220 protein-coding genes, 1 tRNA gene, 2 pseudogenes and 1 riboswitch (2 of these 224 cut by a window edge) are annotated in these 225,799 nt (G+C 72.8%); of the genes and pseudogenes, 135 read left to right on the top strand and 88 right to left on the bottom strand.

Going from position 1 to position 225,799, the window contains the following annotated elements; all coding sequences use genetic code 11:
* The 5 genes and pseudogenes from RI578_RS22915 to RI578_RS22895 form a co-directional block, all read right to left on the bottom strand.
* Positions 1-548, bottom strand: the 5' portion of a protein-coding gene (locus RI578_RS22915) for an enoyl-CoA hydratase family protein (RefSeq protein ID WP_310872819.1). Its footprint begins 187 nt before the window's first position; the window shows 548 of its 735 coding nt (coding positions 1-548); it begins with the start codon at positions 546-548; its stop codon lies off the left edge, out of view.
* Positions 545-1,456 (bottom strand): annotated as a pseudogene (locus tag RI578_RS22910) (AMP-binding protein); the annotation flags it as partial. The gene RI578_RS22915 and the pseudogene RI578_RS22910, both read right to left, overlap by 4 nt.
* Before the next feature lie 108 nt (positions 1,457-1,564).
* Positions 1,565-3,193, bottom strand: coding sequence for a recombinase family protein (locus RI578_RS22905; RefSeq protein ID WP_310872818.1), 1,629 nt, complete (start codon positions 3,191-3,193; stop codon positions 1,565-1,567).
* The gene (locus tag RI578_RS22900) at positions 3,190-3,588 is read right to left on the bottom strand and encodes a hypothetical protein (protein WP_310872817.1); all 399 of its coding nucleotides are present in this window, start codon (positions 3,586-3,588) and stop codon (positions 3,190-3,192) included. Before RI578_RS22900 ends, RI578_RS22905 begins: the two co-directional genes overlap by 4 nt.
* 23 nt (positions 3,589-3,611) lie before the next feature.
* The gene (locus RI578_RS22895) at positions 3,612-4,058 is read right to left on the bottom strand and encodes a helix-turn-helix transcriptional regulator (RefSeq protein ID WP_310872816.1); all 447 of its coding nucleotides are present in this window, start codon (positions 4,056-4,058) and stop codon (positions 3,612-3,614) included.
* A gap of 262 nt (positions 4,059-4,320) precedes the next feature.
* Here RI578_RS22895 and RI578_RS22890 point away from each other — a divergent pair, with 262 nt between their 5' ends.
* The 49 genes from RI578_RS22890 (at position 4,321) to RI578_RS22650 (ending at position 38,997) form a co-directional block, all read left to right on the top strand.
* Complete coding sequence (locus RI578_RS22890; RefSeq protein WP_310872815.1) at positions 4,321-4,536, top strand: XRE family transcriptional regulator; 216 nt, start codon at positions 4,321-4,323, stop codon at positions 4,534-4,536.
* Positions 4,533-4,724: a hypothetical protein gene (locus RI578_RS22885; RefSeq protein ID WP_310872814.1), complete on the top strand. Its 192-nt coding sequence runs from the start codon at positions 4,533-4,535 to the stop codon at positions 4,722-4,724. Before RI578_RS22890 ends, RI578_RS22885 begins: the two co-directional genes overlap by 4 nt.
* Positions 4,725-4,790: 66 nt before the next feature.
* Complete coding sequence (locus RI578_RS22880; protein ID WP_310872813.1) at positions 4,791-5,084, top strand: hypothetical protein; 294 nt, start codon at positions 4,791-4,793, stop codon at positions 5,082-5,084.
* A complete protein-coding gene (locus RI578_RS22875; protein ID WP_310872812.1) occupies positions 5,081-6,163 on the top strand; it encodes an ERF family protein in 1,083 nt (360 codons plus the stop codon). The genes RI578_RS22880 and RI578_RS22875 overlap by 4 nt, the downstream gene beginning before the upstream one ends.
* Positions 6,160-6,786: a hypothetical protein gene (locus tag RI578_RS22870; RefSeq protein WP_310872811.1), complete on the top strand. Its 627-nt coding sequence runs from the start codon at positions 6,160-6,162 to the stop codon at positions 6,784-6,786. The genes RI578_RS22875 and RI578_RS22870 overlap by 4 nt, the downstream gene beginning before the upstream one ends.
* The gene (locus tag RI578_RS22865) at positions 6,783-6,914 is read left to right on the top strand and encodes a hypothetical protein (RefSeq protein WP_310872810.1); all 132 of its coding nucleotides are present in this window, start codon (positions 6,783-6,785) and stop codon (positions 6,912-6,914) included. Before RI578_RS22870 ends, RI578_RS22865 begins: the two co-directional genes overlap by 4 nt.
* 54 nt (positions 6,915-6,968) lie before the next feature.
* On the top strand, positions 6,969-7,559 hold the full coding sequence (locus tag RI578_RS22860; RefSeq protein WP_310872809.1) for a hypothetical protein: 591 nt from the start codon (positions 6,969-6,971) through the stop codon (positions 7,557-7,559).
* A gap of 76 nt (positions 7,560-7,635) precedes the next feature.
* Positions 7,636-8,565 carry a mucin-2 gene (locus RI578_RS22855; RefSeq protein ID WP_310872808.1) on the top strand — a complete coding sequence of 310 codons (930 nt, stop codon included), beginning with the start codon at positions 7,636-7,638 and terminating at the stop codon, positions 8,563-8,565.
* Positions 8,562-9,239, top strand: coding sequence for a hypothetical protein (locus tag RI578_RS22850; RefSeq protein WP_310872807.1), 678 nt, complete (start codon positions 8,562-8,564; stop codon positions 9,237-9,239). The genes RI578_RS22855 and RI578_RS22850 overlap by 4 nt, the downstream gene beginning before the upstream one ends.
* Positions 9,236-9,721, top strand: a complete 486-nt coding sequence (locus tag RI578_RS22845) for a hypothetical protein (protein WP_310872806.1) — start codon at positions 9,236-9,238, stop codon at positions 9,719-9,721. Before RI578_RS22850 ends, RI578_RS22845 begins: the two co-directional genes overlap by 4 nt.
* The gene (locus tag RI578_RS22840) at positions 9,718-9,903 is read left to right on the top strand and encodes a hypothetical protein (RefSeq protein ID WP_310872805.1); all 186 of its coding nucleotides are present in this window, start codon (positions 9,718-9,720) and stop codon (positions 9,901-9,903) included. Before RI578_RS22845 ends, RI578_RS22840 begins: the two co-directional genes overlap by 4 nt.
* Positions 9,904-10,036: 133 nt before the next feature.
* Entirely contained in the window at positions 10,037-10,549 is a 513-nt protein-coding gene (locus tag RI578_RS22835; protein ID WP_310872804.1) for an HNH endonuclease signature motif containing protein, read from the top strand.
* Entirely contained in the window at positions 10,549-11,022 is a 474-nt protein-coding gene (locus RI578_RS22830; protein WP_310872803.1) for a single-stranded DNA-binding protein, read from the top strand. The genes RI578_RS22835 and RI578_RS22830 overlap by 1 nt, the downstream gene beginning before the upstream one ends.
* A 97-nt stretch (positions 11,023-11,119) precedes the next feature.
* Positions 11,120-11,893 carry a hypothetical protein gene (locus RI578_RS22825; RefSeq protein WP_310872802.1) on the top strand — a complete coding sequence of 258 codons (774 nt, stop codon included), beginning with the start codon at positions 11,120-11,122 and terminating at the stop codon, positions 11,891-11,893.
* Positions 11,890-12,075, top strand: coding sequence for a hypothetical protein (locus RI578_RS22820; protein ID WP_310872801.1), 186 nt, complete (start codon positions 11,890-11,892; stop codon positions 12,073-12,075). Before RI578_RS22825 ends, RI578_RS22820 begins: the two co-directional genes overlap by 4 nt.
* Positions 12,072-12,287, top strand: a complete 216-nt coding sequence (locus RI578_RS22815; protein WP_310872800.1) for a hypothetical protein — start codon at positions 12,072-12,074, stop codon at positions 12,285-12,287. Before RI578_RS22820 ends, RI578_RS22815 begins: the two co-directional genes overlap by 4 nt.
* Positions 12,284-12,703, top strand: coding sequence for a hypothetical protein (locus RI578_RS22810; protein WP_310872799.1), 420 nt, complete (start codon positions 12,284-12,286; stop codon positions 12,701-12,703). Before RI578_RS22815 ends, RI578_RS22810 begins: the two co-directional genes overlap by 4 nt.
* Positions 12,700-13,914 (top strand): hypothetical protein, encoded by a 1,215-nt coding sequence (locus RI578_RS22805; protein ID WP_310872798.1) that lies wholly within the window; start codon positions 12,700-12,702, stop codon positions 13,912-13,914. Before RI578_RS22810 ends, RI578_RS22805 begins: the two co-directional genes overlap by 4 nt.
* Positions 13,911-14,183: a hypothetical protein gene (locus RI578_RS22800; protein WP_310872797.1), complete on the top strand. Its 273-nt coding sequence runs from the start codon at positions 13,911-13,913 to the stop codon at positions 14,181-14,183. The genes RI578_RS22805 and RI578_RS22800 overlap by 4 nt, the downstream gene beginning before the upstream one ends.
* A 28-nt stretch (positions 14,184-14,211) precedes the next feature.
* On the top strand, positions 14,212-15,090 hold the full coding sequence (locus RI578_RS22795; RefSeq protein ID WP_310872796.1) for a hypothetical protein: 879 nt from the start codon (positions 14,212-14,214) through the stop codon (positions 15,088-15,090).
* Complete coding sequence (locus RI578_RS22790) at positions 15,087-15,356, top strand: DUF6221 family protein (protein WP_310872795.1); 270 nt, start codon at positions 15,087-15,089, stop codon at positions 15,354-15,356. Before RI578_RS22795 ends, RI578_RS22790 begins: the two co-directional genes overlap by 4 nt.
* A 157-nt stretch (positions 15,357-15,513) precedes the next feature.
* Positions 15,514-17,049 carry a DUF6884 domain-containing protein gene (locus RI578_RS22785; RefSeq protein ID WP_310872794.1) on the top strand — a complete coding sequence of 512 codons (1,536 nt, stop codon included), beginning with the start codon at positions 15,514-15,516 and terminating at the stop codon, positions 17,047-17,049.
* Positions 17,050-17,111: 62 nt separating this feature from the next.
* The gene (locus RI578_RS22780) at positions 17,112-17,771 is read left to right on the top strand and encodes a helix-turn-helix domain-containing protein (RefSeq protein WP_310872793.1); all 660 of its coding nucleotides are present in this window, start codon (positions 17,112-17,114) and stop codon (positions 17,769-17,771) included.
* 80 nt (positions 17,772-17,851) lie between these two features.
* Complete coding sequence (locus RI578_RS22775) at positions 17,852-18,295, top strand: DeoR family transcriptional regulator (RefSeq protein WP_310872792.1); 444 nt, start codon at positions 17,852-17,854, stop codon at positions 18,293-18,295.
* Between the two features lie 131 nt (positions 18,296-18,426).
* Positions 18,427-18,948 (top strand): helix-turn-helix domain-containing protein, encoded by a 522-nt coding sequence (locus RI578_RS22770; RefSeq protein WP_310872791.1) that lies wholly within the window; start codon positions 18,427-18,429, stop codon positions 18,946-18,948.
* Positions 18,949-18,951: 3 nt separating this feature from the next.
* Entirely contained in the window at positions 18,952-20,244 is a 1,293-nt protein-coding gene (locus RI578_RS22765; RefSeq protein WP_310872790.1) for a PBSX family phage terminase large subunit, read from the top strand.
* Positions 20,241-20,417: a hypothetical protein gene (locus RI578_RS22760; RefSeq protein WP_310872789.1), complete on the top strand. Its 177-nt coding sequence runs from the start codon at positions 20,241-20,243 to the stop codon at positions 20,415-20,417. Before RI578_RS22765 ends, RI578_RS22760 begins: the two co-directional genes overlap by 4 nt.
* Positions 20,401-21,897 (top strand): phage portal protein, encoded by a 1,497-nt coding sequence (locus RI578_RS22755; protein WP_310872788.1) that lies wholly within the window; start codon positions 20,401-20,403, stop codon positions 21,895-21,897. Before RI578_RS22760 ends, RI578_RS22755 begins: the two co-directional genes overlap by 17 nt.
* Before the next feature lie 37 nt (positions 21,898-21,934).
* Positions 21,935-24,298, top strand: coding sequence for a phage minor capsid protein (locus RI578_RS22750; RefSeq protein ID WP_310872787.1), 2,364 nt, complete (start codon positions 21,935-21,937; stop codon positions 24,296-24,298).
* Between the two features lie 4 nt (positions 24,299-24,302).
* Positions 24,303-24,476 (top strand): Rmf/CrpP fold protein, encoded by a 174-nt coding sequence (locus tag RI578_RS22745; RefSeq protein WP_310872786.1) that lies wholly within the window; start codon positions 24,303-24,305, stop codon positions 24,474-24,476.
* 194 nt (positions 24,477-24,670) lie between these two features.
* A complete protein-coding gene (locus RI578_RS22740) occupies positions 24,671-25,402 on the top strand; it encodes a hypothetical protein (protein ID WP_310872785.1) in 732 nt (243 codons plus the stop codon).
* Positions 25,403-25,470: 68 nt separating this feature from the next.
* Positions 25,471-26,340: a N4-gp56 family major capsid protein gene (locus RI578_RS22735; RefSeq protein ID WP_310872784.1), complete on the top strand. Its 870-nt coding sequence runs from the start codon at positions 25,471-25,473 to the stop codon at positions 26,338-26,340.
* A gap of 23 nt (positions 26,341-26,363) precedes the next feature.
* Complete coding sequence (locus RI578_RS22730) at positions 26,364-26,525, top strand: hypothetical protein (RefSeq protein WP_310872783.1); 162 nt, start codon at positions 26,364-26,366, stop codon at positions 26,523-26,525.
* A 3-nt stretch (positions 26,526-26,528) separates the two neighbouring features.
* The gene (locus tag RI578_RS22725; protein WP_310872782.1) at positions 26,529-26,918 is read left to right on the top strand and encodes a hypothetical protein; all 390 of its coding nucleotides are present in this window, start codon (positions 26,529-26,531) and stop codon (positions 26,916-26,918) included.
* Entirely contained in the window at positions 26,915-27,232 is a 318-nt protein-coding gene (locus RI578_RS22720) for a hypothetical protein (RefSeq protein ID WP_310872781.1), read from the top strand. Before RI578_RS22725 ends, RI578_RS22720 begins: the two co-directional genes overlap by 4 nt.
* Complete coding sequence (locus tag RI578_RS22715; protein ID WP_310872780.1) at positions 27,229-27,582, top strand: hypothetical protein; 354 nt, start codon at positions 27,229-27,231, stop codon at positions 27,580-27,582. Before RI578_RS22720 ends, RI578_RS22715 begins: the two co-directional genes overlap by 4 nt.
* Entirely contained in the window at positions 27,575-27,997 is a 423-nt protein-coding gene (locus RI578_RS22710) for a minor capsid protein (protein ID WP_310872779.1), read from the top strand. Before RI578_RS22715 ends, RI578_RS22710 begins: the two co-directional genes overlap by 8 nt.
* Before the next feature lie 11 nt (positions 27,998-28,008).
* A complete protein-coding gene (locus tag RI578_RS22705; RefSeq protein WP_310872778.1) occupies positions 28,009-28,467 on the top strand; it encodes a phage tail tube protein in 459 nt (152 codons plus the stop codon).
* On the top strand, positions 28,464-28,934 hold the full coding sequence (locus RI578_RS22700; protein WP_310872777.1) for a hypothetical protein: 471 nt from the start codon (positions 28,464-28,466) through the stop codon (positions 28,932-28,934). The genes RI578_RS22705 and RI578_RS22700 overlap by 4 nt, the downstream gene beginning before the upstream one ends.
* Positions 28,935-28,972: 38 nt before the next feature.
* Positions 28,973-29,137 (top strand): hypothetical protein, encoded by a 165-nt coding sequence (locus tag RI578_RS22695; protein WP_310872776.1) that lies wholly within the window; start codon positions 28,973-28,975, stop codon positions 29,135-29,137.
* A 54-nt stretch (positions 29,138-29,191) separates the two neighbouring features.
* On the top strand, positions 29,192-31,417 hold the full coding sequence (locus RI578_RS22690) for a hypothetical protein (protein WP_310872775.1): 2,226 nt from the start codon (positions 29,192-29,194) through the stop codon (positions 31,415-31,417).
* Between the two features lie 3 nt (positions 31,418-31,420).
* Positions 31,421-32,326, top strand: coding sequence for a phage distal tail protein (locus tag RI578_RS22685; RefSeq protein ID WP_310872774.1), 906 nt, complete (start codon positions 31,421-31,423; stop codon positions 32,324-32,326).
* A gap of 13 nt (positions 32,327-32,339) precedes the next feature.
* A complete protein-coding gene (locus RI578_RS22680; RefSeq protein ID WP_310872773.1) occupies positions 32,340-33,350 on the top strand; it encodes a hypothetical protein in 1,011 nt (336 codons plus the stop codon).
* Between the two features lie 10 nt (positions 33,351-33,360).
* Positions 33,361-34,461, top strand: a complete 1,101-nt coding sequence (locus tag RI578_RS22675) for a hypothetical protein (protein ID WP_310872772.1) — start codon at positions 33,361-33,363, stop codon at positions 34,459-34,461.
* A gap of 8 nt (positions 34,462-34,469) precedes the next feature.
* On the top strand, positions 34,470-35,447 hold the full coding sequence (locus RI578_RS22670) for a hypothetical protein (RefSeq protein ID WP_310872771.1): 978 nt from the start codon (positions 34,470-34,472) through the stop codon (positions 35,445-35,447).
* Positions 35,448-35,459: 12 nt separating this feature from the next.
* Complete coding sequence (locus tag RI578_RS22665; protein ID WP_310872770.1) at positions 35,460-37,148, top strand: hypothetical protein; 1,689 nt, start codon at positions 35,460-35,462, stop codon at positions 37,146-37,148.
* A gap of 78 nt (positions 37,149-37,226) precedes the next feature.
* Complete coding sequence (locus tag RI578_RS22660; RefSeq protein WP_310872769.1) at positions 37,227-38,309, top strand: peptidoglycan-binding protein; 1,083 nt, start codon at positions 37,227-37,229, stop codon at positions 38,307-38,309.
* A 98-nt stretch (positions 38,310-38,407) separates the two neighbouring features.
* On the top strand, positions 38,408-38,662 hold the full coding sequence (locus RI578_RS22655) for a hypothetical protein (protein ID WP_310872768.1): 255 nt from the start codon (positions 38,408-38,410) through the stop codon (positions 38,660-38,662).
* Positions 38,659-38,997, top strand: a complete 339-nt coding sequence (locus RI578_RS22650; RefSeq protein WP_310872767.1) for a hypothetical protein — start codon at positions 38,659-38,661, stop codon at positions 38,995-38,997. Before RI578_RS22655 ends, RI578_RS22650 begins: the two co-directional genes overlap by 4 nt.
* A 71-nt stretch (positions 38,998-39,068) precedes the next feature.
* On the opposite strand, the gene RI578_RS22645 is transcribed toward RI578_RS22650, so the two are convergent.
* Together RI578_RS22645 and RI578_RS22640 are read right to left on the bottom strand one after the other, a co-directional pair.
* Positions 39,069-39,266: a DUF397 domain-containing protein gene (locus RI578_RS22645; protein ID WP_310872766.1), complete on the bottom strand. Its 198-nt coding sequence runs from the start codon at positions 39,264-39,266 to the stop codon at positions 39,069-39,071.
* The gene (locus RI578_RS22640) at positions 39,263-40,123 is read right to left on the bottom strand and encodes a helix-turn-helix transcriptional regulator (protein ID WP_310872765.1); all 861 of its coding nucleotides are present in this window, start codon (positions 40,121-40,123) and stop codon (positions 39,263-39,265) included. Before RI578_RS22640 ends, RI578_RS22645 begins: the two co-directional genes overlap by 4 nt.
* 309 nt (positions 40,124-40,432) lie before the next feature.
* On the opposite strand from RI578_RS22640, the gene RI578_RS22635 reads away from it, so the two are divergent.
* Both RI578_RS22635 and RI578_RS22630 read left to right on the top strand, forming a co-directional pair.
* Positions 40,433-40,801, top strand: coding sequence for an ATP-binding protein (locus tag RI578_RS22635; RefSeq protein WP_310872764.1), 369 nt, complete (start codon positions 40,433-40,435; stop codon positions 40,799-40,801).
* Positions 40,798-41,253, top strand: coding sequence for a hypothetical protein (locus RI578_RS22630; protein ID WP_310872763.1), 456 nt, complete (start codon positions 40,798-40,800; stop codon positions 41,251-41,253). Before RI578_RS22635 ends, RI578_RS22630 begins: the two co-directional genes overlap by 4 nt.
* 133 nt (positions 41,254-41,386) lie before the next feature.
* On the opposite strand, the pseudogene RI578_RS22625 reads toward RI578_RS22630, so the two are convergent.
* The 8 genes and pseudogenes from RI578_RS22625 to RI578_RS22590 all read right to left on the bottom strand — a co-directional run.
* Positions 41,387-42,055 (bottom strand): annotated as a pseudogene (locus RI578_RS22625) (AMP-binding protein); the annotation flags it as partial.
* Positions 42,056-42,081: 26 nt separating this feature from the next.
* Positions 42,082-43,221, bottom strand: a complete 1,140-nt coding sequence (locus RI578_RS22620) for an acyl-CoA dehydrogenase family protein (protein WP_310872762.1) — start codon at positions 43,219-43,221, stop codon at positions 42,082-42,084.
* Positions 43,222-43,291: 70 nt separating this feature from the next.
* The gene (locus RI578_RS22615; RefSeq protein WP_310872761.1) at positions 43,292-45,139 is read right to left on the bottom strand and encodes a biotin carboxylase N-terminal domain-containing protein; all 1,848 of its coding nucleotides are present in this window, start codon (positions 45,137-45,139) and stop codon (positions 43,292-43,294) included.
* A gap of 31 nt (positions 45,140-45,170) precedes the next feature.
* Complete coding sequence (locus RI578_RS22610) at positions 45,171-46,769, bottom strand: carboxyl transferase domain-containing protein (protein ID WP_310872760.1); 1,599 nt, start codon at positions 46,767-46,769, stop codon at positions 45,171-45,173.
* Positions 46,766-48,436, bottom strand: coding sequence for an acyclic terpene utilization AtuA family protein (locus RI578_RS22605; protein ID WP_310872759.1), 1,671 nt, complete (start codon positions 48,434-48,436; stop codon positions 46,766-46,768). The genes RI578_RS22610 and RI578_RS22605 overlap by 4 nt, the downstream gene beginning before the upstream one ends.
* Positions 48,433-49,245, bottom strand: a complete 813-nt coding sequence (locus RI578_RS22600; RefSeq protein ID WP_310872758.1) for a TIGR03084 family metal-binding protein — start codon at positions 49,243-49,245, stop codon at positions 48,433-48,435. The genes RI578_RS22605 and RI578_RS22600 overlap by 4 nt, the downstream gene beginning before the upstream one ends.
* Positions 49,246-49,443: 198 nt before the next feature.
* Positions 49,444-51,411 (bottom strand): protein kinase domain-containing protein, encoded by a 1,968-nt coding sequence (locus RI578_RS22595; RefSeq protein WP_310872757.1) that lies wholly within the window; start codon positions 51,409-51,411, stop codon positions 49,444-49,446.
* 87 nt (positions 51,412-51,498) lie between these two features.
* Positions 51,499-52,479 carry an EamA family transporter gene (locus RI578_RS22590; protein ID WP_310872756.1) on the bottom strand — a complete coding sequence of 327 codons (981 nt, stop codon included), beginning with the start codon at positions 52,477-52,479 and terminating at the stop codon, positions 51,499-51,501.
* A gap of 298 nt (positions 52,480-52,777) precedes the next feature.
* Here RI578_RS22590 and RI578_RS22585 point away from each other — a divergent pair, with 298 nt between their 5' ends.
* A complete protein-coding gene (locus RI578_RS22585) occupies positions 52,778-53,230 on the top strand; it encodes an NUDIX domain-containing protein (protein WP_310872755.1) in 453 nt (150 codons plus the stop codon).
* 102 nt (positions 53,231-53,332) lie between these two features.
* A complete protein-coding gene (locus tag RI578_RS22580; RefSeq protein ID WP_310872754.1) occupies positions 53,333-53,950 on the top strand; it encodes a dihydrofolate reductase family protein in 618 nt (205 codons plus the stop codon).
* Positions 53,951-53,965: 15 nt separating this feature from the next.
* Here the strand turns inward: RI578_RS22580 and RI578_RS22575 are convergent, their stop codons facing one another.
* A complete protein-coding gene (locus RI578_RS22575) occupies positions 53,966-54,448 on the bottom strand; it encodes a DinB family protein (protein ID WP_399063152.1) in 483 nt (160 codons plus the stop codon).
* A gap of 344 nt (positions 54,449-54,792) precedes the next feature.
* Here RI578_RS22575 and RI578_RS22570 point away from each other — a divergent pair, with 344 nt between their 5' ends.
* Positions 54,793-55,164, top strand: a complete 372-nt coding sequence (locus tag RI578_RS22570) for a VOC family protein (protein ID WP_310872752.1) — start codon at positions 54,793-54,795, stop codon at positions 55,162-55,164.
* A gap of 144 nt (positions 55,165-55,308) precedes the next feature.
* Here RI578_RS22570 and RI578_RS22565 read toward each other — a convergent pair whose 3' ends face one another.
* Positions 55,309-58,176 carry an FAD-binding and (Fe-S)-binding domain-containing protein gene (locus RI578_RS22565; protein WP_310872751.1) on the bottom strand — a complete coding sequence of 956 codons (2,868 nt, stop codon included), beginning with the start codon at positions 58,174-58,176 and terminating at the stop codon, positions 55,309-55,311.
* 110 nt (positions 58,177-58,286) lie between these two features.
* Between RI578_RS22565 and serC the strand changes: the two genes are divergently transcribed.
* Positions 58,287-59,405 carry a phosphoserine transaminase gene (gene serC, locus RI578_RS22560; RefSeq protein WP_310872750.1) on the top strand — a complete coding sequence of 373 codons (1,119 nt, stop codon included), beginning with the start codon at positions 58,287-58,289 and terminating at the stop codon, positions 59,403-59,405.
* Between the two features lie 91 nt (positions 59,406-59,496).
* Here serC and RI578_RS22555 read toward each other — a convergent pair whose 3' ends face one another.
* Positions 59,497-60,324 (bottom strand): ABC transporter permease, encoded by an 828-nt coding sequence (locus RI578_RS22555; protein ID WP_310872749.1) that lies wholly within the window; start codon positions 60,322-60,324, stop codon positions 59,497-59,499.
* Positions 60,321-61,292 (bottom strand): ATP-binding cassette domain-containing protein, encoded by a 972-nt coding sequence (locus RI578_RS22550; RefSeq protein ID WP_310872748.1) that lies wholly within the window; start codon positions 61,290-61,292, stop codon positions 60,321-60,323. The genes RI578_RS22555 and RI578_RS22550 overlap by 4 nt, the downstream gene beginning before the upstream one ends.
* A gap of 91 nt (positions 61,293-61,383) precedes the next feature.
* Here RI578_RS22550 and RI578_RS22545 point away from each other — a divergent pair, with 91 nt between their 5' ends.
* The gene (locus RI578_RS22545) at positions 61,384-62,172 is read left to right on the top strand and encodes a TetR/AcrR family transcriptional regulator (protein ID WP_310872747.1); all 789 of its coding nucleotides are present in this window, start codon (positions 61,384-61,386) and stop codon (positions 62,170-62,172) included.
* Here the strand turns inward: RI578_RS22545 and RI578_RS22540 are convergent.
* Positions 62,146-63,129, bottom strand: a complete 984-nt coding sequence (locus RI578_RS22540; RefSeq protein WP_310872746.1) for a WD40 repeat domain-containing protein — start codon at positions 63,127-63,129, stop codon at positions 62,146-62,148. The two genes, RI578_RS22545 and RI578_RS22540, sit on opposite strands and share 27 nt — an antisense overlap.
* A gap of 112 nt (positions 63,130-63,241) precedes the next feature.
* Between RI578_RS22540 and RI578_RS22535 the strand changes: the two genes are divergently transcribed.
* Positions 63,242-63,934 carry a GDSL-type esterase/lipase family protein gene (locus RI578_RS22535; protein WP_310872745.1) on the top strand — a complete coding sequence of 231 codons (693 nt, stop codon included), beginning with the start codon at positions 63,242-63,244 and terminating at the stop codon, positions 63,932-63,934.
* A gap of 57 nt (positions 63,935-63,991) precedes the next feature.
* Positions 63,992-64,984 carry an aldo/keto reductase gene (locus RI578_RS22530; RefSeq protein ID WP_310872744.1) on the top strand — a complete coding sequence of 331 codons (993 nt, stop codon included), beginning with the start codon at positions 63,992-63,994 and terminating at the stop codon, positions 64,982-64,984.
* A 143-nt stretch (positions 64,985-65,127) separates the two neighbouring features.
* Here RI578_RS22530 and thpR read toward each other — a convergent pair whose 3' ends face one another.
* From thpR to RI578_RS22510, 3 genes are all read right to left on the bottom strand, one after another.
* Entirely contained in the window at positions 65,128-65,700 is a 573-nt protein-coding gene (gene thpR, locus RI578_RS22525) for an RNA 2',3'-cyclic phosphodiesterase (RefSeq protein WP_310872743.1), read from the bottom strand.
* A 285-nt stretch (positions 65,701-65,985) separates the two neighbouring features.
* A complete protein-coding gene (locus RI578_RS22515; protein ID WP_310872742.1) occupies positions 65,986-67,353 on the bottom strand; it encodes an MFS transporter in 1,368 nt (455 codons plus the stop codon).
* 27 nt (positions 67,354-67,380) lie between these two features.
* Entirely contained in the window at positions 67,381-67,818 is a 438-nt protein-coding gene (locus tag RI578_RS22510; protein ID WP_007450858.1) for a MarR family winged helix-turn-helix transcriptional regulator, read from the bottom strand.
* A gap of 156 nt (positions 67,819-67,974) precedes the next feature.
* Between RI578_RS22510 and RI578_RS22505 the strand changes: the two genes are divergently transcribed.
* Positions 67,975-68,157, top strand: a complete 183-nt coding sequence (locus tag RI578_RS22505; RefSeq protein WP_055417808.1) for a hypothetical protein — start codon at positions 67,975-67,977, stop codon at positions 68,155-68,157.
* A gap of 10 nt (positions 68,158-68,167) precedes the next feature.
* Here the strand turns inward: RI578_RS22505 and RI578_RS22500 are convergent, their stop codons facing one another.
* Entirely contained in the window at positions 68,168-69,625 is a 1,458-nt protein-coding gene (locus RI578_RS22500; protein WP_310872741.1) for an NCS2 family permease, read from the bottom strand.
* A 181-nt stretch (positions 69,626-69,806) separates the two neighbouring features.
* On the opposite strand from RI578_RS22500, the gene RI578_RS22495 reads away from it, so the two are divergent.
* The 3 genes from RI578_RS22495 (at position 69,807) to RI578_RS22485 (ending at position 73,084) form a co-directional block, all read left to right on the top strand.
* Positions 69,807-70,061: a DUF2530 domain-containing protein gene (locus tag RI578_RS22495; RefSeq protein ID WP_310872740.1), complete on the top strand. Its 255-nt coding sequence runs from the start codon at positions 69,807-69,809 to the stop codon at positions 70,059-70,061.
* A gap of 5 nt (positions 70,062-70,066) precedes the next feature.
* A complete protein-coding gene (locus RI578_RS22490; protein WP_310872739.1) occupies positions 70,067-70,582 on the top strand; it encodes a GNAT family N-acetyltransferase in 516 nt (171 codons plus the stop codon).
* Between the two features lie 99 nt (positions 70,583-70,681).
* Positions 70,682-73,084, top strand: coding sequence for an HAD-IC family P-type ATPase (locus RI578_RS22485; RefSeq protein WP_310872738.1), 2,403 nt, complete (start codon positions 70,682-70,684; stop codon positions 73,082-73,084).
* An 84-nt stretch (positions 73,085-73,168) separates the two neighbouring features.
* Here the strand turns inward: RI578_RS22485 and RI578_RS22480 are convergent, their stop codons facing one another.
* Both RI578_RS22480 and RI578_RS22475 read right to left on the bottom strand, forming a co-directional pair.
* Positions 73,169-76,291, bottom strand: a complete 3,123-nt coding sequence (locus RI578_RS22480) for a sacsin N-terminal ATP-binding-like domain-containing protein (RefSeq protein ID WP_310872737.1) — start codon at positions 76,289-76,291, stop codon at positions 73,169-73,171.
* Between the two features lie 135 nt (positions 76,292-76,426).
* A complete protein-coding gene (locus RI578_RS22475) occupies positions 76,427-77,353 on the bottom strand; it encodes a DUF3027 domain-containing protein (RefSeq protein WP_310872736.1) in 927 nt (308 codons plus the stop codon).
* Between the two features lie 344 nt (positions 77,354-77,697).
* Here RI578_RS22475 and RI578_RS22470 point away from each other — a divergent pair, with 344 nt between their 5' ends.
* From RI578_RS22470 to RI578_RS22455, 4 genes are read left to right on the top strand one after another with little or no spacing between them, the layout of a single operon-like run.
* Positions 77,698-79,089, top strand: a complete 1,392-nt coding sequence (locus RI578_RS22470) for an MFS transporter (RefSeq protein WP_310872735.1) — start codon at positions 77,698-77,700, stop codon at positions 79,087-79,089.
* 58 nt (positions 79,090-79,147) lie between these two features.
* Positions 79,148-79,636 (top strand): DUF2771 domain-containing protein, encoded by a 489-nt coding sequence (locus RI578_RS22465; protein WP_310872734.1) that lies wholly within the window; start codon positions 79,148-79,150, stop codon positions 79,634-79,636.
* Between the two features lie 11 nt (positions 79,637-79,647).
* Positions 79,648-80,355, top strand: coding sequence for a futalosine hydrolase (locus tag RI578_RS22460; protein ID WP_310872733.1), 708 nt, complete (start codon positions 79,648-79,650; stop codon positions 80,353-80,355).
* Positions 80,345-81,193 carry a 1,4-dihydroxy-6-naphthoate synthase gene (locus RI578_RS22455; protein ID WP_310872732.1) on the top strand — a complete coding sequence of 283 codons (849 nt, stop codon included), beginning with the start codon at positions 80,345-80,347 and terminating at the stop codon, positions 81,191-81,193. The genes RI578_RS22460 and RI578_RS22455 overlap by 11 nt, the downstream gene beginning before the upstream one ends.
* A 16-nt stretch (positions 81,194-81,209) precedes the next feature.
* On the opposite strand, the gene RI578_RS22450 is transcribed toward RI578_RS22455, so the two are convergent.
* Entirely contained in the window at positions 81,210-81,593 is a 384-nt protein-coding gene (locus RI578_RS22450) for a cold-shock protein (protein WP_053132946.1), read from the bottom strand.
* Positions 81,594-81,755: 162 nt separating this feature from the next.
* Between RI578_RS22450 and RI578_RS22445 the strand changes: the two genes are divergently transcribed.
* Positions 81,756-82,022: a hypothetical protein gene (locus tag RI578_RS22445; RefSeq protein ID WP_310872731.1), complete on the top strand. Its 267-nt coding sequence runs from the start codon at positions 81,756-81,758 to the stop codon at positions 82,020-82,022.
* Here the strand turns inward: RI578_RS22445 and RI578_RS22440 are convergent.
* Positions 81,983-82,633, bottom strand: coding sequence for an HAD family hydrolase (locus tag RI578_RS22440; protein ID WP_310872730.1), 651 nt, complete (start codon positions 82,631-82,633; stop codon positions 81,983-81,985). The genes RI578_RS22445 and RI578_RS22440 overlap by 40 nt on opposite strands.
* Positions 82,634-82,663: 30 nt before the next feature.
* The gene (locus RI578_RS22435) at positions 82,664-83,704 is read right to left on the bottom strand and encodes a hypothetical protein (protein ID WP_310872729.1); all 1,041 of its coding nucleotides are present in this window, start codon (positions 83,702-83,704) and stop codon (positions 82,664-82,666) included.
* Positions 83,705-83,835: 131 nt separating this feature from the next.
* On the opposite strand from RI578_RS22435, the gene RI578_RS22430 reads away from it, so the two are divergent.
* The 4 genes from RI578_RS22430 to RI578_RS22415 all read left to right on the top strand — a co-directional run bounded on the left by RI578_RS22430 (position 83,836) and on the right by RI578_RS22415 (position 89,115).
* Positions 83,836-86,409, top strand: a complete 2,574-nt coding sequence (locus RI578_RS22430) for a helicase-associated domain-containing protein (protein ID WP_310872728.1) — start codon at positions 83,836-83,838, stop codon at positions 86,407-86,409.
* Between the two features lie 388 nt (positions 86,410-86,797).
* Positions 86,798-87,010, top strand: a complete 213-nt coding sequence (locus tag RI578_RS22425; protein ID WP_310872727.1) for a hypothetical protein — start codon at positions 86,798-86,800, stop codon at positions 87,008-87,010.
* Between the two features lie 84 nt (positions 87,011-87,094).
* On the top strand, positions 87,095-88,738 hold the full coding sequence (locus tag RI578_RS22420) for a DNA repair helicase XPB (RefSeq protein WP_310872726.1): 1,644 nt from the start codon (positions 87,095-87,097) through the stop codon (positions 88,736-88,738).
* A gap of 98 nt (positions 88,739-88,836) precedes the next feature.
* Entirely contained in the window at positions 88,837-89,115 is a 279-nt protein-coding gene (locus tag RI578_RS22415; protein WP_310872725.1) for a hypothetical protein, read from the top strand.
* 45 nt (positions 89,116-89,160) lie between these two features.
* Here the strand turns inward: RI578_RS22415 and RI578_RS22410 are convergent, their stop codons facing one another.
* Positions 89,161-89,346, bottom strand: a complete 186-nt coding sequence (locus tag RI578_RS22410; RefSeq protein ID WP_310872724.1) for a hypothetical protein — start codon at positions 89,344-89,346, stop codon at positions 89,161-89,163.
* A gap of 276 nt (positions 89,347-89,622) precedes the next feature.
* Here RI578_RS22410 and RI578_RS22405 point away from each other — a divergent pair, with 276 nt between their 5' ends.
* Entirely contained in the window at positions 89,623-91,695 is a 2,073-nt protein-coding gene (locus tag RI578_RS22405; protein ID WP_310872723.1) for a UvrD-helicase domain-containing protein, read from the top strand.
* A 368-nt stretch (positions 91,696-92,063) separates the two neighbouring features.
* Here RI578_RS22405 and RI578_RS22400 read toward each other — a convergent pair whose 3' ends face one another.
* The 3 genes from RI578_RS22400 to RI578_RS22390 form a co-directional block, all read right to left on the bottom strand.
* Positions 92,064-92,753, bottom strand: a complete 690-nt coding sequence (locus RI578_RS22400) for a copper homeostasis protein CutC (RefSeq protein ID WP_310872722.1) — start codon at positions 92,751-92,753, stop codon at positions 92,064-92,066.
* Positions 92,754-92,839: 86 nt separating this feature from the next.
* The gene (locus tag RI578_RS22395; protein ID WP_310872721.1) at positions 92,840-93,523 is read right to left on the bottom strand and encodes a maleylpyruvate isomerase family mycothiol-dependent enzyme; all 684 of its coding nucleotides are present in this window, start codon (positions 93,521-93,523) and stop codon (positions 92,840-92,842) included.
* 33 nt (positions 93,524-93,556) lie between these two features.
* Positions 93,557-94,204: a TetR/AcrR family transcriptional regulator gene (locus RI578_RS22390; RefSeq protein ID WP_310872720.1), complete on the bottom strand. Its 648-nt coding sequence runs from the start codon at positions 94,202-94,204 to the stop codon at positions 93,557-93,559.
* A 108-nt stretch (positions 94,205-94,312) separates the two neighbouring features.
* Here RI578_RS22390 and RI578_RS22385 point away from each other — a divergent pair, with 108 nt between their 5' ends.
* Entirely contained in the window at positions 94,313-94,978 is a 666-nt protein-coding gene (locus RI578_RS22385; protein ID WP_310872719.1) for a hypothetical protein, read from the top strand.
* 10 nt (positions 94,979-94,988) lie between these two features.
* Complete coding sequence (locus RI578_RS22380; RefSeq protein WP_310872718.1) at positions 94,989-96,065, top strand: GNAT family N-acetyltransferase; 1,077 nt, start codon at positions 94,989-94,991, stop codon at positions 96,063-96,065.
* On the opposite strand, the gene RI578_RS22375 is transcribed toward RI578_RS22380, so the two are convergent.
* Both RI578_RS22375 and RI578_RS22370 read right to left on the bottom strand, forming a co-directional pair.
* Positions 96,038-96,325: a DUF4031 domain-containing protein gene (locus RI578_RS22375; protein WP_310872717.1), complete on the bottom strand. Its 288-nt coding sequence runs from the start codon at positions 96,323-96,325 to the stop codon at positions 96,038-96,040. The two genes, RI578_RS22380 and RI578_RS22375, sit on opposite strands and share 28 nt — an antisense overlap.
* A gap of 13 nt (positions 96,326-96,338) precedes the next feature.
* Positions 96,339-96,719, bottom strand: a complete 381-nt coding sequence (locus tag RI578_RS22370; RefSeq protein ID WP_310872716.1) for a hypothetical protein — start codon at positions 96,717-96,719, stop codon at positions 96,339-96,341.
* Positions 96,720-96,774: 55 nt separating this feature from the next.
* On the opposite strand from RI578_RS22370, the gene RI578_RS22365 reads away from it, so the two are divergent.
* The 5 genes from RI578_RS22365 to RI578_RS22345 all read left to right on the top strand — a co-directional run bounded on the left by RI578_RS22365 (position 96,775) and on the right by RI578_RS22345 (position 101,507).
* Complete coding sequence (locus tag RI578_RS22365) at positions 96,775-97,761, top strand: MurR/RpiR family transcriptional regulator (RefSeq protein ID WP_310872715.1); 987 nt, start codon at positions 96,775-96,777, stop codon at positions 97,759-97,761.
* Positions 97,762-97,865: 104 nt separating this feature from the next.
* A complete protein-coding gene (gene murQ, locus RI578_RS22360) occupies positions 97,866-98,801 on the top strand; it encodes an N-acetylmuramic acid 6-phosphate etherase (RefSeq protein ID WP_310872714.1) in 936 nt (311 codons plus the stop codon).
* A gap of 15 nt (positions 98,802-98,816) precedes the next feature.
* Positions 98,817-100,343, top strand: coding sequence for a PTS transporter subunit EIIC (locus RI578_RS22355; protein ID WP_310872713.1), 1,527 nt, complete (start codon positions 98,817-98,819; stop codon positions 100,341-100,343).
* Entirely contained in the window at positions 100,291-100,860 is a 570-nt protein-coding gene (locus tag RI578_RS22350; protein ID WP_121747673.1) for a hypothetical protein, read from the top strand. Before RI578_RS22355 ends, RI578_RS22350 begins: the two co-directional genes overlap by 53 nt.
* 68 nt (positions 100,861-100,928) lie before the next feature.
* Positions 100,929-101,507, top strand: coding sequence for a TetR family transcriptional regulator (locus RI578_RS22345; RefSeq protein WP_310872712.1), 579 nt, complete (start codon positions 100,929-100,931; stop codon positions 101,505-101,507).
* Here RI578_RS22345 and RI578_RS22340 read toward each other — a convergent pair.
* Complete coding sequence (locus tag RI578_RS22340; protein ID WP_310872711.1) at positions 101,504-101,893, bottom strand: hypothetical protein; 390 nt, start codon at positions 101,891-101,893, stop codon at positions 101,504-101,506. The two genes, RI578_RS22345 and RI578_RS22340, sit on opposite strands and share 4 nt — an antisense overlap.
* Before the next feature lie 117 nt (positions 101,894-102,010).
* On the opposite strand from RI578_RS22340, the gene RI578_RS22335 reads away from it, so the two are divergent.
* Positions 102,011-102,850, top strand: coding sequence for a helix-turn-helix transcriptional regulator (locus tag RI578_RS22335; protein ID WP_310872710.1), 840 nt, complete (start codon positions 102,011-102,013; stop codon positions 102,848-102,850).
* Positions 102,834-103,049, top strand: a complete 216-nt coding sequence (locus RI578_RS22330) for a DUF397 domain-containing protein (protein ID WP_310872709.1) — start codon at positions 102,834-102,836, stop codon at positions 103,047-103,049. Before RI578_RS22335 ends, RI578_RS22330 begins: the two co-directional genes overlap by 17 nt.
* A 342-nt stretch (positions 103,050-103,391) precedes the next feature.
* Here the strand turns inward: RI578_RS22330 and RI578_RS22325 are convergent, their stop codons facing one another.
* A complete protein-coding gene (locus RI578_RS22325; RefSeq protein ID WP_310872708.1) occupies positions 103,392-104,909 on the bottom strand; it encodes a carboxylesterase family protein in 1,518 nt (505 codons plus the stop codon).
* A gap of 96 nt (positions 104,910-105,005) precedes the next feature.
* Positions 105,006-106,136: an NADH:flavin oxidoreductase gene (locus RI578_RS22320; RefSeq protein WP_310872707.1), complete on the bottom strand. Its 1,131-nt coding sequence runs from the start codon at positions 106,134-106,136 to the stop codon at positions 105,006-105,008.
* Positions 106,137-106,445: 309 nt separating this feature from the next.
* On the opposite strand from RI578_RS22320, the gene RI578_RS22315 reads away from it, so the two are divergent.
* The 4 genes from RI578_RS22315 to RI578_RS22300 all read left to right on the top strand — a co-directional run bounded on the left by RI578_RS22315 (position 106,446) and on the right by RI578_RS22300 (position 109,757).
* Positions 106,446-106,961, top strand: a complete 516-nt coding sequence (locus tag RI578_RS22315) for a toxin-antitoxin system HicB family antitoxin (protein WP_310872706.1) — start codon at positions 106,446-106,448, stop codon at positions 106,959-106,961.
* 95 nt (positions 106,962-107,056) lie between these two features.
* Positions 107,057-107,899, top strand: coding sequence for a DUF4097 family beta strand repeat-containing protein (locus RI578_RS22310; protein WP_310872705.1), 843 nt, complete (start codon positions 107,057-107,059; stop codon positions 107,897-107,899).
* Between the two features lie 89 nt (positions 107,900-107,988).
* Positions 107,989-108,972, top strand: a complete 984-nt coding sequence (locus RI578_RS22305) for an ATP-binding cassette domain-containing protein (protein ID WP_310872704.1) — start codon at positions 107,989-107,991, stop codon at positions 108,970-108,972.
* On the top strand, positions 108,969-109,757 hold the full coding sequence (locus tag RI578_RS22300; protein WP_310872703.1) for an ABC transporter permease: 789 nt from the start codon (positions 108,969-108,971) through the stop codon (positions 109,755-109,757). Before RI578_RS22305 ends, RI578_RS22300 begins: the two co-directional genes overlap by 4 nt.
* A gap of 113 nt (positions 109,758-109,870) precedes the next feature.
* Here the strand turns inward: RI578_RS22300 and groL are convergent, their stop codons facing one another.
* From groL to thrC, 4 genes are all read right to left on the bottom strand, one after another.
* Positions 109,871-111,496: a chaperonin GroEL gene (gene groL / locus RI578_RS22295; protein WP_310872702.1), complete on the bottom strand. Its 1,626-nt coding sequence runs from the start codon at positions 111,494-111,496 to the stop codon at positions 109,871-109,873.
* Between the two features lie 293 nt (positions 111,497-111,789).
* Entirely contained in the window at positions 111,790-111,993 is a 204-nt protein-coding gene (locus RI578_RS22290) for a cold-shock protein (RefSeq protein WP_004929928.1), read from the bottom strand.
* Positions 111,994-112,431: 438 nt separating this feature from the next.
* Positions 112,432-112,707 carry a MoaD/ThiS family protein gene (locus RI578_RS22285; protein ID WP_121747678.1) on the bottom strand — a complete coding sequence of 92 codons (276 nt, stop codon included), beginning with the start codon at positions 112,705-112,707 and terminating at the stop codon, positions 112,432-112,434.
* A complete protein-coding gene (gene thrC, locus RI578_RS22280) occupies positions 112,704-114,014 on the bottom strand; it encodes a threonine synthase (protein ID WP_310872701.1) in 1,311 nt (436 codons plus the stop codon). Before thrC ends, RI578_RS22285 begins: the two co-directional genes overlap by 4 nt.
* Positions 114,015-114,032: 18 nt before the next feature.
* A riboswitch (SAM riboswitch) is annotated at positions 114,033-114,180 on the bottom strand.
* Positions 114,181-114,314: 134 nt separating this feature from the next.
* On the opposite strand from thrC, the gene RI578_RS22275 reads away from it, so the two are divergent.
* Both RI578_RS22275 and RI578_RS22270 read left to right on the top strand, forming a co-directional pair.
* Positions 114,315-115,259 (top strand): glucosyl-3-phosphoglycerate synthase, encoded by a 945-nt coding sequence (locus RI578_RS22275; protein ID WP_310872700.1) that lies wholly within the window; start codon positions 114,315-114,317, stop codon positions 115,257-115,259.
* A 59-nt stretch (positions 115,260-115,318) separates the two neighbouring features.
* Positions 115,319-116,722 (top strand): trehalose-6-phosphate synthase, encoded by a 1,404-nt coding sequence (locus RI578_RS22270; protein ID WP_310872699.1) that lies wholly within the window; start codon positions 115,319-115,321, stop codon positions 116,720-116,722.
* A 145-nt stretch (positions 116,723-116,867) separates the two neighbouring features.
* Here the strand turns inward: RI578_RS22270 and otsB are convergent, their stop codons facing one another.
* From otsB to RI578_RS22255, 3 genes are all read right to left on the bottom strand, one after another.
* A complete protein-coding gene (otsB, locus tag RI578_RS22265) occupies positions 116,868-117,737 on the bottom strand; it encodes a trehalose-phosphatase (protein WP_310872698.1) in 870 nt (289 codons plus the stop codon).
* A gap of 67 nt (positions 117,738-117,804) precedes the next feature.
* The gene (locus RI578_RS22260; RefSeq protein WP_310872697.1) at positions 117,805-118,029 is read right to left on the bottom strand and encodes a DUF3263 domain-containing protein; all 225 of its coding nucleotides are present in this window, start codon (positions 118,027-118,029) and stop codon (positions 117,805-117,807) included.
* 52 nt (positions 118,030-118,081) lie between these two features.
* Positions 118,082-119,299 (bottom strand): extracellular solute-binding protein, encoded by a 1,218-nt coding sequence (locus tag RI578_RS22255; RefSeq protein ID WP_310875832.1) that lies wholly within the window; start codon positions 119,297-119,299, stop codon positions 118,082-118,084.
* Between the two features lie 230 nt (positions 119,300-119,529).
* On the opposite strand from RI578_RS22255, the gene RI578_RS22250 reads away from it, so the two are divergent.
* The 3 genes from RI578_RS22250 to RI578_RS22240 all read left to right on the top strand — a co-directional run bounded on the left by RI578_RS22250 (position 119,530) and on the right by RI578_RS22240 (position 122,693).
* Complete coding sequence (locus RI578_RS22250) at positions 119,530-120,447, top strand: ROK family protein (protein WP_383554552.1); 918 nt, start codon at positions 119,530-119,532, stop codon at positions 120,445-120,447.
* Positions 120,447-121,592, top strand: a complete 1,146-nt coding sequence (gene nagA / locus RI578_RS22245) for an N-acetylglucosamine-6-phosphate deacetylase (RefSeq protein ID WP_310872695.1) — start codon at positions 120,447-120,449, stop codon at positions 121,590-121,592. The genes RI578_RS22250 and nagA overlap by 1 nt, the downstream gene beginning before the upstream one ends.
* 165 nt (positions 121,593-121,757) lie before the next feature.
* Entirely contained in the window at positions 121,758-122,693 is a 936-nt protein-coding gene (locus RI578_RS22240; protein WP_310875831.1) for a 1-phosphofructokinase family hexose kinase, read from the top strand.
* A gap of 40 nt (positions 122,694-122,733) precedes the next feature.
* Here RI578_RS22240 and RI578_RS22235 read toward each other — a convergent pair whose 3' ends face one another.
* Together RI578_RS22235 and cdgB are read right to left on the bottom strand one after the other, a co-directional pair.
* Positions 122,734-123,717 carry a carbohydrate-binding protein gene (locus tag RI578_RS22235; protein ID WP_310872694.1) on the bottom strand — a complete coding sequence of 328 codons (984 nt, stop codon included), beginning with the start codon at positions 123,715-123,717 and terminating at the stop codon, positions 122,734-122,736.
* Positions 123,718-123,835: 118 nt separating this feature from the next.
* Positions 123,836-125,500, bottom strand: a complete 1,665-nt coding sequence (cdgB, locus tag RI578_RS22230; protein WP_310872693.1) for a diguanylate cyclase CdgB — start codon at positions 125,498-125,500, stop codon at positions 123,836-123,838.
* Positions 125,501-125,813: 313 nt separating this feature from the next.
* On the opposite strand from cdgB, the gene RI578_RS22225 reads away from it, so the two are divergent.
* Both RI578_RS22225 and RI578_RS22220 read left to right on the top strand, forming a co-directional pair.
* Entirely contained in the window at positions 125,814-126,413 is a 600-nt protein-coding gene (locus RI578_RS22225; protein WP_310872692.1) for a flavin reductase family protein, read from the top strand.
* 47 nt (positions 126,414-126,460) lie between these two features.
* Entirely contained in the window at positions 126,461-126,943 is a 483-nt protein-coding gene (locus RI578_RS22220) for a GNAT family N-acetyltransferase (RefSeq protein ID WP_310872691.1), read from the top strand.
* On the opposite strand, the gene arfB is transcribed toward RI578_RS22220, so the two are convergent.
* Positions 126,944-127,381 (bottom strand): alternative ribosome rescue aminoacyl-tRNA hydrolase ArfB, encoded by a 438-nt coding sequence (gene arfB, locus RI578_RS22215; protein WP_310872690.1) that lies wholly within the window; start codon positions 127,379-127,381, stop codon positions 126,944-126,946. It abuts the gene before it with no gap.
* Positions 127,382-127,538: 157 nt separating this feature from the next.
* On the opposite strand from arfB, the gene RI578_RS22210 reads away from it, so the two are divergent.
* The gene (locus RI578_RS22210; RefSeq protein ID WP_121747691.1) at positions 127,539-128,114 is read left to right on the top strand and encodes a TerD family protein; all 576 of its coding nucleotides are present in this window, start codon (positions 127,539-127,541) and stop codon (positions 128,112-128,114) included.
* A gap of 79 nt (positions 128,115-128,193) precedes the next feature.
* Here the strand turns inward: RI578_RS22210 and RI578_RS22205 are convergent, their stop codons facing one another.
* Positions 128,194-128,856 (bottom strand): response regulator transcription factor, encoded by a 663-nt coding sequence (locus RI578_RS22205; RefSeq protein ID WP_310872689.1) that lies wholly within the window; start codon positions 128,854-128,856, stop codon positions 128,194-128,196.
* A 31-nt stretch (positions 128,857-128,887) separates the two neighbouring features.
* Positions 128,888-130,114 (bottom strand): sensor histidine kinase, encoded by a 1,227-nt coding sequence (locus tag RI578_RS22200; RefSeq protein WP_310872688.1) that lies wholly within the window; start codon positions 130,112-130,114, stop codon positions 128,888-128,890.
* 277 nt (positions 130,115-130,391) lie between these two features.
* On the opposite strand from RI578_RS22200, the gene RI578_RS22195 reads away from it, so the two are divergent.
* From RI578_RS22195 to RI578_RS22185, 3 genes are all read left to right on the top strand, one after another.
* A complete protein-coding gene (locus tag RI578_RS22195; RefSeq protein WP_310872687.1) occupies positions 130,392-130,961 on the top strand; it encodes a heme-binding protein in 570 nt (189 codons plus the stop codon).
* 80 nt (positions 130,962-131,041) lie between these two features.
* Positions 131,042-132,445 (top strand): M1 family metallopeptidase, encoded by a 1,404-nt coding sequence (locus tag RI578_RS22190; RefSeq protein WP_310872686.1) that lies wholly within the window; start codon positions 131,042-131,044, stop codon positions 132,443-132,445.
* Between the two features lie 60 nt (positions 132,446-132,505).
* A complete protein-coding gene (locus tag RI578_RS22185) occupies positions 132,506-133,006 on the top strand; it encodes a hypothetical protein (protein ID WP_310872685.1) in 501 nt (166 codons plus the stop codon).
* 39 nt (positions 133,007-133,045) lie between these two features.
* On the opposite strand, the gene RI578_RS22180 is transcribed toward RI578_RS22185, so the two are convergent.
* Positions 133,046-133,744, bottom strand: a complete 699-nt coding sequence (locus RI578_RS22180) for a pentapeptide repeat-containing protein (protein ID WP_310872684.1) — start codon at positions 133,742-133,744, stop codon at positions 133,046-133,048.
* Positions 133,745-133,896: 152 nt separating this feature from the next.
* Here RI578_RS22180 and RI578_RS22175 point away from each other — a divergent pair, with 152 nt between their 5' ends.
* The 3 genes from RI578_RS22175 to RI578_RS22165 all read left to right on the top strand — a co-directional run bounded on the left by RI578_RS22175 (position 133,897) and on the right by RI578_RS22165 (position 137,654).
* Entirely contained in the window at positions 133,897-135,057 is a 1,161-nt protein-coding gene (locus RI578_RS22175; RefSeq protein WP_310872683.1) for an NAD(P)-binding protein, read from the top strand.
* Positions 135,058-135,104: 47 nt separating this feature from the next.
* On the top strand, positions 135,105-136,085 hold the full coding sequence (locus RI578_RS22170; protein ID WP_310872682.1) for a zinc-binding dehydrogenase: 981 nt from the start codon (positions 135,105-135,107) through the stop codon (positions 136,083-136,085).
* Between the two features lie 66 nt (positions 136,086-136,151).
* Complete coding sequence (locus RI578_RS22165; RefSeq protein ID WP_310872681.1) at positions 136,152-137,654, top strand: MFS transporter; 1,503 nt, start codon at positions 136,152-136,154, stop codon at positions 137,652-137,654.
* 98 nt (positions 137,655-137,752) lie between these two features.
* Here the strand turns inward: RI578_RS22165 and RI578_RS22160 are convergent, their stop codons facing one another.
* On the bottom strand, positions 137,753-139,162 hold the full coding sequence (locus RI578_RS22160) for an FAD-dependent oxidoreductase (protein ID WP_310872680.1): 1,410 nt from the start codon (positions 139,160-139,162) through the stop codon (positions 137,753-137,755).
* A 141-nt stretch (positions 139,163-139,303) separates the two neighbouring features.
* Between RI578_RS22160 and RI578_RS22155 the strand changes: the two genes are divergently transcribed.
* Positions 139,304-140,185 (top strand): aminoglycoside phosphotransferase family protein, encoded by an 882-nt coding sequence (locus RI578_RS22155; RefSeq protein WP_310872679.1) that lies wholly within the window; start codon positions 139,304-139,306, stop codon positions 140,183-140,185.
* A 118-nt stretch (positions 140,186-140,303) separates the two neighbouring features.
* On the top strand, positions 140,304-145,430 hold the full coding sequence (locus RI578_RS22150; RefSeq protein WP_310872678.1) for a hypothetical protein: 5,127 nt from the start codon (positions 140,304-140,306) through the stop codon (positions 145,428-145,430).
* Here RI578_RS22150 and RI578_RS22145 read toward each other — a convergent pair.
* Positions 145,421-148,819 (bottom strand): AAA family ATPase, encoded by a 3,399-nt coding sequence (locus RI578_RS22145; RefSeq protein ID WP_310872677.1) that lies wholly within the window; start codon positions 148,817-148,819, stop codon positions 145,421-145,423. The genes RI578_RS22150 and RI578_RS22145 overlap by 10 nt on opposite strands.
* Positions 148,820-149,200: 381 nt before the next feature.
* Between RI578_RS22145 and RI578_RS22140 the strand changes: the two genes are divergently transcribed.
* The 3 genes from RI578_RS22140 to RI578_RS22130 all read left to right on the top strand — a co-directional run bounded on the left by RI578_RS22140 (position 149,201) and on the right by RI578_RS22130 (position 152,936).
* Positions 149,201-149,884, top strand: a complete 684-nt coding sequence (locus RI578_RS22140; protein WP_399061018.1) for a LuxR C-terminal-related transcriptional regulator — start codon at positions 149,201-149,203, stop codon at positions 149,882-149,884.
* Positions 149,885-150,045: 161 nt separating this feature from the next.
* Complete coding sequence (locus RI578_RS22135) at positions 150,046-150,777, top strand: DUF4255 domain-containing protein (protein WP_310872676.1); 732 nt, start codon at positions 150,046-150,048, stop codon at positions 150,775-150,777.
* Complete coding sequence (locus RI578_RS22130) at positions 150,774-152,936, top strand: ATP-binding protein (protein ID WP_399061015.1); 2,163 nt, start codon at positions 150,774-150,776, stop codon at positions 152,934-152,936. The genes RI578_RS22135 and RI578_RS22130 overlap by 4 nt, the downstream gene beginning before the upstream one ends.
* A 19-nt stretch (positions 152,937-152,955) precedes the next feature.
* Here RI578_RS22130 and RI578_RS22125 read toward each other — a convergent pair whose 3' ends face one another.
* The 4 genes from RI578_RS22125 to RI578_RS22110 all read right to left on the bottom strand — a co-directional run bounded on the left by RI578_RS22125 (position 152,956) and on the right by RI578_RS22110 (position 163,089).
* Positions 152,956-154,413, bottom strand: a complete 1,458-nt coding sequence (locus tag RI578_RS22125; protein WP_310872675.1) for an RICIN domain-containing protein — start codon at positions 154,411-154,413, stop codon at positions 152,956-152,958.
* Between the two features lie 75 nt (positions 154,414-154,488).
* Complete coding sequence (locus tag RI578_RS22120; RefSeq protein WP_310872674.1) at positions 154,489-155,919, bottom strand: hydrolase; 1,431 nt, start codon at positions 155,917-155,919, stop codon at positions 154,489-154,491.
* 107 nt (positions 155,920-156,026) lie between these two features.
* Positions 156,027-157,505 carry a DUF4157 domain-containing protein gene (locus RI578_RS22115; RefSeq protein WP_310872673.1) on the bottom strand — a complete coding sequence of 493 codons (1,479 nt, stop codon included), beginning with the start codon at positions 157,503-157,505 and terminating at the stop codon, positions 156,027-156,029.
* A gap of 136 nt (positions 157,506-157,641) precedes the next feature.
* A complete protein-coding gene (locus tag RI578_RS22110; protein ID WP_310872672.1) occupies positions 157,642-163,089 on the bottom strand; it encodes a hypothetical protein in 5,448 nt (1,815 codons plus the stop codon).
* A gap of 340 nt (positions 163,090-163,429) precedes the next feature.
* Here RI578_RS22110 and RI578_RS22105 point away from each other — a divergent pair, with 340 nt between their 5' ends.
* The 13 genes from RI578_RS22105 to RI578_RS22045 all read left to right on the top strand — a co-directional run bounded on the left by RI578_RS22105 (position 163,430) and on the right by RI578_RS22045 (position 180,286).
* A complete protein-coding gene (locus RI578_RS22105) occupies positions 163,430-165,028 on the top strand; it encodes a phage tail sheath subtilisin-like domain-containing protein (protein WP_310872671.1) in 1,599 nt (532 codons plus the stop codon).
* A gap of 72 nt (positions 165,029-165,100) precedes the next feature.
* Positions 165,101-165,547, top strand: a complete 447-nt coding sequence (locus RI578_RS22100) for a phage tail protein (protein ID WP_053133134.1) — start codon at positions 165,101-165,103, stop codon at positions 165,545-165,547.
* On the top strand, positions 165,547-166,053 hold the full coding sequence (locus tag RI578_RS22095; protein WP_121747712.1) for a hypothetical protein: 507 nt from the start codon (positions 165,547-165,549) through the stop codon (positions 166,051-166,053). The genes RI578_RS22100 and RI578_RS22095 overlap by 1 nt, the downstream gene beginning before the upstream one ends.
* Positions 166,050-166,208 (top strand): DUF6760 family protein, encoded by a 159-nt coding sequence (locus tag RI578_RS22090; protein ID WP_167392550.1) that lies wholly within the window; start codon positions 166,050-166,052, stop codon positions 166,206-166,208. The genes RI578_RS22095 and RI578_RS22090 overlap by 4 nt, the downstream gene beginning before the upstream one ends.
* Positions 166,209-166,211: 3 nt before the next feature.
* On the top strand, positions 166,212-170,516 hold the full coding sequence (locus RI578_RS22085) for a hypothetical protein (RefSeq protein WP_310872670.1): 4,305 nt from the start codon (positions 166,212-166,214) through the stop codon (positions 170,514-170,516).
* Positions 170,517-170,611: 95 nt separating this feature from the next.
* Positions 170,612-171,034, top strand: a complete 423-nt coding sequence (locus RI578_RS22080; RefSeq protein ID WP_121747713.1) for a phage tail protein — start codon at positions 170,612-170,614, stop codon at positions 171,032-171,034.
* A gap of 28 nt (positions 171,035-171,062) precedes the next feature.
* The gene (locus RI578_RS22075; protein ID WP_310872669.1) at positions 171,063-171,785 is read left to right on the top strand and encodes a LysM peptidoglycan-binding domain-containing protein; all 723 of its coding nucleotides are present in this window, start codon (positions 171,063-171,065) and stop codon (positions 171,783-171,785) included.
* Positions 171,785-173,698 (top strand): VgrG-related protein, encoded by a 1,914-nt coding sequence (locus RI578_RS22070; RefSeq protein ID WP_310872668.1) that lies wholly within the window; start codon positions 171,785-171,787, stop codon positions 173,696-173,698. The genes RI578_RS22075 and RI578_RS22070 overlap by 1 nt, the downstream gene beginning before the upstream one ends.
* Positions 173,699-173,774: 76 nt before the next feature.
* The gene (locus tag RI578_RS22065; RefSeq protein ID WP_310872667.1) at positions 173,775-174,236 is read left to right on the top strand and encodes a GPW/gp25 family protein; all 462 of its coding nucleotides are present in this window, start codon (positions 173,775-173,777) and stop codon (positions 174,234-174,236) included.
* The gene (locus tag RI578_RS22060; protein WP_310872666.1) at positions 174,236-176,194 is read left to right on the top strand and encodes a putative baseplate assembly protein; all 1,959 of its coding nucleotides are present in this window, start codon (positions 174,236-174,238) and stop codon (positions 176,192-176,194) included. Before RI578_RS22065 ends, RI578_RS22060 begins: the two co-directional genes overlap by 1 nt.
* Positions 176,195-176,253: 59 nt before the next feature.
* Entirely contained in the window at positions 176,254-176,763 is a 510-nt protein-coding gene (locus RI578_RS22055; RefSeq protein ID WP_310875829.1) for a phage tail protein, read from the top strand.
* A complete protein-coding gene (locus RI578_RS22050) occupies positions 176,760-178,520 on the top strand; it encodes an NADase-type glycan-binding domain-containing protein (protein WP_310872665.1) in 1,761 nt (586 codons plus the stop codon). Before RI578_RS22055 ends, RI578_RS22050 begins: the two co-directional genes overlap by 4 nt.
* A 113-nt stretch (positions 178,521-178,633) precedes the next feature.
* Complete coding sequence (locus tag RI578_RS22045; RefSeq protein WP_310872664.1) at positions 178,634-180,286, top strand: alpha/beta hydrolase; 1,653 nt, start codon at positions 178,634-178,636, stop codon at positions 180,284-180,286.
* 62 nt (positions 180,287-180,348) lie between these two features.
* Here RI578_RS22045 and RI578_RS22040 read toward each other — a convergent pair.
* Positions 180,349-180,422 (bottom strand) — tRNA-Thr (locus RI578_RS22040).
* A 220-nt stretch (positions 180,423-180,642) separates the two neighbouring features.
* On the opposite strand from RI578_RS22040, the gene msiK reads away from it, so the two are divergent.
* From msiK to RI578_RS22025, 3 genes are all read left to right on the top strand, one after another.
* Positions 180,643-181,779: a diacetylchitobiose ABC transporter ATP-binding protein MsiK gene (msiK, locus tag RI578_RS22035; RefSeq protein ID WP_310872663.1), complete on the top strand. Its 1,137-nt coding sequence runs from the start codon at positions 180,643-180,645 to the stop codon at positions 181,777-181,779.
* Positions 181,780-182,001: 222 nt separating this feature from the next.
* Complete coding sequence (locus tag RI578_RS22030) at positions 182,002-182,457, top strand: hypothetical protein (protein WP_210964672.1); 456 nt, start codon at positions 182,002-182,004, stop codon at positions 182,455-182,457.
* Between the two features lie 43 nt (positions 182,458-182,500).
* The gene (locus tag RI578_RS22025) at positions 182,501-183,238 is read left to right on the top strand and encodes a nucleotidyltransferase family protein (RefSeq protein ID WP_310872662.1); all 738 of its coding nucleotides are present in this window, start codon (positions 182,501-182,503) and stop codon (positions 183,236-183,238) included.
* A 95-nt stretch (positions 183,239-183,333) separates the two neighbouring features.
* On the opposite strand, the gene RI578_RS22020 is transcribed toward RI578_RS22025, so the two are convergent.
* From RI578_RS22020 to RI578_RS21995, 6 genes are all read right to left on the bottom strand, one after another.
* On the bottom strand, positions 183,334-185,049 hold the full coding sequence (locus RI578_RS22020) for a DoxX family membrane protein (RefSeq protein WP_310872661.1): 1,716 nt from the start codon (positions 185,047-185,049) through the stop codon (positions 183,334-183,336).
* 131 nt (positions 185,050-185,180) lie between these two features.
* A complete protein-coding gene (gene rlmB, locus RI578_RS22015; protein ID WP_310872660.1) occupies positions 185,181-186,122 on the bottom strand; it encodes a 23S rRNA (guanosine(2251)-2'-O)-methyltransferase RlmB in 942 nt (313 codons plus the stop codon).
* Positions 186,123-186,264: 142 nt separating this feature from the next.
* Positions 186,265-187,662, bottom strand: a complete 1,398-nt coding sequence (gene cysS, locus RI578_RS22010) for a cysteine--tRNA ligase (protein WP_310872659.1) — start codon at positions 187,660-187,662, stop codon at positions 186,265-186,267.
* A 288-nt stretch (positions 187,663-187,950) separates the two neighbouring features.
* Positions 187,951-188,472 carry a 2-C-methyl-D-erythritol 2,4-cyclodiphosphate synthase gene (gene ispF, locus RI578_RS22005; RefSeq protein ID WP_310872658.1) on the bottom strand — a complete coding sequence of 174 codons (522 nt, stop codon included), beginning with the start codon at positions 188,470-188,472 and terminating at the stop codon, positions 187,951-187,953.
* Positions 188,462-189,238 carry a 2-C-methyl-D-erythritol 4-phosphate cytidylyltransferase gene (gene ispD, locus RI578_RS22000; protein WP_310872657.1) on the bottom strand — a complete coding sequence of 259 codons (777 nt, stop codon included), beginning with the start codon at positions 189,236-189,238 and terminating at the stop codon, positions 188,462-188,464. Before ispD ends, ispF begins: the two co-directional genes overlap by 11 nt.
* A 298-nt stretch (positions 189,239-189,536) precedes the next feature.
* The gene (locus tag RI578_RS21995; RefSeq protein WP_003953493.1) at positions 189,537-190,019 is read right to left on the bottom strand and encodes a CarD family transcriptional regulator; all 483 of its coding nucleotides are present in this window, start codon (positions 190,017-190,019) and stop codon (positions 189,537-189,539) included.
* Positions 190,020-190,687: 668 nt separating this feature from the next.
* Between RI578_RS21995 and RI578_RS21990 the strand changes: the two genes are divergently transcribed.
* On the top strand, positions 190,688-191,425 hold the full coding sequence (locus tag RI578_RS21990; RefSeq protein WP_310872656.1) for a DUF461 domain-containing protein: 738 nt from the start codon (positions 190,688-190,690) through the stop codon (positions 191,423-191,425).
* Positions 191,426-191,521: 96 nt separating this feature from the next.
* Here RI578_RS21990 and RI578_RS21985 read toward each other — a convergent pair whose 3' ends face one another.
* Positions 191,522-192,202 (bottom strand): response regulator transcription factor, encoded by a 681-nt coding sequence (locus tag RI578_RS21985; RefSeq protein WP_310872655.1) that lies wholly within the window; start codon positions 192,200-192,202, stop codon positions 191,522-191,524.
* A complete protein-coding gene (locus RI578_RS21980) occupies positions 192,199-193,470 on the bottom strand; it encodes an ATP-binding protein (protein ID WP_310872654.1) in 1,272 nt (423 codons plus the stop codon). Before RI578_RS21980 ends, RI578_RS21985 begins: the two co-directional genes overlap by 4 nt.
* A gap of 242 nt (positions 193,471-193,712) precedes the next feature.
* On the opposite strand from RI578_RS21980, the gene phoU reads away from it, so the two are divergent.
* The 6 genes from phoU to RI578_RS21950 all read left to right on the top strand — a co-directional run bounded on the left by phoU (position 193,713) and on the right by RI578_RS21950 (position 197,935).
* Complete coding sequence (gene phoU, locus RI578_RS21975; protein WP_310872653.1) at positions 193,713-194,402, top strand: phosphate signaling complex protein PhoU; 690 nt, start codon at positions 193,713-193,715, stop codon at positions 194,400-194,402.
* A gap of 209 nt (positions 194,403-194,611) precedes the next feature.
* Entirely contained in the window at positions 194,612-194,767 is a 156-nt protein-coding gene (locus RI578_RS21970) for a hypothetical protein (protein ID WP_193776344.1), read from the top strand.
* A gap of 88 nt (positions 194,768-194,855) precedes the next feature.
* On the top strand, positions 194,856-195,104 hold the full coding sequence (locus RI578_RS21965; protein WP_310872652.1) for an SCO4226 family nickel-binding protein: 249 nt from the start codon (positions 194,856-194,858) through the stop codon (positions 195,102-195,104).
* Between the two features lie 121 nt (positions 195,105-195,225).
* Positions 195,226-195,585: an SCO4225 family membrane protein gene (locus RI578_RS21960; RefSeq protein ID WP_310872651.1), complete on the top strand. Its 360-nt coding sequence runs from the start codon at positions 195,226-195,228 to the stop codon at positions 195,583-195,585.
* A gap of 77 nt (positions 195,586-195,662) precedes the next feature.
* Entirely contained in the window at positions 195,663-196,688 is a 1,026-nt protein-coding gene (locus RI578_RS21955) for a Bpu10I family restriction endonuclease (RefSeq protein ID WP_310872650.1), read from the top strand.
* 11 nt (positions 196,689-196,699) lie between these two features.
* Entirely contained in the window at positions 196,700-197,935 is a 1,236-nt protein-coding gene (locus tag RI578_RS21950; protein WP_310872649.1) for a DNA methyltransferase, read from the top strand.
* Positions 197,936-197,994: 59 nt separating this feature from the next.
* Here RI578_RS21950 and RI578_RS21945 read toward each other — a convergent pair whose 3' ends face one another.
* Positions 197,995-198,756: a phosphoglyceromutase gene (locus RI578_RS21945; protein ID WP_310872648.1), complete on the bottom strand. Its 762-nt coding sequence runs from the start codon at positions 198,754-198,756 to the stop codon at positions 197,995-197,997.
* 166 nt (positions 198,757-198,922) lie between these two features.
* Here RI578_RS21945 and RI578_RS21940 point away from each other — a divergent pair, with 166 nt between their 5' ends.
* Entirely contained in the window at positions 198,923-200,341 is a 1,419-nt protein-coding gene (locus RI578_RS21940) for an MFS transporter (RefSeq protein WP_310872647.1), read from the top strand.
* A 25-nt stretch (positions 200,342-200,366) separates the two neighbouring features.
* On the opposite strand, the gene RI578_RS21935 is transcribed toward RI578_RS21940, so the two are convergent.
* On the bottom strand, positions 200,367-200,819 hold the full coding sequence (locus RI578_RS21935) for a DUF2000 domain-containing protein (RefSeq protein WP_310872646.1): 453 nt from the start codon (positions 200,817-200,819) through the stop codon (positions 200,367-200,369).
* 49 nt (positions 200,820-200,868) lie between these two features.
* Here RI578_RS21935 and RI578_RS21930 point away from each other — a divergent pair, with 49 nt between their 5' ends.
* Positions 200,869-201,675, top strand: a complete 807-nt coding sequence (locus tag RI578_RS21930; RefSeq protein ID WP_310872645.1) for an AraC family transcriptional regulator — start codon at positions 200,869-200,871, stop codon at positions 201,673-201,675.
* A gap of 10 nt (positions 201,676-201,685) precedes the next feature.
* Here RI578_RS21930 and RI578_RS21925 read toward each other — a convergent pair whose 3' ends face one another.
* Complete coding sequence (locus RI578_RS21925; protein WP_310872644.1) at positions 201,686-202,216, bottom strand: YbjN domain-containing protein; 531 nt, start codon at positions 202,214-202,216, stop codon at positions 201,686-201,688.
* Entirely contained in the window at positions 202,209-203,582 is a 1,374-nt protein-coding gene (gene mshA / locus RI578_RS21920) for a D-inositol-3-phosphate glycosyltransferase (protein WP_310872643.1), read from the bottom strand. The genes RI578_RS21925 and mshA overlap by 8 nt, the downstream gene beginning before the upstream one ends.
* A 189-nt stretch (positions 203,583-203,771) precedes the next feature.
* On the opposite strand from mshA, the gene RI578_RS21915 reads away from it, so the two are divergent.
* From RI578_RS21915 to RI578_RS21905, 3 genes are all read left to right on the top strand, one after another.
* Positions 203,772-204,584, top strand: coding sequence for a class I SAM-dependent methyltransferase (locus tag RI578_RS21915; RefSeq protein WP_310872642.1), 813 nt, complete (start codon positions 203,772-203,774; stop codon positions 204,582-204,584).
* 202 nt (positions 204,585-204,786) lie between these two features.
* Entirely contained in the window at positions 204,787-205,929 is a 1,143-nt protein-coding gene (locus RI578_RS21910; protein ID WP_310872641.1) for an NlpC/P60 family protein, read from the top strand.
* A gap of 270 nt (positions 205,930-206,199) precedes the next feature.
* Positions 206,200-207,615 carry a fused response regulator/phosphatase gene (locus RI578_RS21905; RefSeq protein ID WP_310872640.1) on the top strand — a complete coding sequence of 472 codons (1,416 nt, stop codon included), beginning with the start codon at positions 206,200-206,202 and terminating at the stop codon, positions 207,613-207,615.
* 145 nt (positions 207,616-207,760) lie between these two features.
* Here RI578_RS21905 and RI578_RS21900 read toward each other — a convergent pair whose 3' ends face one another.
* The 10 genes from RI578_RS21900 to RI578_RS21855 all read right to left on the bottom strand — a co-directional run bounded on the left by RI578_RS21900 (position 207,761) and on the right by RI578_RS21855 (position 214,082).
* On the bottom strand, positions 207,761-208,096 hold the full coding sequence (locus RI578_RS21900; protein WP_193776347.1) for a DUF2516 family protein: 336 nt from the start codon (positions 208,094-208,096) through the stop codon (positions 207,761-207,763).
* Positions 208,097-208,213: 117 nt separating this feature from the next.
* Positions 208,214-208,825 carry a hypothetical protein gene (locus RI578_RS21895; RefSeq protein WP_310872639.1) on the bottom strand — a complete coding sequence of 204 codons (612 nt, stop codon included), beginning with the start codon at positions 208,823-208,825 and terminating at the stop codon, positions 208,214-208,216.
* Positions 208,826-208,901: 76 nt separating this feature from the next.
* The gene (locus RI578_RS21890) at positions 208,902-209,387 is read right to left on the bottom strand and encodes a helix-turn-helix domain-containing protein (RefSeq protein WP_121747742.1); all 486 of its coding nucleotides are present in this window, start codon (positions 209,385-209,387) and stop codon (positions 208,902-208,904) included.
* A 119-nt stretch (positions 209,388-209,506) separates the two neighbouring features.
* On the bottom strand, positions 209,507-209,875 hold the full coding sequence (locus tag RI578_RS21885; RefSeq protein WP_310872638.1) for an MmcQ/YjbR family DNA-binding protein: 369 nt from the start codon (positions 209,873-209,875) through the stop codon (positions 209,507-209,509).
* Positions 209,872-210,039, bottom strand: a complete 168-nt coding sequence (locus RI578_RS21880) for a hypothetical protein (protein ID WP_399060986.1) — start codon at positions 210,037-210,039, stop codon at positions 209,872-209,874. The genes RI578_RS21885 and RI578_RS21880 overlap by 4 nt, the downstream gene beginning before the upstream one ends.
* Before the next feature lie 121 nt (positions 210,040-210,160).
* On the bottom strand, positions 210,161-210,592 hold the full coding sequence (locus RI578_RS21875; RefSeq protein WP_310872637.1) for a MarR family winged helix-turn-helix transcriptional regulator: 432 nt from the start codon (positions 210,590-210,592) through the stop codon (positions 210,161-210,163).
* Between the two features lie 49 nt (positions 210,593-210,641).
* Positions 210,642-211,703: an alkene reductase gene (locus tag RI578_RS21870; protein ID WP_310872636.1), complete on the bottom strand. Its 1,062-nt coding sequence runs from the start codon at positions 211,701-211,703 to the stop codon at positions 210,642-210,644.
* 88 nt (positions 211,704-211,791) lie between these two features.
* Positions 211,792-212,697: an NADP-dependent oxidoreductase gene (locus RI578_RS21865; RefSeq protein WP_310872635.1), complete on the bottom strand. Its 906-nt coding sequence runs from the start codon at positions 212,695-212,697 to the stop codon at positions 211,792-211,794.
* A 167-nt stretch (positions 212,698-212,864) separates the two neighbouring features.
* Complete coding sequence (locus RI578_RS21860) at positions 212,865-213,530, bottom strand: maleylpyruvate isomerase family mycothiol-dependent enzyme (protein WP_310872634.1); 666 nt, start codon at positions 213,528-213,530, stop codon at positions 212,865-212,867.
* A 192-nt stretch (positions 213,531-213,722) separates the two neighbouring features.
* Positions 213,723-214,082, bottom strand: a complete 360-nt coding sequence (locus RI578_RS21855; protein ID WP_310872633.1) for a helix-turn-helix domain-containing protein — start codon at positions 214,080-214,082, stop codon at positions 213,723-213,725.
* Between the two features lie 50 nt (positions 214,083-214,132).
* Between RI578_RS21855 and RI578_RS21850 the strand changes: the two genes are divergently transcribed.
* A complete protein-coding gene (locus RI578_RS21850; RefSeq protein ID WP_310872632.1) occupies positions 214,133-215,026 on the top strand; it encodes an NAD(P)-binding domain-containing protein in 894 nt (297 codons plus the stop codon).
* Between the two features lie 15 nt (positions 215,027-215,041).
* Here the strand turns inward: RI578_RS21850 and RI578_RS21845 are convergent, their stop codons facing one another.
* The 5 genes from RI578_RS21845 to RI578_RS21825 all read right to left on the bottom strand — a co-directional run bounded on the left by RI578_RS21845 (position 215,042) and on the right by RI578_RS21825 (position 221,911).
* The gene (locus RI578_RS21845; protein ID WP_310872631.1) at positions 215,042-217,102 is read right to left on the bottom strand and encodes an AAA family ATPase; all 2,061 of its coding nucleotides are present in this window, start codon (positions 217,100-217,102) and stop codon (positions 215,042-215,044) included.
* A gap of 24 nt (positions 217,103-217,126) precedes the next feature.
* Positions 217,127-217,780, bottom strand: a complete 654-nt coding sequence (locus tag RI578_RS21840; RefSeq protein ID WP_310872630.1) for a TetR family transcriptional regulator — start codon at positions 217,778-217,780, stop codon at positions 217,127-217,129.
* A gap of 40 nt (positions 217,781-217,820) precedes the next feature.
* Positions 217,821-219,920, bottom strand: coding sequence for a phosphotransferase (locus RI578_RS21835; RefSeq protein WP_399063146.1), 2,100 nt, complete (start codon positions 219,918-219,920; stop codon positions 217,821-217,823).
* Between the two features lie 360 nt (positions 219,921-220,280).
* Positions 220,281-221,036 (bottom strand): HAD family hydrolase, encoded by a 756-nt coding sequence (locus RI578_RS21830; protein ID WP_310872629.1) that lies wholly within the window; start codon positions 221,034-221,036, stop codon positions 220,281-220,283.
* On the bottom strand, positions 221,036-221,911 hold the full coding sequence (locus tag RI578_RS21825) for a winged helix-turn-helix domain-containing protein (protein WP_310872628.1): 876 nt from the start codon (positions 221,909-221,911) through the stop codon (positions 221,036-221,038). Before RI578_RS21825 ends, RI578_RS21830 begins: the two co-directional genes overlap by 1 nt.
* 148 nt (positions 221,912-222,059) lie before the next feature.
* Here RI578_RS21825 and RI578_RS21820 point away from each other — a divergent pair, with 148 nt between their 5' ends.
* Positions 222,060-222,248, top strand: a complete 189-nt coding sequence (locus tag RI578_RS21820; RefSeq protein WP_310872627.1) for a hypothetical protein — start codon at positions 222,060-222,062, stop codon at positions 222,246-222,248.
* Between the two features lie 11 nt (positions 222,249-222,259).
* On the opposite strand, the gene RI578_RS21815 is transcribed toward RI578_RS21820, so the two are convergent.
* Positions 222,260-223,171 (bottom strand): GntR family transcriptional regulator, encoded by a 912-nt coding sequence (locus tag RI578_RS21815; RefSeq protein WP_310872626.1) that lies wholly within the window; start codon positions 223,169-223,171, stop codon positions 222,260-222,262.
* 153 nt (positions 223,172-223,324) lie between these two features.
* Here RI578_RS21815 and RI578_RS21810 point away from each other — a divergent pair, with 153 nt between their 5' ends.
* A complete protein-coding gene (locus tag RI578_RS21810; RefSeq protein WP_003974784.1) occupies positions 223,325-223,510 on the top strand; it encodes a hypothetical protein in 186 nt (61 codons plus the stop codon).
* Between the two features lie 168 nt (positions 223,511-223,678).
* Here the strand turns inward: RI578_RS21810 and RI578_RS21805 are convergent, their stop codons facing one another.
* A complete protein-coding gene (locus RI578_RS21805) occupies positions 223,679-224,935 on the bottom strand; it encodes a GNAT family N-acetyltransferase (protein WP_310872625.1) in 1,257 nt (418 codons plus the stop codon).
* A 116-nt stretch (positions 224,936-225,051) separates the two neighbouring features.
* Positions 225,052-225,799, bottom strand: partial view of an asparaginase gene (locus RI578_RS21800; protein ID WP_310872624.1) — the 3' portion only. The gene runs 269 nt beyond the window's last position; the window shows 748 of its 1,017 coding nt (coding positions 270-1,017); its start codon lies off the right edge, out of view; its stop codon occupies positions 225,052-225,054.

Raw genomic sequence — 225,799 nt, 5'->3', positions numbered from 1 at the left:
CCGTCCAGTACGGGTTCCAGTACGGCGTCCACGTCGTCGCCCGCCGCCGTGACCAGGCCCATCCGGGCGGCCTCGGCGGCGTCGAAGCGTTCGCCGGTGAGGTAGTGGCGGGCGAGGGCGCGGGGGACGGTGCGGGGCAGCAGCGGGAGGGAGATGACGGCGGGAGCCACGCCGACGCGGACCTCGGTGAAGGCGAACGTCGACGCGGTGGACGCGCCCGCGATGTCGCAGGCCGCGAGCAGACCGAGGCCGCCCGCGCGGACGTGTCCGGCGACGCGCGCGACGACCGGCTTGGGCAGCTCGACGATCTGCCGGAGCAGGGCGACGAGGGCGTCGGGGTCGGGCGGGTCGCGCAGGTCGGCGCCGGCGCTGAAGGTGTTGCCGGTGTGGGTGAGCAGGACGGCGCGTACGCCGGTGTCCTGGCCGGCTTCGGTGAGGGCGGCGGCCAGGTCGCCGACGAGGGCGGCGGAGAGGGCGTTGCGGTTGTGCGGGGAGTCGAGGGTGAGGGTCTCGACGCTCCGCTCCCGGGTGCGGCCGACGAGGCTCATGAACGGCCCCGCAGTTCCCGGCGGAGGATCTTGCCGCTGGCCGCCCTGGGCACGCCGTCGATGAAGGTGACCCGGCGGACGCGTTTGTAGGGGGCGACGCGTTCGGCGACGTACATCATGATCTCGCCCGCCGAGAGTTCGGGCGCGTCCGGCCGGCGCACCACGAAGGCGTGCGGCACTTCGTTCCCGTCGTCGTTGCAGGCGCCGACGACGGCCGCGTCGGCGATGCCCGGGTGGGTGAGCAGGAGGGCTTCGAGTTCGGCGGGGGCCACCTGGAAGCCCTTGTACTTGATCAGCTCCTTGACGCGGTCGACGACGAACAGCCAGCCCTCGGCGTCGACGTGCCCGACGTCCCCGGTGTGCAGCCAGCCGTCCCCGTCGATCATGGCGGCGGTGGCGTCGGGGCGGCCCAGGTAGCCCTTCATCACCTGGGGTCCGCGGATGAGGATCTCGCCGGACTCGCCGACGCCGAGGTCCTTGCCGGGGTCGTCGAGGGAGACGACGCGCATCTCGGTGCCGGCGATCAGCTTGCCGACGGTTCCGGGCGGTGCGGCGCTCATCGCGTCCAGCGGGACGACGTGGGTGCCCGGGGAGAGTTCCGTCATGCCGTACGCCTGGCCGACGGGCGGCAGGCCGAGCCGCCGCGAGCAGGCGGTGGCGAGCTTCGCGTCCAGGGGGGCGGCGGCGCTGACGATGTACTTCAGGGACGAGAGGTCGTAGTCGGCGACCAGGGGGTGCTTGGCGAGGGCGAGGACGATCGGCGGGGCGACGTACAGGCTGGTGATGCGGTGGTTCTGGATGGCGGCGAGGAACTGCTCCAGGTCGAAGCGGGGCAGCACGACGACGGTGGCGCCGAGCCGCAGCGGGGCGTTCATGAGGGCGGTCAGGCCGTAGATGTGGGACAACGGCTGTAAATGACACCCAAGCATCGGGCCCCCTTCTCTGCGCTGATGTGCGGCTTTCAGAGAGTGGCAGCAGGCACGGAAACAATCAAGCGTGCCTGCATGCTTCCTGCTCTACAAGTCGGCCCAGGGGTCGGGTTCCCACACGGGATGAACCTCGAACGACACGTCAAGGCGTCCGGTCTTGCCGTGCCCCACCTTGCGCGCCGTGCACACGATGCGCCGCACCAGCTCTTTCAAGATCGCGTTTTTGGCGCGAGGCTCGAGGGTCTTCCATTCCTCGACGACGCCGACGGCGAGGGACACAACCTGTTCGCGCTGCGGAGTCTCCTCGACGGCCGACAGGTTCCCCAACTCGCCGAGTAGGGCCGCCTTACGGCCGGCGAGCTGGTCGCGCACCCGCTCGAACGACTCGGCCGGGTACTTGTCCGGGTTCATCACGTGGTCAGTGACGAGCCGGTCGAGGGCCGCCTCTACCTTGGCGATCTCCGCTTGAGTACGGGTTCGTTGCTGCGCGATCCGGGCCGCAGGGTCGACGGCCTCGCCGCGGCCCGCGTCCGGCGAGGGTGGCAGCGCGTCGAGGTCATCGGCGACCTCGCGCCGTAGCCAGTCCAACAGGGCCGCCTCAACCTTGGCGCGGGCGACGTAGAGACCCTGCTCGCACGCCCCGTGTCCCTTGTTCCGGTGGTTGTAGCAGACGAGCGTGTCACCGCGGGCGCGTCTGCTCGAGCGTGCTACGGCCGTTCCGCGGCAGTTCCCGCACCGTGCGAGGCCCGTCGTTGTGTAGGTGGCAACGCGGGCCCGGGGTGCCGTGACGCGCGTTTCGGCGCGGTGCTTCTGGTAGCCCTCCCACTGGTCAAGGGTGATGATCGGTGGTTGGGCACCCGGTAGGTAGAGCATGCGCCCGTTGCGGCACCCCGAAAAGTGCTCTTGCCCCAGCTTGCAGGGGCATTCGGGATCGTGTGTGTGCAGCAGACCAGCGGCGAACCCTGTGTCGAGGTACCGCTGTACCGTGTTGATCCCCCATCGGTTGCCGCGTGATGTGCGTATGCCGAGTTCGTCATTCAGCCAGTGCGCGAGGGCGCCGAATCCGTCGCCTGCGATCTTGCGTTCGTAGAGTTCTTCGACGATCGGGGCGTGATCGGCGTGGAGTTCGTAGCGCTCGGTTTGGAGCCGGACGCCGCCGGGTGCCTCCGGATCGGGGACGCGCCGCGGGTGCCAGATGTACCCGAAGCGGCCCCGCCCTGTGGCCGGTAGCTTCATGGCGCGCCGGTACTCGTGCGTCTCGCGCCACTGCTCGCCGGCCCGGTTGCTCTCGAAGTTGCCGAAGGCGAAGATCATCTCTCGTTGCAGCTCGCCGACGGCCGTTCTCGCGTCGGTCGCCTCCGTGGCGGACTCCAGCTGTCCGCCTACGGCCTCGAGTCGGGCGAGGTTGACCGCGTTGCCGGTCCGGTTGCGGCCGAAGCGCGAGTATCGCCATACGGCGATACCCCGGGCCTCGCCCGCTTCAACGCGCGTGATGGCTTGCATGATCTTGCGTTTGAAGTTGCGGCCCGTGGCGTCGAGGTCGATCACCCAATCGACGATGCGGCGCCCGGTCCGGGCCGCCCATTGCTCGATCGCCGTGCGTTGCAGGGTGTCGCTGATCTTCTCCTCTTTCCAGGTCGAGACCCGGATATAGCCGATCCACGGTTCGGCTGTGAGGCTTTGCGTGCTGCGGAAGGTGTCGGGTGGTGGAGTCATCCGGCCTGCCGTTCCTGTCCGTTGTTCTTGCGGTGAAGCCTGACGACGCGGGCGGCGAGCTCGCGGTCGTCGAGGTCGTCGAGGTCGTACCGGTGTCCGTGCGGAGGCGTGTCGTTGTGCTGGTCGAGCAGGCCGCGTGCCACGTGATCGAGGGCGAGCACGTATCCGGCGCGGTGCGCGTCGGCGAGCTGTTCGTCGGCGACGCGGTGCGCGTGGCGGATGTGCCCGACGATGAGCGCGGGCAGGGCGGCGATGCCGAGCAGCATTCCGGCCCGCATGATGTCGTCGTCCTCGCCGATAAGGCCGATCACCCCCATGGCCAGGCCGACGAGCAGTACGGCGTACGCGCTCGCGGGCAGGGTGAAAGCGACGGCGGGCAGGTGACGACGGCTCATGCTGTGGTGCCTCCGTACATGGTTCATTGCTCGGCGCGGTGTCCCTCTCCCGCGCTGGGGGGTGGCGTTCTTTGAAGCGTCTCGGTCATGGAGACGAACAGGCGCCGTGTCTGTTCGTCTTCGATGCCGAGTTCGGCTGCGGCCTGCTCCGGCGTGATGCGTCGCTCGCCCGGTTGTGGGTTGCGCACATAGGCGAGCTCGCGTTCGTCGAGGATGCCGGCGCGCACCAGGACCTCACCGAGCGGCACGTGTAGCGCCGCGGCGAGCAGGCCGAGTACGCGCGTGTCGGTCACGTTGTCGCCGCGCAGCATGCGGCCGACGGTCGCAGGGCTGATCCCGGAGTCGGCGGCGAACGCGGTACGTCCGCCGCTACGCAGGCCCGATAGGTCGTATCCGCGGCGCGTCAGCTGGTCGCGCAGCCAGTCGGCGAAGCTCGCCGCGGTCGCGCCGTCGTCGTTGCTGTTTTTCATGAGTGAAATCTAGCGCGCCGTGACAGATCGCGGCACGTTGGGATTCGGACATGGCGAGGTGAGGCACGGGCAACCTCCATCGGCATATGCAGGCCCGTGACCTGCGGCTTTATATCGAACGCGTGTCCGATTGTTGCCGAGTCACCACGCAGTGTCAATGCGTTACCGCTACACCGACACCCCCCGTAACTTTCACCTCAGAAAGCTACGTGTTACTTTCCTTTCTGTTCGGACAGCTGTCCGACCAGAAAGGATCGCTCACGTGTACGACCGCACTGCCCTGCGCACCGTCGCCGCCGCCAAGGGCGACGAATGTTACGTAGACCTCGCAGACCGGTTGAAGGTTGCACCGGTTACCGCATGGCGCCTGTGGAACGGCAAAACGGCACCCAGTGCCCGCGTCGCCGCCGCCGTCGAGGTCGCCTACGGCCTGTCGGCGTCCGCGCTACTCAAGCCCTCACAGCAGGCCGCCGCATGAGCGCCGCCGCCGTCGTCGTCATCCCCCGCGAGCAGGCCCTCGCCTGCGCCCGCCGCGCCCTCGACCGGGCCCGCGCCGAGCGCGACCGCGACCGCGCCGCCGGCCGACTCCCCGCCGAGCTCGACCTCGAGTGCCGTCGCCTCGAGCGCCAGCAGGCCACCGCCGCGCCGCACCGCGCCGCCGCCTGAAACGCCACGGGCCGCCCGGACGCGACCCGGACGGCCCCCACGCCCACCACTCGAAAGGCACCGGACGTGACCCCCGACCCTAGCGCCCCGTCACTCGACGTGATCGCGCTCGCCTACGCGCAGAACCCGAACACCGTCGGCCGCCTGCTCGCCTCGCACGCGGCCCGCGTGATCGCCCTCGACGTGGCCGCCGTCACCGACACCCCCGACCACCAGCGCGCCATGCGCGCCGCCGCCGCCAACGGCACCCGCGACGCCCTGCTCGACCAGATCGCCGCCGTGCGCGCCGCCGAGCAGCCCCTCGCGGACGTGATCCCCCTCGCCGCCGCCCGCACCGCACAGAACGGACACCGCGCATGACCACGCCCGCCCCGCACCTCGCCGCCGTCCCCGCGCCCGCGCCGCGCCTCGAGACCGCCTACATACCCGCGCCCGAGGGAGCGCCGGCCGACGCTCCGCGCGTGTTCGCCGTCGTCGCCGCCGTCATGGCCGCCGCGATGCCCGTCGGCAAGGACCAGCGCAACGAGCAGCAGAACTACAACTTCCGCGGCATCGACGACGTGATGAGCGCCATGGCGGGCCCGATGCGCGCTCACGGCCTGTTCATCCTGCCGAGCATCGTCGAGCACCGGCAGCAGCGTGACGGCAAGATGACGCGCACCGTGATCACGATGCGGTACCGCATCTATGGGCCCGCGGGTGACTGCCTGCTCGCCGACGTGCCGGGCGAGGCGTTCGACTACGCCGACAAGGCCACCAACAAGGCACAGTCGGCCGCGCTCAAGTACCTGTTGTTCACCCTGTTCATGCTGCCTGTCGACAGCCGCAGTATCGACGACGGCGACCGCCACCACCCGGAGCCGCCGGCCGAGCACCGCGCCGAGCAGGCACAGCGCCAGCAGCGCCAGCAGCGCCGCGGCGGGCAGCGCGGGCAGCAGCGCCAGCAGGGCGAGGGCGGGCAGCAGCCACGCCGCAGCAACCGCGCCGAACCGGGCCCGTGGGAGCAGCAGCCGCAGCAGGCCGGACCGAACCGCGACTACCTCACCGACGCACACCGCGCCCGCACGCCCGAGGAGTTCGCCAAGGTGCGCGCCGCCGCGGAGAAGGCCGGGGCGCCGGCCGACTACCTCGCCCGCCTCGACACGATCGCCGCGCAGAAGCGCGAGGCCGCCCAGCAGGGCGGGCAGCAGCGCGGGCAGCAGGCCCCGCCGAAGGGTGAGCAGCAGGGCGCGGCGCCCGCGCCGCCCGCGAGCGTCGACCGCGCCGCCGCCCTCGCCGCCATGTACGCCGCCGCCACCGACGCCGGAGTCACCGACCGCGGCGAGGCCGACGAGCTGTTCACCTCGCGCCACGGTGTGAAGCCGGGCGAGGCCACCCTCGAGCAGCTGCGCGAGATGCGCGCCGACCTGCTCGACGCCGCGCAGGGGGCCGCCGCGTGAGCGCCACCGACACCGCGCCGACCACGGAGCAGGCCCGCGAGGAGCAGCCGGCCGAGTCCCTGCGCGACCTCGCCATCGAAGAGGCCGCCCTCGACCTGCTCGCCGCCCGCGTCGCCGCCGCCAAGAAGGACGTACGCAAGCGGACACAGGCCGCCCTCGACGCCGCCGCCCGCCGGGATGGAGTCGAGCGGATCGCTGCCACCCTGCCCACCGGGCAGCAGGTCGCCACGATCTCACTCCGTAAGGGCACCGTCGGCCCCGTCGTCACCGACGAGGAAGCGTTCGCCCGATGGGTCGCCGCACGGTGGCCCGAGCGGCGCCAGGAGTACACCGAGACCCGACTCGTGCGCACCGTCAAGGAGTGGCGCGCCGCCGAGCTGGTCGCCGAAATGGCCGCGCTCGAGCTCGGCCTCGACGGCAAGGGCACCCGCCCCGCCCAGTGGGCCGACCCCGAGTCGGGCGAGCTGGTCGAGGTACCGGGCGTGCTCATCAAGCCGACCAGCGCCCGCACGCACGCCCTCACGTGGCGCAAGGACGGCAAGGCGGCGACCGCGGAAGCGTGGCGCACCGGCACCCTCGCCCGCCAGTTCGCCGCGATCACCGCGGGGGGTGACGAGAAGTGACCGAGCTCGCCGTCGCCGCCGTCGCCGCCCTGTCGTCGCTCGCCGCCCTCGCCGTCGGGGCGTGGGCGATCGAGACCCGCCTCGCCGCCCTGTTCCGCGCCGACGACGCGGCCGACCGCACCAAGTAGCCGGACCGGCCCGCCCCTCGAGGGCGGGCCCCCCGATCGGAGCACCCCCCCGTGATGACTTGGGAACAACTCGAGCGCACCGTCAGCCAGCCGACCCCGGACCCGATCCCCGGACAGATCGCCGTCGAGGTCGAGCGGCCCGGTATCCCCCGCGGCCTCGCCGCACAGTTCACCTTGCGCACGCGCGAGGTCGAGGGCGGACACCGCGAGTGGAGCGCCCCGACCAAGGGCCGCGCCGGCAGGTTCCGCCACCGTGGCCGCGACTACACCGCCTATCAGGCCGCGTTCATCCTGCGCACCGGCCGCAACCCCGACGGGCCCGCCCGCCCGTCGTGCGAGCACCCGCAGTGCTGCGAGCCCGCGCACGTCGACGACGGCGCCACCCGCCAGCGCGACCGTGCCGCCCTCGCCGGCATCACGGGCGTGACGCACCGCGCATGGTCGTGCGACCACGACGAGGAGCAGCACGCCCGCCACCGCGCCGACGGCAAGCGGTACTGCGCCGAGTGCAACCGCCTGTCGAGCAAACCGAGTTGCGAGCACGGCAACCCCCAGTGCCGTGACGACGACGTGCGCCCCTACCCGTGCGGTCCGCGGTGCGACGAGCACCAGCCCGCCCGCACCCTGCGCCGCCGCACCCCGTGAACCGGCCCCGGGGCGAGGACGAGCCGCGCGCCCCTCGCCCCGGGCGCCCCGCACCACCCGAACAGGAGCAACCCCCGTGCCATGGTTCAAAGTCGACGACACCGCGCACGCCAACCCCAAGATCCTGAAAGCGGGTAATGCCGCGCTCGGCCTGTGGGTACGGTGCGGCGCCTACGCCGCCCAGCACCTCACGGAAGGCACCGTGCCGGGCGTCGTCGCCCAGCTGTACGGCACCGCGCCGCAGGCCCGGAAGCTGGTCGCCGCCGGACTGTGGCACCCGCACGGCCACGACTGCCCGCGTTGCCCGCAGCCGCCCGCGGGCGACTACCAGATACACGACTTTCTGACGTACAACCCGACCCGCGAGAAGACCGAGGCCAAGCGCGCCGCCGCGGCCGAGCGCCAGCAGCGGGCCCGCGAGCGTGCCGCCGAGGAGCGCGCCGACCGCCAAAATCGCTCGGAATCGCCGACGAATCGCGGCCGATTCGACGACGGATCGTCGACGGAAAATCTCGAACGCGGCCCGAATCAGGGTGCGTTTTGGGAAGAGTCCGCAGGTCACGGCGGCACGTCACAGCGTGACGGCGCGCACCCGTCACGGTCCCCCCGACCCGACCCGACCCCTAGTACTCCCTACGGGAGTACTAACCCCCCTACCCCCCGCGGTCCGGCAGGCCCCGCCGAGCAGCTGCTCGCCCGATGGTGGGAGACCTACGGCCGGCAGACGGCGCAGAGTCGCACGAACGTCGGGCGGGCGATCGCCGACGCGCTCGGCAACGGCCTCGAGGTCGACACCCTGTGGCCCGCCCTCGCCCGACTCGGCGACCTGTCCAAGCCGATCACCGGCGGCACGCTTCAGTTCGCCCTTGCCGAGCTGAAACGGCCCGCCGTCGGCGCCGAGGTGATCCCCCTCGACCGCGCCGCCCGCCCCTCGACCACCGATCAGCGCGTCGCCGCGGGTATGGAGCTCGCCGCCCGCCTGCGCGCACAGGAGGCTGCACAGTGACCCCCGCCGACGCCGCCGAGCTGTTGACCCTCGCCGCCGCGTTCGACCGCCGCACCGTCGGCGAGGCCGACGCCCGCGCATGGGGCGCCGCGCTCAACGCGATACCCCTCGACGACGACGCCCGCGCCGCCGTCGCCCAGCACTACGCCGAAACCGACAAGTGGCTCACCCCCGCCCACGTGCTCAAGCAGCGCGCGAAGATACGCGCCGACCGCATCGAGCGGGCGAACGTGATGTACGAGGGCCGAGTCGGCGAGACCGGGCAGGAGTCGGCCGAGCGCCGCCGCGCCCTGCTCGCCGCCGTCGGCGACGGCCGGATCGCCCCGCAGAGCGTCGATCAGCTCATGGGCCGCGCCCCCGCGACCGCGCCGCCCGCCCTCACCGGCGGGCCCGCCCCCGAAGTCGCCGCCCGCCTCGCCGCGATCGGCCGCCGCATCCCGGACGAGGCCGCCGAGCTGCTGCGCGACTACCGGCCCATACGCGCCCAGCGCGAAGCCCTCGCGCAGCACGGCTTGCCCGACCCGCTCGACGTGGCGTGCACGTGGTGCCAGACCCCGCCCGGCAAGCCGTGCCGCATGGGCAAGAACCGCGCGCGTGTCCGCCGCGACCCGCACCCCTGCCGTATCGACGACGCCACCGCCCGACAGCACGCCCGACAGGAGCAGTCCGCGTGAACCGCAACGCCAAGCACCCCGACCGCCCGTACCGCCGTCGTGCCGTCGCGGGTGACCACACCCCCAACAGCCGCGGATACCGCGTCACCGCGTCATGGGACGCCCGCCCCGACCGGCCCGCGATCCGGACGACGCCCGACAAGGCCAAGGCCCGCCGCATGGCCCGCGAGTACGCCGAGCAGGGCGCGTACGTCGTCCTCGAGGAGCACCGCGGGCGCAACCAGTGGCGCACCGTGCGCGAGCTCGACGGCCCCGCGATCGTCGCCGAGCGCCGCGCCGCCGAGCAGGCCGCGCGCGCCGCCCGGGAAGCCGCGCAGGCCGCCGCCGACGCGGCCCGCCTCGAGCAGCTGCGCGCCGACCGCCGCCGCCGTCGCCTTGCCGCGGAGGCCACGACGCACGCCCGCGAGCTCATGACGCCGCCCGCGATCGTCCGGCCCGAGCACCGGCAGCGCGCCCGCCACGTCACCGGGGCGCAGCGATGAACCCGCCGGCCGCCGCCCTCGCCGTGCTGCGCGCCGCGCTGGTCGACGCCCGCCTCGAGCACCCCGACGACGAGGCACAGGCCGTCGTCGACGCCCTCGCACGGGACGGATGGACCCTCGCGCCCGTCGAGGTCGACAACGCCCGCGAGACACCCGCACACGCGTTCGTCACGAACGGATAACGACCGGCCGGGGGGTGCCCTCGAGCAGACCAGCGCACCCCCCTGCCCGGTAACTTTCTGTCCTGACAGATAGATGATCTGTCGGAAAAGAACATCCAGGCCAACACCCCCGTACATCCCGGAGGCCCCGCCGATGAGCCGCCCGACCGCCGCAAAACGGTTCGCCGCCAAGGTGAACACCGCCGGCCCCGTGAGCCTGTACCGCGGCGCACCCGGGCCCTGCCACCTGTGGACCGGCGGCACCGTCGACGACCGCGCCGGACAGTTCGGCGAGCACTACGGGAAGTTCTGGCACGCCGGCCGCATGGTCCGCGCTCACCGCTACGCCTACGAGCAGGCCAACGGCCCCATACCCGACGGCCTCGAGGTCGACCACAAGTGCCGCCGCCGCGACTGCGTGAACGAGCGCCACCTCGAGGCCGTCGACCACCGCACCAACACCCTGCGCAGCACCGGCCCGACCGCCGCCAACGCGCGCAAGACGCACTGCCCCGCAGGCCACGCCTACGACGCCGCCAACACCTACCGCGGCTCCGACGGAGGCCGGAAGTGCCGCGCATGCAAGCGCGCCCGGGCCCGCGGCGAGCAGCACCTCGCCCCCGTCGCCACCCTCACCGCCCCGACCCTCGAGAGGACCGCCGCCTAATGGCCGGAGAGACCACGATCACTGTCGTTGGCAACGTCGTTGCCGACCCCGAGCTCAGGTTCACCCCGTCCGGCGCCGCCGTCGCCAACTTCCGCATGGCCTCGACGCCCCGCCATTTCGACCGCCAGACCAACGAATGGAAGGACGGCGACCCCCTGTTCCTGGGGGTGAGCGCATGGCGCCAGCTCGGCGAGAACGTCGCCGAGTCCATCCAGCGCGGCGCCCGCATCGTCGTCGTCGGCCGCCTCATTCAGCGCCAGTACGAAGACCGCGAGGGCAACAAGCGGTCGTCGTACGAGATCACCGCCGATGAGGTCGCCCCGTCCCTGCGCAACGCCACCGCCACCGTCACCAAGACCAGCGGACAGCGCAACGGCCAGCAGCAGGGCGGATACGGCGCCCAGCAGGGCGACCCGTGGGCGACCAACGGCCAGCAGCAGCACAGCGGATACAGCGACGAGCCCCCGTTCTGACACCGCGCCGCGACCGGCCGCCGAGTCCGGTCGCGGCGCCCCCCGCGCGCACGCGCGACCCCCTCGACTCCACCGAGCCCGACAGGAGCAACCCGCCATGCCCCGTATCCCCGACGCCGTGAACGTGGCCAGCCTCGACACTCACTGTCTGATCGTCACCGTGCCGAACCACGGCCCCGCCGACGTGTCGTCGTCCCTGCCGCGACCGGCCGCCGCCGCCGTACTGCGCCAGATCGCCGACCAGCTCGAGGGCGCACCGTGCCCGACCGCGCGCGCCACCGGCCGGCCGTGCCCCGTGCACGACGCCCCGACCGCGCCGCGCCCCCGCGGCCTCGACGCCCTGCTCGCCGCCGTCGGCGACCAGCTGCCGCAGGACGACCCCGACCGCGCCGCCCGCGGCCTCGCCGACATGACGACGCCCGCCGACCGGCACCCCGCCGACGGCGAGCAGCCGCGCCCGCACCCGAACCCGTTCGCCCTCGACCCCGAGCAGGTCGCCCGCGCACAGCAGCAGCTCGGCGAGGCGTTCACCGCGTTCGGTCGCAAGCTGCGGACCGCGATCGAGCAGGCCGCCGCCACCATGCAGCAGGCCGACGACGACCCGCGCCCGCGCATCGAGGTCGACCTCGAGGAGCCGGCCGAGCCCGAGCCCGTCGACACCCCGCCGGCCGTGCCGACCGTCGTCGAGTGCGCCCACGGGTACGGCCTACTGCGCGACAGCTGCCCCGGATGCGACCACGAGGGCGAGACCCCCCACGAGGCCGACCCCGTGACGATCCGGCCCGAGTGGGCGAAGCGGAACATGCGCCGTTGCCGACGCTGCACCCTGCGCCCCTCGCACCCGATCCACCGCGCCGAGCGCACCGCGTGAGCGCCCTCGCCCGCGCCCGGGCCGCCCTCGCCCGCAGGGCGGCACGGCGCCGCGCCGACCGCGCCCTGTTGCGCCTCGCCCGCGAGAACTGCGGCGACCCGTGGTGCCCCACATGCCGCGCCCTCGACCAGCTCGCCCACCACGGCGACACCACCCACCACGCCCGGAAGGCCGACCGATGAGCCGCAGAAACCCCGCCCACCACGCCGTGACCCTGATCAACCATCTGCACGGCGAGACCGCCCGCACCGCCGACCGCGCCGACATTCCCCTCGAGGTCGAGGTCGCCGTGTGGGGCGTACAGGCGCAGCTCGCCACCGCGTCCGCCCTACTCGCCGTCGCCGACGCCATCAAGGCCGCCACCCCCGCCACCGTCGAGGAGAACAACCGATGAGCACCGCCACCGCGCCGGCCGCCGTCGACGCCGAGCTCGAGCCCGCCGAGTGCACCGAGTGCGGACGACCGCTCAAGCGGCCGAGCGCCGACGGACTCGGCCCCGTGTGCCGCCGAAAGGCCCGCGCCACCCGCGCCCGCCGCGCCGCCGGCACCCGGTACCGCGTCACGTACGCCCGCGTCGGCCGCCACGGAGGCCGCAACGGCACCCCGCCGCCCGGACAGCTCACCCTCACCGCGGCCGACGCCGACGACCTCGCCGAGCAGGTGAGCCGCGACGCCCGCCGCTACCTCGCGTCAAGCGAGGTCGAGGTCGAGGTCGACCTCGACGCCGGCACCGGTCAGATCCTCGCCGGATTCCGCAACGCAGGAACGTTCACCCTCGAGCAGCTGCCCGCCGAGGAGGCCGCCCAGTGAGCACCACCCGCCGCGCACCGAAGCGCAAGCGCGACCGCCGCCGCGCCGAAACCGAGCAGCTGCGCACCGCCCGCCGCGACACCCTGTCGATACTCCTGTCGCGGGCGCAGCGTGGCGTACTCAGCCGCGACGAGGGCGCCCTACTGCGCACGCACGTCGAGGCCGAGCTCGCCGACGGCGACACCGCCCGGGCAAGCGAGCGCGGGCAACAGCGCGCCATGGAACGGCACCGGCAGCGCGTCGAGGCCGCCGAGGCGACGATCGCCGAGCTCGAGCGCGACCTCGCCGAGCAGCGCCCGAAACTGTCCGACTCGGAAACGCTCGGCCACCGCCTGTTGCAGCGCGCCGAACGTGCCGAGGGCGAGCTCGCCGCCGTCCGCAACCAGCTGCACGACGTGAAGGCCCGCCGCGACGACGCCCGCGCCGGCCGACAGGATGCCGAGCGCGCCCTCGCCCGCGTGCGACAGGCCGACACGCTCGGCGCCGCCCTCGCTGCGGTCGCCCAGTACGACGGACTCACCCCGCAGGCCGCCGCCGCACAGGCCGCGATCACCGACCGCGCCGACACCCTCGACGCCCGCCTCGCCGAGCAGGCCCGCGAGCACGCCGTCGAGCTCGCCACCGTCAAGCGGTTCGCCGCCGACCTCGAGCAGCGCGCCCGCAAGGCCGAGAACACCCTCGACGCGATCCGTCGCGTGCGCACGTGGGGCGGAGTGTGGGCACAGCTCGGCATGTTCTACCGCCTGCGCCCGGAGGAGTGCGGGCAGGAGGCCCGGGCCCGCCGCACCGACGACGAGCGCGCCGCGCGCGACCGCGCCGAGCGTGCCGAGCAGCAGCTCGCCGCCGCCCGGAGCGCCGCCGACGGACAGGCCGCCACGATCCGGCACCACCTCGAGCGCGTGCGCGACCTCGAGGCCCGCCTCGCCGCGGTCGCCCGGTACGTCGACGCCGCGTACGAAGCCGACGTGTGCAAGGGCGTGCGCGACGACGTGCGCCGCCTGCTTGCCGGCAAGCAGCCCACCTACGGCGCCCCGTGGCACGCCACCGAGCCGGACGAGACGGCGCCCGGCATCGTCACCGAAGCGTGCGCCCGCGTCGACGAGCACGACGCCCACCACTGGCGCACCGGCGAGCAGGTCAAGCACTGCGCCGGCCGATACATGCCCGGACACCCTTACGCCCCCTCGACCGCCAGGAGCGCCACCCGATGAACACCCCCGCCCGCGCCGCGGTCGCCGGCACAGCCGCCGTTGTCCTGCTCGGCGCCGCCGTCGTCGCGTGCGAGTCGACCGCATGCGCCGCCACCAGCCCACGCCCCGCGCCGCCCCGCGTCACCGCCCCACGGCCCGCGCCGGCCCCCGCACCGCGCCCGCCGCTCAGCAAGACCCCGACCACGCCGAACAAGCCCCGCCCGCACCACGACGACGGCCCCGACCTGTTGCCCCTGCCCCCGTTCGCCGACAACGGACAGTGCCAGTAACCCCCCTCGACCGCCAGGAGCGCCGACCATGACCAGTAACAGCCGCGCCCTGCTCGCCGAGCTCGACCGCGCCACCGCGCCCACCGTGCAGGCGATCTACGATCTACGCGCCGTGCGCGAGCAGTGGGGCGACCTGCTCGCCGCGATCGAACGCCCACCGGCCGCCGAGTGGCCGCCCCGCGAGGCCCGCGGATTCCTCGACCAGCTCGCCGCCGCCGACCGCACCGACGACGACCTCGAGCCGTCGGCCGCGGCCCGCGTCGGCCGGTTGCCGCTCATCCTGCGCGAGCACCCCGCCCCGTTGAACCTCGACGCCCTCGACGCCGCGATCGCCGTCGAGCGCGACCTGTTCGACCTCGCCGACCTGCTCGCCGCCGCAATCCAGCGCCCCATACGCACCGGCCGCGACCCGCACGGCCGCTTCACCCGCGACCACGACGACGCCACGAACCCCGCCCGATGGCACCCGCCCACGCACCGCGACACCGGGCCGGCCGCGGCGAGCTCGGCCGGATCGCGCGCGTACGGCCTCCATTGGGCCGCCGTGTGGCTCGAGGGGCGCGTGTGCGGCGAGGACACCGACGGCGACCTGTTCGCCCTGTTGCCGCCGTACCTGCTCGAGCAGGCCGCCCAGGTTGCCGCCCGGGCGCGCCGCACAGTCGAGCGGGCCCTGTCCCGGGACGGCCGCACGACGACCCTCGACGACCCGTGCCCGTGGTGCCGCGGGCAGCTGGTCGGCCGTACGCGCCCCGGCGGCGAACCGGTCGTGACCTGCTCGACGGGCGAGGGATGCGGGGCGCCCGCGATCCTCGACCACGGCCGGCGCACGTGGCGGGGCGCCGAGCTGGTCGGCCTGTTCGGCGCCCTCGACGCCGCCCGCAACCGGGCGGAAGACTCGACGCCATGAGCACCCGCGATCTGATCGAGTTCTACCGGGCCCGCCTCGACGAAGAGGAGGCAGCCGTACGCGATCTCATCGAGTCGGCCGAGCCCAACATCGGCGAGGCCGACCTCGACGAGCTCGCCACCCGGCGCACCGTTCTGGACATGTACGAGATTGCCGAGCGGAACGCCGACGAGCGGGCCCCGGGCCTACGCCTCGCCGTGCAGTACCTCGCCGCCCACTACGGCCGGCACGCCGACTACCGCGAGGAGTTCCGGCCCGGGCAGTAACCCAACTCCCCCAAGGGGCGCCGGAATTGCCCGGCGCCCCTTTGCTCGACCCGCTTGTGTAGCCGCTACACAAGCCGCTACAGTGGCATTCCTGCCGTACTCCACACGGCGCCGCCGGACTCCACCCGGCACCCCAGCGACACAGGGAGCAACCCCCATGAACGCGATCTACCGCCCCGCCAACCCCCGCAGCCGCGGCGCCGCCCACTACCGCCGCCCCGGCACGAGCGCGAGCTACTGCGGGCGCACCCTCGAGGCCACGCCCACCGAAGAGAAGTACGTCACGGGCCTGTGCCAGCAGTGCGCCAAGGGCGAGCAGCGCGAGCGCGTCGAGGCCGAGCAGGTCGCCGCCGGCCGCGCCGTCGATGGCCCGACCCTCGCCGAGCGCGCCGGCATGCGGTACGCGCTGGTCGGCACCGGCCGCCGCGTGCACTACAGCAACAACGACGACACCCTGTGCGGGCGCGAGGTCACCGCGTACACCGACGGCCTCGACGACCGGCACGACGCCCTGTGCGCCCGTTGCATCAACGCGGCCGAGCAGCGCGCGTACGCCCGCGCCCTCGCCGCCGCCTCGCCCCTCGCCGCCGCCGCCGTCGAGCTCGCCGAGACCGTCGAGGCCGCCGACGCCGAGCGCGAGCAGGCCGCCGAACAGCGCGTCGTGATCATCCCCTGTGGCGCCGCCAAGCTGGACCGCCCCGCGCCGGCCGCCGAGCTCTACACCGGCAGCTACCACCGCGCCTGTGCCCGCGCCGCCGCCGCGCTCACCGCCACCGGCGGCACCGTCGTGATCCTGTCCGCGCTTCACGGACTGGTGCCCCTCGACCGCGTGCTCGCCCCGTACGAGATGCGCATGGGCGACGCCGGCAGCGTGACCCCCGACGTACTGCGCGAGCAGGCCCGCGAGCTCGGCCTCGACCGCGCCGACGACGTGACGATCCTCGCCGGACTCAGCTACACCGCGCCCGCCCTCGCCGTATGGCCGCACGCCTCGACGCCCCTCGCCGGACTGCCCGGCATGGGGCACCACATGCGCACCCTCGCCGCGATCGCCGACGACGAGCAGGCGCCGGCCGACGAGCAGGCGCCCGCCCTGTACGCGCCGCGCGGCCTGCGCAACCTCACAACCGGGCACCTGCTCGACGAGACCACCGGCCGCGCCTACTGCGGCGCCGAGCTCGCCGGCCCGAACGGCGCCGCCGTCCTCACGTGCGCCGCGTGCCGCCACGTCCGCAACCACCAGCCCGCCGACGCCCTCGAGGCCGACCTCGACGACCAGTTCGCCCGCGTCGCGCACGCCGTCGACGCCGTGACGCACGCCGAGCAGGTCGAGGCCGCCGTCGAGACCGTCGCCGACGCCGTGACCCTGCACGACGACCACCTCGCCGCCACCCCCGTACGCTGCACGCTGCACGGCGACCAGTGCGACCGCGACCCCGGCACCCCGCACAACTTCCCCGACGTGCACCTCGCGCCCACGACCGGCCGCGCCACGCCGACGATCTGCCCCGAGTTCGCCGCCCTCGACGGCCTGCTCGCCGACGAGTGGCGCACGGGCGCCCAGCTGGTCACCGAAGCGGAGGCCACCGACGGCACGTGGCGGGGCGCATGGATCGGCGAGCAGCCGACCGACGCCCTGTTCACCCTCGACCGCGCCGCCGAGCAGGGCGCATTGTTCACCGCCGACCAGTAACCACCGACCGGCCCGCCCTCGACTGGGGGCGGGCCCGACCCTCACCGACAGGAGCAGCACACGTGAACGCCACCGACCAGCCCGACGAGCAGCGCGACGACGAGCCGACCGTCGCCCACTACCAGCGCGCCGACGCCGACAAGATGCCGACGACGCCCGCCGGGCAACAGGCCGCGGTCGAGGGCATGCTCGCCGCCCGCGGCCTCACGCCCGCCGACCGGCCCGCCGTCGCCGACCACAACCGGCGCACTGCGCAACGGATCGCCGCCGAGCTCAACCGGCGAGGCGAGCCCGTGACCAACACGCCCAGCGCCCGACTCATGGCCGACATGCTCGACCTGTTCAACAAGTACGAGCGCGAGCGCGCCGCCGAGCGGGCCCTCGCAGGCGACACCAACCCGTACGACCTCGACCCGCTCGAGCAGGTACGGAACATCGCAGACGACTACACGCGCCACGCCGACCAGCCCGACGCCCTCGCCGACCTGCTCGACCTGCTCGCCGACGAAGTGCTCACCCTCGACGACATTCGCGCCCTGCGCCTCGCGGGCGAGGCCGCCGTCGCCGCCACCCCGCGCGCCATCAAGGCCGCCAAGGATCGCGGCATGAAGCCGCCGCAGATCGCCGCCGAGCTCGGCCTCACCCCGTCGCGCGTCTACCAGGTGTTGCGCGAGCTCGCCGCCGAGCAGGCCGAGCAGCCGTCCGCCGACGACCAGCAGTAGCCCAGACAACAGCGCGGGCCCGTACGCGGCGACTCCACCGCCGGACGGGCCCGACTAACCACGATCGGAGCAACCCCGACATGGCCAAGCACCAGACTACCGACCCCGACCTCGCCGCCCGCCGCGCCCGCGTCGCCGCCCTGCGCGGCACCATGACCAACCGCGCCATGGCCGAACGACTCGGCGTAGGCGAAACCACCGTGCGCCGCGACCTCGCCGCACTCGACGCCGAGCGCGCCGCCGCCGAGCAGACCGCCGCGTCGGCACCCGCCGCCGAGCCGCGCCACGATGCGCCGCCGCGCCGCCGCCTCGAGCTCGAGGTCGACGACGCCCTCGCCGACGCCCTGCGCACACTGGTCGCCGCCGTCCCCGGCGCGCGTCACGATCTCGCCAACTACCGCGCCGCCGCCCGCGCCGCAATCCGCAGCGTGGCCGACACCATCCGAGAGGAGCAGCGCGCCACCACCGCCCACCGTGCGCCGTCCGGTCGCGCCGCCGCGCCGCGCGCGCGAGTTGCGCCGTGATCATTCCGTGACCTAATGTGGGGCGCGTCTTCGGCGTGCCCGGAAACGGACCGCCCCACAGCTCACCGAACGCCCCGCAGGCCACCGCGCCCGCGGGGCGTTTCGCATGCCCGACGCGAGGAGGTGACGCCATGGCTCGACCAATCACCGACCACGACCGCGAGCAGGTGCGCACCCTCCACGCCCAGGGCAAGAGCCGCAACGCGATCGCGCGCACCCTGCGCCGCTCGCCGTCGACCGTTTCCAAGATCGCCGCAGCGTTCGACCCGCCCCTCGAGTTCGACCGGGCCGCCGAGGTCGCCGTCGCCACCGAGGTACGCCGCGCCGACCTCGCCGCCCGCCGCGCCGCGCTCGCACTCGGCCTACAGGACGACGCCGAGCAGCTGCGCGCGCAACTGTTCGCCCCGTGCACCGTCGGCGAGTTCGCCGGCCGCGACGGCGAGTGGCACGAGACGCACCTCGAGCGCCCACGATTCGGCGACCAACGACAGATCATCGGTTCCGTGCAGACGGCCGTATCCACGTCCCTACGCCTCGCGCCCGCGGAGGGCGGCGAGAACGCCGAGCAGGTGCGTTCGATGCTCGGAGCGCTCGGCGAGGCGTTGCAGCAGGCCGCAGCCGACGGCGACGACGGGGGCGCCGACGGGGGGTGAGCAGTGCTCGACCTCGACACCCTGCCCCTGTCCCGCAAGCAGCTGCGATCGATCGGCCAGGCCACCGCGCGCGTCAACATCTGGCATGGGTCGGTCCGGTCCGGCAAGACGATCGCCTCGCTACTCGCGTTCGTGATCGCCGTCGCCACGGCCGGCCCCTCCGGACTCATCATCATCTGTGGCCGCAGCTTGCAGACCATCGAGCGCAACGTGTTCGAGCCCCTGCAAGATGCCGCCCTGTTCGGCCCCCTCGCCCGCCACGTGCACCACACCCGCGGCGCCACCACGGCGACGATTCTCGGCCGCACCGTGCACCTCATCGGCGCCGCCGACACCCGCGCCGAGGGCCGCCTACGTGGCCTTACCGCGCAGCTCGCCTACGTCGACGAGGCAACCCTCGTACCAGAGGGATTCTGGACACAGCTACTCGCCCGCCTCAGTGTCCCGGGCGCCCGTCTCTACGCCACGACGAATCCCGACTCGCCCCGCCACTGGCTCAAGACCGGGTATCTCGACCGCGCCGCCGAGCTCAATCTCAGGGCGTGGCACTTCCGCCTGTCGGATAACCCGAGCCTGTCGCCCGAGTACATAGCCGACCTCACCGCCGAGTACGTCGGCCTGTGGCGACGGCGCATGATCGATGGGGCGTGGGTGGTCGCCGAGGGCGCCATCTACGACATGTGGGACGAGGGCGCGCACGTCGTCGACCAGCTGCCCGACATGCGCCGGACGTGGCTAGGTATCGACTACGGCACGACGAACCCGTTTGCCGCGATCCTGCTCGGCGAGGGCACCGACGGCCGCCTGTACGCCTGTGCGGAGTGGCGGCACGACTCCCGCACCGCGCACCGCAGCATGACCGACGCGCAGTACTCGGCCGCCCTGCGGAAGTGGCTCGACGCCTACCGGCCCCCGAACGCGGGCCCGGACACGCCCGCGGGCGTGGCGCCCGAGTGGACGTTCATTGACCCGAGCGCAGCGTCGTTCAGTACGCAGCTGTGGACCGACGGACACCCGGGCCTCGCCCGCGCCACGAACGACGTTGCCGACGGAATCCGCAGCGTGTCGAGCCTGCTCGCCGCCGGCCGCCTACTCGTGCACCGGTCCTGTGACGGCCTGCTCTCCGAGCTCCCCGGTTACAGCTGGGACCCCAAGGCCACCGAACGCGGCGAAGATGCGCCGCTCAAGGTGGACGACCACTCAGCCGACGCCCTGCGCTACGTCATCCACTCGACGGCGCACGAGTGGCGGCACCTGCTCACCGCGCAGCGCCAAGAGGAGGACGCCGCCGCATGATCACCCTGCCCGTTTCCGTCGTCGTCGGCGACCGCCCGATGCCCGTCGGCGACCTCGAGCTCGAGCACGGCGAACCCGTCGCGCCCGCCCTCGCCGCCCTGTTCCGCGCCGCCGCCGACGCGTTCGACCGCGCCGCGCTCGAGGAGGTGAGCACCGATGGCACTGCCGAGTGACGGCGCCCCATGGCCGCCGCCGCAGTGGTCGCGCGTGTACCGCGAGATGCGCCTCGACGACGCGTGGTACAGCGGCGACCGGCACCGCCTCGAGCGGATCTACGGCCACCACCCGGACACCCGGGAGCGCCGGAAGCTGTGGGGGCGCCGCTCGACCGAGCACCGCACCCGCAAGCGCGAACAGCGCCTACACGTCCCCCTCGCAGGCGACATTGCCCGCACCAGCGCCGACATGCTGTTCGCCGACATGCCGGCGATCCGAGTCGACGACACCGCGACACAGACCCGCCTCGAGCAGCTGCTCGACGAAGGGTTTGTACAAGAGACCCTGCTCGGCGCCGCGGAGCAGGCCGCCGCCCTGTCGGGCGTGTTCCTGCGCGTGATCGTCGACCGCGAGCTCGCACCGCGCCCGCTGCTCACCGTCATGCAGCCCGACGCCGCGATCCCCGAATTTCGGTTCGGCATGCTGCGCGCCGTCAACTTCTGGCAGGAGCTCGCCGGCAGCACCGAAAACACCGTGTGGCGGCACGTCGAGCGGCACGAGCCGGGGCGCGTCGTGCATGCGCTGTACGAGGGCGGGCCCGACACGATCGGCCGCCGTGTGCCGCTCACCGAGCACCCCGACACGGCCGACCTCGCCGCACAGGTCACCCTCGCCGACGACGGCGAGCAGGCCATCACGACCGGAGTCGACCAGCTCACGGCCGCGTACGTGCCCAACATGCTGCCCAACAGGCTGCACCGCTCGAGCCCCGTCGGCCGCAGCGACTACGCGGGCGTACACGACCTGTTCGACGCCCTCGACACCACGTGGACCAGTTGGATGCGCGACCTACGCCTCGCCCGCGCGAGGCTCATCGTGCCCGACGGGTACTTGCGCAGCGAGGGCCCCGGGCAGGGCGCATCGTTCGACGACGACCGCGAAGTGTGGCACGGCCTCAAGATGCCCCCGAACGAGGGCAACGGAATTACCCTGAACCAGTTCGAAATCAGGGTTGCCGAACACCAGGCCACCGCCGACGCGACCGTACGACAGGCCGTGCAGACCGCCGGGTACGACGCGCAGGCGTTCGGCCTCGACGGCGACGGACAGCCCGCCACCGCAACGGAGGTCGACGCCCGCACCGCGCGCGGCATGGTCACCCGGAAGAAGAAGGCCGGGTACTGGCGACGCGCCGTCGCCGACATGCTGCACGTCATGCTGCGGATGGACGCCGCCCAGTTCACCCCCGGAATCGCGCCCGAGCGCCCGCGCGTGGAGTTCGGCGACGGCGTGGCCGAGTCCGAGCAGCAGACGGCGACAACACTCGACCTGCTCGCCCGGGCGGGCGCCGTCAGCACCGCGACGAAGGTCAAGATCCTTCACCCGGAATGGCAGGACGACGCCGTACAGGCCGAGGTCGCGCTCATCCTTGCAGAGACCGGAGCGGGCGCGCCCGACCCGGGCGACCCCGGCGGCACGTACCCGCTAGCCGCATGAGACGACGGGGGGTGAGCCTGTGCCGATTCACCCGGGCATGGTCGAACCCCTCGCCGAGCGGACCCGCGATCTGTACGCCGACGCCGAGCTCAGGCTGTTGCGGCTCATCGCTCGGCAGCTCGCCGACGGCCTCGAGGCGCCCGGTTGGGCCGAGCGGAAACTCGCCGCCGTACAAGCCCTGCGCCGTGGCGCACAGGGCGTCGTCGACGAGCTCGGCAAGGCCGTGCGCCTCGACGTGTTCGACGCGATCGCCGAGGCGTACAACACCGGGCACCGCGCCGCGGTCGCCGAGCTCGGCGCCCTGTCCGACCGCGCCCGGCAGCTGGTCGACGACGTGACCCCGCAGGCGCAGGCAGTCGACCGCCTCGCGCAAGAGGCCGTGCAGGTGGTCACCTCGACGCACCGCTCGATTCTGCGCGCCGTCGTCGACGGATTCCGGGCGATCGTCGCGGAGGTCACCGCAACACCGTTGCTCGGTATCGGCACCCGCCGGCAGGCCGCGCAGGATGCCATGCGCCGGTTTGCCGACCGCGGCATCACCAGCTTTGTGGACCGCGCCGGCCGCCGATGGGCCCTCACGTCGTACGCCGAAATGGCCGTACGCACGTCGGTCGCCCGGGCCGCGACGGAGGCACACGCCCGCACGCTCACCGACGCCGGTATCGAGCTGGTCATCGTGAGCGACGCACCGCGCGAGTGTCCCCTGTGCCGGCCGTGGGAAGGCCGCGTGTTGACGCTCACCGGCCCAGACAGCGAGCGCACGGTCGAGGTCGAGCACGCCATCGAAGACGGCCGCATGGTCCCCGTGCGCGTCGCCGGCAGCCTCGAGGCCGCCCGCGTCGCAGGGTTGCAGCACCCCAATTGCAGGCACAGCGTGTCGGCCTACACCCCCGGATTGACCACGGTCGAGCAGGCCGAGAGCGACCCGGACGGGTACGAGGCAGGGCAGCGACAGCGGGCGATCGAGCGGCACATCAGGAAGTACAAGCGGCGCGCCGCTGGGGCACTCAACCCCGCCGAGCGCCGCGCCGCCGAGCGCAAGGTCAGGCAGTGGCAGGGCGCCATGCGGTCGCACCTCGCCGCGCACCCCGACCTACGGCGCAACCGGGCCCGCGAGCAGGAGGGCGCCGGCAACCTCCCGCCCGAGCAGCGCACCCGCAGGCAGGGCACGCCCCGTACGCCCCCGCCCGCGCCGCCGACGGCCGACCAGCTCGACGCCGCCCGCGTGTGGTCCGGCGACGAGCAGTCGATACGGGAGATGAGCGACGACCAGCTCGCCGCCGCCATGCGGTCGCAGCTGCTCGACGACCGCGCCCGCGCCCGCATCATGGCGGAGGCCGACCGCCGCGACCGCGAGCAGCTGCTCGACCGGATCGCGCCGGGCGGCACCCTCGCCGACGACCTCGCCGAGTTCAGCGACGCCGAGCTCGCCCGCGCGTACGGGCACCTCGACGACGCCGACGCCCTGCGCGTCATGGCGGAGATGGACCGACGCGACCGCGCCGCGCAGCTTCCGGGCGTGACGCCCGAGCTGGTCGGCCTGTCCGACGCCGACCTCGCCGCCCGGGCCCGCGGCGCCGACGAGCAGACCCTCGCCCAGATCGCGGGCGAGGCCAACCGCCGCGACACGCTCGCCCGCCTGTTCCCGGGCGGGCAGCTGCGCGACGACCTCGCCGAGCTCGGCGAGGATGAGCTCGCATGGTGCATGCAGTACGCCAACGAGGGCGAGCTACTGCGGATCGCCGACGAGTTCGACCGCCGCGACGACCTCGCCAACGCGCCGCCGCTCCCCGCGCCGGCCGATACCGGCGATTCCGTGGCCGACCTGCTCGCCGACCGCGACGCCCTCGCCGACGCCATGGGCAACGTGCCCGACCCCGCCCTGTGGGGCGCCCTCGCCGCCGACGACGACGCCACCGCGCCGCCGTCCCGGGATTGGGGCGCACTCACCGACGAGGAGATCGAGCAGCTTTCCGACGAGGAGTTCGCCGAGTTCCGCACCTCGCCGGCCGCCGCGGCCTACTGGCAGCGCCTCGAGGAGCGCACGGCGAAGGCCGCCGAGGAGGCCGGCGACGACGCCCGCCCCGAGCACCGCATCACCCGGGCCGAGGCCCGAGAGATGTACTGGGAATGGGTGCAACGGCAGATCGCCGCGGCCGAAGAGGCGACCAACGGGTACATGTACAACAAGAAGTACGCCGCTCAGAACCTCCCGTACGAGAGCCTGTTCTCTGGCCCGCACCGCATCGGTTACGCCCGCGCGTCGGATGAGCTCAAGGAGTGGTGGGAGAGTAACCCGCGTCTCACACAAGCCGAGTTCATCACGAAGGTGACGGGCAAAACCCAGCGATGGGCCGCCCGTGCCGTTGAGAATCGGTGGGACCAGGAGCGGAAGAGGTGAGGGTATGGGTGCGCGAGGCGACATCATCCGGGCAGTCGTGGCCGGCCGACAGGCCGGCCGGAACGGCGACCCCGTGACCGCGTGCCCGTACCCTGCCACGTCGCTACTGCGTACCGCGTGGATCAAGGGATACACCGAGACCAAGCCCCGCGACCCCGCGCCGGACGGCGACGACTAGCACACGCCACCGACAACGGCGCACCGCGCCGACACACAGACCAAGGGCCCGCCCAGTGCGGGCCCTTTTGCATGCCCGCGCAGGCCCGCCAGGAGCGGCCCGCAGGCATGCCCGGGGCGCGCCAGGAGCGGGCCCCAACAGCGACACCCACGCCCGCCAGGAGCGGGCCCCAACAGCCCCAGGAGGGCGCATCCATGAGCGACGACAACGGCACGCAGGCAGGCCAGCAGGGCACCGGGCAGCAGGGCGACCCGGGCGCCGGACAGCAGGGCGGGCAGGGCACCGGGCAGGACCCGGCCGGCACCGCGCCGCCGAACGGCCAGCAGGCGCAGCAGGGCAACGACGGCGAAGACCCGGCGGCGAAGATCGCACGGCTCGAGGCCGACCTCGCCGCAGCCCGCCAGGAGGCGGGCAAGAACCGCACTACGGCGAAGCAGCGCGCCGCCGACGAAGCGCGCCAGCAGCTCACGGCGCAGCTGCTCGGCATCCTCGACCCGAGTAAGGCAGGCCAGCAGGCCACGCCCGAGGAACTGACGCAGCAGCTCACCACCGCGCAGGACCAGGCACGACAGACCGCGGTCGAGCTCGCCGTGTACCGCACCGCGTCGACCGCGGGCGCCGACCCCGACGCCCTGCTCGACTCGAGGACGTTCGCCGAGTCCGTCGCCAAGCTCGACCCGACCGACACGACGGCGATCACCGCCGCGATCACGGCCGCCGTGCAGGCAAACCCGCGGCTTGCCGCGCAGCAGCAGGCCACGCAGCAGCAGGCCGCCGCAGGGCCCGCGCGCACGGGCGCCGAGTTCGCCGGAGGCGGAGGCGCCGCGGAGGTCACCCCCGCGCAGTTCGCCGCCATGACCTACGCGCAGCGCGTCGAGCTCATGCAGTCCGACCCCGACACGTACCGGCGCCTCGCCGGATCGTGACGCCCGGCGCCCGCCGGGCAATCCCACCGCCCGGCACCGCGCCGGCACACCCGTAAGGAGGGCCCACCGTGCCCGAGACCACCGCAGCCGATCTGATCGTTCCCGAAGTGTGGGCCGATCTGTCGCAGGCCCGTTTCACCGGCGCCGCCCGAGTGCTCAACTCGGCCGCCGTGCAGTCCGACGACACCCTCGCCGGGCAGCCGGGCGACTCGATCAACTTCCCCAAGTGGGGCACGCTCGGCGAGCTCGACGACCTCACCGAAGCCGTGGCCATGAACACGCAGGCCATGACGCAGAGCTCGAGCTCGGCGACCATCAAGGAAGCCGGCAAGGCCGTCGAGATCACCGACAAGGCCATGCTGACCGGACTCGGCGACCCGCGCGACGAGGCACAGCGCCAGTTCGGCATCCTCGCCGCCCGCAAGGTCGACGCCGCGCTCATCGCGCAGGCGCAGGCCGACGAGACCGCGCAGGGTGGCGGCACCCCGTACACCGTCACCGTCACCGGCAGCGGTGCGGGCGTCACGGCCAAGCTGTCTTGGGGCGCTGCGATCGTGCCGGCCCTCGCCACGTTCGGCGACGAGTTCGACCCGGCGGAGTTCGCCGGACTGTTCATCAACTCGGCGCAGATGGCCGAGGTTTTCGCCGACGACCAGTTCATCAACGCGTCGTCGCTCGGCACCGCGACCCCCGTCACCACGGGACAGGTTGGCGTGATCGCGGGAATGCCCGTGGTCGTCACCGACCGGATCGCGGCCGGAAAGTTCCTGCTCATGAAGCGGAACGCGCTCGGCGCCCTCTACAAGCGGCGCCCGATCGTCGAGACCGACCGCGACATCCTCAAGCGCACGACCGTGATCACCACGAACGTGCACTACGCGGTGAAGCGGCTTGACGACAAGGGCGTGTGCGTCGGCACCCTCGCGCCCGGCGCCTGATCCCAGGAAGGAGGCGACGCCGCATGATGCTGCGCCGCTACCACGACACCGCGCCGGACGACGGCGACCCGGACGGCACCGCGCCGGACGGCGAGCAGCCGACCGGCACCGACGACGCCCCGCAGGCAGACAAGCCCGCGGGGCGTTCGCGTACCCGGAACAAGACCAGCAAGAGCGGGGGGTGACCGGTGGCCCGCGTCTACGCAACGCCCGAGCAGCTGACCGCGTGGACCGGGCAACCGGCGCCAGCCGACGCCGACCGCCTGCTCGCCCGCGCGAGTGAGGACGTAGACGACGCCCTCACGACAGCCGTGTACGTCACCGACACGGCCGGCATGCCGACCGAGCCCAAGATCGTGCAGGCCCTCGCCGACGCCACGTGCGCGCAGGTCGAGTACCAGCAGGCGACCGGCGACGACGGCACCGGCGCCGCCGGTAGGTGGGATTCGGTATCGATCGGCCCCGTGGCCCTGTCGGGGCGCAAGGACGGCCCCGCCACCGCGGGCGACGTTGACCTCGCCCCGCGGGCGCACCGCGCCCTACGCCGCGCCGGACTGTTGCCGGGGGTGATCTGGTGAAGGTCCCCGCGTGGCTACTGCGCCACCGCGTCAAGGTCGAGCCGTACGCGGGTGACTCGGCGTACGGCCCGACGTACGGGCCCGCCGTCGAGGACGTGCCCGCGCTGGTCGCGCTCACCGTCAAGACCGTCCGCGACAAAGAGGGGCGCGAGGTCACCAGCACCGCGACCGTGATCGCCGGCCCCGACCTCGCATGCCCTGCCGAGTCCCGCATCACCCTGCCCGGCGGGCGCGTCACCCGGGCGATCGCCGTCGCCGAGCACACCGCGCCGGGCCTGCCCGTGCCGGAATCGGTGGAGGTGAGTTGCGAGTGACGCAGCGAACCCGCCTGAACTGGAACGGCGCCGCCGCCCTGCGCGGCACCCGACAGGGCGCGATCCGTGGCCTGCGGATCGCCGCCGAGCACGTGCTCACCGAGTCCCGTAAGCGTGTCCCGATCGAAGAGGCCACCCTCGAGCGATCCGGCACCGCGACCGTGGACGAGTCGAGCCTCACCGCCGCCGTGGCGTACGACACCGTGTACGCCATCCGGCAACACGAGGAACTGACCTACAGGCACGACGCCGGCAGGACGGCGAAGTACCTCGAGGGTCCCCTCGAGGAGCAGGCCGGCACCGTGGCCGCGATCATCGCCGCGCAGCTGCGGAGGTCGCTCCGTGGCTGACCTGCTCGACGGCCTCGCCCGCCTGCTCGCCGACAACGGCCACGCCACCTACGACCCGACCGGAGTCGGCGGCGACCTGTTCATCGAGAACATGCCGCCCGGGCCCGATGCCGCGGTCGGCCTGTGGCTGTACGACGGCGGCGAGCAGGACGCCCGCAACCCAATCGACACCGTGCGCCTACAGGTGCGCGTGCGTGGCGGGCCCGACCCGCGCGTATCGCGGGCCCGCTGCACGGCCATCTACAGCGAGTTGCACGGCCTCGCGGGCGTCGAGCTCGCCGACGGTACGTGGCTCATCCTCGCCGCCGCGCGCGGCACCCCGGCGCCCATGGGCCCGGACTCATCCGGCCGACATGAGCACGTCGTGAATTTCGACCTTGACGTGTCGGCCCCCACCAAGCACCGAAGCGAATAGGAGGCGCCCCCATGGGACGGCCCATTGACGCGCGCGGCTGGATTTTCGAGGTCGAGGACCACGCCACGCCCGGCACGTACATACCGCTTGGCCTGCTCACCAGCTGGACGAAGAACGCAGGTGAGAACGAGGAGACGGCCGATACGACGACGTTCGACTCGAACGGCTACTACGAACAGGACGTGATGCAGAGGGGCGCGACGATCGAGGTATCGGGCCTGTACGGCGCCACATCTGGCACGCAGGACCCCGGACAGCTGTACGTCGACGAGACGTGGACGTACCTGCTCGGCGAGGACTCCCGCGGGAAGATGCGGTACCGGCACACGTCACAGGACGAGTGGACCGTGTGGGAGTGCACCGTCACCCCGGGCGAGCAGGGCGGCGAGACCAACGCCAAGACCTCTTGGGGCGCCACGTTCACCCGCTGCGGCGCCCCGACGACTGAAGCCGTGGTGACGACGCCGTGACCGACCTCGACGACAACCAGCTCGGCGACGCGCACGAGGTCGCCGACTTTGACGCGTTCTTCGCCGAGCAGGCCGAGCCGGAACCCAAGGGCGTACCGCTGCGCCTGTTCGGCCGCACGTACACCCTGCCCGGCGCCCTGCCCGCCCTGTTCACGCTCCAGCTGCACCGCGTGCAGAACAGCGCCCGCCCCGACGACATTCGGCGCCTGCTCGGTTCCCTGTTCGGCCCGGATGCGGTCGACCACTGGACCGAGCGCGGCATGTCCGACCGGCAACTCGGCGTCGTCCTGCTCTGGTCGACGGCGAACGTCGCCGACCCGGGCACCGTATCCATGGAGCGCGCCGCGCAGCTGTACGACGAGCGCGAGCAGGCCAAGGCACAGGGAAAAGCACGACCGCGGCCGGCGAAGCCCAAGGGCGGCAAGGGCAACGGCAGCAAGAGGCCGCGGAGTTCTGGCAAGCGGTAGTCGCTCACTGGGGCGCCGTCGAGTCCGACCTCGCCCGCGTGTACGGCCTCGAGGCCGAGCAGGTCGCCGCCCTGTCGACGCGTCGTCTGGTCGTGCTGCTCGGCGGACTCCCCGCCGACGGCGCACGGTTCCCCGAGCTATGGCGCAAGACCCCGCGCACGGTCACTGACCCCGCGGAGATCGCCCGACTGACCGGGCGTTGATCAACAACCACAACTGAATAGCGCGCCCCGGCGGGCGCCGATGGGGGGTGCACAGTGGCCCTCACGATCGGCGAGCTCACCGGGTATATCGACCTCGACGACACCGGGGCGCAGCGTGGCGTAGCCCGTACAGAGGCCGCGCTGAACGGCTTGTATCGGGACACCGACGGCCGGTTGCGCGACATGCGGGGGCGTTTCGCTGCGGCGGGCGCCGACGCTGGGGGCGCCCTCGCCGACGGCATCGGGGGCGGTGCGGAGGAGGCCGGCCGCGGCCTCGCCGGTATCGGCCCCCTGATCGGCACCGCCGCCACCTCGACGAAGCTACTCGCCGGGGGTGCGGTCGTCGCCGCGGGCGCCCTCGCCGCCGTGCCGCTCGCCGTCGTAGGACTCGGCGCGAAGGTGCTCGCCGAAAACGAGCAGGTGAAGTCAGCGTTTTCGGACTTGTCCGAGAACGTCAAGGGCCAAATGGCCGACCTCGCACAGCCGTTGGTCGGTCCGTTCGTCGACGCGGCCGACCAGCTCGGCGCGATCTTCGACAACCTCGCCCCGGACATTGGGCGACTTTTCGAGGGCGTCGCCCCGCTCATCGAACCTCTTGTACAGGGGATCGGCGAGCTCGCCGTCGGCGCCATGCCCGGGCTGGTCGCCGCGGTCGAGGCCGCGGGCCCCGTGATCGACGCCCTGTCGACCGGACTCGGCGCCGTCGGGCAGGGCATCGGCGGATTCTTCGAGGGCGTCGCGTCCGGCGCCGGGGGCGCCGCCGAAGGACTCGGCGGCCTGCTCGGCGCGGTCGGCGAGATCCTGCCCGCCGTCGGCGAGCTGATCGGCGCACTTGCGGAGGCCGGCGGGCCCGTGCTCGCCGCCCTCGCCGAAGCAATCGCCCCCGTCGTCAAGTCGTTGGCGGGCGCGCTTGGCCCCGCGCTGGCCAAGCTCGGCCCGCCGCTCGCCCGGTTGGCGACCGCGCTCGGCGACGCGGTGTTGCCGATCGTCGACGCGCTCGGCCCGGTCCTTGAGTCCGCGGCCGGAGCGTTCGGCGCACTGATCGACGCCGTGTCGCCGATCCTGCCGGTGGTCGGCGAGCTGGTCGCATCGATCCTGCCCGCGTTGACGCCCCTGTTCGACGCGCTGACGACGATCATCAAGGCTGCCGCTCCGGTGGTCATGCTCCTGGTCAACGCCCTCGCGGGCGCCCTCGAGCCGATCCTCGCCACGCTGCCGGCGATCATTGAGCCGATCGCCGCGGTGCTCGCCCGCCTCGCGGTCGAGCTGTTCCCGATCCTGGCCGATCTGGTCGTCGCGCTCGCCCCGACGATCGCCCAGCTCGGCGAAACGTTTGCGCAACTCATGGTTGCGCTCGGCCCGCTCATCCTCGCCGTAGGCGAGCTACTGATCGGCGCACTGCAAGCGCTCATGCCGATCATTCAGCCGTTGATCGGGTTGGTGGCGCAGCTCGCCGCGATCTTCGCCGACGGCCTCGCCGCCGTCGTCGAGCAGGTCGTCATACCCGTGGTCGAGGCGATCGTCGCCCTGCTCAACGGCGACTTCGGTAAGGCTTGGGAGCTCGCCAAGCAGGCCGTATCGAACGCCGGAAAGCTCATCGGCGAGATCGCCGACAAGATCGCCCAATGGGTCGGCGAGGGCATATCGGCCGCCATTGACTGGATCAAGGGTCTGCCCGGCAAGGCGTACGACGCCCTCGCCCCGCTCGCCGGCCGCATGTGGGATCGCGCGTCGGCCGCGCTGCGCCGCTTCAAGGACGGCATTGTCAGCAAGGCCACCGAGGCGATCGCGTGGGTGCGCGGCCTGCCCGGGCGCCTGTCGTCCGCGCTCGGCAACCTTGGATCGCTGCTGGTCAGCAAGGGCAAGGACGTTGTACGCGGCCTGTGGAACGGCATTAAGTCCATGGGCAGCTGGTTGCGGTCGACGCTGATCAGCTGGGCAAAGGACCTGATCCCGGGACCGATCGCCAAAGCGCTGGGGATCGCGTCGCCGTCCAAGGTCATGGCGCGCGACGTGGGCCGCTGGATTCCCGCGGGCGTCGTCAAGGGCATTCAGGGCGGCGAGGGCGCGGTCGCGCGCGCCATGTCGTCGCTGGTGCAGTCGCCCGCCCTGCCCACACTCACGCCCGCCTACGCGGGCCCGGGCGGGTACGGCTCCCCGTTCGCCGCGGCCGGCGCGTCCGGCTCACTGGTGCACGTCGAGCACTGGCACGCCGCCGAGCACGGCGATCCCGAGGACAACGCGCGGGCCCTCGAGTGGCTTGCCAAGGCGAGGGGGTGAGCCGTGGCAGTCGGCGACCGGGTGACCATGCCCGGGCATGTGCAGTACGGCGACCTGTTGCTCGGCCCGGGCACCCCGTACCGGTGGCGCCGGATCACCGGATGGGGCGACCTGCCCGCCCTCGACTCCGGCACGGTCGCCCGCGCGGGCGCGCACGGGGCATTCCCCGGGCAGCTGCTCGCGCAGGCCCGCACGATCGGCCTCGACGGGTTGATCGTGCGGGCGCCCCGCGCCACGGTCGGCGCGGTCGTCGGCGTCCTCGAGGACGCGACAGGGCCCGTCGTCGACGAGCTGCCGTTCGTGGCGTGGCTCGACGAGCGCGGGCCCCTGCTCGCGTACGCCCGCGCGGTGCGCCGCGCGGTGCCGGCCGACAAGGGATACACGGTCGGGACGATCACCGGCGGGGCGATTGAGTTCGAGGCGACCGACCCGCGCCGGTATGAGCTCACCGAGCGCACCGCTACGGCGACCCTGCCCGCGGCCGAGCAGGGCATCGATTGGCACGTCGACGAGCAGGGCGTCGAGGGTGGCCTCGAGTGGCCGCTCGAGTTCGGCGAGGCAGGTTCTACCGGCGCCCTCGCCGTGACGAACCGCGGCAAGGCCGAGACACACCCCGTGATCGTGTTCCGCGGGCCCGTCGTCCGGCCCGCCCTTACGAACCTCGCCACGGGCGACGTGCTCGAGTACGACCTACCGCTCGCCGCGGGCGACGTGCTCGAGGTCGACACCCGCGCCGGCACGGTCACCCTCAACACGACGGCCTCGCGGATCTACACCGCGACCTCGCGCTCAGTGCCCGAGCAGACGTTCACGCTCGCCCCCGGCACGACGAACCTCACTTTCCGGGCCGCCCCGGAATCCGACCCGTCCGCGTCCGTCGTCGTGCGGTACCGCTCGGCCTACTGGTAAGGAGACACCCCCCGTGACCGTGCGCGCTGCATGGCTGCTACTCGGCGGCACCGGAAACCCCGGGCAGACCCGCGAAGACACCCGCCTCGCCCCCGTGGGAACGATGCTCCCCGACGGCGAGCTCAGGACCCGCCCGGGCATCCTGCCCGGCGGCGACCCGTTCGCCGCCACGGGCGCGGGCGCCATGTCCCTACAGATCGGCGTCGGCCGCTCCACCGTGCAGGGCACCACCGCGCAGGGCGCCTACCCCGTGTGCCTCGACGCCCCGGAGGTCGTCACCTTCACCGACGGCGACGCCCTGTTCGACCGCATCGATACCGTGATCTTGCACGTGTACGACGCCCTGTTCGACGACCAGGGGCAGAACCTCGCCCGCGTCGAGGTCGTCGTCGGCGACGCCACGGAGACGCCGACCGCGCCGACCCTCGACCCTGCCTGTCTGCCGCTGTGGGACGTGACCATTCCCGCGGGCGCGTCCGCGGGTGTGGGCGGTATCGACTGGACCAGCGCACTGACCGACCGGCGCCGGTACACAGTCGCCGTCGGTGGCGTCATCCCGCAGGCCGCGTCATCCGACGTAGGCGCCTACGACGGCCAGTACGCCGACATAGACGGCACGCTGTACCGCTGGTCGGCCGCCGACGCTGCGTGGCAGGTCTACCGCGCCCCCGTGGAAACCGTGGGATGGACCGAGCCCGCCCTCGCGTCCGGATACACCAACAGCGGCAACTCGCAAGGCAACGTCGCCTATCGGGTGATCACGCTCGGAGGCGTGCGACACATGCAGTGGCGCGGGGGCGTCAGCTGGGCGACCAACAGCGAACCGCCCGGCTCCGGGTACGTGCTCGCCGGCACCCTGCCCGCCGACTGCCGGCCGAAATACCTGGTGTCAACGCCGATGGCCGCGGGTGGCCTGCCGATGAAATGCGACTTCCAGACCGGCGGGCGCGTGCGCTTCATCGACAACACCAGCGTGACCGACTGGGCGAGCTTCAACAGCATCATCTATCCGCTCGACGCGTAAGGGGGCGCCCGTGGCCACCGCGCCCCCGTACCGCATGGTGTTCTGCGATCTGCGATCCGGCACCGTGCTCGACGCCCTGCCCGTGCAGGGGGTCGCCCTCGACGACTACATCGGCAAGACCGGCAGCATGCGCGGCACCGTGCCGATCCCGAACCGGGAGATAGCCGAGCGGGCCCGCCGCGCCCTTGTGCCCGGGCGTACGGGCGTGTGGGTCGAGCGCGGGCGCGAGGTCTGGTGGGGCGGAATCCTGTGGACACTCGCCCTCGCGTCCGACCGCCGCGGGTTTCTGTCCGCACAGGTGCAGTGCGGCGGGTGGGAAAGCTACCTGTACCGGCGCCTGTTGCTCGACACGCTCACGGCCGAGCAGGTCGACCAGTTCGACATAGTGCGTGAGCTGGTCGACTATGCGCAGATCACGCCAGGCGGGAACCTGGGAATCACGTACGACGACGACGTGTCGGGCGTCGTGCGCGACCGCACGTTCCTGCGTTTCGATCTCTCCACGATCGGCGACCTGCTCGACCAGCTCGCCGCGGCCGAGAACGGTTTCGAGTGGAGGATCGCCAGCTTCCGCGACGGCGACGGCCGACGCGTCAAGCGCTTGCAGCTCGGACACCCCGTGATCCGTACCGGCACGTCTGAGATCGTGCTCGACCACCCCGGGCCCGTCCTGTCCTACTCGTGGCCGATCGATGCCACGAGGAAGGCCAACGCGTGGCAGAGCCGCGGCGCCAGCATCAACCGCAACCAGGCCGCCGACTCCGTGCCGCTCATGTCTGAGTTGCTGGTCGACGACGCCGATATCGCCGCCGGGTGGCCACGCCTCGACGGCACCAGCGATCACACGACCGTTGAACAACAGGCCACCCTCGACGGCCACGCCCGCGCCGACTGGACCGCGGCCCGCCGGCCCGTGGCGATCCCCGACGTAGAGGTACTGCTCGGCGGGAACATCACGCCCGCCCTGCTCGGCGCGACCGTGCGCCTGCGTATCCGTGACCTGTGGCACCCGACCACGCTCGACGCCCGGTACCGCGTCGTCGGCCTGTCCATCTCCCCGCCCGAACGAGGCCGCCCGGAAACCGCGCGGCTGTACCTGGAGGTCCCTTAGTGCCGTACGTGCCACAGGATCTACTCGACCGTATCGACGCGCTCGAGCGCGAGGTACGGCAGCTGCGCGGCCGAGCGCAGATCCGGCCGGCCCTCGACCAGATCCTCAACGGCGACGTGACGATCGGCGAGGGCGGCGTCTTGCGCGTGCTCGCCCCCGACGGAACGGGCCTGTTCGGCGTCGGCGAGTTCGGCCCCTTCTACGACCACACCGACGGCACGCCGCAACAGGGCGTGATCATGCAGCGTGAGGACGGCTCGACCGCGTTCACCATCCGCGCCGTTCCGTCCGCGCTCGGTGTCGACGACCAGCCCGTCATCATGTGGGACCGCACCGGGCACGGCGTGCTCACCGACGACGCCACGTCGGGCCGCGGCCTAGGCTCGCCCGCCCTGCCCCTGCCGTTTCAGAAGCTCCCGCCCGGCGGCGAGGTGATCACCGGTAGTTCGTTCGAAAACTGCTGGTTCGCCACCGTGCAGCGCATGAACCCCGTTGCCGCCGTCCTGCTCGAGTTCGGCGCAGCCCCGGGCAGCAAGTGTGAAGTACGCGTGCAGTACCGGCCCGCGAGCGAACCCGACTTCACCAACATCGCTACCGACTCCGTAACCGCGGCATCGTCGGCGTCCGGCGTGCAGTACAAGACCAGTTGGTACACGTTCCCCCTCGACCGCGCCGAGTTCGAAGAGACCGTGTTCATTCGCATTCAGGCCCGCGAGGTATCCGGTACCGACGGCGTGATCTGCAACGCGCTCGGCGGAGTCACCCGCCGCACCTACTCGACGGCCGAGGTACCCGAACCGCCGCCCGGCGCCACGCTCGCCACGTTCGCCGCCCGCACCGCCACCGCGCCCGACAGCACCGCGTCGGGCGAGGGCGTCGACGTGCCCATACCGCCGCCGCCGTGGCCCGACGCACCGGCGACCGCCGAGCCCGAGCAGGAACCGACGCCGGCCCGCCCGCCCGGCGTGTACCGCGTCGACGACTAGGAGAGTCCCCCCGTGCTGCCTGAAGGCATTCCCACCGTCACCGTCACCGGCCGGTACCTGTTCCCCGACGGCCGGCCCCTGTCCGGTCAGATCGTGTGGAGGGCGCCCGCGCTGATCACGTTCGCCGATTACGACGTGATACTCGGCGGGCCCGTTACGGTCCCCCTCGACGAACAGGGCCGCTTCACCGTCGAGCTACCGGCGACCGACGCGCCCGGCATGAATCCCGCCGGCTGGTCGTACTCCGTCGCCGAGCAGTTCGCCGGAGTCGCGCAGAACCGCGTGTATCAGATCCTGTTGCCCGCGGAGTCGCCCGAGGTCGATATCGCCGACCTCGCGCCGACCGACCCGACCACGCCGAACTACGTCGCCGTACGCGGCGACAGTGCGTACGAGGTCGCCGTCGACGAGGGTTTCGTCGGCACCGTCGAGCAGTGGCTCGCCTCACTGGTCGGCCCGCAGGGCGCCACGGGCGCCACCGGCGCCCCGGGGTCGCAGGTCTACACCGGCAGCACCGCGCCGCCCGCCGAGCTCGGCGTCGACGGCGACGTGTTCACGCAGTACACGACGACAACCGCGCTCGGCGTCACCTCGACGACCGTCAACCTGTGGGCCCGCAGCGGCGGGGCGTGGGCCCCCGTCGGCGGCGACGTGCGCGGCGCCGCATGGTACGTCAACAACACCGGCACCCCGAGCGCCGATATCCCGCTCGGCGACCTGCTGCTCAGGGTCGACAGCGGCGACGTGTACCAGCGCGCCGCCGCCGGTTGGGAACTACAGGGCAACATCCGCGGCCCGCAGGGCGAGCAGGGCCCGCAGGGCGACACCGGACCGGCCGGCGCCCCGGGCGTCGTGCAGTCCGTCAACGGGCAGTCCGTCGCCGCCGTCGTGCTCGACGCGGCCGACGTAGGCGCCGTGCCGGACACCGCGCCGGGCACCCCGAACGGAGTCGCCACCCTCGACGGCACCGGCAAGGTCCCCGCCGAGCAGCTGCCCGCCGCCGGGGGCGCCGTGACGAGCGTCAACACGCAGACCGGCGACGTAGTGCTCGACGCGGCCGACGTAGGCGCCGTGCCCACGACGCAGAGGGGAGCAGCGAACGGCGTCGCCACCCTCGACGCCTCGAGCAAAGTCCCCAGCGTGCAGCTGCCCGCCTACGGATTCCGGCCGAGCGATCTCGGTTTCAAGGCGTGGGCGTTCGATCCCGCGACCGCGCAGAGCGGCGGGCGCACGCCGTCGTCTGGCAGTTTCCGGATCACGGCCGTGCCCGTGCGCGAGACGATCACCGTTTCCAAGCTGGTTTGGCACGTGCTCGGCTACGAGGGCACGGGCCTCGACGGAGGCAGCAACGCCGGCATCTTCACCACGGCCGGCGCCCGCCTCGCGCAAGTCGGCGACATGGCGGACACGTCGAAGATGATCGACGTACACAACGCAGGCGGGCAGACCGTCGCCGTCAACCTGTCGGCCGCCGTCACGCTCAACCCCGGCATCTACTACGTGTGCTTTCGGTTCGTGATCGGCACCAGCGCCAACGCGCCCGTACTGATGTGCGCCGACTCGAGCAACGCGGCCCCCGTGACCACGCTGAACAGCGTCAAGCCGTTCGGAGTGATCTCCAGTCAGGGCAGTTGGCCTAGCTCTTTCAGCCCGTCCGCCATCGAAACGGACCCCATCAAGTTCTGGGCCGCGTTCGCGTAGCACCGCGCCGCCTCGCCCCTCACCTCGCACGCCCCGGCACCGCGCCGCGGGCGTTTTCTCATGTCTGGAGTTACCCGCATGGCACGCATGCCCGGCGCCAAGTGGCGCCCGATCCCCGTCAACCACACCAACGGCGGGCAGGAGTCCGTACGGGGCGTCGTCGTTCACATCATGGCCGGCAGCTACAACGGCACCGACTCATGGTTCAGGAACCCCGCCGCACAGGCGTCGAGCCACTTCGGCACCAGCAAGGCGGGCGCCCTGTGTCAGTGGGTCGACACCGCCGACCGCGCGTGGGCGCAGGCCGACGGCAACCGCGATTGGCTCAGCGTCGAGAACGAAGGCCAGGGCGGCGACACGCTCACCGACGACCAGCTCGACCGCAACGCGGAAGTACTCGCGTGGGCGCACGAGAAGTACGGCGTACCGCTCAAGGTCGCCGACGGCCCGGGCGACCGCGGACTCGGCTACCACGCCATGGGCGGGCGCCCGTGGGGCAACCACCCATCGTGCCCCGGCTCGAGGATCGTCAAGCAGCTGCCGACGATCGTCGACCGCGCGAAGAAGATCGCCGGCACCGGCGGCACCAGCGGAACCGCGCCGGCAGGCGTGGCCCGCTACACCGTGACGATCAACGGACTCACGTACGGGTACGGGGCGCACGGCGACCACGTGACCCGCGTCGGTAAGGCACTGGTCGCCCGCGGGTACGGGAAGCACTACGCCGTTGGTCCGGGCCCGGAGTGGACCGACAGCGACACCAGGAACTACAGCGACTTTCAGAAGTCGCTCGGCTACAAGGGCGCCGACGCCGACGGCGTGCCCGGCGCCTCGAGCCTGCGGGCCCTGCTCGGCGCCCTGCCGAACAAGGCCACGCCGACCGTCGACCTGTCCAAGCTGGTCAACGCCGCCAAGGTCGACCCGCCCAAGCGCGGCACTCCCGTGAGCTACGCGGGCGCCCGCACCGTCGAGGCCGCCCTCGCCGCCGAGGATCTGCTCGACGAGCAGTACGTCGACGGCCATTTCGGCACGGCCACGAAAACCGCGTACGCCGCATGGCAGCGCCGATGCGGGTACAGCGGGCGCGACGCCGACGGCATCCCGGGCCGCTCGAGCCTCGCCGCACTCGGCAAGCGCCACGGCTTCCGAGTCGTCGCGTAGCCACCGCGCCGCGCCCTCGAGCAGCTGCTCGCCCCGCCCCGCCGGCACCGCGCCGCGGGGCGGGCCCCCGTCACCCCCCCGCACGAAAGGCCCCGCCCATGAGCGACAAGACCAAGCGCGCCATCCGTACCGGATTGCAGACCCTCGCCGCCGTCGCCGCCGTCCTGCCCGCCCTCGCCGCCACCGTCGCGGACGCCGACGAGCTCGCCGTCGCCGCCCCGTGGCTGATCGCCGCCGCCGGCACGGCCGCCGTCGTCGCGGGCGTCGTCGCCCGCGTCATGGCCGCGCCCGCGTTCGAGCGCCTGCTCGACCTGTTCGGCATCGGCCTCGACGACAAGGGCGGCACCGAGTGACCGAGCCCTCGCCCCACGAGCCGGCCGCCGTGGCGATCGAGCTCGAGCGCCTGCGCCGCACGATCGAGGTCGGATTCACCCGCACCGACGGCGCCCTCGCCCTACTCGTGCAGCGACACGACCAGTCCGACGAGCAGATCAAGGAGCACGGCCGACGGCTCGACGAACACGACGCCCGCCTCGACACCCTCGAGCGCGGCGACACCGACCGCCAGAAGCGCGCCCGCGACCGCCTCGACGCCCTCGAGCGCCGGCAATGGCCCCTGCCATCCGTGGCCGCGCTGGTCGCCCTGTGCGGCCTGCTGCTGTCCGTGTGGCAGTACGCCACCCAATGACACGCCAACGCCCCCCGTACGGCCTGCTACGGCCGCGCGGGGGGCGTTCTCGTGCGTTCGGGGCGAGCTCGCTACTTGACGCCCGCCACCAGTCCGGCGAACTGATCACGGGTGAGCAGCAGGGCGGGCCCGGTCGGGTTCTTGCTGTCGCGCACCGCCACGCGCTCAGGGTCGACGACGGCGCACTCGACACAGTCAGACTGTGCGCCGGACGCCGACGACTTCCACCACGTCACGGGGAGCGTCGACGCGTCTTCGATGTGGTTCATTCCGTCTTATCCCTTATCTCTGCGATGCGTTTCGCGGATAGTTCGGGCGAGAGCGCAGCAGCACGCAACCGCTCGAACGCGTCCCGATAGACGCCCACGTGTTCCGCTTCCTCGACGTACAGAGCCGAGGTCAACGACTCCACGTGCACAACGTCGAGGTCTGCCTGTTCGTCGAACGACAGGAGCGAATAACTGCCCAGCTGCCCGACGTGCGGCGGGGCGTCCGACGGGAGAATCTGAATCGTGACGTTCGGCCGCCGGCCGCGGTCGAGGAGCCGCGCCAACTGGTCGCGCATGACGCCCTCGCCGACGCATGTCGTACGTAGCGCACCCTCAGCGATGATCGCCCACAACTCGACCGGATGCTCGCGGGTAAGCACCGACTGACGCGCGAGGCGCACCTCAACCAACGGATCGATACGCCCCTCGACGGCCGCAGACATGGCAGTCGCCGTGATGATCTCCCGCGCATACTCGCCCGACTGCAACAGACCCGGGATCACGCCCATCTGCCACGACCGGACGGACGACGCCTCATGCTCGAGGCTGATCAAGTCCTCATACACGGGCGAGAGCACACCGCGATAGCTGTGCCACCACCCGCGCTGTGCGCCCTCGCGGGCGAGGGACAGCAACGCACCCCGCAACTCGCCATCGTCAACGCCGTACAGGCCGAGCAGCGTCTCTACGTCCGCAGGTTTGGCCGCACTCCGCGCAGTCTCCAGCCTCGACAACTTGGCCACCGTGAACGCGCCGTCGCTCTTGTCGGCAACGTCCTCGAGGGTGAGCTGTTGGGCGTCACGCAGGGCCCGCAACTTCTTGCCGAGCCTGCGCCGACGCACGGTAGGACCGCTCAACTTCGCCTCCCCTCCTGGTTCCTGCCCGACAGTCTGCCGCCTCGCCTCTAACCATGTCACCTGCGAACGACCTCTCGTGAGCTGCCCCTATCGCGGGCATATGCAAATTCTCATTCCCTCTTTGAGAGGGTTGCATGGCTGCGGCGAGAGGGTGCACTCTCGTGTCACGAAAAGTGACCGTGCCACCGATTGGCGTTACGAAACTTCGCGCCTACTGGCACCACGGCATAGGGAGTTTGCATGGTGCACATGCGGCCGGACGCGTTAGAGACCTGCTGTGAACCCCCGTCCGGGCCCCCCGCTCAAGCGGTGTTCCTGTCCGACCCGGAGGCCGCCGCACGGGCCCGCGCGTACGTGCGTGAGCTGCTACGCAAGGAAGACCCGCCACTCGCCGACGACGCGATCGACGACGTGTGCCTCATCGCCTCCGAGCTGGTCACGAACGCCTACCGGTACGGAACCGAGCCGGGCGACTCCCTACTCGTCGTCGTCCTGCCCACCCTCGAACACGTGCGCGTCGAGGTACACGATCCGGTACGACGCCGGCCGCAGCTGCGCACCGACTCGGACGAGCGGGCCCGCGGGCGCGGCCTCCACATCGTCGACGCCCTCGCGGCGCGGTGGGACGTAGACGACCGACCGCTCGGTAAGGCCGTGTGGGCGGAGGTGGCGCGGTGAACAACGCAGTAGGCACCCTGCCCGGCCCGACGTTCGCCGCCGGTATCCAGCTCGCCACGGGCGTACACCGAACCGACGTGTTCGCCGTGGCGCAAGTGCTCGCGTTCCACGTGCCGCCGCCCAGACAGGAACAGACTCCGGAGATCGCCGCCGGCATGCGGGCGATCGCGGCCTCGCTCGGACTCGGCGCACACGACGGCACACCGCCGTACATCGGCCGCCCGATCACCCTGCGGCGCGGTACCCCGGTCCTCGACTACGGGCACCCCGACGCCCGCCTGTGGCTGCCTGTCGGCGACGAGTGGCGCAAGGTCGCCGAGAACGGCGGGCCCGTTCGTATCCTGATCCTGTTCGACCCCCTGTGGCCTACGAACCGACAGGGCGCCCTCGCCGAGCACGTGCACGCGTGTTACGACCGCGGCGCCATGCAGTGGGGAACGACATACCTCTAGACCATCTGGCCGCGGACCGCCCCCGGGCCCCCGTCGGGGCCGGCCCGCAACAGAAACGCCCCCGTCAGCCGACTGACGGGGGCGTTTCGCTGTACCGCGGCGAGGGTGCCTGCTGTCATTTACACCTGTTGTTGTGGAAGAAGGGCAGCACCGCCAGGACGCGGTCGCCCGGTGCGGCCGGCATCAGTGGTTCGAGCTGGGCGAGGTTGGTGGCGATCTGCCGGTGGGTGAGCATCACGCCCTTGGGGGTGCCGGTGGTGCCGGAGGAGTACGGCAGGGCGGCGACGTCCTCGGCCGGGTCGACGGCGACGGACGGTTCGGGCGCGGCGGACGCCAGCATGTCGATGAGCGAGCGGTGACCGGGCGCGCTGTCGCAGACGAGGATCTCCTGCACGCCGCCCGCGAGTTCGGCGGCCCGGCGGGCGGTGTCCAGCAGCGGGGACACGGTGACGACCCAGCGGGCCCGCGAGTCGCCGAGCTGCTTGGCGAACTCCTCCGCCGTGGCGAGCGGGTGCACCGTGGTGACCGAGGCACCCGCGCGCGTGGCGGCGTAGAAGGCCAGCGGGAAGGCGACGGTGTTGGGGCTGTGCAGGGCGAGGACGTCGCCCTTGCGCACGCCGGTCTCGGCGAGGGCGGCGGCGACGCGCCGGTGGAACCGGTCCACCTGCTCGTAGGTGAGGGTGGTGCCGTCGGTGCCGTCGATCAGCGCCGGGGTGTTCCCGTAGGCGGCGGCCCGGCCGAGCACCGCGTCGTGGATGGGCAGGTCGACGGGCGGGACGTCTGCGTACTCGCTGCGGAACATGGTTCCTCCAGTACGGACCGTGTGGGCTAGTACGACTTGGGCAGACCCAGGGTCTGGTGGGAGACGTAGTTGAGGATCATCTCCCGGCTCACCGGGGCGATACGAGCCACGCGCGACGCCGCTATCAGCGAGGCGAGCCCGAACTCGCGCGTGAGGCCGTTGCCGCCGAGGGTGTGCACGGCCTGGTCGACGGCCTTCACGCAGGCCTCCCCGGCGGCGTACTTGGCCATGTTGGCGGCCTCGCCCGCCCCCGTGTCGTCGCCGGCGTCGTAGAGGTGCGCCGCCTTCTGCATCATCAGGCGGGCCAGTTCGAGGTCGATGTGCGCCTGGGCGAGTGGGTGGGCGATGGCCTGGTGGGCGCCGATGGGGGTCTTCCAGACGGTGCGTTCGCGGGCGTAGTCGAGGGCCCGGGAGAGCGCGTAGCGGCCCATGCCGATCCCGAACGCCGCCGTCATGATGCGCTCGGGGTTGAGTCCGGCGAAGAGCTGGAGGAGGCCCGCGTCCTCGTCGCCGACGAGCGCTTCGGCGGGCAGCCGTACGTCGTCGAGGGTCAGCTCGAACTGCTTCTCGGCGGCGTTCAGTTCCATGTCGATCTGACGGCGCTCGAAGCCGGGGGTGTCGCGGGGGACGATGAACAGGCAGGGCTTGAGCCTGCCGGTGCGGGCGTCTTCGGTGCGGCCGACGATGAGGGTGGCGTCGGAGATGTCGACGCCGCTGATGAAGACCTTGCGGCCGGTGAGGATCCAGTCGGTGCCGTCGCGGCGGGCGGTCGTGGTGATGCGGTGGCTGTTGGAGCCGGCGTCGGGCTCGGTGATGCCGAAGGACATCATGCGGGTTCCGTCGGCGAGGGTGGGGAGCCAGTCCTGTTTCTGCGCCTCGGTGCCGAAACGGGAGATGACGGTGCCGCAGATCGCCGGGGAGACGATCATCATCAGCAGGGGGTTGCCGGCGGCGCCCATCTCTTCGAGGACGAGGGAGAGTTCGGTGATGCCGCCGCCGCCACCGCCGTATGCCTCCGGCAGGTTGACGCCGATGTAGCCGAGCTTGGCGGCTTCCTGCCAGAAGTGTTTGTTGTCGGTGCCGAGGGTGCGGGGGTGGTTTCTGGCGAAGGTGGATACCGCTTTGCGGAGGGACTTGTGCTCGTCGGATTCGATGAGGGTGGTCACGGAGCTCCTTCGGTCTCTTTTCGGGTGCGGGTCCGTCGTGGCTGGTCGCGCAGTTCCCCGCGCCCCTGGGTCAGCCGGTCTCGACGACCGCCAGGAGGGTGCCCATCTCCACTTGCCGTCCAGGAGCCACTGGCAGCGCGGTCAGCTTCCCCGTGGCCGGGGCGGTGATCCGGTGTTCCATCTTCATCGCCTCCAGCCACAGGAGGGGCTGGCCGGCCTGGACCGTCGTGCCCTCCGTGAGGCCCTCCGCGACGCGGACGACCGTGCCGGGCATGGGGGCGAGGAGGGAGCCCGGGGCGTGCTGGGCGGTGGGGTCGGGGAAGCGGGGCAGGGCGGTGAGGCGGGTGGCGTCGACGTGGATCTGGTCGCCGTACGCCGCCACCTCGAACCTGCGTCGTACGCCGTCCGCTTCCAGCAGGACCACATGCGCGTCGGCGTGGACGACGCGTACGCCGTCGGCGGCCGGACCCGTGCGGGTGTGGTGGTAGCGGACCTCGTGTTCCTCGCCCGCCATGGCGTAGCGCTTCACCTGGGGCTGCGAGGTCAGGTTGCGCCAGGCGCCGCCGAAGCGGGAGCGGCCGTGGGCGTCGGCGAGGGCGGCGGCCAGCGGGGCGAGGGGGTCGGCCGTCCCGCCGCGGGTGAGGTCGGCGAGGTGGCGGTCGTAGAAGCCGGTGTCCATGCGGGCGGACGTGAACTCCTCGTGGCGCAGGGAGCGGACGAGCAGGTCCCGGTTGGTGACCGGGCCGTGGATCGCGGCCCGTTCCAGGGCGCCGGCGAGGCGGCGGACGGCCTCCGCGCGGGTGGGCGCGTGGGCGACGGCCTTGGCGAGCATCGGGTCGTAGTGGACGCCGATGTCGTCGCCGTCGGTGTAGCCGGTGTCGAGGCGGATGCCGTCCGGGACGGCGAGGCGGTGCAGGCGGCCGGTCTGCGGAGCCCAGCCGTTCGCCGGGTCCTCGGCGTACAGGCGGGCCTCGACGGCGTGGCCACGCGCGCGCGGGGGATCGTTCTCGAGGGCGTGGCCTTCGGCGACGCGGAGTTGGAGGGCGACGAGGTCGAGGTCGAAGAGTGCCTCCGTGACCGGGTGCTCGACCTGGAGGCGGGTGTTCATCTCCAGGAAGTGCGCCCGGCCGTCCGCGACGAGGAACTCGACGGTCCCGGCGCCGGCGTAGTCGACGGCGCGGGCGGCGCGTACGGCGAGGTCGTGGAGTTCACCGGTGAGTTCGGGCGTCAGGCCCGGTGCCGGGGCCTCCTCGATCACCTTCTGGTGGCGGCGCTGGAGGGAGCAGTCCCGGGTGCCGAGCGCCCACACCGTGCCGTGGGTGTCGGCGAGGATCTGCACCTCGACGTGGCGGCCGTTCTCGACGTAAGGCTCCACGAACACCTCGCCGTCACCGAAGGCGCTCGCCGCCTCCGCGCGGGCCGCGGTCAGTTCGCCGTCGAGGTCGGCGAGGCGCCGTACGACGCGCATGCCGCGTCCGCCGCCGCCCGCCGCCGCCTTCACCAGGACCGGCAGGTCGGCCTCGGTGACGTGCGTGAGGGGTGCGATGCCCATCAGTTCCTTGGCGCGCGTCTTGGACGCCATCGCCTCGATCGCCTCCGGCGGCGGTCCGATCCAGGTCAGGCCCGCGTCGACGACGGCGCGTGCGAAGCCGGCGTTCTCGGAGAGGAAGCCGTAGCCGGGGTGGACGGCGTCGGCGCCGGCGGCGACGGCGGCCTTCACGATCAGGTCGCCGCGCAGGTAGGTGTCGGCGGAGGCCGCGCCCGGCAGTCGTACCGCCGCGTCGGCCACGCGCGCGTGGAGGGCGTTCTCGTCGGCGTCCGAGTGCACGGCGACGGTCCGGATTCCCAACTCACGGCAGGTGCGGAAGATCCGGCAGGCGATCTCGCCCCGGTTGGCGACGAGGACGGTGCTGATCACAGTGTTTCCCTCGCTGGTCACAGTGTTCCCCTCACATCCGGAAGACGCCGAAGCCGCCGCGCGCACCCTCGTAGGGCGCGGTGTGGACGGCCGACAGGCACAGGCCGAGCACGGTGCGGGTGTCGCGCGGGTCGATGACGCCGTCGTCGTAGAGCCGCCCGGACAGGAACATGGGCAGCGACTCGGACTCGATCTGCTGCTCCACCATGGCGCGCAGCGCCGCGTCGCCCTCGTCGTCGTACGGCTGTCCCTTGGCGGCGGCCGACTGGCGGGCCACGATGGAGAGCACTCCGGCGAGCTGCTGCGGGCCCATGACGGCGGACTTGGCGCTGGGCCAGGCGAAGAGGAAGCGGGGGTCGTAGGCCCTGCCGCACATGCCGTAGTGGCCGGCGCCGTAGGAGGCGCCGAGGAGGACGGAGAGGTGGGGGACGCGGGAGTTGGAGACCGCGTTGATCATCATCGCGCCGTGCTTGATGATGCCGCCCTGCTCGTACTCCTTGCCGACCATGTAGCCGGTGGTGTTGTGCAGGAAGAGGAGCGGGATGTCGCGCTGGTTGGCGAGCTGGATGAACTGTGCGGCCTTCTGCGACTCCTCGCTGAACAGCACCCCTTGGGCGTTGGCGAGGATGCCCACCGGATAGCCGTGCAGGGCCGCCCAGCCGGTCGTCAGGCTCGTCCCGTACAGCGGCTTGAACTCGTCGAAGTCGGAGGCGTCGACGATCCGGGCGATGACCTCGCGCGGGTCGAAGGGGGTCTTGAGGTCGCCGGGGACGATGCCGAGGAGTTCCTCCGGGTCGTACTTCGGCGGCTGGGCCGGGCCCGGATCGGGGTGCGCCTTGCGGTGGTTGAGGCGGGCGACGACGCGGCGGGCCTGCCGCAGCGCGTCCGGTTCGTCCACGGCGAAGTAGTCGGCGAGACCCGACACGCGCGCGTGCATCTCCGCGCCGCCCAGCGACTCGTCGTCGCTCTCCTCGCCGGTGGCCATCTTGACCAGCGGCGGCCCGCCGAGGAACACCTTCGCGCGCTCCTTGACCATGATCACGTGGTCGGACATGCCGGGGATGTACGCGCCCCCGGCGGTCGAGTTGCCGAAGACGACGGCGACGGTGGGGATGCCGGCCGCCGACAGCCGGGTGATGTCCCGGAAGATCCCGCCGCCCGGGATGAAGATCTCCTTCTGCGACGGCAGGTCGGCGCCCCCGGACTCGACCAGGCTGATGCAGGGCAGCCGGTTGGCCAGCGCGACGTCGTTGGCGCGCAGGGCCTTCTTCAGCGACCAGGGGTTGCTGGCACCGCCGCGCACGGTCGGGTCGTTGGCGGTGATCAGGCACTCCACGCCCTCGACCGTGCCGATGCCGGTGACCAGGGAGGCGCCCACGGCGTACTCGCTGCCCCAGGCCGTCAGCGGAGACAGCTCCAGGAACGGCGTGTCGGGGTCGAGGAGCAGCTCGATGCGCTCGCGGGCGAGGAGCTTGCCGCGCCCCCGGTGCCGGGCGACGTACTTCTCGCCGCCGCCGGCCAGCGCCTTGGCGTGCTCGGTGTCGAGGTCGGCGAGTTTGGCGAGCATCGCTTCGCGGTTGGCCCGGTGGTCGGGGCCGGCCGGGTCCACCGCGGAGGGCAGGACGGTCACAGGAGAACCTCCGGGATGTCCAGGTGGCGGGCGCGCAGCCACTCGCCGAGCGCCTTGGCCTGCGGGTCGAAGCGGGCCTGCGCGGCGACGCCCTCGCCGAGGATGCCCTCGACGACGAAGTTGAGGGCGCGCAGGCCGGGGAGTGTGTGCCGGGTGAGGGGCAGGTCGCGGGCCTCCGGGATCAGCTCCCGGAACCGGTCGGCGGTCAGCTCGTGCGCCAGCCAGCGCCAGGCGTCGTCGGTCCGCGCCCACACGCCGACGTTGGCGTTCCCGCCCTTGTCGCCGCTGCGGGCGCCGGCGACGAGACCGAGGGGGGCGCGGCGTACGGGACCCGGTGGGAGCGGCTGCGGCAGCGGCGGTTCCGGTACGTCCGCCAGTACGGCGGTGTCCTGGGCGCCTGATACGGGAATCCGTTGCCCGTCGTGGAGGACGGCCACATGGTCGACGGCTCCATGGGGGACGTACACATCCTCGAAGACCCCATAAGGCGCGCCCTTTCCTGGTGGCGCCAGCACATGGAAGCCGGGATAACTGGCGAGGGCCAGCTCGATGGCGGCTCCGCTCAGCGCCCGCCCGACCACTTGCTGGTCGGCGTCCCGGACGACGAGCCGCAGCAGGGCGCCGGCCGTCTCCTCGGTCGGGGCGTCGGGCCGGTCGGTGCGGGCCAGGTCCCAGCGGACGTCGGCGACCTTGGCGAGGGCGGGTTCCATCTGGGCCCGCACCAGGGCTGCCTTGGCCTCGATGCCGAGGCCGGTGAGCACGAAGGCGACCTCGTTGCGGAAGCCGCCGAGACGGTTGCGGCCGACCTTGAGGGTGGGCGGCGGGGCCTCGCCGCGCACGCCCTCGACGCGAACGCGGTCGGGCCCGTCCTGCGTGAGCCGTACGGTGTCCAGCCGGGCGGTGACGTCGGGCCCCGCGTACCGGGCGCCGCCCGTCTCGTACAGCAGCTGGGCGGTGACCGTGCCGACGTCGACGAAGCCGCCGGTGCCGTCGTGCTTGGTGATGACGCAGCTGCCGTCGGCGTGCAGTTCGGCGAGCGGGAAGCCGGGCCGGCGGACGTCGCCCTCCTCGAAGAACGCGTAGTTGCCGCCGGTCGCCTGCGCCCCGCACTCCAGCACGTGTCCGGCGACGACGGCGCCCGCGAGCCGGTCGTACTCCGTCGGCGCCCAGCCGAAGTGCGCGGCGGCGGGCCCGGTGACCAGGGCGGCGTCGGTGACCCGGCCGGTGACGACCACGTCGGCGCCCGCGCGCAGGCACTCGGCGATGCCGAACCCGCCGAGGTAGGCGTGGGCGGCCAGCGCTCCCGGGTGGGCGGCGGTGAGGTCGTCGCCCTCGACGTGCGCGACCCGCACGGGGATGCCGAGCCGTGCGGCGAGGGCGCGTACGGCGTCGGCGAGTCCGGCGGGGTTGAGCCCGCCGGCGTTGGCGACGATGCTGACGCCCCGCTCGTGGGCGAGGCCGAGGCACTCCTCCAGCTGCCGCAGGAAGGTGCGGGCGTACCCGGCGTCCGGGTCCTTCAGCCGGTCCCGGCCCAGGATGAGCATGGTCAGCTCGGCGAGGTAGTCGCCGGTGAGGACGTCCAGCGGGCCGCCGGTGAGCATCTCGCGCATGGCGTCGAAGCGGTCGCCGTAGAAGCCGGAGGCGTTGCCGATGCGGAGGACGCTCACCGCCCCTCCCCACGCGGCGGGCGTCCGGTCCCCGGCGGGCGTCCCGCTCCCGGCGGCCCCGCGAAGGCCTGGGCGATGTCCAGCCAGCGGTCGGCGTCCGCTCCCTCGGCACGCAGGGCGAGGTCCGCGCGGTGGGCGCGCTGGGTGGCGAGGAGGCAGAAGTCGAGGGCGGGGCCGGTGACACGCTGGTCGGCGCCCTCGGGGCCGTAGGTCCACAGCTCCCCGCCGGGTGCGGTGAGTTCGACGCGGAACGGCTCGGCGGGCGGGGTCAGGCCGTGGGTCGCGTAGGCGAAGTCCCGGGCGCGGACGCCGATGCGGGCGATGTGCCGCAGCCGGTCGGTGGGCGGGCGCGTCACACCGAGGGTGTCGGCGATGTCGAGGCCGTGGGCCCAGGTCTCCATCAGGCGGGCGGTGGCCATGGAGGCGGCGGCCATGGGCGGGCCGTACCAGGGGAAGCGGGCCCCGGGGACCGACTCGCGCAGCGCCTTGTCGAGGGCGGCGCGGCCTTCCCGCCAGGCGGCCAGCAGCTCGGCGGGGGCCCGCCGGGCACCTTCCTCGGCGCCGTCGTCGACGTACCGGTCGGGCGCGGCGAGGGCCTGCTCCACCAGGGCGCGGAAGCCGTCCTCGTCGGTGACGGCGAGCAGGGCGGACCGGTCGGTCCAGGCCAGGTGCGCGATCTGGTGGGCGATCGTCCAGCCGGGAGCCGGGGTGGTGAGCGCCCACTGCTCCGGGCTCAACCGGGCGACCAGCGCGTCGAGTTCCTCGCCCTCCTCGCTCAGGTCGTCGATCACGGGCGTCGGGTCGGACACGGGCGCTCCCCTCGGGCACGGTGGTGTGCGGCGCGGTGTGGTGAGGAGCATGGCAGGGGCGGTGATAACAATCAAGCACGCTTGCATGATTTTTGACCGCGGACGCCCGCGGACGCCTGCGGAGGCGCACGGAGGCGCACGGGGGACGGAGGCGCCCGGACGGCGGGGAAAGTCAGGCCTCCTGGCCGGGCTCGGACCTCAGTCCGCGCGCCAGACCGTCATGTCCGCGGTGACGAAGCCGGCCTCCGGCATGGCGGTCGACTTCACCTGGACGACCAGCAGCATGATGTCGCCGTTGCGGTGCTTGGCGCAGATCTCGGTCCCGGCCGAGGCGGCGGCCAGCGGGAGGCGGTGGCCGTCGATGTCGGCATCGGCCTCGACGTCGGCCATCCTGTGACGGCAGTCCTCGTACGTGGCGCCCGGCTCGCCGAACATCATGGAGAAGACGCTGGTGTCGCTCTCCAGTGCGCAGGTCTGCGCGCAGGTGAAGCGGATGTCTCCCTTGCGGTCGTCGCGGGTCCTCCCGTCGCTGACGCTGAGTGAGTTCTTGCCGTTCAGATACTGGGGGCCGTAGGCGTGGGCCACCGGAGCGGTGGAACCGGCGGCGGCACCGTCGGCCGCCGCGTCCGGCGCGGCCGATCCGTCGGCCCCCGACCCGGACCCCTCCGTGGCCACCGTTCCGGACGCCGGGCCTCCGGATGCCGCACCGCCGGACGCCGCATCGCCGGACGCCGCATCGCCGGACGCCGACGATCGTGCCGTCGGGCCGGGGCTCCCGGACTCGGACGCGGACGCGGCCGTGTCCCGGTCGCGGGTTCGGTCCATCGCGTCCCGCAGCGTCCACGCCGCCGTGAGTACCAGCCCGCCCGCGGCCAGGGCGGCGGCCGCGATCAGGGCGGCGCGTCTCCTACGGCGCTTCCGCTCGTCCGGTCCGGCCGGCCGCTGCGGCGCGGTCGTGCCGTACGGACCGGCGGGCCAGAGCGCGGCACCCGGACCGTACGGGGCGGCGCCCGGCCCCTGACCCGTATGGGGCCACTGAGCGGTAGCGGGCCACTGCGGGCCGGCGGGCCCCTGCTGGGCGGGTGCCGATTCCGGGCCGGCGGGCCCCTGCGGGACGGCTGCCGAATCCGGGCCGACGGGCCCCTGCGGGACGGCTGCCGAATCCGGGCCGGCGGGCCACTGCGGGACGGCTGCCGAATCCGGGGCGGTCCACGGCCGGGTGTGTACCGCGGTCGGAGCCGGCGACGGCTCCGGAGCCAGGGGAGCAGGCGGCGGGACCGTCGCCTCCGACCCCGCGAACTCCCGCCAGACGTCCGGCCCCGCGCCCGTCTCGGCGTCCCGCCCCAGTTCCCGTCGGCACCACTCGACGACCTCCGCCGGGGTGACCCGCTCCCCCGGTTCCGCGGCCAGGCACCGGGCGAGCAGCCCGCGCAGTCGCTCGGGCAGTCCGGACAGGTCGGGCTCGGAGTGCACGATCCGGTACAGCACGCTGACCGCGGGCCCGTCCCCGTAGAGCGGCCTGCCCAGCGCCGCGAAGGCGGCCGTCTGGCCGAGCGCGAAGATGTCGGTCGCCGCCGTGACGTCACCCGCGGACGCCTGCTCGGGAGCCATGTACTGGGGCGTGCCGATCGCGGTGCCCGTGGCGGTGTGCGCGGTGCTGTCGGCGGCGAGCGAGATGCCGAAGTCGATGACCCGCGGTCCGTCCGAGGCGAGCAGCACGTTCGACGGCTTGAGGTCCCGGTGCACGATCCCCGCACCGTGGATGGCCTGCAACGCCTCGGCGACCCCCGCCATCAGCCACAGCACCGCCGGGACCGGCAGCGGCCCGCTCCGGGCGACGACGTCCGACAGGGCGGGGCCGGGCACGTACAGCGTGGCCAGCCAGGGCGGTGTGCCGTCCGGGTCGGCGTCGATCAGTTCGGCGGTGTAGGCGCCCTTCACCTTCCGGGCCGCCTGGATCTCCCGGCCGAAGCGTCGCCGGAAGGTCGGGTCGTCGGCCAGTTCCGACCGTACGACCTTGATGGCCACCGGCCGGCCGCCCTGGGTGTGGGACAGGTAGACCCGGCCCATGCCGCCCGCGCCGAGCCGCGCCGCGAGGCGGTAACCGGCCACCGTGCGTGGATCGTCGTCCTGCAAGGGCTGGAAGACCTCGGCCGTGTGGTTCATCGGTTCCTCCCCATGATCCCGATGAGATGACCAGGTCCGCAGCCTATGCGGTGGGGGTGAGCGCCGGTCCGGCCGGGGCGCCGGTGATCAGTGCGCCTGGGACACGTCCGGGAGCGCCTTCACCCGGCGCCGCCCCACCTGCGTACGCACCGCGCCCATGCTGGCCGCGATGACCAGGGCGATGGCGGCGGACTGGGTGGCGGACAGGGCCTGGTCGAGGATGAGGAAACCGGCCGCCGCGGCGATGGCGGGCTCCAGGCTCATGAGGATGGCGAAGGTGGGCGCGGGCAGGCGGCGCAGGGCGAGGAGTTCGAGGGTGTAGGGCAGGACGGAGGAGAGCAGGGCGACCCCGGCGCCCAGCGCCAGTGTCATCGGGTCGAGGAGCTTGCCGCCCGACTCGGCGATGCCCAGCGGCAGGAACAGCACCGCCCCGACCGCCATGGCGAGGGCCAGCCCGTCGGCCTGCGGGAAGCGGCGCCCCGTACGCGCGCTGAAGACGATGTACGCCGCCCACATCGCGCCCGCCCCCAGCGCGAAGGCGACACCGGCCGGGTCGAGGCTGTCGAAGCCGCCGCCACCGAGGAGGAAGACGCCGGCCAGGGCGAGCGCGGCCCAGACCAGGTTGACCGCGCGGCGGGAGGCGAAGACGGAGAGGGCGAGCGGGCCGAGCACTTCCAGGGTGACGGCGGGGCCGAGGGGGATGCGGTCGACGGCCTGGTAGAAGAGGCCGTTCATGCCGGCCATGGCGATACCGAAGACGACGACCGTGCCCCAGTCGGCCCGGGAGTGGCCGCGCAGCCGGGGCCGGCAGATGAGCAGCAGTACGACGGCGGCCACGGCCAGCCGCAGGGTCACCACGCCGAGCGCGCCGGCCCGGGGCATGAGGCTCACCGCCAGCGCGGCGCCGAACTGCACGGAGAGGCCACCGGCGAGGACCAGACCCACCGGCCCCAGGGAACCCCGTCCGCGCGGGGCACCCGCCGGGTCGGAGGCGGGCCCGGTGCCCGCCACAGGTGCGGTGGCCGCGGTGGCCGGAGTGGAGGGGGGGGCGGCGCTGGGGGTGGTCACGGGGCCTTCCTGGGTCTGGGCGTCGAGTCCGGGCTCTGAGTCTTGGCGCGGGGAACGAAACTCCTGCCGGGCGCCGCGCATCGCACCGCGCCGGCCGCTCCGGAGTCGCGCCGACCGGTCCAGAGTAATGACCTCCGGACAGGACCGTGCAAGGTTTACACACCTGACGATGAGTCCCTCGCCCCGCCCGGGTCAACTCCGTCCGTCATACGGACCGCCCGCCGCGGCGGGTACCGTCCCCATGGCGCGTCCCGTGCCCGAATCCGTGTTCCGCCCCCACCACATCCCCCGAGGTCCCGTGCGACGACTTCTTGCCCGCCTCTGGCGGCTTCTGCGCCCCGTTCAGAGCCGCGTCATGTGGATCCTGCACGCCAAGTTCGTGGTCGGCGTGACCGGCGTCGTGCGCGACGACGAGGGGCGGGTCCTGCTCCTGAAGCACCGAATGTGGCCGCCGGGCCGCCAGTGGGGCCTGCCGAGCGGTTTCGCGCGCAAGGGCGAGGACTTCCGGGAGACCGTGGTCCGCGAGGTGCGGGAGGAGACGAACCTCGACGTGGAGGTGGGCCGCCTGGTCATGCTGAACAGCGGCTTCCGCACCCGGCTGGAGGTGGCCTACGAGGCTCGCCTGCTCGGTGGCGAGCTGCGCATCGACCCCTTCGAGATCCTGGAGGCCCGCTGGTGCCGCCCGGACGACCTTCCCGAGGGCGTCCAGCCGGTGTGCCATCCGCTGGTGCGGGGCGAGACGGTTCCCTGAATCGCCCGCGCGGGTGTGTCGAAAGCGCCGGTCCCCGATCGACGCAAGGAGTGAAGACACACGCGAGTGAGACACACCCACCCACCCCGAGGAGCACCCCTCATGACCACCGTGACCGCGGACCTGGCCATCACCCTCGACGGCTACGTCGCCGGCCCGAACGTCACCCTCGACAACCCGGGAGGCGACGGCGCCGAGCCGATCTTCGAGTGGATCCACACCCTGGCGAGCTGGCGGGAGCGCCAGGGCATGACCGGCGGGGAGGAGAACCGCGACTCCGAGCTGGTCCGCGAGTGGTTCGACGCCACCGGGGCGGTGGTCATGGGCCGGACGATGTACGACACGGGCGAGGAGTTCTGGGGCGACAACCCGCCCTTCCGCACCCCGGTCTTCGTCCTCACCAACCGCCCCCGCCCGACCCTCGTCAAGGAGGGCGGCACCACCTTCACCTTCGTCACCGACGGCATCCACAGCGCACTGGAGCAGGCGAAGGCCGCCGCCGGGGACCGGAACGTCGACATCGGGGGCGGGGCGAGCACGGTGCGGCAGTACCTCGGGGCCGGGCTCATCGACGAACTCCAGCTGCATGTGGTGCCCGCGCTCCTCGGCGACGGACTGCGCCTCTTCGAGGGGCCGGGCGCGGGGCGGCGCGACCTCGAACAGATCAGGGTCGTCGAGACGCCCCTGGCCACCCACCTGAAGTACCGCTTCGTGAAGTGACCCGGACGCCGCCGGTCAGCCCATGCTTTTCGCGCCGTCCAGGGACTCGCGGATGATGTCGGCGTGGCCGGCGTGCTGGGCGGTCTCGGCGACGATGTGCATCAGCACCCGGCGGGCCGACCACTGCCTGTCGGCCTCGAACCACGGGGCCTTCGGCAACGGCTGCGTGGCCCCCAGGTCGGGCAGCGTGGCGACCAGGTCGTCGGTCCGGCGGGCCGCCTCGGCGTAGTCGGCCAGGACCCCGGCCAGCGTCTCACCGGGCAGCATCCGGAACTCGTCGGCCCGCTGGGCCCAGTCGGCCTCGGTCATGGTCGTGAAGTCTCCTCCCATCGCCGACGGGCCGTCCACGATGAAGTTCGCCCAGCTCCGCTCGACGGAGGACACGTGCTTGATCAGGCCGCCCAGGCAGAGCTCGCTCGCGGTGGTCCGGAGCCCGGCCTGCTCGTCGGTGAGGTCACGGGTGGTGAAGCGCAGGAAGTGCCGTTGGTGGGCCAGCATCTCCAGCAGGTCGGCACGCTCACCGGTGACGGCCGGGGCCTCGGCCGGGTCGCCGGTGGTCAGGTCGCGGGTGGTCGACGCGTCGAGAGTGGTCATGGTCTCCGCCTTCCGGTGTACTGCTCCGTCGGTCGAGGACCACGCTATGAGTCATAGAGGTCAGATCGTGTCCTAGATCACCCACGGCAGAGGACGGATTGTCTAGGTGAACTGAGAAGCGACGCCCCGTGGCGGCCCCGACTCCTCCTGCGGGGCCGTCCTGCCTCGGGCAACTGCGAGCAGAACGGGGCCGGGCCGCTGCCTCTAGGGTGTCCACGCGAAGGTTCACCGATCGGTCCGGAGATGCCATGCCACTGCAGATGAAGTTGGCCGCGATAACACTCGACTGCCCCGACCCACCGGCTCTGGCGGAGTTCTATCAGCAGGCCACCGGCCTTGAGCCACACCCGAATTCGGATGCCGACTTCGCGGGTCTCAACCGTGAGGACGGCCTTTTCATCGGATTTCAACGGGTCGACGACTACCGGGCTCCACTCTGGCCCGGCCAGAGCGTTCCCCAGCAGCTGCACCTCTGCTTCTACGTCGCGGACCTGGACGAGGCCGAGGCCCTGCTGCTCGAGCTGGGGGCGGGGAAGCCGGATCACCAGCCTCATGAGGCTGCCAGAGCGCGTGTCCTCACCGACCCCGCTGGTCATCCCTTCTGCATCTGCCGAGGCTGATCAGGGACACCTGGCCGGCGAAGTCGGCTGAGGCTCTCGGATCCGCCGGTTCCGCTCTCAGATGAGCGCGGTAAGTACATCAACCCGCCTTTGTCCGCGCTTTCTCCGACCTCCCTCGGCGGAGGGACTGTCGCCACCCGCCCGTCACTCTCCCTCCAACGCCTCCGCCAGCACCTCCGCCAGATGACGCCCCCGCACCCCCGCCAACTGCTCCAGCTGCGTCCGGCACGAGAAGCCGTCCGCCAGGACCACCGCCCCGTCCGGTGCCTCGCGCACCGCCGGGAGCAACTGGTCCTCCGCGCAGGCGGCCGAGACCTCGTAGTGGCCGTCCTCGAAACCGAAGTTGCCCGCGAGGCCGCAGCAGCCGCCGGTCAGCTCGCCGGTCAGGCCGGCCGCCTCGCGCAGGCGGCGGTCGGCCGCGTCGCCCAGGACCGCGTGCTGGTGGCAGTGGGTCTGGCCGGTGACCGGGCGGTCCAGGGCGGGCGGCGTCCAGTCGGGGGCGTGGCGCTCCAGGGCCTCCGCGAAGGTCAGCACGCGGGCGGCGAGCCGAGCCGCCCGTGGGTCGTCGTGCAGCAGCTCCGGCAGGTCCGTGCGCAGGGCGGCGGCGCAGCTCGGTTCCAGGACGACAATCGGCGCCGAGGTCTCCAGCACCGGGGCCATCAGGTCCAGCGTGCGGCGCATCACCGCGCGGGCACGGTCCAGTTGGCCCGTGGAGACGTACGTCAGGCCGCAGCAGACCCGGCCCCGGCGGGCGGTCAGCAGCGCCAGAGCCGACTTCGACGTACCGTCCCCGATCACGGCACGCCCCCGCAGCAGCGTCGGCGGCAACGCCACCCGCAGCCCCGCCGCCTCCAGCACCCGTACGGCCGCCCGGCCCACAGACGGCGACAGGTGCTCCGTAAAGGTGTCCGGCCAGAGGACCACCAGGTCGCCGGTCCGCCCCGCTTCCGCGGGCCGCCTGCGCCACCACCTGCTGAACGTCTCCCCCGCCAGCCGCGGCACCTCCCGCTCGCCCGCGATCCCGCCCAGCCGTTTCGCCACCGCGGCCAACGGGCGCACGGACGCCAGCGCGTTGACGGCCGGGGCCAGACGGGCCCGCGCCGCCCAGCGCAGCCACACCGGCAGCCACCCCATCGCGTAGTGGGCGGCGGGGCGGCGGCGGCCGGCGTAGTGGTGGTGCAGGAACTCCGCCTTGTACGTGGCCATGTCGACCTCGACCGGGCAGTCGGAGCGGCAGCCCTTGCAGGACAGGCACAGGTCGAGGGCGTCCCGGACCTCCGTGGAGCGCCAACCGTCGGTCACCAGCTCACCGGCGAGCATCTCGTGCAGCAGCCGGGCACGCCCGCGAGTGGAGTGCGCCTCGTCTCCCGTCGCCCGGAACGACGGGCACATCACCCCGGACCCCGCCGCCGACGTCGTACGGCACTTGGCGACCCCGACGCAGCGCCGTACCGCCGCCGAGAAGTCGCCGCCGTCGGACGGGTAGCCGAACGCCACGTCCACCGGCTCACGCGGCAGGACGGAGAAGCGGAGGTTCGCGTCGAGCGGCGCCGGGCGGACCAGCATCCCCGGGTTGAGCAGGTCGTCCGGGTCCCAGACGGCCTTCGCGCGCTCGAAGAGGGCGACCGTCTCCTCGCCGTACATCCTCGGCAGCAGCTCCGCCCGCGCCTGCCCGTCCCCGTGCTCCCCGGACAACGAACCCCCGTGCGCCACGACCACGTCCGCCAGCTCCTCCGAGAAGCGGCGGAAGCGTGCCACCCCGGCGTCCGTCAACAGGTCGAAGTCGATGCGTACGTGGATGCAGCCGTCCCCGAAGTGCCCGTACGGCGTGCCGCGCAGGTCGTGGGCGGACAGGAGGGCCCGGAAGTCCCGCAGGTAGGCGCCGAGCCGGACCGGCGGCACCGCGCAGTCCTCCCAGCCGGGCCACGCCTCCGAGCCGTCCGGCATCCGCGTCGCCGTCCCGCTCGCGTCCTCTCGGATCCGCCACAGCGCCCGCTGCCCGGCCGGGTCGGTCACCACCAGCGCGTCGACGACGTCGGCCGCCCGGACCACCGCCTCCGCGCGTGCGCGCGCCTCCGCCGCCGTGTCGCCGCCGGTCTCCACGAACAGCCATGCCCCGCCCCGGGGCAGCCCGGCCGCGGACGCCGGCGGCACCAGGTCCACCGCCATGCCCTCCACCGTCAGCGGCCCGAGCGGCAGCAGCCCGGCCGCCGCCTCCGCCGCCCCGGACTCGTCGGCGTATCCGAGCACCGCCAGCGCACGCGCGCGCGGTGCCTCGACCAGCCGGACCACCGCCTCGGTCAGCACGCCCAGCGTGCCCTCGGAACCGCAGAAGGAGCGGGCCACGTCCGCGCCGTTCTCCGGCAGCAGCGCGTCCAGCGCGTAGCCGGAGATACGGCGGGGCAGGTCGGGGAAGCCGGTGCGCAGGCGCGCCAGGTCGCCGTCGACCAGTTCGCGCAGGCCCTCCGGCGCCCCGGCCCACTCCTGCCCGAGCCGCAGCCGCTCCCCCCGCGCGGTGAGCACCGCCAGCTCGCGCACGCTGTCCGCCGTCGTGCCCCACGCCACCGAGTGGGAGCCGCACGAGTTGTTGCCGATCATTCCGCCGAGCGTGCAGCGGCTGTGGGTGGAGGGGTCGGGGCCGAAGCGCAGGCCGTGCGGGGCGGCGGCCCGCTGGAGCCGGTCGAGGACAAGACCCGGCTGGACGACGGCCGTTCGCGCCTCCGGGTCGAGCGAGACCAGTCGGTTCATGTGCCGGGTGAAGTCCAGGACGACTCCCGTGCCGGTCGCCTGTCCCGCGATCGACGTGCCACCGCCTCGTGCCACGACCGGCACCCCGCGCGCCCGGCACACCTCCAACACGGCGGCCACGTCGTCGGCGTCTCTCGGTGCCACCACACCCAGCGGGACCCGCCGGTAGTTGGACGCGTCCATGGTGGTCAGGGCCCGGGAGGTGACGTCGAAGCCGACCTCGCCGCGTACGGCCGTGCGCAGTGCTGCCTCCAGATCGGTCATGACTCCAGCATGGGCTCTCGTAGGTCGGCACAGGTCCGCAAGACGGAGATCTCGTCTCATCGGACGGACATGGCTTCGCCCGGTTTGGCCGACGGGATACCCTCCGGCTCGTGGCTGAGATCCAGATTCCTGCTGACATCAAGCCCGCGGACGGTCGATTCGGCGCGGGTCCCTCCAAGGTGCGGGTGGAGGCGCTGGACGCCCTGGCCGCCACCGGTACGTCCCTGCTCGGCACCTCCCACCGCCAGGCCCCGGTCAAGAACCTGGTCGGCAAGGTCCGTGAGGGCATCCGCGAGCTGTTCCGGCTCCCCGACGGTTACGAGGTGATCCTCGGCAACGGCGGCTCCACCGCGTTCTGGGACGTCGCGACCCACGGCCTGATCGAGAACAAGTCGCAGCACCTGAGCTTCGGCGAGTTCTCCTCCAAGTTCGCCAAGGCGGCGAAGCTCGCCCCCTGGCTGGCCGAGCCGACGGTCGTCTCCTCCGACCCGGGCACGCACCCCGAGGCGCGGGCCGAGGCCGGCGTGGACGTGTACGCGTTCACGCACAACGAGACCTCGACCGGCGTCGCCATGCCCATCAAGCGGGTGGCCGGCGGAGACGAGGGCTCCCTCGTCCTCGTCGACGCCACCTCCGGCGCCGGCGGCCTGCCCGTCGACATCGCCGAGACCGACGTCTACTACTTCGCCCCGCAGAAGTCCTTCGCCTCCGACGGCGGCCTGTGGATCGGCGTGTTCTCGCCGGCCGCCATCGAGCGCGCCGAGCGGATCCACGCGAGCGGCCGGCACGTCCCGGAGTTCTTCTCGCTGCCGACCGCGATCGACAACTCCCGCAAGAACCAGACGTACAACACCCCGGCGCTGGCCACCCTGTTCCTGCTGGGCGAGCAGCTGGACTGGATGAACGGCCAGGGCGGCCTGGACTTCACCACCGGCCGCACCAAGGACTCCTCGTCCCGCCTGTACGCCTGGGCGGAGGAGGCCAAGTACGCCAACCCGTTCGTCACCGACCCGGCCAAGCGTTCGCAGGTCATCGGCACGATCGACTTCACGGACGAGGTGGACGCCGCCGCCGTCGCCAAGGTGCTGCGCGCCAACGGCATCGTCGACACCGAGCCGTACCGCAAGCTCGGCCGCAACCAGCTGCGCGTCGCGATGTTCCCGGCGATCGACCCGGCGGACGTCGAGGCGCTCACGAAGTGCGTCGACTACGTGATCGAGAAGCTCTGAGCGCCACGCTTCCCGTAGTACGTCCACTCCCGTAGTACGTCGATGAGGGGCGCCCGGCACTCGCCGGGCGCCCCTCATCCGTTCCCCGCTCCTACCTGCTGAGCCGCTGGAAGCGCCGCACCGCCAGCGGCAGGAAGATCGCCGTCAGGATCACCGGCCACACGCCCGCCATCAGCAGCGCGTGCTGCTCGACCCACGAGTCGCCGCCGCCGACCGGCGTGCCGAACAGTTCGCGGGCCGCCGCAGCCGTGGACGAGATGGGATTCCAGGCCGCCACCCAGCCCAGCCAGTCGGGCATGAGCTGCGGGGCGACGAAGATGCTGGAGATCATCGTCAGCGGGAACGCCACCGCGAACAGGCCGCCGGCCGCCTCCGGGTTGGGGACCAGCAGGCCCAGCCAGACCCCGATCCAGATCAGCGCGAACCGCAGCCACAGCAGCAGTCCGAAGGCGCCCAGGAAGCCCCAGCCGCCGTCCGGCCGCCAGCCCATGGCCAGCGCCGTGAGCATCATGATGGCCAGCTCGGCACAGGCGACCACGAGGTCGGTCACCCCGCGCCCCGCCACCACAGCCGAGGAGGACATCGGCATGGAGCGGAACCGGTCGATGACGCCCTTGGTGGAGTCGTAGACGACGACGGTCGCGGTGTTGATGAAGCCGAACGCCATGGTCATCACGAACATGCCCGGCATCAGGAAGTCCTTGTAGTCCCCGCCGCCCGGCACCGTCATCGCGCTGCCGAAGACATACCCGTAGAGGAGGACGGACAGGATCGGGAAGCCCAGCTGCCAGGCGATGTTGACGGGCTGGCGCTGGTAGTGGGTCAGGCCGCGGCGGACGATGTTGCCGCAGTCGGCGAGCAGCCAGTACAGCCGCCCGCGCTCACGCGTGCCTCCGGTCGTCAGGTCGAGGGCGCTCATACCGCCACCTCCTGCTTCTCCGCACTCGTACGGTGTCCGGTCAGGCGCAGGAACACGTCGTCCAGGCTCGGCCTGCGCAGCCCGATGTCCTCCACCGCGACGCCCTCGTCCTGGAGGGTGCGCGCCACCTCGGTCAGCGCGGACACCCGGTCGGTGACCGGGGCGTGCACCCGCAGCGCCTCCTCGTCGGCCTCGGGTTCGCCGTCGCAGACACGGGCGACCACCTTCACCGCCCTCGGTATCTCGGCCCGTTCGGCGACCATGACCTCGATGCGGTCGCCGCCGACCAGGTTCTTCAGCCCGTCCGGGGTGTCGTCGGCGATGGACCTGCCCTGGTCGATGACGGTGATGTGCGAGGCGAGCTTGTCGGCCTCCTCCAGGTACTGCGTGGTCAGCAGCACCGTCGTGCCGCTCGCCACCAGCGCGCGGACGGACTCCCAGACCTCGCCGCGACTGCGGGGGTCGAGGCCCGTCGTCGGCTCGTCCAGGAACAGGACGGACGGGGCGAGGATCATCGACGCGGCGAGGTCGAGGCGGCGCCGCATACCGCCGCTGTACTTGCCGACACCCCGGTCGGCGGCGTCGGTCAGGTCGAACTGCTCCAGCAGCTCGACGGCCCGCGCGCGGGCCCGCGCGCCGCCCAGGTGGAACAGGCGCCCGAACATCTCCAGGTTCTGCCGGCCGGTGAGCACCTCGTCCACGGCCGCGTACTGCCCGGTGAGGCCGATCCGCGCCCGTACCTCGCGCGGCCGCCGGGCGACGTCCAGGCCCGCCACCTCGGCCCGTCCCCCGTCCAGCCTGATCAGCGTGGACAGGATGCGCACGGCGGTGGTCTTGCCCGCGCCGTTCGGCCCGAGCAGGCCGTGCACGGTGCCCTCACGGACGGTCAGATCGAAGCCGTCGAGGGCGCGTTTCTCGCCGTACCGCTTCTCCAGGCCCTCGGCACGTACCGCGTAACCGTCGCTCATGGGTCCCCCTCTCACTCCCTAACTGAGTACACCGTACCCTATTACGCGTACGCCGTACCCAGTTTCTTTCTCGCGGACTTAGACTGACCTCATGGCAAGCGGTACGGAGACCAGCGGCAGCGGTGACATCGGCCGCACCCTCGAACTGTTGTGGGACACCGGCAGGCGGCCCAGCCGGGGACCCAAACCGGGCCTGACGCTGGAGCGGATCGTCGAGGTCGCCGTCGAGGTCGCGGACCGGGACGGGCTGGGCGCGGTCTCGATGCGCCGGATCGCCACGGAGCTGGGCACCGGCACGATGTCCCTGTACCGCTACGTCCCCGGCAAGGGCGAGCTGATCGACCTGATGCTGGACCGCGTACAGCGCCCGTCCGAGGACCCCGACGACTTCGGCGACGGCGGCTGGCGTTCGGCACTGCACGCCCTCGGGCACGCCACCCTCGCCCTGTACCGCCGCCACACCTGGCTGCTGGAGGTCAACCAGTCCCGCCCGATCCTCGGCCCGAGCGCCATGGACGGCATGGAGAAGGTCCTGGCCAGGATCAAGCCGATGGGCCTGACCGATCCCGAGCTGCTGTCGGCGATCATCACGATCGACGGGTACGTCGTCGGCGCCGCGCGCACACAGGTGTACGAGGCGGAGGCCGAGCGCCGGTCCGGGCTGACGGACGCTCAGTTCTGGGGAGCCCAGCAGCCCGCGCTGGAGAAGGCCATGCTCAGTGGGCGCTATCCGGTCCTGGCCTCCCTCTCCGAGGACACCTTCGGCTCCGACTTCGACCACTTCGAGTTCGGACTGCAGCGCATCCTGGACGGGCTGGAGGTGCTGGTGGCCGCGCGGAGCGCGGCGCACGGCTCAGCGGCGGCGGAACAGTCGCCGTAGCCCGAGGAACACGGCGGCGCACGCGACGATCAGGCCGACCGCCCCGACCTTGAGGGTGTCCCCGCCGGATCCGTCGTCCCCTCCGCCGCCCTCACCCGAGGCGTCGGAGCCGCTCCCTGCCGACCCGCCGCCGCCCCCGGGCGCGTCCTCGGCCTTCACGGGGCTGCCGGCGCCCTCCATCCCGAGCAGCAGCTTCTCGCCGTCGGTGGTGTAGGTGACGGACTCGCCCTGCCCGAGGGGCACGCTGATCCGCCCCTTGCGCTGGATCTTCCCGCCGTTCCAGTCGTACCAGATGCCCCCGAGGTAGCCGCGTACGGCGAGCGTCTCGCCGTCCGGGGAGAAGGCGGCGTCGGTGGCCCAGAGGTCGACGGGGGCGGCGCGCCGGAAGACGTTGGTGCCGGAGGCGGAGAGCTTCGCCGGGCCCTCGTACAGGTGCCCGCCGTCCTCGTTCTTGTCGATGATGTAGACCTGCCCGGTCTTCGGGTGGACGGCCATCGACTCGGCGTCTCGGGAGCCGTCCGCGTACTTCACGACGTACTGCGTCGCCTTGACCGTCTGGTCCTTCAGTTCGGTCGGCTCGGGCAGCTCGTAGATCCACACGTACGGCCAGGTCACGCCCTCGTTGTCGCCGATGTCGCCGACGAAGATGCGGTTGCCCGGCCCGATGGAGATCGCCTCGACGTCCCGGGGCGTGCCGACGCCGGAGAGCGCGACGCGGGCGACGGTCTCGCCGGTGGAGCCGTCCACGGCGTAGAGGTAGGGGCCGTTGTCCTGGTCGTTGTGCGTCCAGTAGACGCCGGGGTGCAGGCGGGAGGCGGCGAGGCCGCTGGACTCGGTGATGCGCGGGTCCTCGATCGTGAAGCCGTCGCTGCCGCCGACCCCGTCGGCGGCGGAGGCGGGCACGGCGAACGCGCCCACGAGAAGGGCCGCGGCGAGGAGGGCGAAGGGTCGGCGCATGCGCCAAGCCTGCCATCCCGCACGGGTGTTCACGGCGGGGGTCACGCATGGAGTCACGCTGCGTGGCCGGGCTCACATCGCGCGGGCCAGGGAGATCGTCCATGATGAGCGGATGCTCAGGTTCATGTTCGTCGGTGACTCCATCACGATCGGGAGCGCAGGCGAACACACGTGGCGCTACCGGCTGTGGCAGCACCTGCGCGACTCCTACGGCCGCCCCTTCACGTTCGTCGGCCCCCGCGAGACGCTGCACGACCCGTCGACGGACGCCCCCACCTCGTACGCCTACGCCGAGCCCGACTTCCCCCGCGCCCACCTGGCCGGCTGGGGCGAGGGCTGGCACCACATGGCCCCGCTGATCGGCGAGACGGTACGGACCTGCCGCGCGGACGTGCTCCTGGTCTCGCTCGGCCTGATCGACCTCGGCTTCTACACGAACGCGGAGCAGACGGCCGACAACGTCCGGGCCTTCGTGGCCGGGGCCCGCTCGGCGAACCCGCGCGTGCGCATGGCCGTGATGCCGGTCGTCCCGAACATCCGGGTGGCGGCCGACACGTCCTTCGCCGAGCAGGTCACCCGGTTCAACGGCCTCCTCGCGAAGACGATCGCCGACCTCGACGACCCCCGCTCCTCGCTGCTGCTCGTCCCGCCGCCCGCGTCCTACGACTTCCACGTGGACACCTACGACGGCACGCATCCCAACGAGAGCGGCGAGCACCGGATCGCGGAGGCGTTCGCGGAGGCGATGGACGAGGGGTGGGGGCTGGGCGGGCCCTATTCGGCTACGAGGACTTCGAGTATGTAGCCGAGGTCATCCCACCCGCTTGCCTGGAGCGCACTCCAAGTCGTTGGCTTGGGGACCATGAAGTACACGCAGCTCGGACGCACAGGACTCAAGGTCAGCCGGCTCGTCCTCGGGACCATGAACTTCGGTCCGCAGACCGACGAGGCCGACAGCCACGCCATCATGGACGCGGCGCTGGACGCCGGCATCAACTTCTTCGACACCGCCAACGTGTACGGCTGGGGCGAGAACAAGGGCCGTACCGAGGAGATCATCGGCAACTGGTTCGCCAAGGGCGGCGACCGGCGCGACAAGACCGTCCTCGCCACCAAGGTGTACGGCAACATGGGCGCCGACGGCGAGGCGTGGCCCAACCACGACAAGCTCTCCGCCGTGAACATCCGGCGGGCCGTCGACGCCAGCCTCAAGCGGCTGCGGACCGACCGTATCGACCTGTACCAGTTCCACCACATCGACCGCGCCACCGGGTTCGACGAGATCTGGCAGGCCATCGACACCCTGGTCCAGCAGGGCAAGGTGCTCTACGCCGGGTCCTCGAACTTCCCCGGGTACAAGATCGCCCAGGCCAACGAGACCGCCGCCCGGCGCGGCGGCACCATCGGGCTGGTCAGCGAGCAGTGCCTGTACAACCTGGCCGAGCGCCGCGCCGAGATGGAGGTCGTCCCGGCCGCGCAGGACTACGGCCTCGGCGTCATCCCGTGGTCGCCGCTGCACGGCGGACTGCTCGGCGGGGTCCTGAAGAAGGAGGTCCAGGGCGGACGGCGCGCCTCCGGGCGGGCCGCCGACGTCCTGGCCGACCCCGCGGGCCGCGCACAGATCCAGGCCTACGAGGACCTGCTCGACAAGCACGGCGTCGAGCCCGGCGAGGCCGCGCTGGCCTGGCTGCTGACCCGGCCCGGCGTGACCGGCCCGATCGTCGGCCCGCGCACGGCCGAGCAGCTCACGTCGGCGCTGCGGGCCGTGGAGCTGGAGCTGTCGGACGAGCTGCTGACCGGGCTGGACGAGGTCTTCCCGGGGCCGGGGCCGTCGCCGGAGGCGTTCGCCTGGTAGTGGCGTGAGCGGGGCGGCGGCCGCCCCACGGCCTGCTCACGGCCGCTCAGCCGAGCGCCGCCGCCACCGCCACCACGACGAGCATCAGCACGAGCACACCGGCCATGATCCGGTTACGGGTCTTCGGGTCCACGCCCCCGAGCCTAACCGGAGACGCCGAGCGGGCTGCGGGCGACCGTCTCGTAACGGGGCTGCTCGCCCGGCACCCCGGACCTCGGCAGGTTGCTGCGCACCAGCGCCAGGTCGGTCACGGTCCAGGTGCGGCTGGTGAAGCCGTCCAGCGTCTCGACGTACGGCCGCACGTCGAACGCCTCGCGGCTGCGGGCCACGGTCAGGTGGGGCTTGTAGCGCCGGTGCTCGCCCATCTCGACGCCCGCCTTGCGCCCCGCCGACTCCGCCCGGTCCGCGAGCAGCCGCAGGGTCGCCACGCCACCCTCCGCTCCGGCCCACAGCGCCCGCCCGCGCCCGAACTGGCCGCCCCCGCGCAGCGCCAGCTCGAAGGGCGCGGTGCGGTGGGCCGCCCGCTCCAGGCGGGCCGACAGATCGGGTACGAGGTCGTCGTCCACCTCCCCGTAGAAGGCGAGCGTGAGGTGCCACCCCGGGCGGCCGGTCCAGCGCAGCCCGTCCGCACCGGGCAGCTTCCGCAGCGCGGCCACCTCGGCGGCGAGGGCGGCGGTGACGTCCTCGGGAGGCAGTACGGCGGCGAACAGTCTCATGGGGCCACAGTCTGCCCGGCATGACCCTGGCGCTGTAGCGGTCGTTGTACCGCGTGGTTGTATTCGTCCGGAGAGGCGCGACAGACATGACCGACAGCGGCGACGAACTCACACCTGATCGTCGACCCGTACACCGGCGAGTGGCACCTGCACACCCTGCCGAAGGACGGCAAGTACCACGCCGCCGTCAGCTTCGGCTTCGGTGCGGACATCGACCTGACCGGCACCGTCGTCGGCCTCACCCTGGAGACCGGCGACTTCCCCCGCGACTGAGCGGGCGACCGGTCACGCCGCCGGCGCCAGTTCCTCGCGTCGTTCGCGCGGCACGAAGCGCACCTGCGGATGCCCCCGGTGCCAGCCGACCGACAGGCGCAGGTTGCCGACGCGGGCCAGGACCAGGCCGATCACGACGGCCGCCGTGGCCGCCACCGCGCCGCCCGCGGCGAAGCCCGCCCGGGCTCCGTACGTGTCCGTCACCCAGCCGACGATCGGGGCGCCGACCGGGGAGCCGCCGAGGAAGACCATCATGTAGAGGGCCATCACGCGGCCCCGCATGGCCGGGTCGGTGGACATCTGGATGCTGGTGTTGGCGGTGACGTTGACCGTCATGCTGAAGACACCTATCGGGACCATCAGCAGCGCGAACAGCCACAGCTCGGGTGCCGTCGCCGCCACCATCTCCAGGGCGCCGAAGGCGAGCGCCGCCGCGATCAGGACCCGCAGCCGGGCCGTGCCGCGCCGGGCGGCGAGCAGGGCGCCGGCCAGCGAGCCGACGGCCATGAGGGTGTTGAAGAGGCTGTAGGCGCCGGCCCCCGCGTCGAAGACGTCGTCGGCGAAGGCGGACAGGAAGACCGGGAAGTTGAAGCCGAAGGTGCCGATGAAGCCGACCAGCACGATGGTCCAGATCAGCTCGGGGCGGCCGGCGACGTAGTGCAGACCCTCCCGCAGCTGTCCCTTGCCGCGCGGGGCGCGCTGGACGGCGTGCAGTTCGCGGGCGCGCATCAGCACCAGGCAGCTCAGCGGCGCGACGAAGGACAGGCCGTTGGCGAGGAACGCCCAGCCGGTACCCACGCCGGTGATCATCAGACCGGCGACGGCGGGGCCGACCAGGCGGGCCGACTGGAAGTTGGCCGAGTTGAGGCTGACCGCGTTCTGGAGCTGGTCGCGGCCGACCAGCTCGGCGACGAAGGACTGGCGGGCCGGATTGTCGACGACCGTGGCCAGGCCCATCGCGAAGGCGGCGACGTAGACGTGCCAGACCTGGACGTGGCCGGTCAGGGTGAGGACGGCGAGGAAGAGCGCGGTCAGGGCCATCGCGGACTGGGTCACCAGCAGCGTGGGGCGCTTGCGCAGGCGGTCGACGAGGACGCCGCCGTAGAGGCCGAAGAGCAGCATCGGCAGGAACTGCAGGGCCGTGGTGATACCTACGGCCGCCGAGGAGCCGGTGAGGCTGAGCACCAGCCAGTCCTGGGCGATGCGCTGCATCCAGGTGCCGATGTTGGAGACGACCTGGCCCAGGAAGAACAGGCGGTAGTTCCGGACCCGGAGGGAGGCGAACATCGAGGTCTTGGTCTTGCGAGGGGCGTCGGGGGCGGTCGGGTCGTCGTGGCCGTCAGGTGCGGGGGCGGAAGCTGCTCCGGGTCCCGTACTCAAAAGGGTTCGCCTCCTCGCGAATGCCGCTTACCGGTGTGCGAGCTTCTCCAACACGGGGGCGGCGGCGCGCAGTTTCGCCCACTCGTCCTCGTCGAGTCCCTCGACCAGCGTGGCCAGGAACGCGTTCCGCTTGCGGCGGCTCTCCTCGAGCATCACCACGGCCTGCTCGGTCTGCGTCACGACCTTCTGGCGCCGGTCCTCGGGATGCGGCTCCAGCCGGACCAGCCCCTTCGCCTCCAGAAGCGCCACGATGCGGGTCATCGAGGGCGGCTGGACGTGTTCCTTGCGGGCCAGCTCGCCCGGGGTGGCGCTGCCGCAGTTGGACAGGGTGCCCAGCACCGACATCTCGGTCGGGCTGAGCGACTCGTCGACCCGCTGGTGCTTGAGGCGACGGGACAACCGCATCACGGCGGAGCGCAGGGAGTTCACGGCGGCGGCGTCGTCGCCATGCTTGAGGTCCGGCATGTTCCTTAGCGTAACTCATTAGTCTCGCGAAATACCACCGCTCACCCGCCCGCGTGCCCGTGACGCCCGCCACGGAAACCCGGACTTCACCCGTACGAGTGAGCTGTTTCCGGAAATCGGAGCATCACCCGGTCGGTGGGGGCGACCCTCGTGCGCATGGGGACCAGCGTGCTCAGCCTGCGGATGGACGGGGAGCTGCTCGACCGGCTCCGGCACCATGCGGCGAAAAGGGGAATGAGCGTCCAGGACTATGTCGTCCGGACGCTCATTCGGGATGACTTCGACGAGCGGTTCCAGTCCGCCGTGGAGGAGACGGAACGGTTCTACGGGGTCACGTGAGACCCACCGGTCAGGTGAGACCCAGGGCCGGCATCAGGTAGTAGAAGGCGAACACCGCCGACACCACGTACATCGTGACCGGGACCTCCCGGCCCCGCCCGACCGCCAGGCGCAGCACCGAGAAGGTGATGAAGCCCATGCCGATGCCGTTGGTGATCGAGTAGGTGAACGGCATCATCAGCATCGTCACGAAGGCCGGGACGGCGATCGTGAAGTCGGACCAGTCGATCTCCCGGATCGAGCCGGCCAGGATCAGGAAGCCGACCGCGACCAGCGCCGGAGTGGCCGCCTGGGACGGGACCATCGTGGCGACCGGCGTGAGGAACAGCGCCACCGCGAAGAGCGTGCCGGTGATGATGTTCGCGAAGCCGGTGCGCGCGCCCTCGCCGACGCCGGCCGTGGACTCCACGAAGCAGGTCGTGGCCGAGGAGGAGCTGGCACCGCCCGCCGCGACCGCGACGCCGTCGACGAAGAGGACCTTGTTGATGCCCGGCATCTGCCCCTGGGCGTCGGTCAGCTTCGCCTCGTCGCTGACGGCCATGATCGTGCCCATGGCGTCGAAGAAGGACGACAGCAGGACGGTGAAGACGAACAGCACGCCGGTCAGGACGCCGACCTTCTCGAAGCCGCCGAACAGGCTGACCTCGCCGACCAGGCCGAAGTCGGGGGTGGCGACGGGGTTGCCGGGCCACTCGGGGGTGGTCAGGCCCCAGGAGGGGATGTCGGCGACCGCGTTGATGATCATCGCGAGGACAGTCATCACGACGATCGAGATGAGGATCGCGCCAGGGGTCCTGCGGACGATCAGCGCCAGGGTGAGCAGCACACCGAGGGCGAAGACCAGCACCGGCCAGCCGAGCAGGTGACCGCCGGTGCCCAGCTGGAGGGGAACGGTGGTCTGGGCGGCGTCCGGCATCCGGGTGACGAACCCCGAGTCGACCAGGCCGATCAGCATGATGAACAGGCCGATACCGATGGCGATGGCCTTGCGCAGGCCGTAGGGCACGGCGTTCATCACGCGCTCGCGCAGGCCGGTGGCGACCAGCAGCATGACGACGAAACCGGCCAGCACCACCATGCCCATGGCGTCCGGCCAGGACATCCGCGGGGCGAGCTGGAGGGCGACGACGGAGTTCACGCCGAGGCCGGCGGCGAGCGCGATCGGGACGTTGCCGATGACGCCCATCAGGAGCGTGGTGAACGCCGCCGTCAGGGCGGTCGCGGTGACCAGCTGACCGTTGTCGAGCTGGTTGCCGTACATGTCCTTCGCGCTGCCCAGGATGATCGGGTTCAGCACGATGATGTAGGCCATCGCGAAGAAGGTGGCGAAACCGCCGCGGATCTCACGGGGCAGCGTGCTGCCGCGCTCGGAGATCCTGAAGTACCGGTCGAGGCCGTTCTGCGGGGGCCGCCTGTCTTCGGGCGACTCGGGGGACGGGGGGACCTTGGCGGAGGCCGAGGTGGGCATGCGAGGACCTCATCACCAACAGGTTCCCCCACGGCCTTATTGGTGTTTCCTACGAATGAAAGCGGTCAGAGACAAACGGGTTCAGTATGAACGTATGAGCCACCCGAGCGCTATCTCCGCGCGTAGACCCGTGTGGTGCGGTTCGGTGAACGCGCGGTCGGCCTCCTCGTAAGCTGTACGCATGAAGAAGTGGACACCCACGCACGAGGCGCCGGAGCCCCTGGAGGGCCCCGTGGTTCCGACCATCGTCGGCGGCACCGTCCTCTGGTTCGTCCTCTTCCTGGCGCAGTTGCCGTTCTACGGCTGGTTCGAGGACCACGGGCACACCTGGTGGGTGTGGACCTGCCTGGCCGGCGCCGGGCTCGGACTGATCGGCATCTGGTACGTGCGGGGGCGCGACGCCGCGCTCGCGCGGGCCGCACGGGATGACGCCTGACACCCGTGCCCGAGCTGCCTGATCTTCCCGATCCGCCCGGTCCGGCCGAGCTGCGACTGCTCCGGCTCGACCACGCGCCCGCGCTGCTCGCCTTCGAGCGGGAGAACCGCGCCTGGTTCGCCGCCTCGGTGCCCGACCGGGGCGAGGACTACTTCGCCCGGTTCGACGAGCGCCTCCGCGCGCTGCTGGCCGAGCAGGAGGCCGGGATCTGCTTCTTCCACGTGCTGGTCGGCCCCGGTGGCGAGGTGCTCGGGCGGGTCAACCTCGTGGACGCGGCGGGCGGTGTCGCCGAGCTCGGGTACCGGATCGCGGAACGGGCCGCCGGGCGCGGCCTGGCCACCCGGGCCGTACGGGAGGTCTGCGCACTCGCCGCCCGCGCGTACGGGCTGACCGCGCTGCGGGCCTCGGCCACCCTCGACAACGCGGCCTCACGGGCCGTGCTGGCCCGCACCGGGTTCGTCACCACCGGCACGACACGGCTCGACGGGCGCCCCGGTCTGACCTACCTGCGCACCCTGTAGTACCTGGGCATCAGGGGCCGGATCACCCCGTCCTACCCAGGTTGGAACTTCCCCGCATTCGGCGGGTGAAGCCGGAAATCCGCCCTTACCGTCGAACGCATGACGCATCTCGACGCGGACGACCGACTCGATCCCGCGGACCCCGTACACGCCCTTTCCCCCGCGACCGGACTGACCGCGGCCGGGGTCGCCGAACGGGTCGCGCGCGGTCAGGTCAACGACGTCCCGGTGCGCAGCAGCCGCTCACTGGCCGACATCGTGCGTGCCAACGTCTTCACCCGGTTCAACGCGATCATCGGCGTGCTCTGGGTGATCATGCTGTTCGTCGCGCCGATCCAGGACAGCCTGTTCGGCTTCGTGATCCTCGCCAACACCGGCATCGGCATCGTCCAGGAGTGGCGGGCGAAGAAGACCCTCGACTCCCTGGCGCTGATCGGCGAGGTCCGCCCGACCGTGCGCCGGGACGGGAAATCCGCCGAGGTCAGCACCTCGGAGATCGTGCTGGACGACGTCATCGAGATCGGGCCCGGGGACAAGGTCGTCGTCGACGGGGTGTGCGTCGAGGCGGACGGGCTGGAGATCGACGAGTCCCTGCTGACCGGCGAGGCCGACCCGGTCGTCAAGCAGCCGGGGGACCAGGTCATGTCCGGCAGCTTCGTGGTCGCGGGCGGCGGCGCGTTCCGGGCGACCAAGGTGGGGCGCGAGGCGTACGCGGCGCAGCTCGCCGAGGAGGCCTCCCGCTTCACCCTGGTCCAGTCCGAGCTGCGCTCCGGCATCTCCACGATCCTGAAGTACGTCACCTGGATGATGGTCCCCACCGCGATCGGCCTGATCCTCAGCCAGCTGGTCGCCAAGGACAACGAGCTGGACGACTCCATCGCGCGGACGGTCGGCGGCATCGTGCCCATGGTCCCGGAGGGCCTGGTCCTGCTCACCTCCGTCGCCTTCGCGATCGGCGTCATCCGCCTCGGCCGCAAGCAGTGCCTCGTCCAGGAACTGCCCGCCATCGAGGGCCTGGCCCGCGTCGACACCGTCTGCCTGGACAAGACCGGCACCCTCACCGAGGGCGGCATGGACATCACCGGACTGCGCCCGCTCGACGGCGCCGACGAGGACTACGTCCGTACGGTGCTCGGCGCCCTCGGCGGGTCCGACCCGCGCCCGAACGCCTCCCTCCAGGCGATCATCGACGCCTACCCGGCCGCCGAAGTCGCCGGGGACTGGCGCTGCACCGAGTCCCTGCCCTTCTCCTCCGCCCGCAAGTACAGCGGCGCCACCCTCGTCGAGGGCGACGGCGCCTTCGGCACGTGGCTGCTGGGCGCGCCGGACGTGCTGCTGGCCGAGGACGACCCCGCGCTCGCCGAGACGACGCGGCTCAACGAGCAGGGACTGCGCGTACTGCTGCTCGCCCGCGCCACCCGCGGCCTGGACGACCCCTCGGTGGCCGAGGGCGTCACGCCCACCGCCCTGGTCGTCCTGGAGCAGCGGCTGCGTCCGGACGCCGCCGACACCCTGCGCTACTTCGCCGACCAGGACGTCCGCGCCAAGGTCATCTCCGGGGACAACGCGGTGTCGGTCGGCGCGGTGGCCGCCAAGCTCGGGCTGTCCGGCGCCACCGTCGACGCGCGCCGGCTGCCCGCCGAGCGGGAGGAGATGGCCGAGGCGCTCGACGGGGGGACGGTGTTCGGGCGGGTCACCCCGCAGCAGAAACGGGACATGGTGGGCGCCCTCCAGTCGCGCGGCCACACGGTCGCGATGACCGGCGACGGCGTGAACGACGTCCTGGCGCTCAAGGACGCCGACATCGGGGTGGCGATGGGCTCCGGATCGGAGGCCACCCGGGCGGTCGCGCAGATCGTGCTGCTCAACAACAGCTTCGCCACGCTGCCCTCGGTGGTGGCCGAGGGCCGCCGGGTCATCGGCAACATCACCCGGGTCGCGACCCTGTTCCTGGTGAAGACCGTGTACTCGGTGCTGCTGGCGATCCTGGTGGTCTGCTCACAGGTCGAGTACCCGTTCCTGCCCCGCCACCTCACCCTGCTCTCCACGCTCACCATCGGCGTCCCGGCCTTCTTCCTGGCCCTCGCCCCGAACAAGGAACGGGCCCAGCCCCACTTCGTACGGCGCGTGATGCGGTACGCGATCCCGGGCGGGGTGCTGGCCGGGGCGGCGACCTTCACGACGTACCTCGTCGCCCGGCAGCACTACTCCGGGCCGGGCGCGCTGGACGCGGAGACCAGCGCGGCGACGCTGACGCTGTTCCTGATCTCGATGTGGGTGCTGGCGATCATCGCCCGCCCCTACACGTGGTGGCGGGTGGCGCTGGTGGCGACGATGGGCCTGGGCTTCGTGGTGGTGCTGGCGGTGCCGTGGCTGCAGGACTTCTTCGCGCTGAAGCTGGTGGGCGTGACGATGCCGTGGACTGCCGTCGGCATCGCGGTGGTCGGTGCGGGTCTGTTGGAGCTGGCTTGGAGGTGGGTGGACCGGCACCTTCCAGCATGACGGTCGGAGCACGCACCTTAGGGGCGCGGGGAACTGCGCGACCAGCCACGACGGCGCCGCAGCGAACCACGTACAGAAAACCCCTCAGTCGAACCAGCGGTCCCGCGCTAGCTCCTCCGTCCGCGACTCGTCCTCCAGCAGCGCCGCGACCTCGAAGCGGCGGGGCCACTGACCGGCCGCCCAGGCCAGTCCCGCCGCCACCCCCTCCAGCGTCGCCGCGTGCAACGCCCCGTCGGCCGTCAGCCGCCAGTCGATCTCCACACCGTCGACGACCAGTTCCTCGTGCTCCACGTACGACGCCGGGGTCCGCGCCCCGAGCAGCACCCGCACCGGCTCCGGTACGTCGTGCTCGGCGCCCTCGGAGTGCACCTCGCCGGTGACGGACTCGCTCAGCCGCCGCACCTGGAACAGCTCCGCCAGCCCGGCGGCCCGAGCCGGGCGTACCGGCAGCAGCGGCACGCCCGACGTGAAGGGCAGCAGGTCCGGTGAGTCGACGACCACCGCGTCGGCGGCGTCCACCACCTCCACCCGGCCGTCGACCACGGCCCGCACCTCGTCCGGCAGGGTGACCTGCTCCGGGTCCAGCTCGGCCAGCGCGCCGTACAGGGCGTGCAGTTGGGCGGCCGTGACCGGGCGGTCGGGGTCGGCGAGGCGGTCCAGCAGCTCCGCCGCGCCGCCGGGTTCGTCGAGCAGGGCGGCCACCGACGTGCGTACGCCCAGCGCCCGCAGCACCTGCTCGTCCTCGAAGCCGGTGGCGTCGGCCTCGTCGTACAGGCCGCGCAGCAGCGGGTCGCCGCCGGCGGCGCGCAGACCGGCCGGGCGGCGTCCGCCGAGCACCGGGTGCCCGCGCAGCCACCACGCGGTGTACGGCCGTACGACCTCGTGGGTGCCGTCGGGCAGGAGGACGCGCACGGACTGGACGAGCGCGTCGCGCAACGGGGGTTGCGACAGCAGGGCGAGGGCCTCGGGCCACCGGTCGTCGTCCACGAGGTCCAGGTCGCGCACGGCGACGATCTCGGTGGCGACCGGCGGTACGGGGCTGTCCGGGAAGCGGTCGAGGATGTCCTCGCTCCACACGTCCACGGCGTCCAGCAGGCCCGCGTCGTCCGGTTCGGCGAAGTCGCCCTCGCGGGGCTCCAGTTCGTCCGGGTCGAGGACGACGTCGGTGGCCCGGACGAGCGCGAAGGTGACGAGTACCCCGCAGGCGGCCAGGGGCTCCGGCCCCCACTTCTCGGCCAGCTCCGCGTCCACGGCGGCGAGTTCGTCCTCGCGCATGACCTGGGCGAACGGGCCGCCGGGGAAGACGAGTTCGCCCGCCGGGGAGAGTTCGCCGTCCTCGTCGGGCAGGGCGAGCGCGCCGAGCCAGGGCTCGTCCCCGGCGTCGAGTCCGGCGTCGCGGACCAGGCCGAGGACGGTGTCGGCCAGTTCGTCGGCGTCGAGCGTGTCCTCCTCCCAGTTCGTGCCGCCGTCGTCCTCCAGGGAGGCGGCGACGGCTGCCCGGACCTGCGGGGTGGTGAGCACGGCGCGCGGGGTGGCCGGGAGGGCGCCGAGCTTCTCCAGGAGGCCGTGGGCGGCGTCCGGGTGGGCGACCTTCAGGCCGAGGCGGGTGAGCACCTCCGGATCGAGGGAGGCGGCGTCCGGGGAGGGCAGGAGCACCTGCCGGGGGCCGATGGTGGTGCGGCCGTCGGCGAGGGGGACGGGCAGCCCGGTCAGCCGGTCGGGGTCGACCCCGGCGAGGCTGTCGTAGAGCCGCCGCCACCAGCCGGGGGCCTTCTCCAGCCCGGCCAGCCGGTCGATCGCGTCGGTCAGCGGCACCCGGGCCACCCCGAGCGTGCGCAGCTCCGCGCGGCGCTCCAGACCGGCCGGGAGCAGCGTCGGCAGCACCTCGGCGAGGACCCGCACGGTGTCGGTGCCCGCGCCCTCCACGACCTCGGCGTCGCGGGGCCGCAGGGACTCGGGCAGGTCGGGGTCGTCCTCGCGCGGTTCGGCGGCGGGCGGCAGGAAGGAGGTGCGCGGCAGCCGTTCGAGGATCGCCTGCCGCAGCGCCCCGTCCAGCTCGCCCTTGCCCAGCGGGCCGGGCACCAGGTCGATGAGGCCGGTCGCCACCGGCCGCCAGTCGGCGAGGAGGCCTGCGTAGGCGTCCGCGGCCCGTTCCGTCAGGAAGTCGGTCAGCGGGCCGGGCGCGGCGTGCCGGCGGGTGGAGTCCAGCGGGAAGGAGGCGATGAGCAGCGCGGGCACGCCGAGGGGCTCGTCACTGGGCGTGGGCGCGTGGACGAAGGGGGTGGTGCGGGGGCGTTCGGGGCCGCCGTCCGCGTCCACGGGCACCGCCCACGTCACGGACCAGTGGGGGCGCAGCCGCTCCTCCACGGGCCGGTCGGCGAGGAGGTCGGGGGTGAGGGGCCCGTGCGCGGCGACGGTGCGCCAACGGGTGACGCCCTCCCGGGAGTCGTCCACCACGGTCAGGACGCCCTCGGTGCGGCGGCCCAGCGTGCGCACGTCGTCCGCCACCTCCACCACGACCTCCTCCAGCCCCGGCAGGGCGAGGAGCAGGGCGTCGTCCACGGCGTGCAGGAGCCGTTCGGCGAGGTCGGCGGCGGCCGTGTCGCGCAGCGGGAGGATGACGGCCGTGTCGTAGGGGCCCGGCGCGGTGCCCTCGGCGGGGAACGGCAGCCGCAGCAGCGGGACGTGCCCGTCGCGCCGCCGGATCTCGTCGCCCAGGCCGGGACTGTGCAGCGCGGTGTCGGCGGCCAGGCCCCGGGCCTCGACCAGGGACCAGCGCACACCGCCGTGCCGGCCGACGACGGCGGGCTCGTCGGTGACGGCCAGGACGGCGGCGAAGCCGACCCCGAACCGGCCGACCGCGCTGTCCCCGGCGTCGCGCTTGGCGGAGGCGCGCAGGGTGGACAGCGACTCGACGCCGGCCGCGTCCAGCGGGGCGCCGGTGTTGGCGGCGACCAGGACACCGTCGCGCAGGGTGAGCCGGAGCCGGCCGGGCACACCGGCCCGTGCGGCGGCGTCGGCGGCGTTCTGCGCGAGTTCGACGACCAGCCGGTCGCGGTAGCCGCCGAGGACCAGGTCCTCCTCCGCGTTGGCGTCCTCACGGAACCGGGCCGGGCTGGTCGCCCAGGCGTCCAGCACCCCGCGCCGCAGACGTGCCGTACCGAACGGATCGGCGCCCTCGGCGGCAGGCCGCACGTACATGCTCACGGTGACTCTCCTCTTCGACGGACCATGAAGGTACCGCCCACTCAGCCCGTCCGGCGTTCGAGGACGAGGCCGTCAAGGCCGAAAGGGGGGTCTGGGGGCGCGGCCCCCAGGAACCCGGCCACCAGCCCGCGCACGCTACGAGTGCCCCAGCTCCGCCGACGCCTCGTCCTCGGCCACCGACACCGACCCGGAGTCCGGCGCCGGCCGCAGCGGGAACGGATCGACCCGCGTCTCGTCGATCACCGGCGGAGCCACCCGCGGCGGCTTCGGCATGACCGCCGCCTCGGAGTGCCCGCCGCACCCGTAGGCCAGCGACACCACCCGTCCGTCCGCCGGGGAGAACTCGTTGGCGCACACCCCGAAGGCCTGCCCCAGCGAGCCGCCGATACGGGCCAGGAAGCCGCAGCTCTCGCAGGACGCGGGCGCCGCCTGGGCCATCGCGGTCTTGGGGCCGAAGCCCTCCTCCCAGCGGTCCGCGGCGACATGCAGGCCGTACCTGGACAGGACCCGGGTGCGGCGCAGGCCCAGTTCCTCCGCGACGGCCGAGATCGACCCGCGGGCCGGGACGGTCGACAGCTCGGCGGGCGGCCCGGCCGTGACCTCGGCGTCCTCCGCCTCCACCAGTTCGGCCATCTCGTGGGAGACGGCGGAGTTCGGCGGCGGCTCGTCCTCGCCGGTCCAGCCGGGCTCCAGCCGCAGGTCCTCCGCGTCGGTGGGCAGCAGGTCGCCGGGGCCCATGTCGCCGGGGCGCAGCCGCTCGCTCCACGGCACCCACTCGGGGGCGAGCAGCGCGTCCGGGCCGGGCAGCAGTACCGCCTCGTCCACCGTGACGATCTTGGCGCGGGAGGCGCGGGCCACGGTCACGGCCCAGCGCCAGCCGCGGTACCCCAGCTCCTTGCAGGCGAAGTGGTGCGTGACGACCCGGTCGCCCTCCGACACCATGCCCTCGTGCTCGCCGACGACGCCAGGTGCGGCGGCCTCCTCGGCTGCGGCGCGGGCGAGGTCGACGGCCTCGGCGCACAGACGGTCAGGGGTGCGGCTTCGCGTTGTCGCTGCGCTCACAGGTATCGCTTCTCTCCATACGCCGTCTCACGAGTGCGCCGCTGCCTGCGAGGGGCGGACGGAGCGGACCTGTGGACCGCGTCGACGTCCGCGCCCGATCGCGCTCGGGCACACCTACGTCATCCATTCTGCGGGATGGCCGTAAGGCGCGCGGCCGAGAACGTTCGCCACGGCGCGCTAGGCACGCTACCTGCTCATGTGCGCTGGGCCTACACCGACGGGAGTTTCGGCGGGGTACGGACCCGCGTTCCCCGCCCGTGACGGGGTCAGTGTCACCCGACTCGATCACCGCCATCCGTGCCGTATGGACGCTACAGCCCCCGCTCTCGGGGCACTATGACGGGGTGGCAGCCGCACGGACTGAGTTCAAGGGCGGGAGCCGGAGGCGCGGCCCCGGCTCCCGGTTCCGTGCGGTCGGCCGTGTCCTGCGCCTGCCGGTGACGGGGACCGCGCGCGGCATCCGCAAGGCGACGCACGCGCACGGCGCGGGCGAGTCCGGCCTCGGCAAGCTGATCGAGCTGCACGGGGTGAACGGCGCCGGCGACGTCATGATCACCGTGGCCCTCGCCTCCACCGTCTTCTTCTCCGTGCCCACCGACGAGGCGCGCGGCCGGGTCGCGCTCTACCTGGCCATCACCATGGCGCCGTTCACGCTCCTCGCGCCGGTGATCGGCCCGCTCCTGGACCGCCTGCCGCACGGGCGCCGCGCGGCGATGGCGGCCGCGATGGGCGCCCGGGCGCTGCTCGCGCTGGTGCTGTCCGGGGCGGTGATCAGCGGCAGCATCGAGATGTATCCGGCCGCGCTCGGCGTGCTGGTCGCCTCGAAGGCGTACGGCGTGGTCAGAAGCGCGGTGGTGCCCAGGCTGCTGCCGCCGCGTTTCTCCCTGGTGAAGGCGAACTCGCGGGTCACGCTGTGCGGGCTGCTCGCCACCGGCGTCGCCGCGCCGATCGCGGCGGGGCTCCAGCAGGTCGGGCCGCGCTGGCCGCTGTACGGCGCCTTCGTGATCTTCGTGGCGGGCACCGTCCTGTCGTTCACGCTGCCGCCGAAGGTGGACTCGGCGCGCGGCGAGGACCGGGCGCTGCTGGCCGCGGACGAGCGGCATCTGCACGGCCCGCACCGCAAGCCGGTCAAGCGGCCCGGGCTGCGCACGGTGGGCCCGGCGGTGACGCACGCGCTGGCCGCCAACGCCGGCATCCGCTGCCTGTCCGGCTTCCTGATCTTCTTCCTGGCCTTCCTGCTGCGCGTGCATCCGCTGTCCGGGCAGAGCGCGGCCGTGTCGCTGGGGATCGTGGGCGTCGCCGCCGGTGCGGGCAACGCGCTGGGCACGGCGGTCGGGGCGTGGCTGCGCTCGCGCGCGCCGGAGATCATCATCGTGACGGTCGTCGCGATCGTGCTGGGCGCGGCGGTCACGGCCGCGGTGTTCTTCAGCACCGTCCTGGTGGCGTGCCTGGCCGCGGTCGCCGGGTTCGCGCAGGCGCTGGCCAAGCTGTCCCTGGACGCGCTGATCCAGCGGGACGTGCCGGAACAGGTCCGCACCTCGGCGTTCGCGCGCTCCGAGACGCTGCTCCAGGTCTCCTGGGTGTTCGGCGGCGCGGTGGGCATCGTGCTGCCGCTGAACGGCACGCTGGGCCTGTCGGTGGCCGCCGCGATCATCGCCGCCGGGTGGCTGACGACCGTACGGGGTCTGATCGACTCGGCCCGGCACGGGGGACCGGCGCGAGCGAGGGTGGCGTGACCACGCCACGCCGTACCCAGGTGGGGAACGGGCCGGAGGCGCCGTATAGCCTTCGCCCATGACCACGTTGCAATCCTCTGTGCGACGCCGCCGCGCCGTCGCCGCCGCAGGCGCCGTATCCGCTGGACTGCTCCTGCTGTCCGCCTGTGACCAGCCGACGCCCATGGCGACGGTCACCGTCGGCAGTGACTCGGTCAGCTCCGAGGCCACCTGTGGCGGCGAGGGCAAGGTCCTGGAGACCGCCGAGATCCAGAAGTGCCTCCAGGACGACTCCGTCGAGTCCATCACGGTCAACCCGGACGACACGGTGCGCTTCGGTGTGGACCCGGAGGTCGCCGACGAGCGCTGGACGATCCTGATGAACGGTCAGCAGCTGACCGACGACACGGACAACACCTACCGCACCGTCCCGGGCAGCGTGTTCTTCAACGCCCAGTACGGCGCCCAGGGCGACTCGACGCTCGTCACCATCAAGGCCGGCGACGGCAAGGACGACAGCGAGGAGGCCACCGGTCTGTGGTCCTTCAAGCTGAAGAAGGACGACTGACCACGTCCTCCATGCGCGTCCTCGTGGCCACCGCGGTCCCCGTCGAACGGGACGCGGTGGCTCGGGCGTTCCCGGAGCGGGGCGCCGAGGTGTCGAGTCCCGGGGTGGCCCTGCACCGGCTCCCGGGCGGCTTCGACCTGCTGGCCGCCGGTGTCGGCCCCGCCCTCGCCGCCGCCTCCACCGCCGCCGCCCTGACCGCCGCGGCCCTCGGCTCCGCGCCCTACGGCCTGGTCGTCTCGGCCGGTATCGGCGGCGGCTTCGGGCCGGACGCGCCCGTCGGCTCGCTCGTCGTCGCCGACGAGATCACCGCCGCCGACCTGGGCGCCGAGACGGCCGACGGCTTCCTGCCGGTCACCGATCTCGGCTTCGGCACCGTCACCCACCGGCCGCCCGCCGGCCTCGTCGCCGCCGTGGCCGCCGCGACCGGCGCCCGCCCCGGCACCGTCCTGACCGGGTCCACCGTCACCGGCACCGCCGAACGCGCCGCGCTGCTGCGCGACCGTCACCCGCGCGCGCTGGCCGAGGCCATGGAGGGCTTCGGCGTCGCCGAGGCCGCCGCCGCGCACGGGGTGCCGGTGCTGGAGCTGCGCGCGGTCTCCAATCCGGTCGGCCCGCGCGACCGCGCCGCCTGGCGCATCGGCGACGCGCTCACGGCGCTGACGGACGCCTTCGGGAAGCTCGCACCCGTCCTCACGAGTTGGAACCGACATGACCGCTGATTCCTTGCAGATCGCGTACTCCCCCTGCCCGAACGACACCTTCGTCTTCGACGCCCTGGCCCACGGCCGCGTCCCCGGCGCCCCCGCCCTCGACGTGACGTTCGCGGACATCGACATCACCAACGGCATGGCCGAACGCGGCGAGTTCGACGTACTGAAGGTGTCGTACGCCGTGCTGCCGTACGTCCTCGGCGAGTACGCCCTGCTGCCCTGCGGGGGTGCGCTGGGCCGGGGCTGCGGGCCGCTGGTGCTGACCCGGGAGCCGGGCGCCGACCTGCGCGGGCGCACGGTGGCGGTGCCGAGCGAGACCTCGACGGCCTACCTGCTCTTCCGCCTCTGGGCCGCGGACACGGTGCCCGGCGGGGTCGGCGAGATCGTCGTCATGCCGTTCCACGAGATCATGCCGGCCGTGCGGGACGGGAAGGTCGACGCGGGGCTCGTGATCCACGAGGCGCGCTTCACGTACCAGAACTACGGCCTGCACAAGCTCGCCGACATGGGCGAGCACTGGGAGCACACCACCGGGCTGCCGATCCCGCTCGGCGCGATCATCGCGAAGCGGTCGCTGGGCGAGGAGACGCTGACCCGCCTCGCCGACTCGGTCCGGGCATCCGTACGCGCGGCCTGGGACGACCCGGAGGTCTCCCGGCCGTACGTCATGGAGCACGCGCAGGAGATGGACCCGGCCGTCGCCGACCAGCACATCGGGCTGTACGTCAACGAGTTCACGGCCGACCTCGGCGAGGACGGCTACGCGGCGGTCCGGGGCCTGCTGACCCGCGCGGCGGCCGAGGGACTGGTACCGGCCCTCGGCCCGGACGCGCTGGCGTTTCCCTGACGGGTGGGGTGCGGGGTCAGACGTCCAGCTGGTCGGCGACCGCGCGGAGCAGGCCGGCGATCTTCTTGCCGGCCGTCTTCTCGGGGTAGCGGCCCCGCTCCAGCATCGGGGTGATGTTCTCCAGGAGGGTGGTCAGGTCCTGCACGATGGAGGCCAGCTCGTCGGGCTTCTTGCGCTGCGCGGCCGCGACCGAGGGGGCCGGGTCCAGCAGGGTGAGGGACAGCGCCTGGTCGCCGCGCTGTCCGGCGACGACGCCGAACTCCACGCGCTGGCCCGGCTTCAGTGCCTCGACTCCGGCGGGGAGGACCGAGGAATGGACGAAGACGTCACCGCCGTCGTCGCGGGAGAGAAAGCCGAAGCCCTTCTCACTGTTGAACCACTTGACCTTGCCGGTAGGCACGTCTGTCCTCGTCCTCGTACTCGTCGGAAAACTGCTCGGAAACGGCTCTTGATAGCACTTGGGCGGGTCGTCCGGACCCGCCGGTACCAAGGCTAATGGTCTGTAGGCCGGTGACAAGACGTCCCCCGGCTGTTCCCCAGGCCTGGGAACTACCCTGGTCGGGTGCGTGACAAAACCCAAACGAATTCCGCCGCGCCCGGTGACCGACTGATCCGTGCCGGTGCGATCGTCTTCTTCGTCGGAACCGTGGCCACACTGGTCACGGTGGCCCCGCTGTTTCTGGGGACGACGCCCTTTCCCACCTACATGTTCGGATTGAGCATGCTGATGGGAGTGGGCTTCCTGATCGCCGGTGCGGGGGTGTTCCAGTCGATCGCGGCAGGCCGGCGTCAGGCCCGCGCCGCGTCCGGCCCGGCTCCGTCGCGGTAGCCCGCGAGCCATTCCGGGAACCCGGCCAGGTCGGCGAGGACGACGTCGGCGCCGGCCGCGCGCAGTTCCTCGGCGCTGCACGGCCCGCTGGCCACGGCGACGGAGTGGGCGCCGGCGGTGCGTGCGCCGCGTACGTCGCCGAGATGGTCGCCGACGTACACGTCCGCGCCGTGCTCGCGCAGCGCCACCGCCTTCTGCTCGGCCCACAGGTCGCCGATCACGGCGTCCGGCTCGATGCCGAGGTGGGCCAGGTGCAGCTTGGCGTTCGGCTCGTACTTGGCGGTGACGACGATCGCCCGTCCGCCCGCCTCGCGTACGGCGGCGATGGCCTCCCGGGCGCCGGGCAGCGCGGGCGTGGCGGCGACGGCGTACGTCGGGTACATCTCCCGGTACAGATCGGCGGTGGCGGCGATCGCCTCGGCCGGGAACCAGTGCGCCAGCTCCTCCTCCAGCGGCGGCCCGAGCCGCGTGACGGCCAGGTCGGCGTCGACGTACGTCCCCGTCCGCTCGGTCAGCGCCAGGTAGCAGGCGCGGATGCCGGGGCGTGAGTCGATCAGCGTCATGTCGAGGTCGAAACCGACGGTGAGCGCGGGGCGGGTCGTGGAGGCCATGGGGCCCATTGTGCCGGGCGGGCCGACGGGTCAGCCGCGGGGGCGGCGGGAGCGCCAGAGGAGATACAGGGCCGTGGCGACGGCGGCGCCGCGCAGGACCCAGGGCCAGGTCTCGGTGACGGCGTCGTTCATGTGGCCCTCGGCGATCGGGTCGCCCCAGCGGCCCTCCGTGCGGCCCCACAGCCAGACGACGCCGGCGGCGGCGACCGTACCGGGCAGGCCCAGTACCGCCCACTTCGACTGGGCCGGGGAGAGCCGGCGGGAGAGGTAGGCGATCAGCCAGCCGAGGCCCAGCGGGACGAGGCTGCCGAGGACGGCGCCGGCGACCAGCAGGGCGGCGGCGAGCAGCAGCAGCGGGTTGTTCAAGCCGCCCTCGGGCCACAGGCGGGGCAGGCGGCGGCGCGGGGCTCCGTCCGGCTCCCCGGCGACCGGCTCCACGGCCTCCGCCACCACCTCGGCGGCCGCCTTCCCGGCGGTCCCGTCCTTCTTGGCCGCCGGGTCCTTCCCGGCCGTCGGGTCCGCCCCGTCCTTGTCCCGCGGCGGGGGCTTGAGCAGCTCCGGGATCTCCACGCCGCCGACGAACCCCGGCACGCTGTCGACGCCGCCCCCGAACGGGCCGTTGTCCACCCGCCACCAGTCCGGCCGCGTGACGGCGCTGTCCCCCAGCTCCTGCGCGCTCGCCAGGTGCGGCGGGGAGGGAGCGGGCGCGGACTCGGGCGCGGCCGGGCGAGGGCGCGGTACGGCGCGCCGCAGGCCCTTGAGCCGCTCCGCCTTCCGCGGCTCGGCCTCCCGCTGTACGGGGACGGCGGTGGGCGGCGGCACCGACGGCCGCGGGGCGCCGCTCGTGCCGCCCGCCGCGTCGACGATGTCGTCCGGGCTGCCGAGCCGGTCCAGGATGCGGCGGACGGCGGCGGGACTGTCCACGGTGGTCCTGGCGCGGTGCCGGTCGATCTCGTCGCGCAGCTCGGAGACCAGCCGCATGCGGGTGGCCGACGGCAGCTGCCGTTGCTGGGCCACGTCGCCGACACGGCTCAGGTACTCGTAGACGACCTGGTCGCTCTCGATCCCCACGGAGCCCTCCGGGGCGGTGTGTTGTGGTACGCCGTCGGACGAAGGTACCGAATCCTCCCGGGTGCGGCGGACGCGCACCGCGCGACCGCGCGCGCACCCCGCCGTCGTACCCACCCGCTAACGTGGGCCGGATGAGCACCGAGGAGAAGTCCGCGGCCCCCCGGTCCCTCGCGGAGGCGCTCCGCGTCAGGGACGACGTCTCGCTGGCCGCCCTCCTGCGCAGCCGTCCCGACCTCATCACCCCTGTGCCCACGGACCTCACGCAGCTCGCCACCCGGGCGGGCACCCGGGCCTCGGTCGTACGGGCGCTGGAGCGGCTGGACCGGTTCACGCTGCAGACGGCGGAGGCGCTGGCCGTGGCGGCGGACCCGGCGCCGTACGACGAGCTGCTCCGGCTCATGGCCGGTGACGAGCGGGACCCCGTCGTCGCGGCGGCCCTGCCCCGGGCCGTCGCCCTCCTGCGCGAACAGGCCCTGGTGTGGGGCGCGGACGACCGGCTGCGGCTGGTGCGCACCGCCCGTGAGCTGCTCGCGCCCTCCCCGCAGCACCCCTCTCCGACGGGGCTCGGGCCCTGTGTGCGGGAGGCGACGGCGGGGATGTCGCCGGGCCGGATCCAGGAGATCCTGGCCGCCGTCGGGCTGCCCTCGACGCACGACTCGGTCTCCGCCGTGTCCGCGCTCGGTGAGCTGTTCACCGACCGGCAGCGGATGGCGGGGCTCCTCGCCGGCCTGCCCGAGGAGTCCCGCGAGGTGCTGGACCGGCTGGTGTGGGGGCCGCCGTACGGCCAGGTCACCCACGATCCGGCGGCGCACCTGCGCCACCTGCTGGACAGCGGCCTGCTGCTGCCGACCGCGCCCGGCACGGTCGTCCTGCCCCGCGAGGTCGCCCTGCACCTGCGCGCGGGCCGGGCGCACCGCACGCCGGAGCCGGTGCCGCCGCCGGTGGAGGCCGCCGCCGCGCACCGTCCACAGGTTGTGGACGCCACCGCCGCCGGGCAGGCCCTGTCGGCGCTGGCGACCGTCGAGGAGCTGCTGAAGGAGTGGGACGAGGGCGGCCCGGCGATGCTGCGGGCCGGCGGGCTGAGCGTGCGCGACCTGAAGCGGACGGCCGTCGCGCTGGACGTGCCCGAGCCGGTGGCCGCGTTCTGGGTCGAGCTGGCCTACGCGGCGGGGCTGATCGCCTCCGACGGTGAGGCCGACGAGCGGTACGCGGCGACCCCGGCGTACGACGAGTGGCGGGAGCTGCCCACCGCGGAGCGCTGGGCGCGGCTCGCCGGGACGTGGCTGACGGCCACCCGCACGCCGGGTGTGGTCGGCGGGCGGGACGCGAAGGACCGCACGCTCTCGGCGCTGGGCCCGAACCTGGACCGCTCGGCGGCGCCGGAGGTACGGCACCGGGTGCTGGCCCTGCTGGCGGGGCTGCCCGAGGGTGCCTCGCCCACCGAGGAGTCGGTGCTGGCCCGGCTGCGCTGGGAGCGTCCGCTGCGCGGGCCCCGGCGGGACGGGCGGGACGGCCAGGACGACGACCTGCGCACCCGGCTGGCCCGCTGGACGCTGTCCGAGGCCGAGCTGCTGGGCGTCACCGGGCGCGGTGCGCTGGCGGCGCCGGGGCGGGCGCTGATCGGGGCGCCCGAGCCGCCGCACCCGGCGCGGGAGCCCGAGGGACCGGGCGACAAGCTCCCCGTCCACCACCGCACGCCGCCCGCCCCCGCTCCCGCTCCCCCGAGCCCCGCCGAGCAGGCCGCCGCCACCGCGCGGGCCGCCCGGCTGCTCGCGCCGCTGTTCCCCGAGCCGCTGGACCACGTGCTGCTCCAGGCGGACCTGACGGCGGTGGCGCCGGGGCCGCTGGAGCCCGAGCTGGCCGACGTGCTCGGGGTGCTCGCGGACGTGGAGTCCAAGGGCGGGGCGACCGTCTACCGGTTCACGCCGGGCTCGGTGCGCCGCGCGCTGGACGCCGGGCAGGCCGCCGCCGACCTGCACGCCTTCCTCGCCCGGCACTCCCGCACGCCGGTGCCGCAGCCGCTCACGTACCTGATCGACGACGTGGCCCGGCGGCACGGGCGGCTGCGGGTGGGCGCGGCCTCGGCGTACGTGCGCTGCGACGACGACGCGACGCTGGACGAGATCCTCGCCGACAAGCGGGCCGCCGGCCTCGGCCTGCGCCGGCTCGCGCCGACCGTGCTGGCCGCGCAGGCCGACCCGGCGGCGCTCCTTGAGGGGCTGCGCGGGATGGGGTTCGCGCCGGCCGCCGAGTCCGCCGCGGGCGATGTGCTGATCGCCCGTGCCGACGCCCACCGCACGCCGCCGCGGACGGCACCGGAGCCGGTCCCGGACGGTCCGCCGGTGCCCGACGACACGCTCCTGACGGCGGCGGTCCGCGCGGTCCGGGCCGGCGACCTGGCCGCCACGACCCCGCGCAAGCCGGGCCCCGGGAGCGATGCGGGCGGCGCCCCGGCGGCGGGGGGCGAGCTGCCCCGTACCGGCGCCGCCGAGACCCTCGCCACCATGCAGGCGGCCGTCATGACCGGCGAGGCGCTGTGGATCGGCTACGTGAACGCCGAGGGCTCCGCCAGCCAGCGCGTCATCGCCCCGATCCGGGTCGAGGGCGGCTTCGTGACGGCGTACGACCACACGGCGGACGAGGTGCGCACGTATCCGCTGCACCGGGTCACCGGCGTGGCCGAACTCGCCGACGACGCGACCTGACGGGCCCCTCTTTCGGGGGTACGGGCCGGATCATGCACGCCACGCCGGGTGATTAGCACCTGAGAGGGAGCTTTTTTCATAATCCGCATCGATTTTTCGGCGGTCGGGCAGCCACCGGGTGTCCTGCACACCGAACCGGAAGGAACCACCCGATGCGTGCCGTTCGTCGAGTCGCCACTGTCCTGACCTCCACCGCCGCGCTGATCGCGGCGTTCGCCGCCGAGGCCGCCGCGGTCGGCATCGACCTCGGTGGGGGCCTGACCCTCTGACCACTCGCTGAGCACCCTCTGAACGCCCCGTTCCACGTCCCCTGACGGCGGGCCGGGTCCCAGTCCCCCTGGGCCCGGCCCGCCTTCCCCCCGGCCCCCAGCCTTTCGAAAGGCACGCCATGCGCTCCAAGCCCACCGATCCGGACGGCGCCGCCCGTTCCGCCGTCGCCGTCTCCGTCGCCGCCCTGATCACCGCCGCGGCGCTCTTCGGCGCGCTCGCCCCCGAGGCCGCCGCGCTGCCGCTGCCCCTGCCGTCCACCGGCGTGGAGACCCTGGTCACGGAGGGGGTCACGGTCGAGGGGCCGCTGATCAACAACCTCACTCTCCGGTAGCCCGGCGCCGCGATCAGGCACACTGGACGTTTGGCCGATCCGTCCAGTCGCTGTCGGCCGCACGCACGCGAAAGGGTGCCGCCCGTGAATGGTCCGCTGATCGTCCAGTCCGACAAGACGCTGCTCCTCGAGGTCGACCACGAGCGGGCCGGCGAGTGCCGACGGGCCATCGCGCCGTTCGCCGAGCTGGAGCGGGCCCCGGAGCACATCCACACCTACCGGGTGACCCCGCTGGGCCTGTGGAACGCGCGGGCGGCGGGCCACGACGCCGAGCAGGTCGTGGACGCCCTCGTCGAGTACAGCCGCTACCCGGTGCCGCACGCGCTGCTCGTCGACATCGCCGAGACGATGGACCGCTACGGCCGCCTCACCCTCTCCAAGCACCCGGCGCACGGGCTGGTCCTGACGACCACCGACCGGCCGGTGCTGGAGGAGGTCCTGAAGTCGAAGCGGATCGCGCCGCTGGTCGGCAACCGCATCGACCCCGACACGGTGGCCGTGCACCCCTCCGAGCGCGGGCAGATCAAGCAGACGCTGCTGAAGCTGGGCTGGCCCGCCGAGGACCTCGCCGGGTACGTCGACGGCGAGGCGCACCCGATCGAGCTGGCCGAGGACGGGTGGGCGCTGCGGCCGTACCAGAAGCAGGCGGTGGAGAACTTCTGGCACGGCGGCAGCGGCGTCGTCGTGCTCCCCTGCGGCGCGGGCAAGACGCTGGTCGGGGCGGGTTCGATGGCGCAGGCCAAGTCGACGACGCTGATCCTGGTCACCAACACCGTCTCCGCCCGGCAGTGGAAGCACGAGCTGGTGAAGCGCACGAGCCTGACCGAGGACGAGATCGGCGAGTACAGCGGGACGAAGAAGGAGATCCGGCCCGTCACCATCGCCACCTACCAGGTGCTGACGACCAAGCGGAAGGGCGTCTACCCGCACCTGGAGCTGTTCGACTCCCGGGACTGGGGGCTGGTCGTCTACGACGAGGTGCACCTGCTGCCCGCGCCGGTCTTCAAGTTCACCGCCGACCTCCAGGCGCGGCGGCGGCTCGGCCTGACCGCGACGCTCGTCCGCGAGGACGGCCGCGAGTCCGACGTGTTCTCCCTCATCGGCCCGAAGCGTTTCGACGCGCCGTGGAAGGAGATCGAGGCGCAGGGCTACATCGCGCCCGCCGACTGCGTGGAGGTCCGGGTCAACCTCACCGACTCCGAGCGCCTCGCGTACGCCACCGCCGAGACGGAGGAGAAGTACCGCTTCTGCGCGACGACCGCGACCAAGCGGAAGGTGACCGAGGCGCTCGTGCGGCGCTTCGCCGGGCAGCAGATCCTCGTCATCGGCCAGTACATCGACCAGCTCGACGAACTGGGCGAGCACCTGGGCGCGCCGGTCATCAAGGGCGAGACGTCCAACGCCCAGCGGGAGAAGCTCTTCGAGTCCTTCCGCCAGGGCGAGATCAGCGTCCTCGTCGTCTCCAAGGTCGCGAACTTCTCCATCGACCTGCCGGAGGCGACGGTCGCCATCCAGGTGTCGGGCACCTTCGGGTCCCGGCAGGAGGAGGCCCAGCGCCTCGGCCGGGTGCTGCGCCCGAAGGCCGACGGCCACCAGGCGCACTTCTACTCGGTCGTCGCCCGCGACACGCTCGACCAGGACTTCGCGGCCCACCGCCAGCGCTTCCTGGCGGAGCAGGGCTACGCGTACCGGATCATGGACGCGGACGAGGTGCTGGCGGAGAGCTGAGCGGACGGTGCCCAAGGTCCGCTTCAAGACTCAAGGGCGTCAAGACTTCGAGACCGATACGCTCAAGGCGCAGTGCAGACACGGCAAGGGAGAGCGCCATGCCTCACGAGGACGTTTACGAGGTGCTGTACACGGAATCGGCGGCCCGTGACCGCGACCGCCTGGACCCCGTGCGCAGGGCCGCGCTCGACAAGGCCGTCGGGATACTGGCTCGTGATCCCTACACCGAGGTGTCGCGGCCGATAGGGCTGGGTGACCAGGACCGTGAAATCAGGCTCACCTCTCAGATCGTCGCCGAGTACATGGTCTCGCGGGGCCGTCTGCTGCTGGTGATGCTCCGGATCTTCGACGACGCGGACATTCTGCTGCCCGAGTAGGGCTGACGCGTCGGTCCTCAGTCGGCGCGGCGGGGGACGCGGGCGTCAGCGGCGGCGGACGCCGGCCTCCTCGCCGTACTCGCCGAGCACGACCACGTCGAAGGCGGCGCCCGCGAACACCCTGACGACACGCAGGGCGTCACCGAGCCGGTGCCGGTGGCTGCCGGCCACGGGCGTGGCACCGGACGCGCGGCCCGGTGCCGGGACGGGGGAGATGGTTGCTGCGCTCATGTCTCCATGGTGCGACCGTGGGCCCCGGACCGGCATCGGTCCATGGACCGAACCCCCTCCCCCGCCCCGTACGCCTCCGGGTGGAGCCGTCCCCTCAGCCCGGAGGGCGCCGACCCCTAGGGGTCGGAAAACCCGTTGGCCCGCGCCGTGCCCGCTCCCCTAGACTCTCCGCTCTTGCCCGCCTCCCCACGGAGCGCCGCCGTCCGGACGGAAACCGGTCGGCCCACCGCGCGCAGCCCGCGCCCACCACGCCGCAGGTCACCCGGAGGCACCCCCTTGTCCACGCCCGTGCACGACGATCCCCTCTCGAAAGAGCGCTCCCACCTGGCCGACTCCCGTTCCGCGCTGCGCGCCATGCGGGAGGACGTCGAGTCCCTGGACATCACCGACGTCACCGCGAACTGGGTCAACGCCGCCGTCCTGGAGAGCCAGATCGAGCAGCGCATCAAGGCCCTGGCCGACCTCAGCGAGACCCCGCTGTTCTTCGGCCGGCTCGACTACCTGCACGCTCCGGGCGCCGAGCGGGCGGAGGGCGGGGAGGGGGAGCGCCCGCAGCCGGAGGCTGCTTATCAGACACTGCATGTCGGGCGGCGGCACGTGCACGACGCGGACGGCGACCCGATGGTGATCGACTGGCGGGCGCCGGTCTCGCAGCCGTTCTACCGCGCGTCGAAGAAGGACCCGCTGGACATCTCGCTGCGCCGCCGCTTCGGATACACCGGCGGGGACCTCACGGCCTACGAGGACGAGCACCTGTCCGACCCGGCCGAGGCGGCGGTCACCAGCAAGCTGCTCCAGCAGGAGATCGAGCGGCCCCGCGTCGGCCCGATGCGCGACATCGTGGCGACCATCCAGCCCGAGCAGGACGAGATCGTGCGCGCCGGGCTGACCGGTTCGGTCTGTGTGCAGGGCGGCCCCGGTACCGGGAAGACGGCGGTCGGCCTGCACCGGGTCGCCTACCTCCTGTACGCCCACCGCGAGCGCCTCGCCCGGACCGGGACTCTGGTCATCGGGCCCAACAAGTCCTTCCTGCACTACATCGAGCAGGTCCTCCCGGCCCTCGGTGAGCTGACGGTCCGCCAGGCCACCGTCGACGACCTGGTGGCGCACGTCGAGGTATGCGGGACGGACGAGACGACGGCGGCGGTGATCAAGGGCGACGCGCGGATGGCGGAGGTCCTGCGCAGGGCCCTCTACTCGCACGTCACCATGCCCACCGAGGGCGTGGTCGTGGTGCGCGGCTCACGCCGCTGGCGGGTGGCCGCGTACGAGGTGGAGGAGATCGTCCGCGAGCTGCTCGCCCGCGACATCCGCTACGGCGCCGCCCGCGAGGCCCTTCCCCAGCGCATCGCGCACGCCGTGCTGGTGCAGATGGAGCGGGCCGGTGAGGCGCCGGACGACCGGGTGCAGAACGCGGTCGCGCGCAACGCCGCCGTGAAGGCGGTGGTGAAGACCGTCTGGCCGCAGGTCGAGCCCGCGAAACTCGTCCTCCGCCTCCTCTCGGACGCGGACTTCCTCGCCGAGCACGCCGAGGGCGTCCTCACCGAGGACGAGCGGAAGGCACTGCTGTGGGTGAAGCCGGCCCGCTCGGTGAAGTCGGCCAGGTGGTCACCCGCCGACGCCGTGCTGATCGACGAGGCCATGGATCTGATCGAGCGCACGCACTCCCTCGGGCACGTGGTCCTCGACGAGGCGCAGGATCTCTCCCCGATGCAGTACCGCGCGGTGGGCCGGCGCTGCACCACCGGCTCGGCGACCGTCCTCGGCGACCTGGCGCAGGGCACCACGCCGTGGGCGACCCGCAGCTGGGCGGAGGCGCTGGCCCACCTGGGCAAGGACGAGGCCGTGGTCGAGGAGCTGACGGCCGGCTTCCGCGTGCCGACGGACGTCATCGCGTACGCGTCCCGGCTGCTGCCGGACATCGCGCCGGGCCTGACGCCGGTGGCGTCGATCCGTGAGAACCCGGGCTTCTTCGACATCCGTACGACCGCGGCCGGGGCGGCGGACGTGGTGTCCGCGTGCCGCGAGCTGCTGGAACGCGAGGGCTCGGTCGGCCTGATCGCCGCCGACGCGCGGGTGCCGGAGCTGGCCGACGCCCTCGGGGCGGCGGGGGTCGGCTTCATCGGGCCGGGCGAGGAGACGACCCACGCCACCCGCCTGACCCTGGTCCCGGCGTCGCTGGCCAAGGGCCTGGAGTACGACTACGTGGTCCTGGACGAGCCGCGGGCCGTGGTCGACGGCGAACCGGACGAACGGACGGGGCTGCGTCGGCTGTACGTGGCGCTGACCCGCGCGGTGTCGGGGCTGATCGTGACGCACGGGGCGGGGCTGCCGGCGCAGCTGACCTGAGCTGCGGGCAGCCATGGGCGCGGCTGCGGGCAGCCGCCGCAGCTGCGGGCAGTCGTGCCGCTGGGGCGGCACGGGTGGGCGCAGCGGCACCCCGCGAACGCCGGGCTGCGTGCCCACCCCCTGCGAGCGGCGACGCGGGTCGGCGCGGCGCCGCAACACCGTGGTCCGTCGGGCGGTGTCCGGCGCCGCTGAGGGGTGGGTGACGCGGCCCGGCGCTGACCGGGTGCCGCCGCGCCCACCCGTGCCGCCCCAGGCGGCACGATTGCCCGCGGTTACGCGGGCACGCGGCTACGCGGGCGCGCGGTCACGCGGGCACGCGGCTACGCGGGCGCGCGGTCACGCGGGCACGCGGCTACGCGGGCGCGCCGCTACGACCCCAGTACCCGCCGCCACTCCCCCACCGCCGCCGCCGACACCGGCCCGTCCCACCCGGAGGGCCTCGCCGCGCCGCCGATGTGGAAGCCGTCGATCCCCGCGTCCAGCAGCCCGGGTACGTGGTCCAGCCGCAGGCCGCCGCCGACCAGCAGCTGCTGCTCGTACCCGGGCTCGCCCCGCCGTCGCGCCTCGGCGAGCAGCAGCGGCAGCCCGTCGTCCACCCCGCCGGCCGCCCCGGCCGTCAGATACGTGTCCAGGCCCGGGAAGTCCGCGAGCTGCTTGCGCAGGGCGTCCCGGTTCGAGGCGCGGTCGATCGCGCGGTGGAACGTCCACCGGCACCCGTCCAGCACGCCCGCGACCCGCTCCACCGCGCCCAGGTCCACGTCACCGTCCGCGTCGAGGAACCCGAGCACGAACTGCGCGGCCCCGGCCTCCCGCATCTCCGCTGCGACCCGTGCCAGCCGCTCGACGTCCCCGGCGGCGAACCCGTCCGCGAGCCGCAGCATCACCCGTACGTCGATGTCGACGGCGGCGCGGATCGCGGCGACGGTCGCGGCCGACGGGGTGAGTCCGTCGGCCGCCATGTCGGTGACCAGTTCGAGGCGATCCGCGCCTCCGGCCTGGGCGGCGACCGCGTCCTCGACGTCGAGGGCGATCACCTCCAGGACTGCACGCTTGCTCATGGGACCCCATTCGTCGGCCTGCTACAGGTCTAGTCCAATCCAAGACTACGCCCAGACAGCCGGCCAGGGCTCCCACTCATCCCCGCTCAGTCGCCGAAGAGGTTCAGCTCCGCCGCCTCCACCCCGGCCAGCTCGTACCCGGCCGCGTCGTCCACGGGCCGCCCCGCGTACAGCCGTACGAGGGTGGCGGCGTCCCCGATGAACCGTCCCGGCGGCCGCTCACCACTCACCTCGCCCAGCTTCAGCGGCTCGTCCACGTCGTCGAGGTCGGCGTGCAGCGGCACGTGACCGCGGTCGCGGGTGAGCGTGCCGAGCAGCGCGAGCGCGTCCGGCAGGCCGGGCCCCCCGTACGCACCCGGCTCGCCGAGGGCCACCCGCACATCACCCGCGTGCACCCACTCGCCCAGCGCGATCGCGTCCAGGACACCGCCCGCGCGGCCGATCAGCGGACCGGCCTCGGTCATGCCGCGCTCCAGTTCGTCGAGGATCCGGGCGTTCGTCCAGTCGGCGCGTTCGGCGATGTCGCGGTCGTTGGAGGCGGGTGAGAAGACACCGTCCTCGTAGCGCCTTTCCACCACCCGGATCAGCGCGCTGGAGCAGTGCGCCAGCACGTCCCGCACGGTCCAGCCCGGACACGCGGCCACCGGCAGCGCGAAGTCCCGGTCCGCCCGGGACCGCAGCAGCGGCACCAGTTCGTCGCGCTCGACGGCCAGCAGCCGCCCGGGCACCTCGGGGTCGCGTACGTCGTTCACGTCAGCAGGAGTCGTCATGGGCTCCACGGTAGGGCCCGGTGCGGCTCCCGGTCAGCGTTCGAGCAGGTCGTCCAGTTCGGCGGCGTAGAGCAGGGCGGGGTCGAACCCCATGCCGGTGAAGTGGCCCGCGAGTTCCAGGGACAGGACGCCGTGCAGCCGGGTCCAGACGGTCAGCGCGCGGTGGACGGCGGCGGGCGGGGCGGGATGGCCGTCCGCCCACTGCCGGTGGCCCTCGATGTGCGTGTCGAACGGTGTCGTGGGGCGGTCCGAGGGCAGCGCGGCGCAGGCGTCGAGGATGACCGCCATGGTCTCGGCGGCGATCCCGGTGACGTCGTCGGGCGCGCGGTAGCCCGGGACGGGGGTGCCGAAGACGAGGAAGTAGCGGTGGGGGTCGTCGAGGGCCCACGCGCGCAGGGCGTGCGCCAGTCCGGCCAGGTCGGCACCGGCCCCGGCGGCCGCCCGGAAGGTATCGGCGAGGCTCCGGTAGGCGTCCCGGACGAGTTCGGTGATCAGCTCGTCGCGGCCGGCGAAGTACCGGTAGAGGGCGGGGCCGCTCATGCCCATCCGCTTGGCGATCGCGTTGAGCGAGAGCGCGGACGCGCCCGCCGTGGCGATCTGCTCCCACGCGTGTTCCTTGATCTCCGCGCGCACCTGGGTGCGGTAGCGCTCGCGCGGGGTCTTCGTGCGCGTGTCCGTCATGGTCCGCAACCTCTCGGTGCCCGCTGCGCGCCTGCGCCACTACAGCTTCCAGATTCAGTGAGAAGTTATCACCCGAGCGAGAGGCACACCCGCTGGAACAATGAGCCCATGGCCGACCTCGACGCCCTGCGCTCCCGTTTCGCCCGCGCTCTGGACCGAGCCGCCGCGCCCGGTTCCGGCCGTCCCGACCCGGCGCCGTACGCCGACAACCTGCTCGCCCGCTGGCAGGAGCCCCAGCGGCGCTACCACACGCTCGCGCACCTGGCGGCGGTCCTGGACCACATCGACGTACTGGAGGAGTACGCCGACGACCCGGACGTGGTGCGCCTCGCCGCCTGGTTCCACGACGCCGTCTACCTTCCCGAGCGCTCCGAGAACGAGGAGCGCTCGGCCCGCCTCGCCGAGCGCGCCCTGCCCGAGGCCGGCGTCCCGGCGAAGAAGACCGCCGAGGTGGCCCGGCTGGTCCGCCTCACCGTCACCCACGCCCCGGCCGGCGACGACCGGGACGGGCAGGTGCTGTGCGACGCGGACCTGGCGATTCTCGCCTCGGCGCCGTCGGCGTACGCCGCGTACACGGCGGCCGTACGGCAGGAGTACCACTTCGTCCCGGACGACGCCTTCCGCGCGGGCCGGGCCGCCGTCCTCCGCCAACTCCTCGGCCTCCCCCGGCTGTTCCACACCCCGCACGGCCGACGCGAGTGGGAGGCGACCGCCCGTTACAACCTCACCGGGGAGCTGGAAATGCTGTCGCTCGGGGACAGCCCGGCACCGTAGCCTGCCCGGCATGCGGAGCATGGGCGGGGAACAGGTGGAAGAGGCCGTGGCGGGCGCCGTCGCGCTGCTGCGGACGGCGACGGACCGGGACTGGGCGGCGCTCCCGGCCGGGCGGCTGGAGTGGAGCTGCCGGTACACGGCGGAGCACATCGCGAGCGACCTCATCGCCTACGCGGGCCAGCTCGCCGGACGCGCCACCGAGGCCTACGTCCCCTTCGAGATCACCCTCGACGACGGCACGGACAACGAGGGCGTCCTGCACGTCGTCGAGACGACCGGCGCACTGCTCGCCGCCACCGTCCGCACCACCCCGCACGAGGTCCGCGCCTTCCACCCGTACCCCTTCCGCAGCGCCAACCGCGGGGGCTTCGCCGCCATGGGGATCACCGAGGTCCTCGCGCACACGCACGACATCGCCGAGGGCCTCGGGCTGGCCTATGAGCCGCCCGCCGAACTGTGCGCGGACGTCCTCGCCCGCATCTTCCCGCACGTCCAGCCCGGCGCCGACCCCTGGCGCACCCTGCTGTGGGCCACCGGCCGCGGCGAACTGCCCGGACGCGCCCCGGTCACCGAGTGGCGCTGGCGCAACAACCTGGTGATCGAGGCCGAGCGCCTCACCCTCCAGGGCGTCACGCCCGCCGCCGCCACCGACCTGGCCGCGGGCGGCGGCGGGGGCTTCGAGTGGGTCGAGAGCGGTCCTTTCCAGGGCACGCGGGACGCCGCCGGAATGCTGCTGAAGGCGTACGAGGCGGGTGTGCACCGGCCGGAGTGGGGCGTGTTCGTACTCGTGCGCCGCCAGGACGGGCGCGCGGTCGGCGGCATGGGCTTCCACGGGGCGCCGGACGAGGACGGCCGGGTGGAGATCGGCTACGACCTCGCCGAGGCCGCCCGCGGCCACGGCTACGCCACCGAGGCCCTGCGGGCGCTGTCCGCGTGGGCGCTGGCCCGCGAGGAGGTGACGTCGGTGTTCGCGACGACCGAGCACGCCAACCTCGCCTCCCAGGCAGTGATCGTCCGCGCCGGTTTCACCCGGGTCGCCGGGGACGAGGAGCAACTCGCCTACGAGCTGCGCGGCCCGCGCGGCTGAGTCCCGCTCTTTCTGCGCCGCAGCCCCGCCCCGTGCAGCAGCCGCACCACCTCGCGGCTGCTGACCTCCAGCGCACCGGCGGAGACGACCTCGGCGTACCGCTGGGCGGGGATGTCGTAGTGGTCGCGTTCGAAGGCGCGGCGCGGCACGCCCAGGGCCTCGGCGAACGTGTGCAGCTCGGCGTAGGAGACGTCGCTGACGAGGTGCGACCACATACGGCCGTGGCCCGGCCAGGTCGGCGGGTCGATGTAGACGGTCACCGGGTCGTCCTCGTCACGTCCGCGGGCCGCCGATGGCCGAGCCCAGTGAGCCGACCGCCGCGACCTTGACGCCCGCCTTGCCGCACACCCAGTGCGGGTCGGGGCCGAGTTCGGGCTCGACGTCCAGCGCGTGCGGGTCGCCCGAGCCGCACACCGGGCACAGCGGCCAGCGGCCGTACCGCTCCAGCAGGGCGTCCTGCACGTCCTGCGCGACCAGCCCGGCCACGAACTCCACGCCCTCCGGCCACTGCTCGACCCACCAGCGCCGCTGCACGACGGACTCCTCGACCAGCGACACGACGTCCGGCTCGGCGACCTGTCCGGCCACCAGGTCGGCGAGCACGAGGGCGCGCGCGGCGTGCAGCGCCTGCTCCAGGGGGCTGATGGGGTCCATGCACCCATTGTGCGCACTCTTGACCCGCGGACCGAAACGAAAATATCTTTCATGAGTGACCGATGAAGTGAAGGAAACTTTCGGCAGCGCGGGCGGCGGCAGCAGTGCGACCGGTACGACCGGTGGCCGCCGGGGCGCCGTCGCCGGAAGCGGCGGCGCGCCGCCCGCGCCCGCCGCCCTCGCGGCCAAGGTGCGCACGCTGGCGCCGTCGATGACCCGTTCCATGCAGCGGGTCGCCGAGGCCGTCGCGGGCGACCCCGCCGGCTGCGCGGCCCTCACGGTCACCGGCCTCGCCGAGCTGACCGGCACCAGCGAGGCCACCGTGGTGCGCACCGCCCGGCTGCTCGGCTACCCCGGCTACCGCGACCTGCGCCTCGCGCTCGCCGGACTCGCCGCCCAGCAGCAGTCCGGCCGCGCGCCCGCCATCACGACCGACATCGCGGTCGACGACCCGATCGCCGACGTCGTCGCCAAGCTCGCCTACGACGAGCAGCAGACCCTCGCCGACACCGCCGCCGCCCTGGACACCGTCCAGCTGGGCGCGGCCGTCGCCGCACTGGCCGCCGCCCGCCGCACCGACGTGTACGGCATCGGCGCGTCCGGGCTGGTCGCCCAGGACCTCACCCAGAAGCTGCTGCGCATAGGGCTGATAGCCCACGCGCCCGGCGATCCCCACCTCGCCGTCACCAACGCGGTGCAGTTGCGGGCCGGGGACGTCGCCATCGCGATCACGCACTCCGGTTCGACCGGGGACGTGATCGAGCCGCTGCGGGCCGCCTTCGAACGGGGCGCGACGACCGTCGCCGTCACCGGCCGGCCCGACAGTCCCGTCACGCAGTACGCCGACCACGTGCTGACCACGTCCACGTCGCGGGAGAGCGAGCTGCGGCCGGCGGCGATGTCGTCGCGGACGAGTCAGCTGCTGGTGGTGGACTGTCTGTTCGTGGGGGTGGCGCAGCGGACGTATGAGGCGGCGGCGCCGGCGCTGGCCGCGTCGTACGAGGCGTTGGCGCATCGGCATGGGTCGCGCGGGAGACCGTAGGGGTTGATCGTCGTGGGCGGCTGCGGGTTCGTTGTGGCTGGTCGCGCAGTTCCCCGCGCCCCTGGGGTAATACAGAGACCGACGTTGGAAAGAGCCGTTTCCTGATGACTGCAACCCCCCATCACCCCGATCTTCGCTCCCAGCTGGAGACCCTCGCCACCGAGGCGTTCCGGCCCGAGCTGGCCGAGATCGATCAGCTGGCCACCCTCGACATCGCGCGGACGATGAACGGTGAGGACGCCACCGTCGCCGCCGCAGTCGCCGCGCGGTTGCCGGAGATCGCCGCCGCCATCGAAGCCGTGGCCGCCCGGATGGCGCGCGGCGGACGGCTGGTCTACGCGGGCGCCGGTACGGCCGGCCGCCTCGGCGTGCTGGACGCCTCCGAATGCCCGCCCACCTTCAACACCTCCCCGGGGCAGGTCGTCGGACTCATCGCGGGCGGCCCGGACGCCATGGTCACCTCCGTCGAGGGCGCCGAGGACTCCGCCGAGCTGGCCCGCACCGACCTGGACGCCCTCGGCCTGACCGCGGACGACGCGGTGGTCGGCGTCTCCGCCTCCGGCCGCACGCCGTACGCCATCGGCGCCGTCGAGCACGCCCGCGCGCGGGGGGCCCTGACCGTCGGGCTGGCGTGCAACAGCGGCAGCGCCCTGGCCGCCGCCGCCGAGCACGGCATCGAGGTCGTCACCGGTCCCGAGCTGATCACCGGCTCCACCCGCCTGAAGGCCGGTACGGCGCAGAAGCTGGTCCTGAACATGCTGTCGACGATCACGATGATCCGCCTCGGCAAGACGTACGGGAACCTGATGGTGGACGTCCGCGCCTCCAACGAGAAGCTGCGCGCCCGCTCGCGCCGCATCGTCGCGCTCGCCACCGGTGCCGCCGACGACGAGATCGAGCGCGCGCTGACCGCCACCGGCGGCGAGGTCAAGCACGCGATCCTGACCCTGCTGGCCGATGTGGACGGCCCGACGGCCGCCCGCCTTCTGGAGGACTCCGGCGGCCACCTGCGCGCCGCGCTGGCGGCGGCGAAGGGCTGACCGCACGCTCGGGGAGTGCACAAGGACACCCCCCACTCCACTGCCGCCGCGCTGCTCCCCCTGGTCGGCGGCGCCGCGAACGTCACCTCCGTCGCCCACTGCATGACCCGCCTGCGCCTGGGCCTGGCCGACCGCACCCGGGTGGCGGACGCGGCGCTGCGCGCGCTGCCCGGCGTGCTCGGGGTGGTGGAGGACGGCGACTCGTACCAGGTAGTGCTGGGGCCCGGGGTGGTCGGCCGGGTGACGGAGGCGTTCGAGGCGCTGCTGGCGGCCGACGGGGGCGGCGCGGCGGACACTCCGGTCGGCGCGGCGGACGCTCCCGCCGTCCCGGTGGACGGTGGGGGCGGCACGGCGGACGCCCTCGCCCTGCGCGGCGTCGAACTGAAGGCACGGCAGAAGGAGCGCAACGCGACCCCGCTCAAGACGGCCCTGCGCCGGGTCGCGAACATCTTCGTCCCGCTCATCCCGGCCCTGATCGGCTGCGGGATCGTCGCGGGCATCGCGGGCCTGCTGACGAACCTGGGATGGCTCCCCGGCGTCACGCCCGCCCTGGCCGCCCTCTCCTCCGCCTTCATGGCGCTGATCGCGGTGTTCGTCGGCCACAACACGGCGAAGGAGTTCGGCGGTACGCCCGTGCTGGGCGGCGCGGTCGCCGCCGTCGTCGTCTACCCGGGCGTGGCGAAGGTGACCGCGTTCGGCGCCGCGCTCGCCCCCGGCCAGGGCGGCGTCCTGGGCGCACTGGCGGCGGCACTGCTGGGGTGCCAGGTCGAGAAGTGGTGCCGCGCCCGCCTCCCCGGCACCCTGGACGTCCTGCTCACCCCGACCCTGACGGTCCTCGTCTCCGGCCTGGTCACCCTCTACGTCCTCATGTACGCGGCCGGCGAGGTCGCCACCGCCATCGGCACGGCGGCCGACTGGCTCCTGACGACGACGGGCGCCCTGGCCGGTCTGATCCTCGGCGGCCTCTTCCTCCCCCTGGTGATGCTGGGCCTCCACCAGGCCCTCATCCCCATCCACACCACCCTCATCGAGCAGCAGGGCCACACCGTCCTGCTCCCCATCCTGGCCATGGCGGGCGCCGGCCAGGTCGGCGCGGCAGCGGCGGTCTACGTCCGTCTGCGCCACGACACCACCCTCCGTACGACGATCAGATCGGCGCTCCCGGCCGGCCTGCTCGGCGTCGGCGAACCCCTGATCTACGGCGTCTCCCTCCCCCTCGGCCGCCCCTTCCTCACCGCCTGCGTGGGCGGGGCGGCGGGCGGCGCCTTCGTCGGTCTGTTCGCGATGCTCGGCACCGGCGTCGGGGCGACGGCGATCGGCCCGTCGGGCTGGGCACTGTTCCCGCTCCTCGCGGGCGGCGGAGGCTGGGCGGCGACGGCGGGGGTGTACGGCGGCGGGCTGCTCACCGGATACGTGGTCGGCTTCGCGACGACGTACTTCTTCGGCTTGGGCGACGGCACCGCCCGCACCGTGTGCGACTCTGGGGAACATGAACCACGCCCAGCTGACCGCCCTGGGCCGCGCCCTGCGTCTCCTCGGTGAGCACGGCGAGGCCCTGACCGCCGACACGCCGGACGCCAAGCTGCACGAGGTCCGCGCGGACCTCAAGCGCGCGATGGACCAGCTGGAGGAGAGCGTCTCCACGACGGCCCCCAGCACCCGCTGCCCGGAACACCCGAACGGCCCGGTCGACAAGGCCGCCCCCGACCTGTGCCTGCTGTGCGAGACCCGCCGCCGCACCGCCCGCCGCACCGAGTACAACGGCGGCCCGCTCCCCGCCCGGCACACCGAGCCGGTCCAGTCCCGGTACGGGATGCGCGGCGAGCGGCCGCAGCCCCAGCAGCGCTGGCTGCCCGAGCTGTGGAACGGCCAGGCGTGGCAGCTGTGCGGCACCCCGCGCCGCGACCGCCGCGAGGCCGAGCTGTACATCGCGGCCCAACTGCGCGCGCCCCGCGCCGCCATGGCGTACCGGCTCGTCCACGAGTTCACGGACTACGAGGTGCTGCGGGTGTGGGGCACGCCGGTCCGGGTGGACATCGAGCCGATGGGCGGCATCTGAGTCCGACCTCGCGTAGTACTATGCCCACAGTGGTTTACCTGTAGTACTACGCCTGGAGTGTTTTCACCATGGTGAGACGGAACGACGAACGTCGCGCCGCCCTCGTGGACGCCGCGATCGAGGTACTGGCCGAGCAGGGCGCCCGGGGCCTGACCTTCCGCGCGGTGGACACGAAGGCCGCCGTCCCGGGCGGCACCGCGTCCAACTACTTCGCCAACCGCGACGACCTGCTCACCCAGGCCGGCGCCCGCGTCTACGAGCGGCTCCACCCCGACGAGGCCACCATCGCCCGCCAGCGCACGGCCGGCCGCGACCGGGACACCTACGTCGTCCTGATGCGCGAACTCGTCGACCGCATCGCCTCGTTCCGCACCGGCTACCTCGCGCTGCTGGAACTCCGCCTGGAGGCCACCCGTCGCCCCGAGCTGCGCGCGGTCCTGACCGAACGCATCCGCGCCGACGTCGCCGCCAACGTCTCCTACCACCAGGCGTCCGGCCTCCCCGGCGACGCGATGGCCGTCAAGCTGCTCTACCTCGCCCTCAACTGGCTGATCGTCGAACAGCTCACCCTGCCGGACGTCTTCACCCAGGAGGAGCGGGACGCTCTGGTGGCGGCGGCGGTCGAACGCATCGTCGCACCGGACTAGGGCCGTACGCTCTCGTGGTTGGTCCGGCGCAGCCGGGCCCGCATCAGCTCCTCGGGCCGCGCAGCCGCCAGCGAGACCTGCGGGCAGTCCCACTCCCGGCCACCGGCAACCGGGCGCAGTTGCACGCTGCCGCCGACGTGCCCCATCACCTCCCCCACACGCCCGTCCCGCGCGTCCACGGCATGCGCGCCCACCGGCGGCCGCTCACCTCGCACCACCGACGCCAGCCGGTCGGCGACCCGGACGTTGCAACGCCCCAACTCCACCAACGCGAACGGCTCCTCGCTCGCGCCGGTCACCGGATCGACGCACAGGGACGGCAGCACGATGCCGACGTCCACGAGGGCCTGCCGCAGGGACTCGACGACTTCTTCGGTCGACCGCACGTTCTCCCACCTCCACGCTGAGTTCGTGATTCGCGACACAGCGTGTCCGTTCCGCCCCTAACCTGGCCATACAGGGCGCCCCAACAACCTCTGCTGTGCGACCGGGAGTTCCGTGCCATGCCTGGACCGAAAGACCTCGACCCCGCCTCGTCCCCCCGCGCCCTGCTGGGCGCCGAGCTACGACACGCCCGCGAGAAGGCCGGGCTAAGCCAGGAGGAGCTGGGCGGACGGCTGTTCGTCAGCGGCTCGTTCATCGGGCAGTTGGAGTCCGGTACGCGGAGGATGCAGCCGGAGTACGCGCGCCTGTTGGACGAGGTCCTCGCGACGGAGGACTTCTTCCAGCGCAACTGCGCGGCTTCGGCGAAGTCGAAGTATCCCGAGCACTTCGCGGAGGCGGCGGAGGCGGAGGCCGTCGCTACGACGATCAGGCACTATCTCCCGCTGCTCATCCCCGGCCTCTTGCAGACCCCGGCGTACGCCGAAGCCCTGTTCCGCACCTACCGTCCCATGGCTTCCGACCCGGAGATCGAGGAGCTGGTGGCCACCCGCATGGAGCGCGCTCGGCTACTGGACGGTCCAACAGCGCCGCTGTTGTGGGTCGTACTTGACGAGGCCGCGCTCCGACGGCCAGTCGGCGGAACAGCGGCCATGGCGGAGGCCCTCCACCATGTCGCGAGCCTGGTGGGCCGTCGGCGGGTCATCGCGCAGGTGCTCCCGTTCAGCGCCGGGACGCATGCCGCCATGGGAGGCTCGCTGAAGCTCATGGAGTTCGCCGACGCGGCTCCGCTCTGCTTCGTCGAGGGACTGGACATGGGCAAACTTCTGGACGATCCCGCCACGCTCGCCCGTCACACCCTCACGTTCAGCCTCCTGCAGGCCACCGCTCTCTCCCCACCCGATTCCCTGGCCCTGATCCACTCGGTGGCGCAGACTTACGAGCATGAACAGCACCCCTGATGCCCATCTCCGTAGCGTCACTTGGCACAAGTCCAGCTACAGCGCAGGGGACGGGGGCGACTGCCTCGAAGTCGCCGTCGAAGGGACCGTCGTCCCCGTCCGCGACAGCAAGAACCCCCACGGCCCGAACCTTCTTTTCCGGGCTGACGCCTGGGCGGCCTTCGTCAGCGACCTCAAAGAAGCCCCGGCCAGCAAGTGACCGTTGCTACGAAGGCCCCCACCCCCCTCTCCCAAACCGAGGACACTTCGGGCCCAAGTGTCCTCGCTTTCGAAGACCACCCGCCGAAAGCCGCCGAGACGGCCCGGCGTGCATGTGAGGCGCGAGCGCGCTCCCGCACGCCGGGGCACTGGGCAGCCCACGTACGGGACCGACGTACCCGGGCCACCACTTTCCCCGGGCCGCCCGCTCGCTTCTCACCCGTGCTGGAGCGACCCGAGTCAAGGGTCGGCCGCAGGCCGATCGGCGCAGCCGACGCGCAGCGCCCTTTACTCGGGTCGCGGAAGCACGACACTGGCAAAGAGGCGGGCGGCCCCAACGGCCTCACCCCAACAGAGGCAGCGCCGCGAACTCGTGCCCCTCCCACAGCCGCCTCGACGCCTCCTCCGGATACGGCGCCACGACCGGCTCCGCGTCCAAGACCTGGACCAGGCGCCGTTCCGTGTCGTACGCGGGCCAGCCGGGGTCGCCGGTGTGCGCGAACGCGGTCCACGAGGACCGGAAACGGGACGACAGGGCGAGCGCCTCCGGCGACGGCACCGTGCCGGAGAACAGCAGCAGCCCCAGGTCGGCCTGGAAGGTGCCGAACAGGAGGGGGACGTCCAGGGCGTGGCAGGCGCCGAGGACACCGTCGTTGGCCGGGGCCTGCCAGGTCAGCTCATAGACGAACGACCGGCCACCGCCCGCGAGGTGCGCCTCGGCCAGGTGCAGCGAGGGCATGGCGAACAGCCAGTCGGTCTGGACGCGTTCGTACAGCTCGTTCGCGGACGCGTCCGGGAACGCGGCGCGGTAGGACGTCTCGCCGCCCGGCGCGTACAGGCCGAGCGCCGCGCTCGCGCGCTCCTCACTGATCTGGCCGAGCTTGCCCGCCATCGCGGTGAAGAGGCGGTTCTCGTCGCGGTTGTGGCCGACGATCAGGTCGACGTCCCGGGACGCGCCGGACGCGAGTGCCTGCCACGGCGTGACCGGCAGGACGTCACCGTCGACGACCGGCGAGTACGGGGTGACCGTGGGCGCGGCCCGTCCCCAGCGGTCCACGCACCCGGGCATCTTCGGGGCGAGCGACTGCCCCGCCTTGACCAGCTGTCCCGGGTCCACGGCCGCCAGGTCGGCGACGGTGGGGCGCAGGCCCAGTTCGGCGGCGAGGGCGGCGCCGATGTCCCGGGCCAGCTCGTCGGAGTAGAACGTGCCCGGCACGCTCTGGGCGATGGCCCGCCGAAACAGTCCTGCCGCACGAGGCATGGCCAGCAGCGAGGCCACGGAACCGGCACCCGCCGACTCGCCGAACACGGTGACCCGGTCCGGGTCACCGCCGAACGCCGCGATGTTGTCCCGTACCCACTCCAGCGCGGCCACCTGGTCGAGAAAGCCCCGGTTGGCGGGGGCGCCGTCGATGCGGGCGAAACCCTCCATGCCGACGCGGTAGTTGAAGGTGACGACGACGAGGTCTCCGTCGGCGGCGATGCGGCGGGCGTCGTAGCCGGGGCTGCCGGAGTGGCCGAACTTGTAGGCGCCGCCGTAGATCCACACCATCACCGGGCGGCGGGCGGCCGGGTCGGGTTCGGGGGTCCAGATGTTGACCGTCAGCCAGTCGTCGCCCTCGGGGAGGGCGACGGGCGGGCCCGCGACCCCCGCGTCCTGCGGAGACGGCGGGCCGAAGGCGTACGCCTCGCGCGTGCCGTCCCAGGCGCGGACGGGGCGCGGCGCGGCGAACCGGGCCTCGCCCACCGGCGGTTCGGCGAACGGGATGCCGCGGAAGACGGTCAGGCCGTCCTCCCGCCGTCCCCGCACCGGACCGGCGACGGTGCGCACCACGGGCCCCGGGACCTCGGGGTTCGTCATCGATCACTCCTCACTGAACGCCGCTGGACGTACGTACGGCAGTAGTTGGTGATCCCACGGACTTTACGCCGCGGTGCGCATCCGGACCGGGTCGGGTCAGCTGAGGGACTTCAGGGACGCCGCGTCGTAGGGGGCGAGCGCGTCGAAGTTCCCGGCGAGGACCTTCTCGGCCCACCGCGGGTCCTGGAGCAGCGCGCGGCCGACGGCGACGAGGTCGAACTCGTCGCGCTCCAGGCGGTCGAGGAGGTTGTCGAGGCTGCCGACCGGGGCGCCCTCGCCCAGGAAGGCCTTGGTGAAGTCGCCGTCCAGGCCCACCGAGCCGACCGTGATGGCGGTCCTGCCCGTCAGCTTCTTGGTCCAGCCGGCGAGGTTGAGGTCGGAGCCGTCGAACTCGGGGCGCCAGTAGCGGCGGGTGGAGGCGTGGAAGGCGTCGACGCCGGCCGAGGCGAGCGGGGCGAGGATCGCCTCCAGTTCCTCGGGGGTCTCGGCGAGGCGGGCGCCGTAGGCCTCCTGCTTCCACTGGGAGTAGCGGAAGATCACGGGGAACTCGGGCGAGACGGCGTCGCGCACGGCGGCCACGATCTCGGCGGCGAAGCGGGTGCGGGAGACCGGGTCGCCGCCGTAGGCGTCGGTGCGGCGGTTGGTGCCCGCCCACAGGAACTGGTCGACGAGGTAGCCGTGGGCGCCGTGGATCTCCACACCGTCGAAGCCGATGCGCTCGGCGGCGGCAGCGGCCCCGGCGAAGGCGCCGATGACGTCGTCCAGGTCGCGCTGGGTCATCACCTTGCCGGTGACCTCGTCCTCGCCGATGCGCAGGCCGGAGGGCCCGACGGCGGGGGCGTCCGCGAACGGCGGGTCGCCGGCCTTCCGCACCATCCCGATGTGCCACAGCTGCGGCACGATCGTGCCGCCCGCCGCGTGCACCGCCTCCGCGACCTTCGCCCAGCCGGCCAGCTGCTCGTCACCGTGGAAGCGCGGGACGCTGTCGCTCTGCCCGGCCGAGTCGTGGCCGACGTAGGTACCCTCGGTGACGATCAGGCCGACACCGGCGGCGGCGCGACGGGAGTAGTACGAGACCACGTCCTCGCCGGGGATGCCGCCCGGCGAGAACATCCGGGTCATCGGCGCCATCGCGATGCGGTTGGGCACGGTCAGGCCGTTGATGGTGGCCGGGCGGGCGAGGATCTGGGCGGCGCGCGAGGCGGCGTCGGGGGCGGTGACGGTCACGTGGGGGCTCCTCGGGTGGGTACCGGACGGTATGTGCGCATGCATGCATCCTGCATCAACGAGAACCATCGCACCCGGCGCGACCATTCCGGCCACCATGGCCCGACTGGCGTGATCCGGAGCACACCGGGGCCGGGGCACTGGCACCACGTGGCGCCACGTGGTGCCAACTGGCACCCAATGGCGCCAGGTGGTACCACTCGACGACACCCCCCATTAACGCAGGTCAGAGCACTTCTGATCTGGCCCGTCTCTCACCCGGCGCCAATGAGGCTTGCTTTGGCACCATAGTGGTGCCATCATGGCGTCATGGACCTCACCCCGTACGTCGACGCCCTCCGCCGCGAACTCGCGGTGGCCGCCGAAGCCGGCGGCGACGAAGCCCGCGAGCTGGCCGAGAGGCTCACCGCTCCCCTGGAGTCGGCGACCCGGCTGACCATGCTCAACGTGCTCTCCGCCGCGATGGACGAGATCACCCGTGAACTCGCCCCCGGCTCGGTCGACGTACGGCTGCGCGGACTCGACCCCGACTTCGTGGTGACGCCGCCGCCCACCGACGGCTTCGGGGAAGCGGCCGGCGCGTCCGTCGAACCGCTCAGGTCACAGGCGCCCTCCGACAGCGAAGAGGGCGGCACCGCCCGCGTCAACCTGCGCCTGCCGGCCCACCTCAAGGCGCGCGCCGAGGAGGCCGCGAGCAGCGAGGGCCTCTCCGTCAACGCGTGGCTGGTGCGGGCCGTGTCGGCCGCGGTCGACGGCGGCAACCGGCCGCGCACGACGGAGAAGACCCGCACCGTCGGACAGAGCTTCACGGGCTGGGTGCGCTAGCCGCGCACCCGCCCGCACCACTTCACCGGCGCCACTTCATTCGCACCACGCCCACCAGCGAAGACGCTCCAAGGACTCACGAGGACGGTACAGCCATGCCTTCTTTCGACACTCCCGAACCGATCGCGGTGACCGCCCACGTGGGCGCGGGTTCCATCCGGTTCACCGCGGGGGACCGACTCGACACGGTCGTCGAGGTGCGGCCCGCCGACCCGAAGCGGGACAAGGACGTACGGGCCGCCGAGCAGACCGAGGTCTCGTGTTCCGGCGGCGTCCTGACGATCAGCACGAAGGAGCGCCGGTTCATCGGACCCACCGGCGCCGTCGATGTGTCGGTGGAGCTGCCCGCGGGCTCGCGCATCGACACGACCGGCTCCTGGACGCAGGTGCTCGGCGAGGGCCGGCTCGGCGAGGTCCGGGTGAAGACCTCGGGCGGTGACGTCCGCCTGGACGCTACCGGTCCGCTCCGGCTGACCGCCTCCCACGGCTCGGTCACCGTGGACCGGGTGGAGGGCGCGGCCGAGATCACCACCAGCTCCGGCAGCGTGCGCGTCGGCCTCATCGACGGCCCCGCCGTCCTGAAGAACTCGCACGGCGCCACCACCGTCGGCGTCGCCACCGGCGACCTGCGGGTGAGCCACGCCAACGGCGACATCAGCGTCACCCGCGCCGAGGGCTCCCTCACCGCCACCACCGCCTACGGCACGCTGCGGGTGGGTGAGGTCGCCCGCGGCGAGGTGCAGTTGGAGACCTCCTACGGCGCCATCGAGGTCGGCATCCGCGAGGGCACGGCCGCCTGGCTCGACGCGCACTCGGGCGCCGGACGCGTCCGCAACACGCTCACCGCGTCCGACACCCCTGGGGAGAGCGAGGACACCGTCAAGATCCGGGCCCGCACCAAGTACGGCAACGTCGACGTCCGCCGCGCCAGGGTCTGAGCACAGCCGCAACAGACCGCCACTGCCCCAGCGACTTCCGTCCCAGCCACTCCACCCCCGAACGGGAGGGCTCCGTGCCTTCGTCTGTCATGCCCACATCCAGGAAGGGTGACGGTCACCCGGCGCCGGCCGCCGTCTCCACCGTCGGCCTGCGCAAGTCCTACGGCGACAAGGTCGTCCTCGACGGCATCGACCTGCACATCCCGGCCGGGTCCGTGTTCGCCCTGCTCGGCCCGAACGGCGCCGGCAAGACCACCGCCGTCAAGATCCTCTCCACCCTCGTCTCCGCCGACGGCGGCCAGGCCCAGGTCGCCGGCCACGACATCGCCACGTCACCGGACGGAGTGCGGGCCGCGATCGGTGTCACCGGGCAGTTCTCCGCCGTGGACGGCCTGATCACCGGCGAGGAGAACATGCTCCTCATGGCCGACCTGCACCACCTCTCCAAGAAGGAGGGGCGACGGGTCACCGCCGAACTGCTGGCACGCTTCGACCTCACCGAGGCGGCGAAGAAGCCCGCCGCCACCTACTCCGGCGGCATGAAGCGCCGCCTCGACATCGCCATGACCCTCGTCGGCGACCCCCGCATCATCTTCCTCGACGAACCCACCACCGGCCTCGACCCCCGCTCCCGCCACAACATGTGGCAGATCATCCGCGAACTCGTCACCGGCGGCGTCACCGTCTTCCTCACCACCCAGTACCTCGAAGAGGCCGACCAGCTCGCCGACCGCATCGCCGTACTCAACGACGGCAGGATCGCCGCCCAGGGCAGCGCCGAGGAACTGAAGCGGCTCATCCCCGGCGGACACATCCGGCTCCGCTTCACCGACCCGGCCGCCTACCAGCGCGCCGCCTCCGCACTGGGCGAAGTCACCCGGGACGACGAGGCACTGGCACTGCGACTCCCCAGCGACGGCAGCCAGCGCGAGCTGCGCTCCGTCCTCGACCGGCTGGACTCCGCCGGCGTCGAGGCCGACGAACTGACCGTGCACACCCCCGACCTCGACGACGTGTTCTTCGCCCTGACCGGCCCCGGCATCCCGAACCAGCCCAAGGAGACTGTCCGATGAGCTCCCTCTCCCTCGCCGTGCGCGACTCGTCCACCATGCTGCGCCGCAACCTGCTGCACGCCCGGCGCTACCCGTCCCTCACCCTGAACCTGCTGCTCACGCCGATCGTGCTGCTGCTGCTCTTCGTCTACATCTTCGGCGACGTGATGAGCGCGGGGATGGGCGGCGGCGCCGACCGCTCCGCGTACATCGCCTACCTGGTGCCGGGCATCGTGCTGATGACCATCGGCGGCACCGTGGTCGGAACCGCGGTGTCCGTCTCCATGGACATGACCGAGGGCATCATCGCCCGCTTCCGCACCATGGCGATCCACCGCGGCTCCGTACTCATCGGGCACGTCATCGGCAGCGTGCTCCAGTCGGTCTTGAGCGTGGTCCTCGTCGGTGCCGTCGCCGTGGCCATCGGCTTCCGCTCCACCGACGCCACCGCCGTGGAGTGGCTGGCCGCGTTCGGGCTCCTCGCGCTGGTCGCCACGGCGCTCACCTGGATCGCCGTCGGGATGGGCATGGTCAGCCCGAACGCCGAGGCGGCCAGCAACAACGCGTTGCCGATGATCCTGCTGCCGCTGCTCTCCAGCGCCTTCGTCCCGGTCGACGCGATGCCGGGCTGGTTCCAGCCGGTCGCCGAGTACCAGCCCTTCACCCCCGCCATCGAGACCCTGCGCGGGCTGCTGCTCGGCACCGAGATCGGCCACAACGGGTGGCTCGCGCTCGCCTGGTGCCTGGCTCTCTCCGCGCTCGGCTACTTCTGGTCGAAGGCGGTCTTCAACCGCGACCCGAAGTAGCCGGGACGGGGCCGGCGGCGAGCACCCCGGACGCGCCCGAGGGCGGCACCCCCTGCCGGAACAGGGGGTGCCGCCCTCGGTACGTGAAGGACGGTTGATCAACCAGAGGTCGATCAGAAGTCCATGTCACCGCCCGGCATGCCGCCCGGGGCGCCGCCCGCGGCGGCCTTCTCCGGCTTGTCGGCGATGACGGCCTCGGTGGTGAGGAACAGCGCGGCGATGGAGGCGGCGTTCTGCAGGGCAGAGCGGGTCACCTTCGCCGGGTCGATGATGCCTTCGGCGATCATGTCGACGTACTCACCGGTCGCGGCGTTGAGGCCGTGGCCGACGGTCAGGTTGCGGACCTTCTCCACGACGACGCCGCCCTCGAGACCGCCGTTGACGGCGATCTGCTTCAGCGGGGCCTCCAGGGCGAGCTTCACGGCGTTGGCGCCGGTCGCCTCGTCACCCGACAGCTCCAGCTTCTCGAAGACCTGGGAGGCCTGGAGCAGGGCCACGCCACCACCGGCGACGATGCCCTCCTCGACGGCCGCCTTCGCGTTGCGAACGGCGTCCTCGATGCGGTGCTTGCGCTCCTTGAGCTCGACCTCGGTGGCGGCACCGGCCTTGATGACGGCCACGCCGCCGGCCAGCTTCGCCAGGCGCTCCTGGAGCTTCTCGCGGTCGTAGTCCGAGTCGCTGTTCTCGATCTCGGCGCGGATCTGGTTGACCCGGCCCTGGACCTGGTCGGCCGAGCCGGCGCCGTCCACGATCGTGGTCTCGTCCTTGGTGATGACGACCTTGCGCGCGCTGCCCAGGAGGTCGAGCGTGGCGTTCTCCAGCTTGAGGCCGACCTCCTCGGAGATCACCTCGCCGCCGGTGAGGATGCCGATGTCCTGGAGCATCGCCTTGCGGCGGTCGCCGAAGCCCGGGGCCTTGACGGCGACGGACTTGAAGGTGCCGCGGATCTTGTTGACGACCAGGGTCGACAGGGCCTCGCCCTCGACGTCCTCGGCGATGATCAGCAGCGGCTTGCCCGACTGCATGACCTTCTCCAGGAGCGGCAGCAGGTCCTTGACGTTGCCGATCTTGGAGTTGGCGATCAGGATGTACGGGTCGTCGAGCGACGCCTCCATACGCTCCATGTCGGTGGCGAAGTACGCCGAGATGTAGCCCTTGTCGAAGCGCATACCCTCGGTGAGCTCCAGCTCCAGACCGAAGGTCTGGGACTCCTCGACGGTGATGACGCCTTCCTTGCCGACCTTGTCCATGGCCTCGGCGATGAGCTCGCCGATCTGGGTGTCGGCGGCGGAGATGGAGGCCGTGGAGGCGATCTGCTCCTTGGTCTCGACGTCCTTCGCCTGCTCCAGCAGGGCGGCGGAGACGGCCTCGACGGCCTTCTCGATACCGCGCTTCAGGGCCATCGGGTTGGCACCGGCGGCGACGTTGCGCAGGCCTTCCTTGACCAGGGCCTGGGCGAGAACGGTCGCGGTGGTCGTACCGTCACCGGCGACGTCGTCCGTCTTCTTGGCGACTTCCTTGACCAGCTCGGCGCCGATCTTCTCGTACGGGTCCTCGAGCTCGATCTCCTTGGCGATGGAGACACCATCGTTGGTGATCGTGGGGGCGCCCCACTTCTTCTCGAGGACGACGTTGCGGCCCTTGGGGCCGAGCGTCACCTTGACGGCGTCCGCGAGCTGGTTCATGCCGCGCTCGAGGCCGCGCCGTGCCTCCTCGTCGAACGCGATGATCTTGGCCATGTGAAGTGGTCCCTCCAGGACTGGGGGTGATTCCTTCGGACCGCGCCCGCGCCCGCGACGGACGGCTCGCCGACCTGGCGGTTCCTTCCCCACCCGGCCCGCGGACCTCACCGACTCGGTCCTTCGTTGTCACTCTCACCTTCAGAGTGCTAACGCCAATGATTAGCACTCGCCCCTGCCGAGTGCAAGCGCCTCTCGGGGATCGGCGCGGGTTCCGGGCAGACCGAAGGGCCCGCACCCCGTGGGGTGCGGGCCCTTCGGAGAAGACCGCTGACTTGCCGTGGTCGCGCGTCTCAGGCGCTGAGGCGAACCATGTCGGCCTGCGGGCCCTTCTGACCCTGCGAGATCTCGAACTCGACCCGCTGGCCTTCTTCGAGGGTGCGGTAGCCGTCCATCTGAATCGCGCTGTAGTGGACGAAAACATCCGCACCACCGTCGACCGCGATGAAGCCGTACCCCTTCTCCGCGTTGAACCACTTGACGGTGCCCTGAGCCATGCCTAACTCCCCTATTACTGGCCCTTGCACAGATCCGCACTTCGCGGACCCGGGTCAGACCTCACCCCCCACGACTGGGGGCGTGCGCCGGAACGCGTCGACCGCGGCTGAATGTATCTGTCCAACTGCCGTCTGCAACAGGTCAATCGGACGAGAAATCTGGACGTACCCGGTCCGGAATGTGGCGAGAATTCGCCTGAATTCGGGTCAAGTCGGGGCACACAAAAAGAACAAAAGCCGCGAAATACGCCCACACTTTGGCTACATCTGGTCGGGCGAGCGGCAGGAATTCAGGGTTCCCGACCTTCCGATCGGGAGCGCGTTCCCCAACTCTACCGCGCTCAACCACATGGAATTGCCCCCTCCGCTTCTCTTACGGAGGGGGCAATTCGATGAACCGAGCGTTACTGCGATTACCGGAGGTAATCGAGGGGCGGGTCAGCCGCCGGCGACCGCCGGGATGATGGAGACGCCGGCGCCCTCGGGGGTCGCGGTCTCCAGGCCCTGCTCGAAGCGGACGTCGTCGTCGTTGACGTAGACGTTGACGAAGCGACGCAGCTTGCCCTGGTCGTCCAGGACACGGGCGGCGATACCGGTGTGGTTCTTCTCCAGGTCGGCGATGACCTCACCGAGGTTCGCGCCGTCGGCGGCGACCTCGGCCTTGCCGCCGGTGTAGGTGCGCAGGATGGTCGGGATGCGAACGGTCACGCTCATGCGAGGCCAGCCTCTCGGAAGGAGTCCAGGTTCGGGCGGATGGTGGCGGTGAGGCCGGTGCCGGCCACCGCGTCGAGGGTCTTCAGGCCGTCGCCGGTGTTGAGGACGACGGTGGTGAGGGACGGGTCCAGGACGCCGTCCTCGATCAGCTTCTTCGTGACGCCGACCGTCACGCCGCCCGCCGTCTCCGCGAAGATGCCCTCCGTGCGGGCCAGCAGCTTGATCGCGTCCACGACCTGCTCGTCGGTCACGTCCTCCACGGCGCCGCCGGTGCGGCGCGCGATGTCGAGGACGTAGGGGCCGTCGGCCGGGTTGCCGATCGCCAGCGACTTGGCGATGGTGTCCGGCTTCTGCGGGCGTACGACGTCGTGGCCGGCCTTGTACGCGGTGGACACCGGCGAGCAGCCCTTGGCCTGGGCGCCGAAGATCTTGTACGGCTTGTCCTCGACCAGACCGAGCTTGATCAGCTCCTGAAGACCCTTGTCGATCTTCGTGAGCTGGGAGCCGGAGGCGATCGGGACGACGAGCTGGTCGGGCAGCCGCCAGCCGAGCTGCTCGCAGATCTCGTACGCCAGGGTCTTGGAGCCCTCCGCGTAGTACGGCCGCAGGTTGACGTTGACGAAGCCCCAGCCCTCGCCCGCCGAGTCGCCGATCAGCTCGGAGCAGAAGCGGTTCACGTCGTCGTAGTTGCCCTCGATGCCGACCAGCTCACCGCCGTAGACGGCGGCCATGACGACCTTGCCCTGCTCCAGGTCGTGCGGGATGAACACGCAGGAGCGGAAGCCGGCGCGGGCGGCGGCGGCGCCGACGGCACCCGCGAGGTTGCCGGTGGAGGAGCAGGACAGGGTGGTGAAGCCGAAGGCGCGGGCGGCCTCGATGGCCTGCGCGACGACGCGGTCCTTGAAGGAGTGCGTCGGGTTGCCGGAGTCGTCCTTGACGTAGAGACCGCCGGTGACGCCCAGCTCGCGGGCCAGGTTGTCGGCCTTGACCAGCTTGGTCCAGCCAGGGTTGATGTTCGGCTTGTCGGCCACGTCGGCGGGGACGGGCAGCAGCGGGGCGTAACGCCAGATGTTCGCGGGGCCCGCTTCGATCCGCTTGCGCAGTTCCTCGGTGTCGTACGCCGAGAAGTCGTAGGCGATCTCGAGCGGGCCGAAACACTCCTCGCAGGCGAAGACCGGGCCGAGGGGCACGCGGTGACCGCACTCGCGGCAGGTGAGCGCCGCGGCGGGACCGAGGTCGACCGGGGAGGCGGCGGAGGGGGTGGAAGCGGTGGTGTCGGTGTTGCTTGCGACAGTCTGCACAGCCATGTGAGGCGAGGCCCTTTCTCCTCATCTTCCTCACGACGCATCTCGCCGTGAGACGGATTTGGCACCTTCCCTAGCCGGGAGCCTCGCCACGTCCGCGTGACAAGAACCGACTGGAGGGTTGCCGGGGCTTCAACGGGCCGTATCCCTCTGCCCCTCTGGATGAGCGGTCTTCAGTTGTTGTTCGCGCGGCGACCCCGGCATGCGATGGTCACCCGCGTTGTTCAAGACTGTAACCGACGTCCATCACTGTTGAGATAGTCGTCCGAACCGCGAGATGGATCACAGAGGGAGCCGGAGACCGTGCTGGAAGAAGTCGAGCGCTGGCTGAGCGCACGCTCCTGGTCCGTGACGGACCGGCCGATCCAGCAGCTCATGGCCGCCAAGCACGCCACCGGGCAGTCCGTCAGCGTGGTGCTCCCCGCCCTCGACGAGGAGGCGACCGTCGGCGGCATCGTCTCGGTGATCCGCCGGGAGCTGATGGAGCGGGTGCCGCTCGTGGACGAGCTGGTGGTCGTGGACTCCGGGTCGAGGGACCGTACGTCGGCGGTGGCCGCGGCGGCGGGCGCCCGTGTCGTGCACCGCGACACGATCCTCCCCCGCGTACCGGCCGTGCCGGGCAAGGGCGAGGTGCTGTGGCGCTCGCTGCTGGTGACCGGCGGCGACATCGTCTGCTTCGTCGACGCGGACCTGCGCGAGTTCTCGGCCGACTTCGTGTCCGGGATCGTCGGCCCGCTGCTCACCGAGCCGGACGTGCACCTCGTGAAGGCCATGTACGACCGGCCCCTCGACGCCGCTCCCGGCCAGGGCGGCCGGGTCACGGAACTCATGGCCCGTCCGCTGCTCAACATGCACTGGCCGCGGCTGGCCGGCTTCGTCCAGCCGCTCGGCGGCGAGTACGCGGCCCGCCGCTCCCTCCTCGAACGGCTCCCCTTCCCCGTCGGCTACGGAGTCGAGCTGGGCATGCTGGTCGACGCCCTGCACCTGGTGGGCCTGGACGCCCTCGCACAGGTCGACGTCGGCGTCCGCAAGCACCGGCACCAGGACGGCCAGGCACTGGGCCGCATGTCCGCCGCCATCTACCGCACCGCCCAGCTCCGGCTGGCCCGCGGCCACCTGGTCCGGCCGTCGCTCATCCAGTTCGAGCGGGGCACCGACGGCTTCGAGCCGCGCACGTACTCCGTGGACACCGAGGAACGGCCCCCGATGACGGAGATCGCGGAGTACGCAGCCCGGAAGGTCGCGTGAGCGCCGCCACGCCGTCCGACCACGTTTGAGGGTTTCGGGGCCGGGCTAGGTTGAGGCGTATGGCTTCAAGCTTCGGTACTGCTCAGGTGCTGGTCGCCTCCAACAGGGGGCCGGTCTCGTACGAGGTACGGGAGGACGGTTCGCTGCACGCCAGACGCGGCGGTGGCGGGCTGGTCTCCGGACTGTCGGCCATCGGGCCGGACGCGGGGGCGCTGTGGGTGTGCTCCGCGTTGAGCGACGGCGACCGCGAGGCGGTACGGCGCGGGGCCGGCGAGGACGGCGTACGGATGCTGGACGTACCGGCCGACGTGCACGCGGACGCGTACAACGGCATCGCCAACTCCGTGCTGTGGTTCGTGCACCACATGCTCTACCAGACCCCGCTCGAGCCGGTCTTCGACGCGGAGTTCCGGCGGCAGTGGGCCTCCTACGAGGCGTACAACCGGGCCTTCGCCGAGGCGCTGGCCGAGGAGGCGGCCGAGGGCGCGGTCGCGATCGTGCAGGACTACCACCTGACGCTGGTGCCGGGGATGCTGCGGGAGCTGCGGCCGGATCTCAGGATCGGCCACTTCTCGCACACGCCGTGGGCGCCGGTCGACTACTTCCGGCTGCTGCCGGACGACATCGCCGAGCAGGTGCTGCGCGGCATGCTCGGCGCCGACCGGCTCGGGTTCCTCACCCGTCGGTGGGCGGACGCGTTCACCGCGTGCTGCGACGCCGTGGTGGGCGGGATCGGTGGCACCGAGATCGGCGTGCACGGGCTCGGCGCGGACGCGGACTTCCTGCGGCAGCGGTCGCACGAGGCCGACGTGGACGAGCGGATGGCGGCGCTGCGGGCGGAGATCGGGGCGGCCCCTGACGGGAGCGCGCGCCGGACGATCGTGCGGGTGGACCGGACCGAGCTGTCGAAGAACATCGTGCGGGGGCTGCTGGCGTACCGGGAGCTGCTGGCCGGGCGGCCCGAGTGGCGCGAGCGGGTCGTGCACGTCGCGTTCGCCTACCCCTCGCGGCAGGATCTCGCCGTGTACCGGGACTACACCGCCGAGGTGCGGCGGGTCGCGGATTCGATCAACGAGGAGTTCGGGACGGCCGGGTGGACGCCGGTCGTGCTGCATGTGAAGGACGACTTCTCGCGGTCGCTGGCGGCGTACCGGCTGGCGGACGTGGCGCTGGTCAACCCCGTCCGGGACGGGATGAACCTCGTCGCGAAGGAGGTGCCGGTCGTCTCCGACGAGGGGTGCGTGCTGGTGCTGTCCCGGGAGGCGGGGGCGTACGAGGAGCTGGGGGACGACGCGGTGGTGGTGAATCCGTACGACGTGTCGGGGACGGCGGAGGCGTTGCACGAGGCGTTGTCGGTCGGTGCCGGGGAGCGGGCGGAGCGGTCGAAGAGGTTGGCGGCGGCGGGGACGGCGTTGCCTCCGGCGCGGTGGTTTCTTGAGCAATTGGAGGCGTTGCGGGGCTGAGGGGGGCGTTGCGCTGCCCGGCGTTGCGGGGTGCCGCCTGCGCCCACCCGTGCCGCCCTAGGCGGCACGAATGCCCGCAGGCTGGGGCGGCACCAATGCCCGCAGGCTGGGGCGGCACGAATGCCCGCAGGTTGGGGCTGAGCTGCTACGCGAGGCGTGCGGCCAGGGAACGCAGGAGGTGCACCACGCCCTCCGGGCCGTCGACCACCACGTCCGCTCGTTTGCGGAGGTCGGGGACCTCGTCGCTGCCGCTGCAGACCAGGAGGCCGGGGGTGCCCTCCGTGCGGAGGGTGTCGACGGCCGTGAAGGCGGGGAGGTCGCCGAGGTCGTCGCCGGCGTAGAGGACGGCCCCCGCGTCCAGCTCCCGCACGTAATCCCGCAGGGCGGCGCCCTTGTCCATGCCGGGTGGGCGCAGTTCCAGGACCATGCGGCCCGGTTCGACGATGAGGCCGTGGCGGGTGGCGAGGTCGGCGAGCGGGGCGCGCAGAGTGTCGAAGGCGGCCTGGGGGTCGGGGGCGCGGCGGGTGTGGACGGCGACCGCGTGGCCCTTCTCCTCGATCCACGTGCCCTGGCCCGCCCCGGAGCGCTCCAGCAGCCCCGGCAGCTCGGCGCGGACGGCGGCGACGCCGGGGTGCGGTTCGGGGGTGGTGAGGGCGCCGGTGGCGGCGTCCCAGCGCTCGGCGCCGTAGTGGCCGAGGACGACGAGGTGGTCCAGGCCGGGGACGTCGGCGAAGCCGCCGTGGTGGACCGCGACCTCGGCCGGACGGCCGGTGATCACCGCGACGGAGGCGACCTCCGGGGCGAGGGCCGCGAGCGCCGGTACGGCATCCGGGTGGGCGCGGGCCCGGTCGGGGTCGGCGACGATCGGGGCGAGCGTGCCGTCGAAGTCGAGGGCGATCACCGCGCGGCCGGGGGCGGCGAGGAGGGCGTCGAGCCCTTCGCGCCCGGCCGCCGTCGCGGGGGTCGGCAGGTGGTCCGGGGAGTCGTCACGGGTGGAGTCCTGGTGGCTGCCCATACCGCGAACCTATCCCGCCCGGGCGGAAGACAATCTCACCGCTGCCTACCACTGCCTCGCCGCTGCCTCACCGCTCCGAGCGGCGCGACTCCCGTATCCGGCGCAGGCGGTTGACCGTCACCGGATCCGCCGCCAGGGCGCGGGGGTCGTCCAGGAGGGCGTTGAGCAGCTGGTAGTAGCGGACGGGGGCCAGGCCCAGCTCCTCGCGGATCGCGCGCTCCTTCACGCCGGGGCCGGAAAAGCCGCGGCGCTCCAGCGCGAGGATGTCGCGCTCCCTCTGTCCCAGGTCCATGGACGGCACCGTAACGCCCGCCACCGACAGCGGGCCGCTACTCCCTACGCCGCTACTCCGCGCTGCCCGCCCGCATCGCCGTCGTCTGGATCTGGCCGAGTACCTCCTCGGGGCTGCCGCCGGGGGCGACCGCCTGGCCGATCTGCTTCTTGACGTCCGCGCTGACCGAGGCCCAGGAGGTCTTGCCGACCGGGTACAGCTCGGAGAGCAGCAGCTCGTCCAGGAAGGGCTTGAGCTTCTTGTCCTCCGCGGCCGTGCTCATGACCTGGGACGCGGACGTGGTCACCGGCAGCAGGTCGTACTTCCGGGAGAAGTCGAGGACGTTCTCGTCGCTGTAGACGAAGTCGAGGAAGTCGCCGACCTCCTCCTGGTGGCCGTTCTCCTTGAAGGCCGTCATCCAGTCGGTGACGCCGAGCGTGTTCCGGCTCTCGCCGTCGATGCCGGGAGTGGTCACCATGCCGTACTTGACCCCCTTGTCGGAGGCCATCTTCATCAGCGAGGGGTGCCCGTTGAGCATGCCGACGTCGCCGTTGGCGAAGGCGGCGAAGGCGTCGGCCCGGTCGAGCTCGCCGGGGGCGACCGGGCCGGTGAGGCCCTCGCCGACCAGTTCGTCCCGCAGCCAGGTGAAGGTGGTGACGTTCTGCGGCGAGTCGACGGAGTAGGTGCCGACGTCGTCGGTGTAGCCGCCCCCGCCGCTGAGCATCCACTGCATCGTCTCGGCCTGCGCCTCCTCGGCGCCCAGCGGCAGCGCGTACGGGTACTTCACGCCCTCCGCCTTGAGCGCCTCGGCGGCGTCCGCGAGGTCGTCCCAGCTCTTGGGCGGGGTGACGCCGGCCTCTTCGAAGAGGGTCTTGTTGTAGAAGAGCACGCGGGTGGAGGCCGCGAAGGGCAGGCCGTACTGCACCCCGTTGACCTGGCCCGCGCCGGCGAGCTGGGAGACGAAGTCGGCCTGGACCGGGATGGAGAGCACCTCGTCGGCGCTGTAGAGCAGGTCCTTGTCCGCGTAGTCGGAGTAGGCGCCGATCTGCGCCAGGTCGGGCGCCTCGCCGGCCTCGACCATCTCGCGGACCTCGCGGTCGACGTCGGTCCAGGAGTGGACGGTGACGTCCACCTGCACGTCGGGGTGCTCGGCCTCGTAGGCCTTGGCCAGCTCGTCCCAGTATTTCTGGGAGCTGTTGGCCTTGCTGTCGCCGTAGTCGGCGGCGACCAGTTTCAGCGTCACCTCGCCGGAGTCCCCGGTGAGCCCGCAGCCGCCGAGGACCGCTGTCATGCCCAGCGCGGACACCACCGCGATCGTTCCTGTCCTACGCCGCTGCACCGTGATTCCCCAACCCTGCCGACGACTCGTCGTTCACTGCTTTGCTTACGCGTTCGCTTGTTCGCTTGTTCGCTTAACGGATTAAGGTCTACACCACGGCAGTGGACTAGACCTCTCCCGGGTCAACGGGCCACACTGTCCCCGTGAGACATGTCATCGCCCTCGATGTGGGCGGCACCGGGATGAAGGCCGCCCTGGCGGGGCCGGGGGGCGAGCTGCTGCACCAGGCCCGCCGGGCCACCGGCCGCGACCGCGGGCCCGACGCCGTCGTCGCGGGCATCCTGGACTTCGCCGCCGAACTGCGCGCCTACGGTGCCGACCGGTTCGGCGAGCCCGCCCGTGCCGCCGGCGTGGCCGTCCCCGGCATCATCGACGAGGAGCACGGCACCGCCGTGTACGCGGCCAACCTCGGCTGGCGCGACGTACCGCTGCGTGCGCTGCTCGGCGACCGGCTCGGCGGTATCCCGGTCGCCCTCGGCCACGACGTGCGCACCGGCGGGCTCGCCGAGGGCCGGATCGGGGCCGGGCAGGGCGCCGACCGGTTCCTGTTCGTGCCGCTGGGCACCGGCATCGCGGGCGCCATCGGCATCGACGGCCGGGTGGAGTCGGGCGCCCACGGCTTCGCGGGCGAGATCGGCCACATCGTCGTACGGCCCGGCGGCACCCCGTGTCCGTGCGGGCAGCGCGGCTGCCTGGAGCGGTTCGCGTCCGCGTCGGCGGTCAGCCAGGCGTGGGCCGAGGCGTGCGGCGACCCGGACGCGGACGCCGCCGACTGCGCCAAGGCCGTCGAGTCGGGCGACGCCCGCGCGCTCGCCGTGTGGCGGGACGCCGTGGACGCGCTCGCCGACGGGCTGGTCACCGCCCTCACTCTGCTGGACCCGCGCGTCCTGATCATCGGTGGCGGCCTCGCCGAGGCGGGGGAAACCTTGTTCACACCGCTGCGGGACGCCGTCCGGCGGCGCGTCACCTTCCAGAAGCTGCCGGAACTGGTCCCCGCGGCGCTGGGGGACACCGCCGGCTGCCTGGGTGCCGGGCTCATGGCCTGGGACCTGCTCAGCACCACTCCCACAACCGCGACTCCCCCGGAGGTAACCACCTGATGGCCCCAAGCAAGGTTCTCGCCGGTGCCCGGGTGGTACTGCCCACCGGCACCGTGGACGACGGCCGCGTGATCGTCGGCGGCACGCGGATCGCGGACACGGCGCCCCCGGGGGCGGAAGTCATCGACGTGTCGGGCCACTGGGTGGTCCCCGGCTTCGTCGACATCCACAACCACGGCGGCGGCGGCGCCTCCTTCACCGGCGGCACCCACGAGGACATCCGCAAGGGCGTCGAGACCCACCGACGGCACGGCACGACGACGGTGGTCGCCTCCGCCGTCACCGGTGACCTGGACTTTCTCGCCCGGCAAGCCGGGCTGCTCGCCGAGCTGGCCCAGCAGGGCGACATCGCCGGCATCCACTTCGAGGGGCCGTTCATCTCCCCGTGCCGCAAGGGCGCGCACGACGAGCAGCTGCTGCGCGACCCCGACCCGGCCGAGGTCCGCAAGCTGATCGACGCCGCGCACGGCCACGCGAAGATGATGACGCTGGCCACCGAGCTGCCGGGCGGCCTGGACTCCGTACGGCTGCTCGCGGAGCACGGCGTGATCGCGGCGGTCGGGCACACCGACGCCACGTACGAGCAGACGCTCCAGGCCATCGACGCGGGCGCCACGGTCGCCACGCACCTGTTCAACGCGATGCCGCCGCTCGGCCACCGCGCCCCCGGCCCGATCACCGCGCTGCTGGAGGACGAGCGGATCACCGTCGAGCTGATCAACGACGGCACCCATCTGCACCCGGCCGCGCTCCGCCTCGCCTTCCACCACGCGGGCGCCGCCCGGGTCGCCTTCATCACCGACGCGATGGACGCGGCCGGCTTCGGCGACGGCCGCTACCTGCTCGGCCCGATGGAGGTCGAGGTCGCCGACGGCGTGGCCCGGCTGGTGGAGGGCGGCTCGATCGCGGGCTCCACGCTCACCCTGGACCGCGCCTTCAAGCGGGCGGTGACGGTGGACGGGCTGCCCGTCGAGGACGTCGTCGCGGCGATCTCCGCCAACCCGGCGCGGCTGCTCGGCCTGGCCGACCGGGTCGGCTCCCTGGAACCCGGCAGGGACGCCGACCTGGTGGTCCTGGACGACGCCTTCGACCTGGTGGGCGTCATGCGCCGGGGCGAATGGGTGGTCGATCCCCAACTGGGCTGATCCGTCCCCGAGTCCGGCCCCGGACCGGCCGACGGTGGCCGATCCCGGGGGTGGGCCCACCGCCGTCCTTTTGGCATGATCGTGTCCCCGGAAGACAACTTCCGGGGACACACGGCAGCCGCAGCCGATCGGGGGAGGTCGACACAGGTGACACAGGTGACACGGGTGATCCTCACCGTCACGCTGAACACCGCTCTCGACATCACCTACCGTGTCCCGGCCCTGCGCCCCCACGCCTCCCACCGGGTCACCGCGGTGACGGAGCGCCCCGGCGGCAAAGGGCTGAACGTGGCCCGGGTGCTGGCGACCCTCGGACACCGGGTGACGGTCACCGGCTTCGCGGGCGGCACCACCGGGGACGTCGTGCGCGAGGGACTCACCGGCGTGCCCGGGGTGACCGACGCGCTCGTACCGGTCGCGGGGGCGACCCGCCGCACCATCGCCGTCGTCGACGAACGCACCGGCGACACCACCCAGCTCAACGAACCCGGCCCGGCCGTCGCCCCCGCCGAGTGGAACGCCTTCCAGGAGACCTACGAGGACCTGCTGGCCGGTGCCGCCGCGGTGGCCCTGTGCGGCAGCCTGCCGCCTGGCGTCCCGGTGAACGCCTACGCCGGGCTGATACGCACCGCCCGCGCCGCCGGCGTCCCCGTGCTGCTGGACACCAGCGGGGAGCCGCTGCGCCGGGGGGTCGCCGCCCGACCGGACCTGATCAAGCCGAACGCCGACGAACTGGCCGAGCTGACCGGTTCGCACGAGCCGCTGCGGGCCACCCAGGCCGCCCGGCGCCGCGGTGCCCGCTCGGTGGTCGCCTCGCTGGGCGCCGACGGGCTGCTCGCGGTGACCCCGGAGGGCCGCTGGCGCGCCGCGCCGCCCGCCCACGTCCACGGCAACCCGACCGGCGCGGGCGACTCGGCGGTCGCGGGACTGCTCTCGGGCCTGGTCGAGCACCTGCCCTGGCCGGACCGCCTGGCCCGCGCGGTCGCCCTGTCCGCGGCGACGGTGCTGGCACCGGTGGCGGGCGAGTTCGACCGGGGGGCGTACGAGGAGCTGCTCGGACGCGGGGTCGCGGTGACGGCGGAGGCGGCGGGCGCGGCGTAACGCGCCGGCCGGGGACGCCCCAGGGCCTGTCCGCCGGTCCCTAGTCCTTGACCTGGCCCTTCTTCAGGGAGAACTGGTCCAGCAGGACGTTGCACTTGTCGCCGTCGGCGCAGGAGAGCGAGATGGTGTTGGTGCCCTTGTTGAGGGTGGGCCAGGCGTAGGTCTTGGTCCAGCCCTTGGCGAAGTCGCCGTCCTCGGCACCGGTGAAGTTGCCCAGGTTCAGCTTGCTGCCGAACTCCTTGCCGTTGACCGTCAGGGTCATCGACTGGTCCTCGCCGGCCGCGCTGTAGCCGGCGAAGAGGGTGTAGAGGCCGTCCTCGGGGATGCCGTCCACGGTCCAGGTGACCGAGGCGCCGGGCTGGTTGAGATTGGCCACATAGACGCCGCCGTCCGACCGGGCGCCGTCGATCTCCGACGCCGTCGCCACGCCGGGCGACAGCCGCAGCGCCTTCGCGTCCACGGCCGGGAGCTTCACCTCTTCCTCGGCCCCGTCGCTCGCCGACGGGCTCGGCTCGGTGGTGTCGGACTGGGTGGGGGCGGTGCCGCCACCCGCCTCGTCGCCGCCCTTGTCGTCCTCCGAGCCGCTGCTCGTCATGGCCACGGCGATACCGATGACCACCGCCGCGACGACCGCGACCGCGCCGATCAGCAGACCCTTGGTGTTGGGGCCGCGGCGCCCGCCGCCCCCGCCGTGCGCCGACTGCTGCGGTGCGGTGGGAGAACCGCCGCCGGGGAAGGTCTCCGGCGCCGCGTAGTGCGCGTTCGGCCGGCCGTAGGCGCCCTGCTGCTGGCCGTAGGTGCCCTGCTGCTGCGGGGCGGCCTGGCCGTAGGCCGCGGTCTGGGCGGCCTGGCCCTGTGGTGCTCCGTACTGCCGCGTGCCGACGGGACGCACCCGGTTGACCGAGTTCGGGTAGCCGTAGCCACCGGACGGCGGCTGGGCCCCGTTGGCCTGCCCGTCGGCGTAGAGGTAGCCGAAGGGGTCGTCGTCCTCGGGCGTGCTCGCGCCGTTGTTGCCGGGCGTCATCCCTAGGTCTCCTAACCAGATGCGGTGCGTGTGCGGTATGGGTGTGAGATGGCGAGCCTACCCGCTCCCACTGACCCGAAAGGGTGACTCAGACCGCATCAAGGCGCTGACCTGGTGATCATCCGGCTCGGCGATGCTGTTTGGGACGAGATCGTTTCTCGACGTACATCCGTTCGTCAGCTGACTTCAGCACTTCGTCCGCCGTCATGCCGCAGTGGGCCCACCCGATGCCGAAACTGGCACCCACGCGGACGGCCCTTCCCTCGGCCCGGATGGGCTGGATGATCTCGTTGCGCAGCCGTACGGCGAGGTCCTGGGCGTCGGCCCGGCCGAGCCCGTTGGCGAGGATCACGAACTCGTCGCCGCCGAGCCGGGCCACCGTGTCGCCGTCGCGCACGCCGCCGCTGAGCCGGCGGGCGACCTCGATGAGCACGGTGTCACCGGCGTTGTGCCCGAACCGGTCGTTGATCGACTTGAAGCCGTCCAGGTCGCAGAAGAGGACCGCGAGCCCCTTCGTGCCGTCGTCCCGGCCGTCCGCGGGGGCGACGGCGTGCACATGGTGGTCGTAGGCGCCGTACGGCTCGGTGACCGCGCCGAAGTCGAAGGTGTGGCCGCCGGAGTCGAGGACGGCGGAGTCCCCGTACGCGGCGTCCATGGCGTCCACCACACCCGCGTGCGGCGACTGCGGGCGCCGGCAGAGCCGGGCGGCGAGGCGGGAGCGCAGCTCGGCGGAGTTCGGCAGGCCGGTGAGGGAGTCGTGGGAGGCGCGGTGGGCGAGCTGGAGCTCGCGCCGCTTGCGCTCCTCTATGTCCTCGACGTGGGTGAGCAGGAAGCGCGGCCCGTCGGCGGCGTCGGCGACGACACTGTTGCGCAGCGAGACCCAGACGTAGGTGCCGTCGCGGCGGCCCAGGCGCAGCTCGGCCCGGCCGCCCTCGGCGGAGGTGCGCAGCAGGGTGCCGATGTCCTCGGGGTGGACGAGGTCGGAGAAGGCGTAGCGGCGCATCGCGGAGGCGGGGCGGCCGAGGAGGCGGCAGAGCGCGTCGTTGGTGCGCAGGATCCGGCCGTGCTGGTCGCCGCCCATCTCGGCGATGGCCATGCCGGAGGGGGCGTACTCGAAGGCCTGCCGGAAGCTCTCCTCACTGGCCCTGAGCGCCTGCTGGTCGCGCTCCAGGCGGACCAGGGCGCGCTGCATGTTGGAGCGGAGCCGGGCGTTGCTGATCGCGATGGCGGCCTGGAACGCGTACATCTGCAAAGCCTCGCGGCCCCAGGCCCCGGGGCGGCGGCCGTTGCGCGGCCGGTCCACGGACAGGACGCCGATCAGCTCGCCGCTGTTGCCACTGCCCTGCGGGCCGGGCGCGTACATCGGGGCGAAGAGCCGGTCCGAGGGGTGCCACTCGTCCTCGAAGCGGGGCGCGGGCCCGTCGGTGTACCACTGCGGGACGTCGTCGTCGTCGAGGATCCAGCCCTCGGTGTGGGGTATGAAGATCAGGTCGCCCCACTGCTCGCCCATGCTCAGGCGGCGGTCCCAGGACTCCCGGGAGCCCGCCCGGCCGGTGATGAGCGCCTCGGCGGCCTGGTTGCCGGAGAAGGCGGCGACGACGAGGTCGCCGTCGGGGCGGACCAGGTTGATGCACGCCAGCTCGTACCCGAGGGCCTGGACGACGCCGTCGGCGACGGTCTGCAGGGTGTCGGCCAGGCTGCGGGCCGTGTTCATGTCGGCCATGACCTGGTGCAGTTGACGCAGGGACGCAAGACGGACGTAGGGCTCCGACTCGGTCTCCATGCTCGCCCTCCCCCCGAGACCTCGCAGCGAATCAAGGGTTCTCTTCGGCGCCCTTACTGATGGTGCCCTTGCAGGTTCCCCGCCACTGAATCACAGCGCGCTCCCCACTCGGTACACAGGGTCAACAATTACCGCTCCTTGTGACTCAAGTCACAGCGAAAGATGAACAATTGAGTGGTGTTTCTGCGTTTTCCCTGTGCGTTTACTGAACGCAAAGTTTGTAGGTATGCGCACGTCTCCTTCTGTGGTCCTAGGTCCCGATTCGGACCGGGGCCCGATGCCCCGCCCGCGGCCCGCCGATTAGCGTGGCGGGGTGCCGAACACTCCTTCCCTCGCGTCCCCCGCGTCCCCCACGCTCCCGTTGCCGTCGCCCCTCGCCGGGCATGCTGAGGGGGTGAGCAACGAGGAGTTCCGTGCCGCCATGTCCCGGCTGGCCTCGGGCGTGGTCCTGGTGACCGCGCAGGAGCCGCCGCTCGACCCCGACGACCCGCAGGCACCGCGCGGCGAGGACGTCGGGATGACGGCCACGGCGTTCATGTCGGTGTCCCTGGACCCGCCACTGGTCCTGGTCAGCCTGCGCGAGGGCTCCCGCATGGACGACCTGCTCGACGAGCAGCCCCTGTGGGCGGTCTCCGTCCTGTCCGAGAGCCAGCGGCACATCGCGGGCCGCTTCGCGATGAAGGGCCGCGTCAGCGACCGGCTGCTGTTCGCGGACATCCCCTACCTGCGGGGCGAGGCGTCCGGAGCGCCCCTGGTGGGCGGGGCGCTGGCGACCCTGGAGTGCCGTACCGAGCAGCGGGTGCCCGCCGGCGACCACACGCTGGTCATCGGCCGCGTACTGACCGCCTCGCTGCCGAGCGCGGACGGGGGGCCGCTGGCGTACTTCAAGGGGCGGTACCGGCAGCTGGGCTGAGCCGAATTCGCTCGCCCGCGCGTGAGCCGCGTATTTAGGGTGCGCGCATGACGACCGGTACCTCGATCCGACCCCCGCTCCGGCTGGTGGAGATCACTCCCGCGAACCTCGACACCGCCCTCGGCATACGGGTGCTCCCCGAGCAGGAACACGCCGTCTCCCCGGTGGTGAAGTCCCTGGCCGAGGCCTACGTCCACCCCGACGCCGCCTGGCCCCGGCTGATCCTCGACGGCGACCGCCCCGTCGGCTTCCTCATGGCCTTCTTCGACATCGACTGGTACGAGGACGGCAGCGTCCGGCGCTCCGGGCTGTGGCGGCTGAACATCGCGGCCGGGGAGCAGGGCCGGGGGTACGGCCGCTTCGCCGTGGAGTCGGTGGCCCAGGAGGTCCGCCGCCGCGGCGGCAAGGAATGCTGGGTGACCTGGCATCCGGGCCCGGACGGCCCCGAGGGCTTCTACCTGGGCCTGGGCTTTGGCCCCAACGGGGAGACCAGCGAGGGCGAGACGGTGGGCGTGCTGGAGCTGGGCTAGCTAGTCCCAGCTCTTCGGGGTGCGGCCCCGCTTGGTCTGCGAGCGCTGTTTCTTCTCCCGCAGCCGGCGTTCGTTGATGCCGCGCGGGATGCGGGTCGGCCTGCGGGGCTTGGGCGGGGGCGCGGTGGCCTCGGCGAGGAGCGCGGCGAGGCGTACGGCGGCGGTCTCGCGGTTGCGCCACTGGGAGCGGTGCTCGGAGGCGCGGACGGTGACGACGCCGTCGGTCAGGCGCCCGGCCAGCCGCTCCAGGGCCCGCGTCTTCCACACCTCCGGCAGGGCCTCGGTCCTCGCCAGGTCGAAGCGGAGTTCGACCGCCGTGTCCGTGGTGTTGACGTGCTGGCCGCCGGGCCCCGAGGAGCGCGAGAAACGCCAGACGAGCTCGGCCTCGGGCAGGGAGACGGAGCCGCGGATGACATGGGGACCGGACATGCCGTCCATGTTCCCGTCCCCGGACGGCCCACGTCATCCCAATATCCTGATCCAGGCCTCGGTAAAGAAAGTAAAGAGAGCAGGAACCTTGCGTACCCCTCTCGTCGTTCATGGGGGTAGCTGTAGCTTTCTTGCCGTACGTACACGAAGGAAGGGACTCCCAACAATGGCTGTAAGCCTGTCCAAGGGTGGCAACGTCTCGCTCACCAAGGAGGCTCCGGGCCTGACCGAAGTCACCGTGGGCCTCGGCTGGGACGTCCGCACCACCACCGGCACCGACTTCGACCTCGACGCCTCCGCGATCGCGGTCAACACGGAGGGCAAGGTCTACTCCGACGCCCACTTCGTGTTCTTCAACAACAAGCAGACGCCGGACAACACGATCGTCCACACCGGTGACAACCGCACGGGCGAGGGCGCCGGCGACGACGAGGCGATCAACGTCAACCTGGCCGGCCTCCCGGCCGACATCGAGAAGATCGTCTTCCCGGTGTCGATCTACGACGCCGAGAACCGTTCGCAGAACTTCGGCCAGGTGCGCAACGCCTACATCCGCATCCTCAACAAGGCCGGCGGCGCCGAGATCGCCCGCTACGACCTCTCCGAGGACGCGGCCACCGAGACCGCCATGGTCTTCGGCGAGCTGTACCGCAACGGCGCCGAGTGGAAGTTCCGCGCCGTCGGCCAGGGCTACGCCTCGGGCCTGGTGGGCATCGCCCAGGACTTCGGTGTGAACGTCTGACGTTCACTCACCCGTTCGTTCCGTACGAAGGCCCCCCGGTCGTGCGCCGGGGGGCCTTCGGCGTACCGGCAGCGGGGCGTCACGGCAGCAGGCGCCGCTCCTTGGCCACCGCGACCGCGCCCGCGCGGGTGTCGACGCCGAGCTTGTCGTAGATGCGGCGCAGATGGGTCTTCACCGTGGCCTCGCTGATGAACAGGGCGCGGGCGATCTCCCGGTTGCCGAGTCCGGTGGCGAGCTGGGCCAGGATGTCGCGTTCGCGGTCGGTGAGGGAGGGGCGCGGGCTGCGCATGTTGGCCATGACCCGGCTGGCGACCGGTCCGGACAGAGCCGTGCGGCCCTCGGCGGCGGCGTGGATGGCCGCGAAGAGTTCCTCGGGGCGTTCGGCCTTCAGCAGATAGCCGGTCGCGCCGGCCTCGATGGCGCGGGTGATGTCGGCGTCGGTGTCGTACGTGGTGAGGACCAGGACGTGCGGGGCGGTTCCCCCGGCTTCTTCGGCCTGCGTGAGGCGGCGGGTGGTCTCCACGCCGTCGATGCCCTCGCCGAGTTGAAGGTCCATCAGCACCACGTCCGGCGCCAGCCGCGCGGCGAGCGCGAGCGCCTCCTCGCCGGTTCCCGCCTCGCCGGCCACCTCGATGCCGGGGGCGCTGTCGAGCAGGGCGAGCAGCCCGGCGCGTACGACGACGTGGTCGTCGCAGACCAGGATGCGCACGGGGGCGGGGCCACTGCCTGCCGGGTCGGTCATCGGGGGGCCTCCAGCGGGGTGGCCGAAGCGGTCATCGGGGTGCCTCCAGCGGGTCGGCCGGGTCGGTTCGGGGCGCTTCCAGGGGGACGGCGGCGGACAGGACGGTGCCCTCGCCGGGCGCGGACTCGACGGTCAGGGTGCCGCCGAGCTGACGCAGCCGGGCGCGCATGGCGGGCAGCCCGTGTCCGCGCACCCCGGCGGGGGCGTCGGGCAGCGCGGCCGGGTCGAAGCCCTGCCCGTCGTCGGTGACGTCCAGGACGGCCTGGTCGTCGAGGAGGGTGAGGGTGAGCGCGACGGTGGACGCGTCCGCGTGTTCCCGGACGTTGGCCAGGGCGCCCTGGGCGATGCGCAGCAGGGCCGACTGGACGCGGTCGGGCAGCGGCGGGACGCGGGCGCCGTCGTCCACGTGGACGCGCACGGTGAGGTGGTCGCCGGACTCCCGTGCGGCCAGGGCACGCAGCGCCGCCTGAAGGCCGCCGCCGCGGGCGAGGTCGGCGGGGGCGAGGTCGTGGACGAAGCGGCGGGCCTCGGTGAGGTTGTGCTCGGCGACGGAGGCGGCGCCCCGGACGTGGGTGCGGGCCTTGCCCGGGTCGGACTCCCAGACCCGCTCGGCCGCCTGGAGCAGCATCCGCTGGCTGGACAGGCCCTGGGCGAGACTGTCGTGGATCTCCATGGACAGCCGCTGGCGTTCGGCGAGGGTGCCCTCACGGCGCTCGGAGGCGGCGAGTTCGCGGCGGGTGCGGATCAGGTCGTCGATCAGGGCGCGCTGCCGGGCCGCCTGCCGTTCGGTGTGCAGGAACACGGCGGCGGCGATCGCGGCGACGGCGGGCGGCGCGAGCAGCAGGTTCGGGTCGAAGCGCCCGGCGAGCCGGAACTGCGCGGCGACGACGAACACCGTCAGGACGGTCACCAGCACGAGCGCCGCCCGGGCCGGCAGGGTGCGCAGGCCGGTGTAGAAGAGGGGCACCGCGCACCAGGAGAAGCTGGGCGCGAGGACGACCAGCACCATCCACACCACGACCACCAGGCCGAGCCAGGCCAGGCGCCGCCGGGTGGGCCGCGCACCGGGGCCGCTCAGGACGGGGCCGAGCAGGTGCAGCACGGCCAGCGCGAGGGACAGGGCGAGGATCCACGGGGTGCGGGGCTCGCCGGGGTGGCGCAGCAGGAAGCGGGCCAGGGCGCCGCCGAGCAGCAGGAAGAACGCCACGTGCATGACGGCGCCGAGCCACCGGGTGTCCGGGTCGTACGGCTTCGGCATCCCACGCGCCTCCTTTGTCGCCTTCGTGTCCTACAACGTGCCGTAGGAGACCGCTGAGCTGCGCGGACACTCCCATGGTGGCCCTTCGGGAGGGCCGGCGGGTCAGCCGATCGGATGACCCCGCCGTCGCCCGTTCCGTCGCCCACGAGCACCCGGAACGGCGACCGTGCGCCCGGGGTGCGGGGCGGAGGGTGGAGAGCAGACGGAACAACCCCTTTCCCACCCCCTTCCCCACCGCGATATCCCCCCGATATCCCACCCCGAGGAGCAGACCACCATGAAGAAGACCCTCTCCCGGCGGACCCGCATCGCCACCGGCGGCGCCGTTCTCGCCGCCGTCGCCGCCGGCACCTTCGGCACGGTGGCGGCGAACGCCTCCGCACCGCAGGCCGCCCAGGACTCCGCCGTGGCCACCGCCCCCGCCGCCGCGGCCGGAAAGCGTGACACCACCACCTCCACGCACCTGACGATCGGCGCCGCGAACGAGGCGGCGCGGGCCGCGCTGAAGGCCGCCGAGAAGGAGGGCCAGCGGATCACGGTCGCGGTCGTCGACCGCAACGGCAACACGATCCTCACCATGCGCGGCGACGGCGCCGGCCCGCAGTCCTACGAGTCGGCCGAGAAGAAGGCGTTCACCGCGGTCTCCTGGAACGCGCCGACCAGCGAGTTGGAGGGCCGCCTGGAGAACGCCCCGAACCTGAAGGACATCCCGGGCACCCTGTTCCTGGGCGGCGGCGTCCCGGTCACCGCCGACAAGGCGCCGATCGCCGGCATCGGCGTCGCGGGTGCCCCGTCCGGCACGCTGGACGAGAAGTTCGCGCAGGCGGGTGCGGCGGCGATCGACTAGCAACGCCCCACGCCTCCCCAAAGGCCCCGACAGCCGGTCCCAGCGGGCGTTTCACGTGAAACGCCTCATAGGATCACGACGTGCGCACCACCCGTCTGCTCGTAGCCGCCGCCACCGCCACCGCCCTCGCGGCGTGCAGCGGTGGCGGCGCGGTCGACGGCACCCCCGGTGGCTCGGGCGTGCGCGACCCGTACTTCCCGAAGGCGGGAAACGGCGGCTACGACGTCGGGCACTACGACCTGACCCTGGCCTACGACCCCGACGCCGAGCACCTCACCGGCACCGCGACGATCACCGCCCGCGCGACCCGGGACATGTCCGCCTTCAACCTCGACCTCAAGGGCCTGGACGTCGAGAAGGTCACGGTCGAGGGCCGGAACGCCCGCTTCAACCGGGCCGGACAGGAGCTGACCGTCCGCCCGGCGGACGAGCTGGACGACGGGGAGACGTTCCGTGTGACCGTCCGCTACTCCGGCGACCCGGTGACGGTGACCGACCCCGACGGCTCCGAGGAGGGCTGGCTGCCCACCGAGGACGGCGCGGTCGGGCTCGGTCAGCCGACGGGCTCGATGGCCTGGTTCCCCGGCAGCCACCACCCTTCCGACAAGGCCACCTACGACCTCGCGGTGACCGTGCCGGAGGGGCTCGGGGCGGTCTCCAACGGCGAGTTGACGGGCGAGAGGACCCGCGACGGCCGGACGACGTTCACCTGGCACACCGCCGAGCCGATGTCGAGCCACGTCGTCACGGTGGCCGTCGGCGACTGGGAGACCGACCGCTCCACCACCGACGACGGCTTGCCGGTGTACACGGCCGTCGACCCGGAGCAGGCCGACGCGAGCCGGAAGGTCCTGGGGCGGATCCCCGAGATCGTGGAGTGGGCCGAGGAGAACTTCGGCCCGTACCCCTTCTCCTCCACCGGCGCGATCGTCGACCGGGTCCAGGACGCCGGCTACGCCCTGGAGACCCAGAACCGGCCGTACTTCCCCGGCGCCCCCGACACCGTCCTGCTCGTCCACGAACTCGCCCACCAGTGGTACGGGAACTCCGTCAGCCCGAAGACCTGGCAGGACATGTGGCTCAACGAGGGGTTCGCCACCTACGCCGAGTGGCTGTGGGAGGAGGACGAGGGCGGCGACAGCGCGCAGCAGACCTTCGACGCGCTCTACGACGGGACCTACTACCCCGACGAGGACGCCGACGCCTCGATCTGGGCGTTCCCGCCCGCTGACCCGCCCGACGCGGAGGACATCTCCGCGAGCCCCGTCTACCAGCGCGGCGCGATGGTCCTGCACAAGATCCGCCAGAAGGTCGGCGACGACGCCTTCTGGGACCTCCTGCGTGGCTGGGCCACCGCCCACCGCCACGGCAACGCGGACACCGACGACTTCACGGCGTACGTGGAGAAGTCGGCGCCGGACGAGGACTTCACGGAGATCTGGGAGGACTGGCTGTACGGGGACGGCCGGCCGGAGAGCCCGTGAGGCACCGCACCGCGACCGGTCCGGCGCCGGCGGCGGCCGGGCCGTGACACCATCACCTGCGTGCTCGACATCGGCTACGCCCTCTCCACCCGCTTCCCCGACCCCCCGCAGACCGACTACCGCCGTGCGGACGTCCGGGCGCTGCGGCACGACCTGTTCTGCGGGGACGTGTATCTCGCCGACACCAAGGCGGACCGGGAGTTCTCCACAGCCTGGGGATGGGTGCCGGTGCTCGACTTCGCCTGGGCGCTGTGCGACATCGTGGAGCGCGTCGACCGGGACCCGGCGGGGTCCAGGGCCGCCCGGCCGCAGCGGGCGGAGCTGGACTTCACCGAGTCCACCGACCGCCTGCTCTTCGAGCGCCGCTTCGGCTGGGTCGACATCGAGGCCGAGTGGCTGCCGGAGAGCGAGCCCCCGCTCTCCTTCTCCCACGCCGAACTGCGCCGGGAGTGCCGCGACTTCCTGCACGACCTGATCGCCGACCTCACCGACATGCACGACGACCTGGCGGACAACCCGGCGATCTGGACCCTCCAGGCCCGCTTCCCGCGGGTCTCCTGAGCGCCTCGGGCGCCGCCTCGCGCCGGCGCCCCGCCCGCCCTACTCCCCCGCCAGCACCCGCACCCCCAGCTCCGCCGCCAGCACCGGCGCCAGGTCCAGCAGCTGGGCCGGGCTGATCACCGCCCCCGACAGCCGGTCCACGCCCCGGGCCAGCTCCAGCGGGGCGGCGCCGCGCAGGTCGACGTCCGTGAGGGTCGCCGCGCTGAAGTCCGCCCCCTTCAGGGCGCAGTCCACGAACTCGACCCGCTCCAGCCGGGCGCCCCCGAAGTCCGGCTCGACCAGGACGCAGCTCTCGAAGACGACGTCCTTGAGGCGGGCCCGGCGCAGGTTCAGATAGTCGATCTTGCCGCCGCGGACCAGCACCCTCTCCAGGACGGCGCCGTGCAGCTGGGTGCCGCCCAGGCGGGCGTCGACCAGCTCGACGTCGCGCAGGGTCGCCTCGGCGAGCCGCGTACCGACGCCCCGGACTCCGCTGAGGACCGAGTCGAGCAGCCGGGCCCGGGTCAGGGACGCCTCGTCCAGCGCGCACCCCGTGAGCGCGCAGTCCATGAAGCGGGCGCCGGCGCCGTCCTGACCGGCGAAGTCGGTGTCCCGGAACTCCAGCCCGTCGTAGTCCCCGTCCGGTTCCAGCTGCCCTCCGTCGTGCGGCTCCAGCGGCGGCAGCCGCAGCTCCGGGCGCCGTGCCGCCCGTACCTTCGTCGCACCCGTACCGCCGCCGCCCGCCGCTCGCCTCGCCATCCCCCCATGCTGCACCCCGGCACTGACAACCCGCTCCGGCCTGCGCGAACGCCTTTTCTCCCGGCCGCATGTCACATTCGGCACCCCGCGGCCGTCGTACTCGCAGACAGGCACCACACCAGGCGACCCCGACCCGAGGGAGACCCCGAGCCATGCATCGCATCACCGTCATCGGCGGCGGCTTCGCCGGACTGACCGCGGCCATCACCGCCGCCGAGGCGGGCGCCAAGGTCACCGTCCACGAGGCGCACCACACGCTCGGCGGACGGGCCCGGACGGCCGACGGCCGGTACCGGACCAACGACGGCCCGCACGCCCTCTACAACGGCGGCCCGCACTGGGCGTGGCTCAAGCAGCGCGACCTGATCGGTCCGCTCGCGCCGCTCCCGCCGCTGGAGGGGGCCCGGCTGCGGCTGCGCCACAAGGGCGTACTGCGCCGCACCCCGCCCTTCGCCATGCTCAAGCTGCTGCGCCGGGGCGCCGGACAGGCCCCCGTGGACACCGACTTCCTGACCTGGGCGACCGGCGTCGCGGGCGAGGAGGGCGCCCGGGCCGCCGCCCACTACTGCGCCGTCGCCCTCTTCCACCACGACCCGGGGTCGCTGTCCGCCGCCTTCGTGCAGGAGCGGCTGCGCCGGGCCACCAAGCTGCCGCCCGAGGCGCACTACCCGCGCGGCGGCTGGTCCGGGGTGATCGACCGGATGGCGGCCCTCGCGTGGAACCTCGGGGTCCGGGTGGAGACGCTCTCCCGCGTCGACGCGGTGCCGGCCGGCTCCCCGGTCGTCGTCGCCACCTCTCTCGACGCCGCCCGCCGCCTGCTGGGCGACCCCGCGCTGAGCTGGCCCAGCGGCCGCACCACCCTGATCGACCTGGCGGTACGGACCCGGCGCGGCGACGCCTTCGCGGTCTCGGACCTGGACGCACCGGGCTGGATCGAACGGTTCACCGCGCAGGACCGCACGCTGGCCCCGGCGGGCGAGCAGCTGATCCAGGGACAGATCCCCATCGCGCCCGACGAGTCGAAGGCCGACGGCACCGCCCGCGCCGAGCAGCTGCTCGACCTCGGCTTCCCCGGCTGGCGCGAGCGCCTCACCTGGCGGCGCGAGGCGATCGCGAACGGCCGTACCGGCGCCGTCGACCCGCCCGGCACGACCTGGCGCGACCGGCCCGCCGTCGACCGCGGCGACGGGGTCTACCTCGCCGGTGACCAGGTCGCCGCTCCGGGGCTGCTGTCGGAGGTGTCGTTCAACAGCGCGCTGACGGCGGTGTCCCTGGCCCTCGGCCGGCGGGAGCTTGACCTCAAGGGTGCTTGAGGTCGTTGGGTGGGACGCACACAGCCCGCCTCACCCTGGGGGATCCCATGCGCGCCATCCGCCTGCACGCCTTCGGCCCGGCCGAGAACCTCACCCTCGAAGAGGTCGAGGATCCGCGGCCGGGCCCGGGCCAGGTCCGGATCGCCGTCCGCGCGGCGGGCGTCCACCTCCTGGACACCACCCTGCGCGAGGGCATCCAGGGACCGGCGCCCGAGCTTCCCGCCCTGCCCACGGTCCCCGGCCGCGAGGTGGCGGGCGTCGTCGAGTCCCTCGGGGAGGGCGCGCCCGGAAGCCTGCTCGGCGTGCGCGTCGTCGTCCACCTCGGATTCGCGCCCGGCGGCTACGCGGAACTCGCCGTCGCCGACCACGCCCGGCTGCACGAGATCCCCGGGAACCTGGACTTCGCCGAGGCCGTCGCCATGATCGGCACGGGGCGTACGACGATGGGGATCCTGCAGTTCGCCGACCTCGGTCCCGGTTCGGTGGCCGTGGTCCCGGCCGCCGCCGGCGGTATCGGCACCCTGCTCGTGCAGTACGCCAAGAACGCCGGCGCCACGGTGATCGGGCTCGCCGGCGGCCCGGAGAAGACCGCCCGCGTCGCCGCGAACGGCGCCGACTTCGCCGTCGACTACCAGGACCCGCGATGGCCGGCCGCGGTCCGCGCCCACCTGGGCGGCGGCGGTGCCACCGTCGTCTTCGACGGCGTCGGCGGGGACGTCGCCCGCGAGGCCGTCGCCCTGCTCGGGCCCGGCGGCAGGCACCTCGTCTTCGGCTGGTCGGGCAAGGGGCTGCACGACGGCGCCCCCTACCTCGTCGACGGCGTCTCCCAGCAGGTGCTCGGCCCGGTGATGATGGAGCAGGCCGGCGGCCCCGATCCCGTACGCACCCTGGAACTGCGCGCCCTCACCGAGGCCGCCGAGGGCCGGCTCACCCCGGCCGTGCACCGCTTCCCGCTCGCCGGCGCCGCCGCCGCGCACCGCGCGCTGGAGACCCGGGCGACGACCGGGAAGGTGGTCCTGGAGCCATGAAAGGCGGCGGTACGACCACCTGCGCAACGGGATGCGATACGCCCCGTTTCATGGTCTTCTGGCCAGATGAGTGGCACCCGGACAGGTGAGCCGGCCGCGCCCGCGGAGGCCGACCCCCGCCGCTGGTGGGGGCTGGTGGTGATCGCCCTGGCCCAGCTGATGGTCGTCCTCGACGCGACCATCGTGAACATCGCGCTGCCCTCCGCGCAGCGCGACCTGGGCATGTCCGACGGCAACCGCCAGTGGGTGATCACCGCCTACACCCTCGCCTTCGGCGGTCTGCTGCTGCTCGGCGGCCGGATCGCGGACCTGGTGGGGCGCAAACGCACCTTCGTCATCGGGCTGATCGGCTTCGCCGCCGCCTCCGCGATCGGCGGCGCCGCCACCACGTCGGCGATGCTCTTCGGCGCCCGCGCCCTCCAGGGCGTCTTCGCCGCCGTCCTCGCGCCGTCGGCACTGTCGCTGCTGGCGACCACGTTCACCGAACCGAAGGAGCGCGGGAAGGCCTTCGGCATCTACGGCACGCTGGCCGCCAGCGGCGCCGCCGTGGGTTTCATCGTCGGCGGTGTACTCACGGAGTACCTGAACTGGCGCTGGTGCCTGTACGTCAACATCCCCATCGCCGTCGCCGCCGTGATCGGCGCCTTCCTGCTCCTGCACGACCGCCCCGGACACACCGGCGCCCGCCTGGACGTCCCCGGGGTCGTCCTCGGCTGCGGCGGTCTGGTCGCGCTCGTCTACGGCTTCAGCGAGGCGCAGCCACGCGGCTGGACCGACCCGCTGGTGCTGGCGCTGTTCGCCGCGGGCGTCGTGCTCCTCGCGGTCTTCGTGTGGTGGCAGACCCGCGCCCCGAGCCCGCTGCTGCCGCTGCACATCATCCGCGACCGCAACCGCGCCGGCTGCGTCGTGACGATGATGCTGGCCGTCGTCGGCATGTTCGGACTCTTCCTGTTCATGACCTACTACCTCCAGGAGATCCTGCGCTACTCGCCCCTGAAGACCGGCCTGGCGTTCCTGCCGATGACCGCCGCGATCCTCGTCGGCTCCACCCAGATCTCGGCCCGGCTGCTGCGCCGCGTGGGCCCGCGCATGCTGATGGTCCCCGGCATGCTCCTCGCCTCCGGCGGCATGGTGATCCTCACCCGGATGACCGTGGACTCGGCGTACGCCACCGCGATCCTGCCCGCCCTGCTCCTGATGGGCCTCGGCATGGGCCTGACCTTCATGCCGGTCTTCTCCACCGCCACCGCCGGGGTCGCCCCGCGGGACTCCGGCGTGACCTCGGCGACGGTCAACACCGCGCAGCAGGTGGGCGGCTCGATCGGCACGGCGCTGCTCAACACCATCGCGACCAGCACCAGCGCGTCCTACATCGCCTCCCACCTCACCGGCCCGTCCCAGCGGGAGTCGGTCGTCCGGGAGGGCATCGTCCACGGCTACACGGTCGCCATCTGGCTGGCCGCCGGCATCATGCTGCTGGCGGGCCTGGTCGCGGGCCTGATGGTGACGGCCAAAGCCCCGAAACCCGGCACCCCGGCCGACCGGCCGGTGCCGGAACCGGTGGCCTAGGGGGACAAGGGGCCCCGCAGTCTGCCGTCCGCGGGGCCCCTGCAAGTGTCCGGTCTGCGCCCGGCGTGCGTCCGGCGTGCGTCCGCGCGGGCGCAGTCTCAGCTTCGGCCCGCCACGCGGTCCGCGATCCGTGCCAGCCGGGACGACCCCGCGCCGTGGCTCGTGCGTTCGCGCCGGTCGGCCTCGCGGTAGACGGCGTACATGCCCTGCACGCCGAGCCAGCGCAGGGGCTCCGGTTCCCAGCGGCGCACCCGGTGGTTCACCCAGGGCAGTTCGGTGAGGTCGGTTCGGCCGCCCTGGCCCGAGTCGTGCTGGACCAGGTCGCACAGGGTGCGGGCGGCGAGGTTGGCGGTGGCGACGCCGGAGCCGACGTAGCCGCCCGCCCAGCCGAGGCCCGTGGAACGGTCCAGGGTGACGGTCGCGCACCAGTCGCGGGGCACGCCCAGGACGCCCGACCAGGCGTGCTCGACGCGCAGTCCGGCGAGGGACGGGAAGAAGCGGACGAGGATCTCGCGCAGCGCCTCGACCGTCGCCGCCTGCGTGGTGCCGTCGTTGTCGGTGCGGGAGCCGAAGCGGTACGGCACTCCGCGCCCGCCCAGCGCGATCCGGCCGTCGGCGGTGCGCTGGGCGTACATGTAGGCGTGTGCCATGTCGCCGAGGGTCTGCCGGTCCGCCCAGCCGACGGACTCCCACTGGGCGTCGGTCAGCGGCTCGGTGGCGATCATCGAGGAGTTCATGGGCAGCCAGGTCCGCCGCTGGCCCTTGAGGGAGGCGGTGAAGCCCTCGGTGCAGCGCAGGACGTAGGGGGCGCGGACGGTGCCGTACGGGGTGACCGCGTGCCGGGGACGGATCTCCGTCACCGGCGTCGACTCGTGGATCGTCACGCCGAGGCGCTCCACGGCCGCCGCGAGGCCCTTGACGAGTTTCACCGGGTGCAGGCGGGCCCCGTGCGGGGTCCAGGAGGAGCCGACCGCGTCCGCGACCCTGATCCGCTCGGCCGTCTCCCGGGCGCCGTACAGCTCCCGGTCCTTCTCGCCGTAGGCCAGTTCGGCCTCGTGGAACGCCTTCAGCCGGGCCGCCTGCGCGGGCGTGCACGCCACTTCGAGCACCCCGCCCTTGTGGACGTCGGCGTCGATGTCCTCGGCTTCGGCGGCGCGGATCACCTCGTCGACGGTGTCGTTCATCGCCCGCTGGAGGCGCACCGCGGCCTCGTGGCCGTGGAGTCTCGCGTACCGGTCGCGGCCCGCGATGCCGTTGTAGAGCCAGCCGCCGTTGCGGCCGGAGGCGCCGTAGCCGCAGAACTTCTGCTCCAGGAGGGTGATCCGCAGGAAGGGGGCGGCCTGCTTCAGGTAGTACGCCGTCCACAGGCCCGTGTATCCGCCTCCGACGATCACCACGTCCGCCGACGCGTCGCCGGCGAGCGGCTCGCGCACCGCCGCCGGGAGACCGTCGTCCGCGTACCAGAAGGAGATGCCACCGTTGACGACGCCGCTGGTCGAGCTGCTCATGGCAAGGACGTTAGCCCTGGTGAACGACGCCTGTCTCCTTCGGATTCCGTCGAATTTCCGGGCCTGCGGGGACCGGAGGGGTGCCGTCGGCGCCGGATAATCCCGTGACCGCCGGGCCGCCCGCCGGTAGCGTCGGCCGACGTGATCGACGTTCCGGACGCGCTCGCCGTCTCGCAGGTGAAGTACAACGGTGCGGCGGGCCGCGCCTTCATCGACGGACTGCCCGCGCTGGCGGCCGGCTTCCTGGACCGCTGGGAGCTGCGCCTCGACGGGCCCTCCATGCACGGCTGGGCGGCCCTGGTGCTGCCCGTCGTGCGCCCCGACGGCACACCGGCCGTGCTCAAGCTCCAGATCCGCGACGAGGAGACCGAGGGCGAGCCCGTCGCCCTGCGGCTGTGGGACGGCGACGGGGCGGTACGGCTGCTCGACCACGACCCGGCCACCGGCACCATGCTCCTGGAGCGCCTCGACGCGGCCCGCATGCTCAGTCACGTCGAGGACTCCCGCGAGGCCGTCCTCGTCATCGCCCGGCTGCTCGCCCACCTCACCGCCACCCCCGCGCCGCCCGGCGTGCGCCGTCTCGGCGACATCGCGCGGGGCATGCTGGAGCGGACGCCGTGGGCGCTGGAGCGCATCGCGGACCCGGCGGACCGACGGCTGGTCGCCGACTGCGCCGCCGCCGTGCGCGAGGTCGCCGACGAGCCCGGCGACCGGCTGCTGCACTGGGACCTGCACTACGACAACGTCCTCGCCGCGGACCGCGCCCCCTGGCTCGCCATCGACCCCAAGCCGCTGGCCGGCGACCCCGGGTTCGACCTGCTCCCGGCCCTCGACAACCGCTACGACCCGGACGAGACCCGGTGGCGTTTCGACGCCATGACCGACGTCCTCGGACTGGACCCGGAGCGGGCCCGCGCCTGGTCCCTCGGCCGCGTCCTGCAGAACAGCCTGTGGAACGTGGCGGACGGCGACCCGCTGGAGACCGAGCAGTTGGAGATCGGGCGGCTGTTGCGGACGGGGTGAATTGTCAAGGCCCGCCGGATGCACCGTGGTTGAACAGCGAAAGAGGTCTCGTCGACGATCTCCCCGAACCCGGCCGCATGCCCCGTACGGCCGCTTCCGCGTCCATACGCTGACGCGGGTGCGAGGACAGCGGCAGGGACAACGGCAGACGGACGAGCGCCAGGACGGCGCCCGTGGGCGGACGCCCTCGGTGCCCCGGGCGGAACGCGCGCACGACCTGGGTCGGGCCGGCGGCCCCGGGCCGCGCTCCATGCTCGCGCTCCAGCAGAGCGCCGGCAATTCGAGGGCCACGCGGGCGATGCGGCCGGGTACGGCGAACAGCGCGGCCGCGCCGGGCGGGCCGGGCCTGGGCACCGTGCCGGAGGCCGCCGAGCGCGGCCTGACCCTCCCCCCGTACCTGCTGGGCCTCCAGGCCCCGGGGCTGTCCTCGACGTACGGGCTCACCGGGCACGAGTTCGTCCGCACCGTGGTGGCCGGCGCCGTCGCGCGCGCCGACGGCACGGTCGCCGAGATCGCGGCGGAACTGGCCGCGCGGCCCGAGACGTTCTACGGGCGGGGCCGCGCGTTCGCCGTCGAGGGGGGCGAGGGGCGGGGCTGGTTCGACGTGACCGTCACCATTTCCCCGGCCACCGACGAACGGCCTCCGGAGATCGAGCCGGCCGCCCTCGCGCGGGCCCAGGAGGACGCCACCAAGGTCGACGTCCACCACAACTCGGCCGCCGCGGTGGGTTCCAGTTCGGGCGGCTCGACGAGTTACGGCGCGGGCGGGACCTTCTTCGGGCTCGCGCCCGTCGCGCCGGGCCTGTACCTGGGCGGCGTGGGCATGGCGCAGGCCCAGCCCTGGCAGTCGTCGCAGGAGAGCCGCAGCCAGAAGGGCGTGGCCGAACCGCGGGTGCTGCGCAGCGAGTCGGGGTCGGTCGAGGTACCGCGCAGGGTGCGTTACGGCGTACGGATCAGGCAGCAGGACGCGGCAGCCGCACCGCCCGTGTACGGCACCGGCACGCTGACCATGCGGGTGCCGACCGAGAGCCTCGTGCCGTACGACACCGCCGCGCCGCCACCGGTCCCGCGCGTCGACGACCCGGCGCTGGCCAGGCGCGTCCGGCACGCCGGTTCCCTCGCCCCGGTCGCCGTCACCGACGACGCCGGGCCGCGCACCGACGACGCCGGGCCGCACGCGGGCGGCGGCGGGCTGTTCGACGCGGTCGCCTCCGTGCTGCACCCCTCGCTCACCGAGCCCGGCTCCCCCGGGCGGGCCCGCCTGTACGCGGCGACCTCCTCCACGGCCGTGCTGGAGGACATGCCCCGGCTGCTGGGCAACGGCGTCGTGAGCGACGACCTGACCGGGCCGGACCCCCGTACGGCCGGCGCGTACCGGATGAGCGCCCGGATCGCCGGCCTCGCCCCGGGCTGGGCCGCCGGCCAGACCCAGCTGCGCACCCACGCCCACGCCCAGCACACGGCCGCCGACGCGGCGGGCAAGGGGCGCTCCGGTGCGATCGGCGCGGGACCGGCCGTCGGTGTCGGCGTGGCCATGAACGCCGCCGTCGCCCGGGCCGGGGCGATGCCCACCGCCGCCGCCCGCAAGGCCCGCTTCACCCAGTACGACCAGACCACGGCCCGCCGGGTGGGCGCCGAGGTCCGGGGCGACAAGGTGCTCTACCTGGCCACCGTCGACCTCACCGTGGAGGGCACCGGGACCAGTTCCGCGAACATGCTGCTGGGCCGGGCCTCCCGGGTGGCCCGCCACTCCCTCCGGATGTGGATGACCCTGCGGGCGGACGAGGCGCAGGACCTGGGGCTGCCGCTGCCGCCCGGGGTGAGCGCCGGCCCGCTCGTCACCAGACCGAAGCGGCGACGGGAGGGAGCCGCGGGCGACCAGGCGACGGAGGAGGACGTCGAGCGTCACCTGCCGTTCGGGGCGATGGGGGCGAGCGTCGCGCTCGACCGGCTGGACACCACCGGGATGATCGCGTCCATCGAGAGGATGTTCGCCGCCGACCCCCGGCTGGAGGGCTTCCTGCCTCCCTTCGGCGACAAGCGGAAGCTCGGCACTCCCGCGGCGGAGGCCCAGGCCCAGCGGCACAACTACCAGGAGCTGGTCACCCGGCTCTCGGAGACCAACCTGAAGGCGAACAAGGACCAGTTGCTGTCCACCGGCGTACCGGTGCGGCTGCGCCGCAAGAGCCGTATGCACGCGCACGACGTGCAGATACGGGTCACCGGCACGCTCGGCGACGCCGAGTACGCCGGTGACATCGAGAAGTGGCTGGTGCGCAGCCACTCCGGCGTCAGCAGCAACCTCCAGAGCGGGCGGAGCAGCTCCCGGTCGGCCGGCTGGTCGGCGATCGGCCAGGTGCGGATCGTCCCCGGCGTCCTGACGGGCTCGGCCCGCCGCGACCGCAACCACATCAGCTCCCGCCGCAACCAGGCCGGACCCACCACACGCAGCGACGTCCTCACCAACGGCTCCGAGGACGCGAGCGTCTTCTCGGCGCCGCTGAACATGCAGGTGCAGATCACCATGACGCACCGGCAGCGCAAGGCCCGGCGCTCGGTCCTGCCCGGCTCACCGGGGCGCGACGTGCCCGAACCCGAGCGGATCGCCCGGATGGACGTGGAGCAGCAGGACGTACGGCTGGTCACGCCGACGGAGTTCACCCTGGACGGCGAGGAGAAGCGGCGCCTCGACGACGACGGGGCCGCGCGCGGGGCACGGCAGCGGGGACCCGAGTGGCGGGTGGACGCCGCGGGCATCGGCGACCTGGCCGCGCTGACGCCCCGCCCGGCGAGCGGCCGGGCCCTGCGGAACTGGACGCTGGTGGAGACCGTCGGCTCCGGCGCCCCGATCCGGGACCTGGCCTTCGACCTGCTGGCCGGGGCGGCGGCCCGGGACAAGGGGGTCCGCGAGGACCGGGCGCTGGGGACCGAGGGCCTCGCACCCCGGCAGGCGATCGAGGAACGGCTCGGTCCGGGCGCGCTCACCGGGGCGCTGCGGCAGGCGGTGTCCTCGGGGTGGGTGGTGAAGAACCTGAAGTACCCGCGCCGGCTCGCCGCGCTGGACGGGGCGGTGGGCATGCGGCTGGCGCTCACCAACCCGCGGGTGACGCACGAGGGTTCGGGACCCGGCACGGAGACCTTCCTGCTCGGCGGTCACCAGGCCGGCGGCCAGGAGGGGCGCGGTACCACCACGACGTACCAGGGCGGGCTGATGGGCCTGCAGAACGGTGCCGAGTGGCGCACCGGGCAGGGCGCGGCGGTGACCCGGAGCAAGGGGGAGAGCACCGCCGGGGCCGTCACCGTGTCCGGCACGGTGGAGCGCAACTCCCACACCCCGCGCAAGGCCCCGCTCTACCTGGTCCGGTGCGATCTCCTGGTCACCATGGTCGCCGAGGTCAAGGTCACCGGCGGCGGCCCGTACGTGACCAAGGAGGCGCGGACGCTGCCGGGCGAGGTGGGGGTGTGGCTGACGGCGGAACAGCTGTCCTCGCAGGGGCTGAGGCTGCCGAAGTCGGCGGCCGAGGCGCTGGGCATGGAGAGCGTGCTCGCGCCCCGGCCGGACCCGGCGGGGGCGGGGGCGGAGGGGTCCCGGCGGGCCGGCGGGCGGCCGGCGGACCGGCAGGCCGGCGCGCCGCTGGTCCCGCCCGCCGACCCCGCCCGCACTCCCGCGCGGCCCGTGCCCGACCTCGACGCCCGCCTGCCCCTCGGTATGGGCATGATCGAGAATCTGCCGAACTTCGTGCCGCTGCTGGCGGAGCTGCGCGCCGCCCTCGCCCGCCGTGACAAGTCCCTGGCGGCGGACCTGCTGCCGCGCCGGCAGTTGGACGACCCCAACGACAACGTGCAGCGGCTGCTGCGCGTCCTGGACCGGGACGGCTCCGAGGGACTGCTGTCGAGCGCCATGGACGGCGGCGTCACCGTGGAGCTGTTCGACGGCCGCAGGACGCCGTACTGGGCGGTGTTCCGGGTCCGCCGGGCGGGTCCCGGCAGGTTCGCCGAGATGGCGACCGACAAGCGGGACATGGAGTACATCACCTCGGCCACCGCCCAGCGGACGGACTCCCAGGAGCAGGGCGGCTCGCTCGGCGCGGAGGGCGTCCTCGCCGGCTCCGCCAAACCGGAGGGCGGTGCCGGGGTGCTCAAGAGCACGGGCGGGGTCGCGGGCCTCGGCGCCGCCACGGCCGACTCGCAGCGCACGGGCTCGGCCTCCCGCGCCCAGGTGGGCATGAAGCTGGTCGCCGACTCCGCCACGGCGCCGGCGAAGATGCGCGTGCCGGTCGACGCCTCGCTGGAGCTGCACTCCGCGAAGGGCCGGGTGGCTCTGGCCCAGTCGGGGCGCAAGGAGCTGGTACACCGTGTGCCGAAGGACGACCTGACGGCCCTGGCCCGGCTGGAGCCCGTCACCGCCCGGCCGGCCGGCGAACGGCCGCCGGCCGCCGCGGACGCCGACCCGGCACGGCTCGGCGCCTGGCGCGACGGGGGAGTCCGGCTGCCGCTGGAGGCACAGGTCAACGGCTTCCAGGGGGCTCCGCAGGTACGGCAGTTGGTGGACGCGGCGGTGAAGGAGGCCGGCGGCGGGCGCCGCTACCGCGACACGGGGCAGTCCGCCGCGTACACCCTCCAGGAAGCCGTCTCCACCGAGTGGTTGATCTCGGCGCTGCCGCTGCTGACCAACGCGGGGGCGGAGCTGCCACCGGTGCACGCGAGCGGGCTCCAGGGCCAGGATCTGCACGCTTCGGTGCACGCGCGGCTGCGCGCCGGCAAGGTGCTCGGCACCGGTGCCAAGATGTCGTTCGAGGCGATCGCGCCCAGCGGCCCGGAGGGCCCCAGGCCCACCCAGGAGGACGGCCAGTACTCGGCGGACCGCGGGCGGGCGGGGCGCGGACTGTTCGGTGCGGGCCTGCTCAACGCCACCGAGTTCCGGCTCAACCAGGCCCTGGCCAACGCGGACAGCGCGGGCGGGGCGGCCGACATGACGGCGAACGGCTCCGGCTCGATGCCGGTGCACAAGCCCAAGCAGCGCTCCGTCCTCGTCCAGTTCACGGTGGACGTGCGGGTGGTGGCGCGGGTCGTGGCACGCGGCACGCACCGGACCGGGACGGCGGTACGGGAACTGACCCTGCCCGCGCCGGTGGTGGTCCGGATGCCCGAGCCGGTCGCCCGGCGGCTGCTCGCCGAGACGGCGGACGACAGCAGGCTGCGGGCCGCGGAGGGGCGGCTCGCACCCGCCGATCCTCAGTCCTGAGCGGTGCGCCGTGTGGTGTGGCGTGCGGTGTCCCGTGCGGTGGGGTGCGCGGGGTCCTGAGCGGTCCGTGCGGTGGGGTGCGCTTCCCTGGAGCGGCCGGCTCCGCCCAGCGCACCGGGCAGCTCGGTCCTGCGGCGTATCCGCAGTTTGCGGTAGGTGCTGGTCAGGTGGGTCTCCACGGTGCGCCTGGCCAGGTGCAGCAGGTCGGCGATCTCGGTGTTCGTACGTCCGTCGGCGGCCAGTTCGGCGATACGGCGCTCGCTGCCGGTCAGCGCCCCGGAACCGGTCCGCGCCGTCACCGCGCCCCGGGCGCCGCTCTCGCGCAGGGCCTCCCCGGCCGTGGCGAGCAGCCGCAGGGCGCCCTTGCGTTCGGCCAGCTCCGCCGCCTCGCGCAGGCAGTCGCGCGCGCGGCCGCGGTCGCCGGTGGCGGCGAGCTGGCGGCCCTGGGCGATGAGCGCCGCGACCAGCTCCACGTGGGTGTCGACGGGCGCGTCCCGCAGGGTGCGTACGGCCTCCTCGGCCAGCTCCAGGCCGCGCCGCCCGCCGGTCGCGGTGCCCAGCACGCGCAGGGCGCGGCCCACCGTGCGCGGGGTGTTCCACACCCGGGCCAGCCGCAGTTCCTCCGTCGCCAGGGCCAGTGCCTCCTCACCGCCGCCCAGCGCCAGCCGGCACTCCGCGATCGCCGTCCGCCACGGGGTGACGACCGGGCTGACCACCTCGCGGGCGGTCTGGCGCCGTCCGCACTCCAGGAAGTCGTGGAGCGCGCCCGCCGGGTCGCCGGTGGCGGCGCGCAGCACGCCCCGGGCGTACAGGAAGCGGTTCAGCTCCCAGTTCTCCGGCACCTCGCGCAGGTCGAACCGGTCGGCGAAGCGCTGTGCCTCGTCGGTGCGGCCGGTGTGGACCAGCGCCAGCACCGTGTGGGCGTCCCGGTTGGAGGGCCCGGTGCGGGACGGTGCCGGGCCCCCCGCCGCGTCGCCGGTGGCGAGCAGCCGGGCGTGGTCGCCGCGGGCCCCGGCGATGTCCGCGCGGGTGTTGAGGAGCGCGTGCTGCATCGGGTGCAGCAGGGCGGGGTGCTGTCCGGCGAGTCCGCGCTCCACGAGCCGGTCGGCCTCGTCGAGTTCGTCGGCCCACTGGGCGACCGCGGCGGCCGTGCCCAGCAGGAAGGGCTCGGCGAGCGGGTCGGTGGGCTGCGCGAGCAGGGCCCGTACGCGGGTCATCGCCTCCTCGGCCGAGATCAGCGCGGCCGTCGCCGCGTACCGCACGAGCAGGGCCTGTCCGGCGGTGCCCACCAGCTCCGGGGAGTTCTCGCCGGTCTCGCACAGCGACCGGTACACCTCCTGCCGGGTCGCCAGGTCCTCGTCGGACAGCAGCAGGCCGGCGGTCTGCACGGTGCGGGTCAGACCAGGGTGGCCGGACAGGCGGCCCTCCGTTCGCCGCAGCACCTCCATGGCGGTACGGATCTCGCCGCGGCCGGCCAGCGCGGTGCCGAGGGCGACGGCCGTACGCACCCGGTTGCGGGGATCGGCCGGCAGGTGCTGCGCCTCGGCCAGGCGCGCGATGGCCGCCGGGGTGTCGGCCGACGCGTACTCCAGGGAGCCCAGTTCGGTCAGCAGCCGCTGGCGGAGGTCGTCCGGCAGCGGCTCGTCCAGCACCCGGCGCAGATAGCCGACGGCGTCGTCGGGCCGGGCGTCGTGCACGGCGACCGTGACCGCGTCGCGCAGGACACGCAGCGCCCAGGGCAGGCCGACGGCCGGCGTCCGCAGCAGATGCCGGGCGACCGCCTCGACCCGGTCGCCCCGGCGCAGCATCGCCTCCGCCGCCGCCCGGTGCGCCGCCTCCCGGCGGGGCGTGGGCCAGCCGGTGAGCACGGCGTCGCGCAGCAGCGGGTGCGCGTAGCGGGGGCGGCCGGCGGCGTCCGGTCGCAGCAGTCCCAGCCGGGTCATCGCGGCGAGCCACCCGGCGACGCGGGCGGGATCGGCACCGGCCGCCTCGGCGAGCAGATCGACCGGGTCCCCGGCTCCCGCCTCGGCCGCACGTCCCCGGGAGGAATGGAGGGCCTGCCCCGGCGCCGTCCGGTGCGGTGCGTCGGGGGGCCCGGAGAGGCGGCCGTACTGGGGGTAGGGGGCGTGCGGGGCGTACGGCGTGGACTCCGTGCGTTGGGCGTACGGTGCGGGCTGCGTGTAGGGGGTGTGCTGCGTGTAGGGGTCGTGCTGCGCGTACGGGTCGGACTGAGCGGGCGGCGCGTCCTGCGCGTACGGGTCCGACTGAGCGGGCGGCGTGTCCTGGGCGTACGGGTCGGACCGCGCGGGCGGCGCGTCCTGGGCGCGCCGCGTCTCCTCGTCGCCCTGCGCGGACCGCGTGGGCGCCGTGGACGCCGTGGGCTGGGCGCGCCGCGCCTGCTGGTCGTGTCCCGCGCTTTGCGCGTGGTCGGGTGCGGCGGCGGAGTGGCTCGGCTCCGTGTCGGGGGATGTGAGGGCATGCCCGGCCGCCCCGCGCCCGTTCGGCGGGTCCGCCGGGTCGGGGGCCGGGTCGCCGTCCGTGCCCGGTGGCCACGCCTGTTCCAGTGCCGCGAGGCAGCGGGCCACGTCGGCCGTCGCGGGGCCGGCGCTGTTCAGCCACCAGGAGACGGCCGCCGGGTAGGTCCCGGGGTACAACGCGGCGCAGGTGTCGGGCAGGGGCGGGGCGCCGTCGGGTGCGGAGCCGTCCTGCCGCGGGATGCCACCGAGGTCGTCGAGCAGGGCGTGCAGGAGCAGCGGGCTGCCGGCGCCGGCCCGTACGCACTCCCGCGTCCAGCGCGGTCCGGCCGCGGGAAAGGCGGCGCGGACCAGCCCGGCCGCCGCCGCGTCGCTGAGCGGGGCGAGGGTGTGGGTGCGCACGAGGGAGGGTGACAGGGCCTGCGTGAGTCCGGCGGGCCGCGGTTCGATGTCGTACTGGCTGCGCTCGGTGGCCACCAGCAGTACCGGTAATCGGTCGACGCGCCGGGCCGCCTCGACCAGCCAGCGCCGCGAGGCGTCGTCGGCCAGGTGGACGTCGTCCACGGCGACCAGCAGCGGGCCCTCGTCCGCGTACGAGCGCAGCAGCCGCCACAGCCGGGCCGCGCTGCCGCGGTCGTCGCCGCCCGGCGCCAGGTCCGTGAACTCCGGTACCGGACCGAGGAGGTGGAGGACCGTGGCGAAGGGGACGCCGGTGTCCTCGGGTGAGCAGCGGGCCCGCAGCACCCGCAGGCCGAGGCCCGCGGCGTGCCGGGCGGCGGCCTCGAGCACGGCGGTGCGGCCGGTGCCGGTGGCCCCGCGCAGCAGGACGAGGCCGCCGGTGCCGGCCCGGGCGCGCTCGGTCTCGGCCGTGAGCAGCGCCAGGGCGTCGTCGCGTTCGCGGAGCGGTCCGGTCATCGGTGCCTCCTGTGGTGGATGGTGCTCCCCCGGCATGTGAGACGTAGGAATGCGGACGCGGGTGGTGTGAGGTGGCCCACCAACAGGAACGGTCTCCCACGACCCGGGCGGCGGCCGCGGCTGTGCCTGTGCCTGTGCCTGTGGCGAGGCTCACGGTGGTGCGCGCCCGGCGCCACGGACCCGCGCGTCTTTGCGCAAGACCCTCCTGACCTGCTGGAACGTCCGCCCGGCGGCCTGCCCGAGAGGGTCTCCGCACTGGTCTCGTGGTGTGCCTCGTGGTGCTCCACGATTGCGCAGCCCCAGCCGTCACAGAAGTGTGGAACACGCTCATCCGCTACCGGCCTGCGCCGAACGGCGGGCTCGTGAACAGGGGGGAAACGGTTGTTCAACTCACCCCGGACCACCACCACATCCAGTCTCGGCGCCGACGGATCCGTCGGCGTCGCCGACCGGCGCGTCCCGGTGGCGGTGTCCGCGCCGGACCCGATCAGCCGCGAGGGCGCGGTCAGCCAGTTGCGCCGCCACCCGGAGATCGATCTGCGCGAGGAGTCCGGCCCCGGCACGGTGGCCCTGCTCATCGAGGACGCGCTCGACGAGGCGGCGCTCACCCGGCTGCGCCGGATCGTGCGCAGCGAGGGCGCGCGCGCCGTGCTCGTGGTCGGCGCGATCCGGGAGAGCGAGCTGCTGGACGTCGTCGAGTGCGGCGTCGGCGCCATCGTCTGGCGGCACGAGGCCACCGCCCACCGGCTGGTGCAGGCGGTACTGGCCGCGTCCCGCGGCGACGGCGACCTGCCCGCCGACCTGCTCGGCCGGCTCATCAGCCAGGTGGGCACCCTGCACCGGGGCGCGGCGGGCCGCCCCGGCGCCCCCTCGCTGGGTCTCGCACCCCGCGAGGTGGACGTCCTGCGACTGGTCGCCGAGGGCCTCGACACCGGAGAGATCGCCGGCAAGCTGTCCTACTCCGAACGGACCGTCAAGAACGTCATGCACGGACTCACCACGCGACTCCATCTGCGCAACCGTGCGCACGCCGTGGCCTATGCCCTGCGGGAAGGCTACATCTGACCGAACGGGCAATCGAAGGCGACCCCTCGGGGCCGCGCGGGCACCCCGGCCTGCCCGGCCGCCGTCCCCGGCGCGCCTGCGGGCGGGACGGCCCCCGGGGCACGATCGGTGACGGACAGTGGCGGACGGCTGCGGCGAGACGGCAGGGCGGGAGCGCAAGAGTGATCCACGAGGTGGACGAGGTCCTCAAGAGCCTCCTCGGCGGTGGCGCGCTGACGGGCTCGGGCATCGACGTGTCCTTCGAGGCACCCACCCGTGACTGGGCGGCCCGGCGCAACGCCCCCGTGGTCAACGCCTATATGTACGACATCCGCGAGGACGTGGCCCGGCGTCAGAGCGGACACATGTCGGTGCGCGACGAACGGGACATCGAGGTGCGGCGCCGCCGGCCGCCGCGCTGGTTCCGGCTGTCGTACCTGGTGACGGCCTGGACGAAGACCCCGCAGGACGAACACCGGCTGCTGTCCGCCGTACTGGCGACCCTGCTGCCGCGCGAGGTCCTGCCGCCCTCCGAACTCCCCGCCTCACTCCGGGCGCTGGGGCTGTCGATGCCGCTGACGGTGGCCGGCGCCCAGACGGAGTCCCGTTCCCTCGCCGAGATCTGGTCCGCCCTCGGCGGCGAGCTGAAACCGTCCCTGGACCTGGTGGTGACCGCCCCCTTCCCCGCCTTCCCGGAGTACGACGCCGGGCCCCCGGTCACCGAGGGCGCGCTGGTCCGGGTGCGCGAACTGCCCGGCGAACCGGCGCAGTCCAGCGAGCGCGCCCACCGTCCCCACCAGGTGGCCGCCGCCCGCGCCGCCCGCAAGGACGCGGCCTCTCGCAAGGACGCGGCCCCCCGCAGGGACACGACCGCTCGCGAGGACGCGGTGAACCACCGCACGGACCAGCGGTGAGCGCCCCCACCGAGGAGGCGACGGCAGCCGCCCCCGGCACCCCGGCTCACGACCCGTCCGACCCCCCCGGTGCGTACGCCCCGAACGTCCCGCACGACCCGCACGACCCGCACGACGATCCCGCGCACGCCCTGCTCGCCCACCTCGCCGCCCTGCGGGAACGGGTGACCGCGCTGGTCGAGCACCGCGCCGCCAGCGACCCCACGGCCGACGACCCGCTGCGCGGCCTGTACCTGTCCGACGACGCCGTACGCCACCTGCTGCACACCTGGCCGTCCGCCGACGCCACCGATGCCACGGAAGCCGCCGCTGCCCCCGCTGCCGCCGAAGCTCCCGAAGGCGCCGACGCCGCCCCACCGCACGCGTCCGCCGACGATCCGGGCGGGTCCGGTGACCGGCTGGCGCTGCTGGCCGGGCGGGCGGGGCTGACCGAGCTGGACACCGCCGTCCTGCTGATCGCGCTCGCCCCCGACGTCGACCGCACCTTCGAGCCGCTCTACGGCTACCTCAACGACGACGTGAGCCGCCGCCGCGCCACCGTGGGCCTCGCCCTCGACCTGTGCGGGGTGCCCGCCCACCTGGCGGCGGTCCGGGGCCGCTTCCACGCCTCGGCGCCTCTGCGCGCGCTCGGACTGCTGGAGGTCGAGGAGCCCGAGCGGCCCTTCCTCACCCGCTCGTTGCGGGTCCCGGACCGGCTGGCCGGCCATCTGCTCGGCGACGACACCCCGGACGCCGCGCTCCTCGGCCGGCTGCACCCGATGCCGGACCCGCTGCCCGCGAGTGCCGACGCCGAGGACTTCACGCGCCTCCTGGCCGCACGTCTGCACGACGGCCCGCTCACCGTCTACCTGCGCGAACAGCGCGAGGGTGACGGTCTGGCCGCCCTCGCCTCCGTCCTGCGCGCCGCGGGCCTCGACGCGCTGTGCTGCTCAGGACCCGAGGACGACCTCTCCGCCGTTCCCGAGCTGCTGCGCGAGGCACGCCTCGGCGGCCGGGCCGTCGTGGTGTCCGGCCTGCCCGGCCAACCGGGCCCGCTGGTACGGGCGCTGACCGCGGCGACGGACGTGACCGTACTGCTGACGGACCCCCGCCCGTACGACCCGCACTGGGCACCCCACGACCCGCTGGTCCTGGACGCGCCGGGCCGCCGGGCCGGCGGAGCGGCCGCCTGGCGGGCCGCGCTGGGCCCGGACGCCGACGGCTTCGACCTGGCCACCGCCGTCGCCCCCTACCGCCTGGGCGGCGACCGGATCCAGCGGGCCGCGCACGCCGCCCGCGCCCTCGCCGCCTTCGACGGCGGCCCGGTCACCGCCGAGCACGTCCGGCTCGCGGCCCGCCGGCAGTCGGCCTCCGGCCTGGAGAGCCATGCCCGGCGGATCCGTCCCGCCGTGGACTGGCGGGACCTGGTCCTGCCCGAAGCGCCTCTCACCCAGCTCCGCGAACTCGCCCTGCGCGCCCGCCACCGCGACCGCGTCCTCGGCGACTGGCGGCTCAGCGCGGGCGGTGGACGCGGCCGGGGCGTCCTCGGCCTGTTCGCGGGCGAGTCCGGCACCGGCAAGACCCTGTCGGCGGAGGTGGTGGCGGCCGACCTGGGCCTCGACCTCTACGTGGTCCAGCTGTCGTCGATCGTGGACAAGTACGTCGGCGAGACCGAGAAGAACCTCGAACGGATCTTCACGGAGGCCGACCGCACCGACGCCGTACTCCTCTTCGACGAGGCCGACGCCGTCTTCGGCAAGCGCTCCGAGGTCAAGGACTCGCACGACCGGTACGCCAACATGGAGAGCGCCTACCTGCTCCAGCGCCTGGAGTCCTTCGACGGCATCGCCCTGCTCGCCACCAACCTGCGCGCCAACATCGACGAGGCGTTCACCCGGCGCCTGGACCTGGTGGTCGACTTCCCGTTCCCGGACGCCGGTCAGCGGCTCGCGCTGTGGCGGCACGGCCTGTCGCACGTCCCGTCCGCCGACGGCATCGACCCGGCCCCGCTGGCCCGGGACTTCGAGCTGGCCGGCGGGTCGATCCGCAGCGCGGTGGTCACCGCCGCGTACCTCGCCGCCGGACGCGGGGACCACGTGACGGCGGGCGACCTCCTGGAGGGCGCCCGCCGCGAGTACCGCAAGGCCGGGCGGCTGGTGCCCGGCGAAGGCGGTTGGTGACCGTCAGTCCTTCTTCCCGTCAGTCCTTCTTCACCGGGACGATCTTCCACTCCTGATCGTCGGAGTTGGTGCAGTTGTAGATCGTCAGCCGGGCGAAGAGGCCGCCGCCGTTGGCGTTGCTCACGTCCAGGCACTTGTTGTCGCTGACGAAGTTGCGGATCCAGTAGTCGCCGCTGGGCTGCTTGTCGATCCACCAGAGCTGGTTGTCGCCGGTCGTGCCGTCGCAGTGGAACTCGGAGACGGGCGTCGTGATGGGCCGGGCACCGAACTCGCCCAGGTCCATGCAGAGCTTGTCCTTGACGTTCCGGATCTGGAAGAGAGCCGCCCCGCCGGGACCGCCCTTCTCGACCTTCACCTCAAGGTCCCAGATCTGGTTGTCCCCGTCGGTGTCGTCGCAGACGGCCTGCTGGACGGGGCCGTTGATCTCGCCCTTCTCCCGCCCGGGGAGTTCGGCGCACATACCGGTGGTGGCGTTGCGCAGCAGGACGTTCTCGGCGGGCACCACGGGCTTCTTCTTCGCGGGCTTCTTGGGCTCCCCGCCACCGCCACCGCCACCGCCGTCGCCCTTGCCCCCGCCGCCGTCGCCCTTGGTCTCCTCGGAGGCCGGCTGCTCGGGCGCCTTCGGCACTTCGGGGGCCGACTCGGCCGCGCTGGGCAGCGTCTCCGGGCCGGCGCTGGCACTGGGACTGGGCGCGAGCGCACTGCCCGCCTGCTCGATCTGATCCGTTGCACTGGTGCGGACCTGCGGCTTGTACGCGATCCAGATCATCACGAACGCGATCGTCAACGCCAACGCGATACCGAAGAACGCCGCCAGCCAACCCGGCAGAAACCCACGCTGGACATACGTCCCCTCGACCTCCGTCGGCTCGACCCCCGACCGGCGCACCGCCAGCGAATAAGGCCGCTCCTCCTTCGACCCGAACCAGATGATCTGCCGCGGCTTCAGCGTCGTCTCCACGAACGCCGCCCGACCCGGCTCGATCTGCACATTCCCCGGACGGATCTCGTACGACAGATGATCCCCGGTATCACTCCCGGAAACCGACGCCGTCACCTTCGTATTACCGAGATTGTCCACCGCCAGCCGCGGCCGCCCCCGAAACCGCCCCTTCACCGTCGGCGGCACCAACTCCGCCCGCACCTCGGTGAACGGCGTGATCGTCAGGTTCCCCTCCGGAACCGTCACCGCATCCGGATGCTCCGTCGGCGTGATCCGCACCGCATACGGATTCGGCCCCGCCACCGCGTCAGGCGTCCGCGGCGGCGCGAAGGTCAACTCGACCGTGCCCGTCGTCCCCGGATACAGGCGCAGGGTCTGCGGTTCGACCGTCGTCCAGGGCGCGATGTCCCCGACGGGCTCGAACCGGTACTCGTCAACGACATCACCGGTATTACGCACCCGCAGCCGCACACGCGTGCTACTGCCGGGATCAACGGTGGCGGACGCGGGCTCCAGAGAAGTCCAAAGGCTCACACACCGACGCTACGCGCGTTCCGATCGACCGTCAGGAGCCCCGAGGGCAGACCGGGTTGCCCTCCTGGGCCTCGGTCACACGGTGATGCGGACGGCCTCCAGTTGGAGCTTCTGGTCCATCGGGCTGCCGAAGTACCGCCAGTCCGCGGACTTGGTGCAGCCCTGCTCCAGCCAGCCCTTGTCCTTCACGTGGGTGTTCGGGCAGACGGTGCCTCGCGACGTCTTCAGGGTGAACCCCTGGAGAGGCGAGACCGCCTCCTTGGAACTGCCGAGGTACATGTCGACTCCGTCGGCGGCACTCGCCCACTTGGAGCCGGTCAGCCACCCCTCGACGACGTGGGCCCCGTTGCCGGTGACGCCCTCGGTTCCCGCCACGGCGATGTTGAGGGCCTTGATCGGCAGGTTCTTGCCGACCGTGCCCGCCTCGGCCCCGTCGCACACCGGGTCCTGCCATCCCTGGTCCGCCACGTAGGCGCGGTAGCAGACGTGCCGGCCCTCGCTGCGGGCGGCGATCTCCTTCACCGCCGTGGCCGCGGTCCGGGGCTTGGGCGGATCGGCCTTCTTCGACTCACCGCCACCGCCACCGCCGTCGCCCTTGCCTCCGCCGCCGTCGCCCTTGGTCTCCTCGGAGGCCGGCTGCTCGGGCGCCTTCGGCACTTCGGGGGCCGACTCCGCCGCGCTGGGCAGCGTCTCCGGACCGGCACTGGCACTGGGACTCGGCGCCAGCGCACTGCCCGCCTGCTCGATCTGATCCGTTGCACTGGTGCGGACCTGCGGCTTGTACGCGATCCAGATCATCACGAACGCGATCGTCAACGCCAACGCGATACCGAAGAACGCCGCCAGCCAACCCGGCAGAAACCCACGCTGGACATACGTCCCCTCGACCTCCGTCGGCTCGACCCCCGACCGGCGCACCGCCAGCGAATAAGGCCGCTCCTCCTTCGACCCGAACCAGATAATCTGCCGCGGCTTCAACGTCGTCTCCACGAACGCCGCCCGACCCGGCTCGATCTGCACATTCCCCGGACGGATCTCGTACGACAGATGATCCCCGGTATCACTCCCGGAAACCGACGCCGTCACCTTCGTATTACCGAGATTGTCCACCGCCAGCCGCGGCCGCCCCCGAAACCGCCCCTTCACCGTCGGCGGCACCAACTCCGCCCGCACCTCCGTGAACGGCGTGATCGTCAGATTCCCCTCCGGAACCGTCACCGCATCCGGATGCTCCGTCGGCGTGATCCGCACCGCATACGGATTCGGCCCCGCCACCGCGTCAGGCGTCCGCGGCGGCGCGAAGGTCAACTCGACCGTGCCGGTCGTCCCCGGATACAGGCGCAGGGTCTGCGGTTCGACCGTCGTCCAGGGCGCGATGTCCCCCACAGGCTCGAACCGGTACTCGTCCACCACATCACCGGTATTACGCACCCGCAGCCGCACACGCGTGCTACTGCCGGGATCAACGGTGGCGGACGCGGGCTCCAGAGAAGTCCAAAGGCTCACACACCGACGCTACGGGCGCAGGCGACGTCACGTCCCGATCCGGGGGGGCAGGCCGGGTGGTCGCGAGGGCCGGGCCGTCTGCCCTCACGTCCCCGCGCGGACCGTTCTCACCTGGGGTGCCACTTGCTGACCGGCAGGCCGTTCGGCACCTTGAGTTCGAAGGCTCCGCCGATCGCGGCGTCCAGTGCCGCGGCCGGTTCGTTTCCCGCTCCGAAAGCCGAGGCCGCCAACAGCTCCTTCAGCTTCGTGCCGGATCCCCGGAACGCCCGGGCTCCCTTGAGCGCCTCGCGCGCTCCGTCCGCATCCATGTTCTTGTTCATTCGCTCCAGCAGGTCCGCGGAGACCCAGCAGTCCGGGATGCTGTCCAGGTCCCACTCCGCGTACCAGTGCTTGTTGTTGAGCCAGTTGCGGTCGGGCACCTTGCCGTCGACGGCCACCAGGTAGAACGAGAACTTGATGTTGCCCAGCGAGCGCCAGTCCGCGACGTTCGTGTTCGCGCTCGCCCCTCCGGCCTTCGCGTTGTCGTATGTCGACATGATGTCCCGGAAGGTCGGCGGGGACTTCGGGTCATCACCCGTGTAGTGGCGGATCGTCCACCGCTTGGCCAGCAGGCCCTGGGACGCGGTCTTGCGGACAGGGGGGATCCTGTGCTTCTCGACGTCCTTGATGTGGGAAAGCATGTCGAAGTCCGCCTGTCCCTCACCGGCGGGGAACTGCTGCTTTCCCATGTACTGCATCAGCTCCCAGGCGTCGTCCTTGGAATGCCCCGACGCCTCCAGGGCGGCGATCATCTCCGCCGGGTTCCGGGCAGTGCGCAGCGCGTCGTCCCCGGCCCGCTGCACCGTGCCACCGCCCGTGTCCCCCGTGCTCCGCTGGACGGCCTGGTCCGTGTCGCCCGCCTGCTCCCCGACGCTTCGCTGGGCGACGACGGACGGGGCGGTGCCGGCTCCGGACATGAAGGCGTCGCTGTCGGTGTCCGCCGCCCGCTCGGAGCCTTGCCCGGGGTCCGTGACGGTGAGGCCGGCACCGTGGTTGTTGCCCGTCTCGGGGATGCCGCGGATGTTCTTGTCGAGGTGGCTGGCCTCGTGGGCGAGGGTCTTCGTGTTACCGACGGCCTTCGGACCGAGGAAGATGTGCTTGCCGACCGTCATGGCCTCGGCGCCCAGCGCCGCTGTGGCGCGCTGGGCTATCGGGTTGTCGTGCACCCGCCCCTCGGAGAGCCGGTCGTTCTGGAAGAACGGCTTCGCCTTGGCGAGGAAGGCCCCGGGGAGCGACGTGCTCGGCGTGTTCCTGGCGGCGTCGAGGAGGCTGCGCTGAGCCGTCGGACCGGTGTCCTCCACAGCTCCGTGCCCGCAGCCGGGCCCGTGCTCGTGCGGGGCTTCCCGGCGCTGCACGGTCGGCGCCGCGTGCCCGCACCCCGGGCCGTGCTGGTGCCGCTCCGCCTCGACGGACCGGGCCACGGCCGCGTTCCCGGCCAGGCGCTGGAGGTCCAGCATCCGCTGGACGGGCGCGCTCACCGCGGCCAGCTGGCGGTTCGTCGCGTCCCGCTCGTCGGACGATCGGCTCCGCGTTCCGTGCGCGCGCACGACGCTCCCTTCGACACCGGACGGTTGACCACCCAGCCTTACCGGAGCACCCCCGCCTCCGGCAGGTCCGCGAGGGCAGCTTCGCGGGCAGTCCGGGCGGGCGACGGGAATCGCCGACCGGTCCCGCCGACCGGCCCTACCCGTCTCCGGCGAACCGCCGTGCCTCGGACGCCGGCATCCGGATCACCACCGGGATGGGCAGCACGCCGTCCCGGACACCGACGGCCTCCGCGCCCCGCACCCCGTGCGTGTGCCGGCGCCGCACCCGCGCCACGGCCCGGAACTCCAGGGTGAACTGCACGAGCGCCGAGGTCTCCTTGGGCTTCTGGAGCGGGACCGTGCCCGCCGCGTTGCCCACCGTGCCGGCCGCGCCGCCCTCGCTGCCGACGCCGCCGGGCGCGTTGGTCAGGCCGGACTGCTCGACCCGCACCGGCCCGCCGCCGCCCGAGAAGCCCGCCGAACGACCGTGCCGCGCCGCCTGCCGGTGCTCCACGCCCGCGGGACGGGGGCCCTCCGGGCCGCTCTGGGCCACCGTCTCGAAGGTCATCGCCTCGCTCTCGCCCAGCGGCCGGGCGTCGAGCAGCCGCGCGTGCAGCTCGCAGTCGACGTCGCGGCCCTCGGCGCCGGAGATGTGCACCGGCGGCAGCTCGGCACCGGCGGACACCAGGAGCGGCAGGGCGGCCAGCAGCCACTCGGTGGAGACCGCCTCGCCGTGCGCGTAGTGCGCGGCGCTCCCCGTGCCGAGGCCGGTGCCCGCGTCGGCGCTCGCCATCGCCCGGCCGATCAGCGCCCGCACCTGCGGCGCGCCCCGGAATCCGTCGGCCTGCGCCTCCATCGGCAGCCTCGCCCCCGCCGCCCGCCACGTGCCCAGCGCGGCCGGGTGGGCGCCGCTTCCGCCCGGCGCGATCTCCGGCCGCCGTCCCGGGAGGCGCTCCTCGGGTACCGGGGTCACGTTGGCCAGGGCCGCCAGGTCCTTCTCCAGGGCGCGGTGCACCAGGGCGCCGCGGATGTCGACGCTGACCACCTGCCCGTCGGCGGACCGCAGTTCCAGCTCGGCCGTGACCGGGACGCGCACCTTCACCGAGGGCGCCTCGCCCACGATGGCCCGCAGCCCGGTCTGTCCGCGCTCGGCGACGGCCCGGCTGGTGGCCTCGGAACGGCCGGCCGCCGGTCCGAGGACCCCGGCGCTGCGGTCGGCGGCCGCCTCCCCGGACGCCTCGGAGCCGGTGAGCACGAGGCCCACGCCGTCGGAGCGGCTCTCCTGGTGGGTCCTCGTGCGCTGCGCGGCCGCCACGGTCGCGTACTCCATCTCGCGGTCGCCGCCCGACGGCCCGACGATCTCACCGGCACCGGTCCGCCGGATGTGGAACACGGCCAGGTACGGCTTGGCACGGCGGCCGGGCCGACTGCTGTTGCGCAGCAGTTCCACGGGCACGCCGCCGTCCATGGCCCCGGCGAGCAGACCGGTGGCGCCGGCCCGGTCCAGGACGCGCAGCAGCCGTTGCACGTTGTCGAAGCGGTCGTCGAGCCGGTGCGAGGGCAGCAGGTCCTCCGCCAGGGTCCGGTCCTTCACGGCCGAGCGCAGCCGCTTCAGGAGGGGTACGAAGTCGGGCAGTTCGTCGATCAGGCCGAAGCCGATGGGCATGCCCTCGGCGTGCGGGGGCAGGGGCGTGGGGGCCGCCGGGGTGTCGGTGTCCGTCTGCCGCTGCCGTTCCCTGCCTTCCTCCTCTCCCGCGCCGGTCTCGCGAGCCCTGCCCTTGCCCTTGCCCGTGACCTCGCCCGTGCCTGTGCCCGTGCCGTCGCCCTTGGCACCGTTGTCCTCCGCCGCCGGGCCGGGCGTGCCGAACAGGCTGGTCGGGCCCATCTGCGCGAGCGCTTCCTCCCGCTCCTTCGCCCGCTCCTCCGGGTCGCGCAGCCCCGCCGCCGCCAGCTGGGCCCCGGTGAGCCACAGGCCGACGCTGCCGGGGATCGTCCGCTGCCTGGCCGCCGTGTAGGGGCCCCGGCCGTTGACGGCGACCTCGGCGACCATGCTGACGGCCAGGTCGCACTGGACGAGGTAGAGCGGGCGGCTGCGCGGGGCGACGGCGTTGCGTTCCACCGTGCCGCTCAGCGTCGCGCTGTCGGCGTCGGTCGAGGCCTTGGTGTTGCGGTAGGCCGGGGTCTCCCACATCGACCAGCCCTGGCCCGTCTCCATCGCCCGGGCGTTGCCCGAGTACGTCCGGCTCGTGGTCCGCGCCCGCTGTCCGGAGCCCTGGTGGCCGCCGAGCGCCATGTTCTCCATGCCCGCGCCGGTACTCCGGTGCCGTACCCGGGGGTTGGTGAGGGCGAAGCGGGTACCGACCGCGCCGTCCAGCGCGGCAAGCCGCCTGGGATGGCGCAGGCCCGCCACCACCCAGCCCGTGCTGACGCCCTGCCGCAGTGCCGCCGTGACGGCCTGCGGGCCGAACCGGTCCTCGACCGCCAGGCGCGGCGCCAGGCCCTCCGCCTCGAAGGCGGTGTCGCCGGGCTTGTCGGTACGGCCCCCGCGCGCGGCCTCGGCGAGCAGCATGAAGGCCAGGTCGCGGATCTCCTTGGCGTCCCCTACGGTCTCCACGAAGTCCCAGTCCCGCAGGCCGCGACCCGCGGGCCGGGTGGTCAGGTCGGTGATGCCGGTGGCGTCGAGCTTGCCGATCCGGCCCTGCCGCGCCGCGGCCCGGCGCCGGTTCAGCCCCTCGTACGCCTCGTCGTCCAGGGTGGTCGCGGTCGGGGCGCTCAGCCGCACGTCCTGGCCCTGCTCGCTCAGCTCGCGCAGGGGATTGTCCTCGGCGGTGCGGTCGTCCGAACTGGCGATCACCTCGGCCGCCGGAGTGTGCCGTCCGGGACGGCCGGGGGTGAGGGCCCGCTTCGCGGTGCGCTCCCGGCTGGTCATGGTGACGTGCACGCCGAGCGACAGCCGGGTGGCGAACGTACTGGTCGACACGTCACCGCTGTTCAGCGAGTCGGTACGGGTCACCGGCCCGCCCTGGGCGCTGCGGCTGCTCTCCACCGCCGCCTCGGCGGCCACCTGCGCGGACAGCGCGCCGGGGACCAAGGTCCCCTGGACGGCGCCCTGGACGCCCGCCTTCCGGGCGGACATGCCACCCGTCTGACCGCTCGACCCCACGCCGGCGCTGCTGCGCACCAGCCAGTCGGGGGTGTCGCCGAGGTAGGTGACCGGGCCGATCCGGCCCCGGACGCGGACCTGTACGTCGTCCGACCTCAGCCCGGACTTGCGGCGCAGCCGCACGGGCACCCCCGTGGACAGCAACTGGTCCTTGTTGGCGCGCAGGTTGGTCTCGGACAGGACGGTCAGCAGTTCCCGGTAGTTGCGCCGCTGGGCCTCGGCATCCGTGCGGTTCGCGGCACCGCCCGCCGCGGCCCTGCCGGTGGCGGCCTCGCCGAACGGCGGCAGGTAGCCGGCCAGCCGGGGATCGGACGCGGACAGCCGCTCCAGCGTCTCGATCAGGGGGCGGGTGTCGAGGTGGGTGAGCGCGGCGCTGGAGCCCATCGCGTCGAACGGCAGATGGCGTTCGGTCTTGCGCGGGCTGCCGTCGGCGTTCAGTTCGGGGGTGCCGTCGGCCTTCGTACGGTCCGCCTTGGTGAACAGCTCGCCGGCTTCCGTGCCGGCGGGCAGCGGCAGCCCCAGGTGCCGGGCCTCCTCGGCCCGCATGCTGATCCAGGCGTCGACGGTGTGCCGGGCCGTGCGGCCGGCGGGGGTGACGGTGTGCCCCGGCGCGGCGGGCCCGGTGCCCTCGACGGTCAGCAGGATCCGGCCCAGGTACAGCGCCTTGGTGCCGCGCACCTCGGCACCCTGCCGGGTGGCCGCCGCCTGGTCGGCCGAGGAGAAGCGCATCCGCCGGAAGCTGACGCCGGGCATCGTCTTGAGGCGTACGGACGGCCCCGCGCCCGGAGCGCCGAAACCGACGGCGGGGCCGGCCCCCGCCATGCCGCTCATGCCCTTGCCCATGGAGGCGCCCATGCCGTGCTGCGTCTGCTGATGGGTGCGCAGCTGGGTCTGGCCGGCCTTCCACGCGGGGGTCAGCGAGACGATGTCGGCCCGCATCCGGTAGGCGCTCTCGGCTCCGGCGGCGCCGGCCGACAGGTCCTCGCTCGCCACCCAGCCGGTCAGCAGGCGCGGCAGGTCCTGGAGGATCGTCGCGGCGCTGGTGGCCTCGTAGAGCCGGGTGCGGTCGGCGGAGTCCGGGGGCGCCGCCTGGGGGTGCAGGGTGGCGTTCACCTTGTCGAACAGGCCCCCGCCGCCCGCGTGCGGGGCGCCCCGGTCCTCCACGCCGACGACCGCCATCGACGTGGCCTGCCGTACGCCCTTGCGCTGCTCCTCGGAGAGGCCGGGTCCGGTGGCGGGGGCGGGCCGTTGGGTGCCGAGGGGCACGAGGTGTTCCTGCGGCACGCGCATGGTGAGCGTGCCGTCGGACTCCACGACCCGCGCGGTGCCGTAGGGGCCCTGCGGTCTGATCCGCACGGTGTAGCGCACGTGCCGCAGCGCCCGGACCGTGCCGCCGGAGCTGCGCAGGGTGCGCGGCTCGGCCACCGTCCTGGTGTTGTGCGCGTCGTGGTCGCTGCGCAGCCCGAGGCCGCCCGCGAGTTGCGCGCCGCCCCAGACGCCGGGCACGGGCGTCGGGACCAGGACCGTACCGGAGCCGCTGAGGCCGATCTGCTTCGAGCGGGCGGTGTCGGTCACCACGGTGGCGGACGAGGAGTGCTGCTGGTCCACCTTCGTGTCGTCGTCCCGGGCCGCCCGGTCGGCCGGCGCCCGTTCCGCCGGCAGGACGGGCGAGGCGGCGTCGGGGTTCTCGAACAGGGCGGGCTCCGGCGCGGCGTGTGCCGGGTCCGGCCGGACGGAGACCGTGACGTCGTACGCGCCCTCGCTCCCCCGCACGGTGAAGACCCGGCCGCGGCCGTAGAAGGTCTCCGGCCGCCCCGCCAGCTCCCGCTCCACCGCGGCCACGTCGCGGTCCGCCCCGCCCGGGATCGAGGCGATCGCCCGGCCCACCGCCTGGTGGCCGGTCAGCCCCGACACGGTGGAGAGGCCCGCCGACGTCATGTCCGTCAGATACGGGGGCAGTACCAGCGGCGGATGCTTCGGGGCGTTGCCGGGTCTCGCGATCTCCGGCCCCGTGCTCCGGCCGGCGACGGGCGGGGTGCGCCGGGCGCCCCGGACCGGACGGCGGCGCGGCGGGGCCGGGACGGCCGCCGTCCGCTCCCCTGTTCCGGCCTCCTCCTCCACGATCGGGGCCAACGGCGCCCGCGCCACCACGAGCGGGCCGCCGGCGGCGTCCGGCGGGCGCGGGGCGGGACGGTTGCCGATGAGGAGGGAGGCGGCGGCGTTTCCGGCGCTGCCCTGGATGGCCAGCAGCTCCCGCGGGCCGAGCGCGGCCCCGGGGCCGGCCGCCGGGGCCGGTCCGCCTGCCTGTGGACCTGTCTGTCCGCCGTACGACTCCCGCGCACCAGGCCTGCCCGCGTCGGCGGACCTGACCGGCGGGGGCACCGCCGCCGCGCGGCCCGGCACGCCGCCGTCCGGGCCGGGCTTCTCCTGTCGTCCCCGCATCGCACGCCCCTGCCCGACGAGGCGTCGGCCCCGTCCCCTCGTCGCCGGCCGTCGAGAACCGGCACGGGCTCGGCGTGGTGCGGAGCCCGCCAGGCCGGGAGGCTAACTCATGAACGGGGCCCGGCCACAGGGTGAAGCTTGAACGAAGACTTCCTCAACAGGCGGTGCCGGAGGCGGTGTCGGGGCTCCCACCAGCGGTCGGGCGCCCCGGCCTGCCCCAACGGGCACAGCCGGGGGCAAGGTCGGTGCCCCCACTCCGGCACCCCAGGGCGTTTCCGGGGGAGCAACGCGCGCGCGAGGGTGAGGGGCGTCCTGTCTCGTACCCCGAGGAGAGCAGAGCATGCCGTCCTACCTGTCGCCCGGCGTCTACGTCGAGGAGGTGGCCAGCGGCTCGCGCCCGATCGAGGGAGTGGGCACCTCGGTGGCGGCCTTCGTCGGTCTCGCGCCGACCGGCCCGCTGAACGAGCCCACACTGGTGACCAACTGGACGCAGTACGTCGCGGCCTTCGGTGACTTCACCGACGGGTACTACCTCGCGCACTCCGTCTACGGGTTCTTCAACAACGGCGGCAGCGCCGCGTACGTCGTCCGCGTCGGCGGCTCCGCCGAGGACGCCGCCGCCGGTTCGGACGGGACGACTCCGGCCGCCGTGACGGGTACCGCCGCCCCGGCCGCGCTGCCGGCCGCCGAGCCGAAGCAGCTCGGCACGTTCGCCGTTACGGCCAACGCCGCCGGTCAGCACGGCCCGCTGTCCGTCGAGGTCGCCGACCCCGAGGGCGAGGGTCCCGCCGAGCGCTTCAAGCTGATCGTCAAGGACGGCGAGAAGCCGGTCGAGACGTTCGACGTGAGCGCCAAGAAGGGCAACCGCTCCTACGTCGTCACCCAGGTGAAGGAGCGCTCCAAGCTCATCACCGTGACGGAGGCCGCGCCCACCGCGCAGCTGGCCCGCCCGGAGAACCAGAGCCTGACCCTGCCGGCGCCGCCGGCCGCCGCCCCCGCCGCCCCGGTCGAGAAGAGCGAGAGCTCGCACCCCGGCCCGGCCCACTACCTCGGCGACTCCGCGGACCGCACCGGCTTCGGCGGCCTGGAGGCCATCGACGAGATCTCCATGGTCGCGGTGCCCGACCTGATGGCCGCCTACCAGCGCGGCGCGATCGACCTGGAGGCCGTCAAGGCCGTCCAGCTCGGCCTCATCGCGCACTGCGAGCTGATGGGCGACCGCGTCGCCATCATCGACCCGCCGCCCGGCCAGAACGCCCGTCAGATACGCGTCTGGCGCCAGGAGACGGCCGGCTACGACTCCAAGTACGCGGCCCTGTACTACCCCTGGATCAAGTCCTTCGACCCGGCGTCCGGCCAGTCCCGCCTGATCCCGCCGAGCGGCCACGTCGCCGGCATCTGGGCCCGCAACGACACCGAGCGCGGCGTCCACAAGGCCCCCGCCAACGAGGTCGTCCGCGGCGCCGTCGACCTGGAGATCCAGATCACGCGCGGCGAGCAGGACCTGCTCAACCCGATCGGCGTCAACTGCATCCGCGCCTTCCCCGGCCGCGGCATCCGCGTCTGGGGTGCCCGCACCCTCTCCTCCGACCCGGCCTGGCGCTACCTGAACATCCGCCGGTACTTCAACTACCTGGAGGAGTCGATCCTGATCGGCACCCAGTGGGTGGTGTTCGAGCCGAACGACCACAACCTCTGGGCCCGCATCCGCCGCAACGTCTCGGCGTTCCTGGTCAACGAGTGGCGCAGCGGCGCCCTCTTCGGCCAGAGCCCGGCGGAGGCCTACTACGTCAAGTGCGACGAGGAGACCAACCCGCCGGAGTCGGTCGACCTCGGCCGGGTCATCTGCGAGATCGGCATCGCGCCGGTCAAGCCCGCCGAGTTCGTGATCTTCCGGCTGGCCCAGTTCTCCAGCGGCAGCGGGGAGCTGGAGGAGTAGGACACGCGTCCTCCGCCTCTCCGGCCCCCTCTCCCCCCGCCTCTCCCAGATCATTAGAAGGACAGCGAACACATGGCTCTGATGCCGGGTGACTCCCTCACAGCGAACAACTTCGGGCTCCAGATCGACGGTGTGATGGTCGAGTACCTCGCCGAGGTCAACGGCCTCACCCTCGAACAGGACGTCATCAAGTACCCGCAGAACAACAGCACCACCGGCAAGCACGAGACGGCCGTGCTCCCCGGCAACAAGAAGGACGGGCAGTGCACCGTCGTGCGGGGCATGACCCAGTCGTCGTCGTTCACCCAGTGGATCAACGATTCCATGAACGGCCGGATGTCCACGGCCCGCAAGAACGCCTCCATCATCCTGATGGACTCCGAGGACACCCCGGTCAAGCGCTACAACCTGCGCAACGCCTGGTGCAGCAAGATCGACGCCAGCGCGGTGAAGGCCGGCGACACCTCCGCGCTGACCGAGACGGTCACCATCGTGTTCGAAGAACTGGTCATCGAATAATGCGGCGCGCGGCTGTCGGGGCGCCCGTCGCGGCCCCCGAGGACCCCCAGACCGCGGCGGCGGGAGCGGACTTCCCCCGTTCGGCTCCCGCCGTCGCACCCACGGAGACACCTGCCGAAGCGGCACCGCGGCAGCAGCTGCGCACCGAGTTCCCCTTCGAACTGCCGCGCGGCTACGTCGACGACTCGGGCACGGTCCACCGGGACGGCGTGATGCGCCTGTCGACGGCGCGGGACGAACTGATCCCGCTCCGCGACGTGCGGGTGCAGGAGAACCCGGCGTACCTGTCGGTGGTGCTGCTCGGCCGGGTCATCACCCGGCTGGGCACGCTGACGATGGTGCACGACGGGATCGTGGAGAACATGTTCGCCTCCGACCTGGCGTTCCTCCAGGACTTCTACCGCCAGATCAACGCGGAGGGCCACACCCGCGCGGCCGTTCAGTGCCCGCACTGCACGGAGCCCTTCGAGGTGGAACTCGGCGGGAGCCGCCTGGGGGAATCGTGACGTACGCGACCGACCGGCTGCACGAGGAGATCGCGTACGTCGCCTACCACTTCCACTGGAGCCTGGAGGCGATCCTGGATCTGGAGCACCAGGACCGCCGCCGGTACACGGACCAGATCGCGTCACTCGTGACGCGTGGCGCGGCGGAGGGCTGATCGGTGGGATTCCTGGACCGGCTGCGAGGCCGTCGTGACGGAGCGCGGGACGGAGCCGGCGGAAGTGTCGGCGGGGGCGTCGGCGGGGACATCGGCGGGGGCGCGGACACGCCCCCGGCCGAGGCCGCCGGCGGCCCCGACACGGGCGGGAGTACGGCGAGTACGTCACGCACGCCCGCCCCCGCACCCGCCCCCGCCCCCGTGGCCGTCGCCGCCTGGACGGGCCTGCCGCCGATCCAGCGGGCGACGGGTGACGCGCGTACGGGAGTCGCGGACGCCGGGTTCGGCGGTCGGCTGCCGACGTGGCAGAACCCGTCGTTCACGGGGGCGCCGTCCCCCGCGGTACTGAACCCGGCGGCGGGCAGCGGCATGCTGTCGGGCGCGTTCGGCGAGTCGGCGCAGCCGGTCGAGGGGCCCGGACGTCCCGTGCGGGCGCTGCCGTCGGCGCCGTCGGCCGGCGCGGCTCCGGTGCAGCGGATGCCGGTCGCACCGCTGCGGGCGATACCGGCGGCGACGGCGCCGTCCGCGCCCGGTCCGGCCGCTTCGCCCTCGACGGTTCCCGGGGCCGCGTCCGCGGCACCGGCCGCGCCGGTCCAGCGGACGCGCGCCACCGGACCGGCGTCGTCCGCGGCGCCGGCGAGCACACCGGCCCAGGCCGCCCGCGGGGTCCGCGTGTCACCGGTGCCGTCCGCCGCGCCCCGCCCCCGGCAGTCCCTGACCAAGGCCCCGTCCGGGTCGGCGGCCGTGCAGCGCCGGGCCCTGCCCGCGAGCCGCCGGACCACGAACGCCCTGCCGGACTCATCGGGAGCGGCACCTTCGTCGCCGGACGGTGACCGAGGGGAACCCGGCGCGGCCCCGGCACGCCCGTCCGGCGCCGGACCGGCCTCCGCACCCACGCCGCCGACCGGCACCCCGGCCACCGCCGCTCCGGCCCAACGGACGCCCCGCCCGCACCAGCACCCCCCGACGACCACCGCGCCCGGGGGCGACACCACGGCCGACCTCCCGGTACAGCGCGCGACACTCCGCCCCGGTCCCGGCCCGGCGTCCACACCCACTGCCGCCGGCGACGGCACAGCAACCGGCACCCCGGTGCAGCGCTCGGCGCCACGTTCCGGGTCCGCACCGGCGTCCACACCCACTGCCTCCGGCGACGGCACGGCAACCGGCACCCCGGTGCAGCGCACGGCGCCACGTACCAGCCCCGCCCCGGCCTCCCCCTCCGCTGCCGCCAGCGGCGGCCCGGCAACCGGGGCCCCGGTGCAGCGCTCAGTGCCACGCCCCGGCTCCACCCCGGCCTCCACACCCACTGCCTCCGGCGACGGCACAGCAACCGGCACCCCGGTGCAGCGCTCGGCGCCACGTACCGGCCCCGCCCCGGCCTCCACACCCACTGCCTCCGGCGACGGCACAGCAACCGGCACCCCGGTGCAGCGCACGGCGCCACGTACCAGCCCCGCCCCGGCCTCCGGTGCCCGGCACACCGCCCCGGCCGCCTCCCCCTCCGCTGCCTCCGACGGCGGCCCGGCAACCGGGGTCCCGGTGCAGCGCTCGGCGCGACGTCCCGACTCCGCCCCGGCCGCCTCCCCCTCCGCTGCCTCCAACGGCGGCCCGGCAGCCGGCACCCCGGTGCAACGGCCCGGCACCGCCCCGAACCCCGGCGCGCGGCACAACACCCCGACCTCCACCTCCGCTGCTTCCAGCGACCGCCCCGCAGCCGGGGCCCCGGTGCAGCGCACGGCGCCACGCTCCGGCCCCGACCCAACCGCCGGTGCCCGGCACAACACCCCGGCCTCCACCTCCACCGCTTCCGGCGACGGCCCGACACCCACCCCCGCCGCTCCCGGCGACGGCACGGCAACCGGCACCCCGGTGCGGCGGCCCGGCACCGCCCCGGCCTCCGGCGCCCGACAGACCAACTCGGCCTCCACCCCCACTGCTTCCGGCGACGGCACAGCAACGGGCACCCCGGTGCAGCGCGCGGTGCAGCCGCCCGGCCCCGCACAGGCCCCCCGCACCGGCCCCGCCCGCGGGGCCCAGCCCGGCAGTGGCCGCCGGACCTCCTCGCCGGACGCCCCGGACGCCCCGGCGCAGCGCGCCGTACCGCAGCCAGGCCCCGCTGCGGCCACCCGTGCCACCCCCCGGCCCGCCCCCTCCCCGCCCGGCACCCCGACAACGCCCGCACCCGGCACCGACCCGACGACCGGCACGCCGGTGCAGCGGGCCGTACCGCGGTCCGGCCCCGCACCGAGCGGCGCGAGCGGCGAGTTTCCGGTGCAGCGGGCGGTGCCCCAGTCCTCCACCGGCACGCCCCGCAGCACCCGCACGCCCGACGCCGCCCCCGCCACCGGTCGGTCGGCCGCCACTGCGGACGGCGCCACCAGCGACCTCCCGGTACAGCGAGCAGCGGCTCAGCCCACCACCGGCACTCCCGCGCCCGGCACCTCGCGCACCGGCCGAACACCGGCGGGGTCGTCGACGACAGGAGCCACCCCGCCCGCCGACCGCCCGGCGCCCCCGGTCGGAGGCAGTGCGACGCCCGGCGCCCCGGCCCAACGGATCATGCCTCCGCTCAACCGCCCCTCCACCACCGCCGACCGGGCACCGGCCGCGCCCCACCGCGCCGCGGCTCCCGGCACCCCGGTCCAGCGAGCGGCGGCCCGCACCAACCCGACATCGGCCCCGGGCAGCAGCGCGGGCACACCCATCGCGTCCCGCCCGGGCGGCACCGACCTGCCGTCAGGCGGCCCTGCGGTCAGGGGAAACCGCCCGGACGCACCCGGAACCACCACCTCCCCCGGCACCGGCGGCGCGGCCGATACGCAGCGACCCTCATCGCCTCCCGCCGCCCCCGGCCGCCACGCCAACCCCACCGGCGCGCAGCCCCCTGTCCAACGGCAGCCCACAGCCCCCGGCCGGCCAAAGACACCGAGCCCCACCCAGCCGCCCACGCAGTCTTCGCACCCCTCACCGGCCCGCCGCGCCCACAACACCCCGGTCCCGGCCGCCCCCGGCACCGCACCGCACCCGCCCACCGGCCCGTCCCCCGCGACCCCGCGCACGGCGCCGACCCCGGTGCAACGCTCCACGAACCGGCCGCCCGAGGCACCGAACGCGGCCGCCACCGACCCGACTTCCGCGGCCCACCGCGACGCCCCCGTCGGCTCCACGCCACCCCCCGTACAGCGATCGCTCCCGGGGAACGCCGGACCGACGGCCGCCGTGCCCCTCTCCCGGCCGGGGATCGAGAAGCCGGCCGCCCCCAACTCCGCACGTCCGGTGCAGCGCAGCGCCACGACGCCCCGCCCGGGGCTCGGCGCCCCCACCTCGTCCAGGCCGGTCACCGCCGTACGCCCGCCCGCGGAACCCACTGCCGCCCCGCACACCCGCCCGGCCCCGTCCGCACCCACGCCTTCGACGCCGACCCCGCGCCGCTCTCCACTCGGCGCCCCCCGCCACGCACCACCGACCGACACCACGTCACTCGCCGCGGCGTCACCGTCACCGTCACCGTCACCGGCACCGGCCCCCAACACCCCCCGCATCGAAGGCCGTACCCTGCCGCCGGTCCAGCGGGCCACAGCACCGGCCACCGCCTCCACCCCAGCGGCCCCGCCCTTCGCCCCCACGCCCCACCCAACGGCCGCCGCCCCCCTACCGGCGGCCCCGGGCGGCCCCTCCCCCACCGCGCTCCGGTCCACGCCCCTCGTCCAGCGCTCCGCCCGGACCACGCCCACGACCAGCAAGGCCGTACCCCTGCGCCGGCCCACCCCCGCGGGTGCCACCGCCGCCGCGACCCCGCTCCCCGTGGCCCCCCTCACGCCACCACCCGCACCGTCACCGCCCGGCCCGCCGCACCCCGTCAGCGCACCCGCGGCACCGGCGGCGGACGCCGACGCCTCCTCCGCGCCCACCGTCCAACGCTTCTTCGGGCGCCGCACCGCCACCGGTGCCCTGGCCGCGCATGCGGCGGCCACCGTGTCCTCGGCCCTGAACCACCTGCTGCCCCCGACGCCCCGGCAGGCTCCGGCCGACCCGCCGCCCCCCTACAGTCCGCCGGAGTCCCAGAGCGCGTCACCGCCCGGCAACCCGCCGCCGTACTCGGCGAGTCATGCCTCCCCGGCGCAGGGGGACCCACCCCCGGCGTACACGGCGGTCCCGGCCGGCGGGTTCGACCCGCGCCAGCTCACCGAGTTCCAGCTGGACGAACTGGTGCACCGGATCGTCGGCCGCGTCACCCGCCACGTCCGCACCGAACTGCGCATGGACCGCGAACGGATCGGCAGACTCCGCGACCCCCGCCACTGACCGGCCCACCGATCCCCACGAGGCCCCCACGGCGCAACCGACGCACGCGACGCACCTGACACACCTGCCCCGCCCGACAGAAAGGCCCACCCCCGATGCCCCGCCAGGACCCGGGCTCCACCATCTGGTTCACCCTCACCATCGACGGCGAGAGCCTCGGGTACTGGAACGGGTGCGAAGGCCTGTCGTCCCAGGTGGAGATCGAGCAGCGCCAGGAGGGCGGCAACAACGGGTTCGTGTGGCAACTGCCCACCCGCGTCTCCTTCTCCAACATCCGGCTGACCCGCCCCCTCACCCCGGACACGACCAAGGTCGCCAAGTGGATCTCCTCCGTCCAGACGGGGATCAAGCGGCCGACCGCGCAGATCTCCGCCCTGCGCGCGGACGGGTCGCTGGTCGCCCGCTGGGGGCTGATCGACGTACTGCCCGTCAGCTGGCAGGGCCCCAGCCTCGACCCCGGCAACCCGGCCGTGGCGAACGAGGTCCTGGAAATCACCCACCACGGCTTCACCGACTGACGGCGCCGCGGAGCAGAGAGGAAGACCCATGGCAAAGAGCGGCAAGGGCGCCGGCAAGAGCCTCGTACGCGCCAACCTCGCCATCCACGAGCCGCCCACCGGCACGACCACCACACCCGGTGCGCTGATGCGTACGTTCGGCTTCGAGTTCAACCCGGCGCAGCTGTCCCTCACCCAGCGGACCCAGTGGACGGCGACGCCGACGGCGGCCGTGCGGAAGGCCGCCAAGCCGCAGTTCATGGGTGCCGAGCCGCGGGAGATGACCCTGGAGATCTTCCTGGACTCCTCCACCAAGCCGGGCGGCAACACGGTGCTGAAGAAGGTCGAGTCGCTGCTGCGCTGCTGCGAGGTGACCGCCAAGAGCCTCGCCTCGGACCAGCCGTCGCCGCCCTGGGTGGTCTTCGAGTGGGGGTCGTTCTCCACGGCCCGGTTCACCGCGTACGTCGCGTCCATCGAGGCGTCGTACACCCTCTTCGGCACCACCGGCATCCCCATCCGGGCCACCTGCCAGGTGCACCTGGTCGAGATCCCCGGCCCGACCCGGGGGCAGAACCCGACCTCGGGCGCGCTCACCGCCCAGCGTGTGCACCGGGTCGTCGCGGGCGACTCGCTGCAGTCGCTGGCCTGGCGGGAGTACGGCAGCGCCAACGCGTGGCGGGCGATCGCCGAGGCCAACGGCATCGACGACCCGTCCCACCTGCCGACCGGCACCGAACTCATGCTGCCCGCCGCCGAGGAGGTGCCGCACTGATGGTGCGTCCCGCGTTCTCCAGCATCGTCCAGGTCCGGATCGGCGCCGCGAAGCTGCCCGACGACATCGCCCTGATGCTCGTCGACGGCTGGGTCGACCAGGGCATCGGCGTGCCCGCGGCCTTCCGCCTCACCTTCCGCGACCCCGACCACCTGGTCCTCGGCAAGCTGAACGTGCAGTTCGGCACCCGGGTGGTGATCACCCCGGTGGCCGACGGCCAGGGCGTCGGCAAACCCCTGCTGACCGGCGAGGTCACCGCCATGGAGGCCGACTACGACGGCACCGGCAGCTACACCGTGATCCGCGGCTACGACTTCGGGCACCGCATGATGCGCCAGCGCCGGGTGGCCGCGTACCGCAACCAGAAGGCCTCCGACATCGCCCGCAAACTCGCCGCCATGGACGGCCTGTCCATCGGCCGGATCCAGCCGACGAAGGGCGCGTACGGGTTCATCAGCCAGTCCAACGTCACCGACTGGGACTTCCTCGCCCGGCTCGCCGACGAGAACAACATGGTGATGTCCGTGGACGCCAAGGGGAAGTTCCGGTTCGTCAAGCCGAACCCGTCGGCCGGCGCGCCCTCCCCGAAGACGGACGGCGACAAGAGCGCCTTCGTCCTCCAGGCCCGCCACGACATCATGCGGCTGCGGGCCGCGGTGACCGCCGCCGACCAGGTCGGCAAGGTCGAGTCGCGCGGCTGGAACGTCACCACCAAGAAGAAGATCACCGAGCTCGCGCCCGCGAAGACCGACCCGGGCGTCACCATCGGCTCCACACCGGGCGAGGCCGCCGGCAAGTTCAAGGCCGCCAAGCTCGTCGAGACCGCCAACCCCTACGACAAGCAGGACGAGGTCCGGCACGCGGCGCAGTCCCTCGCCGCCGACGTCACGTCCTCCTTCGCCGAACTGGAGGTCGCGGTGAAGGGCAGCCCCGACCTGCGGCCCGGCGTGCCCGTGGCGCTCAGCGACGTCGGCAAGCCCTTCGAGGGCAAGTACACCGTCACCTCCGTACGCCACCACTTCGGCGACAGCGAGGGCTACCAGTCCTGGATCACGGTCAGCGGACGCCAGTGGCGTTCCCTGTACGGGCTGGCCTCGGGCGGCGGCGGTGGCGCGGACCCCGCGAGCGCGGCCCGGCTGCCCAGCGTCGCCAACGCCATCGTCACCGACGTACAGGACCCGCTCAAGCAGGGCAGGGTCAAGCTTCAGTTCCCGTGGCTGGACGACACCTACGTCAGCGACTGGGCGCGCAGCGTGCAGCTGGGCGGCGTGGGCGGCGGCGGCGTCTTCCCCATGGACGTCGGCGACGAGGTGCTGGTGGCCTTCGACCGGGGGGCGCTGGACCACCCGTTCGTGATCGGCGGGCTCTACAACGGCCGGGACCTGCCGACCAAGGTCGACGTGCCGCTGCACGACGGCCTGAAGAAGAAGGCCGTCCGGCACACCCTGTCCGACCGCCAGGGCAACCGCGTCGACCTGCTCAGCCAGCGGACCGGTGGACGCAAACAGGGCGTCCGGATCGCCAGCGGGAACGACAGGCTGACCATCAACCTCGACCGCACCAAGACCGAGATCACCGTCGACAGCGCGGGCTCGGTCAGCATCACCGGCAGCCGCTCGGTGTCGGTGGAGGCGGGCATGAACCTCACGCTCGAAGGCCGCCGGTCGGTGACGATCAGGAGTGGCGGACCGCTCACCCTGGAGGGCAAGGGCATCGTCAACCTCAAGTCGCTCGGCGGCGTGGTCGCGGTGAACGCGCTGGGCGGCGCCCTGAACCTGACGTCGACCGGCGCCGCGACCCTCACCGCCACGGGCCTGGCGACGATCACTGCGGCCAACACGAAGATCACCGGCGCCAAGCTCGACCTGTACGGCGGCTTCTTCGTCAACGAGATCAAGTACCCCTTCGGATGACCGGACGACCGCGCCGACGCCCTGGGTTCACAGGGTTCGCCGGCACAAGGAAACGGGAAAGGCAGGAGGCCCCCTGATGGCCGAACAGTTCGTCGGCTCCGGCTGGTCGTTCCCCCTGCGCATCGGGCCCACCGGCGGCATCGCCCTGGTCAGCGGCGAGCGGGAGATCGAGGAGGCCATGCAGCTGGTCCTGGCCACCGCCCCGGGCGAGCGGCCGATGCGGCCCGAGTTCGGCTGCGCCATCCACGATCTCGTCTTCGCCCCGGTCAACGAGCAGACCGCCGGGCGGATCCAGCACGAGGTGTACACCAGCCTGGACCGCTGGGAGCCGCGCATCGAGGTCCACGAGGTCGAGGTCACCGCCGGTGACGACCAGAGCGTCCTCTACATCGACGTCCGCTACTCGATCCGCGGCACCAACAACCCGCGCAGCCTGGTCTTCCCGTTCTACGTCATCCCCTCCCACGACGAGCCGGACCTCCCCGACGGTACGGCCGGCCCCGCGGGCCCGGCGGGCTCTCCCGAAAGCGATCGCTGATGTCCCTGCCCTCCCCCAACCTCGATGACCGCCGCTTCCAGCAGTTCGTCGACGACGCCAAGCGCTACATCCAGCAGCGCGCCCCGGAGTGGACCGACCACAACGTCTCCGACCCCGGCGTCACCCTCGTCGAGACGGTCGCCCACATGGCCGACCAGATCGTCTACCGGCTCAACCGGGTCCCGGAGAAGAACCATCTCGCCTTCCTCGACCTGGTCGGCATCACCCTCTTCCCGCCGTCCGCCGCCCGCACGGACGTCACCTTCTGGCTGTCCGCGCCGCAGGAGGACGCGATCCTGGTCCCGGTCGGCACCGAGGTCGCCACCCTGCGCACCGAACGGGACGAGGCCGTCGTGTTCGCCACCGAGCGCGACCTGACCGTCGTACCGTGCGAACTCGGCCGCCTGGTGGTGCAGCACAGCGGCGAAGCCGTCACCGACCGGACCACGGACCTGGCCGAGGGCAAGGACCTGCTGTGCTTCTCGGAGGCCCCGGCCCCCGGCGACTGCATGCTCATCGGCCTCACCAACGCCACCCCGCACTGCGCGCTCGCCCTGGAACTCGACAGCCGCGTCGACGGTGTCGGCGTCGACCCCCGGCAGCCGCCCCTGGCCTGGGAGGCCTGGACCGAGGACGGCTGGCAGCCCTGCGAGGTCGACCGGGACGGCACCGGCGGCCTCAACCGGCCCGGCGACATCGTGCTCCACATACCCGGCGGCCACGTCCTGTCCCGCAACGGCGGCCACGAGGCCGGCTGGATCCGCTGCCGGGTCACCGAGCCGCTGCCCGGCCAGCCGTTCTACACGACCTCGCCGACCATCCACTCCGCCGAGGCGTACACCATCGGCGGCACCACCGGCACCGTCCACGCCGAGACCGTCCACGACGAGGCCCTCGGCGAGTCCACCGGCCTGCCCGGCCAGCGGCTGCGGCTCGAACACGCCCCCGTCGTCGCCGACGACCCGCCCGTCCTCCTCCAGACCGCCGCCGGCGACGGCTGGCAGGACTGGCAGGTCGTCCCGCACTTCGCGGGCTCCGGCCCCGACGACCACCACATCACCCTCGACGCCGCCACCGGCCAGATCGCCTTCGGCCCCGCCGTCCGCGAACCCGACGGCACCCTGCGCCAGTACGGCACCGTCGCCCCCAAGGGCGCCGTCATCCGCGCCCGCCGCTACCGCACCGGCGGGGGCCGGGCCGGCAACGTGGCCCGCGGCGCCGTACAGGTGCTGCGCACGTCCATCCCGTACGTCTCCGAGGTCGTCAACCGCGAGGCCGCCCGCGGCGGCGTCGACGGCGAGACGGTCGAGGAGGCGAAGCTCCGGGCGCCGATCACCCTGCGCGCCCAGGAACGCGCCGTCACCCTGCGCGACTACGAGGAACTCGCCCGCCGCGCCGCCCCCGAGACCGCCCGCATCACCTGCCTGGAGGGCAAGGAGGGCGAGCACGGTGCCTACGCCGTCCGCGTCCTGGTCGTCCCCCAGGCCGTCCCCGACCCCGGCGGCCGGCTCCGCTTCGAACAACTCGTCCCCGGCGACGCCCTCCTGGGCCGCATCACCCGCCACCTCGACGAACGCCGCCTCATCGGCACCCGCCTGGCCGTCGGCCCGCCCTACTACCAGGGCGTCACCGTCGTCGCCACGGTCCACGCCTTCCGCGGCGTCGACACCGACCGCGTACGCCGCCAGGCCCACGACGCGCTCTACCGCCACCTCGACCCGCTCACCGGCGGCGCGGACGGCAAGGGCTGGCCCTTCGGCCGCCCCGTGCAGACCGGCGAGGTCTTCGCCGTGCTGCAGCGCGTCCCCGGCGTGGAACTCGTCGACGACGTCGTCCTGCACCCCGCCGACCCCCTCACCGGCAAGCGCGGGGACCCCACCGACCGCATCGACCTCGAACCCCCGTCCCTGGTCTTCTCCTTCGACCACCGGGTCCGAGTGATCGGGGACGGCACGTGACGGCCGCGTCCCACCGGGGTTCCGTCGACGGTCTCGGCTCCTCGCTGCCCATCGCCTCGATGCTGCCGGCCGTCTTCGCCGACGACGACCTCGCCCAGCGCTTCGTCGGCGGCCTCGACGACGTCATCGCCCCGATCCTCAACGTCCTCGACTGCCTGGACACCTACTTCGACCCGGCCCTCACCCCGGCCGACTTCGCCCAGTGGCTCGGCTCCTGGGTCGGCGCCGAGACCGACGGCACCGAACCCGAGGACCGGCTGCGCGCCGCCGTCGCCGCCGCCGCCCGCCTGCACCGCGTACGCGGCACCCGGCGCGGGCTGTCCGAGGCGGTACGGCTGGCGTTCGGCGTCGAGCCCGACATCACCGAGAGCGGCGGCGCCGACTGGAACGCCCGCCCGATCGGCCCGTTCCCCGGCACCCCGCGCCCCCACCTCCACGTCGCCCTGCGGCTGCCCGACCCGTCCCCGGCCGACACCCATCGCCTGGACACCCTCGTGGCCGCCGCCCGCCCCGCCCACATGCCCTACACGGTCGAAGTGACCGCCTCCGAAAGGACCCCGGAGAGATGACCACGCAGAACTGCGCCGAGTGCGGAACCCGCGCGGAACCGGGCCAGTCCTTCTGCGACGCGTGCGGTGCCGTACTCCGCTGGGACCAGGCCGGCACCCGCACCCCGCAGCCCGCGGCCTCCTCGCCCGACCAGGGCCCCGGCTGGGACGCCTTCGCCCGCCCCGGCCCCGGCGGCACGGGCGTGCCCCCCGCCCGAACCGGCCGCACGACGCCCACCACCGGCGCCCCGGACGACGACGACACCGAGGAGACCCCGGTGGTACCCCACCCACGCCACCCGACGGACGCGGCCGGGGGCGGGAGCATGCCGGGGGCGGCAGGCGCGGCAGGTGCCGCAGGTGCCGCAGGTGCAGCGGGCGTCGCCGGCACCGCGGGCGCGAGGGCCGCCACAGGTGCCGCCCGTTCCGCGGGCTCCGCCGCGCCCTCCGGCACTGCCGGTTCTCCCAGCGGCGGCACCGGAACGACCGGGCCGACGGGCACCACCGGAAGCGCAAGCACCTCCGGAGGCCCGGGGGCTGGCGGAAGCACGAGCACCGCCCGAAGCACCGGGACCGCCGGAGACACGGACCCCAGTGGACGCACTGGCCCCACCGGAAGCACAAGCACCGGAGACTCCGGCACCGGAAACTCCGGCACCACCGGAGACGCCCGCAACGCCGGAGATGCCCACAACGCCGGAGACGCCCACAACACCGGAGACTCCAACACCGCCGGAGCCCCCCGCACGCCCGAAGCTACCCGCACCGCCGGAGCCCCCCGCACCGCCGGAGGCCCCCGCACCCCCGACACGGACGAGACCGCCCCCACCACCCCAATGGCGTCCGCCCCACCCCCGAACGCCCTCACCGACACGATGTCCGACCGCGCCCGCTCCCTCCTCGTCCCCGTCGCGGACCCGGAGGCCCACGGCCCGACCCCGCCCCCCGCCGTCGCCCCCGTGCTGCCCGGCCGCCCCGACGCGGACCGGCCGCAGGTCCGCGCCCCCGCCCACCAGCCGGACATCGCCAACGGCCCGCCGTGCCCGTGGTGTTCCACCCCCAACCGCCCCGACCGCCACTACTGCGCGCGCTGTGCGATGCCCCTGGACCGCACCGGCGAGGACACCACCGCGCCCGCCCCCTGGTGGCGCCGTCTCTTCGGCGGCCGGCGCGGCGAGACCCCCTGGGCCGGCGACCGCCCCCGCCTCCGCCGCGTCTTCGACCGCATCGGCACCTGGATCACCGTCCTGGTCGTCATCACCCTGGTGGTCCTCGGCTTCGTCTACATCCCCGACGGCGTCCAGGCCACCCGCGACCACTTCGCCAAGCGCGCCCCGGTCTCTCCGGACCGGATCACGGCCTCGCGCTCCTTCACCGGCCACAAGCCGGAGTTCCTCATCGACAAGCTCAGCAACACCTGGTGGGGCCCGGGCATCTCGCAGTCCGGCCAGGGCGAGTGGATCGAGGTCAGTTTCACCGAGCCGACCCGTCTGCTGGACCTGATCATCACCCCGGGCACCTCCACCAAGCCCGACCAGCTCAACAAGTCGGCCCTGCCGCACCGGGTGAAGGCGACGATCACGACGAAGGACGGCAGGACCACGACCCGCGACCTCACCCTGGACCAGGGCGCCGGCGGCCAGCGACGCCCCTTCCGCGTCGGCGAGGTCACCAAGGTCCGCTTCACCATCGAGTCGGCCCACGCGGCCTCCGCGAAGAAGCAGGTGGCCATCGCGGAGATCGAGTTCTTCGGCCCGTCGAGCGCCAACCGCACCTGACCCACGCCCCGGAACACAGGGGATACGGCCTCCGCCCGGCACCGGCGGGGGCCGTATCCACCGAATGGACGCCACGCCGCGCGCCCCCGGACGGCCCGCCGGAGTCTGAGGCCATGCCCTCAGCACGAGCGATATCCACCGCTGTCCTGCTGTCCACCGCCACCCTGCTCTCCTGCTCCCTGACCGCCTGCGCGCCGACGGCGCGGGACGGCGGCCGGGCAGGTGACGGCGGCGGCACGGCGACCGGCGCACAGGACGAGAACCGCTTCCGGAAGCAGACCCTGAACTGGAAGGACTGCCCCGCCCCCTCTCCCATCCAGGGCGGCGGCGAGGCCCCCGCACCCCTCCCCGACGGCACCCGGTGGCAGTGCACCACCATGCAGGCGCCACTGGACTGGAAGAACCCCTCCGGGGAGTCGATCGGCATAGAACTGATCCGGGCCCGCACCGGCGGCGACACCGACGACCGGATCGGCTCGCTGCTCTTCAACTTCGGCGGCCCCGGCGCCTCCGGAGTCACCACCCTGCCCGGTCTCGCCCCCGACTACGAGAAGCTCCGCTCCCGGTACGACCTGGTGAGCTTCGACCCGCGCGGCGTCGGCAACAGCCGGGGCGTGCGCTGCCTGGACCCCGACGCCGCCGAAGAGGCCGCGGACGAGGTCGACGAGATCCCCGACGACGGCGGCGACGAGACCGACGCGCTGGTGGAGCTGAACCGGTTGATTGCCGCGGCGTGCGAGAAGAACTCCGGCGACGTCCTCCCGTACGTCGGCACCACCGAGGCCGCCCGGGACATGGACCTGATGCGGCACCTCCTCGGCGACGAGAAACTCCACTACTTCGGGATCTCGTACGGCACCCAACTCGGCGGCGTGTACGCCCACCTGTTCCCCGAGAACGTCGGCCGCGCCGTGCTGGACGGCGTCGTCGACCCCACCCACGACATGATGGAGGAGGCCCTCGCACAGGCCGGAGGTTTCCAGCTCGCCTTCGAGCACTTCGCCGACTGGTGCGTCGAACAGCGCTGCACACTCGGCGAGGACACCGAGGCGATCGTGGCGGCCGCCGTGGAGCTGGAGGCGGGCCTGGACGAGACTCCGCTGCCCACCTCGGACGGGAACGAACTCGACGGCGACGAACTCGTCGAAGCCATCACCGGGTCGCTCTACAGCCAGACCCTCTGGCCCGCGCTCCTGGTCGGCCTGGAGGCGGTGACCAGGGGCGACGGCGATGTCCTGCTGGACCTGGCGGAGGCGCTCGGACAGCACGGCTCCGGCGGCGACACCGACGACGACAGCACCGACGACGAACCCGACGAAAGCAACGAGAACGACGCCTTCAAGGCCATCACCTGCGACGACTCCAGCGACCGCTACACCCCGGCGGACGTGCGGGCCCGGCTGCCCGAGTTCGTCGAGGCGTCGCCGCTGTTCGGTCCGGGCCTGGCGTGGAGCGCGCTCTCCTGCGCCGGCTGGCCGGTGCCTGGAGAGGCCGAGCACCCGGAGGTGAGCGCGCCGGGCGCGCCGCCGATCCTCCTGGTCGGCAACACCGGCGACCCCGCCACCCCCTACGCGGGCGCCGCCCGCATGGCCGAGCGGCTCGGCAAGGGCGTGGGCGTCGAGCTGACCTACGATGGTGAGGGCCACGGCGCCTTCGACAGCGGGAACCCCTGCGTGCGCGACGCCGTCCACGCGTACCTGCTCGACGGCAGGCTCCCGAAGAGCGGCACGGTGTGCGAGCCGGAGCCGCTGCCGGAAGGCAAGTAGCACCCGCGCAACCGCGTGAAGCCCTGCCGTCCGGTGGACGGCAGGGCTTCGTCTCGCTCCCGAGCCCCCTGTCGGATTCGAACCGACGACCTTCGCTTTACAAGAGCGGCGCTCTGACCAGCTGAGCTAAGGAGGCATCGCGCGGCGGCGCGCGCGGAGGCTGCTCCACTGTACACAGAGCCGGTGAACGATGGGGTTCGAAAATTTCGGCGAAGTTCACAGGTCCACAGGTACTGACAGACCAGGTGAACGCCAGGTACCGTCCTGTGCCAGTCCACCCGTGTGGACTACACCACACCACCTTCCTACAACGGATCGTCCGGCACGTTCCTGCCGGTAGAAGGGGGCCCATCACCATGGCCACTGTTACGTTCGACAAGGCAACCCGCGTTTACCCGGGTTCCACGAAGCCCGCCGTCGACGGTCTCGACATCGACATCGAGGACGGCGAGTTCCTCGTCCTGGTCGGCCCCTCCGGCTGTGGCAAGTCCACCTCGCTCCGCATGCTCGCGGGGCTCGAGGACGTGAACGGCGGCGCCATCCGCATCGGCGACCGCGACGTCACGCACCTGCCGCCGAAGGACCGGGACATCGCCATGGTGTTCCAGAACTACGCGCTGTACCCGCACATGACGGTCGCCGACAACATGGGCTTCGCGCTCAAGATCGCCGGCGTCAACAAGGCGGAGATCCGGCAGAAGGTCGAGGAGGCCGCGAAGATCCTCGACCTCACCGAGTACCTGGACCGCAAGCCGAAGGCGCTCTCCGGCGGTCAGCGCCAGCGGGTGGCGATGGGCCGCGCGATCGTGCGTGAGCCGCAGGTCTTCCTCATGGACGAGCCGCTGTCCAACCTGGACGCCAAGCTGCGTGTCTCCACCCGTACGCAGATCGCCTCGCTCCAGCGCCGGCTGGGCATCACCACCGTCTACGTCACCCACGACCAGGTCGAGGCCATGACGATGGGCGACCGCGTGGCGGTCCTCAAGGACGGTCTGCTCCAGCAGGTCGACAGCCCGCGCAACATGTACGACAAGCCCGCCAACCTCTTCGTGGCCGGCTTCATCGGCTCCCCGGCCATGAACCTGGTCGAGGTCCCGATCACCGACGGCGGCGTGAAGTTCGGCAACAGCGTGGTGCCGATCAGCCGCGAGGCCCTGGCGGCCGCCGCCGACAGGGGCGACCGCACGGTCACCGTCGGCGTCCGCCCGGAGCACTTCGACGTGGTGGAGCTGAACGGCGGCGTCTCCAAGACCCTGTCGAAGGACGCCGAGGACGCCCCGGCGGGCATGGCGGTCTCCGTGAACGTCGTGGAGGAGACCGGCGCCGACGGCTACATCTACGGCTCGGTCGACGTCGGCGGCGAGAACAAGGACCTCGTGGTCCGCGTCAGCAGCCGCGCGGTGCCGGAGAAGGGCGCGACCGTCCACGTCGTGCCGCGCCCGGGCGAGGCCCACGTCTTCTCGTCCTCCACGGGCGAGCGCCTCACCGACTGAGAAACCACGCGGCCGGGTGAATTCACCCGCGTTGACGCGAAGAGCCCCGCGGCCTGCTGCGGGGCTCTTTACGTTGTCGACAAATACCCCGGCACAACGGACGTTTCGAGCAATAGGCGTCAACGCTCTACCCATTTCCCGCCCCCTCTTCATCCCCCATCCGGGTGACTAAATGTCGCCAAATCATTACCGGGCGCTACCCTCACTCGCGTGAAGCACTCCGTGAAGCACTCCACCACCCGACAGACGCGACGCGGCCGGGGCCCCGCCCGCCGGATCGGCCGCTCTCTCGCCTTCGTCCTGCCCGTCGTCCTGGTGCTCTCCGGGACCCTCGCCGTCACCCGGGTCAACTGGTCGGGCGACCCGGCCGACTCGGTGCTCGCCGCGTCGGAGGCATCGTCCTCCAAGGCCTCGTCCAAGGCCGCCGCCCGCGCCCCGCACGAGGTGCTGCGCGACCGGCTGCTGACCGAGCTGCAGGAGGAGGATCCGGGCGTCGCCCTCACCCACCTCCAGCAGGCCGTGAACGAGCGCCCGTCGCTGGCCGGCCACTGCGCGTCCATCGCCCGCGCCCTCGGCCGCGCCGCGGTCAAGGTGTACGGCCCGACGCGCGCCCAGTCGTACGCGCGCCCCGTCTGCGACACCGCCTTCGCCTCGGGCGTGCTGGCCGCGCACGGCTGAGCACCCTTTCGGGGGCCGGTGGGCCGCCGCGTACAGTTCGGGCATGACCGATCCGAGCGCCGCGTCCCGCCGCCCCGTGCAAGCCGTCGTCCTGGCCGGCGGACAGGGTTCCCGGCTGCGTCCCTACACCGACGACCGGCCCAAGCCGATGGTCGAGATCCCGGGCACCGGGACTCCGATCATCGGCCATCAGCTCGCCTGGCTCGCCGAGGAGGGCGTCACCGACGTCGTGGTCTCCTGCGGTCATCTGGCCGAGGTGCTGCAGAAGTGGCTGGAGAGTGCCGACCTGCCGCTCTCCGTCACCACCGTCGTCGAGACGGAGCCGCTGGGCCGCGGCGGCGGCCTCAAGTACGCCGCCGCGCACCTGCCCCACCCGGACCGGCCCTGGTACGCCACCAACGGCGACATCTGGACCCGTTTCTCCCTGCGCGACATGGCCGACTTCCACGCCGAGCGGGACGCCGTCGCGACCCTCGCCCTGGCCCGCCCGCGACTGCCGTGGGGCGCCGTGCAGACGGACGGCTTCGGTCACATCACCGACTTCATCGAGGCACCGCCGTCGACCTTCGAGATCAACGCCGGTGTGTACGTCTTCTCGTCCGGCTTCGCCGCGATGCTGCCGGAGCGCGGCGACCATGAGCGGACGACCTTCCCGAGGCTGGCCCGTGAGCGCCGGCTGGCCGGCTTCCCGATCCCGCAGGGCTCCTACTGGCGCGCGATCGACACCGCCAAGGACCTGACGGAGGCGGCACGGGAGCTGGCGGCCCTGCGCGGCCGCTGAGCGCCCCGGTACACCGATACGCCGAAGGGGCCCCGCACGACGTCCGTGCGGGGCCCCTTCGGCGTACGGAGGGCTGTGTGAGCCCTGTGGGCCGGCTAGCCCAGGAGACCGCCCACGAGGCGGCTGCCCGGCTCTCCGGTGGAGGAGGAGCCGCCGCCGTCGCCGCCGCTTCCGGTGCCGCCGGTCGTGCCGCTGCCGCCGCCGGTCGTGGTGCCGCCGGAGGTGGGTCCCGCCGTGCTGCTCGGCGCCTGGCCGGCCGGGGAGGACTGCCGCGGCGGGGCCTGGCCCGTGGTGCCCTGGGTCTGGCTGGGCGTGCCGCCGGTGGCGGTGCCGCTGTCGCGGGTCGCTCCCGGGGTGGTCGCGGCGTCCTCGGAGGGGGTGGCCGCGCCGCTGGTGGTGCCCTGGGTGGGTGAGGCGGAGGCCTCCGGCGACGTCTTCGGCTTCCGGGTGCCGGGCTCCTGCGGGAGCGGGGTACCGGGCAGTTCGTTGCGCGGGGCCTCACCGGGGCCGGGGACGACCACGCGGTCGGCGTCCCGGACCGCGCCGCCGAGCAGCGAGCCGACGAGGAGGGTGACGCCGGCGACCAGGAAGGTGACGAGGGCACCGCGGCGCAGGACGTAGCGGCGCAGGTCCCAGATGTCGGCGCGGGGGCCGAGCCGGCGCCAGGCACTGCCGGCGAGCCGGCCGTCCACGGAGTAGACGGGGGCGCCCGCGATGATCAGCGGGGACCAGGCGGCGAGGTAGATGATGTCGGGCGCGTCGTAGACGGGGACGCTCTTCCAGCTGACGGTGACGAGCAGCGCCGCGGACAGGCCCGCGCCGATGACGGCACCGACGCGCTGCCAGCAGCCCAGGACGGTCAGCACGCCCACGATCACCTGGAGGAAGGCGATGACGAGCCCGGCGCCGACCGGGTGTTCGAGGGCGAACTGACGCAGCGGCTCGGCGACGTCCCACGGGTGCAGGGTGTTGAGCCACTTGACCATGGAGCCGCGCTCGCCGCCGTCGAAGTAGACGGGGTCGCAGAGCTTGCCCATGCCGGCGTAGATGGAGATGAAGCCGAGGAAGACGCGCAGCGGCAGCAGCACGACGCCGAGGTTCATGCGGCGGCCGGGGAAGTAGGCGTGCCGCGCCGGGTCGTCGGCGTGGCGCCTGGTGCGCGGCCCGGCCGGCTCCGTGCCGTCGTCGTAGCCGTCGGGACCGGCGGCGGAGTCGAAGTCCTCGCCGGTGTAGGCGGGTTCGTCGTAGGCGCTGCCGACGGTGCGCATGGCGGGCAGCAGCCGGGTGCCGTCCGGGACGGGGCCGCGCTGGGCGCCGACGAGCGGGGTCTCGAGGGTCTGGGTGGCGGGCCCGTCGTCGTAGCCGTCATAGCCGTCGTAGCCCGGGGCGCCCCCGTCGATGTCGACGCGGGGGATGACCTGCGTGGCTCCGGCGTCGGCGACCGGGTCCTCGGCGTGGTGACCGGCTCCGGCCCGCACCGCCTGGAGCAACCGGTGTGCGCCGGTGTCGTCCGGGTCGGACCGCCCGCTCCACACGAGGGCGCGGCGGCGGGCGGCGGCCGGGGCGGCGGGGCCCGCGGCACCTGCGACGGGCATGCGGGCGGTGTCCTGGGTGGCGCTCAAGTGCCGCGCGATCCGCGGGGATTGGGTCTGCCGCGCGGAGGCACCGAACTGCACGCGGAAACTCGCGTGATTGACGATGACCTGGGCCGGATCGCTCGGCACCTTCACCATGCTCAGCGCGGGAGCGTCGTCGATTCCCGACGAGCGGTCCCCCGTGGGTGTGCGGGGTGTTCTGGTGTCCACACTCATCTAACCGAGTGATGTGTCGTTAGGACACTGCCTTGACCGCCCCGAACTGTCCGGACCGCGTCAAGCCTGCCCGGACCGCCCGGAACACCCCGTGCGGGGGACCGAGTCGAACACCCGCTCCCCCTCCGGCCTCACCTGCGCCGACGCGCCGCCTCGTACAGCACGATGCCCGCGGCGACACCGGCGTTCAGGGACTCGGCGCCACCGGGCATCGGGATCCGCACCCGGAAGTCGCACGTCTCGCCGACGAGCCGCGAGAGCCCCTTGCCCTCGCTGCCGACCACGATGACCACGGGGCCGTCGAGGGCCGCCAGCTCGCCGAGTTCGGCCTCGCCGTCGGCGGCGAGGCCCACCACCGTGATCCCGGCCTTCTGGTACGACTCCAGCGCGCGCGTGAGGTTGGTGGCGCGGGCGACCGGCGTACGGGCGGCCGTACCGGCGGACGTCTTCCAGGCGCCCGCCGTCATGCCGGCCGCGCGCCGCTCGGGCACGACGACGCCGTGGCCGCCGAAGGCGGTGACGGAGCGGACGATGGCACCGAGGTTGCGCGGGTCGGTCACGCCGTCGAGGGCGACGATCAGCGGGTCCGCGCCCTCATCGTGGGCGGCGGCGACCAGGTCCTCCGGGTGCGCGTACTCGTACGGCGGCACCTGGAGCACGAGCCCCTGGTGGTTCAGCCCGTTGGTCATCCGGTCCAGCTCGGGGCGCGGCGCCTCCATCAGGTTGATGCCGCCGCGCTCGGCCGCGAGCTGGAGCGCCTCGCGCACCCGCTCGTCGTTGTCGATGAACTGCTGGACGTAGAGCGTCGAGGCGGGCACACCGTCGCGCAGCGCCTCGTAGACGGGGTTGCGGCCGACGACCAGCTCGGACGTCGACCGTCCGCCCCCGCGCCGCTGCGGGGCGCGTCCCGTGGCGCGGCGCGCCTTGGCGTTGGCGACACGCTGCTTGACGTGCCCCTTGCGCATCTCGGCGGGAGGCGTCGGCCCCTTGCCTTCCAGGCCCCGGCGTCGCTTGCCGCCGCTGCCGACCTGCGCGCCCTTCTTGCCGGACATGCGGCGGTTGTTCGCGGCCATGAGTTACCTGTCTCCGCTCTCTACGGGAGTGTGCGTAATGCTTGCGTCTTATGCAGTGTGCCGCCCGGGAGGCCGGGCGGCACAATCGATCTACGGAACCCGCGCAGCCGACGGGCCCGGGCTTCGGTGAACCGGGCGGGGGTCAGCGGGAGCCGAGGCTCCAGCGGGGCCCCTGCGGGCCGTCCTCGATGACCAGTCCGGACTGACCGAGCTGGTCGCGGATGGCATCCGCGGTGGACCAGTCCTTGCGCGCCCGCGCGGCCTCGCGCTGGTCCAGGACGAGGCGTACGAGACTGTCGACGACGTGCCGCAGATCCTCGCCCTGCTCCTGCTCCCCGGCCCAGTGCGGGGCCAGCGGGTCGAGGCCGAGCACCCCGAGCATCGCACGGACCTCGGCGAGGCGGGCGACCGCGGCGTCCTTGTCGTCGGCGGCCAGCGCGCTGTTGCCCTGCCGGACGGTGGTGTGCACGATGGCCAGCGCCTGCGGCACGCCCAGGTCGTCGTCCATCGCCTCGGCGAAGGCGGGCGGCACCTCGGCGGCGGGCTCGACGGCCTGGCCGGCCAGCTCGGTGACCCGCTGCACGAAGCCCTCGATGCGCGCGTACGCCGACTCGGCCTCGCGCAGGGACTCCTCGCTGTACTCGATGGTGGAGCGGTAGTGCGGCGTGCCCAGGTAGTACCGGAGCACGACCGGCCGCCACGCCTTCACCATCTCGCTGACGAGCACGCTGTTGCCGAGCGACTTCGACATCTTCTCGCCGCTCATGGTGACCCAGGCGTTGTGCACCCAGTACCGCGCGAAGGCGTCGCCGAACCCCTTGGCCTGGGCGATCTCGTTCTCGTGGTGCGGGAAGATCAGGTCGATCCCGCCCCCGTGGATGTCGAACTCCTCGCCGAGGTACTTGTGCGCCATGGCGGAGCACTCCAGGTGCCACCCCGGACGCCCCCGCCCCCACGGCGCCTCCCAGCTCGGCTCCCCGGGCTTGGCCGCCTTCCACATGGCGAAGTCCCGCGGGTCCCGCTTGCCGGAGGCGCCCTCGTCGGGCTGCCGCAGGTCGTCCAGGTCCTGGTTGGACAGCGACAGGTATCCGGGCAGGGACCGTACGTCGAAGTAGACGTTGCCGTCCGCCTCGTAGGCGTGGCCGCGCTCGATGAGACCGCGCATCATCTCGACCATCTCGGTGATGTGCCCGGTGGCACGCGGCTCGTACGTCGGCGGCAGGCAGCCGAGCGCGTCGTAGGCGTCGTTGAACGCCCGCTCGTTCTCGTACCCGATGGACCACCAGGGGCGGTTCTGGTCCGCCGCCTTCCGGATGATCTTGTCGTCGATGTCGGTGACGTTGCGGATGAAGGTGACGTCGAAGCCGCGGTACGCGAACCAGCGGCGCATGATGTCGAAGTTCAGCCCCGACCGGATGTGCCCGATGTGCGGGGCGGCCTGCACGGTGGCACCGCACAGGTAGATCGAGACGCAGCCCGGCGTGAGGGGGGCGAAGTCACGGATCTGCCGGGCGCTGGTGTCGTACAGGCGAATAGTCACGACTCCAGGGTAGTAGGCGCCGGCCAGTGCCACGGGCGCACGTGCCCCGCTTGTTACGCCGCCTTACCCGACCGAGCCCGCGAGACAGGCCCGGCTTCTCGCCCGACCGAGCCGGTGAGGCAAGCCCGGCCTCTTGCCCGACCGAGTCGGGTGGTGGGTGGGCATAGGCCGGGGTCCAGGGGCGGAGCCCCTGGCGGGGCGCGGGGCGGAGTCCCGCACGGCACGCCCGACGCCGGCGCGACACACCCCCGGCCCAGGACACACCCCACCCCGCTCACCCCACCCCGCTCAACCCACCCGCACGACCAACGCCGTAGCCACCGCCATCAACCCTTCCCCCCGCCCGGGAAACCCCAGCCCGTCCGTCGTCGCCCCGGACACCGACACCGGCGCCCCCACCGCCTCCGACAACACCTTCTGCGCCTCGTCCCGCCGCTTGCCGATCTTCGGCCTCGGCCCGACCACCTGCACCGCGACGTTGCCGATCCGGAACCCCGCCGCCCGCACGATCCGCGCCGCCTCCGTCAGCAGCGTCACCCCGGACGCCCCGGACCACTCCGGCCGCCCGGTGCCGAAGTGCTGTCCGAGGTCCCCGACCCCCGCCGCGGAGAACAGCGCGTTGCACGCCGCGTGCGCGACGACGTCCGCGTCGGAGTGCCCGGCCAGCCCGGCCCCCTCGCCCTCCCACTTCAGCCCGGCGCACCACAGTTCACGCCCGTCCTCGAAGGCGTGGATGTCCGTACCGATGCCGACCTGGGGCAGCACGAGGATCCCCTCCGCGTCAGGACTGTCGGACCTGTCAGAACCCATCGTTCAGCCTCCTCCGCGCCAGCACGGCCTCCGCCAGCACCAGATCGAGCGGCCGCGTCACCTTGAACGCCTCCTCGTGCCCCGGCACCACCATCACCGTGAGCCCGAGCTGCTCGACCATGCTCGCGTCGTCGGTGACGTTGTCGGTCACCGTCTCGTGGGCGCGCACCAGCGTCTCCCGGTCGAACCCCTGCGGTGTCTGCACCGCGCGCAGCCGCGCCCGCTCCGGTGTCGCCACGACCGGTTCCGGCTCACCCGGCACGGCGGCGGGCTCGACCTGCTTGACCGTGTCGGCGAGCGGCAGCGCGGGCACCACGGCGGGCGCGCCGTCCCGTACGGCCTCGATCACCGCGTCCACCGTGTCGACCGGCACCAGCGGCCGGGCCGCGTCGTGCACGAGGACGGTGGCGTAGTCGGCCGGCAGCGCGTCCAGGCCGAGCCGTACGGACTCCTGCCGCGACTCGCCGCCCGGCACGACGAGGAAGTCCGTCCGCTCCGGCAGCGCGTGCGCGTCGAGCAGGCTCTTGACCTCGGCGGCTCCGTCGGGAGGCGCGACGACCACGACGAGCGAGACGCCGCGCGAGGCGGCCATCGCCCGGACCGCGTGGATGAGCATGGGCGTGCCGCCCAGCGCGCGGAGGGCTTTCGGGGCGCCCGGACCGAGCCGGACGCCCCGGCCGGCGGCCGGAATGACGGCCGCGGTTCGGGTGTTCGCACGGGTGGCGGGGGGCATCTCGGCGGGCGAGGGACGCGATTCGTCAGACATCGGTTCCTGTCAGGTTTGTGTGCTCGACCTAGTTGGGTATGGCCTCACCGTGCCGGGCGCGAAGCCTTGACCGGACCCTTCCGTGACCCCGGTCGAGCCAGCGACCCGGGCCCGGCACGCCAGCACCACGCCAGGCCGGGGGAAGTCCCCGGGGTGATCGTACGAGGACTCGATCCGGGTACGAACATGCCGCAGCGCCCGGCGACAGCATGAATGTCATCGGGCACCGCGGCATTTCAGTGCGCTGAACCGAGTGGGCAGCGGCCTGCGCCTCGCCTCAGAGGCTCAGGTCAGAGGCTCAGGAGGCGAGCACCTCGTCGAGCAGGGCCTCCGCCTTGTCCTCGTTGGTGTTCTCCGCAAGAGCCAGCTCGCTCACCAGGATCTGGCGGGCCTTGGCGAGCATGCGCTTCTCACCGGCGGAGAGTCCGCGCTCGCGCTCACGACGCCACAGATCGCGTACGACTTCCGCGACCTTGATGACGTCGCCGGAGGCGAGCTTCTCCAGGTTTGCCTTGTAACGACGCGACCAGTTCGTGGGCTCCTCGGCGTACGGCGCGCGCAGCACCTCGAAGACCCGGTCCAGCCCGTCCTGACCAACCACATCACGCACGCCGACGAACTCCGCATTGTCCGCTGGCACACGTACCGTCAGGTCACCCTGGGCGACCTTCAGCACCAAGTAGGTCTTGTCCACGCCTTTGATCTGGCGAGTTTCGATAGCCTCGATCAGCGCGGCCCCGTGATGGGGATAGACCACGGTGTCGCCAACCTTGAACGTCATGTGACAGGTACCCCTTCCGTGGCTATCCAGGGTAACACGGATACGGCGTCTTCTGAATGGCGTTTTCGCAGGTCAGGGCATATCTCGGGGCTTGACAACAGCAACAGGAACGTGCTGCGACGGGCGAGCGGAAGAAAGTATTCGCAGGTCGGAGCAGCTCTTCAGGTCGCACGAAACGCGCACGTCACACACATCCGGAGGCCCTCCCACCTGCCCGAAGATACCCAAATGTCCGGTTCCAGGCGTGCGACTTCCGCTACTCCGTTCGGTGACCGGGGCGGGCTTCCGGACGAATCCGGAATTGATCACGAGGTGCCCCGGCCGACCCTCCGATGATCAATTTCCTGGCCGTCCGCGCATTCCTCCACGGAAAATTCGCGCGCCGATCGACGACCGGTATGACAGCCGGCTTCTTATGTGAATGACGGACGAGTACGAGCCACAAAGCGACGCGGGAACCGGCCTCGGAACGAGCGCGCCGCGCACCCCGTCCACGCACCCCCTCCGCGCGCCGGTCCTACCGCCTGCCGGGCGAAGCCGGGCGTCTTGGGGGAGGGTCGGGTGCGGCGGCCCGGGAACGGCTCGGTAGCCTGAAGCCGCTGACAGACACTTAGGGCGGCTTTATCCGTTGCCGCCACCTCGCTCGAGTCCAGGGAGTTGCCGCCGCCGTGAGCAGCAGCCTTCGACGCGGTGCCCTCGCCGCCGCCGCCATCGCGTTCTCGATCGCCTCGCTCGCCGCGTGCGGTGCCGGTCACAACGCCCAGTCGCTGGAGATCAAGCCGGACAACGCTGCGACGACCGTGGGTGACATCCAGATCCAGAACGCGATCGTCATCACGCAGCCCGACCTGGAGTCGACCGGCCCGGCCGTGGTCTCCGCCACCCTGTTCAACAACGGCAGGTCCGACCAGAAGCTCGAGTCCATCACCGTGGCCGGCACCGGCAAGTCCGCCGAGCTGAAGCCCGCCGAGGGCGAGAAGGGCGGCAACGGCGGCCTGACCGTCCCGGCCGGCGGTTCCCTGATCCTGGGTGGCGAGGGCAACGCCTCCGCCGTCCTGCCCAGCAGCCGCGAGGCCATCCAGGACGGCAACGCGCAGGAGATCACCTTCACCTTCAGCAAGACCGGCGAGGTGAGCCTGCGCGCCTTCGTCGTCCCCGCCGAGAGGTACTTCTCCGAGTGGGGCCCGAGCGACGTCCCGGCGGCCCCCGGCGCGTCGGCGAAGCCGTCGCGGGAGACCTCCGGCGAGCCGTCCGACGGCCAGACCTCCGGCGCCCCGACCGACGGTACGACGGACCCCGCGACCGGCGAGTCCGCCGACGCCGGGGACGGCACCGAGGCCGGGACCGGCGCCGGCACGGCGACGGACGGCACCTCGCAGGGGACCGGCACCGACGCCGGTCACTGAGCACCGTAACGACGAAGGGCGGGACCTCTCCGGGAGGTCCCGCCCTTCGTCGTACCGCTTGCCGTCGAGGGCGCCGGCGACGCGCGCCCGGGCGCTCTACGGCTCGAACTTGTAGCCGAGCCCGCGCACCGTCACCAGGTAGCGCGGCGCGCCCGGGTCGGGCTCGATCTTGGCGCGCAGCCGCTTGACGTGGACGTCGAGGGTCTTGGTGTCACCGACGTAGTCGGCACCCCAGACCCGGTCGATCAGCTGCATGCGGGTCAGCACGCGGCCGGCGTTGCGCAGCAGCATCTCCAGCAGGTCGAACTCCTTCAGCGGCAGGTCGACCTTGGTGCCGCCGACGGTCACGACGTGCCGGTCGACGTCCATGCGGACGGGGCCGGCCTCCAGCGCGGCGGGGGTGACCTCCTCCGGCTCGCCGCGGCGCCGCAGTACGGCGCGGATGCGGGCGACCAGCTCGCGGGAGGAGAAGGGCTTGGTGACGTAGTCGTCGGCCCCTATCTCCAGCCCGACGACCTTGTCGATCTCGCTGTCCTTGGCGGTCACCATGATCACGGGGACGTTGGAGCGGCCGCGCAGCTGGCGGCAGACCTCGGTGCCCGGCAGGCCGGGCAGCATCAGGTCGAGAAGCACGAGGTCGGCGCCGTTGCGCTCGAACTCGTCGAGTCCGTCGGGGCCGGTGGTCGCCACGGCGACCTCGAAACCCTCCTTGCGGAGCATGTACGACAGGACGTCGGAGAAGGACTCCTCGTCCTCGACGACGAGCACACGGGTCACGGAAGGACCTCCGGGGCGGGAAGCGTTTCGTACGGGGAAGTATGGGGGGATGAGGGGGACCGCTCGGTCTCGGCGTTGAGTCCGGCGCGGTCGGGGCGCCGCTGTGCGCGGGCGCGGGCGGGGCCCGACTCCGGCAGTCGCAGCGTAAAGGTGGAGCCCTGGCCTTCGGCACTCCACACCGTGACCTCCCCGCCGTGCGAGGCGGCCACGTGCTTGACGATCGCGAGACCCAGGCCGGTGCCTCCGGTGGCCCGTGAGCGGGCCGGGTCGACGCGGTAGAAGCGCTCGAACACGCGCTCCTTGTCCTTCTCCGAGATGCCGATGCCCTGGTCGGTCACGGCGATCTCGATCTGATCGCCGCCGGGGGCGTTGACGCGGCGGGCGGCTATGCCGACGCGGGTGCGGGCGGGCGAGTAGTTGACGGCGTTCTCGACGAGGTTGCCGAGGGCGGCGGCGAGCTGGCCGCGGTTGCCGCGTACGTGCAGATCCGCCGTTCCTCCGGCGGCCATGGTGATCTGCTTGGTGCCGGCCGCGTGCCGGCAGCGGTCGATGGCCTCGGCGACCAGCTCGTCCACCCGGACGGGCTCGGCGTCGTCGAGGGGGTCGTCGTTCTGGACCCGGGACAGGTCGATGAGTTCCTGCACCAGGTTGGTCAGGCGGGTCGCCTCGATCTGCATGCGCCCGGCGAACCGCTCCACGGCCTCCGGATCGTCCGAGGCGTCCATGACGGCCTCGGACAGCAGCGAGAGCGCGCCCACCGGCGTCTTCAGCTCATGGCTCACATTGGCGACGAAGTCGCGGCGTACGGCCTCGATGCGGCGGGCCTCGGTGAGGTCCTCGACCAGCAGCAGCACCAGCCGCGACCCGAGGGGCGCCACGCGTGCGGACACGGCGAGGGCCTCCCCCCGCCCGTTCCCCCGCCTCGGCAGATCCAGCTCGACCTGCCGTATCTCCCCGTCCCGCCGGGTGTCCCGGGCCATCTGCAGCATGGGCTCGACGGCGAGCTTGCCGCCCCGGACCAGGCCGAGGGCGTACGCCGCCGAGCTGGCCTTGACCACCGCGTCGGCCTCGTCGAGGACGACCGCGGAGGAGCGGAGTACCGACAGGACGGTGTCCACGCCGGGCGGCAGCACGGGGTCCGTGTGGAGCGAGGTGCGCGTGGGGCGCTTCTGCTCGCGCTCGCTCCAGCGGAACGCCAGCATGGCGATGACACCGGTGAGTACTCCGGCGATCGCTGCCGCTGCGGCGACCGCCGCGTTCACGTCCATGCATCCAGGTTAGGCATGCCGAACGGCCCCGCCCCAGCCATCGGACTGCGACCTCGAACACTCGTCGCCCAGAGTTCACCTTGGAGCCAGGGATGGTTCATTTGTGGTGCCGGAAACGGACGCGTACAGGCCGGAACGTGTAAGCGTGGGGGCACGGCACGGGGTGCGAGCCGGCAACGAGCCAGTGCAAGCGGGTGCGGGCCGGTGCGAGCCCCATAAACGGACGTACGAGAGGGAACCTGATGCGGGACGCGTACCACGAGGAACTTGATTCGATCGGCGACAGCCTGGTGGAGATGGCCCGGCTGGTCGGGTCGGCGATCGGGCGCGCCACGACCGCGATCCTCGACTCCGACCTGAAGCTGGCCGAGAACGTGATCGAGGGCGACCAGAAGGTCGACGAGCTCCACCACGAGCTGGAGGCCCGCGCGATAGCCCTGCTGGCCCGGCAGCAGCCGGTGGCGACGGACCTGCGCATCGTCGTCACCTCGCTGCGGATGTCGGCCGACCTGGAGCGCTCGGGCGACCTGGCCCAGCACGTGGCCAAGCTGGCCCGGCTGCGCTACCCGGAGCGCGCGGTCCCGAGCGACCTGCACGCGACCATCCTGGAGATGGGCCAGCTCGCGCAGCGCCTGATGGCGAAGGCGGCCGAGGTGATCATCACCAAGGACGTCGACCTCGCCCTCCAGCTGGAGCAGGACGACGACGCGATGGACCTCCTGCACCGCACCCTCTTCCAGCACCTGATGGACGACCGCTGGAAGCACGGCATCGAGACGGCCGTCGACGTCACCCTCCTCGGCCGCTACTACGAGCGCTACGCCGACCACGCCGTCTCGGTCGCCAAGCGCGTGGTCTACCTGGTCACCGGCGAGCACGTGGGCGACCTCCAGGCGGACATCCAGCCGACGACACAGGTCGACGAGGCCTGACGGGGCCCGGCGGGGCCTTGCGGGGCCCCGTCAGGACCCGACGCGGACCTGGGCGGGGCCCGCCGCGGACCTGGCGGGGCCCGACGCGGGCCTCGGCGGGAGCGCCCGGCGTGGGGCGGGGGGCGCGCACGATCGCCCCAGTGCGCCGTTGATGCGACGGCCACTGGGGGCGTGCAATGGGCCCAGGCACCAGCCTCTAGGAGGAACCCATGGCCGATTCCCCCAGCACCAAGCCCGCCCCCACCCAGGAACGCCGGACCGAGCAGCCCCCCGAGCCCCGCAGCCTGCCCCTGATCGCCGCGTGCGGCTGCGGATCGGGCTGCGGCTGCGGCTGCCAGTCGGGAAATCCGTGCCAGTGCGGCTGACGCACCGGCAGTACCACGGCGGCCGGGTTCGCCCCGGCCGCCGTACGGGCGCACCCTGGAGGTAAGACCCTGAAGGGGGTGCCAAGCCATGGCTCACTTCATGGACGTGCACCACGGTATGCACGGCATCACAGCGGACCAGCTCGACAAGGCCCACCAGGCGGACCTCGCCATCGAGAAGGACGAGGACGTCCACTTCGAACACGCATGGGCGGACCCGGCCTCCGGCACCGTCTACTGCCTCTCCGAAGCCCCATCGGCCGACGCCGTCCAACGCGTCCACGAACGCGCGGGCCACAAGGCCGACGAGATCCACGAGGTCCCACTGACGGTATAACCCTTACCTCTCCCCTCCCGGGTACCGCATCCTCCGACTTGAGTACGGGTACTCAGGCCCGGGCCCCCGCCCCCGTCCGACCCTGGAACACAGGACGACGACCAAGGGGAGACGACACCCGATGAAGACCAGCCGGACCAGCCCGATACGCACCCTCGCCCGCCGTACCTTCGCCAACCGCGCCTCGGCGGTCTACCTCGCCCTGGTCGGCGGCGCGATGGCCGTCGCCGCGCTGGAACCCCTCTTCGCGAACAACCCGGACGCGTCCCTCATCTGGGTCTGGCCGGCCCTGTTCACCTTCCCGGCCTTCGGCTTCGTCGCCTGGCTCGGCGAGGCCGGCTGGGGCGGCGACGCACCCACCTGGTTCTTCACCGGCGGCATCGTGCTCGCGGCCCTGCTCCAGTCACTGGCACTGGGCACGACCTGGGACGCCCTGCGGGGACGCCGGGAGCGCCGGGGGCGCTTGACGACGGCGAGCTGACGCGGGGGTGTCGGCGGATCGGCCAGGCTGCGACGGGCTCTGACCGAACCTCCCGCAGCTGCCGCTAGGCTCCCCGCATGAGCAGCGACGGAGCCCTCTTCGCGTCCATCGAACCGTCAGAAGCAGCGCCGGCGAAGCCCGTCGAGGCTGAGCCGTTGGCCGACGCCAGTGCCGAGGCACCTGAGCGAGTGCGGCCAACGCCGCACAAGTCGAAGCTGGTTGAGCTGCTCAAGAACCCGAAGCTTCCCGAGGACGACAGGTTCGCGGTCGAGGAATCGATAGAGCGGTACAAGTCATGGATCGGCGACATGGCGAGTATCGACGCCACCGGCAACGAACTCGTGCGGCGCCTGGTTGACCTGACCAACGACTACAAGAAGAGCGTGGAACTCGATCTGATCTGGGACAGCGGAGAGGATTTCCTGTTCCGGCAACGGGGGCAGCTGAAGATCGACAACTCCATCATTGAAGAGTTCTTGCCATGGCTGATCGATCCTCGGGTGATTCCCGCCTTGGCCGATCAGGAGCTGTTCGCCGGGCCGGCCGGAGCTTTCGCTGCCGCCTACTTCTCCAGTTCTCTCACGGCCCCGGCCAGTGACATCTCCATGGAGGTCAGGAAGAAGGACCAGGACTTCACACTGAGCAGGCGCGCCTATTTGAAGGCATCGTTCAAGTCGGACTTTCCCGCTGGAGCCACCTCCAGCATGGATGTATGGCTGGCCTACGTGGCCGCCGAGTGCAAAACCAATCTGGACAAAACGATGTTCCAGGAGGCGAGCGCAACCTCTCACGACCTCAAGGTGGCAGTACCAGCCGCTCGCTATTACTTGATCTGCGAGTACCTCGACATGACGCCGATCAGTACTGCTGGTACAGACATCGACGAAGTGTTGATCCTGCGCGGTAAGAGGCTGGGCTCCCACAAGCGGAAAGCGTACTCGTCAGCCGCAAACAGGAAGCGACTCAGGTCGGAATATGTCGATTACATCGAGGCCAATCCGATCAGGTATGATGTCGTGCAGCGATTCGTCGACCATCTGAAATCCCTGTTCGAGGCAAAAGACCCGAACGAAGAAGATGTCGTCACCAAGGGATATTTCTAGAAAGCAGGAGAATGGACGTCGAGGAGACCTTTGACGCGGTCCGGAGGCGTGAATTCGACCGCAGCTTCATCGGGCAGGCCGATCTCGACGTGCTCGTGCGGGAGCGGCGCAGCGCGCTCCCCTGGCGCGGCCAGTTCACTCCGGGCCTGGTGAGCAAGCTCCTCGACGCCTACTATCCCGGCTCCGGAATGGTCGTCGATCCGTTCCTGGGCAGTGGCACGACTGTCCTGGAATGCATTCGGAAGGGTATCCCGTCTGCCGGTGTCGAAATCAATCCCGCAGCGTTGGAGCTGTCCGGCATCCTGGAGATCGCGTCACTTCCTCACGATCAGCGACTACGGATCGTGCAGGAAGCCTCGTCGTACCTGGACAAGGTAGACGACGCAGGGCAGGACACACTCTTCGGCAGCTCGGCAGGCATCGAAGACGTCGTTGCATATCTGCTTGATGGCCATCGCGGTGCCGTCGACAAGAACATCGAGCGCATCTTTTCCACCACCCTCCTGCTGAGCATGGGGGACAAGAAGGAAGCAGACGCGAAGAAGGTCAAGAAATCCTGGAACCAGGTGCGAGACCTGATCATGGATTTCCCTTCCGCCTCGGTCCCCTCCCAGGTAATCGCCGGCGACGCCCGCAGGATCCCCCTCGGTGACGGGTGCGCAGGCCTCGTAGTCACCTCCCCTCCGTACATCAACGTGTTCAACTACCACCAGAACTATCGTCCTGCGGTGGAAAACATCGGCTGGAATGTCCTGCCTGCCGCCAGAACCGAAATCGGGTCCAACCGTAAGAATCGCCAGAACCGATTCCTGACAGTCATCCAGTACTGCGTCGACATGATGCAGGCGCTCTGCGAGATGGAGCGGTTGGTTTTCGAGGCAGGGAACGTCGTCCTGGTCGTGGGCCGCGAGTCCAGGGTGCGTGGCGTCGCGTTCTCCAACTCCGAAATCGTGGCCGCCCTGGCTGAAGGGCTTCCCAACCTGCGGTTCGCGCGGTGGCAGGAGCGAAAATTCACCAACAGGTTCGGCGCTGTGATCTACGAGGACGTTCTGTCTTTCGAGGTGGACAAAACATCCACCGTCCCTGCCAGAGCCAAGTTGGATGAATTCTCTCGTGAGGTAGCACGCCACGTATTGACGGAGGCGCTGGAGCAATCGACGGATGACGTTCGGAAGGACTTGCAGAGCGCCGTCGAGAGCGTAACGAAAGTCGAAGCTTCGCCAGAATTGAGCCTGCTGAAGGTCTGAGAACACTTGAGCCCCCGCACCGCGAAGCAACCGCGGTACGGGGGCTCAGCGCTGTGGGCCTACTTCTTCTTGCCCTGGTTCTTCACGGCCTCGATCGCTGCCGCGGCCGCGTCCGGGTCCAGGTACGTGCCGCCCGGGTTCAGGGGCTTGAACTCGGCGTCCAGTTCGTAGGAGAGCGGGATGCCGGTCGGGATGTTCAGGCCCGCGATGTCGGCGTCGGAGATGCCGTCCAGGTGCTTGACCAGGGCGCGGAGCGAGTTGCCGTGGGCGGCGACCAGGACCGTGCGGCCGGTGAGGAGGTCGGGGACGATCGCGTCGAACCAGTACGGGAGCATGCGGACGACGACGTCCTTCAGGCACTCCGTCCGGGGGCGCAACTCCGGCGGCAGGGTCGCGTAGCGGGCGTCGTCGAACTGGGAGTACTCGGCGTCGCGGTCCAGCGCGGGCGGCGGGGTGTCGTAGGAGCGGCGCCACAGCATGAACTGCTCCTCGCCGAACTCGGCGAGGGTCTGGGCCTTGTCCTTGCCCTGGAGGGCGCCGTAGTGGCGCTCGTTGAGGCGCCAGTGGCGGTGGACGGGGATCCAGTGGCGGTCGGCGGCCTCCAGCGCGAGCTGGGCCGTGCGGATCGCGCGCTTCTGGACGGACGTGTGGACCACGTCGGGCAGCAGGCCGGCGTCCTTGAGCAGCTCGCCGCCGCGCGTCGCCTCCTTCTCGCCCTTCGGAGTGAGGTTGACGTCCACCCAGCCGGTGAACAGGTTCTTCTCGTTCCACTCGCTCTCGCCGTGGCGGAGGAGGATCAGCTTGTACGGTGCGTCGGCCATGGCTCCGAGCGTAATCGAACCCCTTGATGCCCCGCGCGGTGCGCCCGGTGGGCGGACGGTTGACGAGAAGTGTTAATTGGCTGGTCTCCCGCGGTCCCGCGCTCGTAAGTTGTGCTCGCCGTCAGAGGTGCTTACAACCAGCCGCTTGTCGTTCACGGGGGTCTCCATGTCAGTCGCCGGAGTGAGACGTGCCGTGCGCGAGTCCGTCTCCGGGCTCCCTCGCGAGTTCTGGTGGCTGTGGACCAGCACCCTGGTCAACCGGCTCGGTGCCTTCGTCGCCACCTTCATGGCGCTGTACCTGACCATCGACCGCGGGTACTCCGCCTCGTACGCCGGACTGGTGGCCGCTCTGCACGGGCTCGGCGGGGTCGTGTCCTCGCTCGGGGCCGGGGTGATGACCGACCGGCTCGGGCGGCGGCCCACGCTGCTGGTGGCGCAGGTCTCCACCGCGCTGTCCGTCGCGCTGCTCGGCTTCGTGCGGGAACCGGTCGCCATCGCGGCCGTCGCCTTCCTGGTCGGCATGGCGAGCAACGCCTCCCGGCCGGCCGTGCAGGCGATGATGGCGGACATCGTGCGGCCCGAGGACCGTATCCGGGCGTTCTCGCTCAACTACTGGGCCATCAACCTCGGCTTCGCGATCTCCTCCATGGCGGCCGGGTTCATCGCCGAGGTCAGCTACCTCGCCGGGTTCCTGATCGAGGCGGGCATGACCATGGCGTGCGCAGTCCTGATCTTCGTCAAGCTGCCCGAGTCCCGGCCGGAGCGGACGCCCGGGAAGGGCGGGGCCGCCGACGTCTCCGCGGCGAGCGAGCCCGCCGTCTCCCTCGGAACCGTCCTGCGCGACGGGCGCTACATGAGCGTCGTCGGGCTGTCCTTCCTCATCGCCCTGATCTTCCAGCAGGCCTACGTGGGGCTGCCGGTGGCCATGGGCGAGGCGGGGTTCACGCCGGCCGACTTCGGCATGGCGATCGCCGTCAACGGCGTCCTGATCGTCGTACTGCAGATTCCCGTCACCCGGTTCATCGAGCACCGGGATCCGCGGCTGCTGCTCGTCCTGTCGTCCCTGCTGGCCGGGTACGGCTTCGGGCTCACCGCCTTCGCCGGGTCGGTCGGTGTCTTCGCCCTCACCGTGTGCGTGTGGACGCTGGCCGAGATCGTCAACGCGCCGACCCAGACCGGGCTCGTCGTCCGCCTCTCCCCCGTGCACGGGCGCGGGCGCTACCAGGGCATGTACACCATGTCCTGGGCGGTCGCCGCCCTCGTCGCCCCGCTGATGTCCGGTTTCGTCATCGACCACTGGGGCGCCGAGTGGCTGTGGGGCGTCTGCGCGGTCGTCGGCACGGTGGCGGCGGCGGGGTACTGGGCGCTCATGCGGGGGCTGCCCGAGGAGGAGACGTTCACCTCCGGAGCCCCGAAGGACGCCGGCTCCCCGAAGGACGCCGGCTCCCCGGAGGGCGCCGGCTCCCCGGAGGGCGCTGGACCCCTGGAGGACGCCGGAACCCCCAAGACCACCGGTCCGCCCGGGGCCTCCCAGGCCCCCGCGCCCGCGCCCGCGCCCGCCGAGCCCGAGGTCAGCACGGCCTGACGGCCGCCTTCGGGCGCCCGCATGCTCACGGGTGCATCCGCGCCCCCTTCAGCACCTTGTCCACCGCGTTCTTCGGGCCGTACACCGCGAGGCCGACCAGGTCCAGTCCGGCCGTGGGCACGGCCCGTACCGCCGCCCGGTTGTCGCGGTCGTTGCCCGTGGTGAAGAGGTCGGACGTGAAGAGTGCCCGGGGCAGGGAACGGGAGAGCACGCGCGCGTGGGCGTTCGTCAGCGTCTCCTTGGTGCCCTCGAAGACCAGTACCGGCTGGCGGAACATCGGCAGGTAACCGACCGCGTCGGCGTCCTCGTACGGCTCCCCGACCACCTCGGGGAACTGCGCGCCCAGGCCGCTGACCAGGAAGGCGGTGACGTTCAGGCGCTGCCAGGTCTCCAGGTCCTCGCGGAGCAGGACGGCGATCTTGGTGTCGAAGCGGACGGGGGCGTCGGAGGGCGCGGGGACCGCGTCGTGCGTGCTCATACGGTGAGACTGCCGGTCGGCGTGCGGCCGGGTCTTGTACGTTTTTTGCATGGCCGACCAGGACCGGCGGACCGTCTCCGCCTGGCGACCCCTCGTCCCGGGCGTCGTCGAGGTCTTCCACGCCCACTTCACCGAGTACGCCTACCCGATGCACGTCCACGACGCGTGGACGCTGCTCATCGTCGACGACGGGGCCGTACGGTACGACCTGGACCGGCACGAGCACGGCACCCCGCACGACACGGTGTCGCTGCTGCCGCCGCACGTGCCGCACAACGGCTCCCCCGCCACCCCGGACGGCTTCCGCAAGCGCGTCCTGTACCTGGACGCCTCCCGGCTGGGGGACGAACTGATCGGGCCGGCCGTCGACGGACCCGACCTGCGTGATCCCGTGCTGCGGCGGCGGGTCGGGCAGCTGCACTCCGCGCTCGCCCTGCCCGGTGACGAGCTGGAGGCGGAGAGCCGGCTGACGCTGATCGGCGAGCGGCTGCACGAGCATCTGCTGCCCCGGGGAGAGGGAAGCCCGGTGCGCCGACGGGACCCCGTCCTCGCCCGCCGGCTGCGTGAGCTGCTCGACGAGCGGGTCGTCCGGGGGATCGGCCTGGAGGAGGCGGCCGCGCAGGTGGCCGCTCATCCGGCCCACCTGGTACGGGCGTTCAGCGGCGCCTACGGCATCGCGCCGCACCAGTACCTGATGTCCCGGCGGGTCGACCGGGCCCGGCGGCTGCTGCTCGCGGGGAGCGGCCCGGCCGACGTGGCCGCCGCGACCGGGTTCTACGACCAGGCCCATCTGACCCGGCACTTCAAGCGGCTGGTGGGGATCACGCCGGGGCGCTACCGCACCAGCGGGCACTGAGCGCGCGGGCTCAGTCCTCGGTGCGCTCGGTGCGCTCGGTGCGCTCGGTGCGCTCGATCAGGTGCTGGAACGCCTCCAGGTTCCGCGTCGACTCCCCGCGCGAGGTCCGCCACTCGTGCTCCTTGCGGATGGCGGACGCGAAGCCCAGCTCCAGCAGGGTGTTGAAGGCGCCGTCGGCGGCTTCCAGGACCTGGCCGAGGAGGCGGTCGATCTCGTCGGGGGTGACGGTGGCGAGGGGGAGTTTCGCGGTGACGTAGATGTCGCCGAGGCGGTCGACGGCGTAACCGACGCCGTAGAGCTTGAGGTTGCGTTCCAGGAGCCAGCGGTGGACGGCGGGTTCGTTCTCGTCGGGGTGGCGGATGACGAACGCGTTGAGGGAGAGGGAGTGCCGGCCGAGGAGGAGGGAGACGGTCGTCGACAGCTTGCGGGTCCCCGGGAGCTTCACGACGTAGTTGCCGGGCTCGGGGCTCTCCCACTCCAGCTCGGCGTCCTTCAGGGCGTCCTCGACGACCTGTGCTGCCTTCTGTGCTGCCTCAGCCATGGTGGGAGCGTACGCGACGGCGGTGGGAGTGGATCGCGGCCGTGTAGGCGTCGGCCGTCGCGGCGGCGGCGCTGTCCCAGCCGAAGGACTGGGCGTGCCGGGCGGCGGCGTCGCCCATCCGGGGCGTCAGCTCCGGGTTGTCGGCGAAATCGCGCAGCACGCGCGCGTACGCGGCGGGATCGTGGCCCTCGACGAGGCGGCCGGTGTGCCCGTCGCGCACGGCGACCGGGAGGCCGCCGACCGCGGCGGCGAGCACCGGCGTACCGGCCGCCTGGGCCTCTATGGCGACCAGGCCGAAGGACTCGCTGTAGGACGGCATCACCAGCACGGACGCGGCCCGGAACCAGTCGGCGAGCTGCTCCTGCCCGACGGGCGGGCGGAACCGTACGACGTCGGCGATGCCGAGCCGCGCGGCGAGTTTCTGCAACCCCTCCGGCTTGGCGAGGCCGCTGCCGCTGGGGCCGCCGACGACGGGGACGACGATGCGGGAGCGCAGGTCCGGGCGTTCGTCGAGGAGTACGGCCACGGCGCGCAGCAGTACGTCGGGCGCCTTCAGCGGCTGTATGCGGCCGGCGAAGAGCGGGATCAGCGCGTCCTGCGGCAGGCCGAGGCGGGCGCGGGCGGCGGCACGGGCGGACGTGACGTCCCCGGGGCCCGGGTCCGAGCCCTTGGGGAAGGGGCGGAAGCGTTCGAGGTTCACGCCGGGGTGGACGACGGCGACCTTGGCGGGGTCGGCGGCGTAGTGCCGGACCAGCTCGTCGGCCTCCTCGGCGGTGTTGGCGATCAGGCGGTCGGAGGCGGCGACGATCTGCGTCTCGCCGATGACGCGGGCGGCCGGTTCGGGGGTGTCGCCGTCGGCCAGGTTGGCGTTCTTGACCTTGGCCATGGTGTGCATGGCGTGCACCAGGGGGGCGCCCCAGCGCTGGGCGGCGAGCCAGCCGACGTGGCCGGAGAGCCAGTAGTGGGAGTGGACCAGGTCGTAGTAGCCGGGGCGGTGGCCCGCCCAGGCCTGCATGACGCCGTGCGTGAAGGCGCACAGCTGGGCCGGCAGCTCTTCCTTGGCCAGGCCCTCGTACGGTCCGGCGTCGACGTGGCGGACGAGGACGCCCGGGGCCAGTTCGACGGTGGGCGGGAGCGCGGCGGTGGTCGCGCGCGTGAAGATCTCGACCTCGATGTTGATCGCGGCGAGGCGCTGCGCGAGCTCGACGATGTAGACGTTCATGCCGCCGGCGTCGCCGGTGCCGGGCTGGTGGAGCGGCGAGGTGTGCACGGAGAGCATGGCGACGCGGCGGGGCCTGCGCAGCAGCCGGAGCCGCGGGGAGGCCGCCGGTGAACGACGCCCGAGCCTGCTGACGTACTGGCTCACGAGCCGTCCTCCTCGCTGCGGGCATGCCGGTCGGAGGACACGCGCCGCCCTCCAAGGGGTGCAAACACCGGATGGCGGTGCTCCATTTCCGGTTTCCCGACCTTTGCCGAATCATTACCGCTGATCGCTCAACCGTTCGAGCTCTGGTTGCGTCAAAGAGAGCAGGCCGAGCCGCATACCCTCGTACGCATGCCCTCCCGCGCCACCCCCCGCCCTGTGGGCACCGTCACGCGCGGGACGACGAATCCGAACCGGCTGCGCCGCATGGACCGCTGGATCGCGGCCACCCACGGTGCCGAGCTGCGCCGCGCCGCCGATCCCGTCGCCGTCGACCTCGGCTACGGCGCGGCCCCCTGGACGGCCGTCGAGCTGCTGCACCGCCTGCGCACGGTCGCCCCGCACGCGCGCGTGGTGGGCGTCGAGATCGACCCGGCGCGGGTGGCGGCGGCCGAGCGGTACGCGCGCGCGGGGCTCGCCTTCCGGCACGGCGGCTTCGAGGTCCCCGTCCACCGGCCCCCGCTGCTGATCCGCGCGGCGAACGTGCTGCGCCAGTACGACGAGGACGAGGTGGCCGCCGTCTGGCAGCGGCTGTGCGCGCGGCTCGCGCCGGCGTCGGGGCACTCCCGCGGCGGGCTCCTGGTCGAGGGGACCTGCGACGAGATCGGGCGCCGGCACGTGTGGGTGGCGCTCGGCCCCGAGGGGCCGCGCACGGTCACCTTCGCGACCCGGCTGGGCTCCCTGGACCGCCCCTCCGACCTGGCGGAACGGCTGCCGAAGGCGCTGATCCACCGCAACGTCCCCGGTGAGCCCGTGCACGCCTTCCTGCGCGACTTCGACCGCGCCTGGGCCGCCGCCGCGCCCTACGCCTCCTACGGCGCCCGCCAGCGCTGGATGCGGACCGTGCGGGACCTGACGGCCGACTGGCCGGTGACGGACGGGCCGGTGCGGTGGCGGCAGGGCGAAGTGACGGTGCGGTGGGGGGCGTTGGCGCCCCGCGCGTGAACTCGCGGGCACGGGCGGGGCCGCGGGTGTGCCGGGAACGATCTCGGTGCGGCGTTCGTCACACAGCGGGGGAATCGCCGTACCGCGCGGCAGAAGGGGGGAAGCAGGAGGGAAGCACGACCTCTGTCGCTTTCCACGCCGGCATGGCACGATCCCCCAGGCGACCTATGTTACTGACGGTTAATCAGTTTGGGGGCGAGGTATGCGTACGGGGAAGCATGGCTTGATGACCGCTGCCGTGACCGTGGTCTGCGCGGTCACCGTGCTCGCGGCACCGGGCACGGCGTTCGCGGATCCCGGGCCCACACCCTCGCCCGGCACCCCGAGCGCCGCACCGTCCCCGGCCGCCACACCCGGCAAGGACCTGGAAGCCGTACGCGAGAAGCTCGACAAGCTCTACCGCGCGGCGGCCTCCGCCACGGACGAGTACAACGCCGCCGAGGAGAAGGCGGACAAGCAGTCCGCCGAGATCGTCGAACTGGCCAAGAAGATCGTCAAGGGCCAGGAGAAGCTCGACGGGCTGAAGGACCGCGCGGGCGCCGCGGCCCGCTCCCAGTACCGCACCGGCGGCCTGCCCGACGAGGCCAAGCTGCTCCTGAGCGACGACCCCGAGGACTTCCTCGACGGCACCGGCCGGGTCAACCAGGGCCAGCGTGCGACCAAGGGCCTGCTCGGCGAGATGACGCGCACCCAGGAGGACCTGAAGGCCTACGCGGCGGACGCCTCCGCCCAGTTCAAGAAGCTGGAGGCGAACCGCAAGGCCAAGGCCACCGCCCAGAAGAAGATCGAGAAGCAGATCGCGGCGGCCGAGAAGCTGGAGTCCGAGCTGGAGAAGGAGGAGAAGGAGCGCCTCGCCCGGCTGGAGCGGGAGGCCCAGGCCAAGGCCCAGACCGCCTGGCTCGACTCCGGCATCCTCAAGGACCTCGACACCGAGGCGACCGAGCGGGGCAGGAAGGCCGTCGAGTACGCCACCGCCCAGATCGGGAAGCCGTACCAGTGGGGCGCCGAGGGCCCGAAGGCCTACGACTGCTCCGGTCTGACCTCACAGGCCTGGGTGGCGGCGGGGCAGTCGATACCGCGCACCTCGCAGCAGCAGTGGAAGCAGCTCGAGCGCGTCGACATCAAGGACATGCGCCCCGGCGATCTGATCATCTACTTCGACGACGCCAGCCACGTCGGCATGTACGTCGGCGACGGCTCCGTCGTGCACGCCCCGCGGCCGGGGCGCTCGATCACGATCGCGGGGGCGGGCACGATGCCGATCCTCGGCGTCGTACGTCCGGACACGGGCGCGGACGCGGGAACGGGCACGGGCGCGGGCACGGGCGCGACACCCCAGGAGTGACGCGGGCCACGCCCCTCGCGCCGGGCCGTGAAACGGGCCACGTGACCCAGTCCACGCCCGGCGCCCCACCCCGCGTGACGTTCGTCATCCCCGGCCCCCGGTCGACGTGTCCAACTGCGGTACGGAACGCGGCATATGACAGTGGCCGAGGGCCGACCGGCGTGTTCTGGACCATTCCGCAGCGGCACCGTCACCCGCTATGGTCCCCGTCGGTGGGTCGAGGTCCCTCGCCCCGCCATGCCCTCGGAGGGAGGGAAGGAAACCAAGACGATGCCCGTACCCGTACCGCGGCAGAGGGCGATCCCGGCCGCGGAGTGTGGTCAGGCGCCCGCCGTGTCCCCGGACAGCGGCCCTTCCAAGGAACAGGCCCCGCCCGGGACGAACCCGGCCGAAAACCCCACCACTCGGCGAGAGAACCCCACGGAGAAGCGCGAGAAGACCACGAACGAGACCACGGACCAGCACGGGAGCACCGCCCCCACCAACCTGACGCTGCTGCTGATCGAGGACGATCCGGGCGGCTCGCCGATCGTGCCCGACCTGCTCGACCAGTCCGGCAAGCCGATCCGCGTGCGCACGGCCCGCAACCTCACCGAGGCAGAGCGGCTGCTGACCGACGACGTCCAGTGCATCCTGCTGGACCTCGCCCTGTCGGCGCCCGCCCCGGCCCGCGCGAGCGCCGACGGCAACGGTGACGGTGACGGGAGCGGTGACGACGAGCTGGCCGTGCTCAGGCACGTGCTGGAGCTCGCGCCCCGGCACGCCGTGCTCGCGCTGACCTCCTCCAGCGACGCCGAGCGCGGCGCGGAGGCCGTGGCGGTCGGCGCCCAGGACTACCTGTTCCGCGACGAGCTCGACGGCCGGCTGCTGAGCCGGGCGATCCGCTACGCCGTCGAGCGCAAGCGGTCCGACTCGGCGGAGCGGCGCCTGGCCGAGGGCCGGCTGCGCGCCCAGGAGAACCGCCGCCTGGAACGCGGCCTGCTGCCGACCCCGCTGCTGGCCGGCTCCTCGCTGCGCTTCGCCGCCCGCTACCGCCCGGGCCGCTCGCGTGCCCTGCTCGGCGGCGACTTCTACGACGTCGTCCGCACCCCGGACGGCACCGTGCACGCCATGATCGGCGACGTCTGCGGGCACGGCCCGGACGAGGCGGCGCTCGGCGTGGAGCTGCGGATCGCCTGGCGCGCGCTGACCCTGGCCGGTCTCTGCGGCGACGAGCTGCTCGGCACGCTCCAGCAGGTGCTGGAGCACGAGCGCTCGGACGACGAGATCTTCGCGACCCTGTGCGCCGTGGACATAGCCCCGGACGGCCGCCGCGCCGGCCTGTGCCTGGCCGGGCACCCGTCACCCCTGGTTGCCGGTCCGGGCACGCCCGCGCGGCTGCTTCCCTACGACAACAACGGCCCGGCGCTGGGGCTGCTGCCGGGCGCCCGCTGGCCGCGGACGCAGGTGGAACTGGGTGCCGAGTGGAGCCTGATGCTCTACACCGACGGCCTGATCGAGGGCCACGTCGGCGAGGGCCGGGAGCGGCTCGGCCAGGACGGCATGGTGGAGATGGTCCGCCGTCAGTTCGCCGAGGGGTTGCAGGGTGAGCAGTTGCTGCGGGCGACCGTCAACGAGGTCCGCGAGCTGAACGGCGGCGAACTGGCGGACGACGTGGCAGTGGTCCTGCTGGACCGGACGGCCTGAGCGGGGCGGACGCGACGCGACGCCCGCGGTGCGGATTGAGCGCCGTACGTACGCATCGCCGTACGGATGACCGTCGTACCCCGCCCGCCGGTCCGCTGTGGCTGGTCGCGCAGTTCCCCGCGCCCCTTAAGGAGCGCGGGGCGCTTCAGCGTCCGCCGTTGTACGGGCCGTAGGGGCCGTCGCTGCTGGAGCCGCGGCGGCTGCTGCGGCCGCCGCCCGGCAGGCCGCGCAGCGCGGGGCGTACGTCGACCATGTACACGATCGTCGCGATGAGCCCGATGATCGGCAGGAACGACAGGATGTTGAAGATCAGGTTCACCACGAAGGCGATCCCGAGGATGATCAGCCAGAACGGCTTGGTCTTCTTGTCCGCCGCGCGGTAGGCGTCCTCACGGCGCACGGCGGCGTCGACCAACGCGAAGCCGCTGAAAAGGATCAGGGCGATGCTCAGCAGCCACATGAAGCCTGCGAACCCCTGCATCAGCACAACGTCCACCACCAGACTCGGATCGTCTCTACGCGGTCACCGTACCCGGAGAACGGGCCGGACACCCCAAGGGTGCCCGGCCCGTACCGCACCCGCGGTACCCGTCGCCGGTTACTTGGCGGGCGGCGTCGTCTTCTTCGCGGTGCCGTTGGTGCTCTTCTTGGCCGGGGCCTTGCGCGGGGCGGGGGCCTTCTTCGCCGCGGCGGCCTTGTCCTCCGTGACCTCGACCGGCTCGGACTTGGCGGGCTTGGCCGGCTCGACGGCCACGGCGAACTCCTCCACCTCCTCGGCGATGTCCTCGATGCCGTCGGCGGCCTGGCCGCGCCAGGTGCGGACCGCGTGCTCGCCGCGCTCGGCGACCTTCTCGTAGGTCTCCCGGGCCTTGACGGCGTACTCGGCGGCGACGCCGACCGAGCGCAGCGCGAGGTCCTGGGCGCTCTCGCCGAGCTTCTTGAGGTCGGTGTCGAGGGAGCCGAGGAGCTCGTTGGCCTTGGCCTGGAGGGTCCCCTGGGTCTCCTTGACGCGGGCCGTCGCCTTCTCCTGGACGGCCTTCGGGTCGGTGTTGCGCACGGCCTCGATACGGGACGGCGCCTCGGCGCGCAGCTGCTCCACCAGCACCGGCACCTTCTTGGCCTGCTGGAAGGCCAGGTCGGCGGTGCCCGCGGCGAAGTAGAGCGGGGTGGGGTCGCTGAAGGTCTTGCGCAGGTCGTCGGTGATGGCCATGGTGATGGTCCTCCGGTATTGCGTTCGGCTGAGGGTTTTGTGGTGGTCCCGCGCCCGGCCGGCTACTCGCTCCCGCTCATCCGGCCGTCTGCTGCGGGCCGGCGTCACTGCCGCCGGTCGTACGGGGGCCGAGGCCCGGTATGGAGGCCCCGCCTTCGGCGGCGTCGCCCGCCGTCGCGTCCTGAGCCGGCACCTCGTCGTCGGCGTCGGTGCCGAATCCGTTCTCCTTGCGGAAGGACTCGTAGATCTGGAGCAGCACCTGCTTCTGCCGCTCGTTCAGCGAGGGATCGGCGAGGATGACCGCACGCGTCTCCACGTCGTCCCGGTCGCGCTCCGCGTCGAGGATCCCCGCGCGCACGTACAGCGTCTCGGCGGAGATCCGCAGCGCCTTGGCGACCTGCTGGAGCACCTCCGCGCTCGGCTTGCGCAGCCCGCGCTCGATCTGGCTCAGGTAGGGATTGGACACGCCCGCGGCATCGGCGAGCTGCCGCAGCGACAGCTGCGCGTTGCGCCGCTGCTCGCGCAGGTACTCACCGAGATTGCCGACGTTGAGCGATGCCATGCCTCCACGATGCACCACACCGCTAACTATTGCAAGCATGCGCTTGCAATAGTGTGCCTCCGCGTGTCGCACCGGTTCGAAGACCAGGTCGCCGCCGCTCGCGGGGAAGCCCGCGGCGCTCATCGAGTACCGGGGCGGTCGCCTCGCGGCAGTCCTTCGACGACCAGGTCATAGGAGTGCTCGACCGCGTCAGTGACCAGTCGCTCGGTGACGCCGGGGCCGGGCCCGAGCGAGATCCAATGCCGTTTGTCGAGGTAGCGGCCCTGCGTGATCGTGGCGTAGCCGCGTTCTTGCGCCCGGGCGTGCTCGGGTTCGCACTTGACCGTGATGATCTGTTCGTCCGGGTCGTCGGTGACGATCAGGAACACCTTGCCCGCGACCTTGTACACGTCGAGTGCGGGGGTGAAGGGGCGACCGTGGCTGACACCGGACAGGGCGAGCGCCACCTGGCGGGCGGTGTCCTGGAGCCGGTCGCCGGCCGCGCTCACCGGGCCGCCCGCGTGCCGGTTCCGCAGGTGTGCGGGGCTACCGGCCGGTCGGCCTCGGGCAGGCGGGCGACGACGAGTCGGTAGGAGTCGGCGACGAGTTCCCTGACGAGCGCCTTGTCGATGCCTTCCCAGCCCTCCACCGTGATCCGGTGCTTCTTTCTCATGGGGGTGCCTTCCTCGGATGGTGACGGGACTGCGGATTCGGCAGTCGCGGCGTGCGGCCGCGGGGGCCCGTCCCATCGTCCCCCTGAAGCCGGCGATGGTCCGCCCGGTCGAACCGGCGTGTCAGCCGGGTTCTTCCAGCGGCAGCGGACGGTTGGCGATCACCTCGGTGATCGCGTAGGCGGTCTCTACGAAGGCTGCCGCCTGCTGCTCGGTCAGGTTGCCGGCGGAGATCTCCTCCAGGCTCTGCCACAGGGCGGCGATGGGTTCGCGCATGGCGCGGCCCTTGTCGGTGAGGTGGACCACCATCACGCGCCGGTCGTGCTGGGCCGGTTCGCGCACCAGCAGGCCCGCCTCCTGCATGCGGCGCAGGGACTTGGAGACGGTGGAGTGGTCCAGGCCGACGGCGTCGAGGAGTTCGGACTGGGTCTGGCCCTCGCGGTCCAGCAGCTGCATCAGCAGCAGTTCCTGGCCGGGGTGCAGGTCCATCTTGCGCAGCAGGGCGCCGGCGTGGGCTCGGTGGGCGCGCGCGAGCTGGAAGATCGCGTAGCTCATCGGCCCGCCTGCGGCAGTCGTGGGAATGTCAGGCATGGTCTCCGCTTGTTCAGCCGGTGTACGTGGGGTAGTCGGTGTAGCCGACCGCTCCGCCACCGTAGAAGGTCGCCGGGTCGGGGGTGTTCAACTCCGCCCCGACGCGCAGCCGCTCGACCAGGTCCGGGTTGGCCAGCGCGAGCGCGCCGACGGAGACCAGGTCGGCCGTGCCGTTCTCGACGTCCTTGGCCCGGGCGGGGATGTCGGCACCGCTCCGGTTGAGCATCAGCGTGCCCGGCCACTGCGCGCGCAGCGTGTCGAGCAGGGCCTCGTCGCCGACGTGCATCAGGTGCAGGTAGGCCAGGCCGAGCGGGCGCAGCGCCTCCACGAGCGCCGGGTACAGCTCGTGGGTGTCGGACTCAGAGATGTCGTTGTAGGGGTTGCCGGGAGAGACGCGGATGCCCGTGCGCTCGGGGCCGATCTCGTCGGCCACCGCGGCGGCGACCTCGACGGCGAAGCGGATGCGGTTCTGGACGGAGCCGCCGTATTCGTCGGTGCGCTGGTTGGTGTTGTCGGCCAGGAATTGGTGCACCAGGTAGCCGTTGGCGCCGTGGATCTCCACACCGTCCGCGCCCGCCGCCACGGCGGCCGCGGCGGCCCGGCGGAAATCCTCGACGGTCGCGGCGACCTCCCGCGTCGACAGGGCACGGGGCTCGGGCATCTCCTGCGGGCCGGACGCGGTGAACATCACGCCCGCCGGGCGGATCGCGGACGGTGCGACCGGCCGGCGCCCGTGCGGGGTGTTGTCCGGGTGGGAGATCCGGCCGACGTGCATCAGCTGGATGACGACCCGGCTGCCGGCCGCGTGCACGGCGTCGGTGACCTTGCGCCACCCGGCGATCTGGGCCTCGTCATAGATGCCGGGGGTGAGCAGGTAGCCCTGGCCGTCGGCCGACGGCTGGGTTCCCTCCGTGATGATCAGCGCGTTGGAGGCACGCTGGGCGTAGTACTCGGCGTTCAGCTCGGTCGGCACACCTTCCACCGTGGAGCGGTCTCGGGTCATGGGGGCCATGACCAGGCGATGGGGCAGGGACATGGAGCCGAGGGTGGTCGGCGTCCACAGGGATTCCAGCACGAGAGGTCCTTCGGTACGGCGGTGGCCGGGCGGCCACCGCATCAGGAGGTGGAGCAGAGGGGGTGGGGGCAAAGGAGGGCGGGCGTGCTCAGTCGACGGTGAGGACGAGCTTGCCGCGCACGTGCCCGGCGTCGCTGGCCCGCTGGGCCTCGGCGGCGTGCGCCAGCGGGTAGGCGGTGACGGTGGTGGTGAGCCTGCCGGCCGCGGCGTCCCGGGCCACGGCGGCCAGGCGCTCGGCGGAGCGTTCCCGGGAGCCCTGGGAGAAGGTGACGCCCAGCTGCCGGGCACTGAAGTCGGCGATGGTGACGATGCGGTCGGTGCCGCCGCGCAGGGTGATGGAGTCGGGCAGGGCGCCCTTGCCCGCCAGGTCGAAGACCGCGTCCACGCCGTCGGGGGCCAGCGCGCGCACCCGCTCGACCAGGCCCTCGCCGTAGGTGGTCGGGGTGGCGCCGAGTGAGGCGAGGTAGTCCTGGTTGGCGGGGCCGGCGGTGGCGATCACGCGTGCGCCGCGGGCCGTGGCGAGCTGAACCGCCAGGGTGCCGACCGCCCCGGAGGCGCCGTGCATCAGCACGGTCTCCCCGGCGGCGACCTCCAGCTGGTCAAGGACCCGCTCGGCGGTCTCGCCGGCCACCGGCAGTGCGGCGGCGTCCTGCCACGCCAGGTCGGCGGGCCTGGGGGCCACGGCGGTGGCCAGCGCGTACTCGGCGTAGGAGCCGGTGTCCGACCAGCCCAGGACCTCGTCGCCGACCCGCACATCGGTCACGCCCTCGCCGAGCGCGTCGACCACACCGGCGAGCTCACGGCCGGGGGTGGCGGGGAAGGTCGTGGGGTAGACGGCCTCCAGCATCCCGGCGCGGATCTTGCCGTCCAGGGCGTTCAGCCCGGCGGCCTTCACCCGGACCCGGACCTGACCGGGTCCGGGCCGCGGGACCTCGACGTCGGCCTCGTGCAATACGTCCGGGCCGCCGAACTTGTCGAAAACGATCGCTTTCATGATGACTCCGTTCATTCCACTCGTTCCGCCACGAAGAATGTGGCTGGCCACATAGAAACCGTAACACCAATCATGTGGCTAGCCAAGTATTGGCGAGGCGGGACGAAGCGCGCGGCGACCGACGGCTCAGCGCAACTGGGCCGGACCGTGCGCCTCCGGGCGCACGGTCACACCGTCCCGCAGCGACCGCGAAGCAGTTCCGCACCCTCGCCGTCGAGTTCGTCGCAGTACGTCGCGCGGCCGGTCATGGCCATCACCAGGGCCAGGGTCGGGCCGGACACGAGTGGCCCCGAGCCGGTCGTGAAGGGGCCGTCGTCCGCGACGAGCCGCAGCCCGTCGACGCGCCCCTTGGCGAGGACCACGAGATCCGAGCCCCGGTAGTACTCGGCCACCCGGGTGACGACCTCGACCGGGTGGTCGCGGCGGATGCCCAGCGGGCGCCGGATGTCCTCTCCGTGCACGACCGTCTCGCCCAGCATGGCGATGGCGGGCAGGGGAGGCTTGGTGGTGCTCGGGACGACGCGCCGGAAGCGCTCGAGCGTCTCGGCCGGGGTCGGGCCCAACTGCTCGGCCAGCCGCATGGCCACCTGCTTGTCGAAGTCGAACCGGCAACGGATCACCCCCGCCATCCAGCGCACGGTGTTGAGGCTCGCGCCCGCGGTGAGGTGGGCGAGCACCTCACGCACCGTCAGGCCCGCGCAGAGCGACGGCGTTTCCCAGCGCTCGTCGGTCATGTCCCCGAGATCGTCCGCCAACGCGGCCCGCTCGGCGTGGATCAGGGGCCAGGCACCGGCTCCGCGGCCGCGGGGCGCTGTCACTGCCGGATCAGTCATAGGGGAAGCCTCCTGTCACGGGCCGATCACGAGGGCGTACTCCAACACCGCGCCCGGCACGGGTGTTCGCGAGGAAGACCGGTATTCCGGAGCAAAGTCATCGCCCGGGACAGGACGGCGGCCCCTACCCACTTTTTTGTGCGTACTTGGCAGCGCGCACTCCTCGGCCGAAGCTGAAGGGGCGGGTGATCGTCAGGAGGCCGCGCGGGTGGTGGTCTCCGTCCCGGCCAGCCTGTCCAGGCGCCGGTGGCCCCAGTCGGAGAGAGGAGAGAGGGCCTCGGCGAGGTCGCGGCCGAACGTGGTCAGGGAGTACTCCGTCTTCAGCGGAAGCACGTCGTACACCCGCCGGTCCACCAGTCCGTCCGCCTCCATCTCGCGCAGCGCCTGGGTCAGCACCTTCTCGGTGAGGCCGGGCACCCGTCGGCGCAGTTCGGCCGGCCGCTGCGGGCCGGACTCCAGCAGCCACAGCAGCGTCGTCTTCCACTTGCCCTCGATCACGGCGATCGCGGCGGTCACTCCGCAGACGTTCGGATCCTGACGCCGGTGCGCCATGCCGTGCCCCTTTCCTCAGCAATTGCTCACTACGTTACGGGAGTTGAAGCATGTCCGTGCACACCGACCAGTCTGCCGCCGCCGTCACCGTTCTCGGCCTCGGTCCGATGGGCCGGGCGCTGGCCGAGGCGTTCGTGGCCGCCGGACTGCGGACCACCGTCTGGAACCGCACGCCCGGCCGGGACGCCGACCTGGTCGCCCGGGGCGCGGTCTCGGCCCGCTCCGCGGAGGAGGCGGTCGCCGCCTCCCCGCTCACCGTCGTCTGCGTGGTGAACTACGACGCCTCGGACGCCGTACTGCGCCAGGACGCCGTCACCGCCGCGCTCAAGGGCCGTACGGTCGTGAATCTGAGCGCCGACACCCCCGAGCGGGCCCGGGACACGGCCGAGTGGGCCGGCCGGCACGGCGTCCGCTACCTGGACGGCGCGATCATGACGCCGACCCCGACCATCGGCACGGACGACGCGGTGTTCCTGCACAGCGGCCCCGAGGAGCTGTACCGGGAGCACCGGCCCGTGCTGGCGGCGCTCGGCGGCACCCACACCCACCTCGGCGAGGACCCCGGGCGGGCCGCGGCCTACGACATCGCGCTGCTCGACATCTTCTGGACGGCGATGGCGGGCTACACGCACGCCCTCGCCGTGGCCCGGGCCGAGGGCGTCACCGGCGCGGAACTCGCCCCCTTCGCCCAGGGCATCGCCGCGATCCTGCCGCCGCTGTTCACCGAGTTCGCCGCCGACACCGACGCCGGTTCGTACTCGGGCGAGCTGAACCCGATCACCTCGGCCGCGTCGACCATGGCGCACGTCGTCCACGCCTCCGAGGCGCACGGCATCGACGCGAGCGTGATGCGCGTGATCGAGGGTCAGGCCCGGCGGGTCATCGCGCTCGGGCACGGCACGGACGGGTTCACCCGGGTCGCCGAGGTGATCGGCCGGAGCTGACCCGCGCGCGGCACGTCAGAAGGGCAGGGGCCGCCCGTGCACCACGTCCAGCCGGGACACCGCGCGGGTGAGCACCACGTACAGCCGGTGCAGGCCCCGCCCTCCGGGGCCATCCGCCTCCGCGATCGCCGCCGGTTCGACGGCGACGACGTGGTCGTACTCCAGTCCCTTGACGACACTCGCGGGCACCACGGCGACGCGGGCGCCCAGCGCCTCCGGTCCCGCCGCCGCGATCCCGGCGGCGTCGAGGGCGTGCCGCGTCCGGGGCACGTCCGCGTCGGCGGCGACGACACCGACGGAGCCCTCCCGGGCGAGAGCGTCCCGTACGGCGTCGACGACCGCGCTCCCGACCTCCCCGGGCGCGACGGGGCGCATCGTCAGCTCCCCGTCCTCGCGCGGGGAGCGGGCCGCCGGCACGTCCACGTCCAGCCGCGCCAGCAGCCGGTTGGCGAGGCCGACGACCGCCTGCGGCACCCGGAAACCGGTGGTCAGCGGCGTCACGGTCGCGTCCGGCCGGCCCAGGTGCGCGAGGGTCGTCCGCCACGACCGCGCCGCCCACGGCGTGGTCCCCTGGGCCAGGTCGCCGAGGACGGTGAGCGATCCGAAGGCGGCCCGGCGGGCGATGGCCCGGCACTCCATCGGGGAGAGGTCCTGGGCCTCGTCGACGACGATGTGCCCGTAGCCCTCGGGGTGTTCGAGGAGCCCGGCGACCTCGTCGAGGAGGACCAGGTCGGCGGCGGACCAGCGGGCCGACCGCCACGACCGCGGCGCACCGGCCGCCGGCCACCGGACCGCCTTCTGCTCGTCGTCGTCCAGCAGCCCGTCGGCGGCCCGCGCCAGCGCGTCGGGGTCGCCGAGCAGCCGCGCGACGACCTCCTCGGGACGCACCCGGGGCCAGACGGAGTCGAGGTGGGCGCCGACCGGCCGGGACCGTTCGATCCGGCGCACCCAGGCGTCCGTCCGCGGCCCGGCGCGCCGCTCGGCCAGGTCCTGGACGTACCGCACGGTCCGGGCCCGCACCCGCTCCCGCCCGACGGTGTACGGCGGTTCCTCGTCCCGTACGTCCGCCACGATCCGGGCCGTCTCGTCGGCCGGGACCCGCCAGCGGTAGGAGCCGTCCGGTACGGCGAGGGAGTCGGCCGCGTCGGCGGCCACGCGCGCGTACAGGGCGCGGCGCAGCACCTCGGCCATCCGGGCGTCGTGCTTGACGGCGGCGGCCCGCTCGTCGTCGGTGCCGGTGACCGGGTGCCGGGCGATCTCCTGGGGGAGCGTGGACTGCCGTACGCCGGTCTCGCCGAGGGCGGGCAGTACCTCGGCGATGTAGGAGAGGAAGGTGGGGTTGGGGCCGAGGATCAGCAGTCCGCCCCGCCGGATTCGCTGCGGGTGGGTGTAGAGCAGGTACGCGGCCCGGTGCAGTCCGACGGCGGTCTTCCCGGTGCCCGGGGCGCCCTGGACGCAGACCGTGGCGGTGAGGTCCGCGCGGACCAGGTCGTCCTGCTCGGGCTGGATGGTGGCGGCGATGTCCCGCATGGGTCCGACGCGGGGCCGTTCGATCTCGCGGGCGACGATGTCGCTCGCCCGGGACTCGCCGCGGTCGAGCCGCTCGTCCTCCAGACCGGTGAGGTCGGCCGAGTCCCCGCGGCTGCCGGGCGCCCAGCCGAAACGGCGGCGGACGGCGACACCGCGCGGGTCGCCGGCGGTGGCCTGGTAGAAGGCCCGGGCGACGGGGGCGCGCCAGTCGACGACGAGGGGCGGGGCGGCGGGGTCCTCGGTGACCCGCAACCGGCCGACGTGCAGCCCGGCCGGGTCGCCGCCGGTGTCCGTGTCCTGATGCGCGGCGAAGTCCAGCCGTCCGAAGAACAGCGGCCCCTCGGGCAGTTCGCGCAGCGCCTCGGCCCGGCTGCGCAGCCGGTGTCCGAGCACCTCGGCGTCGGCACCGGAGGCGGAGACGTCCTCGCCGGTGACCACGTGTTCCCGGGCGCCGTCGACCATGGCGGCGAGAGCGGTACGGCAGTGGTCGTGGTGGGCGCGTTCCTGGGCGAGGGCGTGCTGGAGGGCGGGGTCGGGTGACGTCATTCCATCGAGCGTACCCGAATAACGTTACCGAGTAACGTTTTTTACTCGGTCGCGAGACGAACCGAGTTCCGGCCGGTCGAGTCCCGGCAGCCCCGCCGCCAGCCCGCCGAACGCCCGCTCCGCCGCCGCCACGGCGTCACCCCGCACCTCCGCCACACCCTCCCCGCCCGCGATCCGGCGCCAGTTCTCCTGCGCGAGGACCCGCCGCACGGCGATGATCTGCCCGGCGGCCAGCCTGGCCTCCAGGTCGCCGCCGAGGGCCTCGGCGAGCGCGCTCTCCGACCGCTCCAGGTGCGTGTGCAGCCGGGCGACGAGGGCGGGGGTGCCGTAGAGCAGCGCGTGGAAGGCGAGTACGTCGGGATCGTCACTGAGCCCGGTCACCGGGTCGGACCGCTCCAGCCCCGCCAGGAAGTGCCGGCGCAGCGCGGCGAGCGGCGCCGGCCCCTCCCCGGCCACCCGTGCCGCCTCGCCCTCGTGGTCGGCGATGCGGTGCAGGACGAGGTCCTCCTTCGCCGGGAAGTACCGGAAGAGCGTCGGCTTGGACACCTCGGCCGCGGCGGCCACCTCGGCGACGGACACCGCGTCGAAGCCCTTCTCCACGAAGAGGCCGATGGCGATGTCCGACAGCGACTGGATCGTCCGCTGCCTCTTGCGCTCACGCAGGCCGGTCTCCACCATGCGACGACCCTACGCCGGGTCCGCCGGCCCCGGTGACGGCTCAGGCGTCCGCCGGAACCAGGGCCGCCCGTGGCCCCCCGCGGGCTCCGCGCGGCAACGCGCGGGCGAGGTAGGGATTGGCCATGGACTTGTCCGGCAGGCCGAGGGCCGCCGTGGCCTCGGCCAGCGTCATCGCGTAGGCCTGGACGGCGCGCTTGACGTTGGGCGCCTCCAGGCCGGCGCCGGTCACCAGGCGGTGGAGGTCGACGTAGGCGGAGCGGACGGTCTCGATCCACCGGTACACACGCCAGTCGTCGCGCCAGTTGCGGGCGCAGTCCGGCGGCAGCCGGCGCTCCCACCGCCGGAACATGCGGTCGCGGATCTCCGGCCGCGTCGGCGTGAGGTGCATGTGGCGGACGAGGTCGTACAGGGGATCGCCCACCATGGCCATCTCCCAGTCGATGAGCGTCAGGCCCCCGTCCGGGCGGCGCACCAGGTTCCACGGGTTGAGGTCACCGTGCAGCAGTACGGGCCTGCGCCGGCTCAGGGTGTGCCGGGTGAGGATCTCGGCCAGCCGCACGTTGTCCGGCAGTCCCAGTTCGCGGGCCAGGTCCATCGTGGCCTTGGGCAGCTCGCCCACCATGCGCACCAGCTCGCCGCGCAGCCAGGGATAGAAGGCGGCCCCGTTCAGCGGGTCCAGCTCTCCGCACTCGACCTCGGCCAGTTCGCCCAACTGGTCCACGAGGTCGTCCGCCTCGTGCGGGCGCAGCCCGTGCTCGGGGTGCTCCGGGGGGCGGAAGCCGCCGGCCGGCCCTTCGTAGGAGTGGATGGTGAACTGCTCGCGCAGCCCGCTGGTGCCCAGGGCCAGCACCCGAGGAGCCCGTACGCGCGCCCCGGAGCGTTCGATCGCCGTCAGCACGGCGTGCTCGCTGAGGAACCGGCGCTCCAGGGATTCAGCGGTGCCCACCTTCCGGCGGACCATGACGGGGAAGCCGACGCCCTCGACCTGCACCGCCGTGTTCAGATGTGCGGTCCCCTTGAACACCCGGTCGGCGGCGGCCGCGCCCTCCTCCAGCAGCGCCCGGCTGACCGCCCAGGCGGGGAAGTCACCGCGGATGCGGACCCTCCGGTCGCGCTCCCACACGATCCGGTCGAGGGTCCGCTCCCGGCCGGGCCGGACGCCGTGCGACTCGTTCCACCGGAAGAGGATGCGTTCGATGGCCGGCTCGTCCGGCACGCTCCTCAGCCGCAGCGGTTCCTCCGCCGCCACCAGCGCCCGGCGCACCGCCCGGGTCGCGGCGTCCAGGTCCCGCTGGTCGAAGCGGTCCCCGAGCGACTTCGCGGCCCGCATGATGTCCGGATACACGGACTGGGCCCGCTCGAACGCGACGTAGTGCCTCAGATCCCGGTCCAGGCCGTTGACGGCCTTGCCGCGCCGCTCCCCCATCACCTTGCGCCAGGCCTCGATGACCTCCGGCCACTGGTGGTCGGGGTAGCGCATGCGCACCAGGTGGGTGGCGAGGTCGTGGAGGGGGTCGCCGTAACCGGCCAGTTCCCAGTCGACGCAGACCAGCGGGGGGTCCCCGCCGTAGGAGACGATCACGTTGTCCCGGTGCAGGTCCGTGTGGAGCAGGCTGAAGGGGCGGCTGACGAGGGTGGGCACCCGTTCGGCGAACCGGACCATGGCGTCCTCCGGAATGCCCAGCATGGCGAACAGGCCGCCGAACTCCGCCCGGTTGCGCTGCCTGATCTGCTCCTCGGCCGCGAACGCCAGCGCTTTGAGGAACGCGCTGCCGTCCCGGCTGGACCGGGGCCAGGAGGCCGGCAGCGGAGGCAGGTGCTGCCTGCGCACCCGCGTCATGTCGGCGAGCAGCCCCGCCAGCGCGACGATCAGGTCGTGGTCGACGGGCGTGTCGCCCGGGCAGACGCTCGACAGGGGCACGCCCTCGACGTAACTGAGGACGACGACGTCACGGTGCTTGGCCAGACACCGCGGGACGTTGTGCAGCACACCCCAGATCCGGTTGAGCAGGTCGGCCTCGTCCTGCCAGGTCCGGATCACCACCGGCAGGGCGGACGGGATGCGTTTGCGGACGGTGACCGGCGCGCCGTTCTCGGCGGCGACCAGCCGCGAGTCCTCGGCGGTGAGGGGGCGCACCATGTAATTGAGGTTGTGGTGACCCCGTCCGAACCGCCCCAGTGCCGTCGCGTGGGCGAGGAACCGGTCGAACGCCTCGTCCGCCGCCCGCTCCAGTGCCGGCTTGCCAAGCGGGGACGGACGACTCACGGAGTGCTCCAGGAGGGACTTGCGACGCGCCAGATCTTCAATGCTGCGACGAAGAAAGTGGGCACACAGTACAGCCAGGACACGTGCCCCGCTGGAAGTACTCCAGTATCCGGAACGCACTTGAGCAACTCGGGTGACCGGAACGGGCGAATCAGCCCCGCCACCCGGACCCCGGACACCCGTCGCACCGGATCGGCCGACGGTCCCGGTCCGAGACCGTCCTGACGCGGTGACTCAGGCGTGGCCGCGCACCCGGCCGTCCTCCCACAGCAGCCTGAGTACCGGCTCCAGTGAGCGCACGACCGTTTCCGCGCCGGCCTGTCTCAGGAGCTTCGCCTTCTCGTCGTCGCGTGCGTAGCCCAGGAACGGCACCCCGGCCCGCCGGGCGGCGGTCAGGTCGGACGTGGTGTCGCCGACCATCAGGGCCTGCCCGGGGGCGGCGCCCATCGCTCGGAGGGCCCGGTTCAGGCAGTACGGGTCGGGTTTGAGCAGGTGCAGATCCCGGGTGCGGCCGTAGATGTGGGGGGCGAAGCAGTCCAGCAGGCCCCGATTGGCGAGGTACTCGCCCACCACGCGCGGCGAGTTGTTGGTCGTGACCGCCAGTCCGACACCCAGCGCGGTCCAGGTCCGGATCAGGGGGTCGGCGTACGCCGTCGGCCGCGCGGTGGGCACGGCGCGCAGCTCCTCACGGGTCAGCCGCTCCTCGAAGTCGGCCGCGAGGTCACTGCGGTGCCGCCTGCGGTCGACCGCTCCCAGCAGGACGTGCGGGTCCGGATGGACCTGCTCCTCCTCGCTCAGCAGCTCCTTGAGCCCCAACCGCGCCAGCCAGTCCACCAGTTCGCCCGCGACCCGGTCCGCGGAGTAGCCCGCGAACAGCCTGCAGACGGGGCCGTCGAAGTCCCAGAGGACGACCCGGGCGCCCAGGACCAGATCCCTCAGCCCATCGGCCTGCTCGGCCACCGGTTCCGTCTGATCCGTATCAGAAGTCACTAGGAGAGTGTCATGTCCGAGGTGATGGTTTCCCAGAGGGCGTCGAACCACTTCTGTGATTCCTCCACGAACACCGCGTCCCGGTGACCCGCCCGCTTCAGGAAGGAGAACAGCAGCGACTGGGAGCCGAGGGCGTCGTACATCTCCAGCGTCCTGCTCTCGTACTCCTCCTCGCGCCGGGTGAGCATGTAGTAGCCGAGGAGCGCCTCGTCGCCGTTGAGCAGGTAGAGCTTCATCGGCGGGGTGAAGGGCAGCGCGCGGAAGGCGATGTGCACGTCGACGCGGTGGGTGGAGCGTACGGCGTGCAGGTTGTGCTGGAGCACCCGGGCCTGGGCGTTGCGCATCTGGAGCCAGCGCTGGTGCACCGGGTCGTCCTCCTCGTCCTCGACCAGGACGGGGAAGGCCAGCTCGATGTCCCGCGACGGCATCAGGACGCGGAAGTCGATGGCCTCCGGGTGGATGCGGCCCTCGTGGATCAGGCGGAGCGGCTCGCTCAGGGCCAGCATCAGCGTCTCCGAGGTGTGGCACACGACGTCGACCCGCACCCGCGGTGCCGAGAACGCCTCCGCCAGCCGCGGCCCGAGCGCCACCATCGTCGGCTGCGGCTCGCCCCGGGGCGTGGCCGGCTCGGCGATGCGGGGCGGGCTGCCCTTGCTGACGTTGGTGAGCAGGCCGTCCTCCTGGAGCGCCCGCAGGGCCTGGCGGACGGTGCCGCGCTCCACCTTGAACTCGTCGGCCAGCTCGGCCTGGGTGGGCAGGCGGTCGCCCGCCTTGAGGTCTCCCCCGCGGATCCGTTCCCGCAGGATCTCGGCGATCTCCTGGGACGAGAGCCTTCTGCTGCCGTTCACGGACACGTTCTCCTGAGTCACGACCAAACGCTACAACTTCGACCTACCTACAGGGAGTTGTTTGAAACTTGTTTATAGATAGTAGCCAAGTGGGGACAACATAGACAGAGTTGGTTGCCAACTTGGTCTAGTTGGTGGAAGTTTCCCGTTCCAGACTTCCGAAGGGGGAAAGACCATGCCCGTTCTCGCCCTTGTCTCCGCGGTCCTCGTCGTCGCCTTCGAGCAGATCGTCCAGTGGAAGTACGGCGCCTCCGGCATCGTCGGCCTGGTCCTGCTCACCATCGGCATCAAGGCCAAGAGCCCGTCCGTCAGCTCCGTCGGAGCGGTGGTGCTGGCCCTGCTGGTCGCGGGCCCCGCGCTGTGACCGGGAGGTGATCAGGCGGTGAGCAGCAGCTCCGAACTGATCGTCTCCCACAGCGCGTCGAACCACAGCCGCGACTGCTTCACGAACACCCCGTCGCGCAGGCCACCGCCCTGCTCGAAGGCGAACAGCGTCGAGCGGATGCCCTCCGCGTCGTACATCTCCATCGGCTCGTGGTCGATCTCCTGCTCACGCCGGCTGAGGGTGTAGTACGCGAAGAGGGCCTCCGCGCCGTTGAGCACGTACAGCTTCACCGGCGGTGTGAAGGGCAGCGCGCGGAAGGTCACGCGCACGTCGATGCCGTGCGTGGCCCGCAGGCCGAGCAGGTTGTGCTGGAGCACCTGTCCCTGGGCGTTGCGCATGGCCAGCCACCGCTCGTGCACCGGGTCGCCGGCCCCGCGGCCCGCCACCGCCACCGGGAAGGCCAGCGCGATGTTCCGGCTCGGCAGCAGGACGCGTACGTCGATCTTGGCCGGTTTCAGTCGCCCCGCGTGGATCTGGCGCAGCGGTTCGCCGAGGGCGAGGGTGAGGGAGACCGAGGTCAGGCACAGGGCGTCGATCTCGACGTGCGGGGCGGCGAAGGCCTCGGCGATCCGGGGCGCGAGGGCGACCGTGGTGGGCATCGGCGGCGCCGCGGGCCCGGTCAGGGCGCTGTGGAGGTCGGGCGCGACGGTCGCGGGGCTCCCTTTGGACACGTTGGTGAGCAGACGTTCCGACTGCAGGATGCGCAGGGCCTGGCGGACGGCGCCGCGCTCCACGCCGAACTCGTCGGCCAACTGGGCCTGGGTGGGCATGCGCTGGCCCGGCTGCAGCCGACCGGACCTGATCCGGGCGCGCAGTTCGTCGGCCACCTCGCGGTGTGTTCGCTGTGGCCGCTGCGGTCTCTTCCGCCCGTTGACGGGGGCATGTTCCGGCTCCACGACCAAACACTACAACTTCTCGCCATCTTTAGGCAGTTCGCGGGAAGGTGGTTATGAGACGTGCCCAAGCGGAGATAAGTACAGTGAAGTTGGCAGCCAACTTGAGCAACGTGGTCGGACCTTCAGGGGGTTGGCCACCACGGTGACAGGGGGACCACCATGCCGCTCATCGCCATCGTCGTCGCCGCTCTGGCCATCGGGTTCGAGCAGCTCGTGCAATGGAAGTACGGGCCCATGGGCATCATCGCGTTCGTCGCGCTGTCCATCGGCATCAAGGCGAAGAACACCATGATCGGCGGTGTGGGCGCGGTGATCCTCGTGATGCTGCTCGCCCAGTCCGGCTGAACCGACGTACTGCTGTCCGGGCCCCCTTCCGGAGGGGAGCCGGGAGCCCGGACAGTCAGTCGGCACGACGCACGACAACCACAACTGAACAACGGCACGACAACCACAACCGAAGAGCAAGCGCTACGGATGCGCACACCCACCCGTCACCGGCAGAAGGGAGCCGCCTCAGAACATGTCCGGGCACCAAGGCCGCCTGGACGTACGCAGCAGGGCGTCGGCCACACGGGCGGCGCCCGCTCGTTCTTCCCGGACCCGGCCGAGCGCGGCCAGCCGCACCGCCGACTCGTCGCCCAGCCACAGCGCCGCCAGCTCGGCCACGTCGAGCACGAGGTGGGCGCTCTCGGTGGTCGGCGTGCAGGACGCCCCGTCCGCTCCCGCCTCCAGCCGCCACCGCCCGCCGGTCAGCCCTCCCCGGTCCACGGCCTCCAGCACCAGCGAGCCCTGCCCCTCGTACGTCCGCGCCTCCAGCGCCCGTACGACGTCCAGGATCCTCACCCACAGCCAGTCCGCCTGCGTGGTGATCCTGGCCGCGCGCGGGTCCGGCAGGAGGTGCGGGAGCAGGTCGTCGGGGGCCCGCCAGCCGCTCTTCAACGTCATGACCCAGTCGATCGAGCACAGGTAGCGCCACAGGGCGCGCTCGGCGTCCGGCGTCACGGCCAGCAGCCAGTCGACGGTCGCCGTGTTCAGCGGCTGCTTGGCGTCGCCCCATTTGGCGTCGGCCCGGTACGAGGCCATGCCCTCGACCTCGCCGTCCACCGAGCGGTACACGGCGTAGAAGGGCTCGGTCCACGGGGAGCCGTCCGTACTCACCACCCCGGTCCGGGTCTGCCACCACAGCTCGGACCGGCTGACCGCGCCCGGCTGGGCCCGGCGCAGCCGCTCGTGCAGTTCGGGGCCGAGCTTGCGGACGTCCTCGCCGTCCACGAGGTCGATCCGGCCGCCGTCCTCCGGGGCCGCCCAGCGCGCGTCGAGACCGGCGCGCGGCACGTCGACGGTCCACTCGGTCATCGTGGTGGCGGGGCCGAAGCCGTAGCGGCCGTAGATCGGGTACTCGGCCGCGATCAACGTCGCGACGACGTCCCCGCGGTCCTTCGCCGCCGCCAGGTCCTGGGCCATCATGCGGGTGAGCAGGCCGCGGCGGCGGTGGGTCGCGGTGACGGTGACGTTGGAGATCGCGTCGGCCTGTACGGGCGTACCGCCCACGGCGGTGACCTGCTGGTCGAAGGACCGGAAGGTCGCCACACAGCGGTCGCCGTCGAAGGCGCCGAGCAGCCGGCCGGGCACGAACTGGTTGCGCCGGGCCTCCAACTGTTCCTCGGCGACGGCGGGCGGCATCAGGAACCCGGTGTTCAGGGCGCGGTTCCAGTCGGGGAACTCGGCCTCGGAGATGGGACGTACGTCGATGTCGGTGCGGCGGGTCATACGCTCACGGTAGGTCGGCGACCACACCGGCGTCGCGCGGATTTGCCCGGCCCGGCGGCGTCCCGGAAGTGCGCCCGCTCTCCGAGACCCGCCCGCTCACCGAGACCCGCCCGCCCTCAGAAGGCCGCCCGGACCTCCCCCACCTCGTGTCCGCCGCCCAGCAGGGGCGCACGGCCGATGCGGTCGACCACCGGCCCCTCCACGCCAAGCAGCGTCAGCGCGCGGGCCAGGACCGGGCCCAGGGCCCGCGTCGCGCCGTCCTCGACCTTGAAGGCCAGGGCGCGGCCGTCCGGCAGGGCCACCGCCTGGACGGCCTCCGCGCCCATCTTGGAGAGCGTGCCGGGCACCTCGCGCATCAGCCAGGTGTCGGCGCGGCGGGTGCCTGCGACGTACTCGGGGTGGGCGCGCATCGCGTCGGCGACCCGGCGCTCCGCCGATCCCGGCTCGGCACCGGCGAAGGAGCGGAAGGCGCGGGCCAGCCCGACCAGGCTGATCGCCATCAGCGGCGCCCCGCACCCGTCCGTGCCGACGGCGGCGACCGGCTCGCCCGCCGCGTCCTCCACAACCCTGTGGATGATGCGCTGGAGCGGGTGCTCGGGGTCGAGGTACGACTCCAGCGGCCAGCCCCGCCGCGCGCAGACGGCCAGCATCGCGGTGTGCTTGCCGGAGCAGTTCATGGTGATCCGGTCGGGCGCCGCACCCGAGGCCAGGTACGTCTCCCGCTCCTCCGCGTCCAGGGGCAGGTCGGGCGGGCACTGGAGCAGGTCCGGGTCCAGGCCGTACTCGTCCAGCATCCTGCGGACCAGGCCGCGGTGGAAGGGCTCCCCGGAATGGCTCGCGGCGGCCAGCGCCAGCCGCTCCCCC

The organism is Streptomyces sp. BB1-1-1 (genome assembly GCF_031597775.1).
Classification (GTDB): domain Bacteria; phylum Actinomycetota; class Actinomycetes; order Streptomycetales; family Streptomycetaceae; genus Streptomyces; species Streptomyces thinghirensis.
Note: the sequence above shows the minus strand (reverse complement) of the source record. Positions and strands in the feature narration are given on the sequence as shown.

What these genes read in the sequence shown, in the direction of transcription:
- RI578_RS22350 (WP_121747673.1), top strand. Translation starts at nt 100,291, where the DNA reads ATGAACCACGCCCAGCTGACCGCCCTGGGCCGCGCCCTGCGTCTCCTC.
- RI578_RS22770 (WP_310872791.1), top strand. Translation starts at nt 18,427, where the DNA reads ATGGCTCGACCAATCACCGACCACGACCGCGAGCAGGTGCGCACCCTC.
- RI578_RS21860 (WP_310872634.1), bottom strand. Translation starts at nt 213,530, where the DNA reads ATGACTGATCCGGCAGTGACAGCGCCCCGCGGCCGCGGAGCCGGTGCC.
- RI578_RS21960 (WP_310872651.1), top strand. Translation starts at nt 195,226, where the DNA reads ATGAAGACCAGCCGGACCAGCCCGATACGCACCCTCGCCCGCCGTACC.
- RI578_RS22260 (WP_310872697.1), bottom strand. Translation starts at nt 118,029, where the DNA reads ATGGACCTGGGACAGAGGGAGCGCGACATCCTCGCGCTGGAGCGCCGC.
- RI578_RS22080 (WP_121747713.1), top strand. Translation starts at nt 170,612, where the DNA reads ATGCCCCGCCAGGACCCGGGCTCCACCATCTGGTTCACCCTCACCATC.
- msiK (WP_310872663.1), top strand. Translation starts at nt 180,643, where the DNA reads ATGGCCACTGTTACGTTCGACAAGGCAACCCGCGTTTACCCGGGTTCC.
- RI578_RS22790 (WP_310872795.1), top strand. Translation starts at nt 15,087, where the DNA reads ATGAGCACCCGCGATCTGATCGAGTTCTACCGGGCCCGCCTCGACGAA.
- RI578_RS22180 (WP_310872684.1), bottom strand. Translation starts at nt 133,744, where the DNA reads ATGGCGAGGCGAGCGGCGGGCGGCGGCGGTACGGGTGCGACGAAGGTA.
- RI578_RS22745 (WP_310872786.1), top strand. Translation starts at nt 24,303, where the DNA reads ATGGGTGCGCGAGGCGACATCATCCGGGCAGTCGTGGCCGGCCGACAG.
- RI578_RS22860 (WP_310872809.1), top strand. Translation starts at nt 6,969, where the DNA reads ATGACTTGGGAACAACTCGAGCGCACCGTCAGCCAGCCGACCCCGGAC.
- RI578_RS22055 (WP_310875829.1), top strand. Translation starts at nt 176,254, where the DNA reads ATGCTGCCGGCCGTCTTCGCCGACGACGACCTCGCCCAGCGCTTCGTC.
- RI578_RS22075 (WP_310872669.1), top strand. Translation starts at nt 171,063, where the DNA reads ATGGCAAAGAGCGGCAAGGGCGCCGGCAAGAGCCTCGTACGCGCCAAC.
- RI578_RS22760 (WP_310872789.1), top strand. Translation starts at nt 20,241, where the DNA reads ATGATCACCCTGCCCGTTTCCGTCGTCGTCGGCGACCGCCCGATGCCC.
- RI578_RS22145 (WP_310872677.1), bottom strand. Translation starts at nt 148,819, where the DNA reads ATGACCGGACCGCTCCGCGAACGCGACGACGCCCTGGCGCTGCTCACG.
- RI578_RS22205 (WP_310872689.1), bottom strand. Translation starts at nt 128,856, where the DNA reads ATGACCGACCCGGCAGGCAGTGGCCCCGCCCCCGTGCGCATCCTGGTC.
- RI578_RS21835 (WP_399063146.1), bottom strand. Translation starts at nt 219,920, where the DNA reads ATGGTGCGCCCCCTCACCGCCGAGGACTCGCGGCTGGTCGCCGCCGAG.
- RI578_RS22330 (WP_310872709.1), top strand. Translation starts at nt 102,834, where the DNA reads ATGAACAGCACCCCTGATGCCCATCTCCGTAGCGTCACTTGGCACAAG.
- RI578_RS21850 (WP_310872632.1), top strand. Translation starts at nt 214,133, where the DNA reads ATGTCCGTGCACACCGACCAGTCTGCCGCCGCCGTCACCGTTCTCGGC.
- RI578_RS22395 (WP_310872721.1), bottom strand. Translation starts at nt 93,523, where the DNA reads ATGACGACTCCTGCTGACGTGAACGACGTACGCGACCCCGAGGTGCCC.
- RI578_RS22060 (WP_310872666.1), top strand. Translation starts at nt 174,236, where the DNA reads ATGTCCCTGCCCTCCCCCAACCTCGATGACCGCCGCTTCCAGCAGTTC.
- RI578_RS22645 (WP_310872766.1), bottom strand. Translation starts at nt 39,266, where the DNA reads ATGAACCACATCGAAGACGCGTCGACGCTCCCCGTGACGTGGTGGAAG.
- RI578_RS22810 (WP_310872799.1), top strand. Translation starts at nt 12,284, where the DNA reads ATGAGCACCGCCACCGCGCCGGCCGCCGTCGACGCCGAGCTCGAGCCC.
- RI578_RS22830 (WP_310872803.1), top strand. Translation starts at nt 10,549, where the DNA reads ATGGCCGGAGAGACCACGATCACTGTCGTTGGCAACGTCGTTGCCGAC.
- RI578_RS22210 (WP_121747691.1), top strand. Translation starts at nt 127,539, where the DNA reads ATGGCTGTAAGCCTGTCCAAGGGTGGCAACGTCTCGCTCACCAAGGAG.
- RI578_RS21980 (WP_310872654.1), bottom strand. Translation starts at nt 193,470, where the DNA reads ATGGACGTGAACGCGGCGGTCGCCGCAGCGGCAGCGATCGCCGGAGTA.
- RI578_RS22835 (WP_310872804.1), top strand. Translation starts at nt 10,037, where the DNA reads ATGAGCCGCCCGACCGCCGCAAAACGGTTCGCCGCCAAGGTGAACACC.
- RI578_RS22460 (WP_310872733.1), top strand. Translation starts at nt 79,648, where the DNA reads ATGCGCGTCCTCGTGGCCACCGCGGTCCCCGTCGAACGGGACGCGGTG.
- ispF (WP_310872658.1), bottom strand. Translation starts at nt 188,472, where the DNA reads ATGGGTTCTGACAGGTCCGACAGTCCTGACGCGGAGGGGATCCTCGTG.
- RI578_RS22045 (WP_310872664.1), top strand. Translation starts at nt 178,634, where the DNA reads ATGCCCTCAGCACGAGCGATATCCACCGCTGTCCTGCTGTCCACCGCC.
- RI578_RS21810 (WP_003974784.1), top strand. Translation starts at nt 223,325, where the DNA reads ATGCCGCTCATCGCCATCGTCGTCGCCGCTCTGGCCATCGGGTTCGAG.
- RI578_RS22540 (WP_310872746.1), bottom strand. Translation starts at nt 63,129, where the DNA reads ATGCGCCGACCCTTCGCCCTCCTCGCCGCGGCCCTTCTCGTGGGCGCG.
- RI578_RS22415 (WP_310872725.1), top strand. Translation starts at nt 88,837, where the DNA reads ATGCCTCACGAGGACGTTTACGAGGTGCTGTACACGGAATCGGCGGCC.
- arfB (WP_310872690.1), bottom strand. Translation starts at nt 127,381, where the DNA reads ATGGACGGCATGTCCGGTCCCCATGTCATCCGCGGCTCCGTCTCCCTG.
- RI578_RS22775 (WP_310872792.1), top strand. Translation starts at nt 17,852, where the DNA reads ATGGCCAAGCACCAGACTACCGACCCCGACCTCGCCGCCCGCCGCGCC.
- RI578_RS21895 (WP_310872639.1), bottom strand. Translation starts at nt 208,825, where the DNA reads ATGGCCATCACCGACGACCTGCGCAAGACCTTCAGCGACCCCACCCCG.
- RI578_RS22885 (WP_310872814.1), top strand. Translation starts at nt 4,533, where the DNA reads ATGAGCGCCGCCGCCGTCGTCGTCATCCCCCGCGAGCAGGCCCTCGCC.
- RI578_RS21840 (WP_310872630.1), bottom strand. Translation starts at nt 217,780, where the DNA reads ATGGTGGAGACCGGCCTGCGTGAGCGCAAGAGGCAGCGGACGATCCAG.
- RI578_RS22400 (WP_310872722.1), bottom strand. Translation starts at nt 92,753, where the DNA reads ATGAGCAAGCGTGCAGTCCTGGAGGTGATCGCCCTCGACGTCGAGGAC.
- RI578_RS22025 (WP_310872662.1), top strand. Translation starts at nt 182,501, where the DNA reads ATGACCGATCCGAGCGCCGCGTCCCGCCGCCCCGTGCAAGCCGTCGTC.
- RI578_RS22380 (WP_310872718.1), top strand. Translation starts at nt 94,989, where the DNA reads ATGCGGAGCATGGGCGGGGAACAGGTGGAAGAGGCCGTGGCGGGCGCC.
- RI578_RS21875 (WP_310872637.1), bottom strand. Translation starts at nt 210,592, where the DNA reads ATGAGCTACGCGATCTTCCAGCTCGCGCGCGCCCACCGAGCCCACGCC.
- RI578_RS21910 (WP_310872641.1), top strand. Translation starts at nt 204,787, where the DNA reads ATGCGTACGGGGAAGCATGGCTTGATGACCGCTGCCGTGACCGTGGTC.
- RI578_RS22545 (WP_310872747.1), top strand. Translation starts at nt 61,384, where the DNA reads ATGGCAAGCGGTACGGAGACCAGCGGCAGCGGTGACATCGGCCGCACC.
- RI578_RS22465 (WP_310872734.1), top strand. Translation starts at nt 79,148, where the DNA reads ATGACCACGTTGCAATCCTCTGTGCGACGCCGCCGCGCCGTCGCCGCC.
- RI578_RS22100 (WP_053133134.1), top strand. Translation starts at nt 165,101, where the DNA reads ATGGCTCTGATGCCGGGTGACTCCCTCACAGCGAACAACTTCGGGCTC.
- RI578_RS22510 (WP_007450858.1), bottom strand. Translation starts at nt 67,818, where the DNA reads ATGCCGGACCTCAAGCATGGCGACGACGCCGCCGCCGTGAACTCCCTG.
- RI578_RS22430 (WP_310872728.1), top strand. Translation starts at nt 83,836, where the DNA reads ATGAGCACCGAGGAGAAGTCCGCGGCCCCCCGGTCCCTCGCGGAGGCG.
- RI578_RS22200 (WP_310872688.1), bottom strand. Translation starts at nt 130,114, where the DNA reads ATGCCGAAGCCGTACGACCCGGACACCCGGTGGCTCGGCGCCGTCATG.
- RI578_RS22105 (WP_310872671.1), top strand. Translation starts at nt 163,430, where the DNA reads ATGCCGTCCTACCTGTCGCCCGGCGTCTACGTCGAGGAGGTGGCCAGC.
- RI578_RS21915 (WP_310872642.1), top strand. Translation starts at nt 203,772, where the DNA reads ATGCCCTCCCGCGCCACCCCCCGCCCTGTGGGCACCGTCACGCGCGGG.
- RI578_RS21935 (WP_310872646.1), bottom strand. Translation starts at nt 200,819, where the DNA reads ATGAGCACGCACGACGCGGTCCCCGCGCCCTCCGACGCCCCCGTCCGC.
- RI578_RS22575 (WP_399063152.1), bottom strand. Translation starts at nt 54,448, where the DNA reads ATGCTGGCCCACCAACGGCACTTCCTGCGCTTCACCACCCGTGACCTC.
- RI578_RS22895 (WP_310872816.1), bottom strand. Translation starts at nt 4,058, where the DNA reads ATGAAAAACAGCAACGACGACGGCGCGACCGCGGCGAGCTTCGCCGAC.
- thpR (WP_310872743.1), bottom strand. Translation starts at nt 65,700, where the DNA reads ATGAGACTGTTCGCCGCCGTACTGCCTCCCGAGGACGTCACCGCCGCC.
- RI578_RS22900 (WP_310872817.1), bottom strand. Translation starts at nt 3,588, where the DNA reads ATGAGCCGTCGTCACCTGCCCGCCGTCGCTTTCACCCTGCCCGCGAGC.
- RI578_RS22425 (WP_310872727.1), top strand. Translation starts at nt 86,798, where the DNA reads ATGCGCTCCAAGCCCACCGATCCGGACGGCGCCGCCCGTTCCGCCGTC.
- RI578_RS21970 (WP_193776344.1), top strand. Translation starts at nt 194,612, where the DNA reads ATGGCCGATTCCCCCAGCACCAAGCCCGCCCCCACCCAGGAACGCCGG.
- RI578_RS22070 (WP_310872668.1), top strand. Translation starts at nt 171,785, where the DNA reads ATGGTGCGTCCCGCGTTCTCCAGCATCGTCCAGGTCCGGATCGGCGCC.
- RI578_RS22410 (WP_310872724.1), bottom strand. Translation starts at nt 89,346, where the DNA reads ATGAGCGCAGCAACCATCTCCCCCGTCCCGGCACCGGGCCGCGCGTCC.
- RI578_RS22270 (WP_310872699.1), top strand. Translation starts at nt 115,319, where the DNA reads ATGGCTTCAAGCTTCGGTACTGCTCAGGTGCTGGTCGCCTCCAACAGG.
- RI578_RS22385 (WP_310872719.1), top strand. Translation starts at nt 94,313, where the DNA reads ATGGCCGACCTCGACGCCCTGCGCTCCCGTTTCGCCCGCGCTCTGGAC.
- RI578_RS22550 (WP_310872748.1), bottom strand. Translation starts at nt 61,292, where the DNA reads ATGAGCGACGGTTACGCGGTACGTGCCGAGGGCCTGGAGAAGCGGTAC.
- RI578_RS22165 (WP_310872681.1), top strand. Translation starts at nt 136,152, where the DNA reads ATGAGTGGCACCCGGACAGGTGAGCCGGCCGCGCCCGCGGAGGCCGAC.
- RI578_RS21950 (WP_310872649.1), top strand. Translation starts at nt 196,700, where the DNA reads ATGGACGTCGAGGAGACCTTTGACGCGGTCCGGAGGCGTGAATTCGAC.
- RI578_RS22655 (WP_310872768.1), top strand. Translation starts at nt 38,408, where the DNA reads ATGAGCGACAAGACCAAGCGCGCCATCCGTACCGGATTGCAGACCCTC.
- RI578_RS21890 (WP_121747742.1), bottom strand. Translation starts at nt 209,387, where the DNA reads ATGGCATCGCTCAACGTCGGCAATCTCGGTGAGTACCTGCGCGAGCAG.
- RI578_RS21865 (WP_310872635.1), bottom strand. Translation starts at nt 212,697, where the DNA reads ATGAAAGCGATCGTTTTCGACAAGTTCGGCGGCCCGGACGTATTGCAC.
- RI578_RS22235 (WP_310872694.1), bottom strand. Translation starts at nt 123,717, where the DNA reads ATGACGCCCGGCAACAACGGCGCGAGCACGCCCGAGGACGACGACCCC.
- otsB (WP_310872698.1), bottom strand. Translation starts at nt 117,737, where the DNA reads ATGGGCAGCCACCAGGACTCCACCCGTGACGACTCCCCGGACCACCTG.
- thrC (WP_310872701.1), bottom strand. Translation starts at nt 114,014, where the DNA reads ATGGCTGTGCAGACTGTCGCAAGCAACACCGACACCACCGCTTCCACC.
- RI578_RS22285 (WP_121747678.1), bottom strand. Translation starts at nt 112,707, where the DNA reads ATGAGCGTGACCGTTCGCATCCCGACCATCCTGCGCACCTACACCGGC.
- RI578_RS22390 (WP_310872720.1), bottom strand. Translation starts at nt 94,204, where the DNA reads ATGACGGACACGCGCACGAAGACCCCGCGCGAGCGCTACCGCACCCAG.
- nagA (WP_310872695.1), top strand. Translation starts at nt 120,447, where the DNA reads ATGGCCCCAAGCAAGGTTCTCGCCGGTGCCCGGGTGGTACTGCCCACC.
- RI578_RS22555 (WP_310872749.1), bottom strand. Translation starts at nt 60,324, where the DNA reads ATGAGCGCCCTCGACCTGACGACCGGAGGCACGCGTGAGCGCGGGCGG.
- RI578_RS22740 (WP_310872785.1), top strand. Translation starts at nt 24,671, where the DNA reads ATGAGCGACGACAACGGCACGCAGGCAGGCCAGCAGGGCACCGGGCAG.
- RI578_RS22300 (WP_310872703.1), top strand. Translation starts at nt 108,969, where the DNA reads ATGAGCTCCCTCTCCCTCGCCGTGCGCGACTCGTCCACCATGCTGCGC.
- RI578_RS22815 (WP_310872800.1), top strand. Translation starts at nt 12,072, where the DNA reads ATGAGCCGCAGAAACCCCGCCCACCACGCCGTGACCCTGATCAACCAT.
- RI578_RS22195 (WP_310872687.1), top strand. Translation starts at nt 130,392, where the DNA reads ATGAAGAAGACCCTCTCCCGGCGGACCCGCATCGCCACCGGCGGCGCC.
- RI578_RS22290 (WP_004929928.1), bottom strand. Translation starts at nt 111,993, where the DNA reads ATGGCTCAGGGCACCGTCAAGTGGTTCAACGCGGAGAAGGGGTACGGC.
- RI578_RS22370 (WP_310872716.1), bottom strand. Translation starts at nt 96,719, where the DNA reads ATGGACCCCATCAGCCCCCTGGAGCAGGCGCTGCACGCCGCGCGCGCC.
- RI578_RS22705 (WP_310872778.1), top strand. Translation starts at nt 28,009, where the DNA reads ATGGGACGGCCCATTGACGCGCGCGGCTGGATTTTCGAGGTCGAGGAC.
- RI578_RS22530 (WP_310872744.1), top strand. Translation starts at nt 63,992, where the DNA reads ATGAAGTACACGCAGCTCGGACGCACAGGACTCAAGGTCAGCCGGCTC.
- RI578_RS21945 (WP_310872648.1), bottom strand. Translation starts at nt 198,756, where the DNA reads ATGGCCGACGCACCGTACAAGCTGATCCTCCTCCGCCACGGCGAGAGC.
- RI578_RS21900 (WP_193776347.1), bottom strand. Translation starts at nt 208,096, where the DNA reads ATGCAGGGGTTCGCAGGCTTCATGTGGCTGCTGAGCATCGCCCTGATC.
- RI578_RS21925 (WP_310872644.1), bottom strand. Translation starts at nt 202,216, where the DNA reads ATGGCTGAGGCAGCACAGAAGGCAGCACAGGTCGTCGAGGACGCCCTG.
- RI578_RS22785 (WP_310872794.1), top strand. Translation starts at nt 15,514, where the DNA reads ATGAACGCGATCTACCGCCCCGCCAACCCCCGCAGCCGCGGCGCCGCC.
- RI578_RS22580 (WP_310872754.1), top strand. Translation starts at nt 53,333, where the DNA reads ATGACCACCGTGACCGCGGACCTGGCCATCACCCTCGACGGCTACGTC.
- RI578_RS22310 (WP_310872705.1), top strand. Translation starts at nt 107,057, where the DNA reads ATGCCTTCTTTCGACACTCCCGAACCGATCGCGGTGACCGCCCACGTG.
- RI578_RS21955 (WP_310872650.1), top strand. Translation starts at nt 195,663, where the DNA reads ATGAGCAGCGACGGAGCCCTCTTCGCGTCCATCGAACCGTCAGAAGCA.
- RI578_RS21845 (WP_310872631.1), bottom strand. Translation starts at nt 217,102, where the DNA reads ATGACGTCACCCGACCCCGCCCTCCAGCACGCCCTCGCCCAGGAACGC.
- RI578_RS22535 (WP_310872745.1), top strand. Translation starts at nt 63,242, where the DNA reads ATGCTCAGGTTCATGTTCGTCGGTGACTCCATCACGATCGGGAGCGCA.
- RI578_RS22570 (WP_310872752.1), top strand. Translation starts at nt 54,793, where the DNA reads ATGCCACTGCAGATGAAGTTGGCCGCGATAACACTCGACTGCCCCGAC.
- RI578_RS21965 (WP_310872652.1), top strand. Translation starts at nt 194,856, where the DNA reads ATGGCTCACTTCATGGACGTGCACCACGGTATGCACGGCATCACAGCG.
- RI578_RS21905 (WP_310872640.1), top strand. Translation starts at nt 206,200, where the DNA reads ATGCCCGTACCCGTACCGCGGCAGAGGGCGATCCCGGCCGCGGAGTGT.
- RI578_RS22255 (WP_310875832.1), bottom strand. Translation starts at nt 119,299, where the DNA reads ATGACAGCGGTCCTCGGCGGCTGCGGGCTCACCGGGGACTCCGGCGAG.
- RI578_RS22455 (WP_310872732.1), top strand. Translation starts at nt 80,345, where the DNA reads ATGACCGCTGATTCCTTGCAGATCGCGTACTCCCCCTGCCCGAACGAC.
- RI578_RS22565 (WP_310872751.1), bottom strand. Translation starts at nt 58,176, where the DNA reads ATGACCGATCTGGAGGCAGCACTGCGCACGGCCGTACGCGGCGAGGTC.
- RI578_RS21805 (WP_310872625.1), bottom strand. Translation starts at nt 224,935, where the DNA reads ATGACCCGCCGCACCGACATCGACGTACGTCCCATCTCCGAGGCCGAG.
- RI578_RS22020 (WP_310872661.1), bottom strand. Translation starts at nt 185,049, where the DNA reads ATGAGTGTGGACACCAGAACACCCCGCACACCCACGGGGGACCGCTCG.
- RI578_RS22050 (WP_310872665.1), top strand. Translation starts at nt 176,760, where the DNA reads ATGACCACGCAGAACTGCGCCGAGTGCGGAACCCGCGCGGAACCGGGC.
- RI578_RS22095 (WP_121747712.1), top strand. Translation starts at nt 165,547, where the DNA reads ATGCGGCGCGCGGCTGTCGGGGCGCCCGTCGCGGCCCCCGAGGACCCC.
- RI578_RS22505 (WP_055417808.1), top strand. Translation starts at nt 67,975, where the DNA reads ATGGGGACCAGCGTGCTCAGCCTGCGGATGGACGGGGAGCTGCTCGAC.
- RI578_RS22170 (WP_310872682.1), top strand. Translation starts at nt 135,105, where the DNA reads ATGCGCGCCATCCGCCTGCACGCCTTCGGCCCGGCCGAGAACCTCACC.
- murQ (WP_310872714.1), top strand. Translation starts at nt 97,866, where the DNA reads ATGACTGCAACCCCCCATCACCCCGATCTTCGCTCCCAGCTGGAGACC.
- RI578_RS22840 (WP_310872805.1), top strand. Translation starts at nt 9,718, where the DNA reads ATGAACCCGCCGGCCGCCGCCCTCGCCGTGCTGCGCGCCGCGCTGGTC.
- RI578_RS22345 (WP_310872712.1), top strand. Translation starts at nt 100,929, where the DNA reads ATGGTGAGACGGAACGACGAACGTCGCGCCGCCCTCGTGGACGCCGCG.
- RI578_RS22160 (WP_310872680.1), bottom strand. Translation starts at nt 139,162, where the DNA reads ATGAGCAGCTCGACCAGCGGCGTCGTCAACGGTGGCATCTCCTTCTGG.
- RI578_RS22595 (WP_310872757.1), bottom strand. Translation starts at nt 51,411, where the DNA reads ATGAACCACACGGCCGAGGTCTTCCAGCCCTTGCAGGACGACGATCCA.
- RI578_RS22755 (WP_310872788.1), top strand. Translation starts at nt 20,401, where the DNA reads ATGGCACTGCCGAGTGACGGCGCCCCATGGCCGCCGCCGCAGTGGTCG.
- RI578_RS22305 (WP_310872704.1), top strand. Translation starts at nt 107,989, where the DNA reads ATGCCCACATCCAGGAAGGGTGACGGTCACCCGGCGCCGGCCGCCGTC.
- cdgB (WP_310872693.1), bottom strand. Translation starts at nt 125,500, where the DNA reads ATGGAGACCGAGTCGGAGCCCTACGTCCGTCTTGCGTCCCTGCGTCAA.
- RI578_RS21940 (WP_310872647.1), top strand. Translation starts at nt 198,923, where the DNA reads ATGTCAGTCGCCGGAGTGAGACGTGCCGTGCGCGAGTCCGTCTCCGGG.
- RI578_RS22485 (WP_310872738.1), top strand. Translation starts at nt 70,682, where the DNA reads ATGACGCATCTCGACGCGGACGACCGACTCGATCCCGCGGACCCCGTA.
- phoU (WP_310872653.1), top strand. Translation starts at nt 193,713, where the DNA reads ATGCGGGACGCGTACCACGAGGAACTTGATTCGATCGGCGACAGCCTG.
- RI578_RS22325 (WP_310872708.1), bottom strand. Translation starts at nt 104,909, where the DNA reads ATGACGAACCCCGAGGTCCCGGGGCCCGTGGTGCGCACCGTCGCCGGT.
- RI578_RS22335 (WP_310872710.1), top strand. Translation starts at nt 102,011, where the DNA reads ATGCCTGGACCGAAAGACCTCGACCCCGCCTCGTCCCCCCGCGCCCTG.
- RI578_RS22495 (WP_310872740.1), top strand. Translation starts at nt 69,807, where the DNA reads ATGAAGAAGTGGACACCCACGCACGAGGCGCCGGAGCCCCTGGAGGGC.
- RI578_RS22730 (WP_310872783.1), top strand. Translation starts at nt 26,364, where the DNA reads ATGATGCTGCGCCGCTACCACGACACCGCGCCGGACGACGGCGACCCG.
- RI578_RS22220 (WP_310872691.1), top strand. Translation starts at nt 126,461, where the DNA reads ATGACGACCGGTACCTCGATCCGACCCCCGCTCCGGCTGGTGGAGATC.
- RI578_RS21820 (WP_310872627.1), top strand. Translation starts at nt 222,060, where the DNA reads ATGCCCGTTCTCGCCCTTGTCTCCGCGGTCCTCGTCGTCGCCTTCGAG.
- RI578_RS22905 (WP_310872818.1), bottom strand. Translation starts at nt 3,193, where the DNA reads ATGACTCCACCACCCGACACCTTCCGCAGCACGCAAAGCCTCACAGCC.
- RI578_RS21880 (WP_399060986.1), bottom strand. Translation starts at nt 210,039, where the DNA reads ATGAGAAAGAAGCACCGGATCACGGTGGAGGGCTGGGAAGGCATCGAC.
- RI578_RS21855 (WP_310872633.1), bottom strand. Translation starts at nt 214,082, where the DNA reads ATGGCGCACCGGCGTCAGGATCCGAACGTCTGCGGAGTGACCGCCGCG.
- RI578_RS22660 (WP_310872769.1), top strand. Translation starts at nt 37,227, where the DNA reads ATGGCACGCATGCCCGGCGCCAAGTGGCGCCCGATCCCCGTCAACCAC.
- RI578_RS22440 (WP_310872730.1), bottom strand. Translation starts at nt 82,633, where the DNA reads ATGGCCTCCACGACCCGCCCCGCGCTCACCGTCGGTTTCGACCTCGAC.
- RI578_RS22875 (WP_310872812.1), top strand. Translation starts at nt 5,081, where the DNA reads ATGACCACGCCCGCCCCGCACCTCGCCGCCGTCCCCGCGCCCGCGCCG.
- RI578_RS22065 (WP_310872667.1), top strand. Translation starts at nt 173,775, where the DNA reads ATGGCCGAACAGTTCGTCGGCTCCGGCTGGTCGTTCCCCCTGCGCATC.
- RI578_RS22110 (WP_310872672.1), bottom strand. Translation starts at nt 163,089, where the DNA reads ATGCGGGGACGACAGGAGAAGCCCGGCCCGGACGGCGGCGTGCCGGGC.
- RI578_RS22315 (WP_310872706.1), top strand. Translation starts at nt 106,446, where the DNA reads ATGGACCTCACCCCGTACGTCGACGCCCTCCGCCGCGAACTCGCGGTG.
- ispD (WP_310872657.1), bottom strand. Translation starts at nt 189,238, where the DNA reads ATGTCTGACGAATCGCGTCCCTCGCCCGCCGAGATGCCCCCCGCCACC.
- RI578_RS22800 (WP_310872797.1), top strand. Translation starts at nt 13,911, where the DNA reads ATGAACACCCCCGCCCGCGCCGCGGTCGCCGGCACAGCCGCCGTTGTC.
- RI578_RS22175 (WP_310872683.1), top strand. Translation starts at nt 133,897, where the DNA reads ATGCATCGCATCACCGTCATCGGCGGCGGCTTCGCCGGACTGACCGCG.
- groL (WP_310872702.1), bottom strand. Translation starts at nt 111,496, where the DNA reads ATGGCCAAGATCATCGCGTTCGACGAGGAGGCACGGCGCGGCCTCGAG.
- RI578_RS22825 (WP_310872802.1), top strand. Translation starts at nt 11,120, where the DNA reads ATGCCCCGTATCCCCGACGCCGTGAACGTGGCCAGCCTCGACACTCAC.
- RI578_RS22750 (WP_310872787.1), top strand. Translation starts at nt 21,935, where the DNA reads ATGGTCGAACCCCTCGCCGAGCGGACCCGCGATCTGTACGCCGACGCC.
- rlmB (WP_310872660.1), bottom strand. Translation starts at nt 186,122, where the DNA reads ATGGCCGCGAACAACCGCCGCATGTCCGGCAAGAAGGGCGCGCAGGTC.
- RI578_RS22250 (WP_383554552.1), top strand. Translation starts at nt 119,530, where the DNA reads ATGAAGGCCGCCCTGGCGGGGCCGGGGGGCGAGCTGCTGCACCAGGCC.
- RI578_RS21930 (WP_310872645.1), top strand. Translation starts at nt 200,869, where the DNA reads ATGGCCGACCAGGACCGGCGGACCGTCTCCGCCTGGCGACCCCTCGTC.
- RI578_RS22795 (WP_310872796.1), top strand. Translation starts at nt 14,212, where the DNA reads ATGACCAGTAACAGCCGCGCCCTGCTCGCCGAGCTCGACCGCGCCACC.
- RI578_RS22500 (WP_310872741.1), bottom strand. Translation starts at nt 69,625, where the DNA reads ATGCCCACCTCGGCCTCCGCCAAGGTCCCCCCGTCCCCCGAGTCGCCC.
- RI578_RS21995 (WP_003953493.1), bottom strand. Translation starts at nt 190,019, where the DNA reads ATGACGTTCAAGGTTGGCGACACCGTGGTCTATCCCCATCACGGGGCC.